General features: G+C 74.3%; 205 protein-coding genes, 6 pseudogenes and 1 riboswitch (2 of these 212 running past the window's edge). Of the genes and pseudogenes, 112 read left to right on the forward strand and 99 right to left on the reverse strand.

Features of this window, described 5'->3' with window-relative positions; genetic code table 11:
• The 3 genes in view from CP968_RS29185 to CP968_RS29195 are tightly spaced (at most 43 nt apart) and all read left to right on the forward strand, a layout consistent with a single transcriptional unit that may run on beyond the window.
• On the forward strand, window positions 1–391 hold the 3' portion of the coding sequence (locus tag CP968_RS29185; protein ID WP_150520837.1) for an SDR family NAD(P)-dependent oxidoreductase. Its footprint begins 377 nt before the window's first position; 391 of the gene's 768 nt are visible here — the last part of the coding sequence; its start codon lies beyond the left edge, outside the window; it ends in the stop codon at window positions 389–391.
• Window positions 370–1,470 carry a threonine aldolase family protein gene (locus CP968_RS29190; RefSeq protein WP_150520838.1) on the forward strand — a complete coding sequence of 367 codons (1,101 nt, stop codon included), beginning with the start codon at window positions 370–372 and terminating at the stop codon, window positions 1,468–1,470. Before CP968_RS29185 ends, CP968_RS29190 begins: the two co-directional genes overlap by 22 nt.
• 43 nt (window positions 1,471–1,513) lie before the next feature.
• A complete protein-coding gene (locus tag CP968_RS29195) occupies window positions 1,514–2,116 on the forward strand; it encodes a transglutaminase-like domain-containing protein (RefSeq protein ID WP_150520839.1) in 603 nt (200 codons plus the stop codon).
• Here the strand turns inward: CP968_RS29195 and CP968_RS29200 are convergent.
• Window positions 2,052–3,296, reverse strand: coding sequence for an MFS transporter (locus tag CP968_RS29200; protein WP_150520840.1), 1,245 nt, complete (start codon window positions 3,294–3,296; stop codon window positions 2,052–2,054). The genes CP968_RS29195 and CP968_RS29200 overlap by 65 nt on opposite strands.
• Window positions 3,297–3,379: 83 nt before the next feature.
• Between CP968_RS29200 and CP968_RS29205 the strand changes: the two genes are divergently transcribed.
• A complete protein-coding gene (locus CP968_RS29205) occupies window positions 3,380–3,970 on the forward strand; it encodes a CGNR zinc finger domain-containing protein (RefSeq protein WP_150520841.1) in 591 nt (196 codons plus the stop codon).
• A gap of 84 nt (window positions 3,971–4,054) precedes the next feature.
• Here the strand turns inward: CP968_RS29205 and CP968_RS29210 are convergent, their stop codons facing one another.
• Complete coding sequence (locus CP968_RS29210; protein WP_150520842.1) at window positions 4,055–4,777, reverse strand: lysophospholipid acyltransferase family protein; 723 nt, start codon at window positions 4,775–4,777, stop codon at window positions 4,055–4,057.
• 237 nt (window positions 4,778–5,014) lie between these two features.
• Here CP968_RS29210 and CP968_RS29215 point away from each other — a divergent pair, with 237 nt between their 5' ends.
• The 5 genes from CP968_RS29215 to CP968_RS29235 all read left to right on the forward strand — a co-directional run bounded on the left by CP968_RS29215 (window position 5,015) and on the right by CP968_RS29235 (window position 9,618).
• Complete coding sequence (locus CP968_RS29215) at window positions 5,015–5,347, forward strand: TlpA family protein disulfide reductase (RefSeq protein WP_229886846.1); 333 nt, start codon at window positions 5,015–5,017, stop codon at window positions 5,345–5,347.
• A 238-nt stretch (window positions 5,348–5,585) separates the two neighbouring features.
• Entirely contained in the window at window positions 5,586–6,107 is a 522-nt protein-coding gene (locus CP968_RS29220; protein WP_150520844.1) for a flavin reductase family protein, read from the forward strand.
• Window positions 6,108–6,309: 202 nt separating this feature from the next.
• Window positions 6,310–7,095 (forward strand): electron transfer flavoprotein subunit beta/FixA family protein, encoded by a 786-nt coding sequence (locus CP968_RS29225; protein ID WP_150520845.1) that lies wholly within the window; start codon window positions 6,310–6,312, stop codon window positions 7,093–7,095.
• Between the two features lie 87 nt (window positions 7,096–7,182).
• A complete protein-coding gene (locus tag CP968_RS29230; RefSeq protein WP_150520846.1) occupies window positions 7,183–8,145 on the forward strand; it encodes an electron transfer flavoprotein subunit alpha/FixB family protein in 963 nt (320 codons plus the stop codon).
• A gap of 174 nt (window positions 8,146–8,319) precedes the next feature.
• Window positions 8,320–9,618, forward strand: a complete 1,299-nt coding sequence (locus CP968_RS29235; protein ID WP_150520847.1) for a DUF6986 family protein — start codon at window positions 8,320–8,322, stop codon at window positions 9,616–9,618.
• A 102-nt stretch (window positions 9,619–9,720) separates the two neighbouring features.
• Here CP968_RS29235 and CP968_RS29240 read toward each other — a convergent pair whose 3' ends face one another.
• On the reverse strand, window positions 9,721–10,707 hold the full coding sequence (locus tag CP968_RS29240; protein WP_150522194.1) for a LacI family DNA-binding transcriptional regulator: 987 nt from the start codon (window positions 10,705–10,707) through the stop codon (window positions 9,721–9,723).
• A gap of 954 nt (window positions 10,708–11,661) precedes the next feature.
• Between CP968_RS29240 and CP968_RS29250 the strand changes: the two genes are divergently transcribed.
• Window positions 11,662–12,240 (forward strand): hypothetical protein, encoded by a 579-nt coding sequence (locus CP968_RS29250; protein WP_150520848.1) that lies wholly within the window; start codon window positions 11,662–11,664, stop codon window positions 12,238–12,240.
• Window positions 12,237–12,824 (forward strand): site-specific integrase, encoded by a 588-nt coding sequence (locus CP968_RS29255; RefSeq protein ID WP_150520849.1) that lies wholly within the window; start codon window positions 12,237–12,239, stop codon window positions 12,822–12,824. Before CP968_RS29250 ends, CP968_RS29255 begins: the two co-directional genes overlap by 4 nt.
• A 10-nt stretch (window positions 12,825–12,834) precedes the next feature.
• Here the strand turns inward: CP968_RS29255 and CP968_RS29260 are convergent, their stop codons facing one another.
• The 4 genes from CP968_RS29260 to CP968_RS29280 form a co-directional block, all read right to left on the reverse strand.
• Window positions 12,835–13,236, reverse strand: a complete 402-nt coding sequence (locus CP968_RS29260; protein WP_189829303.1) for a hypothetical protein — start codon at window positions 13,234–13,236, stop codon at window positions 12,835–12,837.
• A gap of 210 nt (window positions 13,237–13,446) precedes the next feature.
• Window positions 13,447–14,025 (reverse strand): PASTA domain-containing protein, encoded by a 579-nt coding sequence (locus CP968_RS29265; protein ID WP_150520850.1) that lies wholly within the window; start codon window positions 14,023–14,025, stop codon window positions 13,447–13,449.
• Window positions 14,022–14,543, reverse strand: coding sequence for a SigE family RNA polymerase sigma factor (locus tag CP968_RS29270; RefSeq protein WP_150522195.1), 522 nt, complete (start codon window positions 14,541–14,543; stop codon window positions 14,022–14,024). Before CP968_RS29270 ends, CP968_RS29265 begins: the two co-directional genes overlap by 4 nt.
• Before the next feature lie 484 nt (window positions 14,544–15,027).
• A complete protein-coding gene (locus CP968_RS29280) occupies window positions 15,028–15,984 on the reverse strand; it encodes a DUF11 domain-containing protein (RefSeq protein ID WP_150520852.1) in 957 nt (318 codons plus the stop codon).
• An 857-nt stretch (window positions 15,985–16,841) separates the two neighbouring features.
• Between CP968_RS29280 and CP968_RS35740 the strand changes: the two are divergent.
• The 4 genes and pseudogenes from CP968_RS35740 to CP968_RS29300 form a co-directional block, all read left to right on the forward strand.
• A pseudogene (locus CP968_RS35740) lies at window positions 16,842–17,078 on the forward strand (C1 family peptidase); the annotation flags it as partial.
• Window positions 17,033–17,278, forward strand: a complete 246-nt coding sequence (locus CP968_RS35745; protein ID WP_150520853.1) for a C1 family peptidase — start codon at window positions 17,033–17,035, stop codon at window positions 17,276–17,278. The pseudogene CP968_RS35740 and the gene CP968_RS35745, both read left to right, overlap by 46 nt.
• 591 nt (window positions 17,279–17,869) lie before the next feature.
• Window positions 17,870–18,466, forward strand: coding sequence for a TetR/AcrR family transcriptional regulator (locus CP968_RS29295; RefSeq protein WP_167536867.1), 597 nt, complete (start codon window positions 17,870–17,872; stop codon window positions 18,464–18,466).
• A gap of 70 nt (window positions 18,467–18,536) precedes the next feature.
• Window positions 18,537–19,589, forward strand: coding sequence for an SDR family oxidoreductase (locus CP968_RS29300; protein WP_150520855.1), 1,053 nt, complete (start codon window positions 18,537–18,539; stop codon window positions 19,587–19,589).
• A 220-nt stretch (window positions 19,590–19,809) separates the two neighbouring features.
• Here the strand turns inward: CP968_RS29300 and CP968_RS34430 are convergent, their stop codons facing one another.
• The 4 genes from CP968_RS34430 to CP968_RS29325 all read right to left on the reverse strand — a co-directional run bounded on the left by CP968_RS34430 (window position 19,810) and on the right by CP968_RS29325 (window position 23,948).
• Window positions 19,810–20,037 carry a hypothetical protein gene (locus CP968_RS34430; protein ID WP_189829107.1) on the reverse strand — a complete coding sequence of 76 codons (228 nt, stop codon included), beginning with the start codon at window positions 20,035–20,037 and terminating at the stop codon, window positions 19,810–19,812.
• The gene (locus CP968_RS29315) at window positions 20,027–20,896 is read right to left on the reverse strand and encodes a tyrosine-type recombinase/integrase (protein ID WP_208835994.1); all 870 of its coding nucleotides are present in this window, start codon (window positions 20,894–20,896) and stop codon (window positions 20,027–20,029) included. Before CP968_RS29315 ends, CP968_RS34430 begins: the two co-directional genes overlap by 11 nt.
• 347 nt (window positions 20,897–21,243) lie before the next feature.
• Complete coding sequence (locus CP968_RS29320; protein ID WP_208835995.1) at window positions 21,244–22,650, reverse strand: tyrosine-type recombinase/integrase; 1,407 nt, start codon at window positions 22,648–22,650, stop codon at window positions 21,244–21,246.
• Window positions 22,651–22,781: 131 nt separating this feature from the next.
• Window positions 22,782–23,948: an IS30 family transposase gene (locus CP968_RS29325; protein ID WP_208836019.1), complete on the reverse strand. Its 1,167-nt coding sequence runs from the start codon at window positions 23,946–23,948 to the stop codon at window positions 22,782–22,784.
• A gap of 260 nt (window positions 23,949–24,208) precedes the next feature.
• On the opposite strand from CP968_RS29325, the gene CP968_RS29330 reads away from it, so the two are divergent.
• A complete protein-coding gene (locus tag CP968_RS29330; protein ID WP_150520857.1) occupies window positions 24,209–24,709 on the forward strand; it encodes a hypothetical protein in 501 nt (166 codons plus the stop codon).
• Window positions 24,706–25,743, forward strand: a complete 1,038-nt coding sequence (locus CP968_RS29335) for an NUDIX hydrolase (protein ID WP_150520858.1) — start codon at window positions 24,706–24,708, stop codon at window positions 25,741–25,743. The genes CP968_RS29330 and CP968_RS29335 overlap by 4 nt, the downstream gene beginning before the upstream one ends.
• 33 nt (window positions 25,744–25,776) lie before the next feature.
• On the opposite strand, the gene CP968_RS29340 is transcribed toward CP968_RS29335, so the two are convergent.
• A complete protein-coding gene (locus tag CP968_RS29340) occupies window positions 25,777–26,466 on the reverse strand; it encodes an MBL fold metallo-hydrolase (RefSeq protein WP_150520859.1) in 690 nt (229 codons plus the stop codon).
• Between the two features lie 285 nt (window positions 26,467–26,751).
• Complete coding sequence (locus CP968_RS29345; RefSeq protein ID WP_150520860.1) at window positions 26,752–28,116, reverse strand: dipeptidase; 1,365 nt, start codon at window positions 28,114–28,116, stop codon at window positions 26,752–26,754.
• Window positions 28,117–28,543: 427 nt separating this feature from the next.
• On the opposite strand from CP968_RS29345, the gene CP968_RS29350 reads away from it, so the two are divergent.
• Both CP968_RS29350 and CP968_RS29355 read left to right on the forward strand, forming a co-directional pair.
• Window positions 28,544–29,743: a geranylgeranyl reductase family protein gene (locus tag CP968_RS29350; RefSeq protein ID WP_150522196.1), complete on the forward strand. Its 1,200-nt coding sequence runs from the start codon at window positions 28,544–28,546 to the stop codon at window positions 29,741–29,743.
• A 934-nt stretch (window positions 29,744–30,677) separates the two neighbouring features.
• On the forward strand, window positions 30,678–31,679 hold the full coding sequence (locus tag CP968_RS29355; protein WP_229886892.1) for a spherulation-specific family 4 protein: 1,002 nt from the start codon (window positions 30,678–30,680) through the stop codon (window positions 31,677–31,679).
• A gap of 48 nt (window positions 31,680–31,727) precedes the next feature.
• Here CP968_RS29355 and CP968_RS29360 read toward each other — a convergent pair whose 3' ends face one another.
• Together CP968_RS29360 and CP968_RS29365 are read right to left on the reverse strand one after the other, a co-directional pair.
• Window positions 31,728–31,979 (reverse strand): DUF6332 family protein, encoded by a 252-nt coding sequence (locus CP968_RS29360; protein WP_150520861.1) that lies wholly within the window; start codon window positions 31,977–31,979, stop codon window positions 31,728–31,730.
• Window positions 31,980–32,059: 80 nt separating this feature from the next.
• Window positions 32,060–32,803, reverse strand: a complete 744-nt coding sequence (locus CP968_RS29365) for a maleylpyruvate isomerase family mycothiol-dependent enzyme (protein ID WP_150520862.1) — start codon at window positions 32,801–32,803, stop codon at window positions 32,060–32,062.
• A gap of 37 nt (window positions 32,804–32,840) precedes the next feature.
• Between CP968_RS29365 and CP968_RS29370 the strand changes: the two genes are divergently transcribed.
• On the forward strand, window positions 32,841–33,494 hold the full coding sequence (locus CP968_RS29370; protein ID WP_150520863.1) for an alpha-ketoglutarate-dependent dioxygenase AlkB family protein: 654 nt from the start codon (window positions 32,841–32,843) through the stop codon (window positions 33,492–33,494).
• A 44-nt stretch (window positions 33,495–33,538) separates the two neighbouring features.
• On the forward strand, window positions 33,539–34,792 hold the full coding sequence (locus tag CP968_RS29375) for an ROK family protein (protein WP_150520864.1): 1,254 nt from the start codon (window positions 33,539–33,541) through the stop codon (window positions 34,790–34,792).
• Window positions 34,793–34,934: 142 nt separating this feature from the next.
• Here CP968_RS29375 and CP968_RS29380 read toward each other — a convergent pair whose 3' ends face one another.
• Window positions 34,935–35,483 (reverse strand): ATP-binding protein, encoded by a 549-nt coding sequence (locus CP968_RS29380; protein ID WP_150520865.1) that lies wholly within the window; start codon window positions 35,481–35,483, stop codon window positions 34,935–34,937.
• A gap of 208 nt (window positions 35,484–35,691) precedes the next feature.
• On the opposite strand from CP968_RS29380, the gene cds1 reads away from it, so the two are divergent.
• Both cds1 and CP968_RS29390 read left to right on the forward strand, forming a co-directional pair.
• Window positions 35,692–36,819, forward strand: a complete 1,128-nt coding sequence (cds1, locus tag CP968_RS29385; RefSeq protein ID WP_150520866.1) for an L-cysteine desulfhydrase Cds1 — start codon at window positions 35,692–35,694, stop codon at window positions 36,817–36,819.
• A gap of 117 nt (window positions 36,820–36,936) precedes the next feature.
• Window positions 36,937–37,575 carry a hypothetical protein gene (locus tag CP968_RS29390; protein WP_150520867.1) on the forward strand — a complete coding sequence of 213 codons (639 nt, stop codon included), beginning with the start codon at window positions 36,937–36,939 and terminating at the stop codon, window positions 37,573–37,575.
• Window positions 37,576–37,586: 11 nt separating this feature from the next.
• Here the strand turns inward: CP968_RS29390 and CP968_RS29395 are convergent, their stop codons facing one another.
• A complete protein-coding gene (locus CP968_RS29395) occupies window positions 37,587–38,075 on the reverse strand; it encodes an SRPBCC family protein (RefSeq protein WP_150520868.1) in 489 nt (162 codons plus the stop codon).
• A gap of 244 nt (window positions 38,076–38,319) precedes the next feature.
• Between CP968_RS29395 and CP968_RS29400 the strand changes: the two genes are divergently transcribed.
• A complete protein-coding gene (locus CP968_RS29400) occupies window positions 38,320–40,851 on the forward strand; it encodes a hypothetical protein (protein ID WP_373304133.1) in 2,532 nt (843 codons plus the stop codon).
• On the opposite strand, the gene CP968_RS29405 is transcribed toward CP968_RS29400, so the two are convergent.
• The 5 genes from CP968_RS29405 to CP968_RS29425 all read right to left on the reverse strand — a co-directional run bounded on the left by CP968_RS29405 (window position 40,784) and on the right by CP968_RS29425 (window position 47,298).
• Entirely contained in the window at window positions 40,784–43,273 is a 2,490-nt protein-coding gene (locus CP968_RS29405) for a right-handed parallel beta-helix repeat-containing protein (RefSeq protein WP_150520869.1), read from the reverse strand. The two genes, CP968_RS29400 and CP968_RS29405, sit on opposite strands and share 68 nt — an antisense overlap.
• A 194-nt stretch (window positions 43,274–43,467) precedes the next feature.
• Window positions 43,468–44,079 carry an Rv1733c family protein gene (locus CP968_RS29410; RefSeq protein ID WP_150520870.1) on the reverse strand — a complete coding sequence of 204 codons (612 nt, stop codon included), beginning with the start codon at window positions 44,077–44,079 and terminating at the stop codon, window positions 43,468–43,470.
• Window positions 44,080–44,342: 263 nt separating this feature from the next.
• Window positions 44,343–45,167, reverse strand: coding sequence for an MOSC domain-containing protein (locus CP968_RS29415; protein WP_150520871.1), 825 nt, complete (start codon window positions 45,165–45,167; stop codon window positions 44,343–44,345).
• A gap of 55 nt (window positions 45,168–45,222) precedes the next feature.
• The gene (locus CP968_RS29420; RefSeq protein ID WP_150520872.1) at window positions 45,223–45,735 is read right to left on the reverse strand and encodes a DUF6643 family protein; all 513 of its coding nucleotides are present in this window, start codon (window positions 45,733–45,735) and stop codon (window positions 45,223–45,225) included.
• A 246-nt stretch (window positions 45,736–45,981) separates the two neighbouring features.
• Complete coding sequence (locus tag CP968_RS29425; RefSeq protein ID WP_229886893.1) at window positions 45,982–47,298, reverse strand: glycosyltransferase; 1,317 nt, start codon at window positions 47,296–47,298, stop codon at window positions 45,982–45,984.
• Window positions 47,299–47,622: 324 nt separating this feature from the next.
• On the opposite strand from CP968_RS29425, the gene CP968_RS29430 reads away from it, so the two are divergent.
• Window positions 47,623–48,441 carry a glutamate racemase gene (locus CP968_RS29430; protein WP_167536868.1) on the forward strand — a complete coding sequence of 273 codons (819 nt, stop codon included), beginning with the start codon at window positions 47,623–47,625 and terminating at the stop codon, window positions 48,439–48,441.
• Window positions 48,442–48,724: 283 nt separating this feature from the next.
• Here the strand turns inward: CP968_RS29430 and CP968_RS35065 are convergent, their stop codons facing one another.
• Window positions 48,725–49,444, reverse strand: coding sequence for a VOC family protein (locus CP968_RS35065; RefSeq protein ID WP_229886894.1), 720 nt, complete (start codon window positions 49,442–49,444; stop codon window positions 48,725–48,727).
• A gap of 114 nt (window positions 49,445–49,558) precedes the next feature.
• Between CP968_RS35065 and CP968_RS29440 the strand changes: the two genes are divergently transcribed.
• Genes CP968_RS29440 through CP968_RS29450 form a run of 3 tightly spaced genes read left to right on the forward strand, consistent with a single transcriptional unit; the run spans window position 49,559 to window position 52,285 of the window.
• Window positions 49,559–50,074 (forward strand): hypothetical protein, encoded by a 516-nt coding sequence (locus tag CP968_RS29440; RefSeq protein WP_150520873.1) that lies wholly within the window; start codon window positions 49,559–49,561, stop codon window positions 50,072–50,074.
• Window positions 50,075–50,126: 52 nt separating this feature from the next.
• Window positions 50,127–51,749, forward strand: a complete 1,623-nt coding sequence (gene lnt / locus CP968_RS29445) for an apolipoprotein N-acyltransferase (RefSeq protein ID WP_150520874.1) — start codon at window positions 50,127–50,129, stop codon at window positions 51,747–51,749.
• 35 nt (window positions 51,750–51,784) lie between these two features.
• Window positions 51,785–52,285, forward strand: coding sequence for an NUDIX hydrolase (locus tag CP968_RS29450; RefSeq protein WP_150520875.1), 501 nt, complete (start codon window positions 51,785–51,787; stop codon window positions 52,283–52,285).
• A 60-nt stretch (window positions 52,286–52,345) separates the two neighbouring features.
• On the opposite strand, the gene CP968_RS29455 is transcribed toward CP968_RS29450, so the two are convergent.
• Both CP968_RS29455 and CP968_RS29460 read right to left on the reverse strand, forming a co-directional pair.
• Window positions 52,346–53,131, reverse strand: a complete 786-nt coding sequence (locus CP968_RS29455) for a trypsin-like serine peptidase (RefSeq protein WP_150520876.1) — start codon at window positions 53,129–53,131, stop codon at window positions 52,346–52,348.
• Window positions 53,132–53,273: 142 nt separating this feature from the next.
• Window positions 53,274–54,806, reverse strand: coding sequence for a glycosyltransferase family 39 protein (locus CP968_RS29460; protein ID WP_150520877.1), 1,533 nt, complete (start codon window positions 54,804–54,806; stop codon window positions 53,274–53,276).
• 160 nt (window positions 54,807–54,966) lie between these two features.
• Between CP968_RS29460 and CP968_RS29465 the strand changes: the two genes are divergently transcribed.
• Window positions 54,967–56,256, forward strand: a complete 1,290-nt coding sequence (locus CP968_RS29465) for an ATP-binding protein (RefSeq protein ID WP_150520878.1) — start codon at window positions 54,967–54,969, stop codon at window positions 56,254–56,256.
• A gap of 22 nt (window positions 56,257–56,278) precedes the next feature.
• On the opposite strand, the gene CP968_RS35070 is transcribed toward CP968_RS29465, so the two are convergent.
• The 5 genes from CP968_RS35070 to CP968_RS29490 are packed head-to-tail and all read right to left on the reverse strand — an operon-like array spanning window position 56,279 to window position 60,552.
• Window positions 56,279–57,634 (reverse strand): PP2C family protein-serine/threonine phosphatase, encoded by a 1,356-nt coding sequence (locus tag CP968_RS35070; protein ID WP_229886895.1) that lies wholly within the window; start codon window positions 57,632–57,634, stop codon window positions 56,279–56,281.
• Window positions 57,631–58,845, reverse strand: a complete 1,215-nt coding sequence (locus CP968_RS29475) for an ATP-binding SpoIIE family protein phosphatase (protein WP_150520879.1) — start codon at window positions 58,843–58,845, stop codon at window positions 57,631–57,633. Before CP968_RS29475 ends, CP968_RS35070 begins: the two co-directional genes overlap by 4 nt.
• A 5-nt stretch (window positions 58,846–58,850) precedes the next feature.
• The gene (locus tag CP968_RS29480; RefSeq protein WP_150520880.1) at window positions 58,851–59,264 is read right to left on the reverse strand and encodes an anti-sigma regulatory factor; all 414 of its coding nucleotides are present in this window, start codon (window positions 59,262–59,264) and stop codon (window positions 58,851–58,853) included.
• Window positions 59,261–59,701: an STAS domain-containing protein gene (locus CP968_RS29485; protein ID WP_150520881.1), complete on the reverse strand. Its 441-nt coding sequence runs from the start codon at window positions 59,699–59,701 to the stop codon at window positions 59,261–59,263. The genes CP968_RS29480 and CP968_RS29485 overlap by 4 nt, the downstream gene beginning before the upstream one ends.
• A complete protein-coding gene (locus tag CP968_RS29490; protein ID WP_150520882.1) occupies window positions 59,698–60,552 on the reverse strand; it encodes an STAS domain-containing protein in 855 nt (284 codons plus the stop codon). Before CP968_RS29490 ends, CP968_RS29485 begins: the two co-directional genes overlap by 4 nt.
• A gap of 195 nt (window positions 60,553–60,747) precedes the next feature.
• On the opposite strand from CP968_RS29490, the gene CP968_RS29495 reads away from it, so the two are divergent.
• Entirely contained in the window at window positions 60,748–61,533 is a 786-nt protein-coding gene (locus tag CP968_RS29495; RefSeq protein WP_306419963.1) for a hypothetical protein, read from the forward strand.
• 318 nt (window positions 61,534–61,851) lie between these two features.
• On the forward strand, window positions 61,852–62,190 hold the full coding sequence (locus tag CP968_RS29500) for a DUF6191 domain-containing protein (RefSeq protein WP_150520883.1): 339 nt from the start codon (window positions 61,852–61,854) through the stop codon (window positions 62,188–62,190).
• A 157-nt stretch (window positions 62,191–62,347) separates the two neighbouring features.
• On the opposite strand, the gene CP968_RS29505 is transcribed toward CP968_RS29500, so the two are convergent.
• From CP968_RS29505 to CP968_RS29515, 3 genes are all read right to left on the reverse strand, one after another.
• Window positions 62,348–63,619: a Tm-1-like ATP-binding domain-containing protein gene (locus CP968_RS29505; RefSeq protein ID WP_150520884.1), complete on the reverse strand. Its 1,272-nt coding sequence runs from the start codon at window positions 63,617–63,619 to the stop codon at window positions 62,348–62,350.
• 48 nt (window positions 63,620–63,667) lie between these two features.
• A complete protein-coding gene (locus CP968_RS29510; RefSeq protein WP_150520885.1) occupies window positions 63,668–64,147 on the reverse strand; it encodes an NUDIX hydrolase in 480 nt (159 codons plus the stop codon).
• Window positions 64,148–64,231: 84 nt separating this feature from the next.
• Window positions 64,232–65,350 (reverse strand): cation diffusion facilitator family transporter, encoded by a 1,119-nt coding sequence (locus CP968_RS29515; protein WP_150520886.1) that lies wholly within the window; start codon window positions 65,348–65,350, stop codon window positions 64,232–64,234.
• A gap of 275 nt (window positions 65,351–65,625) precedes the next feature.
• Between CP968_RS29515 and CP968_RS29520 the strand changes: the two genes are divergently transcribed.
• Window positions 65,626–67,728 carry a SpoIIE family protein phosphatase gene (locus tag CP968_RS29520; RefSeq protein WP_150520887.1) on the forward strand — a complete coding sequence of 701 codons (2,103 nt, stop codon included), beginning with the start codon at window positions 65,626–65,628 and terminating at the stop codon, window positions 67,726–67,728.
• 223 nt (window positions 67,729–67,951) lie between these two features.
• On the forward strand, window positions 67,952–70,816 hold the full coding sequence (locus CP968_RS35415) for a phosphodiester glycosidase family protein (RefSeq protein WP_150520888.1): 2,865 nt from the start codon (window positions 67,952–67,954) through the stop codon (window positions 70,814–70,816).
• Between the two features lie 118 nt (window positions 70,817–70,934).
• Here the strand turns inward: CP968_RS35415 and CP968_RS29530 are convergent, their stop codons facing one another.
• The 3 genes from CP968_RS29530 to CP968_RS29540 form a co-directional block, all read right to left on the reverse strand.
• Complete coding sequence (locus tag CP968_RS29530) at window positions 70,935–72,878, reverse strand: ABC transporter permease (protein ID WP_150520889.1); 1,944 nt, start codon at window positions 72,876–72,878, stop codon at window positions 70,935–70,937.
• 126 nt (window positions 72,879–73,004) lie between these two features.
• A complete protein-coding gene (modA, locus tag CP968_RS29535) occupies window positions 73,005–73,817 on the reverse strand; it encodes a molybdate ABC transporter substrate-binding protein (protein WP_150520890.1) in 813 nt (270 codons plus the stop codon).
• A gap of 164 nt (window positions 73,818–73,981) precedes the next feature.
• Complete coding sequence (locus CP968_RS29540) at window positions 73,982–74,377, reverse strand: TOBE domain-containing protein (protein WP_150520891.1); 396 nt, start codon at window positions 74,375–74,377, stop codon at window positions 73,982–73,984.
• Window positions 74,378–74,511: 134 nt separating this feature from the next.
• Here CP968_RS29540 and CP968_RS29545 point away from each other — a divergent pair, with 134 nt between their 5' ends.
• From CP968_RS29545 to CP968_RS29555, 3 genes are all read left to right on the forward strand, one after another.
• Window positions 74,512–74,895, forward strand: a complete 384-nt coding sequence (locus CP968_RS29545; protein ID WP_150520892.1) for an RNA-binding S4 domain-containing protein — start codon at window positions 74,512–74,514, stop codon at window positions 74,893–74,895.
• Between the two features lie 104 nt (window positions 74,896–74,999).
• Window positions 75,000–75,635, forward strand: a complete 636-nt coding sequence (locus CP968_RS29550; RefSeq protein ID WP_150520893.1) for an alpha-ketoglutarate-dependent dioxygenase AlkB — start codon at window positions 75,000–75,002, stop codon at window positions 75,633–75,635.
• 518 nt (window positions 75,636–76,153) lie between these two features.
• A complete protein-coding gene (locus CP968_RS29555; RefSeq protein WP_150520894.1) occupies window positions 76,154–76,804 on the forward strand; it encodes a fasciclin domain-containing protein in 651 nt (216 codons plus the stop codon).
• A 110-nt stretch (window positions 76,805–76,914) separates the two neighbouring features.
• Here CP968_RS29555 and CP968_RS29560 read toward each other — a convergent pair whose 3' ends face one another.
• Window positions 76,915–77,211 carry a YkvA family protein gene (locus CP968_RS29560; protein WP_150520895.1) on the reverse strand — a complete coding sequence of 99 codons (297 nt, stop codon included), beginning with the start codon at window positions 77,209–77,211 and terminating at the stop codon, window positions 76,915–76,917.
• 42 nt (window positions 77,212–77,253) lie between these two features.
• The gene (locus tag CP968_RS29565) at window positions 77,254–77,718 is read right to left on the reverse strand and encodes a MarR family winged helix-turn-helix transcriptional regulator (protein WP_150520896.1); all 465 of its coding nucleotides are present in this window, start codon (window positions 77,716–77,718) and stop codon (window positions 77,254–77,256) included.
• Window positions 77,719–77,837: 119 nt separating this feature from the next.
• Here CP968_RS29565 and CP968_RS29570 point away from each other — a divergent pair, with 119 nt between their 5' ends.
• On the forward strand, window positions 77,838–78,398 hold the full coding sequence (locus CP968_RS29570) for a DoxX family protein (RefSeq protein ID WP_150520897.1): 561 nt from the start codon (window positions 77,838–77,840) through the stop codon (window positions 78,396–78,398).
• A gap of 85 nt (window positions 78,399–78,483) precedes the next feature.
• On the forward strand, window positions 78,484–80,286 hold the full coding sequence (locus tag CP968_RS29575; protein ID WP_150520898.1) for a glycoside hydrolase family 15 protein: 1,803 nt from the start codon (window positions 78,484–78,486) through the stop codon (window positions 80,284–80,286).
• 66 nt (window positions 80,287–80,352) lie between these two features.
• Here the strand turns inward: CP968_RS29575 and CP968_RS29580 are convergent, their stop codons facing one another.
• From CP968_RS29580 to CP968_RS29610, 7 genes are all read right to left on the reverse strand, one after another.
• Window positions 80,353–81,159 (reverse strand): ABC transporter ATP-binding protein, encoded by an 807-nt coding sequence (locus tag CP968_RS29580; protein WP_150520899.1) that lies wholly within the window; start codon window positions 81,157–81,159, stop codon window positions 80,353–80,355.
• Window positions 81,146–82,180 (reverse strand): taurine ABC transporter substrate-binding protein, encoded by a 1,035-nt coding sequence (locus CP968_RS29585; protein ID WP_150520900.1) that lies wholly within the window; start codon window positions 82,178–82,180, stop codon window positions 81,146–81,148. The genes CP968_RS29580 and CP968_RS29585 overlap by 14 nt, the downstream gene beginning before the upstream one ends.
• 73 nt (window positions 82,181–82,253) lie before the next feature.
• Window positions 82,254–83,132 carry an ABC transporter permease gene (locus tag CP968_RS29590; RefSeq protein WP_150520901.1) on the reverse strand — a complete coding sequence of 293 codons (879 nt, stop codon included), beginning with the start codon at window positions 83,130–83,132 and terminating at the stop codon, window positions 82,254–82,256.
• On the reverse strand, window positions 83,129–84,247 hold the full coding sequence (locus CP968_RS29595) for an LLM class flavin-dependent oxidoreductase (RefSeq protein WP_150520902.1): 1,119 nt from the start codon (window positions 84,245–84,247) through the stop codon (window positions 83,129–83,131). The genes CP968_RS29590 and CP968_RS29595 overlap by 4 nt, the downstream gene beginning before the upstream one ends.
• Window positions 84,248–84,646: 399 nt before the next feature.
• On the reverse strand, window positions 84,647–85,180 hold the full coding sequence (locus CP968_RS29600; RefSeq protein WP_150520903.1) for a rhodanese-like domain-containing protein: 534 nt from the start codon (window positions 85,178–85,180) through the stop codon (window positions 84,647–84,649).
• A gap of 448 nt (window positions 85,181–85,628) precedes the next feature.
• Entirely contained in the window at window positions 85,629–87,053 is a 1,425-nt protein-coding gene (locus CP968_RS29605) for an APC family permease (RefSeq protein ID WP_150520904.1), read from the reverse strand.
• Window positions 87,054–87,360: 307 nt separating this feature from the next.
• The gene (locus CP968_RS29610) at window positions 87,361–89,430 is read right to left on the reverse strand and encodes a SpoIIE family protein phosphatase (protein ID WP_373304079.1); all 2,070 of its coding nucleotides are present in this window, start codon (window positions 89,428–89,430) and stop codon (window positions 87,361–87,363) included.
• Window positions 89,431–89,816: 386 nt separating this feature from the next.
• On the opposite strand from CP968_RS29610, the gene CP968_RS29615 reads away from it, so the two are divergent.
• A complete protein-coding gene (locus CP968_RS29615; RefSeq protein WP_150520905.1) occupies window positions 89,817–90,554 on the forward strand; it encodes a class I SAM-dependent methyltransferase in 738 nt (245 codons plus the stop codon).
• A 142-nt stretch (window positions 90,555–90,696) separates the two neighbouring features.
• Here CP968_RS29615 and CP968_RS29620 read toward each other — a convergent pair whose 3' ends face one another.
• Window positions 90,697–91,593, reverse strand: a complete 897-nt coding sequence (locus CP968_RS29620) for an alpha/beta hydrolase fold domain-containing protein (RefSeq protein WP_167536870.1) — start codon at window positions 91,591–91,593, stop codon at window positions 90,697–90,699.
• Window positions 91,594–91,804: 211 nt separating this feature from the next.
• Between CP968_RS29620 and tdh the strand changes: the two genes are divergently transcribed.
• The 6 genes from tdh (at window position 91,805) to CP968_RS29650 (ending at window position 98,438) form a co-directional block, all read left to right on the forward strand.
• Entirely contained in the window at window positions 91,805–92,833 is a 1,029-nt protein-coding gene (gene tdh, locus CP968_RS29625) for an L-threonine 3-dehydrogenase (protein ID WP_150520907.1), read from the forward strand.
• 141 nt (window positions 92,834–92,974) lie between these two features.
• Complete coding sequence (locus CP968_RS29630; RefSeq protein ID WP_150520908.1) at window positions 92,975–94,213, forward strand: glycine C-acetyltransferase; 1,239 nt, start codon at window positions 92,975–92,977, stop codon at window positions 94,211–94,213.
• Between the two features lie 12 nt (window positions 94,214–94,225).
• Window positions 94,226–95,140, forward strand: coding sequence for a LysR family transcriptional regulator (locus tag CP968_RS29635; RefSeq protein ID WP_150520909.1), 915 nt, complete (start codon window positions 94,226–94,228; stop codon window positions 95,138–95,140).
• A 181-nt stretch (window positions 95,141–95,321) separates the two neighbouring features.
• Window positions 95,322–96,224 (forward strand): SIS domain-containing protein, encoded by a 903-nt coding sequence (locus CP968_RS29640; RefSeq protein WP_150520910.1) that lies wholly within the window; start codon window positions 95,322–95,324, stop codon window positions 96,222–96,224.
• The gene (locus tag CP968_RS29645; protein WP_150520911.1) at window positions 96,221–97,057 is read left to right on the forward strand and encodes a class II fructose-bisphosphate aldolase; all 837 of its coding nucleotides are present in this window, start codon (window positions 96,221–96,223) and stop codon (window positions 97,055–97,057) included. The genes CP968_RS29640 and CP968_RS29645 overlap by 4 nt, the downstream gene beginning before the upstream one ends.
• 190 nt (window positions 97,058–97,247) lie before the next feature.
• Window positions 97,248–98,438 carry an acyl-CoA dehydrogenase family protein gene (locus CP968_RS29650; protein WP_150520912.1) on the forward strand — a complete coding sequence of 397 codons (1,191 nt, stop codon included), beginning with the start codon at window positions 97,248–97,250 and terminating at the stop codon, window positions 98,436–98,438.
• Between the two features lie 90 nt (window positions 98,439–98,528).
• On the opposite strand, the pseudogene CP968_RS35080 reads toward CP968_RS29650, so the two are convergent.
• Together CP968_RS35080 and metE are read right to left on the reverse strand one after the other, a co-directional pair.
• Window positions 98,529–98,645: pseudogene (locus tag CP968_RS35080) on the reverse strand (DUF4430 domain-containing protein); the annotation flags it as partial.
• Between the two features lie 225 nt (window positions 98,646–98,870).
• A complete protein-coding gene (gene metE / locus CP968_RS29660) occupies window positions 98,871–101,189 on the reverse strand; it encodes a 5-methyltetrahydropteroyltriglutamate--homocysteine S-methyltransferase (RefSeq protein WP_150520913.1) in 2,319 nt (772 codons plus the stop codon).
• A gap of 166 nt (window positions 101,190–101,355) precedes the next feature.
• A riboswitch (cobalamin riboswitch) is annotated at window positions 101,356–101,578 on the reverse strand.
• A gap of 342 nt (window positions 101,579–101,920) precedes the next feature.
• Here metE and CP968_RS29665 point away from each other — a divergent pair.
• Together CP968_RS29665 and CP968_RS29670 are read left to right on the forward strand one after the other, a co-directional pair.
• Window positions 101,921–102,994, forward strand: a complete 1,074-nt coding sequence (locus CP968_RS29665) for an oxygenase MpaB family protein (protein ID WP_150520914.1) — start codon at window positions 101,921–101,923, stop codon at window positions 102,992–102,994.
• Complete coding sequence (locus CP968_RS29670) at window positions 102,976–105,135, forward strand: serine/threonine-protein kinase (RefSeq protein ID WP_150520915.1); 2,160 nt, start codon at window positions 102,976–102,978, stop codon at window positions 105,133–105,135. Before CP968_RS29665 ends, CP968_RS29670 begins: the two co-directional genes overlap by 19 nt.
• Window positions 105,136–105,178: 43 nt before the next feature.
• Here CP968_RS29670 and CP968_RS29675 read toward each other — a convergent pair whose 3' ends face one another.
• Window positions 105,179–105,628: a nitroreductase family deazaflavin-dependent oxidoreductase gene (locus tag CP968_RS29675; protein ID WP_150520916.1), complete on the reverse strand. Its 450-nt coding sequence runs from the start codon at window positions 105,626–105,628 to the stop codon at window positions 105,179–105,181.
• A 223-nt stretch (window positions 105,629–105,851) separates the two neighbouring features.
• Between CP968_RS29675 and CP968_RS29680 the strand changes: the two genes are divergently transcribed.
• Together CP968_RS29680 and CP968_RS29685 are read left to right on the forward strand one after the other, a co-directional pair.
• On the forward strand, window positions 105,852–106,349 hold the full coding sequence (locus CP968_RS29680) for a TspO/MBR family protein (protein ID WP_150520917.1): 498 nt from the start codon (window positions 105,852–105,854) through the stop codon (window positions 106,347–106,349).
• A gap of 113 nt (window positions 106,350–106,462) precedes the next feature.
• The gene (locus CP968_RS29685) at window positions 106,463–106,831 is read left to right on the forward strand and encodes a PRC-barrel domain containing protein (RefSeq protein WP_373304075.1); all 369 of its coding nucleotides are present in this window, start codon (window positions 106,463–106,465) and stop codon (window positions 106,829–106,831) included.
• Here the strand turns inward: CP968_RS29685 and CP968_RS29690 are convergent.
• A complete protein-coding gene (locus CP968_RS29690; protein WP_150520918.1) occupies window positions 106,792–107,259 on the reverse strand; it encodes an isochorismatase family protein in 468 nt (155 codons plus the stop codon). The genes CP968_RS29685 and CP968_RS29690 overlap by 40 nt on opposite strands.
• A 293-nt stretch (window positions 107,260–107,552) precedes the next feature.
• Window positions 107,553–109,439 (reverse strand): serine hydrolase domain-containing protein, encoded by a 1,887-nt coding sequence (locus tag CP968_RS29695; protein ID WP_150520919.1) that lies wholly within the window; start codon window positions 109,437–109,439, stop codon window positions 107,553–107,555.
• Between the two features lie 150 nt (window positions 109,440–109,589).
• On the opposite strand from CP968_RS29695, the gene CP968_RS29700 reads away from it, so the two are divergent.
• The 3 genes from CP968_RS29700 (at window position 109,590) to CP968_RS29710 (ending at window position 113,663) form a co-directional block, all read left to right on the forward strand.
• Complete coding sequence (locus CP968_RS29700; RefSeq protein ID WP_150520920.1) at window positions 109,590–110,696, forward strand: NAD(P)H-dependent flavin oxidoreductase; 1,107 nt, start codon at window positions 109,590–109,592, stop codon at window positions 110,694–110,696.
• Between the two features lie 36 nt (window positions 110,697–110,732).
• On the forward strand, window positions 110,733–112,340 hold the full coding sequence (locus tag CP968_RS29705) for an acyl-CoA synthetase (RefSeq protein ID WP_150520921.1): 1,608 nt from the start codon (window positions 110,733–110,735) through the stop codon (window positions 112,338–112,340).
• A gap of 183 nt (window positions 112,341–112,523) precedes the next feature.
• Window positions 112,524–113,663 (forward strand): calcium:cation antiporter, encoded by a 1,140-nt coding sequence (locus CP968_RS29710; protein ID WP_150520922.1) that lies wholly within the window; start codon window positions 112,524–112,526, stop codon window positions 113,661–113,663.
• A gap of 221 nt (window positions 113,664–113,884) precedes the next feature.
• Here the strand turns inward: CP968_RS29710 and CP968_RS29715 are convergent.
• Window positions 113,885–114,785, reverse strand: a pseudogene (locus CP968_RS29715) (penicillin acylase family protein); the annotation flags it as partial.
• 39 nt (window positions 114,786–114,824) lie between these two features.
• Here CP968_RS29715 and CP968_RS34435 point away from each other — a divergent pair.
• The 3 genes from CP968_RS34435 to CP968_RS29730 all read left to right on the forward strand — a co-directional run bounded on the left by CP968_RS34435 (window position 114,825) and on the right by CP968_RS29730 (window position 116,145).
• A complete protein-coding gene (locus CP968_RS34435) occupies window positions 114,825–115,133 on the forward strand; it encodes a transposase (protein WP_208836025.1) in 309 nt (102 codons plus the stop codon).
• Entirely contained in the window at window positions 115,130–115,720 is a 591-nt protein-coding gene (locus CP968_RS34440; protein ID WP_189828929.1) for a hypothetical protein, read from the forward strand. Before CP968_RS34435 ends, CP968_RS34440 begins: the two co-directional genes overlap by 4 nt.
• 215 nt (window positions 115,721–115,935) lie before the next feature.
• On the forward strand, window positions 115,936–116,145 hold the full coding sequence (locus CP968_RS29730; protein ID WP_150520923.1) for a hypothetical protein: 210 nt from the start codon (window positions 115,936–115,938) through the stop codon (window positions 116,143–116,145).
• Between the two features lie 32 nt (window positions 116,146–116,177).
• On the opposite strand, the gene CP968_RS29735 is transcribed toward CP968_RS29730, so the two are convergent.
• From CP968_RS29735 to CP968_RS35420, 5 genes are all read right to left on the reverse strand, one after another.
• Complete coding sequence (locus tag CP968_RS29735) at window positions 116,178–117,404, reverse strand: cytochrome P450 (protein ID WP_150520924.1); 1,227 nt, start codon at window positions 117,402–117,404, stop codon at window positions 116,178–116,180.
• Window positions 117,382–118,167, reverse strand: coding sequence for a tRNA-dependent cyclodipeptide synthase (locus tag CP968_RS29740; protein ID WP_150520925.1), 786 nt, complete (start codon window positions 118,165–118,167; stop codon window positions 117,382–117,384). Before CP968_RS29740 ends, CP968_RS29735 begins: the two co-directional genes overlap by 23 nt.
• 68 nt (window positions 118,168–118,235) lie before the next feature.
• Window positions 118,236–119,060: a class I SAM-dependent methyltransferase gene (locus CP968_RS29745; protein WP_167536871.1), complete on the reverse strand. Its 825-nt coding sequence runs from the start codon at window positions 119,058–119,060 to the stop codon at window positions 118,236–118,238.
• 1,533 nt (window positions 119,061–120,593) lie between these two features.
• Window positions 120,594–121,979: an NsdA family TPR-like regulatory protein gene (locus CP968_RS29750; RefSeq protein ID WP_150520927.1), complete on the reverse strand. Its 1,386-nt coding sequence runs from the start codon at window positions 121,977–121,979 to the stop codon at window positions 120,594–120,596.
• A 913-nt stretch (window positions 121,980–122,892) separates the two neighbouring features.
• Window positions 122,893–123,027: a helix-turn-helix domain-containing protein gene (locus CP968_RS35420; RefSeq protein ID WP_268253279.1), complete on the reverse strand. Its 135-nt coding sequence runs from the start codon at window positions 123,025–123,027 to the stop codon at window positions 122,893–122,895.
• A 33-nt stretch (window positions 123,028–123,060) separates the two neighbouring features.
• Here CP968_RS35420 and CP968_RS29760 point away from each other — a divergent pair, with 33 nt between their 5' ends.
• From CP968_RS29760 to CP968_RS29770, 3 genes are all read left to right on the forward strand, one after another.
• Complete coding sequence (locus CP968_RS29760; protein ID WP_150520929.1) at window positions 123,061–123,447, forward strand: DUF6892 domain-containing protein; 387 nt, start codon at window positions 123,061–123,063, stop codon at window positions 123,445–123,447.
• A gap of 591 nt (window positions 123,448–124,038) precedes the next feature.
• Complete coding sequence (locus tag CP968_RS29765) at window positions 124,039–124,416, forward strand: MerR family transcriptional regulator (protein WP_150520930.1); 378 nt, start codon at window positions 124,039–124,041, stop codon at window positions 124,414–124,416.
• Window positions 124,417–124,545: 129 nt separating this feature from the next.
• On the forward strand, window positions 124,546–125,478 hold the full coding sequence (locus CP968_RS29770) for an NADP-dependent oxidoreductase (RefSeq protein ID WP_150520931.1): 933 nt from the start codon (window positions 124,546–124,548) through the stop codon (window positions 125,476–125,478).
• 530 nt (window positions 125,479–126,008) lie between these two features.
• On the opposite strand, the pseudogene CP968_RS35085 reads toward CP968_RS29770, so the two are convergent.
• Together CP968_RS35085 and CP968_RS35425 are read right to left on the reverse strand one after the other, a co-directional pair.
• Window positions 126,009–126,143 (reverse strand): annotated as a pseudogene (locus CP968_RS35085) (cold-shock protein); the annotation flags it as partial.
• A 186-nt stretch (window positions 126,144–126,329) separates the two neighbouring features.
• On the reverse strand, window positions 126,330–127,856 hold the full coding sequence (locus CP968_RS35425) for an IPT/TIG domain-containing protein (RefSeq protein WP_280116706.1): 1,527 nt from the start codon (window positions 127,854–127,856) through the stop codon (window positions 126,330–126,332).
• Window positions 127,857–128,271: 415 nt separating this feature from the next.
• On the opposite strand from CP968_RS35425, the gene CP968_RS29790 reads away from it, so the two are divergent.
• Window positions 128,272–129,300 carry a DUF8189 domain-containing protein gene (locus CP968_RS29790; RefSeq protein ID WP_150520933.1) on the forward strand — a complete coding sequence of 343 codons (1,029 nt, stop codon included), beginning with the start codon at window positions 128,272–128,274 and terminating at the stop codon, window positions 129,298–129,300.
• A 715-nt stretch (window positions 129,301–130,015) separates the two neighbouring features.
• On the opposite strand, the gene CP968_RS29795 is transcribed toward CP968_RS29790, so the two are convergent.
• A complete protein-coding gene (locus CP968_RS29795; protein WP_150520934.1) occupies window positions 130,016–130,198 on the reverse strand; it encodes a hypothetical protein in 183 nt (60 codons plus the stop codon).
• Window positions 130,199–130,645: 447 nt separating this feature from the next.
• Here CP968_RS29795 and CP968_RS29800 point away from each other — a divergent pair, with 447 nt between their 5' ends.
• Window positions 130,646–131,461 carry an alpha/beta hydrolase gene (locus tag CP968_RS29800; protein WP_150520935.1) on the forward strand — a complete coding sequence of 272 codons (816 nt, stop codon included), beginning with the start codon at window positions 130,646–130,648 and terminating at the stop codon, window positions 131,459–131,461.
• Between the two features lie 335 nt (window positions 131,462–131,796).
• Here CP968_RS29800 and CP968_RS29805 read toward each other — a convergent pair.
• The 3 genes and pseudogenes from CP968_RS29805 to paaK all read right to left on the reverse strand — a co-directional run.
• Window positions 131,797–132,002 (reverse strand): annotated as a pseudogene (locus tag CP968_RS29805) (transposase); the annotation flags it as partial.
• 100 nt (window positions 132,003–132,102) lie between these two features.
• Window positions 132,103–132,993 (reverse strand): YhjD/YihY/BrkB family envelope integrity protein, encoded by an 891-nt coding sequence (locus tag CP968_RS29810; RefSeq protein WP_229886485.1) that lies wholly within the window; start codon window positions 132,991–132,993, stop codon window positions 132,103–132,105.
• 108 nt (window positions 132,994–133,101) lie between these two features.
• On the reverse strand, window positions 133,102–134,403 hold the full coding sequence (gene paaK / locus CP968_RS29815; RefSeq protein WP_150520936.1) for a phenylacetate--CoA ligase PaaK: 1,302 nt from the start codon (window positions 134,401–134,403) through the stop codon (window positions 133,102–133,104).
• A gap of 247 nt (window positions 134,404–134,650) precedes the next feature.
• Between paaK and CP968_RS29820 the strand changes: the two genes are divergently transcribed.
• The gene (locus tag CP968_RS29820) at window positions 134,651–135,169 is read left to right on the forward strand and encodes an STAS domain-containing protein (RefSeq protein WP_167536872.1); all 519 of its coding nucleotides are present in this window, start codon (window positions 134,651–134,653) and stop codon (window positions 135,167–135,169) included.
• Window positions 135,166–135,312, forward strand: coding sequence for a hypothetical protein (locus CP968_RS34250; protein ID WP_167536873.1), 147 nt, complete (start codon window positions 135,166–135,168; stop codon window positions 135,310–135,312). The genes CP968_RS29820 and CP968_RS34250 overlap by 4 nt, the downstream gene beginning before the upstream one ends.
• A gap of 152 nt (window positions 135,313–135,464) precedes the next feature.
• Here the strand turns inward: CP968_RS34250 and CP968_RS29825 are convergent, their stop codons facing one another.
• On the reverse strand, window positions 135,465–136,457 hold the full coding sequence (locus CP968_RS29825) for a helix-turn-helix transcriptional regulator (protein ID WP_150520938.1): 993 nt from the start codon (window positions 136,455–136,457) through the stop codon (window positions 135,465–135,467).
• Window positions 136,458–136,705: 248 nt separating this feature from the next.
• Here CP968_RS29825 and CP968_RS29830 point away from each other — a divergent pair, with 248 nt between their 5' ends.
• The 6 genes from CP968_RS29830 to CP968_RS29855 all read left to right on the forward strand — a co-directional run bounded on the left by CP968_RS29830 (window position 136,706) and on the right by CP968_RS29855 (window position 141,265).
• Window positions 136,706–137,800 (forward strand): winged helix DNA-binding domain-containing protein, encoded by a 1,095-nt coding sequence (locus tag CP968_RS29830; RefSeq protein WP_150520939.1) that lies wholly within the window; start codon window positions 136,706–136,708, stop codon window positions 137,798–137,800.
• Window positions 137,801–137,968: 168 nt separating this feature from the next.
• Window positions 137,969–138,694 (forward strand): hypothetical protein, encoded by a 726-nt coding sequence (locus CP968_RS29835; protein ID WP_150520940.1) that lies wholly within the window; start codon window positions 137,969–137,971, stop codon window positions 138,692–138,694.
• An 80-nt stretch (window positions 138,695–138,774) separates the two neighbouring features.
• A complete protein-coding gene (locus tag CP968_RS29840; RefSeq protein WP_150520941.1) occupies window positions 138,775–139,347 on the forward strand; it encodes a GNAT family N-acetyltransferase in 573 nt (190 codons plus the stop codon).
• A 122-nt stretch (window positions 139,348–139,469) separates the two neighbouring features.
• Window positions 139,470–139,685: a hypothetical protein gene (locus CP968_RS29845; protein WP_150520942.1), complete on the forward strand. Its 216-nt coding sequence runs from the start codon at window positions 139,470–139,472 to the stop codon at window positions 139,683–139,685.
• A 54-nt stretch (window positions 139,686–139,739) separates the two neighbouring features.
• Entirely contained in the window at window positions 139,740–140,234 is a 495-nt protein-coding gene (locus tag CP968_RS29850) for a hypothetical protein (RefSeq protein ID WP_229886487.1), read from the forward strand.
• Window positions 140,231–141,265: an alpha/beta hydrolase gene (locus CP968_RS29855; protein WP_150520943.1), complete on the forward strand. Its 1,035-nt coding sequence runs from the start codon at window positions 140,231–140,233 to the stop codon at window positions 141,263–141,265. The genes CP968_RS29850 and CP968_RS29855 overlap by 4 nt, the downstream gene beginning before the upstream one ends.
• Before the next feature lie 132 nt (window positions 141,266–141,397).
• On the opposite strand, the gene CP968_RS29860 is transcribed toward CP968_RS29855, so the two are convergent.
• The gene (locus CP968_RS29860) at window positions 141,398–143,035 is read right to left on the reverse strand and encodes an acyl-CoA synthetase (protein WP_150520944.1); all 1,638 of its coding nucleotides are present in this window, start codon (window positions 143,033–143,035) and stop codon (window positions 141,398–141,400) included.
• A gap of 207 nt (window positions 143,036–143,242) precedes the next feature.
• On the opposite strand from CP968_RS29860, the gene CP968_RS29865 reads away from it, so the two are divergent.
• The 8 genes from CP968_RS29865 (at window position 143,243) to CP968_RS29900 (ending at window position 152,377) form a co-directional block, all read left to right on the forward strand.
• Window positions 143,243–144,043 carry a crotonase/enoyl-CoA hydratase family protein gene (locus CP968_RS29865; protein ID WP_150520945.1) on the forward strand — a complete coding sequence of 267 codons (801 nt, stop codon included), beginning with the start codon at window positions 143,243–143,245 and terminating at the stop codon, window positions 144,041–144,043.
• A 305-nt stretch (window positions 144,044–144,348) separates the two neighbouring features.
• A complete protein-coding gene (locus CP968_RS29870; RefSeq protein WP_150522206.1) occupies window positions 144,349–145,335 on the forward strand; it encodes a Zn-ribbon domain-containing OB-fold protein in 987 nt (328 codons plus the stop codon).
• Complete coding sequence (locus CP968_RS29875) at window positions 145,335–146,465, forward strand: thiolase domain-containing protein (protein ID WP_189828930.1); 1,131 nt, start codon at window positions 145,335–145,337, stop codon at window positions 146,463–146,465. Before CP968_RS29870 ends, CP968_RS29875 begins: the two co-directional genes overlap by 1 nt.
• Entirely contained in the window at window positions 146,462–147,637 is a 1,176-nt protein-coding gene (locus CP968_RS29880; protein WP_150520946.1) for a thiolase domain-containing protein, read from the forward strand. The genes CP968_RS29875 and CP968_RS29880 overlap by 4 nt, the downstream gene beginning before the upstream one ends.
• 121 nt (window positions 147,638–147,758) lie before the next feature.
• The gene (locus CP968_RS29885) at window positions 147,759–147,998 is read left to right on the forward strand and encodes a DUF397 domain-containing protein (protein ID WP_150520947.1); all 240 of its coding nucleotides are present in this window, start codon (window positions 147,759–147,761) and stop codon (window positions 147,996–147,998) included.
• A gap of 308 nt (window positions 147,999–148,306) precedes the next feature.
• On the forward strand, window positions 148,307–148,726 hold the full coding sequence (locus CP968_RS29890; RefSeq protein WP_150520948.1) for an ACT domain-containing protein: 420 nt from the start codon (window positions 148,307–148,309) through the stop codon (window positions 148,724–148,726).
• Window positions 148,727–148,876: 150 nt separating this feature from the next.
• A complete protein-coding gene (locus CP968_RS29895; protein ID WP_150520949.1) occupies window positions 148,877–151,729 on the forward strand; it encodes an ATP-binding protein in 2,853 nt (950 codons plus the stop codon).
• Window positions 151,730–151,876: 147 nt separating this feature from the next.
• Window positions 151,877–152,377, forward strand: a complete 501-nt coding sequence (locus CP968_RS29900) for a hypothetical protein (RefSeq protein ID WP_150520950.1) — start codon at window positions 151,877–151,879, stop codon at window positions 152,375–152,377.
• 150 nt (window positions 152,378–152,527) lie between these two features.
• Here the strand turns inward: CP968_RS29900 and CP968_RS29905 are convergent, their stop codons facing one another.
• Window positions 152,528–153,655, reverse strand: a complete 1,128-nt coding sequence (locus CP968_RS29905) for an aminoglycoside phosphotransferase family protein (protein WP_150520951.1) — start codon at window positions 153,653–153,655, stop codon at window positions 152,528–152,530.
• 230 nt (window positions 153,656–153,885) lie between these two features.
• Between CP968_RS29905 and CP968_RS29910 the strand changes: the two genes are divergently transcribed.
• Entirely contained in the window at window positions 153,886–155,382 is a 1,497-nt protein-coding gene (locus tag CP968_RS29910; protein ID WP_150520952.1) for a DNA-binding protein NsdB, read from the forward strand.
• A 114-nt stretch (window positions 155,383–155,496) separates the two neighbouring features.
• On the opposite strand, the gene CP968_RS29915 is transcribed toward CP968_RS29910, so the two are convergent.
• The gene (locus tag CP968_RS29915; protein WP_150520953.1) at window positions 155,497–156,936 is read right to left on the reverse strand and encodes a PP2C family protein-serine/threonine phosphatase; all 1,440 of its coding nucleotides are present in this window, start codon (window positions 156,934–156,936) and stop codon (window positions 155,497–155,499) included.
• 483 nt (window positions 156,937–157,419) lie between these two features.
• On the reverse strand, window positions 157,420–157,833 hold the full coding sequence (locus tag CP968_RS29920) for an SHOCT domain-containing protein (RefSeq protein ID WP_150520954.1): 414 nt from the start codon (window positions 157,831–157,833) through the stop codon (window positions 157,420–157,422).
• Window positions 157,834–157,968: 135 nt separating this feature from the next.
• Between CP968_RS29920 and CP968_RS29925 the strand changes: the two genes are divergently transcribed.
• A complete protein-coding gene (locus CP968_RS29925; protein WP_208835996.1) occupies window positions 157,969–159,951 on the forward strand; it encodes an APC family permease in 1,983 nt (660 codons plus the stop codon).
• Here CP968_RS29925 and CP968_RS29930 read toward each other — a convergent pair.
• Window positions 159,948–161,237, reverse strand: a complete 1,290-nt coding sequence (locus CP968_RS29930; protein ID WP_150520955.1) for a PucR family transcriptional regulator — start codon at window positions 161,235–161,237, stop codon at window positions 159,948–159,950. The genes CP968_RS29925 and CP968_RS29930 overlap by 4 nt on opposite strands.
• 177 nt (window positions 161,238–161,414) lie before the next feature.
• Here CP968_RS29930 and CP968_RS29935 point away from each other — a divergent pair, with 177 nt between their 5' ends.
• From CP968_RS29935 to CP968_RS29975, 9 genes are all read left to right on the forward strand, one after another.
• The gene (locus tag CP968_RS29935) at window positions 161,415–161,978 is read left to right on the forward strand and encodes a TetR/AcrR family transcriptional regulator (protein ID WP_150520956.1); all 564 of its coding nucleotides are present in this window, start codon (window positions 161,415–161,417) and stop codon (window positions 161,976–161,978) included.
• A 58-nt stretch (window positions 161,979–162,036) separates the two neighbouring features.
• On the forward strand, window positions 162,037–162,735 hold the full coding sequence (locus CP968_RS29940) for a DUF6461 domain-containing protein (protein ID WP_229886489.1): 699 nt from the start codon (window positions 162,037–162,039) through the stop codon (window positions 162,733–162,735).
• Between the two features lie 161 nt (window positions 162,736–162,896).
• Window positions 162,897–163,139 carry a helix-turn-helix domain-containing protein gene (locus CP968_RS29945; protein WP_150520957.1) on the forward strand — a complete coding sequence of 81 codons (243 nt, stop codon included), beginning with the start codon at window positions 162,897–162,899 and terminating at the stop codon, window positions 163,137–163,139.
• Between the two features lie 161 nt (window positions 163,140–163,300).
• Window positions 163,301–163,711 carry a hypothetical protein gene (locus tag CP968_RS29950; RefSeq protein WP_150520958.1) on the forward strand — a complete coding sequence of 137 codons (411 nt, stop codon included), beginning with the start codon at window positions 163,301–163,303 and terminating at the stop codon, window positions 163,709–163,711.
• Window positions 163,708–164,496, forward strand: a complete 789-nt coding sequence (locus tag CP968_RS29955; protein ID WP_150520959.1) for a transcriptional regulator — start codon at window positions 163,708–163,710, stop codon at window positions 164,494–164,496. Before CP968_RS29950 ends, CP968_RS29955 begins: the two co-directional genes overlap by 4 nt.
• Window positions 164,497–164,579: 83 nt before the next feature.
• A complete protein-coding gene (locus tag CP968_RS29960; RefSeq protein WP_150520960.1) occupies window positions 164,580–164,999 on the forward strand; it encodes a roadblock/LC7 domain-containing protein in 420 nt (139 codons plus the stop codon).
• A gap of 110 nt (window positions 165,000–165,109) precedes the next feature.
• The gene (locus tag CP968_RS29965) at window positions 165,110–165,484 is read left to right on the forward strand and encodes a hypothetical protein (RefSeq protein ID WP_150520961.1); all 375 of its coding nucleotides are present in this window, start codon (window positions 165,110–165,112) and stop codon (window positions 165,482–165,484) included.
• A gap of 206 nt (window positions 165,485–165,690) precedes the next feature.
• Complete coding sequence (locus tag CP968_RS29970; RefSeq protein WP_167536874.1) at window positions 165,691–169,275, forward strand: bifunctional glycosyltransferase/CDP-glycerol:glycerophosphate glycerophosphotransferase; 3,585 nt, start codon at window positions 165,691–165,693, stop codon at window positions 169,273–169,275.
• 126 nt (window positions 169,276–169,401) lie between these two features.
• The gene (locus CP968_RS29975) at window positions 169,402–169,887 is read left to right on the forward strand and encodes a VOC family protein (RefSeq protein ID WP_150520963.1); all 486 of its coding nucleotides are present in this window, start codon (window positions 169,402–169,404) and stop codon (window positions 169,885–169,887) included.
• 60 nt (window positions 169,888–169,947) lie between these two features.
• Here the strand turns inward: CP968_RS29975 and CP968_RS29980 are convergent.
• A pseudogene (locus tag CP968_RS29980) lies at window positions 169,948–170,680 on the reverse strand (SIR2 family NAD-dependent protein deacylase).
• 170 nt (window positions 170,681–170,850) lie between these two features.
• Here CP968_RS29980 and CP968_RS29985 point away from each other — a divergent pair.
• Window positions 170,851–171,303 carry a hypothetical protein gene (locus CP968_RS29985; RefSeq protein ID WP_229886491.1) on the forward strand — a complete coding sequence of 151 codons (453 nt, stop codon included), beginning with the start codon at window positions 170,851–170,853 and terminating at the stop codon, window positions 171,301–171,303.
• A gap of 78 nt (window positions 171,304–171,381) precedes the next feature.
• Window positions 171,382–172,233, forward strand: coding sequence for a GNAT family N-acetyltransferase (locus tag CP968_RS29990; protein ID WP_150520964.1), 852 nt, complete (start codon window positions 171,382–171,384; stop codon window positions 172,231–172,233).
• A 163-nt stretch (window positions 172,234–172,396) separates the two neighbouring features.
• Here CP968_RS29990 and CP968_RS29995 read toward each other — a convergent pair whose 3' ends face one another.
• The 3 genes from CP968_RS29995 to CP968_RS30005 all read right to left on the reverse strand — a co-directional run bounded on the left by CP968_RS29995 (window position 172,397) and on the right by CP968_RS30005 (window position 174,053).
• Window positions 172,397–172,840, reverse strand: coding sequence for a subtilase-type protease inhibitor (locus tag CP968_RS29995; RefSeq protein WP_150520965.1), 444 nt, complete (start codon window positions 172,838–172,840; stop codon window positions 172,397–172,399).
• A 337-nt stretch (window positions 172,841–173,177) separates the two neighbouring features.
• Window positions 173,178–173,636 (reverse strand): Crp/Fnr family transcriptional regulator, encoded by a 459-nt coding sequence (locus CP968_RS30000; RefSeq protein ID WP_189828931.1) that lies wholly within the window; start codon window positions 173,634–173,636, stop codon window positions 173,178–173,180.
• Window positions 173,637–173,750: 114 nt separating this feature from the next.
• Window positions 173,751–174,053: a hypothetical protein gene (locus CP968_RS30005; RefSeq protein WP_150520966.1), complete on the reverse strand. Its 303-nt coding sequence runs from the start codon at window positions 174,051–174,053 to the stop codon at window positions 173,751–173,753.
• Window positions 174,054–174,416: 363 nt separating this feature from the next.
• On the opposite strand from CP968_RS30005, the gene CP968_RS30010 reads away from it, so the two are divergent.
• Window positions 174,417–177,161, forward strand: a complete 2,745-nt coding sequence (locus tag CP968_RS30010) for a LamG-like jellyroll fold domain-containing protein (RefSeq protein WP_189828932.1) — start codon at window positions 174,417–174,419, stop codon at window positions 177,159–177,161.
• Between the two features lie 94 nt (window positions 177,162–177,255).
• Here CP968_RS30010 and CP968_RS30015 read toward each other — a convergent pair whose 3' ends face one another.
• A complete protein-coding gene (locus tag CP968_RS30015; protein ID WP_150520967.1) occupies window positions 177,256–177,579 on the reverse strand; it encodes an ArsR/SmtB family transcription factor in 324 nt (107 codons plus the stop codon).
• 73 nt (window positions 177,580–177,652) lie between these two features.
• Between CP968_RS30015 and CP968_RS30020 the strand changes: the two genes are divergently transcribed.
• Window positions 177,653–179,722 (forward strand): heavy metal translocating P-type ATPase, encoded by a 2,070-nt coding sequence (locus CP968_RS30020; RefSeq protein ID WP_150520968.1) that lies wholly within the window; start codon window positions 177,653–177,655, stop codon window positions 179,720–179,722.
• A gap of 105 nt (window positions 179,723–179,827) precedes the next feature.
• The gene (locus tag CP968_RS30025; protein ID WP_150520969.1) at window positions 179,828–180,298 is read left to right on the forward strand and encodes a GNAT family N-acetyltransferase; all 471 of its coding nucleotides are present in this window, start codon (window positions 179,828–179,830) and stop codon (window positions 180,296–180,298) included.
• A 6-nt stretch (window positions 180,299–180,304) separates the two neighbouring features.
• On the opposite strand, the gene CP968_RS35090 is transcribed toward CP968_RS30025, so the two are convergent.
• Together CP968_RS35090 and CP968_RS30035 are read right to left on the reverse strand one after the other, a co-directional pair.
• Window positions 180,305–180,817: a GNAT family N-acetyltransferase gene (locus CP968_RS35090; protein ID WP_373304080.1), complete on the reverse strand. Its 513-nt coding sequence runs from the start codon at window positions 180,815–180,817 to the stop codon at window positions 180,305–180,307.
• 496 nt (window positions 180,818–181,313) lie between these two features.
• Complete coding sequence (locus CP968_RS30035; protein WP_150520970.1) at window positions 181,314–181,763, reverse strand: hypothetical protein; 450 nt, start codon at window positions 181,761–181,763, stop codon at window positions 181,314–181,316.
• 96 nt (window positions 181,764–181,859) lie between these two features.
• Here CP968_RS30035 and CP968_RS30040 point away from each other — a divergent pair, with 96 nt between their 5' ends.
• Window positions 181,860–182,138, forward strand: coding sequence for a hypothetical protein (locus CP968_RS30040; RefSeq protein ID WP_150520971.1), 279 nt, complete (start codon window positions 181,860–181,862; stop codon window positions 182,136–182,138).
• 55 nt (window positions 182,139–182,193) lie between these two features.
• On the opposite strand, the gene CP968_RS30045 is transcribed toward CP968_RS30040, so the two are convergent.
• From CP968_RS30045 to CP968_RS30055, 3 genes are all read right to left on the reverse strand, one after another.
• Complete coding sequence (locus CP968_RS30045; protein WP_150520972.1) at window positions 182,194–182,724, reverse strand: P-loop NTPase family protein; 531 nt, start codon at window positions 182,722–182,724, stop codon at window positions 182,194–182,196.
• A 47-nt stretch (window positions 182,725–182,771) separates the two neighbouring features.
• A complete protein-coding gene (locus CP968_RS30050) occupies window positions 182,772–183,680 on the reverse strand; it encodes a MerR family transcriptional regulator (RefSeq protein ID WP_150520973.1) in 909 nt (302 codons plus the stop codon).
• Window positions 183,681–183,743: 63 nt separating this feature from the next.
• Complete coding sequence (locus CP968_RS30055) at window positions 183,744–184,175, reverse strand: hypothetical protein (RefSeq protein ID WP_150520974.1); 432 nt, start codon at window positions 184,173–184,175, stop codon at window positions 183,744–183,746.
• A 300-nt stretch (window positions 184,176–184,475) separates the two neighbouring features.
• Between CP968_RS30055 and CP968_RS30060 the strand changes: the two genes are divergently transcribed.
• The gene (locus CP968_RS30060; protein WP_150520975.1) at window positions 184,476–185,735 is read left to right on the forward strand and encodes an MFS transporter; all 1,260 of its coding nucleotides are present in this window, start codon (window positions 184,476–184,478) and stop codon (window positions 185,733–185,735) included.
• A 111-nt stretch (window positions 185,736–185,846) separates the two neighbouring features.
• The gene (locus CP968_RS30065; RefSeq protein WP_150520976.1) at window positions 185,847–186,176 is read left to right on the forward strand and encodes a peptidoglycan-binding domain-containing protein; all 330 of its coding nucleotides are present in this window, start codon (window positions 185,847–185,849) and stop codon (window positions 186,174–186,176) included.
• 7 nt (window positions 186,177–186,183) lie between these two features.
• Here the strand turns inward: CP968_RS30065 and CP968_RS30070 are convergent, their stop codons facing one another.
• Window positions 186,184–186,927: an SDR family NAD(P)-dependent oxidoreductase gene (locus tag CP968_RS30070; RefSeq protein WP_150520977.1), complete on the reverse strand. Its 744-nt coding sequence runs from the start codon at window positions 186,925–186,927 to the stop codon at window positions 186,184–186,186.
• 265 nt (window positions 186,928–187,192) lie between these two features.
• Between CP968_RS30070 and CP968_RS30075 the strand changes: the two genes are divergently transcribed.
• The 3 genes from CP968_RS30075 (at window position 187,193) to CP968_RS30090 (ending at window position 192,465) form a co-directional block, all read left to right on the forward strand.
• Window positions 187,193–188,269: an RNA ligase (ATP) gene (locus CP968_RS30075; protein WP_150520978.1), complete on the forward strand. Its 1,077-nt coding sequence runs from the start codon at window positions 187,193–187,195 to the stop codon at window positions 188,267–188,269.
• Between the two features lie 159 nt (window positions 188,270–188,428).
• Window positions 188,429–191,350, forward strand: coding sequence for a glycoside hydrolase family 3 C-terminal domain-containing protein (locus tag CP968_RS35095; protein WP_229886493.1), 2,922 nt, complete (start codon window positions 188,429–188,431; stop codon window positions 191,348–191,350).
• A 23-nt stretch (window positions 191,351–191,373) separates the two neighbouring features.
• On the forward strand, window positions 191,374–192,465 hold the full coding sequence (locus CP968_RS30090; protein ID WP_150520979.1) for a LacI family DNA-binding transcriptional regulator: 1,092 nt from the start codon (window positions 191,374–191,376) through the stop codon (window positions 192,463–192,465).
• 75 nt (window positions 192,466–192,540) lie between these two features.
• On the opposite strand, the gene CP968_RS30095 is transcribed toward CP968_RS30090, so the two are convergent.
• Window positions 192,541–193,854 (reverse strand): ROK family transcriptional regulator, encoded by a 1,314-nt coding sequence (locus CP968_RS30095; protein ID WP_150520980.1) that lies wholly within the window; start codon window positions 193,852–193,854, stop codon window positions 192,541–192,543.
• Between the two features lie 213 nt (window positions 193,855–194,067).
• Between CP968_RS30095 and CP968_RS30100 the strand changes: the two genes are divergently transcribed.
• The 6 genes from CP968_RS30100 (at window position 194,068) to CP968_RS30125 (ending at window position 200,730) form a co-directional block, all read left to right on the forward strand.
• Window positions 194,068–195,387 (forward strand): ABC transporter substrate-binding protein, encoded by a 1,320-nt coding sequence (locus tag CP968_RS30100; RefSeq protein ID WP_150520981.1) that lies wholly within the window; start codon window positions 194,068–194,070, stop codon window positions 195,385–195,387.
• 10 nt (window positions 195,388–195,397) lie between these two features.
• Window positions 195,398–196,417 carry a carbohydrate ABC transporter permease gene (locus CP968_RS30105; protein ID WP_150520982.1) on the forward strand — a complete coding sequence of 340 codons (1,020 nt, stop codon included), beginning with the start codon at window positions 195,398–195,400 and terminating at the stop codon, window positions 196,415–196,417.
• The gene (locus CP968_RS30110) at window positions 196,407–197,270 is read left to right on the forward strand and encodes a carbohydrate ABC transporter permease (RefSeq protein ID WP_150520983.1); all 864 of its coding nucleotides are present in this window, start codon (window positions 196,407–196,409) and stop codon (window positions 197,268–197,270) included. The genes CP968_RS30105 and CP968_RS30110 overlap by 11 nt, the downstream gene beginning before the upstream one ends.
• Before the next feature lie 20 nt (window positions 197,271–197,290).
• Window positions 197,291–198,646 (forward strand): GH1 family beta-glucosidase, encoded by a 1,356-nt coding sequence (locus tag CP968_RS30115; protein ID WP_150522213.1) that lies wholly within the window; start codon window positions 197,291–197,293, stop codon window positions 198,644–198,646.
• Between the two features lie 122 nt (window positions 198,647–198,768).
• Window positions 198,769–199,686: an NADP-dependent oxidoreductase gene (locus CP968_RS30120; protein ID WP_150522214.1), complete on the forward strand. Its 918-nt coding sequence runs from the start codon at window positions 198,769–198,771 to the stop codon at window positions 199,684–199,686.
• A gap of 144 nt (window positions 199,687–199,830) precedes the next feature.
• Window positions 199,831–200,730, forward strand: a complete 900-nt coding sequence (locus CP968_RS30125) for a YihY/virulence factor BrkB family protein (protein ID WP_268253283.1) — start codon at window positions 199,831–199,833, stop codon at window positions 200,728–200,730.
• A 144-nt stretch (window positions 200,731–200,874) separates the two neighbouring features.
• On the opposite strand, the gene CP968_RS30130 is transcribed toward CP968_RS30125, so the two are convergent.
• The 10 genes from CP968_RS30130 to CP968_RS30175 form a co-directional block, all read right to left on the reverse strand.
• Window positions 200,875–202,593, reverse strand: a complete 1,719-nt coding sequence (locus tag CP968_RS30130) for a discoidin domain-containing protein (RefSeq protein WP_150522215.1) — start codon at window positions 202,591–202,593, stop codon at window positions 200,875–200,877.
• Window positions 202,594–202,637: 44 nt separating this feature from the next.
• Window positions 202,638–203,711, reverse strand: coding sequence for a DUF1996 domain-containing protein (locus CP968_RS30135; RefSeq protein ID WP_229886494.1), 1,074 nt, complete (start codon window positions 203,709–203,711; stop codon window positions 202,638–202,640).
• A 181-nt stretch (window positions 203,712–203,892) separates the two neighbouring features.
• Window positions 203,893–206,049 (reverse strand): discoidin domain-containing protein, encoded by a 2,157-nt coding sequence (locus CP968_RS30140; RefSeq protein ID WP_150520985.1) that lies wholly within the window; start codon window positions 206,047–206,049, stop codon window positions 203,893–203,895.
• Between the two features lie 286 nt (window positions 206,050–206,335).
• A complete protein-coding gene (locus tag CP968_RS35750) occupies window positions 206,336–206,836 on the reverse strand; it encodes a 2'-5' RNA ligase family protein (protein ID WP_150522217.1) in 501 nt (166 codons plus the stop codon).
• A gap of 28 nt (window positions 206,837–206,864) precedes the next feature.
• Window positions 206,865–208,100 (reverse strand): RNA repair domain-containing protein, encoded by a 1,236-nt coding sequence (locus CP968_RS30150; RefSeq protein ID WP_150520986.1) that lies wholly within the window; start codon window positions 208,098–208,100, stop codon window positions 206,865–206,867.
• Window positions 208,100–208,789, reverse strand: a complete 690-nt coding sequence (locus tag CP968_RS30155; RefSeq protein ID WP_150520987.1) for an RNA ligase family protein — start codon at window positions 208,787–208,789, stop codon at window positions 208,100–208,102. The genes CP968_RS30150 and CP968_RS30155 overlap by 1 nt, the downstream gene beginning before the upstream one ends.
• Before the next feature lie 92 nt (window positions 208,790–208,881).
• Complete coding sequence (locus CP968_RS30160; protein ID WP_150520988.1) at window positions 208,882–210,390, reverse strand: hypothetical protein; 1,509 nt, start codon at window positions 210,388–210,390, stop codon at window positions 208,882–208,884.
• Between the two features lie 50 nt (window positions 210,391–210,440).
• The gene (locus CP968_RS30165; protein ID WP_150520989.1) at window positions 210,441–210,881 is read right to left on the reverse strand and encodes a hypothetical protein; all 441 of its coding nucleotides are present in this window, start codon (window positions 210,879–210,881) and stop codon (window positions 210,441–210,443) included.
• Window positions 210,854–212,146 carry a DUF418 domain-containing protein gene (locus CP968_RS30170; protein WP_150520990.1) on the reverse strand — a complete coding sequence of 431 codons (1,293 nt, stop codon included), beginning with the start codon at window positions 212,144–212,146 and terminating at the stop codon, window positions 210,854–210,856. Before CP968_RS30170 ends, CP968_RS30165 begins: the two co-directional genes overlap by 28 nt.
• A 122-nt stretch (window positions 212,147–212,268) precedes the next feature.
• Window positions 212,269–214,014, reverse strand: coding sequence for a VanW family protein (locus CP968_RS30175; RefSeq protein ID WP_150520991.1), 1,746 nt, complete (start codon window positions 214,012–214,014; stop codon window positions 212,269–212,271).
• Window positions 214,015–214,234: 220 nt separating this feature from the next.
• Between CP968_RS30175 and CP968_RS30180 the strand changes: the two genes are divergently transcribed.
• The 4 genes from CP968_RS30180 (at window position 214,235) to CP968_RS30195 (ending at window position 216,826) form a co-directional block, all read left to right on the forward strand.
• Window positions 214,235–215,266 carry an NUDIX domain-containing protein gene (locus CP968_RS30180; RefSeq protein ID WP_150520992.1) on the forward strand — a complete coding sequence of 344 codons (1,032 nt, stop codon included), beginning with the start codon at window positions 214,235–214,237 and terminating at the stop codon, window positions 215,264–215,266.
• A 109-nt stretch (window positions 215,267–215,375) separates the two neighbouring features.
• A complete protein-coding gene (locus CP968_RS30185; RefSeq protein WP_150520993.1) occupies window positions 215,376–215,933 on the forward strand; it encodes an SRPBCC family protein in 558 nt (185 codons plus the stop codon).
• Between the two features lie 113 nt (window positions 215,934–216,046).
• On the forward strand, window positions 216,047–216,208 hold the full coding sequence (locus tag CP968_RS30190) for a hypothetical protein (protein ID WP_373304076.1): 162 nt from the start codon (window positions 216,047–216,049) through the stop codon (window positions 216,206–216,208).
• 78 nt (window positions 216,209–216,286) lie between these two features.
• The gene (locus tag CP968_RS30195; RefSeq protein WP_229886495.1) at window positions 216,287–216,826 is read left to right on the forward strand and encodes a hypothetical protein; all 540 of its coding nucleotides are present in this window, start codon (window positions 216,287–216,289) and stop codon (window positions 216,824–216,826) included.
• A 40-nt stretch (window positions 216,827–216,866) separates the two neighbouring features.
• On the opposite strand, the gene CP968_RS30200 is transcribed toward CP968_RS30195, so the two are convergent.
• Window positions 216,867–218,366 (reverse strand): DEAD/DEAH box helicase, encoded by a 1,500-nt coding sequence (locus CP968_RS30200; RefSeq protein WP_150520994.1) that lies wholly within the window; start codon window positions 218,364–218,366, stop codon window positions 216,867–216,869.
• A 510-nt stretch (window positions 218,367–218,876) separates the two neighbouring features.
• Between CP968_RS30200 and CP968_RS30210 the strand changes: the two genes are divergently transcribed.
• On the forward strand, window positions 218,877–219,083 hold the full coding sequence (locus tag CP968_RS30210; protein WP_150520996.1) for a cold-shock protein: 207 nt from the start codon (window positions 218,877–218,879) through the stop codon (window positions 219,081–219,083).
• Between the two features lie 86 nt (window positions 219,084–219,169).
• Here the strand turns inward: CP968_RS30210 and CP968_RS30215 are convergent, their stop codons facing one another.
• The 5 genes from CP968_RS30215 to CP968_RS30235 all read right to left on the reverse strand — a co-directional run bounded on the left by CP968_RS30215 (window position 219,170) and on the right by CP968_RS30235 (window position 222,090).
• Entirely contained in the window at window positions 219,170–219,733 is a 564-nt protein-coding gene (locus CP968_RS30215; RefSeq protein ID WP_150520997.1) for a TetR/AcrR family transcriptional regulator, read from the reverse strand.
• Window positions 219,730–220,083: a DUF1304 domain-containing protein gene (locus tag CP968_RS30220; RefSeq protein WP_150520998.1), complete on the reverse strand. Its 354-nt coding sequence runs from the start codon at window positions 220,081–220,083 to the stop codon at window positions 219,730–219,732. Before CP968_RS30220 ends, CP968_RS30215 begins: the two co-directional genes overlap by 4 nt.
• Window positions 220,084–220,218: 135 nt before the next feature.
• On the reverse strand, window positions 220,219–220,413 hold the full coding sequence (locus tag CP968_RS30225; protein WP_150522219.1) for a ferredoxin: 195 nt from the start codon (window positions 220,411–220,413) through the stop codon (window positions 220,219–220,221).
• A gap of 20 nt (window positions 220,414–220,433) precedes the next feature.
• Window positions 220,434–221,621, reverse strand: coding sequence for a cytochrome P450 (locus tag CP968_RS30230; RefSeq protein WP_150520999.1), 1,188 nt, complete (start codon window positions 221,619–221,621; stop codon window positions 220,434–220,436).
• Window positions 221,622–221,751: 130 nt separating this feature from the next.
• Window positions 221,752–222,090: a thioredoxin family protein gene (locus CP968_RS30235; RefSeq protein WP_150521000.1), complete on the reverse strand. Its 339-nt coding sequence runs from the start codon at window positions 222,088–222,090 to the stop codon at window positions 221,752–221,754.
• A 105-nt stretch (window positions 222,091–222,195) separates the two neighbouring features.
• On the opposite strand from CP968_RS30235, the gene CP968_RS30240 reads away from it, so the two are divergent.
• Complete coding sequence (locus CP968_RS30240; protein WP_150521001.1) at window positions 222,196–222,465, forward strand: hypothetical protein; 270 nt, start codon at window positions 222,196–222,198, stop codon at window positions 222,463–222,465.
• A gap of 82 nt (window positions 222,466–222,547) precedes the next feature.
• On the opposite strand, the gene CP968_RS30245 is transcribed toward CP968_RS30240, so the two are convergent.
• Window positions 222,548–222,922 (reverse strand): DoxX family protein, encoded by a 375-nt coding sequence (locus CP968_RS30245; RefSeq protein ID WP_150521002.1) that lies wholly within the window; start codon window positions 222,920–222,922, stop codon window positions 222,548–222,550.
• Window positions 222,923–223,124: 202 nt separating this feature from the next.
• Between CP968_RS30245 and CP968_RS30250 the strand changes: the two genes are divergently transcribed.
• Window positions 223,125–223,481: a YciI family protein gene (locus CP968_RS30250; protein ID WP_150521003.1), complete on the forward strand. Its 357-nt coding sequence runs from the start codon at window positions 223,125–223,127 to the stop codon at window positions 223,479–223,481.
• A gap of 228 nt (window positions 223,482–223,709) precedes the next feature.
• Window positions 223,710–224,930: an RNA polymerase sigma factor gene (locus CP968_RS30255; RefSeq protein WP_150522220.1), complete on the forward strand. Its 1,221-nt coding sequence runs from the start codon at window positions 223,710–223,712 to the stop codon at window positions 224,928–224,930.
• A gap of 36 nt (window positions 224,931–224,966) precedes the next feature.
• Here CP968_RS30255 and CP968_RS30260 read toward each other — a convergent pair whose 3' ends face one another.
• Window positions 224,967–226,011, reverse strand: the 3' portion of a protein-coding gene (locus CP968_RS30260; RefSeq protein ID WP_150521004.1) for a condensation domain-containing protein. 434 nt of this gene lie beyond the right edge of the window; 1,045 of the gene's 1,479 nt are visible here — the last part of the coding sequence; its start codon lies beyond the right edge, outside the window; its stop codon occupies window positions 224,967–224,969.

Consider the following 226,011-nt stretch of genomic DNA (forward strand, 5'->3'; position numbering starts at 1 on the left):
GATCCGCACCGTCCAGCACACCTCGCTCGCCTTCCACGACGGACTGCTGCGCAGCGACCGCGGGCGCTACGTCCTGATCAGCCAGTCCGGCGCGCACAAGCCGGTCGCCAACAACGCCGCCTACAACGCGGGCAAGGCGGCGGCCGAGGCCTGGACCCTGGCCATGGCCGATTCCTTCCGCAAGGCGGGGGGCGAGGACGGGCCCGGCGCCGCTGCTGCCATCCTGGTCATCAAGGCACTGGTGCACGACGCGATGCGCGCCGAGCGTCCCAATGCGAAGTTCGCGGGCTTCACCGACGTCAAGGAGCTGGCCGAGGCCATCGCCGGCGTCTGGGACCGGCCCGCCATCGATGTGAACGGACAGCGTCTGTGGCTCACCCCGCAACCGTGAGGACCGCGAACAAGGGAACCGACGCCCGCCGCCACCACGACCCGGCGGTCCGCGGTTTCGCGAGCGACAACTACGCGGGGGTGCATCCGGAGATCCTGGAGGCCGTCGCGCTCGCCAACGGCGGCCACCAGGTCGCCTACGGCGAGGACGAGTACACCGAACACCTGCAGAAGGTCTTCCGCAGCCACTTCGGCCCCTACGCGCAGGCATACCCGGTCTTCAACGGCACCGGCGCCAACGTCACGGCCCTCCAGGCCCTGACGGACCGCTGGGGCGCCGTGGTGTGCGCGGAGAGCGCCCACATCAACGTGGACGAGGGCGGCGCACCGGAGCGGATGGCGGGCCTCAAGCTGCTCACCGTGCCCACCCCGGACGGCAAGCTCACCCCTGAGCTCATCGACCGGCAGGCCTGGGGGTGGGAGGACGAGCACCGGGCGATGCCGCAGGTCGTCTCGATCACCCAGAACACCGAGCTGGGCACGGTCTACACCGCCGACGAGATCCGCGCGATCTGCGAGCACGCGCACGGCATGGGCATGAAGGTCCACCTCGACGGGGCCCGGATATCCAACGCGGCGGCCTCGCTCGACGTGCCGATGCGCACGTTCACCAACACGGTCGGCGTGGACGTGCTGTCGTACGGCGGGACCAAGAACGGCATGATGTTCGGCGAGGCCGTCGTGGTGCTGGACCCCGACGCGGTCCGGCACATGAAGCACATCCGCAAGATGTCGATGCAGCTCGCGTCCAAGATGCGGTTCGTGTCGGTGCAGCTGGAGGCGCTGCTCGCCAAGGACCTGTGGCTGCGCAACGCCCGCCACGCCAACGCGATGGCCCAGCGGCTGGCCGCCGGAGTGCGCGAGACGGACGGCGTGGAGATCCTCTACCCGGTCCAGGCGAACGCGGTGTTCGCCCGGCTGCCGCACGAGGTCTCGCGCCGGCTGCAGAAGCGCTACCGCTTCTACTTCTGGGACGAGACCGCCGGAGACGTGCGGTGGATGTGCGGCTTCGACACCCAGGAGGAGGACGTGGACGGCTTCCTCCAGGCCCTCAAGGAAGAGCTGGCACGACAGCACTGATTCGATAGCCATGTGGTTGAGTGCATAGGTATGCTCCTGGGTCGTGGAACTGATCCAGGAGCAACCCGACCTCGCGGCCTATCTGGCCGCCGACGAGGCCGTCGACCACGGGCACCCCCTCGTGCGCGACACCGCCGCCACCCTGTGGACGGCCGCCGGCGGCGACCCCCGCGCCTTCGCCGAAGCCGCCTACGCGTTCGTCCGCGACACCGTCCCCCACTCGGCGGACTCCGGCGACGAGCGCGTCGCCTGGCGCGCATCCGACGTCCTCGCCACGCGCAACGGCATCTGCCATGCCAAGTCCCACGCCCTGGCCGCCCTCCTGCGCGCCCGCGGCATCCCCGCGGCCCTGTGCTACCAGCGCCTCACCGACGACTCCGGCGCGGACCCCCTCGTGCACGGCCTGATCGCCCTGCGGCTGCCCGGCGCCGACCGCTGGTACCGCCAGGACCCGCGCGGCAACAAGCCCGGCGTGGACGCCCGGTTCAGCACCGGTGAGGAGCGGCTGGCGTTCCCGGTCCGTCCCGAGCTCGGCGAGTGCGACTACCCCGTGCTGTACGCCGCCCCGCATCCGGCCCCGCTCAGGGCGCTCCGGGAGTCCGCCGACCGGCCCGAGCTGTGGCGGAAGCTGCCGACGGCCCTGTAGCCGGCGCCACCTCCACCGCCGCGGGCGCCCGTCCCGCCGCCAGGACGTGCACCAGCGCCGCCACCAGCTGGAGCCCGGCGATCCCGGTGACCAGCGTCCACGCGGGCGCCTCGGCCGCCAGCCCCACCAGGGCCGCGCCGGCCGACGCACCCGTCAGCTTGAGCCCCGCCCCCAGGGTGAACACCTGGGTGCGCACCGCGTCCGGCGCGTACTGCGAGCGGATCCGCAGCGTGGTCGTCAGCACCGGCCCGTCACACACCCCGGCCACCGCGAAGGCCACGGCCGTCACCGCGACGGAGGACCCGAGGGCGGCCACCCCCAGCGCCACGCCGGTGGCCACCAGGGCCCACCGGACCAGTACTCCCGGCCCCACGGCCGTGATCCGCCCCAGGGTCAGCGAGCCGGCCAGCGCGCCCAGCGCGAAGGCCGTCATCAGCACGCCGCCGGCCCCCGGGCTGCCGAGCTCGGTGGCCAGCAGGACCGACGTGGTGGTGAGCGACCCGATGCCGAGGAAGGCCACGGTCGTGGCCGAGGTGATCGCCCGCAGCTCGCGGACCCGCCACAGCGCCGCCAGCCCCGCGCCCATCCCAGCCCGGGGCGCCGGGTGGAGCGGGCCCGCGCCCGGGACCTCGTACGGAAGCGTCGCGGCCAGACCCGCCGCCAGTGCCCCCGAGGCCGCCAGCACCGCCATCGCCGGTGCGGCCGAGCCGACCGCGGCCACCAGGCCGACCACCGCCGGAGCGGTGACCGCGGCCGCGTTGTAGGTGGACGCGTCCCAGCTGTAGGCGCGGTCGCGGGCCCGCCCCGTCGCGACCAGCCCCGAAACCAGGCTGGACAGCCCGCCGGTGACCATCGGGCCGCAGGTGCCGCCCAGCAGCGCCACCACGATCACCACGGGCATCGGGACCCGTCCCAGCAGCAGGGCCAGGGCCGCCACGGCCGCCGTGAACCCGGCCAGCGCGCCCACGTAGAACAGGCGCGGCCGGCGCGCCCGGCCCGCCAGTACGCCCGCCAGCGGAGCGGCCAGCACGTGCGGACCCAGCCAGGCCGTCAGCACGAAGGCTCCGTACGCCGCGCTCCCGGTCCGTTCCAAGGCCAGCAGCACGACGGCCATGGCCATGCCCTCCGAAGCGAACCGCGCCGCCAGCGCCGCCGCCAGGTACCGCCCGAACCCACCCATTCCGGACCCTCCCCGCAGTGTGTAACGTGATACCCGCGCAAGACGTTACGCCCTTCGGATGCGTGAGGAAAGGATTCCCGGCCATGACCGACTTCCGAGGGGGCTTCTCCGCGGCCCGGCGGCTGATCGACCTCGCCGAGGCGGTCCGCGCCGACCCCGGCCTGCCGCGCGCCGACCTCGCCCGGCTCCTGGCCGGACACGGCGAGCGCCCGGCCGACCTGACCGACGCCGCCTTCTCCGAGGCGGACGCCGCCGAACTGCGCGCCGCCGCCCGGCGGATCGCCGCGGTCCTCGCCGAGACCGACGAGGACCGGGCCGCCGGAGAGCTGAACGCCCTGTTCGAGGAGTACGGCACGCGGCCCCGGCTCACCCGGCACGACGGCCACCCCTGGCACCTGCACGTGGACCGCGGTGAGGAGGCGGGCTGGGGCGACTGGTTCCTCGCCTCGGGCGCCCTCGCCCTGGCCCGGCTCCTCGGCGAGTACGGGCGGATCACCTGGGGCTCGTGCGCCGCCGAGGGGTGCGGGCGGTTCTTCCTCGGACCGGGCCCGGGCAGCGTCCGCCGGTTCTGTTCCACCACCTGCGCCACCCGGGCCCGGGTGGCGGCCCACCGCCGCCGCAAGCGCGAGGCGGCGGCGGCGGAGCCCGGCGCCGAGGGGCGAGCGCTGCCGTAGGGCGCCGCAAAGCCCTGCGGCCCCGCCCGGTCGGGGCGGGGCCGCAGGGCCGCGGTCGGTCGTACGGGGCCGTACGGGCGGGGCTCAGCCCGCCTCGCGCACCTCGGCCGCGGTCGGCGCGGTGCCGCCGAGGTGGGCCGGCAGCCACCAGGAGTCCGAGGCGTCCTTCGGCTGCGACGGGTAGGCGCGCTGCGCGGCCTCCAGCAACTCCTGCACCCGGTCGCGCAGGCGGCGCGTGATGGCGCCGGCGAACTGGTCGGCCGGGGCGTCCATCGGCTCGCCCACCCGCATCGTCACCGGGATGTGGCTGCGCTTGAGGTTCTTCGGACGGCCCTTGGTCCACAGCCGCTGCGTACCCCACAGGGCCACCGGGATCAGCGGGACGCCGGCCTCCTGCGCCATGCGCGCCGCCCCCGACTTGAAGCTCTTCAGGGTGAACGACTGGGAGATCGTGGCCTCGGGGAAGACGCCGATGATCTCACCGGACCGCAGCGAGTCGAGCGCGTGCTGGTACGCGTTCTCGCCCTGCTTGCGGTCCACCGGGATGTGCTTCATCGCGCGCATCAGCGGCCCGGACACCTTGTGCCGGAAGACGGACTCCTTCGCCATGAAGCGCACCAGGCGCTTCTGCGGCCGCGCCGTCAGGCCGGCGAAGATGAAGTCGAGGTATCCGATGTGGTTCGACACCAGGACGGCCCCGCCCGTGCGCGGGATGTTCTCGGTGCCCTTCATGTCGATGCGGATGTCGAGCGCGCGGAACAGTCCGTGCGCGGCACCGATCACCGGAGGGTAGACGAGCTCAGCCATGGTGCGGAGACCCCGCTTTCTGCCTGGGGAGGTACTCCCGGCCGGAAGTTACGGCTGCGTAGGTACGCGGCCATGGGGATCGTGCCCCATACGCGGGCTGCTGGCCAGCCCAGACGCCCGTGGCAGGGGAGATTCTCGTCACGCCGGGAATGCGCCGGTCCCGCGGCGCGCTGGACCGCGTACGAGCGTACGGGGTTGACGTACGCGTGCGCACGCGTACGCGAGAGGGGAGCACGGGTGTCCGGGCACGAGGAGGGGCGGGCCCTGCTGGGCGCCGCCGAACTGGGCGCCGCACCGGGGGCGCGGGCCACGCTGGTGCAGTTCTCCAGCGCGTTCTGCCAGCCCTGCCGCGCCACCCGGCGGATCCTGGCCGAGGTCGCGGGGATGGTCGAGGGGGTCGCGCACGTCGAGATCGACGCCGAGGAGCGCCTCGACCTGGTCCGGGTCCTGGGCATCGAGAAGACCCCCACCGTGCTGGTCCTCGACTCCGCGGGGCGGATCGTGCGGCGCGCGGCCGGGATGCCGCGCAAGGCGGATGTGATCGCGGCGCTCGGCGCGGCGGTCACGTGACGTCCGCGCCGGTGCGCACGCCCGCACGCAGCGTGACGCGCCCGACATCTGACCGTTCGCGCTTGACTGTGTACACGGGAAATCGGGAGGCTGACGTCATGCGGTATGAACTCCTGCTCTACGGCCGGGTCCATGTGGACCTCGTCCGCCACGCGAGCGCGCGCTGTTGGGATCACTGAGAGCCCCGGCCCCCTGATCCCCGACGTGCCCGCGTCCGCGCGGCAGAAGGCAGAATCCGATGACTGCACCGACGGTCCCCTCCCCCCGCCGCGGCGCCGGCCGCCCCGGCTCGCCCGATCTCCTGCGCTCCGTCTTCCGGCAGCACGCCGCCGGCGTCGCGGTGATCACCGCCCAGGACGGCGGGCGCCCGGTGGGATTCACCGCGACCTCCCTCAACTCCGTCTCCGCCGATCCGCCGCTGCTGTCCTTCACCATCGGCACCGGAGCCTCCAGTTGGCCCGCGGTGCGCGACAGCGAGTACCTCGGCGTCCACATACTCGGCGAGCACCAGAGCGCGCTGGCCGGGCTGTTCGCCCGTAGCGGAGCGGACCGCTTCGGCCCGGACACCGGGTGGGTCGAGGGGCCGCACGGGGTACCGGTCCTGGACGGGGTGCTGGCGTGGCTGGTGTGCCGGGTGGTGGGCCGGGTGCCCGCCGGTGCGCACCGCGTGATCATCGCGGAGGCCCTCGTGGGCGACCCGACCGGCGAGGGCCGCCCGCTCCTCTACCACCAGGGGCGCTTCAACGCGTTGCGCGACTGAATCGTCCCTGTTGGGGCCGGGCCGGCGGCGTTGGCCAGATCACAGTTCACCCACCTTGCGACTTGCGGGCACCCACGGTGTACTGACGAGTAACATTCCCCTTGGGAGTGCGGGCCGCCCCGACCGGGATACGCCCCACGAGGCGCCTATGCTGCCTGCACAAGGCGGTATCAGAAAAAGACGATGCGGTAGGAGAGCCGGCGTGAGCCTGAGGATCGTTGTCTGTGTGAAGTACGTGCCCGACGCCACCGGCGACCGGCACTTCGCCGATGACCTGACCGTCGACCGCGACGACGTCGACGGCCTGCTGTCGGAGCTCGACGAGTACGCCGTCGAGCAGGCGCTGCAGATCGCCGACGAGGCCGACGATGCCGAGATCACCGTCCTGACGGTGGGCCCCGAGGACGCCAAGGACGCGCTGCGCAAGGCGCTGTCCATGGGCGCCGACAAGGCCATCCACGTCGAGGACGACGACCTGCACGGCTCCGACGTCATGGGCACCTCGCTGGTGCTCGCCAAGGCCATCGAGAAGGCCGGCTACGACCTGGTCATCGCCGGCATGGCCTCGACCGACGGCGTCATGGGCGTCCTCCCGGCGATCCTGGCCGAGCGCCTGGGCGTCCCGCAGGTCACCCTGCTCTCCGAGGTCAAGGTCGAGAACGGCACCGTGACCGGCCGCCGCGACGGCGACAGCGCGAGCGAGACGCTGGAGGCCACCCTCCCCGCGCTCGTCTCCGTGACGGACCAGTCGGGCGAGGCCCGCTACCCGTCCTTCAAGGGCATCATGGCCGCGAAGAAGAAGCCGGTCGAGTCCTGGGACCTGGAGGAGCTGGAGATCGAGGCCGACGAGGTCGGCCTGGAGGGCTCCTGGACCGCGGTCGACTCCGCGGCGCAGCGCCCGGCCCGTACCGCCGGCACGATCGTCAAGGACGAGGGCGAGGGCGGCAAGCAGCTGGCCGGCTTCCTTGCGGAGCAGAAGTTCATCTAAGGCCCTGCCCGGCCGACCGGAGTCCCTCCGGGGCCCCGGCCGACCCTCTTAGCCCCCAGACCCCCGCAATAGCAGGAGAGCAGTCCCATGGCTGAAGTTCTCGTCTACGTCGACCACGTGGACGGCGCCGTCCGCAAGCCCACCCTCGAACTGCTGACGCTGGCCCGTCGCATCGGCGAGCCCGTCGCCGTCGCCCTGGGCGCCGGCGCCGACGCCACCGCCGCGGTGCTCGCCGAGCACGGCGCGGTCAAGGTCCTCACCGCCGACGCCCCCGAGTTCGCCGAGTACCTCGTCGTACCCAAGGTGGACGCGCTGCAGGCCGCGTACGAGGCCGTCTCCCCGGCCGCCGTGCTCGTCCCGTCCTCCGCCGAGGGCAAGGAGATCGCCGCCCGCCTGGCCGTGCGCATCGGGTCCGGCATCATCACCGACGCCGTCGACCTGGAGGCGGACGACAAGGGTCCCGTCGCCACCCAGGCCGCCTTCGCCGCGTCCTTCACCACCAAGTCCCGCGTCTCCAAGGGCACCCCGGTCATCACCGTGAAGCCGAACTCGGCCCCGGTCGAGGCCGCCCCGGCCGCCGGCACCGTCGAGGCGCTCGCCGTCACCTTCGGCGCCCTCGCCACCGGCACCAGGATCACCGGCCGCACCCCGCGCGAGTCCACGGGCCGCCCGGAGCTGACCGAGGCCGCGATCGTGGTCTCCGGCGGCCGCGGCGTCAACGGCGCCGAGAACTTCCACATCATCGAGGAGCTCGCGGACTCCCTCGGCGCGGCCGTCGGCGCCTCGCGCGCCGCCGTGGACGCCGGCTGGTACCCGCACTGCAACCAGGTCGGCCAGACCGGCAAGTCGGTCTCCCCGCAGCTGTACATCGCCTCCGGCATCTCGGGCGCGATCCAGCACCGCGCCGGCATGCAGACCTCGAAGACCATCGTGGCCGTCAACAAGGACGCCGAGGCCCCGATCTTCGACCTGGTCGACTACGGCGTGGTCGGCGACCTCTTCGCGGTCGTCCCGCAGCTGACCGAGGAGATCAAGGTCCGCAAGGGCTGACCTGCGCATCTCTTGAGCGCTTCGCAGGGCCGGGGCCGTGTGGTGATTGTCACCGCGCGGCCCCGAGTCGTTTGTCCAGGACGGCGGAGGGACCATTGACGGGGCGGAACCGCGTGGATAAATTCTGCTATGCGGATCTAAGCTTCCGTGAAGCGGAAAAGAGGAGAGTGCACGATGGGTCAGCAGGAGAAGGTGGCGACGAGCCTCGCAGGCGCGGTCAGCGAGGGCATCAGCGCCTCCCTCGCGCCGGTGGACGCGGAACTCGCGCGGCACTACCCGGGCGACCCCGGCACCCGCCAGCCCATCCACACCGTCTACGTGCCCGGTGACGTCTTCGCCGCCGACACCATCCGCTCGTGGGGCGACCAGGCCCTCGCCGCCCTCGACGAGCACGCCCCGGACGCCGCCACCTTCGCCAAGGTCCTCGGCATCTCCGACGAACTGGCCGTACCCGTCTACGACCGCGTCCGCGCCAAGCTGCTGCGCGAGCCGATCGAGGACCTGCGCGTCGACTTCGAGGACGGCTTCGGCGTCCGCTCCGACGAGGAGGAGGACCAGGCCGCGGCCCGCGCCGCCCGTCTCGTCTCCGAGGCGTTCTCCAACGGCACCAACGCCCCGTACATGGGCATCCGCATGAAGTGCATGGAGTCCAACGTCCGCGACCGCGGCATCCGGACCACCGACGTCTTCCTCTCCGGCCTGCTCGCCAACGGCGGCCTGCCCGACGGCCTCGTCCTGACCCTCCCGAAGGTCACCTACGCCGAGCAGGTCACCGCCTTCGTCAAGCTGCTGGAGGCCTTCGAGGACGCCCGCGGGCTGCGCCGGGGCCGGATCGGCTTCGAGATCCAGATCGAGACGAGCCAGTCCATCGTCGCCTCCGACGGCACCGCGACCGTCGCCCGGATGATCGAGGCCGCCCAGGGCCGTGCCACCGGCCTGCACTACGGCACCTTCGACTACAGCGCCTGCGTCGGCGTCTCCGCCGCCTACCAGTCCAGCGACCACCCCGCCGCCGACCACGCCAAGGCGATCATGCAGGTCGCCGCCGCCGGTACGGGCGTACGCGTCTCCGACGGCTCGACGAACGTCCTGCCGATCGGCACCACCGAGCACGTCCACGAGGCCTGGAAGCTGCACTACGGCCTCACCCGCCGCGCCCTGGCCCGCGCCTACTACCAGGGCTGGGACATGCACCCGGCGCACCTGCCGACCCGCTACGCGGCCGTGTTCACCTTCTACCGCGAGGGCCTGGAGACCGCGGCCGCGCGCCTGAAGGCCTACGTCGCCAAGATCGAGGGCGACGTGATGGACGAGCCCGCCACCGCGAAGGCCCTGGCCGGGTACCTGGTCCGCGGCCTGGACTGCGGCGCCGTCGGCGCCGAGGAGGTCACCGCGCTGACCGGCCTGACCCGCGCGGAGCTGGACGCCTTCGCGATCCCGCGCCGCTCGGCGACCCTGACCGCCGCCAACTGACGGCTGCTCCCGTCCTCGGCCGCCCGGCGTCCGCCGGACGGTGGCGCGGGGCCCGGCCGCTCCTCGCGGCCGGGCCCTTCGCCGTATCCGGCCCGGCGACCGTCAGGGTGCCGGGGGGACCTCGCCCGAGCCGCGGGGGATCAGGCGGGTGGGCAGCTCGATGCGGGACGGGGGCAGGTGGGCTCCCGCGAGGCGCTGGAAGAGGCGGTCCGTGGCCACCCGGCCGAGGGCCGCGGCGTCCTGGGCCACCACCGTGACGCCCGGACGCAGCAGGTCGGCGAGCTCGAAGTCGTCGAAGCCGACCAGGGCGACCGGCCGCTCCGCGGCGGCCAGGACCCGTACGAGCGTGACGGTCACCCGGTTGTTCCCGGCGAAGAAGGCGGTCACCGGCTGCGGGAGGGCCAGCATGGTCCGCGCGGTGGCCGTCACCTGGTCCGGGGCGGTCGAGCCGAGCGACACCCAGGATCCGGCCACGGGCAGCCCGGCGGCCTCCATGGCGGCGCGGTAGCCGCGCAGTCGCTCGGTGGCGGTGTGGATGTGCGCGTGGTCGCCGAGGAAGCCGATCCGGCGGTGGCCCGCCGCGACGAGGTGGGCCACGCCGTCGCGCGCACCGCCGAAGCTGTCCGACAGCACCACGTCCGCGTCGATCCGGCCGGCCGGCCGGTCCACGAAGACCGTGGCCACGCCGGCCCGCATCTCCGGCTCCAGGTAGCGGTGGTCGTCCCCGGCCGGGATCACGATCAGCCCGTCCACCCGGCGGGCGCACAGCGCGAGCGCCAACTCCCGCTCACGGTCCGGGTCTTCGGCGCTGGAGCCGTTGATGAGCAGGGCCCCGTGCGCGCGGGCCACCTCCTCCACCGCCCGGTTGAGCGGCCCGTAGAACGGGTCGGCGAGGTCCTCCAGGACCAGGCCCACGGTGGCCGTGCGGCCCTTGCGCAGCACGCGGGCGCTGTCGTTGCGGCGGAAACCGAGCGCCTCGATGGCCTCCTGGACCCGCTTCTCGGTGTCGGGGGTGACGCCCGGTTCCCCGTTGACCACGCGGGACACGGTTTTCAGGCCCACACCCGCCCGGGCCGCCACGTCCTTCATGGTCGGCCGGTTGCCGTATCGGGCTTCGGTCGAGCGGCGGCTGTGGGGCACGTTGGGGAAACCTCCGGAGGTATCGGGCAGGGCTCTGACCTTGAGGATAAGCACTCGGCCGAGAGTGAGGTCTCCGTGGCAGGGTGGTGCGGGCAAGCCACTGGGGGCTCCGGACGAGCCATGGGGAGAGGGGTGGGTCTGCCGCACACGCAGTGCCGGTAGGCAGGCGTCGTCGTTCATCCCCTGGTGCAAGGGTTTGAGACGACTCAGAAGCTCACTCCGAAAGATCGGTGAGCCATCTTGCTCCAAGACCCCATTGGTCTTCCCGGCGGCGCAGGGCAGGGGGCGTTGACGGGAGGGCGGGGACGTCTGCCCCGGCGAGAGCAGTGACGATGTGATCGACAGTTCAGGACCCGTCCCGGCGTGAGGGCAAAGGTCGACTCCGGCTATCAGGGCCTGGCCAAGCAGTTCCCCGACCAGGTCACCGCGCCAACCAAGTAGCCGAAGGAGGACGCCTGCGTCGGCGACAAGCACGCCTGGCACGAAGCGAGGCGACGACAGTCCTCGGCCCGTATCGGCGTCGAGCACACCAACGCCGAACTGCGGCAATGGGCCCCGATGAGACGCTTCACCGGACCCCGTGAAACCTTCCCCGAGACCCAGCAGGCCAGCACGCCCCGAACTCCATCGCGGGTGAGGTCGTTAGCGTTAACCGCTGTACCGATGTTCCTACCGACGCCAATTGCATCGGATGCGAATAGGCGACACCCGTCCTGGAAGCTGGCCGGAGACTACATAGAAGCGGTCCGAGCAGGGCCGTTGGCCTCGGAGCCACGGTACCGCTCCTGTTGGCGGACATCTGTGGACCTCGCTCCATCGAGCGATTGAACTGCGAAGACACCCCCGAGTCGCATCTGATGCGAAATTCTCGCGTCAGATGCGATAGACGGAGAGTGATGGCAGATGGGTGGGGACGGTCTCGTTCCAGGGTCTGCTCGCCTGCACCTGATCGACGGTCTGCCGTTGCTGCGGCCGGACGAGCAGGTCTTCGAGGCGATGATCAAAGGCTGGCGCAACCAGCAGCTCGCCCGGAACCTCTCGCTGGGCTACGTCGATGACCAGGAACGCACGGTCAGGGCCTTTACCCGGCACGCCGACGCGATGCCGTGGCAGTGGACGCCGCAGCACGTCGACGAGTGGTCGGCCGACCTGCGGGCCGTGCACGGCTGCGTCCGCTCCACCCTGCGCAACTACCAGGGCTCCGTGCGCCAGTTCTGCGACTTCCTGACCAACCCAGCCTACGGCTGGAGCGACGAGTGCCTGCGGCACTTCGGTACCCATCCGGTCCAGGTGGCCTACGACTGGAACGCTGCAACGCACGCCGACGAAGCCGAGGGCGAGCCGGAACGACGGGCTTTCACCCGGCCCGAACTGGAAGCGTTCTTCGACCACGCCGACGAGGAAGTGCTGCGTGTTCGCGGCAAGGGCCGCAAGGGCTGGCCACCCGCCGTCCGTCGCAGTCATTCCTGCGGTGGTGCATGAAGACCGACAGGATGCCCCGCCTCGCACTGCCGCAGGCGGTCATCACCCAGGACTCGGAACCGCTGCACCAGCACCGCCGGCTCGCGATCCTCCGCCGGGTACTCAACGACGACTCCTTGCCCCTGCGGGCCCGGGTCGCCGCCGCGCTCGTTCTCCTCTACGCGCAACCCGTCAGCCGTATCGTCCGCCTCACCATCGACGACGTCACCGACGACGAGACCACGGTCACCGTCCGGCTGGGAGACCCGCCGTCCCCGCTGCCGGAGCCCGTCGCCGACCTGATGCAGGCCTACATCCAGTCCCGGCAACACCTGCCCTACGCCAGCAGCAGGAGCGCACAGTGGCTCTTCCCCGGCCGCCAGCCCGGACAGCCCATGAATCCAGTGAGCCTCCAGGTCCACCTCCGAAAGATCGGCGTCCCGCCGCAGCGAGGCAGGGCTTCCGCGATCCGCCAGCTCGTCCTCCAAGCCCCGGCACCCGTCATCGCAAAGGCGCTGGGTTACCACGACAAGACCGCCACCCGCCTGGTCACCGAAGCCGGAGGGACCTGGAGCCGATACGCCCCTGGCGACCACCGGCGATGAAGCGCGGTACTTACGCTGGGTCCGCTGAGCCGCGTTTGTCCTCAACGTGGACGACGTGAAGCTCGGTGCCGTCCCGGTGGCGCTTGGAACGTCCGAACAGCCCGACAGCGATCTGCGACTGATCCTGAGGCTCATCGGGGCCGACATAGGTAAGGACGTCGTTGTGATGCCCGGTGACGACCCATCCCTCGACGTCCTTGAGGTCGATCACCCCAAAGTCTCCTGCCGAAGATCCGGCATGCGCCGGGCCGAACTTCTTCAGGAGGTCGGTTGCCTGTTCAGCAAGCTCCCCTTCCGGAGCGGTCAGCACGACACAAGTGCCATGCTCGAACAGCACCCACGACTTGCGAGGGTCGGCGAGAAGCCGCTGCCAGACGTCTATCAGTATCTCGGTGTTCACGCCGGTCATCATGCCGCAGGGCACCGACACAGGGTGATGATCGGCCGACGGCTACGGCGAATACGCGACTCTTGAACATGCGGGCCTACCAGTCTCAACCCCCGAGTCCGGCCGGACCTGGTTTTGGACGGCTGTCCCGCGTAGTTGGCCCTGTCCTCCCGAAGTGCCCGGCACCGGCCCCTGGGTCACTCGGGCGGTGCGCGGGCCGAAGGGCCCGGTCGCTCAGGTTCCGCCGGGTTTGCCCGTCGAGACCAGCAGGAGGACGGACGAGCCCGGTGCTACCGGTTTTGCGCCGCCCCGGGGCTGACTGCTGATCACCTGCCCGGCGGGAGCGTTCCAGTCCGTGTGCCGCATGATCGTGCAGCTCAGTCCGAGTCCGCGCAGCAGGCTTTCGGCCTGTTCGACCGGCATGCCGGCCAGGTCCGGCAGCGCGATGCCCGCTCCCGCGGTCTGCTCCTGCTCCTGTGTCGGAGTCGCATCGGCGCTTCCGCTCTTGGGGGTGCCGGTGGCGAGCGGGGTGCACGCCCCGTTCGCCGGTGCGGACAGGGACGGGGAGGCGCCGGGCGCGGGCGGCACGGGCTTCAGCGTGAAGAACCCCATCGTGGTGCACGCCAGCACGCAGCACGCCGCAGCGGTGCCGAGGAGCGCCCGGCGGGTGCGGCTGCGGCTGACGGCTCGCTCGATCGCGGCCGCGTCGATGACCGGCGCCGTCGGCCCGTCGACGAAGGAGGCCACCGCGGCACGCAGCTCGGCTTCGAGGCCCGGCTCGAACGGGGCCGGTCCGGACGATGTGTTCCTCACTTGGTACCTCCGAAAGCGGCCGACGGCGTGTGCGGCGCCTGGGCGCCCGATGCGGAATCGCGCAGCTTGGCCAGGCCGCGGGCGAGCTGGGACCTCACCGCACTCGATGAGATGTCCAGGACGTCGGCGATCTGCCGGACGTCCAGATCGTGCAGGTAGTACAGGACCACCACGCTGCGCATGCCCATCGGCAGCCCGAGCAGTGCCTCGATCAGTTCCGTGCGCAGATCCACCTGCCCGAACCGGTCCCGGGGGTCGGCCGTCTCGGGCACCCCCGACAGCCCGGGGCGCTCGCCCCGGCGCGACAGCCGCCGCCAGCGGTCGTTGGCCAGGTTGACCAGCACTTTGCGCACGTACGCCTCCGGCGAGTCCGCCACCGCGACCTTCCGCCACTGTCGGCACGCCCGCTCCAGCGCCTCCTGCACCAGATCCTCGGCCACGTGCACGTCACCGGTCAGCGCATACGCGGCGCGGAACAACGCTCCCGACCGCTGTGCGACGAACTCCGTGAATCCGATGCCCGGACCGCTCCTGCGAAACCTCACCCGCCGACCTCCTCTCCTCGTCCCGTCCCGATCACTGCCCCCATGACGGCGGAACGGGGCCGAGTGCTGCACCGATCCGCCGGAAGTGACGTGAATCACAGCCGGGACGGAAGGGTGTCCCAGGACCTCGCGCCGCTGCCGCCCGGGGTGCGGGCGGGGCCCGGCGAAGCGGAGGGCCGCCGGGCGGGCGGCCCGCAGTCGGCCGAGAAGAACGGGGGCGCCTCTTGCCAGCCGACTACTCAGCGTGGTCAAGCTGGAAACCGCCAGAGAATATGCGACACCTCAACATGCGGGTCTACCAGTCCCGAGGCCGCTGACCCCCGCGAGTTCAGGAAAACTGAAGGGCCCTCAGGAGGAACCCGAGGGTCCGTCGGCCTGCTTCCCGGGGACGGACCCTCGGGTTCGGAGCTGACTCACACTCCCGGCACACTGCCGCGAGCGTTCCTGTGCGGTGGGGTCAGCAGCGGATGAGGAGTCCGGTCAGGGCGGAGCAGGTGGTGGTGGCGGTGTCGTTGGCAGGGGTCGGGTCGGCGGGGGTGCTGGTGGTGCGGGCCGCGGTGACGGTGAGGTGGCTGCCGATGGTGAGCAGGCTGGCGTGCAGGCCCAGTGTCCGGGTGGTGCTGGCACCGGAGGCGAGCGGGCCGAGGTCGCATGTGACCGTCCTGGCGGCGCTGTCGACGGTGCAGCCCGTCGCGGAGGGCAGGGTGAATCCGGCGGGGTAGGTGAAGCGCACGGCGGCGGCCGTGGTGGCGGCCGGGCCGTGGTTGGTGACGGTGGCGGTGAAGGTCGCGTAGACCACGCCCAGTCCCTTGGGAGAGGCGTCGAGCGCGACGGAGAGGTCGGCGGCGGCCGGGGTGTTGTTGATGGTCAGCGAGCCGAGGGGGGTGACGACGGTGCCGGTGCCGAGGTTCTCCGTCAGCGAGGCGCTCAGCGGGACGGGGCCGGTGGCGGTGTCCTTGAAGGGGATGTAGACCGTGGTGGTGGTGGACGCGCCCTCGTCGAAGTACCGCCAGTCGACGTTCACCGTGCCGGCCGCGCTGTTGCCGGTGACCGCGTAGGTGTGGCCCTCGCCGCCGTCGAGGAACGTCAGGCCGTCCAGGTCGACGCTCGCCGCGGCGGACGGGGCGAACGTCAGCGTCAACGGGGCGCTTTCCTCCAGCGAGTTGGAGGTGTTGGTGTAGGCGAGGCGGAGCTCGGCGTACTCGCCGGGCGCGACGGTGCGCGGGGCGGTCACCGTGATGTGGCCGGGCTCGCCAATGGTGATCGTGTCGGCATCGGCCGCGACGGCATGCTGCGGTCCGGCGGCACCGAGCACGGCGAGGACGGTGAGGAGCAGGCCGAGCACGGTCCCGGTGCGGTGCCGTCTGGAAGGCCGCGCGGGGCGGGCAGGTGAGGCGGGTGCGGTCTGGAGCACAGCTCTCCTTGGGGCAAGGAATCCCTGCGGGGATGTACGGGGCCGCCGGTCGGCGGTCTCTGCGATGGTGAAGGCCGACCGCACGCGGGCAAGTCAATCCCTTGTATTCAGCCACCGAATTGACGTGAAGCCGCCAGCAGTCGGCGCATGGCGCACCGCCGCCCGTGCCGCCCGTCTCCCACGCCGGGCGGCCCATTACGTACGCGGTAAGGGCAGCTGTGCCCGCCATGGGCCAGGGCGAACCAAGGTCTCCACCGTCACCCCTGGAGGGGGCACCGCCTCCAGGGGTGACGGCGTCCGTGGCGGCCGGTCCTTCCCCTTTCCGGGTGAACGGATCTCACGGCGAGGCCCCCGCGGTCGGAAGCCGGGAAACGCCTCCTGCACCGCGTAGATGTGGCAACAATGTGTTGAAGATCGATTCCGTTGTGTGACCACGGTCGTAGCCGCGTACCGGATCGCCCAGCCTGAAGGAGAAGCGTGACCGAGCACCGCCCCAAAACCTTAGAAGAGCCCCGCGCACCACGTCGGCGCGCGCTGCCGCCCGCACCCTGCTCGTGGCCGGCTGCCTGGCTCTGGCCGCACCCCTGCTCACCGCCACGGCGGACGCGGCTGCCGGGCCCGACACCGCCCCTTCCGCCGCACCGTCAGTGCGTGCGGAGCCGCCCGCGGCAGTGGACTGGCGGGCCCTTCTCGCGGTCACCGCCGCCCACGATGTCGGCCAGTGCGAGGAGATCGCCAGCCAGGCGTACGCCACCGCCGCCGCTCTCGAAGGCGCCTGGGTCATCCAGAACCACCACCTCCTCAGGTCCTTCAAGCCGCTCATCACGAACACGGCGGGCGAGGACGTCTACACCAGCGTGTGCGGGGAGCCCCGGCCCCCGCTCGGCGCGGCCTTCCCCTCGGGCGCGTTCAAGGAATGGGCCACCGTCCCCTCCGGGGACGAGGAGGCCCTGCGCGCGGCCGTCGCCCGCGGCCCGGTCCGCGCAAAGGTCAACGCCAACAACGTCAGCTTCCAGCTCTACACCAGCGGCGTGTACTACGAGCCGGTGTGCTCGAACACCGATCCGGACCACTGGGTCACCATCGTCGGCTACGGCACCACCCTGGCGGGCGAGAAGTACTGTACTGGACCGTCAAGAACGACTACGGCACCACCTGGGGCGAGCTCGGCTTCATCCGGATGTCCCGCGACCAGGACAACCAATGCGGCATCGCCACCGCCGCCGAGGAACCCGTCCTCAACCCCTCCCCCTACACCGCACCCTCGCAGAACCCATGGCCCCTCTTCCCCTGACCACCTTCCACTCACCGACGACCGCCCCGGGCCCCGGCAGCAGGGGGCCCGTGGCGGCGTTCCCTGATCCGGCGATCCGCCGCCCTCACGTTCAACCAGGCCGAGGACCCGTCACACGGACTGAGAATGCTTCGGGATTCCCGAGATTGCTTCGTGGCCCGGCAGGAGACTCGAATGCCGGTAAAGCCCCTGGCCACGGGAACGGAGACTCGGCGAGGCTCAAGCGAACCCACGGGAGGTCGCACAGCAGAAGGGTGGAGGCCGGGTCCGAGCGGCGGGGGATTCGTCTGCTGCGGTCCGACCGTACGCGTGGGACTTCGGGGTTCAGCTCTGCGTCTGTGCCCGGTCCCAGGCGGCGTAGTAGGTGAGGTGGCCCTCAAGGGTGCCGGGATGGCCCGGCGTCCAGCCGAGCCCTGCTCATCTGGCATGCAGACCCTACGGTGCCGGGCGGCGGTGATCCCGCCTCTCTGACGCCCTGAACGTACGACTTGTGAACTTACTATCGAAAACGTATTGTCGAAAATGCGTTGTCGATACTTAGGTCGCGCAGGCGACCGGAGGCGAACCAGCAACATCACGACAGGGACACTGATGACCAAGCAGGCACCGGCCCCAAACCGGCGCAAGCGGCTGACGGAGGAGCGTGAGCGCGAGATTCTCGACGTCACATTCGCCCTCGTCGCCGAGGTCGGCTACGAGCAGGCGACGGTGGATGAGGTGGCACGGCGTACGAAGGCGAGCACGGCCACGCTGTACCGGCAGTGGGAGAACAAGCCCAAGCTGGTGATCACGGCGATGATGGCTCGCAAGTACGCACCCCTGCCGGACATCGACGCCGGCAGCCTGCGTGGTGACCTGGTCGCGCTGGCCCTCATGATGCCGACGCCGCACCCGCAGGGCACCCCCACTCTGGGGATCTGGCAGGCGGTCATGTCGGACCCAGCGCTGTCCCAAGCACTGCGGGACGTCCTGTTCGCCCCCTACCTCAACGCGCTGAGCAGCATCTTGGCCCGGCACGTAGAGCACGGCACCATCCGTCCCGACAACCCGGCCCTTGCGCACGCCGAGAAGTTCCTACTGGGCAGCATCTTCGTGGAGAAGCTGCTCACCGGCACCGAGGCGAATTCCGACCAGCTCATCAGGGTCATGGACGCCCTGCTGCTGCCTGCGCTGACCAGCGACAGCTGATCCCTCCCTGTCCGGCCGAAACCCCCTGGACCGGCCGGTCCGGACACTGAAAGCAAAGGAACGCCTCCCCATGAGCAGCGCTTCGACCGATACCGTCCTGGTCACCGGAGGATCCGGCTTCCTGGGTGGCCGGGTGATCGCCCAGGCCCTCACTGAGGGCTACCGGGTCCGCACCACGGTGCGCTCCCTCGGCCGCGAGGTACAGGTGCGCGAAGACCTGAAGGCCATGGGCGCGGACGCGGGTGAGCGTCTCACCTTCGTGGCGGCCGACCTCACCGCGGACGACGGGTGGGCCGGGGCGGTAGCGGGGTGCCGCTACGTCCTGCACACCGCCTCCCCCTTCCCCGGCGGCGAGCCCGACAACGAGGACGACCTGATCATCCCGGCCCGGGAAGGCACACTCCGCGTGCTGCGCGCGGCCCGCGACGCAGGCGTCGAGCGCGCCGTGGTCACGTCCTCGTTCGCCGCGGTCGGCTATGGGCGCCCCGCCAGCGAGCGGGCCTTCACCGAGGACGACTGGACCGACCCGGACAGCGACATCCCCGCCTACATCAAGTCCAAGGCCCTGGCCGAGCGGGCCGCCTGGGACTTCATCCAGCGCGAGGGAAACACTCTCCAGCTCGCCACCGTCGCCCCGGTCGGCATCTTCGGCCCCGTCGTCGGCGCCGACCACTCCTCCTCGATCAACATGATCACCGGCCTGTTCAGCGGCGCTATGCCTGGCACGCCACGGCTGTATTTTGCCGTCGTCGACGTCCGAGACGCCGCCGAACTGCACCTGAAAGCCATGACCCACCCCCAGGCCGCCGGGGAACGCTTCATCGCCGCGGCCGGCGACGCCGTCTCCATGCATCAGATCGCCCTCGCCATCCGCGACCGACTCGGCGATGCCGCCAGCACCGTCCCGGCCAGCGAGCTGCCAGACGAGACGGTACGCAAGGCCGCCGAGGCCAACTCGGCGCTGAAGGGCATGCTGCCCAACCTCGGCAAGATCCGTCATGTCAGCAACGACAAGGCCCGCACCGTGCTCGGCTGGAACCCCCGCAGCAGCAACGAAGCCGTCGAGGCCACCGCCGAAAGCCTCCTGAAGCTCGGCCTCCTGGACATCACAGATCCCCAGTAGGAGCCTGTGCTCCTACTTGATCAACACTCCCACGGCGTGGCGGCCATGGCGCTGCCACTCGCGTTGTTGGTCGGTCTGACCTCGAACATCCCGTTCGCCATCCTCATCGAGCTCGGCCAGGATTGCCTTCCCAGCCGGCCCGGGGTAACCGCGTCACACGCGGCCTCGCGATGAGCGCAGGCGGACTGTTCATGCCGCTCCTGGGCATGGCGGCAAGCCACTACGGGCCCCGAGGCGCGCTCGCGTTATTCGCCACCGTGCCCGTCCTTGCCATGCTGCTCTCGGCCTTCTTGCGCGAGCCGGACCAGGCACCGACTACCTGAGCTTCACCCGCGACACCCGTGCCCGCGTCGTCGATCTCGCGTAGGGCCTTGATCGCCTTGGCCCGGGTGTACTCGTGGCGGTTGCCTGCCGCGGCGACGAGATGACGGGAGTTGTCAGCCCGCATCGGCCGCCTCCGCTCCGCCGGGAGCCTCGTCTTCCTCCAGGGCGGTGACGATCTGGTCGAGGCTGCCGAGGGCCTGCTGGTTCATCTCGACGACGCGGAGCTGGCCGCGGGCTTCGGCCGCCGAGACGATCTGCAGGAGCTGTTGGCGCTGCTGCCGGTGCTGGGGCAGAAACTCCGGGGTTGTCACGAACATTGGGCACGTCAAGCGGGCATTGGCATGCGGACAGCTCTTCTGCACCGGCAAGCCGCAGAAGCCGTTGGGCAGGGCCTGGGTGACCCGGCCGAGACGCTGCTTGGCCCAGGACGCCTCGGCCAACGGCCCTTCGGGGTCGCGGGCGACGGTCTGGCCGGTGATGTCAACCTCGCGGGCCTGCTCCCAATGCCGACGGATCCTGGTGTCGCTCAGCCGGGCGTAATGCGCGGTCATCATGTGGGAGTCGTGGTCAAGGATCCGACGCACGACTTCCTGCGGGACGTCCCGGTTGATCAACCGTGTGCCCAGCGTGTGACGGAACTGGTGAGGGGTGACCTTCACGAGACGACCGTGTTCGTCACGGACGTCGCATGCCTTCAACCACTGGTGCATCGCCCTCCGGTAGACGTGGTCGTCCGTAGGCTCGTGCCCGTCTGCGTTCTTTAAAGATCGAGGGAGGAGCACCGGAGTGCCGTGTGGCCAGCGATCACGAAGGTGGCGCTGGTGATCTCGGATTTCGCGTTCAAGCTCTTCGTCGATGGGGACAAGCGCTTCACGTTTCATCTTGTGGTTCAGATAGCGCAGGTAGGGGGCACTATCGGCGTCGTGGACGATGCAGTCGTGCGGCAGCCGCACCGTGTCGGTGATCCGCAGGCCGCAGCGCATCAGAAATGAGCGTGACCAGCCGGTAGGCCGGAGTCTTCCACCGGTCCAGGTTCACGGGCTGCTCCAACTGCGTCATCACTGGTTCGCTCAGGGCCCGGGGCAGCCGCTCGTCGTATCGGGGAAAGTCCTCGGGGAAGAACACAGTGCTTGCGGGCAGGGCGTCGTTCCTGCGGTGCTGACGGATGGCCAGGAAGAAGAGATTGAGCTGTCCGATGAAGTTCCGGTGCACCGCTCGACCTGCGTAGTCGGCGTGCAGATGGGCCAGATACCTCTCCAACAACGGCCGATCCACATGATCAAGGCGGACGACGCGGACCGTCGGCGTTGCGAGGAACTGCGCGAAGTGACTAATGGCTCGTGTGCCGGAGGCTGCCGACTCCGCGCCGAATCCTGTGCTGAGCCGCCACCGGGCCCACCGCTTTGCCAGATCCTTCAGCCAGGGCTGTGGGATCCGGTCGAAGAGGATGTGGGCGATCTTGGCCTTGATCCCCAGCTCGCGGAGCCGCCAGACCTCCCGGTCGTACTCGATGTCCCAGACATTTCGCGGAGTGGGTTCCTCGACGCGTTGCCCTGTATGCAGCTGAAGCCCGGGGCGTTCGGACCCCGCCTTTCCCGGGTTGGCAGGCATGCGCGAGGTCTCGCTCACAGCCGCACCTCCGTGCCGTCGAACCAGCCGACGGCCTCCAGCGCCTTCCGAGCGTCCTCGGGCGGTGAGGTGTCCGTATGTCCACGGTCGTAGTGGTCAGGCTGACGTGCCCCGGCAATTTACTGACGACCTCCACCGGGGTGCCGCCTCGCAGCAGCCTGGTGGCGTAGGTGTGGCGGCACCAGTGCGGGTCAAAGGAGATGCCGGTCCTTCGACGGAGCCGTCTGACCAGGTCGTAGGCCGCCGCGTAGGTCATCGCGTGCCCGAACGTGGCGGCCCAGAGGTTGACGAAGACGTAGTCGGAGTCGAGGTAGCCGTACTCGGTGTGCATGTAGTGGGCATACAGCCGGATCAGCTCAGCGCCGACCGGGATCGTCCTTGTCCTCGCCGACTTGGTGCGGGCGCCGTTGTCGTTGAGCCGCGGCACCACCGACAACTCTCGCTCAGCGACGGCCCAGTCCTCGTGCCGCAACCCGAGGGCCTCCCCGATCCGCATGCCCGAGTCGACCAGGACGGCGAACAGCAGCCGGTCCCGAAGCCGCTCGCAAGCATCCAGGAGGGCCTGGGCCTCGGCTGCGGCAAGGATGCGCGGGAGTTTCCTGTCCGTCTTCATCGAGATAGCCCGCCGTTGCTGTGGTCGACCCTTGCTCACATGGTGCAGGAACGGCTTCCACGCGGTGCTGCGGCGCCCGGCCGGCTGCCAGGTCGTCAGCAACGCGCCCACATCGACGCCATAGCGTGCGGCGTGCTGGTAGAAGGCGCTGACCGCCGACAGTCTTCGGTTCACCGTCGCCTCGCCGCAGTGATGCTCGACCGACGGCAGCACCGCGACCGCCCCAGCCCGGGCTGTTGGCGGTAGCCGCAGCCAGGCGACGAACTCGCCGACGTCCTCCAGTCGCACCTCCCGCCAGTCCAGGCCCCGGACGCCGAGGAAGGAGAACCAGTCCTTCAGATCATGCGCATACGCCTTGACCGTGTTCGGTGACCGCTCGATATCGGTGAGATAGGCCAGGTAACGCTCGATCGGTTGGGCCGGGGCGGCGTCCTCGCCGAGCACCGTCCATGACACAAGCGGCGAGGACGGCATCACCACGCGCTGTACGAGCATCGGACCTCCGGGATATCCGCGTGATGGACAGCGGCAGATAGCCACATCCCTCAGGCGGTTCCCGGGGCTTCACCTGAGCTTGTTCAACGTCAAGGACGCCCTTCGGGCGGCTCAAGATAACGTTGGCGGGCTCAAACGGTCAACGCATCACCGCTGTTCAGGAGGCCAGCGTAGGCCTCGGCCGGCGATCGGTAACCAAGGATCTTGCGAGGGCGGTGGTTGAGTTCCTCGGCGATCCCGTCCAGGTCGGCCTGGCTGAGTTTGCGAAGGTCCGCGCCCTTGGGCAGGTACTGCCTCAAGAGCCGGTTCGTGTTCTCGTTGGTCCCGCGCTGCCAGGGGCTGCGGGGCTTGCAGAAGTAGACGGGAACGCCGGTGGCCGCCGTGAAGTCCCGGTGCTCGGCCATCTCACGGCCTCGATCCCAGGTCAGGGAACGTCTCAGCTGCTTCGGGATGCCGAGGATCGAACGGGTGAGGTGCGGTCGGACCTGCTGGGCCTTGATGCCGTCCGGGAGTGCCATCAAGGCTGTGTATCGACTTGTGCGCTCGACCAGGGTGCCGATAGCGGACGGGCGTATGCCCATGACGAGGTCGCCCTCCCAATGCCCAGCGATCACCCGGTCCTCGATCTCGACGGGGCGGGCACTGATCGGCACCATGTCGCGGATGATTCCGCGCCCGGACGGCTTCCGAGCGCCCTTGGGCCGGCGGATAGGGCGGCCCGTCCGAAGGCGCTGGGTCAAGGCGCGATCGATGGCTGCCCGGCGTCGTGGGTCGAACAGCGCCAGATAGATCGCCTCGTGCGAGACCTGCATGGCCACATCGCCTGGGAACCGACGCCGCAGCCATCCGGATACCTGCTCAGGCGACCAGTGCAGCCGGAGCTTCTCCTCGACGATGGCTCTCAGCGCCGGCAGCTGGGAAAGTTTGGCCACCTTCGGACGCCGCGCTCGCTGGTATGCCTCCATATCCGCAGGAGCCGCGCGGTAGCGCTCCCGGCCGCCGTTGCGGGCGATCTCCCGGGAGACCGTCGATGCCGCCCGGCCGAGGCGCCTCGCCATCTGACGAGCGGAGTCACCGACGGCGAGACCGCGGGATATCTCCTCTCGGTCAGCAGGCGTCAGGTGACGGCCGGCCCGCCTCTGCGGAGTAGTACGAACTCCGCCTGACTGGGCGAGGAAAGCACGGATGCGGTGCATCGGAGACCCCAGGGCCCGCCCCATCGAGTTGAACGATTCGCCCTCACGCCACCGGCGCCAGATCTCGTCCTGCTGGACTGCCGAAAACCCGTAGTCACGCACGTGCACCTCCATGACGACATGATCATCTACGAGGTGGTGCATCGACCGTTTGAGCCCGCCATCGTTTGACGACAGCACTGAATGCGGCAGCCGGACCAGGTGGGCCGAGCCGACATAATGACGCACTGTCAAAACTGCTGACACCAACGCCGGTTTTCCGGTCTGTTCCTACTCGGACCCCGTACTGGCCGGCCTCCGAGCCGGATGCCGAACTGGGCGTGGAGGCCCTCCAGCGGTACGAGTCCCTCCACGCTCTCCGGATGCAGTACCAGACCTGTCGGGCCGACAAGAGAGCAGTGCTGGCTGCGCCGAAGTACGACAGATGGAGGACGATCGTCATCCCGCCGTACCTGCACGAGACGCACCAGGCCCTCCTGGCATCGAACGACCAGCCGTGGATGTTCCTGTCGATCCAGGGCAAGCCGCTGTTGAGCACGAACTTCGATCACACCTGCTGGTTCCCGATCCGGGACGGTGCCGAGGAGCGCGCGTCCGGGCCTCGCTACGAGCGGTGGGCTCGGCCGGCGCTGCCGGCCGTCGAGGAGCGGATGGGCCATGAGCTGTCGGGAGTGGAGGGCACCTACAGCGAGGTAACACTCGCGATGGAGGAGCGGATAGTTGGGTACCTCAAGAGAGTGTGGGAGGAGGAAGTGGTGGGGGCCGCGCTGTGGACGCCGACATTTCCCATACCTCTCCCAGACAGTCCCGCGAATCCGGCTCCGTCGCTGTTCAGCGGCCTTCCCACCCTGGAGTACGAGTGATTGTCTGGATCAACGGTGCGTTCGGCGCCGGAAAGACCAGCACGGCCCGCGAACTGACCGCCATCCTGCCGGACAGCACCCTGTTCGACCCGGAGTTCATCGGTGACGCCCTGCGCGTGCTGCTGCCGCGCAAGCGGCTGGACGAGGTCACCGACTACCAGGACCTGCCCAGTTGGCGGCGGCTGGTCGTGGACACCGCGGCGGCGATGCTCGCCGAGCTGGGCGGGGTGCTCGTCGTCCCGATGACCCTGCTCAGGCAGGACTACCGGGACGAGATCTTCGGCGGGCTCGCGGCCCGCCGGATTCCGGTGCGGCACGTGCTGCTCGCTCCTGCGGAAACGATCCTGCGGGAGCGGATCGCCACGCGCGGGGAACCAGGTGCGCCGTCCGCCACCGACCAGCGGGTCCGGCAGTGGGCGTACGACCACGTCCCCGCCTACCGGCAGGCCCTCGGCTGGCTCACCGCCGACGCCCACGTCCTCGACAACGGCCCGCTGGGCGTACGGGAGGCCGCCGAACGCATCGCCGGCGCCCTGCGCACCGACGCCGCCCCGGTGTGCGACATCGTGCAGACCCCGGAACCCACGCGGGAGACGGTGGCCGCCGGGGTGCTGCTCTTCGACGACCGGGACCGGGTGCTGCTGGTCGACCCGACGTACAAGGCGGGCTGGGAGTTCCCCGGCGGGGTCGTCGAGGCGGGCGAGGCGCCGGCCCGCGCGGGCGTACGCGAGGTCGCCGAGGAACTCGGCCTGGAACTCGACCGGATGCCGGGGCTGCTGGTGGTGGACTGGGAGTCCCCGCAGCCGCCCGGCTACGGCGGGCTGCGGCTGCTGTTCGACGGCGGCCCCCTGCCGGACGGCGCCGCGGCCCGGCTCCGGCTGCCGGGGCCGGAGCTGCGGGCCTGGCGGTTCGTCACGGAGGAGGAGGCGGGCGGTCTGCTCCCGCAGCACCGCTACGAACGGCTGCGCTGGGCCCTGCGGGCGCGGGAGCGCGGCCGGCCGCTGTACCTGGAGGCGGGGGTGCCGGTCGGCTGACGCCGGGCGTACGGGGCCGCCGCCGGGTCGGGGTCAGACCGCGGCGGCGGCCGCGGCCAAGGCGGCCGCCGTCCCCTCCGTCAGCGGGTCGCCGTGGCCGAAGCAGGCCGTGGCGGGAGCGAGCGCGGCCAGCCGGCGGAAGGACGCGACGGCACGGGCCCGGTCCACGTTGAAGACGCCCAGGATCGGCGGACCGACGGCGGCGACGCAGTCGCCCGTGAACAGCACTCCGTGGCGCGGGAGATGGACGCCGATGCTGCCGTCCGTGTGGCCCGGGGCGTGCACGACGTACGCCCCGTCCCCGAAGCCGAGCGCGTCGCCGTCCTCCACCTCCCCGTCGACCGGGGTGGGCGGGGCCTCGGGGACGGTCAGGCCGTGCGCGTACAGGGGGAGTTCCCAGTCCAGGAGCACGGGCTCGGGCACGGGCCGCTCGCCCCGGATCACCGGCGCGTCCAGCCGGTGCGCCAGCACCCGGGCGCCCCAGCGGGCGGAGAGCTCCCCGGCCGCGCCGACGTGGTCACGATGACAGTGGGTCAGCGCGATCCGCTCCAGCCGCGCGGGCGTGCGGCCCAGGGAGCGGATGGCCGACTCGATCTCGGGGGCCGACGTCGCCTGGCCGGCGTCGACGAGGGTGAGGGCGTCGCCGTCCTGCCAGAGGTAGGCCTGGCCGATCGGGAAGCGGAGCATGTGGAGCCGGTCCGGGAGCACTTCGACGAGGTCCATGACCCGAACCTACGGACCCGGCGGCCCGCGAGGCGCCGGTCTTCGCCGGCAGCGGAGTACGCCACGGGCGTAGGGCGCCCGAAGGGCCGCCCGGGCCGGGGCCGGGGCCGGAGCCGGGAACGCGGGGCCTGACGGCCCCGGCCGCCGGCCGCTGACCGGCAGGCTGTCCGCGCACGCCCGCCGCCGCCGGTTCCGCGCTCACGGGTCACGGGTCACGGCCCAGGCCCCCGGCGCGTCGGCGATGCGCGTGCGCCGGGGGCCTGGGCCAGGGGCGTGGGCCGGGTGTCAGGCCTGCTTGGACGCGGCGTAGTTGACCAGGAAGAGGGCCTCCGCCACCGACAGTCGCTCCAGCTCCTCCGGCGACACGCTCTCGTTCACCGCGTGGATCTGCGCCTCGGGCTCGCTCAGGCCGATGAGCAGCATCTCCGCCTCCGGGTACAGCGACGTCAGCGTGTTGCACAGCGGGATCGAACCGCCCATGCCGCTGATCTGCATCTCCTGGCCGGGGTAGGCCGCGGCCAGGGCCGCCGCCATCGAGGCGTACGCCGGGCTCGTGGTGTCGGCCTGGAACGGCTGGCCCTGGCCGACCACCTCCAGCTCCAGCCGGGCCTGCCACGGGGTGTGCGCCACGATGTGCGCCTCCAGCAGCTTGATCGCCTCGGTGGTGTCCACGCCCGGCGGCACGCGCAGGCTGATCAGCGCGCCCGCGCTCGCGTGCACGGACGGCGTCGCGCCGACCACCGGCGGGCAGTCGATGCCGAGCACGGTGACCGCGGGGCGCGCCCACAGCCGGTCCGCGACGCTGCCCTCGCCGATGAGGCCGACCCCGTCCAGCACCCGGGCGTCGGCCCGGAAGTCCTCCTCGGGGTACTGCAGGCCCTCCCACACGGCGTCCGAGGCCAGCCCGTCCACCGTGGTCGAACCGTCCGCCGCGCGCAGCGAGTCGAGCACCCGGATCAGAGCGGCCAGCGCGTCGGGAGCGACACCGCCGAACATGCCGGAGTGCAGGTTGCCGCCCAGCGTGTCGATCTTCACCTTCAGCAGGGTCATCCCGCGCAGCGTCGCCGTCACCGTGGGCAGCCCCAGACGGAAGTTGCCCGCGTCACCGATGACGATGGTGTCGGCGGTCAGCAGCTCGGGGTGGGCCTGCGCGTACTGCTGGAGGCCGCCGGTGCCCTGCTCCTCCGAGCCCTCGACGATCACCTTCACGGACACCGGCACCCCGCCGCCGGCCTTCAGGGCGCGCAGCGCCAGCAGGTGCATGATGAACCCGCCCTTGCAGTCGGCCGCGCCACGCCCGTACCAGCGGCCGTCGCGCTCGGTCAGCTCGAAGGCCGGGGAGATCCAGGCGGCGTCGTCCAGCGGCGGCTGCACGTCGTAGTGCGCGTAGAGCAGGACCGTCGGGGCGCCCTCGGGACCGGGGAGGAAGCCGTACACCGACTGGGTGCCGTCGGGGGTGTCGAGCAGCGCCACGTCCCGGAACCCCTCGACGCGCAGCGCGTCGGCCACCCAGTTGGCGGCGGCCTCGCTCTCGCTCTTGGGGAACTGCGCCCAGTCCGCCACCGACTGGAAGGCCACCAGCTCGGTCAGCTCCTGCTTGGCGCGGGGCATCAGCGAGGCGATGGTCTCGGCGATCGGATTCTGGGACATGGGCACGCTCCTCTTGGGTGCGACGTTGTGCTCGGTGTACGCCGCCCGCATCCGCGGGGTGCGCGTATGCCGGGTACGGCGGAAGACAGTCCCGATCCTCGCACAGCAGGGCGAGGCCGAGTCGCGCCGTAGGATTTCCCCGGCATCGGAGCAACCGGGTGATCAGGAGCAGCAGCACATCGTGAGCAGCGACGACGACGTACGCGACGCAGGCCCAGAGGCGAGCGCCAGCGCAGGCGCGGACGAACGCGCGGACGAACGCGCGGGCGGGGGCGCGGGCGAGGGCGACGGCGCGCCCGAGGACACGGGCGCGGACACCGCGGGCACACCGGACGCGGACGCCGCGGACCCGGGCGCGGAGCAGGGGGAGCGGACCGAGCGGGGAGCGGGCGACACAGCGGCCGGCGACGCCGGCGGGACCGCGGAGGTGTGGGACGTGGTCGTGGTCGGCGCGGGCCCGGCCGGGTCCTCGGCCGCGTACGCGGCGGCGACGGCCGGGCGGCGCGTCCTGCTGCTGGAGAAGGCCGAACTGCCCCGCTACAAGACGTGCGGCGGCGGCATCATCGGGCCCTCGCGCGACGCCCTGCCGCCGGGCTTCGTCCTGCCCCTCCAGGACCGCATCCACGCGGTCACCTTCTCGATGAACGGGAAGCTGGCCCGGACCAGGCGTGCGAAGCAGATGCTCTTCGGCCTGGTCAACCGGCCGGAGTTCGACGCCGGACTCGTGGCGGAGGCGGAGAAGGCCGGTGCGACCGTCCGTACGGGCACCGCCGTGACCCGCGTCGAACAGCACGGGACGGCCGTGCCCGACCGGCGCACCGTCGCCGTGGTGCTCGCGGACGGGGAGACCGTCCTGGCGCGCGCGGTCGTCGGGGCGGACGGCAGCGCGAGCCGGATCGGTGCGCACGTCGGCGTCGAGATGGCCCAGGTGGACCTCGGTCTGGAGGCGGAGATCCCGGTCCCGCAGACGGTCGCCGACGACTGGAAGGGCCGGGTCCTCATCGACTGGGGTCCGCTGCCCGGCAGTTACGGGTGGGTCTTCCCCAAGGGCGACACGCTCACCGTCGGTGTCATCTCGGCGAAGGGCGAGGGGGCGGCGACCAAGCGGTACCTGGACGACTTCATCGCCCGGCTCGGGTTGGCCGGCTTCGAACCGGCCGTCTCCTCCGGGCACCTGACCCGCTGCCGGACCCCCGAGTCGCCGCTGTCGCGCGGCCGGGTGCTGGTGGCGGGCGACGCGGCGGGGCTGCTGGAGCCGTGGACGCGCGAGGGCATCTCCTTCGCCCTGCGGTCCGGGCGGCTGGCGGGGGAGTGGGCGGTCAAGATCTCCGAGGCGCAGGACGCCGTGGACGCGCGCCGCCAGGCCCTCAACTACGCCTTCGCGGTGAAGGCCGGTCTGGGCGTGGAGATGGGCATCGGTCGCCGGATGCTGACCCTCTTCGAGTCGAGGCCGGGTCTGCTGCACGCGGCGATCACCGGGCTGCGGCCGGCGTGGCGGGCGTTCGCCCGGATCACGCGGGGCTCGACGAACCTGACCGACCTCGTACGGACCTCGCCGGTGGCCCGCAAGGCGCTGCACGTGCTGGACGCCCGACAGTCGGCGGCCCGCGACCGCGACGCCTCGTAGACCCGCCCGGCCGCCCTGCCGCCCGGCCGGGAGGGAGGGCGCCGGCGCGGGAGCCGCTGTCGCAACCCTCTCCAGAGGGTTGCGACAGCGGCTCCCGCGCGTCCGCGTCCGTGTGTGGTCCGCCGGGGCCACCGCGGTCATCGGCTGAACGCCGGGCCGGCGGCTCGTACGCCCCGGGTGGTCCTCCGGGAGCGGCCGTGGTCCGACACCGGGTACGGGGTACCCCCGTACGTGTGCGGATCGACCGTGATCCGCCGCATCCGGCCGGGCGTACGGCGCGGACGGAGCGTTCGGCCGTCCCGTCGGCGCCGCCGCCGAAGAGGCCGACGTCCGCGCTCTCGCCGCCGGCGCCCCGCCCCGCGCCCGCCGGGCCGCGGTCTGCTGGGCCGTACGGGCCCGGGCCCGGCGCACCCGCACGGGTACGCGCTCATCCACGGTTCCCCGTGCCCGGTTACCGCGCCCCGCAGGACACCGTCGGCCCCGCCTCCCGGGTCGCCGCGCCCTCATCGGCATCGTCCCGCCGCCCACCGGGGCCGCGGTCTCGCCGTCCCGCCCCTGCCGGCCGCGCTCCGCCCCGAAGCCGAGCGGATGGCGGACGACCTCGCCGCGGGGCTGCCCCCCGCCGTCACCGCCGCGACGCTCGTCGCCGCCCGGGCGAAGGTGGTCGGGCCTGGTCCCCGCCGAGCTGTTCGGCCGGTTCGACCGCGTCGTCGAGGACCGCGCCGCCTTCTTCGCGCACGCCGCCCAGCGACCGGCCCACGGGGTGGGGCTGCCGGCCGTATGAGCGGGCTGCGCGGTCCGTTCACATGACAAGGCGACCGTTCGCTTGTCTGTTCGTCGGACCAATGCGCGCGGTTCGGCCGTGGGCGAAGAGCCGCCCGTCTAGTGTTCCTCGGGTCGCCCCACAGCCCCCGCCGCCGCCGGAGGAACCGTCATGCCCCGCGCCGTGAAGGCCCTCTGCGCCGTGCTGGTCACCCTCCTGCTCGCCGCGCCGGCCCCCGCGGACACGGCGTCGGCGCGGGGCTCCGACCCGGGGCGCCGGACGGAGCCGATGACGGCGGAGGGGGGAGGGGCGCCCGCGCCCGCCGTGCCGCCCGCGCCGGCGCCCACGGAGCCGCCCCGCCCCCGCGGCCCCGGCGTGCGGGGCCTGGAGATCGCGGTTCCGGCGTACGTCTGGGCGAACGACGCCATGCTGACCGACCTCACCGCCACCGCCCCCGCCCCCTCCGTGGTGGTCCTCAACCCGGGCAACGGCGACGCCCCGTTCGACGCCCGCTGGCGGTCCCGCGCCGACGCGCTGCGCGGTGCGACCACCGCCACCGGCGAGAAGACCAAGGTGCTCGGGTACGTGCACACCGACCACGGCAACCGCGACCTCGCCGCCGTCAAGGCCTCGGTGGACAACTACCTGAAGACGCCCGACGGCCGCCTCCACGTCGACGGCATCTTCTTCGACGTCGTCAGCCGCGAGTGCGGTCCGGACAACGCCACCCGCGACCACTACGCGGAACTGCGCCGCTACGTCGAGGACTCCATGCAGGCCGTCGACCCGGCCGCCCCCGACCTCGTCGTCGACAACCCCGGTACGGCCATCGCCGACTGCTACCTGGAGCCGGGCCACCGCACCGCGGACGTGTTCGTGACCTTCGAGGACACCTACGCCGCCTACACGGGCGCCGGCTGGCTCGGCGGCAACGTCTTCGACCCTCTCACCGGCTACCGCGCCGGCACCGAACTCGACCCGACCGGTACGGCCTTCTGGCACCTGGTCCACGGCGTTCCGGACGCCGCGGCCATGCGGGCCGCCCTCCGCACGGCCTTCGAACGCGGCGCGGGCTACGCGTACGCGACGTCCGCGACCATGCCCAACCCGTGGAACACGGGACCGGCATGGGAGCACCGCGCCCAGACCGGGTACGCCGCCACTCTCGGCTGAGGCGCGGGCCGCAGGCCGTCCCGACCCCGCCGGGAGTGTCCCGCGTCCCTACAGGCCGTCGTTCTCCGGGCGCCGCGCGAAGCGCCACAGGACGTGTGCGATCCGCAGGACGAAGACGGCCGCCGCCACGATCCCGCCCGCCACCGTCAGGGCCCGGTGCGCGGCGGGCGGCAGGGAGAACGCCGGCGCGGCGCCGTACACCGCCACGAACGACAGGCCGGCCGCCAGGCAGGCGCTGACGAAGGCGTAGCCGATCTCGACCGTGATCGCGTCCCGGTCCGCCTGCGTCCGTCGCCCCATGCGGCCAGTGTCACAGCGCGCACGCACCGTCACAAGAACGCCCGCCCCGCGTGCCCGGATCCCGTCCGCCCCGCCCGCGCTCAGATCGCGGCCGTCTCGTTCCACAGCCGGGCCAGCGCCGGGTCACCGCTCACCCCGAGGCCGGTGAGCGGCAGCCGGTTCCACAGCGCCGCGTACAGCCAGGCCGCCCCGCCCGTCACCTCGCAGTCGACCCGCTCGTCCGTGGCGCCGCGCACGGTGCGGGCCGGCTCGCGCGACAGCCGTACGGTCCACACCGCACCCGTGTCGGCGGCCCGTAGCCGCAGCACCCGCGGCTCCCGCGTCCGCACCCGGCTGCGCGGCCCCGCGTGGAAAACGGTCAGCAGCTCGTCCACCCCGTCCTCGGCGAACTCCGGCGCCACCTCGGCGAAGGCCGTGCCCAGGGCCGTTTCCGCGTCCATCCGGTGCACGGCGGTCTCGTGGGCCTGGCGCCGCGCCCAGAAGGCCAGCGGCGAGGGCGGGGCCGTCGGGAGGAACGTCCAGCACCGCCCGTCGACCGGCGCCTGCGCCAGTGTCCGGACCAGGGCCTCGTGCCCTTCCCGGAACCAGCCGGACAGCTCCGCCCCCGTCAGCTCCGGCGCCGCCGGGAACGGCGGCCGCTCCCCGAGCCCCTCCCGGACGACGCCGGCCGCCCAGCGGTGCACCGACCCGGTGTGCCGCAGCAGGTCGGCGATCCGCCAGCCGGGACAGCCGGGCACGGCCGCGTCCGTACCGGCCCGCTCCGCGCTGTCGGCCAGGAGCCGGCCCTCTCGCTCCAGGGTCTCCACGTACGTGCTGATCTCCATGCGGGCGAGTCTTCCAGGACCCGGCGACAATGGGGGCATGGACGGCGAACTCTTCCCGCGCGAGCGGACCTTGATCGCCCCCGGAGCCGTGCACCTGCCGGACTGGCTGGAGCCCGCGCGCCAGCGCGAGCTGCTGGACGCGGCCCGCGTCTGGGCCCGCCCGCCGGCCGGCCTGCGCACCGTCCGCACGCCCGGAGGCGGGACGATGACCGCCCGGCAGGTGTGCCTGGGGCTGCACTGGTACCCGTACGCGTACGCCCGTACGGCCGTGGACGGCGACGGGGCGCCGGTCAAGCCGATGCCGAGCCGGCTGGCCGAGCTGGGACGGGAGGCGGTGGCCGCCGCGTACGGAGCGCCCCTCGCGGACGGCGTGGAGTACGACATCGCCCTGGTCAACTTCTACGGCGGGGACTCCCGCATGGGCATGCACCGCGACGCCGAGGAGCGCTCCGGGGCGCCGGTGGTCTCCCTGAGCCTCGGGGACGCCTGCGTCTTCCGGTTCGGGAACACCGCGAACCGCGGTCGTCCGTACCGCGACGTCGAGCTGCGCAGCGGTGATCTGTTCGTTTTCGGCGAGGCGAGCCGACTGGCCTACCACGGGGTGCCGAAGGTCCTGCCGGGCACGGGCCCGCAAGGGCTCGGGCTCACCGGGCGGCTCAACATCACGCTGCGGGTGGGCGGCCTGCCGTGATCACCGGGCGTCCGGCACCCTCCGATCATGCGAGGATCGCTGTCATGAACGGCAACGGGGCCCCGCCGCGGGTGGGGGACGTGACCACGGTGTCCACGCGGACCAGGCTGGAGCGGGGCCGCGGCGCGCTCGGCCCCGCGCTGGAGCTCGTCCACACCGGCCGCGCACCGACCCGGGCCGTGCTGACCGCCGAGCTCGGAGTCACCCGGGCCACCGCCGGAGCCGTCGCCGCAGAGCTGGAGGCGCTCGGACTGATCCGCGTCGACTCACGCCCCGGCGGCGCGGGCGGGACCCAGGGCCGCCCCTCGCACCGGCTGTCCGTGGCCGAGGACGGGCCGGTGGCGCTGGCCGCGCAGGTCCACCCCGACGGCTTCCGGGCCGCCCTGGTCGGCCTCGGCGGGCGGATCGTGGCCACCGCACCGGGCAAGGTCACCGTCTCCGCCGACCCGGCCCAGGTGCTCCGCGCCGTGGTGGAGGCCGGAGCGGAGCTGCTCGCGCAGACCGGCCGCCGGTGCGTGGGCGCGGGGCTCGCGGTCCCCTCGGCGGTGGCCGAGCCGGAGGGCACCGCCCTCAACCCCCTGCACCTGGCCTGGCCGGCCGGATCTCCCGTACGGGACGTCTTCGCGCAGTGCGTGAAGGCCGCCGGGATCGACGGCCCGGCCCTGACCGGCAACGACGTCAACCTCGCGGCGCTGGCCGAGCACCGCCACGGCGCCGGCCGCAGCGCCCAGCACCTGCTGTGCGTCGCCACCGGGCACCGCGGGGTCGGCGGGGCGCTGGTGCTGGACGGCCGCCTGCACAGCGGGAGTTCGGGCCTTGCCCTGGAGGTGGGCCACCTGACCGTGAACCCGGAGGGACGGGCCTGCCACTGCGGCGGCCGCGGCTGCCTGGACGTCGAGGCGGACCCGCTGGCCTTCCTCACCGCGGCGGGCCGCACCCCGGGACCCGAGGTGTCGCTCCTCGCGCAGGCCCGCGACCTGCTGCGCGGGGAGTACGCGGAGCCGGCGGTACGGGCGGCGGCCGAGGAGCTCATCGACCGGCTCGGGCTGGGCCTGGCGGGGCTGGTGAACATCCTGAACCCGGACCGCATCATCCTGGGCGGACTCCACCGCGAACTGCTGCACGCCGACCCCGAGCGGCTGCGCGCGGTCGTCGCGGACCGCAGCCTGTGGGGGCGCAGCGGCGGCGTGCCGATCCTGCCGTGCACCCTCGACCACAACAGCCTGGTGGGCGCGGCGGAGCTGGCCTGGCAGCCGGTCCTGGACGACCCCCTCGGCGCCCTGGGCGCGGCGGCCTAGAACGGCCGGCCGATGGCTGCCGCGGTGGTCCGCGCCCGTCAGTCGCCGTTCCATCCCCGCCCCTGGCCCGGCGGTCCCCGGCCGGGGACAGCGGATCGGTGTCGCGGCCGGGGGAGCGGATCGGGCGTCGGGCCCGGTGGCGTCAGACGGGCCCGGTGCCGGCCGAGGCCGCCATCGGCAGAGGCGCCGCGACGGCTCCCGGGTCCATGGCGACGAGCGCCGCCCGGGCCGCGTCCCGTACCGGTTCGGCGGCGATCCGCACCGGTCGCGCGGGCACCGCCGGGCCGGGGGCCGCCCGCAGGGAGAACCACACCGCCTTGCCCCGGCCGTCCGCCTGCTCGCGCACGCCCCAGGCCTCGCTGAGCGCCGCCACCAGCGCCAGGCCGCGCCCGCCGGTCTCCAGGGCCTCCGCCCGGGCCTCCCGGAGCACCGGGAGCCGCGGATCACCGTCGATCACCGACACGGTCAGGCGCCCCAGGCGGAGCTCGATCTCGACCGTGCAGGTCTTGTGGGGCTGCGCGTGGCGGTGGACGTTGCTGAGCAGTTCCGTCACGCCGAGCGCGGCCCGGTCGATGAGCGGATCGAGCTGCCAGTGGCGCAACTGTGCAGAAACGATTCTGCGGATCTGGCCGATCCGGCACGGCAAGGCCTGCAGTTCGACGACGCAGTGCCTGCGGGAATGACTGATCACGGCTGCGACTCCCCGACATGAGTGATACGGGTGCTGCACCCTCGGTAATGCTCCACCAGGGTCACTCACGGTGCGCCGCACTGCAACCGAACGCGATCGAAAGCGATGTGCATGGATACCCAAAGTGACCGTTTGTGCAGGTGGGGGAGGTAGATTGCGAAAACGGGGGGTGAGACGACCCGCGCACACGCACGAAGGAGCACGGCGCATGAGCACCACCGGTACCACCGGTACGACCATCGATGTCGACCGCAGTGACGCGGACTACCGGGTCTGGCTGAAGGAGGCCGTCCGCAAGGTCCAGGCGGACGCCAACCGCTCCGCCGACACCCACTTGCTGCGCTTCCCGCTCCCCGAGGAATGGGGCATCGACCTCTACCTCAAGGACGAGTCGACGCACCCCACGGGCTCCCTCAAGCACCGTCTCGCCCGCTCGCTGTTCCTGTACGCCCTCTGCAACGGCTGGATCCGGCCGGGCCGCCCGGTCATCGAGGCGTCGTCCGGTTCCACCGCGGTGTCCGAGGCGTACTTCGCCAAGCTGATCGGCGTCCCCTTCATCGCCGTCATGCCGCGCACCACCAGCCCGGAGAAGTGCCGGCTCATCGAGTTCCACGGCGGCACCTGCCACTTCGCGGACGACCCGATGAAGATGTACGAGGAGTCCGCCGAGCTCGCCGACCGCACCGGCGGCCACTACATGGACCAGTTCACCTACGCCGAGCGGGCCACGGACTGGCGCGGCAACAACAACATCGCGGAGTCGATCTACCAGCAGCTGCGCCTGGAGCGGTACCCCGAGCCCGCCTGGATCGTGGCGACCGCGGGCACCGGCGGCACCTCGGCCACCATCGCCCGCTACGTGCACTACATGCAGCACGACACCCGGATCTGCGTCCCCGACCCGGAGAACTCCTGCTTCTTCGACGGCTGGACGAACCACGACCCGCACGCGACCAGCGACTGCGGCTCGCGCATCGAGGGCATCGGCCGCCCGCGCATGGAGCCGAGCTTCGTGCCCGGCGCCATCGACCGGATGATGAAGGTGCCCGACGCGGCGAGCGTCGCGGCCTGCCGGGCGCTGGAGCGGGCCATAGGGCGCAAGGCGGGCGGTTCGACGGGCACCGGCGTCTGGAGCGCGCTGAAGATCGTCTCGGAGATGGTGGCTGCGGGCCGTACCGGCAGCGTCGTCACCCTGTTGTGCGACCCGGGCGACCGCTACCTCGACAAGTACTACTCCGACGACTGGCTGGCGGCGCAGGGCCTGGACATCGCCCCGTACGCGCAGACCCTCGACACCCTCCTCACGACCGGCACGTGGCGCGAACCGGGCGCCTGACGGGCGGACGGGCCGCTCCGGGGCGCGCCGAGCAGGGGCGAAATGCCCCTGGCCGGGAGGAAGTCGGCTGGCTAGGCTGAGCCGGCCGACCGTGATCGGCGGAAGCCCGGGGGAGACATGGCGGCGATCGACGAGGTGCGTCCGGCGGGGCCGGCGGCCTGTCCGCGGTGCGGGACGGCGGACCGGGTGGAGGGCGTACCCGCGGCCTACCTCGCCGCGAAGGCCCGGTACCGGGAGGAAGTCGGAACCGGCGAGGACCAGAAGGTCACGATCAGCGAGGAGAACTCCGCCCTGGCCCTCGCCCTGGCCCCGGCGCCCCCCGAGCCCTCGGACGACAGCACGGGGTGCACGGCGATCGCGCTGATCCTGGTGGGCGTGGGCACCTTCATCTGGGGTGCGGTCGCCGGCAAGTGGTTCGACCGCGACGGCGCCCGCAGGCTCGTCCCCGAGGGCGACGGCGCCGGCCGGGTCGTCGTCGAACCGGCCTACGAGGTGCTCGGGTGGGTCTCCGGAGGCGCCTTCGTCCTGGGCGTGCTGGTGCTCTTCGTGACGGCCCGCCTCGCCGCCCGCCGGCGCCGGCGCATGAGCGCCGGCCGGGACGCCGCGGACCGGGTCTGGTCCGCGGCGTGGTACTGCGCCCGCTGCGGCTCGGTCCACTTCGCCGCCGACCGGCCGGTGTCCCTCCACGCGTTCCGTACGCAGGTGTGGACGGCCGGTGGGTACGGCGACGAGGTCGCGCGGCACCCGGTGCCCTGAGCGGCGGCCGGTCAGCGCTCCGTCGCGCGCCGTTCGGCGAGCCGGGCGTCCAGGGCGCGCACCGCGGAGCGGAAGGAACGGCCGAGCCCGGGGCGGGCCGCGGTGAGGGCCAGCCGGAACGGAGCAGGGCCGTCCGCGGCGAAGGTCCAGCGGATGCGGGTGCCCGCGCCCGCGGGGGCCAGCTGCCACTCCTCCAACAGGGCCGTCATGCCCGGCGCGTTGGTCTCGTCCACCCGGTAGGCATAGCGCAGACCGGGCTCGGCCGCCACCACCGTCTCCTGGAAGCGCACCCCGCCGACCAGCCGCACCTCCCGGCCCGCGCCGCCCCCCGTCGGCCGGGCCAGGGTCACCGCACCGAACCAGCTCGGCCAGGCCTCCACCTCCTCCGCGAGCGCCCGGTAGACGACCGCGGGCGCCGCGGCGGCCCCGGCGGTGAAGACGAGCCGTACCGGGGCGTCCCGGACGAAGTCCGGTGCGACCGGGCGGAGTCGGCGGGCCATGGCGGTACCTCCTGGGCGGAGCGGGCACGGGCGGGCGGAACGGGCGGCGGGCGCGAGTGCGGCACACCCTAACCGGCGGCGCGTCGGATGTCCCCGCCGGTGCGGGTGCTGGGCGGGGTCCGGCGCGGGGTCCGGCGCGGGGGAGTGCGCGGAGCGGCGCGCGCGGGAGGCGCGCCGTGGCGGACGGCCGCCGGCCCGCGCAAGTCCCCCGGACAGCTCCTAGGCGCCCCCCGTACCGAGCGGGATGCTGGAGCCGCACCGATCACGTCCGCGAGCGGAGGCCATCGTGCCGCAGACCCCCAAGCCCCCTCCCGGCCCGCAACCCCCACCCCCACCACCGCCCCCGTCGCCCCCGCAGGACGTGCCCTGCCTCGACCTGGAGCTGCTGGTCCACGGCGTGGCCGGCGCCCCGCCCTCCGAACTGCTCGGCGACCCGCGCACCGTACGGATCAGCGGGGACTCCACCGCCGCCGTCTTCCGCCGCACCGAGGACGCGGACGCGGAGGCCCACCCCGAGCGCTACGCCGGCCGGCCCGTCCCCGAGGCCTACTGCTGGTCCCGGCTCACCTCCGGCAACGGCGCCCGCGCCCTGTGGCTGCTGCTCCTGCCCTTCATGGTGGCCAACCTCGCCCACTGGGCCCGCCCCGCCACCCGCGTCGCCGATCCGGCCGCCGACCCCGTCGCCGAGACGGCGCCGCGCGCGGTGCGCACCTACGGGGTCCTCGTCCGTGTCCTCGCGCTCTCCCTGACGGTGCTGCTGATCGCGGCCGCCTGCGAGGTCGCCCTCGACCTGGTCGCCTGGCAGTGCGCCGGCTCCGGTGCCTGCACCGCCTCCCGCTCCTGGCTGCGGTTCCTCGCCCCCGACGGCGGCTGGTGGGGCCAGCCCGGACGCCGCCTCGCGCTCTGCGCCCTCGTGCCGGCCGGGCTGACCGGACTGCTCTGGTTCCTGTCGAACCGCACCTGGAGCGCCTACGAGTCCCAGCCGCCGCCCGCCGGCACCGCCGATCCCGACACCGCCCCGGGCACCGGTCCCGCGCTCGGCCGCCGCGGCTTCTGGTACGGCCGGCGGCTGGTGGCCCGCCTGCGCGCCGCCCACACCGCCGCCGGGCTGCTCACCGTCGCCGTGGCCGTCGCCCTGCCCACCGCCGCGTACGACCGCCGCGACCGGCACCGCGTGCTCGAACCGCTCGGGTGGGCGGTGCAGACGCTGCTGGCCGTCGCGGCGCTCGTCGTCGCCTGGGTCGTCTGCCGGCGCGGCCGTACCGAGGCCCGGCCCGACCACCGGCTGGACCGGGCCGCCGTCACCCTGCTGCCCGGAGCCGCGCTCGCCCTGCTCGCCGCGACCCTCCTGTACGCCTGCTGGTCACGGCCCGGATGGACCTCCGCCGGGCGGCTCCCCGGCGACGTCACCTTCGGCGTGCTCATGTTCGGCCAGGGCCTGTGCGTCCTCGCCCTCGCCGCCGTGGCCGCGCACCTCTACCGACGGGCCCCCGACCCCGCCGCCGCCCTGTACGGCCTCGGCGGCCCCGCCGTCGCCATGCTCGGCTGCGCGCTCGGCGGGGTCATGTCGGGCGGGGTCGCCGAACGCGTCGCCGACTGGCTCGACGGGAACGCCACGCCCGGCATGGCCGGGACCGTGCTGCCCGGCCCGCCCGTGCTGCTGTCCTGGCAGGCGTCCGTCCTGCCCCCGCTGCTGCTCGTCCTGGCCGCGCTCGCCGCCTGGTTCGCGGTGCGCGGGGCGCGGGAGCGCGACCGGGTCGCGCGGGACGTCGCCGCCGAGTACCCCGGGGAGACCCCCGACCGCTCCCGCAGCCGGCAGATCGCGGGCGCCCGGGCCGCCGCCTCGCTCACCGACTCCGCGCCCTGGTTCGTGGGCGCCGTGTCCGGGATAACGCTGCTGTTCGGCGCCGGAGCCCTGAGCGGGGCCTGGCTGACCGGACAGGTCCCCGGAGAGGCGGCGCGCGGGACGTGCCCGCTGGTGGAGGGCGCGGCCCGGGCGGCTCAGGATTCCGGGTCCTGGCTCATCGGCTTCGGCTGCGTCCTCTTCGCGACGTGGGGCCGGCGCGCCTACCGGGACCCCGCCGCCCGGCGGACCATAGGGATCCTGTGGGACGTCGGCACCTTCTGGCCGCGGGCCGCGCACCCCTTCGCGCCGCCCTGCTACGCCGAGCGAGCCGTCCCCGACCTGACCTGGCGGATGACCGGCTGGACCCGCCGCACCGGCGGCCGCCTGGTCATCTCCGGCCACTCCCAGGGCAGCGTGCTGGCCGCGGCGGCCGTCTGGCAGCTGCCGGCCGAGGCCCGCCGCCGGGTCGCCCTGCTCACCTACGGCTCCCCGCTCGCCCGCCTCTACGGCCGCTGGTTCCCCGCCTACTTCGGCCCCGGCCCGCTCACCGCCCTGCACCGCGACGTCGACTGCTGGCGCAACCTCTGGCGGGCCACCGACCCCATCGGCGGCCCGGTCCTGGCCGCGACCGGCGAGGACGTCGACCGAGGGCCGCTCCCGGACCCGGTCGCCTACGGCCGCAGCGAACGCCACCCGCTGCCCGCGCCGATCCTCGGCCACTCCGACTACCAGGCCGACCCGGCGTTCGCCGTCGAACGGGCCGCCCTGCTCGCCCGGCTGGGCCCCGGCGCGCACGGCACCCGGCCCGACCGGACCGCGCCGACCGCACGGACCGCTCCCGCCGACGTACCGGGCCAGCGGCTCAGCACGGAGCCGGCTGCGCCGGAACCCCCGGCAGCACCGGCAGGTCCGCCGGGAACAGGAGGGTGAGTTCGTCCGTACTCGGCTCCGACAACTGCGCCACCCGCCCCGCGTGCCGCTCGACCATCGACTCGAAGGTCTGGCGCGCGGTGCGGCCGTTGCCGAAGGCCGGGCCCTTGGGCAGCTCCGTGAAATAGCCGAGCAGCGCGTCGGCCGTGCCCTCACCGAGCCGGTACTCGTGCTCCTCCGCCTGCTGCTCCACGATCCGCAGCAGTTCACCGGGCCCGTAGTCCCCGAAGGTGATGGTCCGCGAGAAGCGCGAGGCCACGCCCGGGTTGACGGTCAGGAACCGGTCCATCTCCGCCGTGTACCCCGCGACGATCACCACCACGGCGTCGCGGTGGTCCTCCATCAGCTTCACCAGGGTGTCGATCGCCTCGCGTCCGAAGTCCCGGCCCGAGTCCTCCGGCGCCAGCGCGTACGCCTCGTCGATGAACAGCACCCCGCCGCGCGCCCGGTCGAAGGCCTCCTGGGTGCGGATCGCGGTGGAGCCGATGTGCTCGCCGACCAGGTCCACCCGGGAGACCTCCACCAGGTGGCCGCGCTCCAGCACCCCGAGGGAGGCGAGGATCTCCCCGTACAGCCGGGCGACGGTCGTCTTGCCGGTGCCGGGGGAGCCGGTGAAGACGAGGTGCCGGCGGACCGAGGCCGCCTTCAGCCCCGCCTGCTGCCGCCGCCGCCCCACCTCGATCATGTCGGTGAGCGCGCGCACCTCGCGCTTGACGCTGTCCAGGCCGACCAGCGCGTCGAGCTGGCCCAGGACCTCGCCCGACCCGCGGGCCTCGGCCGCAGGGCCCGCACCCTCCCCGGACGCGGGCCTCGGCACCCGCCCGTCGGCGCCCTGGACGTCCTGCACGGACCCCGGGGCGCCGCCGGCCCCGCCCGCGGGCCCGGTCGTACGGATGCCCGGCGCCGGGCCCGCGGACGCGCCGCCCGCCGCCGACTGGGCCGCCAGCCGCGGGCCCGGCTCGTCGCTGGTGCAGTCCTCGACGCTGGGCCCGTCCTCGGAGAACTCGTAACCGCCGCGGGCGCTGCGCTCGGTGTGGCAGCCCTTCAGGGTGGTGCGGCAGCCGTCGATGACATGGAAGCCGAAGCCGGAACTGCCCGTCACCCGGCAGGCCGTGAAGGTGCCGCGCCCGCCCGCCGACACGTAGAAGCCGGCCTCGGCGGGGGAGGTGACCGTGCACCGCTCCAGGGAGGGATCGGCGCCCTTGGTGACGATCACCCCCGTCTGCACGGCGTCGATGGTGCAGTTGGCGAGGGTGCCGCCGCTGCCGTGGTCGCGGAACCAGGCCCCGGTGGCGGCCTCGCGGATGCGGCAGTCGTCGAGCTGGGCGGTGGCCCCGTCGCTCACCGAGACGGCCGTGTTGCGCACCTGCGACAGGTCGCTGTCGACCACGTCGGCGCGCGACCCCCGGTCCAGCACGAACAGGGCGTCGGGCACGTCGTGCACCCGGCAGGAGTCGAGCGAGACCACCGCCCCGTCACTGATCCACACCGCCGGATAGTCGCCCGTGCTGTCGTGGATCTCGCAGGACTCCGCGTCGACCCGCGTCCCCGGGTCCCACACCGACAGGCCGTTGCGGCCGAACCGGCGCACCGTGGTGCGGCTGAGCGTGAGCACCGCACGGGACCGCAGGTCCACCGCGTTCTCCGGGATGTCGTGGATGTCGCAGCCGGCGAGGGTGAGCACGGCGTCCGTGTCCAGCGTGACCCCGTCGGCCGAGGTCCGGTGCACGGAGCAGTCCGTGAGCCGGGCCGTCGCCCGCGCGGCGATCTGCACCCCGGCGCCCTTGATCTCGTACACCTCGCAGCCGAGCGCCTCCAGGCCCGACCCCTCGCCGGTGACCCCGATGCCCGCGCCGGTGGCGTGGTGGATGCGGCAGCGCTCCAGCCGGGGCCGCCCGCCGCCGCGCACCGAGACGCCGGTCTGCCCCGCGGCCACGACCTCGCACTCCTCGAAGACCCCGCCGCCGCCGTCCAGGACGGCGATGCCGACCCCGGTCGGGTTCTCCACCGTGCAGCGGCGCACCAGCGGCCGGGCCCCGCTGCCGCGCACCTCGATGCCCGCCGCGGAACGGGTGCTCACGCGCAGGTCCGTCAGCTCGGGGGCGCCGTCCTCGATCAACAGGGCCGGAGCCGCCCGGTCCTGGCCCTCCAGGTGCAGGTCCTGGACCACCGCCGAGGCGCGCACCGTCAGGGCCACCCCGTCGAGCGGGGCGATGCGGACCGAACCGAGCCCGCCCTCCGGCCCGCGCAGGGTCACGGCGTGCTGCAGCACCAGGTTCTCCCGGTAGGTGCCGGGCGCGATGGACAGCACGTCCCCGTCACCCGCGACGGCCAGCGCCGCGGTCAGCGTCGGATACTCACCGGAGCGGCGCCGCCACCGCGAGGCGCCGCCGTGCGTCACCTGGACCGTGCCCTGAGCCATGGTGCTGTCGTGCCCCCACCCTCGTACTCGCGCTGCCGATGCGGCCGGAGCCGCCGAAATCGTTGAACTGGCCGAACGTGCGGCGCCCGCCGGCGCCGGTCAGCGCGCGCGGAACGCCCCGCCGGAGCGGAGCGGCCGAGGCGACCGGTCCGGCCGCTCCACCGTAGCGCGCGCGGGGCCCGCGAGGTGCCAGGTCAACTGCCCGCTCCCGCCCGGCCCCAATCCGGCCCCGCGGCCGCCCACGCACGGTCCAGACGGATGTACCGCCGATGCATGAGCCTGCGTACGACCATCCGCCGGACGGTCTCCACCAGCGCGGCGGCGCCGATCGCGACCGCCAGGCCCGCCACCCCGGCGTGGAAGGCGGCGGCGGTCGGGTCGAGCGGTCGGCCCACCAGCCGCCCGTGCGCGTCGGTCCATATCCGGAACCGGTCGCCCGGGTGCGGCGGCTCCTCCGCGGCCGGCACCGTGCCCTCGTGGCTGCTGCCGTCGGGCGCGGTCCACGACGCCACCACCTGCGTCCGCTGCGGGGCCGAGGACCGCTCCGACGGATCGGCCGACGGCTCCCCGCCCGGCTCCCGGGCGGGACTGACCACCACCGCGGGGACCAGGTGCCGCTCCTGCCGCTGCGCCACCGCGGCCCGCTGAAGGGTTCCGTCCACCCGCACGCCGGCGGCCCAGCCGAGGGCCGGAGCCACCAGCAGGACGCACAGCAGCGCCGCGAACGCCACCCACGCCTCGAAGAGGTCGGTCGGACGGCGCAGCGGATTGCGCCGCCAACGCCACACACCCGTTGCCGTCCACACGGTCCGGCACCCCCTTGCCTCCGTCTGCCTGCGCGTCCAAGCCTCCCGCATGCCCCCGGGACGCGCATGCCGGGACGCGCGAGACCTGTGTCTCACCCGCTCCGGCGCCGATGCGGTCCGGCGCTCGTGCCGTGACGGGTGCCACCTGTCCCGACTGATCCAACGGCAGGGCCGTGCGCGTTGGTTCCAGCTCGGGCCCGGAGCCGCTCGAAGGTGTCATTCCGAAGCACGGTCACCCCATGCCCCGGCCGCCCCGCGCCCCGTCACTCCAGCACGCGGACCGCGTCGCCGACCCGCACGGTGCCCGGCCGGACCGGCACCAGCTGCCGTCCGAAGGCGAGGGACCTGCCGATCCGCCGGTGCGCGGCCAGCGTCTTCAGGGGCTCCTTGCCGCGCTCCGCCGTCCGCTGGTCGGTGGTGGTCACCACGCACCGGCCGCACTCGCGCACGCCGCGGAAGACCGCGTCGCCGATCGCGAGGCGCCGCCAGCCGTCCTCGGCCCAGGCCGCGGCCCCGGCCACGACCAGGTTCGGGCGGAATCGGTCCATCGGCAGCGGCCCCTCCGCCGCGTGGTCGCCGCCCGCGATCAGGGCGTTGAGGGCCTCCAGCGAGCCGGTGGTGGTCAGCAGCACCGGATAGGCGTCCGCCAGGCTCACCGTCTCGCCCGGCAGGGCGTACTCGGGGTCCACCGGGCGCCGGACGGCCGGATCGTCCAGGTGCACGAGGCGCGCGGGCACGCCGAGGTACGCGGCGAACCAGGCCGCCGCCTCCCCCGCCGCGGCCACGGTCTCGACCTTCTTCCCGAACAGGAGGACCGGCTCCGGTGCGCTCCCCCCGGGCACGTCCACCACCAGCCGGGGCATGCCCGGCGCCGACACCTCGATGCCGCCCCCGGCCAGCGGCCGGGCCGCGGCCAGGGCCAGCCGCGGCTGCTGGCGCTGGGTGACGACCGCGCCCCCGGCGTCGACCACCGCCCACCGCCGGTCCCCGGACAGGCCCCAGGGCTCCACGGTCGCCTCGTCGGGTGCCGTCCCGGTCAGGGACTTGACGGGATGGACATGGAGCGACCGGACGTACATGCGCGACATGGGGGTATGGTGCCAGCCGCCGCCTCCCCGCCCCAGCGGGTTTTCGGTGCCCCTGTCAGTAGCCCCGGCCCTGCGGGTACGGGCGGCCGTACGGGTCCTCGTACACCGAGGTGGGCACCTGGGCCGGGCCCGCCATCGGGCGCGGCGCGGCCGGACGCATGGCCTCGTAGCCGGTGGCCGCGGCGACCGGGCGGGGCTGCTGCGGCTGGGGCTGCGGGACGTACCCGCCGCGGGCGGCCATCGGCTGCTGCTGCGGGATGTACGGGGCGGGGGCGTGCTGCAGCGGCATGGGCTGCTGCGCGGCCTGCTGCTGGTAGGGGTAGCCGTAGGCCGGGGCGCTCTGCTGCTGCGGTGCGGCGGCGGGCAGGGCGGGCAGGGCCGAGGCGAGGGCCGGCAGGTACCCGCCGCCCGTATAGCCGGTGTTCGGGGTGTCGTACGCGGCCGGGACGCGGATCGGGGCGATCTGAGGGGTGCCGCGTTCGGCGACGAGGGAGTCGTAGATGGGGGTGTCCGTGAAGGAGGGCGCGGAGTAGTAACCGCCGCCATAAGTGGAGCGGGGGGAGGTCATGGGACCTAAGTTAAGCCCACGACTTCACCGGGTCCATAGCGAGGTGGTCCGAACACCGCTCTGACCTGCATATTCGCAGGTCAGGGCCGCGGCTTTCAGTTCGCGGCCACGTGCACGATTCACGCCTTCCGTCCCGGCTTGGCCGAAGTCGTACCCACCGGTTGCGCCGTGCACCCATTTCGCGCTGACGGAGCGTCACAAGGCGGTGACCTCGGATGATGTTGCTGCGGGCGGCAGTTCGCCGTTTCAGGCGTCGTCGGGACGGGCATAGGTGCGGCCCTTCCAGGCGGCCCCGCGGCCCCGGTAGTGACGGACGGCCGAGTCCACCGTCATCAGCAGGTACAGCAGCGCGGTGAAGGGGAGCAGCGGGGCGAGCGCGGCCGGCTGGCGGTAGTGGCGCAGCATCGGCAGATAGGTGCCCGCCATGAGCAGCCACGCCAGGCCGCCGGCCCAGGCGAGGGCCGGGCGCCCGGCCGTCAGGCCCGCGAGGAGGGCGATCGGCGGCACCAGGTACACCAGGACCAGCCCGGCGACCGTCCCGGCCAACAGGAGCGGCTGGTGGCGCAGTTGGGCGTACGCGCTGCGCGAGACCATCCGCCAGAGGTCGGCGAGGGCGGGGTACGGGCGGACGCTGTCCACCCGCTCCGCGAGCCCCAGCCAGATGCGACCGCCGGAGCGCCGCACGGCGCGGGCGAGCGAGACGTCGTCGATGACGGCCTGCCGGATGGAGTCGGGAACGCCGGCCGCCACGGCCGCCGCCGTGCGCAACAGGACGCACCCGCCGGCCGCGGCCGCGGTGCGCGAGCCGGGGCGGTTGACGCGGCGGAAGGGGTACAGCTGTGCGAAGAAGTACACGAAGGCCGGCACGACGAGCCGTTCCCACGGACTGGCGACGCGCAGCCGGGCCATCTGGGAGACGAGGTCGAGGTCGGCGGAGGTCGCGGCGGCGACCAGCTCGCGCAGGCTGTCCGGTGCGTGTGCGATGTCCGCGTCGGTGAGGAGCAGGTACTCGGGACCGGTCGCCGCTCCGTGGCGGGGACGGGGGCCCACCTCGGTTCCGGTCCCGGCCCCGGTCGCTGTCCCTGCCTCGGTCCCGGTCGTGGCCTCCGTCCCGGCCTCGGCGATCGTCCCGGCCGGCCGCGCGGCGGGCGCCGGGGCGCGGCCGTGCGCGCGGGCGTGGGCGATCCCGTGGCGCAGGGCCCAGAGCTTGCCGGTCCAGCCGGGCGCCGGGTCGCCGGGGGAGAGCACGGTGAGGGGGAGGCCCGGGTGCGCGTCGGCGAGGCGGCGGGCCAGGTCGGCGGTGCCGTCCGTGCTGCCGTCGTCGACGAGCACGATCTCGGCCGGGCCGGGATAGTCCTGCGCGAGGAGGGACGGGAGGCTGCGGGGCAGCACCCCGGCCTCGTCCCGCGCCGGGACCACGATCGCGACGGACGGCCAGCGGGCGGGGTCGGAGCGCGGGGGGAGGCGGACGTCGGTGCGCCAGAACATGCCCTGGGCGAAGGTGAGCCAGACCCAGGCGGCGAGGGAGGCGTAGGCCGCGCAGGCGGCGAGGAGGAGGCCCATCCGGGCAGTGTGCCGCTCCGTCCGGCCTCCCGCCCCGCACCACGCGGACTCCACCGCCCCCGGACCCCCGCGGCGCGCTCGGAGGAGGCCGCAGGGGCCACTTGGGCCACGCACGCCCCAGGCGTCCCGGGCCGCCCGAAGCGGTGGTGCCGGGGTCCGCGGGGCGGCCGCGGGGCCCGGGTGGCGGCAGGCCCGGGGAGGTCCGGCAGGCCCGGCGGTGGGCGCGGTGCGCCGGGCCGGCCGTGGCCGGACGGGCCCGGTCGGGGACGTGGCGGGGACGCGGCGGGTGGGCCGCGGGGCGGGGGTGTCGATTAAGGTGGCCCGGTGAAGATCGCGCTCATGGACTCCGGAATCGGCCTCCTCGCGGCGGCCGCGGCGGTACGCCGGCTGCGGCCGGACGCGGATCTCGTGCTGTCCTCCGACCCCGACGGGATGCCCTGGGGCCCGCGCACCCCGGAGAGCCTCACCGGGCGGGCCCTCGACGTCGCCCGGGCCGCCGCCGGGCACCGACCCGACGCGCTCATCGTGGCCTGCAACACCGCCTCCGTGCACGCCCTTCCGGCGCTCCGCGCGGCGCTGGAGCCCGCCATCCCGGTCATCGGCACCGTCCCGGCGATCAAGCCGGCCGCCGCCCTCGGCGGCGGACGCGTCGCGATCTGGGCCACCCCCGCCACCACCGGCAGTCCCTACCAGCGCGGGCTCATCAGCGAGTTCGCGGCCGGTGCCCGGGTCACCGAGGTGCCCTGCCCGGGGCTGGCCGACGCGGTCGAGGCCGCAGACGCCGCCGCCGTGACGGCCGCCGTCGCCGCGGCCGCCGCGCTCACCCCGGCCGACACCACCGACGTGGTGCTCGGCTGCACCCACTACGAGCTCGTCGAAACCGCGATCCGCACCGCGCTCGCCGCGCGGACCGGCGGTGACGGCTTCGTCTTCCACGGCTCCGCCGAGGCCGTCGCCGGACAGGCGCTGCGCCGCATCGGCGTCCGGCCCGAACCCGCCCTGCCCGCCACCGGATCCCTGACCGTGCTGCACAGCGGGCGCCCCGGAGCCCTGCCCGGAGCCGCCCTCGGGTACGCCGAAGGACGGCTGCTCGCGGGCGGGAGCCCGGCCGCCGACCCGGCCGCGGCAGCGCTCCTCCGTTAGGGAGTGTCGTCGAAGCCGTGTCGTCCGCCCGCTGGCCGGACAGGACTTCGACGACGCGCCCCAGGCCGCGTCCGCCCGGCAGCGCCTCGCGGGGGTGACCGGGGCGTCTCCGTCCGGCCCCGTACCAGGGCGTCTCGGCCCGGCGGGGCCCGGCGCCGACGCCGCGGGCCTCCCGACGCCGCTGTGCGGAGGCCCTCCCCGGGCCGCCCCCGGCCTCGGCTGACCCGGTCGTCCCGGGCCCGAGGGGGTCCTGGCGCGCCGGTCCTCCGCCCGGCCCGGGGTCTCAGCGCGCCGCAGCCCCCGCCGCCGCGAGCTGCCGGGCCAGCGTGCGCAGCCCGTCGGAGCGCAGTACCCGGCCGCCGAAGCCGGGCAGCGGGACGTGCAGCGGGTCCGTCCAGTGCTCCGGGATCGCCGCGGCCCCGTACCGGGCCCGTGGCGCCGCGGGCGAGGCCGCTCGTGTGCGTGTCCCCGCACCTGCGGCGGGGTTCCGGTCCTCACCCCGTCCCGCGGAGACCCGGCGCGCCGGCTCGGCCGCGGAGACCTCCTCCAGGTGCGTGAGGAAGATCCACAGGTGCCCCGACGGATCGCGCAGGATGGCGGTGCGGTCCCCGTGGAACCGGTCCGCGGGCTCCTCCAGCAGCTCCGCGCCCGCCGCCACGGCCCTCTTCGTCAGCGCGTCCACGTCCGGTACGAAGACGTGCAGCGCGACCGAGGTCCCGCCCAGCGCCGTCGGTGAGGTGAACGGGCCCTCCGAGGTGTCGCCCAGCATGAGCACCGCCGCCCCGATCCTGATCTCGGCGTGCATCACCCCGCCCCGCGGGTGGTCGATCCGGAACTCCTGGACGGCGCCGAAGGCCCGCTCGTAGAAGTCGATCGCCGCCGGTGCGTCGGCCACCATGACGTGCGGCACCACGGCGGTGCGGTAGCGCTCCGGCACGCCGCTCCCCGCTCGGCCGGCCATCGATGCGGTCTGTGCTGTCCGGGGTGTCTCGTGCGTGGTCATGCAGACGACCGCAGAACCTTGAGTTTGCTTGAGGTCAAGGCGGGGCAGGCGCGCCGTGCGCCGAGTGGGCGAGAGGCGGTGGCGCCGGTGCGGAACGTGAGTACGCTGCTCATCATGACGGGTCACCCTCCGGGACCGCTCTGGGCGGGCCGGGCATCCAACCGGGCGCAGTGGCTGCTCGCGGCGGCCGGCGCGGCCTGCGTGGCCCTCGGCGTCCACCTCGCCGTCGGCAACGCCTGGACCTCCGGCATCCTGCCCCTGCTCATGTCCGTGGTCGGCTGCCTGGCCGCCGGCTTCCTCATCCTCTACGGCACCCTCGCCTTCGTCCACGTGGCGGTCACGGTCGACGCGGAGTCGCTGGAGGTCCGCTGCGGCCACATGGGGCTGCCGCGCCGCAAGATCCGCCTCGCGGAGGTGAGCTCCGCCGAGTTCCTTCCCCGTATCACCCCGCAGCAGTGGGGCGGCTGGGGCTACCGGTGGCGGCCCGATAAGGGCACCGCGGTCATCGTCCGGCGCGGCGAGGGGCTGGAGCTGCGGCTCGGCGACGGAAAGCTGTTCACGGTCACCGTGGACGACGCGGAGAACGCCGTCCGGGTCATCCGTGCCCATCTCCGCTCACTCGCCCGCTGACACCCCTGGGTCGTCACCGGTCTTCAGGGCGGAGGGACGTACACTCCGCCAGATGAGCAGCAGTGTCACCCGCGCGGCCGGAAGCGAGCCCGCGCACTCCACGGGCCTGACCGTGACGATCTCCGGAACCCAAGCCTCCGCGTCCCCCGGGAAGGGCACGCGGGCGCAGTTCTGGGTGCGCGCCCTGCTCGCCGTGCTCGCCGGCGTGCTGCTCTACCTCAGCTTCGCGCCCCGCTCCCTGTGGTGGCTGGCGCCCCCGGCGCTCGCCCTGCTCGGCGGGTGCCTGCACGGTCGGCGGGCGCGGGCCGGCTTCGCCCTCGGCCTCCTCGCCGGGCTCGGCTACCTCCTGCCGCTCCTCGTCTGGACCGGCGAGGAGGTGGGCCCGGTGCCCTGGCTGGCGCTGGCCACCCTCGAAGCCGTCTTCATCGGCGTCACCGGCCTCGGGATCGCGCTGGTCAGCCGGCTCCCCGGCTGGCCGTTCTTCGCGGCGGCCGTGTGGGTCGCGGGCGAGGCGCTGCGGGCCCGGGCCCCCTTCGGCGGTTTCCCCTGGGGCAAGCTCGCCTTCGGCCAGGCCGACGGGTTCTTCACCCCGCTGGTGGCGCTCGGCGGGACCCCGCTGCTCTCCTTCGCGGTCGCCCTGTGCGGATTCGGGCTCTACGAGGCCCTGCGCGTGGTCCGCGGCCACCCGCTGCGGTCCGCCGCCGTCCTCGCGGCCCTCGCCGTCACGGCCCCGGTCTGTGCCGGCCTCGCCGCCCGCCCGCTCGTCTCCGACGCGGCCGAGGACGGCAGCGTCACCGCCGCCCTCATCCAGGGCAACGTCCCGCGGCTCGGCCTCGACTTCAACTCCCAGCGCCGCCAGGTCCTGGACAACCACGCCCTGCGGACCGAGCGGCTCGCCGAGGACGTGAAGGCGGGCCGGGTGCCCAAGCCCGACTTCGTCGTCTGGCCCGAGAACTCCTCCGACCTGGACCCGTACGCCCAGCCCGACGCCTACGCCGTGATCGACAAGGCCGTCAAGGCGATCGGCGTGCCCGTGGCCATCGGCGCCGTCGTGGCGCCGGAGACCGGCCCGCTGCGCAACACGATGATCCTCTGGGACCCGGTCAAGGGCCCCACCACGACCTACGACAAGCGCAAGATCCAGCCCTTCGGCGAGCGCATCCCGATGCGGTCCGTGGTCCGGCTCTTCAGCTCCGACGTGGACCGCGTCCGCCGCGACTTCGGCCCAGGCAAGGACCCCGGCGTCTTCGACATGGCCGGCAGCGGGGTCGGCATGGTCACCTGCTTCGAGGCGGCCTTCGACGACGCCGTCCGCTCCACGGTCCGGGCCGGCGCCCAGGTGATCGCCGTGCCCAGCAACAACGCCACGTTCGGCCGGAGCCAGATGACCTACCAGCAGCTGGCCATGGACCGCATCCGCGCCGTCGAGCACAGCAGGACCGTCCTCGTCCCCGTCACCAGCGGGGTCAGCGCGGTCATCCGCCCCGACGGGTCCGTCGTCGCGCAGACGAAGATGTTCACCCCCGACGCCCTGGTCGCAACGATCCCGCTGAGGTCCGGCAGCACCCCGGCGACCGCCCTCGGACCTCTGCCCGAGTACGCGTTGCTGCTGCTGGCCGCCTGCGGCCTCGGCTGGGCCGCGCTGCGCCGCACGCGCGCCCGCCGGGTGCTCTGAGGCGCGAGGACCGCCGGAGCTCGTAGGGTCGGGGGATGACCACACCCGATTTCATCCGAACCCTCCGCGCCACCGCGGGCCACCAGCTGCTCCTGCTGCCCGGGGTCACGGCGATCGTCGTCGACGACGACGGCCGGGTCCTGCTCGGCCGCCGCAGCGACACCGGCCGGTGGTCGGTGGTCGGCGGGATCGCCGAACCGGGTGAACAGCCCGCCGAGACCGCCGTGCGCGAGGTGTACGAGGAGACGGCGGTGACCTGCGTACCGGAGCGGGTGGTCCTGGTGCAGATGCTCGCTCCGATCACCTACCCGAACGGTGACGTCTGCCAGTTCCAGGACATCACCTTCCGCTGCCGGTCCACGGGCGGTGAGGCACGGGCCAACGACGACGAGTCGTTGGAGGTCGCCTGGTTCGAGGCGGACGCGCTGCCGCCGCTGGAGCCGTTCGCCCTGGACCGCATCCACCGGGCCCTGCGGGACGAGCCCACGTGGTTCGCGCCCGCTGCGGTGGTGGACGGGGTGCCCGCCGAGGTCTGAGCGGCCCGCCGCGGTGCGGGCGCGGGGGCCTTCTGCGTACGGGCCGCCGACGCGCGGGCGTCAGCCGTCCTGGGCGGCCTCGCGGTACAGGGCCATCGCCTGGTCGCCCGGCACCGCGCTGTACGAGACCTCCGGGACCGTCCCGCCGCCCTCGTAGCCGCCGAGCACCCCGGCCAGGGCGCCGTCCACCAGCCAGGGGCTGCCGCTGGTGCCGCCCGTGAGGTCCGGGCACTCGATCCGGCGCTGGGTCTCGGACAGCAGCCCGGTGGTGTTGGCGCAGCGCACCGGGGCCTCCTCGGCGCGCGGGTAGCCGACGATCGTCACCGTGGGGTGCTCGGGCTGGTCGGCGGCGACCGGGAAGCCGCCCACGAGGTCCTCCAGCGGGGTCCCGGCCGCGCCGTCCGCCGGGGCCACGGTCGCGAAGGCGATGTCCTGGTCCGGGTCCTGGCCGTCGGTCCAGCCCGGCGCGACGTAGACCCCGGTCAGCCGCCACAGGCCGTACGGGGCCCGTCCGTCGCGGTAGCCCGGGGCGAAGACGGTGGTGTCCGGGTCCTCCAGGCAGTGCGCGGCGGTGGCGATCACATCGCGGTCGTCGCTGCGGACCACGGCGGCGGTGCAGAAGTGCCCGCCGTCGAGGGTGCCGGCGAAGAGCGCGCCGACCCGGTCGGCGGTGGCGTCCGGCGCGGCCCGGGAGGTGACGCCGAGCACGGCCCCGGGGGATTCGGGGAGGTCGATGCCGAGCAGCGCGGCCATCGCGGCCAGCGCGAGCACCGTACGGACAGCCCGGCGGACGCGGGCGGGGGCCCGGCAGGCGGCGCGAGGCTGGGGGAGCGTGCGCTGGATCATGTCTCGACCCTGCCCGGCGAACCTATGTCCGGAGCACGAAGCTCCGTATGAATCTGCTGTGAATCGCGTGCGCCGTGTGTGAAACCCGGGCGATGCCGGTCGAGACGGGGCAGCCCGGGCGGGACGCCGCCCGCACGGCGGGCTACCGCGCCCCGCGCCGCTCGTAGACGGTCACCCGGCGGCCCCGGACCTGCCGGTCCTCCACCGCGGTGAAGCGCTCCCGCAGGACCTCGGCCTTCGCCTCGTCCCGCGCCGACGACGGGGGCTTCGCCACCTCCGCCGCGTCCGTCACCAGCAGGACCCGCCGCTGCGCCAGCAGCGCGGCACGGATGCGGTCCGGCTCCGCCTCCTCCCCCTTGAGGGTGGCCGACGCCGCCGGGCCGCGCTCCAGCGCCACGTCGGCCAGGCCCGCGAACGCGCCGGGGGAGACCAGCGCCGTGTCCCGCCGCGCGGCCGGGACGAAGAGCACCGCGTCGCCCGCCCGCTTGAGCCGGGACACCTCCGCGGCCGCCGACAGGACGTCGTCCACCCGGCTCGCCGGAGCCCGCTTGGCCAGCTCCAGCGGCAGCAGGGCCAGCACCGCGACCCCGATCACGCCCGGCACGAGCAGTTCCGCCGCGCGCGGGAACCGGGGTGCGCAGGCCCGTACGGCAGCGCCCAGGGCCGCGCCGAGCAGCAGCGCCAGCCCGACCATGCCGAACAGCACGTACCGGTCCAGGAACAGCGGCTGGACCAGCGACACTCCGATCAGGGAGAGCTGCGGCACGGCCAGCAGCGGCAGTCCCACCGCAGCCGCCGACAGCGGGCGGCGGTACGTCACCGCGCGTGCGCCGACGGATGGGCGGGCGGGGCCGGTTCGGTCGGGGCCCCACCGGTGGCCGACGGCCGCGGCGAGCCCGCCCGCCGCCAGCAGGAGGCCCGGCCCGACCAGCATGGCCCAGGTCAGCGGCGGTATCCACGAGACCTGGTCGGACTGGCCCCGGCTGAACAGCACCAGCGGCAGCGCCCCCGCCACCGCCGCCGCGCCGGCCGCCCCCCAGCGCAGCCACGTCCGCCGCCCGGCCCGCACCCACCAGAGCGTCACCGCGTGGGCGGGCAGCACCAGCAGGGACAGCCAGTTGAGCAGGGCGCACACCAGCACCGTCAGCCCGTACGCCGCCCAGCGGGTCCGCGGCCGCGGACCCGCGCGCCCGTCCCCGGAGCAGGGGCCGAGCAGGGAGACCAGCAGCAGCGTCGACAGGGCGGCGCCGGCCATGACGAGCGCGTACGGACGGCCCTCCTGGAGGTGGAACTGCACGGCCGGCAGCAGCCCGAGCGACAGCCCGGCGCCGAGCCCCGCCCAGGAGCCCGCGAGCCGGCGGCCGGTCAGCGCCGCGCAGGCCGCGGCGGCCGCCACCCCCAGCACGGACGGGAGCCGCAGCGTGGCCGTACTCGCCCCGAAGACCTCGAAGAGGCCGTGCATGACGAGGTAGTACAACCCGTGCACGGCGTCGACGTTTCCGAGCATGGCCCAGATCTCGCCCGCCGACCGCCCGGCCACCTGCCAGGTCGCCGCCTCGTCGCGCCAGACGCTGTCCTGCCGGGAGAGCCCCCACAGTCCGAGCGCCAGGGTCCACAGGACCGGCAGCAGCCACACGAGGGGGCGCCGCCGGCCGTCGGCTATGTGCGAAGTCATGAAGGGCTGCGGATCCTCGGTGCCGGGCGCGGGCGGAAGGCACCAGTCTATGGACGACACGGCGGGGTCGCGGACCGGGTGTTGTGCACCGCGGAGCGAGAGCGTGCGGCCCGCCCGCGCCTAGCCTCGCCGCAGGAGCACGAACGAGGGGCGGTACCCGGTGAACTGGCTCATCCACGACTACCGCGAGAGCGATCTCGCCGCGGTGGTCCACCTGATCGACACCACGGCCGAACTCGGGCAGGAGTCCGTCTTCTCCCTCGCCGAGTGCATCAGCGCCCTCACCGGCCGGCAGCCCTGCGTGGTCGCCGTCCACCAGGGCGTGCCGATCGGAGCGGCCCTGGCGTGCGTCACCGGCGAGCGGGCCTGGGTGATGCGCCTCGCGATCGCGGCGGGCTGGCGCGGCCGGGGCCTGGCCAGCGCCCTCCTCGTCGAACTGGAGCGGCGCCTGATCGCCGCCCGGGTCGGCCGGATCGCGTACGTCCTGCCGGAGGAGGACCTCCTCGGCGAGGGACTGCTCAACGCCGGGTACACCCGGCAGCCCGCCGTCGCCTACTTCGAGAAGACCGAGCCGCTGCACGGGCCCGCCGCCGGCCTGCTCGACGACCTCGGCGGCCGGTTCCTCCCGAACGACCTGTGGACCGGGGTCGCCGGGATGGAGCGGGAGAAGGACCTGATCGAGCGGCGCGTGGTGCTGCCGCTCGCCGAGCCGGAGCGGGCCGCCGCGCACGGGGTGCGGCCGCCGCGCGCCATCACCCTGTTCGGCCCGCCCGGCACCGGCAAGACCACCTTCGCGCGGGCCATCGCCTCGCGCCTGGGCTGGCCCTTCGTCGAACTGCTGCCCTCCCGGCTCGCCGACGAGGGCAACCTGGCGGCCGCGCTGCGCGACGCGTTCGCCCGGATCGCGGAGCTGGAACGGGTGCTGGTCTTCATCGACGAGGTCGAGGAGATCGCCCCCGTGCGCACGGAGCCCGCGCAGCCGGGCGGCATCCACGGGGTGACGAACGAACTGCTCAAGCTGATACCCGGCTTCCGAGAGGGCGACGAACGGCTGCTGGTCTGCGCCACCAACTCCATCCGCTCCCTGGACCCGGCCTTCCTGCGGCCCGGGCGCTTCGACTACCTGATCCCCATCGGCACCCCGGACGCCGGGGCCCGCGCCGCCATCTGGTCCCGCTACACGGCGGGGCGCGCCGGCGTGGACGTGGCGGCCCTGGTCGCGGCGACCGAGCTGTTCACCCCGGCCGACATCGAGCACGCCGCGCGGATCGCGGCGCAGGTGTCCTTCGAACGGGACCTGGAGGCGGTGGGTGCCCGGGGCACGGCGGCGGCGCAGCTCGGGGCGACGACGGAGGACTACCTGGCGGCGGTCCGGCAGTGCCGTCCGACGGTGACCCCGGCGATGACGGGGGAGTTCGAGGCGGACATCACGGCGCACGCCCGGTTCTGAGACCCGGGTGCGGGGCCCGGGGTCAGGGCCGGGGCGGCCGGAGGCGGGCGGCGAAGACGATGATGTCGTCCTCGTGCTCCGCCGCGAACGTCTCCACCAGCTCCGTGCACAGCGCTTCGGGCTCCGCAGGGCCCGCCCCGGCGGTGGCGGCGAGCAGTTCGAGACGGTCGTAGAGGCTGCTGTTCCGGGTCTCGACGAGCCCGTCGGTCACCATCAGCAGCCGGCTGCCCGGCGCGACCGGGTGGCCGACGGCGGGCGGGTGGGGCAGTCCGATGCCCAGCATCGGGCCGTGTTCGCGCAGGTAGCGGGGCGGACAGCCGGGGGACAGCAGCAGCGGCGGCAGGTGCCCGGCGTTCGCTACGTGCACGCGGGCGTTGCCCGGTTCGATCAGCACGATGCACACGCTGGTCGTCCAGCCCGGCTGGTGCAGTCCCAGCAGGTGGTCGAGGTGTTCCAGCAGGACGTGCGGGGGGTGGCCCTGGGCCGCGTACGCGCGCAGGGCGTGGCGCAGCTGGCCCATGACCACGGCCGCCTGGATCGAGTGCCCGACGACGTCCCCGACGGCCAGGAGCAGGCCGTGGGGGGTGTCGACGGCCTCGTAGAAGTCGCCGCCGATCTCGGCCGTGGCGGCGGCGGGCAGGTAGCGCACGGCGAGTTCGACCCCGGGGCTCTCCGGCAGGGAGGCGGGCAGGAAGGTGCGCTGGAGGGTCAGCGCGAGCTCGTGCTCCTGGCTGAAGCGCTCCACGACGTCCTTGTGCTCCACCGTCAGCTCCGCGTACAGGGCCATGACGCCGGCATTGGTCTCGGTGAGTTCCTCGTTGAGCCGCTCCAGTTCGTCGCGCTGGGCGTGCGCCTCCTCCAGCGCGGCGATCAGGTCCCGGGTCTGGGCCCGCAGGTCGTCGATCGCGCTCGCGGGGGCGTCCGCCTCCAGGACGGCCCGCACCTGTTCCACCTCGACGTCCCCGGCGGCGAGGGCGGGCACGAGGCAGGTGATGTCGATGCGGCCGCCGCGCGCGTCGGCCGCGGCCCCCGCGGACCGGACGCCGGCCGGCTCGTAGCGGGTCTGCGGCAGGAGCCGGGTGACGGCGGTCAACGACTCGTCGCCGGGGCTCCGGTCGTCGAGCCACCGCAGGCAGGCCTTGAGCGCGGCCGGCTCCCGCAGGATGTCGAACGTGACCGTCAGCGGAGCGGGCCGCAGCAGGTCGCGGCCCAGCTCGCTCAGCGCCGTCGCGAGGCGGACCTGGTCGCGCCCGTCCAGACCGACGGCCCGGGCGATGGTCTTGGCACGGCGGCGCAGGGCGAAGACGTCCTGCTCCGTCCGGACCGTGGTGACCAGGACCGGGGCGTCACGGCGGGCGCGCGGGGCGGGGACGTTCACCAGGCTCCCTTGGCGACCACCACGCTGGCATCGTCCCGCCGGGTCCCCGCGTGCCGCAACAGGCCGGTGGCGATCACGGCCGGAGGGTGGTGCAGCAGGGCGGCCAGATCGCCGGGAGTCCAGCGCTCGCTCAGCCCGTCGGAGTGCATCACCAGTGCCCCGTGGGCGGGCACGTGGTGCTCGTACGTGCGCAGCTGGCGCATCTGGTGCCCGACGATCCCGGGGTGGGAGAGCAGGTTGGCACGGGACTCGGCGGTGACCACGGCCGCGGTGATGTTCCCGATGCCGCAGAACAGCACCCGGCCGTCCGGCTCCAGGCGGGCGACGGCGATCGCGGCGCCCCGCGTGCCGCGCAGCGACCGGTGCACCTCCTCGACCACCCGCTCCGGCGTGCGTGCGCTCCCCGAGCGGAAGGCCTGCACGGCCGCCTGCGCGGCCATCGCCGCCATCGGGCCGTGTCCGAGCCCGTCGCACGACATCACCAGCACGCCCTGCCCCGGGCCCGCGGTGGCCCCGCGCACCAGCTCGGAGCGCCCCCGGCCGGCCGGCCGCGGCGAGCGCTCGGGCCCCGGCGCCACCGGCCGAGACCCCCCGTACCGGTTTCCGGCAGCGGTCAGCGCCGCCCAGTCGGGCGCGCCGCCGGCGCTGCCGACACGGCCCGGGCGCTCGTCCGCGGCCCCCTCCGGCTGCTCGCCGGTGTCGGCGCGCGCGGCCCAGGCGTCACCGCAGACCTCCTCGCCCCCTATCGGACGGGTGATGCCTCCCACCACCGCCTCCCCGGAGACGGAGGGGGGCGGCGGGTGCGGCCAGAACCGGGCGAGCTGTACGGTCCCGAGGCCGGCCACGGAGTGGACGTCGAACCGGTCCGCCAGTCGCTGTACCGCGCCCAGCCCGATGCCCAGGGTCCCGATGGTCGAGACCCCGTCGCGCAGGGCCGCCGGTACGTCGGCCATGCCCGGACCGCCGTCGACGACGATCACCTCGACCCCGGCCACGTCCCGGTTGCGCAGCACGCGCAGCAGCATGGAGCCGTCGGCCGCGTGCTTGGTGACGTTGGTCGCCAGTTCGGCCACGGCCAGTACGAGTTGGGCGGTGCGGTGCTCTCCCAGGCCGATGCGCCGGCCCAGGGCGGCGGCCGCGCCGCGGGCGGCGTCGGGCTGGTCGCGGAACCAGGCGGAGTCCTCGCAGTCCAGCAGCGGCGGCCCGCTCACGGCTCTCACCGGGCCCACTTGGTGATGGTGACCGTGGTGCCCCGGCCGGGTGCGGTGTCCAGGACGAAGTCGTCGACCAGCCGCTTGGAACCGGACAGTCCGAGGCCCATGCCGCTGCCCGAGGTCCAGCCGTCGGTCATGGCCAGGCCGACGTCGGCGATGCCGGGACCCTGGTCCACGAAGGACAGCCGCACGCCCCGGCGGCCCCGCTCCTCGACGAGGGCGGCGGTCATCGTGCCGCCACCCCCGTATATCAGGGTGTTGCGGGCCAGTTCACTGGCCGCGGTGATCAGTTTGGTCTGCTCCACCAGGGAGAGGCGGCACTCCTGCGCCAGGGTGCGCACGAGCTGACGGGCCTGGACCACGCCGGCGTTGGCCGTGATCTCCAGTACGGCCGGGCCGGAGGCCGGGCCGTTCACAGACCTGCCGCAGCATCCGGCCCGACGCCTTCGTCACCGGACGCGTCCGGGAAGGCGGACCTGGTGCCGCCCATCGCGGCCGCGTGGGCCTGCTCCAGCATCCGCAGCCCCTTGTCCAGGGTCAGCGCGGTGCGCACCCCGCCGAGCGACAGACCGAGCTCGACCAGGGTGATGGCGACCGCCGGACGCATGCCGACGACCACGGTCTGGGCGTCGAGCAGCCGGGAGATGGACGCGATCGTCGACAGCATCCGGCCCACGAAGGAATCGACGATCTCCACGGCGGTGATGTCGATGACCACCCCGTGCGCTCCGGAGTCCACGACCGCGGCGGCGAGGTCGTCCTGCAACTGCATCACCGCGTGGTCGTCCAGGTCCGTCTGGATCGACACCAGCAGGACCTGTCCGATCCGCAGGACCGGAACCTGCTCGCTCACCGGCCACCCGCCTGCGGGGCCGTACGCGAGAAGGAGACGCCGGAGCGGCGCAGCGCGTGCCGCAGGGCGTCGGCCAGGGTGGCCTTGGTCACGATGTCGCCGAAGTCGATGCCCAGGGCCACGATCGTCTGTGCGATCTGCGGCCGGATCCCGGAGATGGTGCACTCCGCACCCATCAGACGGGCGGCGACCACGGTCTTCAGCAGGTGCTGGGCGACCTCGGTGTCCACGGCCGGCACACCGGTGATGTCGATGATGGCCTGCTCGGAACCCGTGTCGATGAGCGCCTGGAGCATCTTCTCCATCACGACCATGGTGCGCGCCGAGTCCAGGGTGCCGACCAGCGGAACGCCGATCACCCCGTCCCACAGCTTCACCACGGGCGTGGACAGCTCCATCAGCTGCTCGGCCTGCGCCGAGATCAGCTCCTCGCGGGTCCGGGTGTACACCTCGATGGTGAACAGGCCGAGGGAGTCGAGGAGGGAGGCGAACTTCACGTACGCCTGCACGTCGCTGTTCTCGCCGGACAGGGCCGGCTCCAGGATCTCCTTGAGGGCGAAGACGCCGACGGCCGTCTCGGTCGGGCTGAACCCCTGCCGGGCGCGGGTCCGCGACAGCTCCATCAGCAGCGCCCGGACCTCGCCGAAGGCCTCTCCGCGCGCGTCCAGGCTGCCGCTGCCCAGGGCGGCGACCAGTGCGGTGTACAGCTCCTGCAGCTCGCTCTGTACCTCGGCCCGGCTGACGCGGCCGCCGAGCGAACCGGTGACCTTGTCCGCCCACACGGCGGCCAGGTCCTCGCCACCGACGGACAACAGGCCGGTCAGGCGATCCGAAACGTTCTCATCAGCCACGGCGCACATCCCTCTCAAGGGGGCCACGTGGCCCCCGGTGAACCTTAGGTCATCGGCCCCGCCGCCGGGACGGCGGGAGATCCGGCCCCCTCCCGTACCCGGTCCGGCCCCCGCCACCGTGTCGTTCGCACCGCCACGGGGTTGTGCTGCGGGGGAGCGCAGGACGAGTGTGGCGCGTTGGAGCGTCGAGGAGCGATGTCGTTGTATAAACCGCACGACCCGAGCGATGAGGAGGACCCGATGAGCGCGGCCGGCGAGGGACGGCAGTGGCGGGACGAGACCGGTGTCGAGGCCACGAGGGCGACGCTGCTGCAGCTCCTGGCCCGGGCGGGGGTCCCCGGCGGGGACGCCCGGGAGCTGATCGGACTCGTCGAGGCGGGCGCGCTGGCCCTCGCGTACGAGGAGCTGGGCGAGCGCGCCCGAAGCGCTCCGGGCGACAAGGGCGAGGCGTACGAGTCGGGCTGGCTCGACGGCGCCGCGGGCCTGCTGGACGAGCTGGGCGCCGTCGCCGAGCGGACCCTGCTGGGGGTCGTGGGTGCGGACGAACAGGACGGGACGGCCGGGGAGCACCCGCCGGCCCGCCGCATGGAGGTGGAGCGGACGCGGGTGGCCCTCACCCCGCTGTACCTGTCGTTCGCCTCCGACTCGGAGCTCGATCCGGAGGTGACGGAGGAGGTGCTCGGCGCGGTCCTGGCCACGATGAGCCCGCGGCAGCGGGCCGGGTACGCGGTCCTGCTGACGCGGTTCGCCGCGGTCCACCGGGCCCGGCTGGAAGGGCTGTTCGCGGCCTTCGGCCCGGACAGCGCCATCACCGTGCACGGCCGCTACTCGCTGCTGCACTCCGCCGCGGGCATCGCCGTGCTGGAACGGCTCGTCGCCGCGCCGGGGCGACTGCGCCAGGAGTGGGACGCCGCGGAACTGCCGCCCGCGTGGCTGGACGGGCTGACGACGGCCTGGAGCGCCGCGGGCCGACACGGCTGAGCACCCTCCCGGCGGCCCCGCGGACGTCGGCCGAAGACGGCGAAGCGGCCCGCAGCCACTCCCCAAAGCGGCTGCGGGCCTCCCGCGTGGACGTGGCATCCGTGCGGGACGGCCACGTTCCGGTTGGGGTGTGTCGCCGGCTGGAACGTGGCACGCAGGGGTGCCGGAGGCGTCCTGAACGCCCTCGTCAACGCATGCGAGTCAACCAGCGCGGGGACCCCCCGCGCCTCGGCCGGACGGCTCGGACCGTCCTGGCCGAAGGAACGGCCGGCACCGGCCAACCTTCACCCGGACGGCCCGGTCGGCTAGGGTCGGTCCATGGGCTTTGTCATCTTCATGACGCTCCCGGGTCTGGCGCTGATCCTCACCGCCATGGCCTTCCTCGACCTGGCACTGGTCCGCGCGGGCCGTGCGGGGCTGCTGCCCTGGCGGTGGAACGGACGGCAGGGACAGATCTCCTCCACCGGCTTCGAGCAGCTGCACGCCAGCTTCTCGCCGGGCAAGCAGAACGAACTGAAGGAGCGGCAGAGCGCCCTCGTCATGCGCGACGACGAGGAGGACGGCGCACCGCCCCACTCCCGCGTGGACCTGGACGCCGGCCGCGCGGTGATCCGGCTGCCCGCCGCCCGCCCCGCCACGGGCGGCAGCGGTACGTGAACCCCACCGCGCCCGCACGCCGCCCGGGCGACGCGGCCCGGACCCCGGCCCTCGCCGGGTAGCCGCCGGCGTCCGCGCCCCGGGCCGCCCGGCCGGCGACCGGGCACCCACCGGGACGCGCGATCCGCCGCGGCCGGTTGCCCGGTACGGGGCCGGTTCAGGCGGCGGCCGACAGGGCTCCGATCATGGCGTGCAGCCGGTCGGCCGCAGCCCGTCCGAACGCCGGGTCGTTGATGTGGGTGTCGTAGTCGTACAGCCGCGCCGCGCTGCCCCGCAGCCCGTCGCGCAGGGCGGTGAACAGCGCCCGGTCCGCGCGGGGGTCGTGGTACGGGCCGCCGGGCGCGCCCAGCGTGGACAGTCCGCGCAGCGGGACGCAGACGGCGGTGGGGCCGGTGGCGGCGCGGAGTTTGGCGGCCACCCTGCGGCCGAGCTCGGCGCACTCGGCCTCGGTCGTGCGGATCACCGTGATGGACGGGTTGTGTGCGCGCACGCGGCGGTAGCGGGCCCGCTCCGGCAGGGTCTGCGGCGGACCGAACTTGACCATGTCCAGCGCCCCGAGGCTCACCACCTGCGGCACCCCGGCGCGGCCCGCGGCGCTGAGCCGGTCGGGGCCGGCCGTGAGGATGCCCCCGCACAGGTCGTCGGCGATCTCGCTGAGCGTGAGGTCCAGGACCCCGGCGAAGGTGCCCTGCCCGGCCAGGCTCTCCAGGGTGCGGCCGCCGGCGCCGCTGGAGTGGAAGACGAGCACCTCGTAGCCGAGTTCGGTCAGCCGCTCCCGGGCCGCGTCCACGCCGGCCGTCGTCACCCCGGCCGTGCTCGCGGCGATCATCGGACGGGTGCCCGCGCCGAGCCGGTCCGCCCGGACGCGCCCCGGGCGGCGGCGGTCCGGGGCGGCTAGGGCGAAGGCCCGGGCCATCCCGGCGACGGCCTCCACGGCATTGGCGAGGACGGGCGCGGAGACCGCGTTGATCCCCGCTATGTCCACGACGCTGTACATCATCGTGATGTCCGAGGAGCCCACGTACCGGGCGACGTCCCCGGACGCCATGGACGAGACCATCAGTTTGGGTACGCCCAACGGCAGGGCCCGCATCGCCCGGGTGGCGATGGAGGTGCCGCCGCTGCCGCCGATCGCCAGGACCCCGTGCAGTCGGCCCTCGGAGTGCAGCCTCAGCAGGGTCGCCTCGGCGCCCCGGGCCATCGCGGTCACGGCCGCGCCCCGGTCGGCGGCCGCGCGCAGTGCGGACAGTTCCGTCCCGGCGGCCCGGGCCACCGCGTCCCGCGGCACGTCGGCGGGCACGCGGGGGTCGCCCATGATGCCCGAGTCGACCATCAGGACCTCGACGCCGGCGCGCAGCAGCCTCTCGCGCAGCCAGCCGTACTCTTCACCCTTGGTGTCCAGGGTTCCCACCAGCACGACGTTCGTCATAGGTGCAATGTCCATGCGGATGGGGTTTGTTGGCAAGTAAAGGTCGGGTCAACCCTTGACGTGCACCAACAGCCTTTCCAGAAACGGGATCTGAGAGCGGATCAGTTTCTTTTCGGCCATTGCGGGAGCGAACCAGGCGACCCGGTCCAGCTCCGGGAACTCCTCCACCCGGCCCGAGTGCGGCGGCCATTCCATCGAGAAGGTCCCGGGCACCATGAGGGCGGGATCGAGGTCCGCTTCGACCGCCCAGATGGTCACCAGTTTCCCGCTGGTCAGCCGCACCTCGCCGAGCGGTTCGTACGGACCCTCCGGCGGCGGCAGCCCGATCTCCTCGGTGAACTCCCGGCGGGCGGCGTCCCGGGGGGTCTCCTCCGGTCCGTACTCGCCCTTGGGAATGCCCCAGCCGCCCTCGTCCCGCCCGGCCCAGAGCGGGCCGCCCATGTGCCCGAGCAGGACCTCGACGCCGGGGCCGTCCCGGTCGTCGGTGCGGCGGAAGAGGAGGAGCCCGGCACTGCGCTTGTGCGTCATGAGGGATGTATGCCCCGGTCCGGGCGTTTCCAGCGCGGGGCCGACCGACGGACGGCGGGCGGGCGCGGGCCGGGGCGTCGGGGTTCAGTGGGCGTGCGGGCCCTGCCGGTGGACCGGGCCGTGGGCGTCCGCGCAGTGCGGGTCGTCCGGGTCCTCGCCGGCGCGGCCCACCGTGAGCAGGGACTCCTGGGTGTGGTCCACCTGGAGGGTGGTGTGCGTGATCCCGTACTCCTCGTCCAGGAGCCGCTCCAGCTCGCGGCGGACGGCGTGGCAGTCCCCGGCCGGCTCGACGAGGACGTGCGCGGAGAGCGCCGCCTGGCCGGAAGTGATCGTCCAGATGTGGAGGTCGTGCACCTCGGCCACCGGCGGGTGCCCGACGAGGCGGTCGCCGACCGCGTCCGGGTCCAGGTGTGCGGGAGCGGCCTCCAGGAAGATTCGGCCGGAGTCGCGGACCAGCCCGTACCCGGCCTTGACCATGAGGACCACCACCACGAGCGTGGCGATCGCGTCGGCCTGCCGGAAGCCGGTGGTCAGCACGATCAGACCGGCGACGGCCGTCCCGATGAAGGCGAAGAGGTCGTTCAGGATGTGCTGGTAGGCGCCCTCGACGGCCAGGGACGAGCGGTTCGCGCGGGAGATGCACCAGGCCGCCGCCACGTTGACGACGATGCCCGCGAGCGCGGTCACCAGCACCAGCCCGCCCTCCACCGGCGGCGGGTCCACCAGCCGGCGCACGGCCTCGTACGCCAGCCAGACCGCCAGCAGGAGCAGGGTCAGGCCGTTGGCCTGCGCGGAGAGGATCTCCGCTCGCTTGAGGCCGAACGTGAACCCGCCGCGCGCCGGGCGGGCGGCCAGCCGCATCGCGATCAGGGCGAGGACGATCGAGACGGCGTCGGTGAGCATGTGGGCGGCGTCGGAGATCAGCGCCAGCGAGTGCGCCATCACCCCGATGACCACCTCGACGGCCATGAAGGCGCCGATCAGGCCGAGGGCGATGGCCAGCCAGCGCCGGTCGGCGTCGGCCGAGACCCCGTGGCCGTGACCGCCGGGCCCGTGGTCGTGCCCGTGGCCGCCGGCGCCCCGGCCGCCGTCGTGGCCGTGCGCACCGCCCCGGCCGCCGTCGCCGTCGTGGTCGCGGACCCGCCCGTGGTCGGCGCCCTGTCCGCGGCCGGCGTCGTCGTGCGCGTGGACCTGCCCGCTCATGGAGTCCCCCGTCTCGTCGCGTCACCCGTGTGCGGACCCGCGTGTTCGGATCCGTCGCGTGAAGTGAAGCGCACCCCGGCGCGTTCGGCAAAGGCTGCAACGGGGACCGTTGTCATTACCCATAAGAGGGCTCTGACCTGCGATGATGTCCGAGCGGTGGTGGGGTGGCGGGATCGGGGGGACATCCGGGCGTGCTCCAGCGCCCCGGAGCGCCCACCGCGCCCCGTCCGCCGGTCCGCTGGGACACGGCACGGGGAGAGTGAGATCCTTGCTCCATGGGTCACAGGGGCGAGAATCCCGAGGTCGACTGGCCCGCGCGGCCCGACACGAGCCTCGCGCTCAACCGCATGGGCACCTTCGACTGGGACCTCGACAGCGGACGGATGCACCTGGACCCGACCGCGCTTGAGGTCGTCGAACTGCGCCCCGAGGAGTTCTCCGGCACCCCCGCCGGACTCCGGCTGCGCATCGCTCCCGCCGAGGAGGCCCGGCTCGACTCGCGGGTCGCGCAGGCCCTCAAGGACGGCCGCAGCCACTACGGGGCCTACGTCCGCAGCCGCCGCCGCGACGGCTCCCCGGCCTGGACCCACTTCCAGGGACACATCCTGCGGGACCGGACCGGGCGCCCGTACCGCGTCATCGGCATCGTGCGCGACGCCGCCCACGACCCGGGCGAGCCCGGAGCCGCGGGCGAGCGGGACGAGGGGCGGCGCCGGCTGACGGGCGTGGTCGAGCGGACCACCGCCATCCTGGCCCACGCCCGTACGGTCAACGACGTCACCGACACCCTCAAGGACCCCGAGGCGCTCGGGCACCTCGGTGCGGTCAGCGTCATGCTGGGCATCGTCGACGGAGGCCGCATCCACCTGGTCGCGGAGGGCCAGCTCGGTTCGTACGTACCGGAGATCGAGTACACCCGGATCGACGCGGCCTTCCCGATGAGCGAAGCGGTGCGCACCCTGCAACCCGTCTACCTCGCCTCGCGGGAGGAGTTCCAGCGCCGCTACCCGCTGCTGTGGCCGTACATCGAACCGCTGGCCGTCCGCAGCGGGGTCTACCTGCCCCTGATCGCCCAGGGCCGTCCGGTCGGCGCGCTCGGCCTCCTCTACACGCGCGACGGCGACTTCACCGCCGAGGAGCGCAACGTCCTGATGGCGCTCGGCAGCGGCATCGCGCAGAGCCTCCAGCGCGCCATCCTCTTCGCGCAGGAGCACGACCTCGCCGAAGGGCTCCAGCGGGCCATGCTGCCCCGGCGCATCCCGGAGGTGCCGGGCGCGCGGATCGCCGTACGGTACCGGGCGGCGCGCATGGGACGGGACATCGGCGGGGACTGGTACGACGTCATCCCGCTCGGCGAGGGCCGCGTCGGGGTGATGATCGGCGACGTGGAGGGGCACGACACGGACGCGGCCGCGGTCATGGGCCAGCTGCGGATCGTCCTGCGCGCCTACATCAGCGAGGGCCACACCCCCGGCGCGGCGATGGAGCGGGCCTCGGCCTTCCTGCGCGACCTGGAGACGGAACGCTTCGCCACCTGCGCGTACGCCGAAGTGGACCTGGTCAGCGGGATGCTCGCCATGGTGCGCGCCGGACACATCGACCCGCTCGTGCGGCGCGGGGACGGCAGTTGCCACCGCGTCCAGGTGGCGGGCGGCCTCCCGCTGGGCCTGCCCGCGGGCGAGGGGCCGGCGTTCCGCTCCGGCTACCCGGTCACCCGCCTCGAACTGCACCCCGGCGACACCCTGTTGCTGTGCACCGACGGCCTGACCGAACGCCCCGGGGCGGACCCGGACGTCCCGCCCGACCCGGACGCCGGCACGCGCGAGGTGATGGAGGTCTTCCGCGACGGACCGGCGGACGTGGAGGAACTCGCCGACGTGCTGTGCGACCTCGTCGGCGACGCGGGCGGCGGGGACGACATGGCCCTGCTCCTGCTGCGCCGCCGCGGGACCCCCGACGCGCGCGGCGGCGGCCCGCTGCGCCACCGGCTGGACCCGGGGGACATGGACGCTCCGGGAGCCGTCCGGCACCTGATCCGAGCCGCCGTGCAGGCCTGGGGCGCCGGAGAGCGGGCCGACGAGATCGAGCTCGCGGCCGACGAGCTGATGACCAACGCCCTGGTGCACACCGACGGCGGGGCCCTGGTCAGCGTACGGCTCACCGCACAGGGCCGGCTGCGGATCGAGGTCGAGGACACCGACAGCGCCCTGCCCCGGCCGCGCGACGCGGGGGACTGGGAGGAGTCGGGGCGGGGCCTGCTGCTGGTGGACCGGCTGGCCGACGCGTGGGGAGTGGAGCCCCGGGGCGACGGGAAGAGCGTGTGGTGCGAGTTCGCCGTCGCCGCCGCGGAAGCCCCCGCCGACGCCCCCGGAGCATGAGCCCGCCCGTCGGGGCGCCGCGCCGGACAGCGGTCGGGACGGTCGCCGGGCCCGGCGGCACGGAGGGGGGCAACGGCGCCCGCGGACGTGCGGGGCACACCGGAACACAGGGCGCCGCCGAACGCCGCGCCGTTGCCGTCCGGCGCCGCCCGAACGGCTGAATCCGCGGGTCCGCTCCGGGTCCCGGCCCCCGGCGCGGGGCCTGACGGACCATCCTGCCCCGGTGCCGACCCCGCGCCCGCCGCTCCCCGCCCTCTCCTTCCGGTCCGCGCCGCCCGCGCCCTCCGTCCGGACGGTCCGCTCCGCCCGTACCGTCCTCGCCGTCGCGCTCTGCGCGCTCCTCGCCGGCGCCCCGGCCGTCGACGCGGCGCCCGGCGCGGGCCCGCCGGCCGTCGCCGGCGCTGCCGCCGCCGTCGATGCCGGTGCCGCTGCCGCCGTCGGCTCCGGTGCCGACGACGGCATCGAGACCGCCCGGACCGGCCGTCAGGTGGCCGCGGGCGTCCGGCTGGAGTCCTACGACCGCCTCGAAGCCGACCGCTGGCTGCGGATCGACGAGCTCGTCGTCGACCTCGGGGGCACCTCCGACGTGCGCGCCGAGTACCTCGGCGGCCACGGCGCCGCCACCGTCGCCGAGGCCGCCGCCCGCCACCCGGCCGGGCCCGGCCGGCGCGTGGTCGCCGCCGTGAACGGGGACTTCTTCGACATCCGCGGCACGGGCGCCCCGCTCGGCCCCGGGATGCGGGACGGGCGGCTGCTGCACGCCGCGACGCCCGGGGCGGGCCGGGCGGTCGGCTTCGGCGCAGCGGGAGCCGGCCGCGTCCTGCGGATCGGCCTGACCGGCCGGGTCACCCTGCCCGGCGGCGCCGTACGCCCGCTCACCGGCTACAACACCGTGCGGCCGGCCGCCGGGGGCATCGCCGCCTACACCGCCGACTGGGCCGGGGCCGAGATCCCCGTCCAGGTCGGCGCCGCCACCGCCGAGGTCCGCGACGGCCGGACCACCTCCGCCGCGCCGCTCCGCGGCCCCGCTCGGCCCCCGAGACCCGCCCCCGGCACCACGCTGCTGGTCGCCGCCGGCCCGGCCGCGGCCGAACTCGCCGCCCTGCGCCCCGGCGACCCGGTGGCCGTGGACGCCCGGCCCGCCCCCGACGCCGGACCGGCTCCGCTCACCGCCGTCGGCGGCCGGGAGCCGCTGGTCGTGGCCGGGGTCCCGCAGAACCACGACGGCGCCCCGAACGACACGTCGGCCCCGCGCACCGCGGTCGGATTCGCGGGCGACGGGCACCGGCTGCGCATCCTGACCGTGGACGGCCGGCAGCGCGACAGCGGCGGCCTCACCCTGAGCGCCCTGGGCCGGCTGATGCACCGCAACGGCGCCCGCGACGCGCTCAACCTCGACGGCGGCGGCTCCACCACGCTGCTCGCCGCGATCAGCGGGGCGCCGGCCCCGGTCCTGGAGAACGCCCCCTCGGACGGGGCGCTGCGCCCGGTCGCCAACGGCCTGGTCCTCACCGCGCCCGCCGGCCCGGGCCGGCCCGCCGGGGTCCGCGTCGAGGCCCTCGGCGGCGCCGTCCACGTTTTCCCCGGCCTGGCCCGCACCCTCACCGCCACCGCCTACGACACCGCGCTCGGCCCCGCCCCCGGCGCGCCCCGATGGTCCGCCACGGCCGGCCGGATCGGCCCGGACGGGGTGTTCCGGGCACCCGGCGACGGCCCCGCCCGCGCCGCCGGCGCCCGGGACGCGACGGCCGGCGCGGGGCGGCGCGGCGGCGTCACCGCCTCGGCCCGGGTCGGGACCGCGCAGGGCGCCCTGCGCCTGGACGTACTGGGCCCACTGACCCGGCTGCGCCCCGTACCGGAGCGGGTCGGCCTCGCCGAAGCGGGCGAGAGCGCCCGGTTCGTCCTGGCCGGCCGCGACGACCAAGGGGCCGCCGCCCCCGTCGAACCCCGCGACGTGGACCTGCGGTTCGACCGGTCGCGCTGGCGGGTCGCGGACGACGGCCGGGGCGGCTTCACCGTCACCGCCCTCGTCCCGCGCGCCACCGGCCGGCTGCGCGCCACCGTCCGGGCCACCGGCGCCGCCACCGAACTGGCCCTCGGCGTCGGCCTGGTCACCCTGCCCCTCGCGGACCTCTCCGACGCCGCGGCCTGGACCGGCCGCGACACGGCCCCCGCCGAGGGACACCCCGGGCCGGGCCTCGGACTGGATCTGCGCGCGGCGGGCGGGGCCGCGGTCACGGCGACGCCACCCCGGCCGCTGCCCGTACCCGAGTCGACCCGCGCCCTGACCCTCTGGGCGCGCGGGGACGGCTCCGGGGCCCGGCCGGCCGTGGAGCTCACCGACGCCGACGGGACCGCCCTGACCCTGCGCGGGCCCGCCGCCGACTGGACCGGCTGGCGGGAGCTCACGCTGCCGCTGCCGGTTACCGCGCAGCAGCCGCTGACCGTCACCCGCCTTTCGGCGGCCGGGGGCGGCCGTCCGGGCCGGCTGCTGCTGGACACCCTGGGCGCCCGTACCCCCGCCACCGGCCCGGCGGTCCCGGACGCGGCCGGCCCGGACCCGCTGGTGGCCACCGCGGCCGAGGTCCGCGCCCGGCCGTGGCGCTTCGCCGTGGACCCCGCCGGCGGGCCGGCGGCCGGGGCGGACCTCGTGGTGACGGGGGCCGAGCGGCTGCCGTTCCGGTACCGGGGCGTACGGTTCGTGCCGCTCGACACCGCCCGCCGCACCCTCGACGGGGGCGGCCTGGAGCGGCTGCGCACCCTGCGGCGGGCGCTGGCCGAGGCGGCCCGGGAGCCGGCCACCGGTGCGCTGGCCGTCGTACGCCGTCACGCGGAGGGCACGGTGGACCGCAAAGAAGAGGCGCTGACGGCCCGCTACCTGGCGGAGTTCCGGCGCACCACCGGCAAGGGGGCCGCCGTGATCACCATCGGGGCGCCGCGGTTCGCCGCCGGCCGGTCCGAGGGCGTGCTCGGCCTCACGACCGCCCGCGGCACCCGCCCGCTGGTGGGCGCCGACGCCTTCCCGCCCCCCGGCCGCGACTGGCTCGCCGTCCACCCGCCCGGACGCCCGGGCCAGGGAGTGTCGTGAACGTCGTGCCGTCCGCCCGCCGGTCAGACAGGACGTCGACGACACGGCCCGGGCCGCCGTACCGTCGAGGAGGATCCGGGCCAGGTCGCGGGGGCGTATGACAAGCCGCCGCGTCCGGCTACAGCCGGACGAGCGCGATCTCGGTGGCCTTCACACTGGTCCACACCTCGGCGCCGTCGACGATGCCCAGTTCGGTGGCGGCCTCCGGGGTGATCTCCGAGACCAGGTCGGGCACGCCGGGGGAGGCGACCAGCACGCGCAGCCGGCTGCCGACCGCGGTGATCTCCCGTACGGTGCCCCGCCACACGTTGCGCGGACTGCCGGCCGGCCGGTCCCGGTGCAGCGCGACCGCCTCCGGGGCGATGATCGCGAGGGCGTGCGCGCCCTCGGGCAGGGACTCGGCGACGACGAGGCGGCCCCCGGCGTCCAGGGCGAGGCCGTCCGCCGACGCGGTGCCGGGCCAGGCGTTGCGGCCCAGCATCCGGGCCACCCAGGGGGAACGCGGGTGGCGGGTGACCTCGGCGGGCGGCGCGTCCTGGAGGGTCCGGCCGTCGGCCAGTACGAGGACCCGGTCGGCCAGCGACACCGCCTCGACCGGGTCGTGCGTGACGATGAGGCAGACCCCGCCGAAGCCCGCCAGGTGCGTGCGCAGCGTGTGCCGGACACGGGCCCGCGTCGTCTGGTCGAGGGCGGCGAGCGGCTCGTCCAGCAGGAGCAGCCGGGGCCGGGCGGCGAGCGCCCGGGCCAGGGCCACCCGCTGGGCCTGCCCGCCGGACAACTGGGCGGGCTTGCGCCCGGAGAGGTGTCCGACGCCGAGCCGGTCCAGCCAGGCCTGGGCCTCGCGGCGGGCCTCGGCGCGCGGGACCTTGCGCGCGCGCAGTCCGTACGCGGTGTTGGCCAGGGCGCTCAGGTGCGGGAACAGGGCGCCGTCCTGCGGGACCCAGGCCACCTGGCGCCGGTGCGGCGGCAGCGCGGTCACGTCGGTGTCGCCGAGCCGGAGTTCGGCGTGGGCCCGCGGGGTCAGGCCGAGCAGGGCGCGCAGCAGGGTCGTCTTGCCGGCGCCGTTCTCGCCGACGACGGCGATGGTGGTGCCCGGTTCGGCTTCCAGGGTGAGCTGGTTGAACCCGGTGACCGTGGTGTGCAGCGGCCAGCGCCCGGCCCCGTCCGACGGGGCCGGCGCGTCGGCGCCGCCGTCGGCCGGCCCCTTCCCGACCGCCGAGGCTGCGGGCTCCTCGGCCGGCTTCGGCGCCTCCGCGGTGCGGGCGACGGGGGTGCCCGTCCACCGGCCGCGCAGGGCGATCAGTACGGCCATGGCGATCGCGAGCAGCAACAGGGAGACGGAGGTGGCCGCTTCGGGCTGGTCCTGGAGCAGCAGGTACACCTGGAGCGGCAGGGTCTGGGTGGTGCCCGGGAGGTTGCCCGCGAAGGTGATGGTCGCGCCGAACTCGCCGAGCGCGCGGGCCCAGGTCAGGGCGGCGCCGGCGATCAGGCCCGGGGCGACCATGGGCAGCGTCACGGTGAGGAAGACCCGCAGCGGCGGCGCGCCCAGGGAGGATGCGGTCTCCTCGTAGCTCTGCTTGAGGCCGCCGAGGGCGCCCTCCAGGCTGATCACGAGGAAGGGCATGGCCACGAAGGTGGCGGCGACGACGGCGCCCGAGGTGTGGAACGGCAGGGTGATCCCGAAGGTGCCCTCCAGCCAGGGCCCGATGAGCCCGCGCCGGCCGAAGCCCAGCAGCAGGGCGACGCCGCCGACCGTCGGCGGCAGCACCATCGGGAGCAGGACGAGCGAGCGGACGAAGACCTTGCCCTTGAACTCGACGCGCGCCAGCAGCCAGGCGAGCGGCACGCCGAGGACCAGCGACAGCCCGAGGGCCCACAGCGACACGACCAGCGACAGCCGCAGGGCCTCGACTACGGCGGGGCTGGTGAGGTGCGTGCCGAGCTCGCTCCACTGCGTACGGGTGAGGATGCCGACGAGCGGCAGCAGCAGGAACGCGACGGCGAGCAGCGCCGGCAGCGCCAAGGTCACGGGGAGCCGGGTGCGGGTGCGGGGTCTGCTCATGTGGGCGTCCTGGAGGAGGGGTCGGTGCGGCGGGTGGAGCGTACGGCGGCCGGAGCGCGGACGCCGGGACGCCGAGGGGGCGGCCCGTCCCCCGGACCGGTCCGCCCCCTCGGCGCCCGCGTGCGGTCAGGCCTTCTGGAAGCCCGCGTCCTGGAGGATCTTCTGGGCCTCGGGGCTGCTCAGCCAGGTCACGAACGCGGCGGCGGCCTCGGTGTTCTTGGACCCCTTCAGCGTGGCGGCCGGGTAGGAGGCCACCGCGTTCTGCTCGTCGGGGATGTCCACGGAGACGACCTTGTCGCCGGACTTGGCGGAGTCGGTCTTGTAGACGAGGCCGGCGTCGGCCTCGCCCAGCTCGACCTTGCTCAGCACGGCGCGCACGTTGGGCTCCTGGGAGACCGGCTTCACCGTGACGGCCTGCTTGTCCAGGATCTCCTTGCTGTAGCGGCCGACGGGGACCTCGGGCGCGGCGAGGACGACCTTGAGCTTGGTGTCGGCCAGGTCCTTCAGCTCGTCGATCTTGAACGGGTTGCCCTTGCCGGCGGCTATGACCAGGCGGTTCTTGGCGATGATCGCGGGGGTGCCGGTCTCCGCCGTCAGGCCGTCCATGGTCTTGGTGTCGGCGGTGACCAGCGCGTCGGCCGGGGCGCCCTGCTTCACCTGGGCGGCGAGCTCCTGCGAGCCGGCGAAGGAGAAGGTGACCTTCGTGCCCGGGTGGGCCTTCTCGTACGCGGCGCCCGCGGTCTTGAAGACGTCGGTCAGGGAAGAGGCGGCGAGGACGGTCAGGTTGGCCGCCTTGGGCTCGGCCGAGGCCGGCGCGGAAGCCGATGCGGAGGCGTCGGCGGCGGGCTTGTCCTCGCCGCTGCCGCACGCGGCCAGCGGGACGAGCAGGGCGGTCAGGGCGACGGCGGCGGCACGGCGGCCGGTCAGGATGGGGGACATGGGCTGTTGCTCCTCGGTCGGGTCGGCGGCCGGCCGGATGCCGGTCCGCGCGATGGTGACCCGCGCCGGTGACGGGCGGAGCGGGTGGGGACGTGGGGTGGAACGGGTGCGGGCGCCGGGCGCGGAGCGGGACCGCGGGCGGCGGACGGGCGGACCGCCCGGCGTCAGGTGCGGTCGATGTGCACGCTGGTGGACTTCACGCGGGCGGTGGCCTGCATGCCGACCTCCAGGCCGAGCTCGTCGACGGCCTCCCGGGTGAGCAGGGAGACCAGGCGGTGGGGACCGGCCTGGATTTCCACCTGGGCGGCCACCTCGCCGAGCGTGACGGCGGTGACGATGCCGGGAAAGGCGTTGCGCGCCGACGTGTACGGCTCACCGTCCTCGGCGTGGGCGCCCTGCCCGACCTCGACGGAGAAGGCGGCGAGGTCGCGGCCGTCGATCAGGCGACGACCGCCTTCATCGCGATGGGTCGCGACGCGGCCGGCGTCGGCCCAACGGCGCGCGGTGTCCGGGCTGACGCCCAGCAGGCGAGCCGCCTGTCCGATGGTGTAGGACTGCATGAGCGACAAGGTAGGGGCACTTGTCCCGCATTTGCAATTCCTTTCGTATAACCTACATGGCAGATGCCAGGGTATTTGTTGCATCCGCCAAAAGGCATTCCGGTGTTACCCGCCGGCCTCGCTAAAGTCGGGGCATGGCTGAAGAGGTAACGGAAACGGGCACGGTGCGGGTGGACGCGTGGATCTGGTCCGTACGCCTGACGAAGACCCGCTCGACCGCGGCGACCGCCTGCCGGGCGGGCCACGTGAAGGTCAACGGGGACCGCGCGAAGCCGGCGCAGCCGGTGCGCGCCGGTGACGAGGTGCGGCTCTTCCACGCGGGACGGGAGCGGATCGTCGTGGTCCGCCGGCCCGTTTCCAAGCGCGTCGGCGCCCCGGTCGCGGCGGAATGCTTCATCGACAACAGCCCGCCGCCCCCGACTCCCGTCGAGGCGGCCGTGGTGGGCATCCGGGACCGGGGTGCCGGGCGGCCGACGAAGCGCGAGCGCCGGGAGATCGAGTCGCTGCGCGGTCACTGACGGAGACCGCCGAGGGCGGGCGCCCCGGTCTTCGGGGCCCCGGCCGGGCGCCGCCACGGCCCGCGATTCGAGCAGGTGTTCGGTTGTGGGGTTAGGCTGGATCCATGCACGCGGTCCAGGGCCTCCAGGGCTCCCTCTTCGACCAGGGCGACGAGATCCGGCTCGGCCCCCTCGGCGGGCTGCGGCGCACCGTGCTCGGCGCCGGCGCCTGGGTCGACCACCTGCCCGGCTGGCTGGCCGGGGCCGACCTGCTCTTCGAACGGCTGGCCGCCGACGTGCCCTGGCGGGCCGAGAAGCGCCAGATGTACGAGCGCGAGGTCCAGGTGCCCCGGCTGCTCTCCTTCTACGGCGAGGGCGCCGCGCTACCGCACCCCGTGCTCGTCGAGGCGCGCGAGGCGCTGGGCCGCCACTACGCCCCCGAGCTCGGCGAGCCCTTCGTCACCGCCGGGCTGTGTCTCTACCGCGACGGCCGCGACAGCGTGGCCTGGCACGGCGACCGGACGGGGCGCTCCTCGACCGAGGACACCATGGTCGCCATCGTCTCCGTCGGGGACCCGCGCGACCTCGTCCTGCGCCCCCGGGACGGCGGTGCGACCCTGCTGCGCCTGCCGCTCGGGCACGGCGACCTCGTCGTCATGGGCGGCTCCTGCCAGCGGACCATGGAGCACGCGGTGCCCAAGTCCGCGCGGGCCGTGGGGCCTCGGATCAGCGTGCAGTTCCGTCCGCGCGGGGTCCGCTGAGGCCGGTCCGGCGGGCCTGCCGGGGCGTCAACGACCGAGCCGGATCTCACTCGTCCGGCTGAAGGACCCATCCACCGGGCCGTCGGCGCCGAAGTACAGGCGTGAGGATCGAGCGCAGCACCATCGAGACGAGCGCCCCGGCGGCGCCGCCCGGCACCGGGCAGCTGCGCGTACCCAGCGGGCGCCTGTCCGTCGTACGGGGTGGCGGCCAGGGCGCGACAGCCGGTGACGAGACCGGCTGGTGCCGTCGGGGGATCCCTGCCGCGACGCGGCCCACTGCGCCGGCCGCCGTCGCGTCGGGGACCCCCGCCGGGCGGTCCTCCGGCTCCCGCGGCAGCGGCGCGTCCGCCGGCCGCGCGGCGCTCCACCGGCGGTCCGCCGGCAGCCCGCCCCCGCGCTCCTCCCTCCGGCCGGCCCGCCCCGGGGGCCGCACCCCTGCCCCCGGCGCCACCGGCCGCACCGACCTCTTCTTCCTCCGCGTCACGCACAGCACGCAACTCCCAAGGAGAACGACCTTCATGAACGCTCTGCACTTCCGCCGCACCGCCGTAGCCGTCGCCGCGGCGGCGGTCCTGCCCTTCACCCTCGTGGCCTGCTCGGACTCAGGCAAGGACTCGACCTCGGGCCCGGCCGCGGACAAGACGGCCGACAGCTCGGCCTCGCAGCCGGCCTCGTCGGACCCGGCGATGGCGATGGACAAGCCGTTCGGTGCGGCGTGTGCGGGTGTTCCGGCGGAGGGTGCGGGGTCGTTCGACGGGATGGCGAAGGACCCGGTGGCGACGGCGGCGTCGAACAACCCGGCGCTGTCGACGCTGGTGGCGGCCGTGAAGCAGGCGGGTCTGGTGGACACGCTGAACAACGCGAAGGACATCACGGTGTTCGCGCCGACGAACGACGCGTTCGCGAAGATCCCGAAGGCGGACCTGGACAAGGTGCTGGCGGACAAGGCGATGCTGACCAAGATCCTGACGTACCACGTCGTGGGTCAGAAGCTGACGCCGAAGCAGCTGGAGAACGGCTCCTTCGACACGCTGGAGAAGACCAAGCTCACCACGGCCGGTTCGGGCGAGGCCTACAAGGTCAACGGCACGTCGAACGTGGTCTGCGGCAACGTGCCCACCGCCAACGCCACCGTCTACATCGTCGACACCGTCCTGATGCCCAAGTAGCGACGGCTGCGCGCGACGGACGCGCGAGGTACCGAGCGGGCGAACGGCGTGCGGTCCCGGAATCCGGGGCCGCACGCCGCCGTCCGTTCCCGGTGCGGCCCGGGCCGCCGTCAGGCCGGTCCGGACTCCTTCGCCCCGCCGGGCAGGCGCCCCGCGGCCGCGTGCAGGGAGCGCAGGGCCAGCAGCAGCACCCCGATGTCGTCCAGGTAGACCGGGTCCGGGATCAGGTCCACGGGCGAGACGGTGTAGACGACGGCGACCCAGAACAGCGCCTTGTCGCGCAACGGGATCCCGGCGTCGAGCAGCAGCCGCCGCGCCGCGAAGACCCGTACGAGCAGCACCGCGGCGACGATCGCGAGGGCGACCGCGACGACCGCGGCCACGACCAACCACACCGTTCCGTCCATGGCACCCCTATACCCGGTCGTCGCCCGCGCTATCGGGGCGGCTCATCCCGCGCGCCCGCGCAGCCGGCGCCCGACCTCGCCGAGGCCGTCCGCGAGCGCGTCGAGCTGCTGCGGGGTCAGGACGTCGAGGAGGATCTCGCGGACCGTGGCCACGTGTCCGGGCGCGGCCTCCTCCAGCCGGGCGCGGCCCGCGTCGGTGAGGACGGCGAAGACGCCGCGCACGTCGGAGGGGCAGCTGCGGCGGCGGACCAGCCCCGCCTTCTCCATCTGCGTGACCTGGTAGGTCAGCCCGCTCTTGGAGTTGATCAGGCCGTTGGCGAGCTCGGTCATCCGCAGTTCGTCGCCGGGGGCCGCGGCGAGCCGTACGAGGATCTCGTACTGCGGGTGCGAGAGCCCGGAATCGTCCTTCAGCTGCTGGTCGAGACGCCGGTTCACCAGGGCCGACGCGGCCAGGAATCCGTCCCAGGCCCGCATTTCGCGCTCGTTCAGCCATCTCGTCTCAGCCATGGGTCCAGCCTACACGGGTTGTTCCAATTTGAATCAGTGGCTAGGGTCGGCAGTCGGCGGTTCGAATTTGAACAAAGTCCGTCCCCCGCTCGCGGACCGCCCGACCGGAAGGAACCCCCATGACCAGCCCCTCCGTCACCACGACGAAGCCGCAGGCCCCCGCACCGGCCGCCCCCACCTCCCCCTCCGCGTCCACCCCCGCCCACGACGCCGGCCTGCTGCTCCTGCGGGTCGTGCTCGGCCTGACGATGGCGGCCCACGGCAGCCAGAAGCTCTTCGGCTGGTTCGGCGGCGGCGGCATCAGCGGCACCGGCGGCTTCTTCACCGCCAGCGGCTACCCGGCCGGCGACGCCATGGCCGTCCTGGCCGGGCTCACCGAGACCCTCGGCGGCCTCGGCCTCGCCGCCGGACTGCTCACCCCGCTCGCCGGCGCCGCGATCGTCGGCACGATGATCAACGCCATCGCCGTCCACGGAGCCGGCTCCTTCTTCGCCCCCGAGGGCATCGAGTACGAGCTGCTGCTCACCGTCGGCGCCGCGGCCCTCGCCCTCACCGGCCCCGGCCGGTACGCCGCCGACCGCTTCCTGCCCGTCCTGCGCGCCCACCGCCTCGCCCACGGCGCCGCGGCCGTCGCGCTCGGCGCGGTCCTCGCGGGCGCCACGCTCCTCGTGCGGAACTGAGCACGTCGGAGTACCCCATAGCGCGCCCGAGGGTGTCCGGGGCCCGGGTTGATTGGCCCCGGGCATTCGCGGGAAGAGCGCACCAATGACACAACCCATCGAAGACTACGCACTCATCGGCGACCTGATGACCAGTGGGCTCGTCGGCCGCGACGGGTCCATCGACTGGCTGTGCCTGCCGCGCTTCGACTCGGCGGCGTGCTTCGCGAAGCTCCTCGGCGAGGAGGAGAACGGCCACTGGCGCCTGGCCCCGGCCGGCGCCGCACCCGACGAGCGCTGCACCCGCCGCGCGTACGTGGACGGCACGCTGGTCCTGGAGTCGTACTGGGAGACCGCGGGCGGCACGGTCAAGGTCATCGACTTCATGCCGCAACGCGACACCGCACCCGACGTGATCCGGATCGTCGAAGGGATCTCCGGCGAGGTCACCGTCCACAGCACCCTGCGGCTGCGCTTCGACTACGGACACGTCGTGCCCTGGGTCCGGCGGATCGACGGCGACCGCGTCGCCGTCGCCGGACCGGACGCCGCCTGGTTCCGCAGCGAACCGCCCGTGCGCACCTGGGGCGAGGACAACAGCACCCGCTCCGAGTTCACCGTCGGCGCGGGCCAGCGCGTCGCCTTCGTCCTCACCTGGCACCCCTCGCACGAGCCGCGCCCCGACCCCATCGACCCGTACGCCGCCCTCGACTCCAGCCTCGCCGACTGGCGGGAGTGGACCGCCCAGTGCACCTACCGGGGCCCCCACCGCGAAGCGGTGGTCCGCTCGCTGATCACCCTCAAGGCCCTCACCTACGCCCCCACCGGCGGCATCGCCGCCGCGGCCACCACCTCCCTCCCCGAGGAGCTCGGCGGCGTCCGCAACTGGGACTACCGCTACTGCTGGCTGCGCGACTCCACCCTGACCCTCGGCTCGCTGCTCGCCACCGGCTTCCTCGACGAGGCGCGCGCCTGGCGGGCCTGGCTGCTGCGGGCCGTCGCGGGCGACCCCGCCGACCTCCAGATCATGTACGGCATCGCGGGCGAGCGCCGCATCCCCGAGACCGACCTGCCGTGGCTGCGCGGGTACGCCGACTCCGCGCCCGTGCGCATCGGCAACGCGGCCGTGGACCAGCTCCAGCTCGACGTGTACGGCGAGGTCATCGACTCCCTCTTCCTCGCCCGGTCCGCGGGGCTGGCCGCCGAGAAGCACGCCTGGCAGCTCCAACTCGCCCTGCTCGACTTCCTGGAGCGCAACTGGCGCAGGCCCGACGAGGGCCTGTGGGAAGTGCGCGGCCCGCGCCGCCACTTCGTCCACTCCAAGGTCATGGCCTGGGTGGCCGCCGACCGGGCCGTCCGCACCCTGGAAGGGGACCCGTCGGTCCCCGGCGACCTGGAGCGCTGGCGGACCATAAGGGACGACGTCCACCGCGAGGTCTGCGAGAAGGGTTACGACCCCGAACGCAACACCTTCACCCAGTACTACGGCTCCGAGGAGCTCGACGCCGCGACCCTGCTCATCCCGCGCGTCGGCTTCCTGCCCCCCGACGACCCGAGGGTCATCGGCACGGTCGACGCCGTCCAGGCCGATCTCGGCCGCAGCGGCCTGGTCCGCCGCTACACCACCGAAGGCCCCTCCGTCGACGGACTGCCCGGTGACGAAGGCGCCTTCCTGGCCTGCTCGTTCTGGCTGGCCGACGCCCTGTACCTGACCGGCCGGGAGAAGGAGGCGCGCGAGCTGTTCGAGCGGCTGCTCTCCGTCCGCAACGACGTGGGCCTCCTCGCCGAGGAGTACGACCCCATCGCCGGCCGCCAGCTCGGCAACTTCCCGCAGGCGTTCAGCCACGTCGGCCTGGTCAACACCGCGCTCACCCTGGCCGGGGGAGCGACGCTGCCGGACATGCGGTAGCCGGCGCCCCGCCGGCCGGGCCCGGGCGGCCGCGGACCCGCCCCGGGCCGGCGCGGCGGACCCGGGTCAGACGGCGGCGCCGGGCAGCCGCACCAGCTCCGTCAGCCGGCCGCGCAGCCGGGCGAACTCGGCGGAGCCGCGGAGCGCCGGCACGTCGGTGCCCGGGCCCCGGTCCAGGTCCACCGGCAGTTCCGCCACCACCCGGCCGGGGCCCGCCGCCATCACCACGACCCGGGAGCCCAGCAGCACGGCCTCCTCCGCCGAGTGCGTCACGAACAGCACCGTCGTGCCCAGCCGCCCGGCGAGGGCGCGGACCTCCTCCTGGAGCCGCTCCCGGGTCAGCGCGTCCAGCGCCGCGAACGGCTCGTCCATCAGCAGCAGTTCCGGCTCGCCGGCCAGCGCCCGGGCGAGCGCCACCCGCTGCTGCTGGCCGCCCGACAGCTCCCAGGTGCGCCGCCCGGCCGTCCCCGCGAGCCCGACCCGCTCCAGCAGCTCCGCGATCCGCCCCGCCCGCTCGGCCCGTGGCACCCCGTGCCGGGCCAGGGCGAAGCCGAGGTTCCCGCCGACCGTGCGCCACGGGAACAGCCGCGGCTGCTGGAACACCACCCCGGCGCCGGCGCCCGGCCGCGGAGCCCCGCCCCGTACCAGGGCCGTCCCGGAGGACGGCCGCTCGAACCCCGCGACCACCCGCAGCAGACTGGTCTTCCCGCAGCCCGACGGCCCGACCAGCACGACGAACTCGCCCGCCCGGATCCGCAGGTCCACGCCGTCCAGCGCGGTCACCTGCCGCTGCCGGGCCGACCCGTACCGGACGGCCACCCCCGCGAGATCGACGAGCGCGGCGTCCTCGTCCGGGGCCTCAGTTCGCGGCACGGCCGAGCTCCTCCACCGCGAGCGCCCGCCCGAACGCGGCCTCGTCCGGCACCGCGTCGACCGCCTTCTGCCCCTTCAGGAACACCGCCGCGTCGTGCAGGTTCGCGGCCAGCTTGCCCGGAGCGCCGGGCGTCCCCAGGTAGTCGGGGCCGGTCTGCTCCTCGGCGCTCAGCAGCACCAGCTCCGACAGCTGCCGCTTCGCCTCGTCCGCCGGCAGCCCGAGCTCGGCGCCGATGGACCGGGCGGCCTCGTCGGGCGCGTTGCGCGCCTGGGCGACGGCGCGGTCCTGCGCCTTGATCCAGGCGGTCACCACCTCGGGGTGCTTCGCGGCGAACGCGTCCGTCACCACGCCCAGGTCGGCGGTCGGCTTGCCCTGCTGCGCCAGCTGCCGGCTGCTGACGAGGACCTTGCCGTCCTTGGCCAGCTCGCTCAGCGTGGGCGTCCACACGTACGCGGCGTCGATGTCCCCGCGCTTCCACGCGGCCAGCGCGTCCTGCGGCTGCAGGTCGATCGTCCGCACCGAGGACGGGTCGACGCCCGCGGCGGTGAGCGCGGCGAGCAGCGAGTAGTGGGCGGTCGAGCCGAAGGGGGTGGCCACCTTCTTCCCGGCCAGCTCCTTCACCGAGCCGATGCCCGGCTTGGCCACCAGCGCCTCGTTGTCACCGATGAGGTCGTGGATCCACACCACCTTGTACGGGATGTTCAGCGGTGCGGACAGCCCCTTGGTGACCGGGCTCGAACCGGCCAGGCCCAGGTCCACCGCCCCGGCCACGACGGCCGTGTTGACGTCACCGCCCGACTCGAACTTGACCCACTTCACGTCGACGTCGGGCAGCGCCTTCTCCAGCAGCTTCTGGTTCTTCACCACGAGATCGGCATTGGGTATGGCCTGGTAGGCGATCCGGACCGTGGTCCGGCCGCCCGCGTCGCCGCCCCCGGCCCCGCACGCGGCGGTGGTGGAGGCGGTCAACGCGACCGCCGCGGCGAGCAGGACGGTCCGACGGGACGGGAATGCGGGCATGGCTGTACTCCGGTGTGAGTGAGGTGAGGTGATGCGAGGTGAGGGCAGGGGAGGGGGTGGGTGCGGGGCGCGGTCAGGCGCGGCCGCGCCACGGGACGGTGAGCCGCTCGACCAACCGCAGCAGGGCGTCCAGGACGATGCCCGACAGGCCGATGGCGAGGATGCCGGTGATCACCAGCGCGGTCTGGTTGTAGCGCTGCGCGTCGCGGATCATGCCGCCGATGCCCGGCACCCCGTTGATCGTCTCCGCCGCCACGACGGAGGTGTACGCGACGCCGACGGCGATCCGGACGCCGGTGAGGATCTCGGGCAGCGCCGAGGGCAGCCGCACCGACAGCAGCAGCGACACCGGACCCGACCCCAGCGCCCGCGCGGCCTCCACGAGCTGGTCGGGGACGGTGCGCACGGCGGCCGCCGTGGCCGCGGCGATCGGCGGCAGCGCCGCGATCACCAGCAGCCAGATCTTCGGGGCCTCGTCGATGCCGAACCAGATGACCAGCAGGGACAGGTACGCCAGTGGCGGCAGCGTCCGCAGGAAGGTCACCGCGGGCTCCAGTACGACGGCCACCGGCCGGACCGTACCGATCAGCAGGCCCAGCGGGACCCCGGCGAGCACCGCGTACCCCGAACCGGTGCCGATCCGGCCCAGGCTCACCCCGAGGTGCTCGATCAGCAGGTGGCCGCCGACGCCGCGCACCCCGTCGTGGACGGTGGACGCGAGCACGAACTGCCGCCACACCTCGCCCGGCGAGGGCACCAGCACCCGCGGCCACACCCCGGCCGAGACCACCGCCTGCCAGGCGGCCAGGAGCACGGCCAGGGCGACGATCCGCAGCGCGCCCCAGCGCAGCGCCTCGCGCAGCCTGCCCGGGCGTGCGTCCGGCTCCCCGGGCCGCGGGTCCGCGGCCGCCGGCCGCCGGTCCGGTCCGGCCTCCGTCGTGAGTGCCGTCATGCGCCGGCCGCCGGTCCGGTCAGCGCCCGCAGCCGCGGCGCGACCTCCTCGCCGACCCGGTACGCCTCCTCCAGGTGCGGGTAGCCGGACAGGACGAACTCGTCGATGCCCAGGGCCCGGTACTCGGCGAGCCGCGCGGCCACCTCGTCGTGCGAGCCGACCAGAGCCGTCCCGGCGCCCTCGCGGACCAGGCCGATGCCCGCCCAGAGGTTCGGCGCCACCGTCAGCCGGGCGGCGTCCGCGACGCCGCCGTGCAGCGCCGTCATCCGCGCCTGCCCGGTGGAGTCCATGCGCGCGAACCGCTCCTGGCTCGCCCGGACGGCCTCCGGGTCCAGACCGGCCAGGATGCGGTCGGCCTCCGCCCAGGCCTCGGCCGCCGTGTCCCGGCTGATGACGTGCAGCCGCAGCCCGAAGCGGACGCGGCGCCCGGCGGCCCGGGCCTTCTCCCGCACCCGGTCGACCCGCGCGGCGACGGCGAGCGGCGGCTCGCCCCAGAGCAACTGCACGTCGGCCCGTCGGGCGGCGACGTCCTCGGCCGCGGGCGAGGCCCCGCCGAAGTAGAGCGGTACGGGATGGCGCAGCTCGGGACCGGACAGCCGGGCGCCCTCGATCCGCAGGTGGGCGCCGTCGTGGTCCACCGCCTTGCCGTCCAGCAGGTCCCGGAGCACCGCCATCACCTCGTCGGTGCGGGCGTAGCGGTCGTCGTGGGCCAACAGGTCCCCGTAGGCCCGCTGTTCGGCGGAATCGCCGCCGGTGACCACGTTCAGTGCGAGCCGTCCGCCGGCGAACCGGCGGAAGGCGTCGGCCTGCTGGGCGAGCAGCGTGGGGCTGGCGAAGCCGGCCCGGAAGGCCACGAGGAAGCCGATGCGCGTCGTGTGCTGGGCGAGTGCGGAGGAGAGGATCCACGGGTCCACGCAGCCCAGCCCCACGGGCGTGAGCAGCGAATGGAAGCCGGCCTGCTCGGCCGCCCGGGCCACCTGGGCCAGGTACGGGACGTCGGCGGGGCGCCGGGTGGCGGCGCCGGTGCGGCCTTGTACGGCGGTGACGCCGCCGGGGTCGCGGCCGTCCCCGCCGGTGGGCAGGAACCAGTGGAGCAGCAGGGGGTTTTCCGGCATGGGGGACCTCGTCGGAGCAGCGGCGCACCGCGTGCCGGCGCCGCGGGAGGGCGGCGCCGGCACGGGGGCGCGGAGAGGAGGGCAGGCGGAGTCCGGCGCGCGGCGCGGCGCGCGGAAGGACGGAGCGTGCGAGGGGGGCGAGCGGATGCGCTCGGGGTGCGCGGGAGGCGCGCGGGTGCCCGTACGGCGTCAGGAGCGGCGGATCAGGGGATCAACAGCCGTGCGTACGGGAGGAGTCGGCCCGACAGAGCATGGTCGAGACACGCAGCAGATCCACGTGACGACGCGAGACGAGAAGGGGGGCCATGGCCGCATCCTGTCGGTGAGGGGCGGGCGAGGACAAGCCGTGTCCGGATGCTGGATTAAACCGTTCCGGGATGTGGACGAAGAGGAGGCGGGCTAGCGGCGCCGGTTGAAGGGGAGGCGGCCCAGGACCAGGGCCATGCCGCAGGTGTCGGTGAGCGCCGAGAAGGCGAGTCCGGCGCCGACCGCCGCGGACAGCAGCTGGAACGCCGGGTGCACCAGCAGGGCGAGGAGCAGGCCGAGCAGCACCAACGCGCCGGCGGTGAGCCGGACCTGCCGCTCCATCGCCCACACCGACCGGCGGCCGTCGGCGGGGTGGTCGAGGCCGTGGCCGGCGGCCGCCCACGAGCGGGTGCCGCCGGCCAGGCCGATGGCGGTGACGCCGTGCGCGGCGAGGGTGCGGGCGGCGTTCTCGGAGCGGGCGCCGGAGGCGCAGACCAGCAGCAGCACCTTGTCCTCGGCGGCGCGGCGCAACTCGGGCAGGGAGGCGCCGATCCGGTCGAGCGGGACGTTCACGGCGCCGGGCAGGTGCCCGGAGGCGTACTCGCCCGGAGTGCGGACGTCGACGACCGTGAAGTCCTCCGGGCGGGCGTGGACCTGGCCGGCGGTGAGGGTGGCGGGACTCGTCATGGGTGCGGGGCTCCTTGGGTGGCGGGACGGGGGTGCGGGGCGGGCGGCCTCGGGGTGCGGCGGACCCGGCCTCGGTGCGCGGCGGGCCCGGGCCGCGCGGGGCGACGGGGTCCGGGCCGCGCGGCGCCGAAAGATGCGGACGGGCGCGGGCCGCGGGGCCCCGTGCGCAGGGCGGCGGGGTGCCCGTACGGGCGGGAGCGCGGGATCCGGAGGGAGGGCAGGCGTCAGCGACGACAACAGGAGCGCGACAGGAGGCGCTGGGTGACGGCCATGCGGCGGATCATAGGCCGGAGCGCGCGTTCGGGCCAGCGGCCGGACGCGCGACCCGTCGCCGGAGGCCCGCACCGGGCCCCGGGCGTCGCGGGACCACGCGAAGCTCCCGGCCACCGGAGGTTCCGGTGCCCGGGAGCGCGAGGTGTGTGGTGCCGCGGCGGTGCGGGGGCCGGGTCTACGCGGCCGCGACCGCGACCTCGGGGTCGGGTTCGGTGTCCTCCGGGATGCTGACCAGCCAGCGGGTGTCCTTGCGGGGGCGCAGGTACAGCGCCCAGTACAGCGTGGCCACCGCGGTGATCCCGCCGGTCCACAGCAGGTACGCCGTCTCCTGCTGGGTCAGGATGTACGCGAAGACGGCGATCAGCACCACCGGCACCGCCGGCCACAGCGGCATCCGCCACGCCGCGCTCCCGCGGTGCTCCCCGCGCCGGCTGAACAGCGCGGCCACCGCCACCAGCAGGTACATGCCGGTCACCGAAACGCCGGTGACCCCGTACAGGGTGTCGAGGTTGACGAAGCACATCGCCGCGCCCGGGACTCCGACGAGGAGCGTGGCCACCCACGGCGAGCCGAACCGGCCGAGCCGGGCCAGGGCGTTGTTGACCGGCTCGGGCCAGGCCTTGTCGCGGGCGGAGGCGAAGAGCACCCGGGAGTTCTGGATGACCATGACGATGCCCGCGTTGACGATCGCGAGGGCCACGCACAGGCTCACGAAGGTGCCGACGGCGGAGTTGGACCAGGCGGTGACCATCGCGCCGATGTCGCCCGAGGTCAGTGCGTCCAGATCGGGGGCGCCCACGGTGATGGCGACGACCGGGACCAGGATGACGGCGGTGGAGATGGCGAGGGTGGCGAGCACCGTCCGGGGCACGTCGCGGCGCGGCTTCTCCAACTCCTCCGAGAGGTAGACGGCGGTGGAGAAGCCCTGGGTGACGAACAGGGCGATGGCGAGCCCGGAGACCACCATCATCGCGGTGACCGGGGAGGTCCCCCCTGCCTCGGCCGCGACCGTTCCGTGCACCAGGGAGCCGGCGCCGCGCTCGGCGTGGGCGAAGCCCAGTACGGCGACCAGGGCGGCCGCGATGACCTCCAGCACCAGGAAGACGCCGGTGATCCAGGCGTTGGCCCGCAGGTCGAGGAGGCCGGCGAGGGTGGCGAGCAACATCACGCCACCGCCCGCGACCGGCGCCGGGACGTCGATCACGGGCGCCAGGTAGTCCGCCGTGCCCATGGCGATCACCGGCGGCACGATCATGACGACGAGCAGGGACAGGACGAAGACGAGCCAGCCGGCGAGCCGCCCGGCCAGGGTGGAGACCATGGCGTACTCGCCGCCCGCGCTGGGGATGAGGGTGCCCAGCTCGGAGTAGCAGAACGCGACACCGATGCACAGCAGCGAGCCGATGGCGATGGTGAGGGCGGTCCACGTGCCGAGGCCCGCGAACAGGTCGGGGACGACGACGAAGAGGGTCGACGCGGGCGTCACGCAGGAGAGCGTGAGCAGGGTGCCGCCGACGACGCCGATGGAACGCCTGAGTTTCTGCGGGACGGGCCCGGTGGCGGGGGAGAGGGCCTGTGGAGCGCTGAGGGTGTCGGTCATCGGTACGGCTTCCGATCGGCAGGTGCGGCGAGTGAGCGGGAGCGGTATCGCCTCCGAGGCGTGGTGGGCACAGTGGTTCGGTGGCTCCCGGGCCGTCATGCAATCCCCGCGGCATCCGCCGGTCAAGCCCCGTTCACCTGCGGATTCCATCGTCGCCCAGCTCTCCGGCGTCCGAGGGGGACGTAAAGACGGTGTGAACGCTGCCCGAGGGGGCGGTGCGGGAACCGCAGCCCGCTCCCGAAGAATTTCCCCCCGCTTTGCCGCGCGCACCGTCCCTCCCGCGCACCGCGCGTCCGCGGGGGTGGCGTCAGCGGGGGCGCGAGGCCAGCAGCAGGGCCCGGTCGTCCGGCCGGTCCGCGTCGTCGTCCACGTCCCCGATCAGCCGGTCGGCGGTCTCGGTCAGCGGGGTCGGCCGGGCCGCGGCCAGCGAGCGCCGCAGCCGCTCCACCCCGGCGTCGATGTCGGTGCCGGGCTTCTCCACCAGGCCGTCGGTGTACAGGGCGAGCACCGATCCGGTCGCCAGCCGCAGGTCCGTCACCGGGTACGCGGCCTCGGGGTCCACGCCGAGCACCACCCCGCCGGCCAGCTCCAGCACCTCGGTCCGGCCGTCGGGGTGGCGCAGCAGCGGCTGCGGGTGCCCGGCCCGGACGGCCCGGGTACGTCCCGACTCCGGGTCGAGCAGCACGTAGCAGCAACTCGCGAACTGGCCCGGGTCCAGGTCGATCAGGAGCTGGTTGGTACCGGCCATGACCTCCTGGGGGGTACTGCCGGTGAGTGCGAACGCCCTCACTGCGCTGCGCAGTTGGCCCATCGTGGCCGCCGCCGCCACCCCGTGTCCCTGGACGTCGCCGATCACCAGGGCCAGCTGCCCGTCGGCCGTCTCGATCACGTCGTACCAGTCGCCGCCCACGTCCATGCCCTCGGTGCCGGGCAGGTAGCGGCCCACCGTCTCCACGTGCTCGCGCACCGGCAACCGGTGCGGCAGCAGCGCCGATTGGAGCCCCCGGGCGAGTGCGGACTCGCTGTCGTAGCGCCGCGCCCGCTCCAGGGCCTGCGCGATCAGCCCGGCCAGCGCGGTGAGCACCGTGCGCTCCTCCGCGCTGAAGCCGCGCGGAACGTCGAAGCCGAGGATGCACGAGCCCACCGGTCGCCCGGAGGCGATCAGCGGCAGGAAGGCCCGGGCCCCGACGTCGGCGTCGAGCGGGATGCCGGGGTAGGCGGCGGCCAGGTGCTGCATCGACTCGAAGAACAGCGGCCGTCCCGAGGTCAGCGTCTCCACGCCCGGCAGCCGGACGTCCAGCGCCACCCCGTCGAACCGGTCCAGGAACCCCGCGGGGAAACCGGTCTCCCACGCGAGGTGCAGGTGCCGTTCGTCGAGCAGGTAGATCGCCAGCTGGCGTCCGCCGAACGCGGGCAGCAGCTCCTCCGTCACCACCGCCGACACCTGGCGGGCCGTGATCGCCTCGGTCAGGGCGATGGCGAGGGCCACCGGCCGGTACAGAGGGGAGGCGCGGTCGCCGGACGGGCCTGGGGCGCCGCCGAGCGCGGCCGCCGACGCGGGAGCCGGCCGGGGCGCCGGCGCGTACGCCGGCTTCTCGCCGGCGCCGACCGTCAGGGTCACGCCCTCGGGCCCGGGGTACAGGCCGACGGAGAGCCAGTCCCCGGGCGAGTGCCAGCCCCGCCGGGCGGAGAACAGCACGGGCTCGGTGGACAGGAACACGGCCCGGAAGTGGTCCTCGTACGCCGGATGGCCGAGCCAGGGCAGCGCCTCCCACAGCACCCGGCCCAGCAGCTCGGACCCGCCGGAGTCCAGCAGCTCCCCCGCGCCGGCGTTGGCGAAGCGGATCGTGCCCTGCCGGTCCAGCGAGAGCACCGCCTGCGCGAGCCGGTCCACGGCCTCGCGGGGCCCGCCGTGCCCGCCGGGAGGCGCTACGGGCAGCGGGTCGCCGTCCCACAGCACGGGCGCCCCGGCCTCCTCCTCGATCTCCGCCAGCTCCCGGGCCAGCCGGTCGGCGGCCTCGCGCAACCGCTCCCGGTCCAGGGCGCCGACCGGGACTCCGGGGGTCGCGGCGCGCAGGGCGAACAGGACCCCGAACCGCTTCGGCCCGGCGCTCACGGGCTCGTACATCGAGCCGAAGGGGAACGGCATCCCGGCCACCAGCTGCGGGAACCGCCGCATCGCCGACTCCGCGTCGGGCAGGTGCACGGCCTGGCCGGCCCGGTACGCCTCGGCCACCGGGTACGGGCGGTTGACGTGCATCCGCCACCAGGGCCGGAACAGCTGCGGCGGTACCCCGGACAGGACGGCGATGCGGAGCAGCCCCTGCGCCCCGGAGCGCAGGTACAGCCCGCCCGCGTACCCACCGACGGCCTCCACCGCGTCGACAGCGGCCCGGGTGAGGACCTGGGCCGTGGCCTCGGGGGCGGGGCCGAGGTCGTCCGGTCTCGCCGTCACACCGCCAGGATGCGCCCTGCGCGGCGGTGGCCGCACCCGGACGGGGCGAGCGGGCCGGGCGACGCGCCGCACGGGCGCGTGCGGGCACGGCCCGGCGGCCGGCGTCGGCGCGGGCGCGCACGGTCCGGTCCCGACGGACAGGGCCGCCGGGTGGAGGGCGTACGTCGGCACGATCCGCAAGGGACGCCCTAGGCCGACCGCGTCCCCCGTGCGGGGGACGGACGGGAGTCCGGACCGCGGCCCGGACGCGGCGCGGGGCACGATACGCACGCGTCCCCCACCCCGGCCGGCCCCGCGGAAGGCAGAGCATGCGGTTCCCGTACGACACCACCGGCGAGCGCCACGCGCGGTCGAAGGCCGCGGCGGCCTTCGCGGCGGCCGACCATCACACGCTGCACGGCGCCCTCGACGCGCTCGGCGGGGTGAACGGCCTCGACGCCCTCGACCTGGCCTGCGGATACGGCTACATCACCCGGCTGCTGGTGCGCGGCGGGGCCCGGCGCGCCGTCGGCGTGGACCCGTGCGCGGAGCGCATCGCCCGGGCCCGCGCGCACGAGGCGACGAAGGACCGGCCGAACGTCGAGTACCACGTCGGTGACCTCCCGGGCCTGCCCGGCCTCGGCCCGTTCGACCTCGCCACCGCCGCCTACCCCTTCAACGAGGCCACCGACCGGACCCGGCTGCACGCCGTGTTCCGTGCCGTCCGCACCCAGCTGCGGCCCGGCGGCCGGCTGCTGGCGATCGTGCCGAACGCCGGCGCGTTCCCGCGCGTCGACTGGTCGCCGTACGGGGTGCGCATCCTCGACCGGCTCCCGGCGGGCGACGCACCGCTGCTGAAGGCGCACTTCCTCACCGACCCGCCCGAGCCGTTCGAGTTCCGCGAGTGGTCCCACGCCGATCTGGCCGAAGCGGCCGTCGAGGCGGGCTTCGGCACCGTCGGCTGGCAGCCCAACCGGACCCCGCCGCCCGACGCGGTGCGCGACGAGGCCTACTGGACGGCCTACCGGGCCTGGCCCGTCAGCTCGCTGATGACCTGCACGGCGTGACCCCCGCCGGCCCCCCGGACCCCGGCCGCCGGACTCACGGGCCGGTCACCCGCGGGCCGTCCGCCCGCAGGCCCGTCACCCTTTGCCCGGCCGTCTTTCGGCCGGCCCCTCGGCAGCGGGTCACCCGTCGGGGGACCGCCGCTCACAGGTCCGCCGCCGAACGGACCAGTTCCACGATCCGCTCGCGGGCCGCCCGGCCCTCCGGGACCGGCAGCAGCGGGTACCCGTGCGGCAGGCCCCGCGCCTCGTGGAACTCCACCTCCACCCCGGCCGCGCGCGCCCGCCGCAGCAGCTCCCGGCCGTCGGCGGCCAGCACGTCCCTGCTCCCGCCGAAGACGGCCATCGGCGCCAGCCCCGCGAAACTCCCGTACAACGGGCTCACCCGGGGATCGTCCGGCGGCAGGGTCCCGGCGTACAGCCGACCGGCCTCCCGCAGCCCCTCCCGGTCCGGCGCCCCGATCTCGGCCTGTTCCGGACGGCTCATGGTCACGTCCAGCCAGGGGGACACCAGCACGATCCGGGAGGGCTGCGCCCCGGTGCGCTCCCGCAGCCGCTGCGCCGCGGCCAGGGCCAGACCGGCCCCGGCGCCGTCCCCGAGGAGCACCGTCCCGCCCGCGCCGCCGCTCGCGATCAAGCCGCTGAGCAGGTCGGCCGCGACCGGCACCGTCCGGTCGGCGGTCCCGCGCGGGGCCAGAACGTACGCCGGTACGACCACCCGCGCCCGCGCCCGGGTCACCAGGTTCCGCACCAGTGCCCAGTGCGGGCGGGCCAGTTCGCCGACGTACCCGCCGCCGTGCACGTACAGCACCTGCGCCGCGGACTCGTCCCCCGGCGGGCTCACGTCGTACACCGGCCAGGCCCCGACGAACGTCCGCGACACGTCCGCGACCCGGCCCAGGGAGCGCGGCGGCAGGTGCGAGGCGGGCCTGCGGGCGGACTGCGCCACCCGGGTCCTGACCGCCTCGGCGCTCGCCAGCGGTCTTCGTCCTCCCGACGCGGCCAGCGCCGCCGACAGCGCTCTGCTGCGCAGACTCGGCACGCCCCCCACCTCCCCTTTCACCCGCGCACCCCCGGTGCGGAGCCTTGCCCGATCACGTGAGGAGCATAGGCGTGAAGCTGCGCTGGACACCCGTTTAAGAAAGTCTCGATGGACTGATCACCACGCCGCTCGGCAGATTGGTCCCCGTCACCCGCGCCACCCGCGACCCAGCGGCCCCGGCGTCCCCTTTCGCAGGCCTGGAGCCACCCCCATGAAGGCACTCGTCAAGCACAAGGCCGAGCCCGGGCTGTGGCTCATGGACGTCCCCGAGCCCGAGTACGGTCCCGGCGACGTGCTGATCAAGGTGCTGCGCACCGGCATCTGCGGGACCGACCTCCACATCCGGTCCTGGGACGGCTGGGCGCAGGGCGCGGTCAAGACCCCGCTGATCCTGGGCCACGAGTTCGTCGGCGAGGTCGCCGCACTCGGCGCGGACGTCCGCGACATCGAGATCGGCGCGCTGGTCAGCGGCGAGGGCCACCTGGTGTGCGGCAAGTGCCGCAACTGCCTGGCCGGGCGCCGCCACCTGTGCCGCAGCACCATCGGGCTCGGCGTCGGACGCGACGGAGCCTTCGCCGAGTACGTCGTGCTGCCCGCGCAGAACGTCTGGGTGCACCGGACCGCGGTCGACCTCGACGTCGCGGCGATCTTCGACCCGTTCGGCAACGCCGTGCACACCGCGCTGTCCTTCCCGCTCGTCGGCGAGGACGTGCTGATCACCGGTGCGGGCCCGATCGGGATCATGGCGGCGGCCGTCGCCCGGCACGCCGGAGCGCGCAACGTGGTCATCACCGACGTCAGCCCGGAGCGGCTGGAGATCGCCCGCAAGGCGGGCGCCACCCTCGCGGTCAACGTCGCCGAGTCCTCCATCGCCGACGCGCAGCTCGCGCTGGGCCTGCGCGAGGGCTTCGACATCGGCCTGGAGATGTCCGGCCGCGCCGAGGCCGTGCGCGACATGATCGACAACATGACGCACGGCGGCCGGATCGCCATGCTGGGCCTGCCGGCCCAGGAGTTCCCGGTCGACTGGGCGAAGGTGGTCACCTCGATGATCACGATCAAGGGCATCTACGGCCGCGAGATGTTCGAGACCTGGTACGCGATGACCGTGCTCCTGGAGGGCGGGCTCGACCTGTCCCCGGTCATCACCGGCCGCTACGCCCACCGCGACTTCGAGGCCGCGTTCGACGAGGCGGCCACCGCCCGGAGCGGCAAGATCATCCTGGACTGGACGGCGTAACGCCCCGGCCCGCGGCGCGTCGAGCGCGCTCCCGCGACCCCGACCCCCTCCCTCCGGCCGGGCCCCGCCCACCCCCCTCCGCGGGGCCCGGCCCCCTCCCGTCCCCCTCGTCCGCCTCCGCCGCACAAGGAGAACCGCACCATGTTCGAGTCCGTCCGCGAGGACCTGCGCACCACCCTCGACGAGATCCGCGCCGCGGGACTGCACAAGCCCGAGCGCGTCATCGGCACCCCGCAGAACGCCGCGGTCGCCGTGACCGCGGGCGGCGCCCGGGGCGAGGTGCTCAACTTCTGCGCCAACAACTACCTGGGGCTCGCCGACCACCCCGAGGTGGTCGCGGCCGCGAAGGAGGCGCTGGACCGCTGGGGCTACGGCATGGCCTCGGTCCGCTTCATCTGCGGCACCCAGGAGGTGCACAAGGAGCTGGAGGCGCGCCTGTCGTCCTTCCTGGGCCAGGAGGACACGATCCTCTACTCCTCCTGCTTCGACGCCAACGGCGGCGTCTTCGAGACCCTGCTCGGCGCCGAGGACGCGGTGATCTCCGACGCCCTCAACCACGCCTCGATCATCGACGGCATCCGCCTCTCCAAGGCCCGCCGGCTGCGCTACGCCAACCGCGACCTCGCCGAGCTGGAGACCCGGCTCAAGGAGTCGCAGGACGCCCGGCGCCGCCTGATCGTCACCGACGGCGTCTTCTCCATGGACGGCTACGTCGCCCCGCTCGCGGAGATCTGCGACCTGGCCGACCGGTACGACGCGATGGTCATGGTCGACGACTCCCACGCGGTCGGCTTCGTCGGCCCCGGCGGCCGCGGCACCCCCGAACTGCACGGGGTCATGGACCGGGTCGACATCATCACCGGCACCCTGGGCAAGGCCCTGGGCGGGGCCTCCGGCGGCTACGTGGCCGCCCGCGCCGAGATCGTCGAGCTGCTGCGCCAGCGTTCGCGCCCGTACCTCTTCTCCAACTCCCTCGCCCCGGTCATCGCTGCCGCCTCCCTCAAGGTCCTGGACCTGCTGGAGTCCGCCGACGACCTGCGCGAGCGGCTCGCCGCCAACACCGCGCTCTTCCGCACCGGGATGACCGAGGCCGGCTTCGAGATCCTGCCCGGCGACCACGCCATCGCCCCGGTGATGATCGGCGACGCCGCCGAGGCCGCGAAGATGGCGGAGCTGCTGCTGGAGCGCGGGGTGTACGTGATCGGCTTCTCCTACCCGGTGGTCCCGCTCGGCGCCGCGCGCATCCGCGTCCAGCTCTCCGCGGCTCACTCGACCGCGGACGTGGAGCGCGCCGTGGCGGCCTTCGTCGACGCCCGCGCCGCCCTCGGCGCGGGCGCCGGGGCGGCGGTGGGCACGGCCGCCGGTACCCCGGCCGGCTGAGACAATGGAGGGGTGATCGACCCCCGCAGGCTGCGCATCCTGCGTGCCGTGGCGGACCACCGTACGGTGACCGCCGCGGCCGCAGCCCTGTACCTCACCCCCTCGGCCGTCTCCCAGCAGCTCGCCGCGCTGGAACAGGAGACCGGCCACGTGCTGCTGACCCGCAGCGGCCGCGGGGTGCGGCTCACGGCGGCCGGGGAGATCCTCCTCGGCCACGCCCACGAGGTGGTGGCGCAGCTGGAGCGGGCGGAGGCCGAACTGGCCGCGTACGCGGGCGGCTCGGCCGGCGAGGTGACGGTGGCCGCCTTCGCGACCGGCATCGCCGAGGTGCTGGCCCCGGCCCTCTCCCGCCTGGCCCGGGACCGTCCGGGCATCCGGCTGCGCGTCCGGGACGCCGAGGGGGACCAGAGCCTGCCGATGCTGCTGGACGGCGAGGCCGACGTCGCGCTCGCGGTCGAGTACCGCGGCGGGCCGGGCGCGGACGACAGACGGCTGTCCGTCCTGCCCCTCTACGCGGAGCCCTTCGACGCGGTGCTCCCGTCCGGGCATCCGCTCTCCGACCTGCCCGCGGTGTCGCTGGCGGACCTGGCCGACTCCGACTGGGTGGGCCAGTACCCGGGCAACCCGTGCCATGACGTGACCCTGCTCGCCTGCGAACTCGCCGGCTTCCAACCCCGGTTCGCCCACTCCTCCGACGACTTCCGGGCCGTCACCGCGCTGGTGGGTGCGGGGGCCGGGGTGGCGCTGGTGCCGCGGTCGGCGCTGCGGGGCATGGACCTCAAGGAGGTGCGGGTGCGGCCCGTCGCCGGCCCGGCCGCCACCCGGCGGGTCTTCGCCGCGGCCCGGCGCGGCGCCGAGTCCCACCCGCTGATCGCTCCCGTCCTGGCCGCCCTGGTACGGGAGTCGGAGCGGCTGCCGGCCCACTGAAGCCCGCGGGGCCCGGCCGCCGGGGACCGGAGCCCGGCGGGCGTACGCCGCGGCGGGCGGGCGCGGGCGCCAGACGCGAACGACAATGACCCGGCCGTTCCGCCGGAGATGCTTGAACTTGCGTGAAAGGGCGCGCTACCTTGCAGAAACGAGCACCAGCCTGCCGCCCGAGGGAGCCTGTATGAGTCACGTCGCGCACGAGTTGGGCACGCAGCCCGCCTGCTGGGAGCGGGCCGCGGAACTGGCACCGGCCCGGCGGGCGGTGCTGCCGCGGCCGGGAGAGCGCACCGCGATCGTCGGATGCGGCACCTCGTACTACATGGCCCAGGCCGCCGCCGCGCTGCGCGAAGAAGCCGGGCAGGGCGAGACGGACGCCTTCCCCGCCTCCGAGTTCCCGCGCCACCGGCACTACGACCGGGTGGTCGCCCTCACCCGGTCCGGCACCACCACCGAGGTGCTCGACCTGCTGGCCGCGCTGCGGGGTGCGGGCGTGCCCACGACCGCCGTCGTCGGCGACCCGGACACCCCCGTGGCGACCGTCGCCGACGCGCTCGTGATCCTCGACTTCGCCGACGAACGGTCCGTCGTCCAGACCCGGTTCGCCACCACCGCCCTCACCCTGCTGCGCGCCCACGCCGGCCTCCACTCGCCGGCCGCCGTCGCCGACGCGCGCACCGCCCTGGCCGAGCCGCTGCCCGAAGGCCTCCAGACGCGGGGGCAGTTCACCTTCCTCGGCCGGGGGTGGAGCACCGGCCTCGCCCACGAGGCCGCGCTGAAGATGCGCGAGGCCTCGCTCTCCTGGGCCGAGTCCTACCCCGCGATGGAGTACCGGCACGGCCCCATCAGCGTCTCCGGGCCCGGCACCGTCACCTGGTCGCTCGACGAGGCGCCCGAGGGGCTCGCGGGGCAGGTGCGCGAGACCGGCGCCGAGTGGATCGCCGGCCGGCTCGACCCGCTGGCCGAACTGGTCCGGGTGCACCGCCTGGCCCTGGCCGTCGCCGCCCACCGCCGGCTGGACCCCGACGCGCCGCGCCACCTGACCCGCTCGGTGGTCCTCGCCGCGAGCGAGGAGGCCGTCCGATGAGCCTGGTCCCCGCCGGCCCGCTCGTCCGGGAGGCGGCCGCCGCCGGCCGCGCCGTCGCCGCGTTCAACATCATCACCCTGGAGCACGCCGAAGCGGTCGTCGCCGGGGCCGAGGCGGCCGGGCTCCCCGTCATCCTCCAGCTCAGCGAGAACGCCGTGGCGTTCCGCGGCGGACGGCTGCTGCCCATCTCCCGCGCCGCCGCCGCCTGCGCGGAGGCCGCGGCCGTCCCCGTCGGCCTGCACCTGGACCACGTCAAGAGCACCGAACTGCTCCGCCAGGCCTGCGACGCGGGCTACAGCTCGGTGATGTACGACGGCGCGCACCTCCCGTACGGCGAGAACCTGGAGGCGACCCGGTCCGCCGCCGACTGGGCGCACGCCAACGGGCTGTGGATCGAGGCCGAGCTCGGCGAGGTGGGCGGCAAGAACGGGGCCGCGCCCCTGGACCCGCACGCGCCCGGCGCCCGTACCGACCCCGACGAGGCCCGGCGGTTCGTCGCCGACTCCGCGGTGGACGCCCTGGCCGTCGCCATCGGCAGCAGCCACGCCATGACCACCCGCACCGCCGCCCTGGACCACGCCCTGCTGGCCCGGCTCGCCAAGACGGTGGACGTCCCGCTGGTCCTGCACGGCTCCTCCGGCCTGCCGGACGCCGAACTCGCGGCGGCCGTCGCCGGAGGCATCCGCAAGGTCAACATCGGCACCGCGCTGAACCTCGCGATGACCGGGGCCATCCGCGCCCACCTGACCCCGGCGGACCCGAGGCCGTACCTGGCGCAGGCCCGTACGGCGATGGCGGCGACGGCCGAGGCCATGCTGCGCGCCCTGAACTGATCCGCCGTACCGGGCCGGTGCGGTGCGGGCGGCACGGCGCCCCGCCGCACCACCGGGTACACCGCGCGCCCGGGCCCGGTGCCGCCGCCGAACCCGGCCGCTCCGGGTCCTTCCGAATTCTTGGAACAGGTTCTAGTCTGACCGCCGCCACGCCAGCGACCGGCTGGACCGCGAGACCCCCGGAGGCGCCGTGCACCTCGAATACACGCCTGAGCAGCAGCAGTTGCGCGCCGAGCTGCGCTCCTACTTCGCCGAGCTGGTCCCGGAGGACGTCTACGCCCGCTACGAGGACCCGGCCGCACAGAAGCGCTTCTACCGGGAGACCATCCGCCGCCTCGGCGCCGACGGGTGGCTCGGGGTCGGCTGGCCGCGCGAGTACGGCGGGCGGGGCATGTCGCCCATGGACCAGTTCATCTTCTTCGACGAGGCCGCCCAGGCCGTCGTGCCGCTGCCGCTGATGGCGCTCAACACCGTCGGGCCGACCCTCATGCAGTTCGGCACCGACGAGCAGAAGGCGTACTTCCTGCCGAAGATCCTGGCCGGCGAGATCGACTTCGCCATCGGCTACAGCGAGCCGGACGCGGGCACCGACCTGGCGGCCCTCGCCTGCCGCGCGGTCCGCGAGGGCGACGAGGACACCGGCACCTACGTGGTCAACGGCCAGAAGATATGGACGACCAACGGCGACACCGCCGACTGGGTCTGGCTCGCCGTCCGCACCGACCCGGCCGCCCCCGCCCACAAGGGCATCACCATGCTGCTCGTGCCGACGTCCGACCCCGGCTACTCGTACACCCTGATCAACACGCTCGCCTCGCACGACACCACGGCCAGCTACTACGAGGACATCCGGGTCCCCGCGAGTCGCCGCGTCGGCGCGGAGAACAAGGGCTGGCGCCTGATCACCAACCAGCTCAACCACGAACGCGTCACCCTCGCCGCCCACGGCACCATGGCCATCCGCGCCCTCCACGACGTCCAACGCTGGGCCGCCGGCACCAGGCTGGCGGACGGCCGCCGCGTCATCGACCTCGCCTGGGTCCGCGGCCGCCTCGCCCGCACGCACGTCCGGCTCGACGCGATGAAACTGCTCAACTGGCAGATGGTCAACGCCGTCCAGGCCGGCACCCTCACCCCCCAGGACGCCTCCGCGGTCAAGGTGTACGGCTCCGAGGCCCGCCGGGACGCCTACGCCTGGCTCATGGAGGTCGTCGGCGCGGCGGGCTCCCTCAAGGACGGCTCGGCCGGCGCGGTCCTCCACGGCGAACTGGAACGCGGCTACCGCAGCGCGGTGATCTTCACCTTCGGCGGCGGCAACAACGAGATCCAGCGCGAGATCATCTCCTGGATCGGCCTGGGCATGCCCCGCGTCCGCCGCTGACCGGCCCGGCCCGGCCCGGGCCGCCCGACGGCGCCGCCGGCCGGTCGCCCGGCCCGCGGCACCCGGGCGCCGCACGGATCTGCGGACGGATCAGAAGGAGGTCCAGGTGAAGGCCGCCCGGTCACCCGCGTTCAGCTTGAACCGGCAGCCGCCGACCGGGGTGGGCGTCCCGTTCACCGAGACGCTCCAGTACGCCGAACCGCCGCCGGGGCGGGCGGGCCCGGGGCCGGTGGCTTCGCGCTGCGGACCGTGACCGTGGGAGGCAGTGCGCGTCGCACCCGGGTTCTCCGACTCACGGCCCGGACGGGCCGTTCACGGTTGCAGGTCAGCGCCGGATTCACATGGGCTTCCCCCGGCTGTGCGCGCATTCGGTGGTGTGCCCCGGCCCGTGGGGGCCGGGGCAGCTCGCATCGTACGGGCTGTCAACTTCCCTCAGGCAGAGGTGATTTCGGCGCGCACCGTACGGGCCGCGCTGACGAGGTTCACCAGCGAGGCCCGGGTCTCGGGCCAGCCGCGGGTCTTCAGGCCGCAGTCCGGGTTCACCCACAGGCGTTCGGCCGGGATGGCCTCCAGCCCCTTGCGGAGCAGGGCCGCGGCCTCCTCGGCGGACGGGATCCGCGGGGAGTGGATGTCCCACACGCCCGGACCCACCTCGCGCGGGTACCCGGCGCCCGCCAGCTCGTCGGCCACCTGCATGTGCGAGCGGGCGGCCTCCAGGCTGATGACGTCGGCGTCGAGGTCGTCGATGGCGCGGAGGATGTCGCCGAACTCGGCGTAGCACATGTGCGTGTGGATCTGGGTCTGCGGCCGCACCCCGGAGGTCGTGAGGCGGAAGGCCTCGGTGGCCCAGGCGAGGTAGCCGGCGTGGCCGGCGGCGCGCAGCGGGAGCGTCTCGCGCAGGGCGGGTTCGTCGACCTGGATGACCGCCGTGCCGGCGGCCTCCAGGTCGCCCACCTCGTCGCGCAGCGCGAGCGCCACCTGCCGCGCGGTGTCGCCGAGGGGCTGGTCGTCCCGGACGAAGGACCAGGCGAGCATGGTGACCGGGCCGGTCAGCATGCCCTTGACCGGCAGGGCCGTCTGCGCCTGGGCGTAGGCCGTCCAGCGCACCGTCATCGGCTCGGGGCGCGAGATGTCACCGGCCAGGACCGGCGGGCGGACGTAGCGCGTGCCGTACGACTGGACCCAGCCGTGCCGGGTCGCGAGGTAGCCGGTCAGCTGCTCGGCGAAGTACTGCACCATGTCGTTGCGTTCGGGCTCGCCGTGCACGAGCACGTCGATGCCGCTCTTCTCCTGGAAGGCCAGGACCTCGCGGATCTCGTCCTCGATGCGCTCCTCGTACCCGGCCGTGTCGATGCGTCCGGCCCGCAGATCGGCGCGTGCCGTGCGCAGTTCGGTGGTCTGCGGGAACGAGCCGATGGTCGTCGTGGGCAGCAGCGGGAGCCCCAGGTGGGCCCGCTGGGCGGCGGCCCGCTCGGGGTAGGGCTGGGCCCGGCGGGTGTCGCCCGCGGTGACGGCCGCGGCGCGGGCCCGTACGGCGGGGTCGTTGGTGATGGCCGAGCCGGTCCGGGAGGCCAGGTCGGCCCGGTTGGCGGCGAGTTCGGCGGCGATGGCGCCGGTGCCCTGGGCCAGCCCGCGCGCGAGCGTGGTGATCTCGGCGGTCTTCTGCCGGGCGAAGGCGAGCCAGCGGCGGATCTGCGGGTCGACGTCCCGCTCGGCGGAGGCGTCCAGCGGGACGTGCAGCAGCGAGCAGGACGCGGCCACGTCCACCCGGTCGGCGAGGCCGAGCAGGGTGCCCAGGGTGGTCAGCGACTTCTGGTAGTCGTTGATCCAGATGTTGCGGCCGTTGACGATGCCGGCGACGAGCCGCTTGCCGGGCAGTCCGCCGACCGCCGCCAGGTCCGCCAGGTTCGCCGCGGCGGCCTCGGTGAAGTCCAGCGCCAGCCCCTCCACCGGCGCCTTCGCCAGCACCGGCAGGGCCTCGCCGAGCCGGTCGAAGTAGGAGGCGACGAGCAGCTTGGGACGGTCGGTGAGGGCGCCGAGCTCCCGGTAGGCGCGGGCGGCGGCGTTCAGTTCGGCCGGGGTGCGGTCCTGGACCAGCGCCGGCTCGTCGAGCTGCACCCACCGGGCTCCGGCGGCGCGCAGGGCGGCCAGCACCTCGGCGTAGACGGGCAGCAGCCGGTCGAGCAGGGTGAGCGGCACGAAGTCGTCCGCGACGCCCGGAGCGGGCTTGGCCAGCAGCAGGTAGGTCAGGGGCCCCACCAGGACGGGCCGGGCGGTGTGCCCCAGTGCGAGGGCCTCCGTCAGCTCGGCGACCTGCTTGCCGGGGTCGGCGGTGAAGACGGTGTCGGGGCCGAGCTCGGGCACCAGGTAGTGGTAGTTGGTGTCGAACCACTTGGTCATCTCCAGCGGCGCCACGTCCTGGGTGCCGCGGGCCATCGCGAAGTAGCCGTCCAGCGGGTCCGCCTCGACCGCGGCGCGGTGGCGGGCGGGCAGGGCGCCGACCATGACGCTGGTGTCCAGGACGTGGTCGTAGTACGAGAAGTCGCCGGTCGGGACCTCGTGGATGCCGGCGTCGGCGAGCTGGCGCCAGTTGCCGCGGCGCAGCTCCCGGGCGGTCTCCCGGAGGGCGTCCGCGTCGACGCGGCCCTTCCAGTAGCCCTCGACGGCCTTCTTGAGCTCGCGGTTGCGGCCCTGGCGGGGGTAACCGTGGACGGTGGCGCGGGCGGCCGTGGCTGCGGACTCGGTTGTCACGTGACTCTCCTTCGCGAGCGTGCGTGTCGTGAGACAGCCCGGAACCGCGGGGGAGGGGTGACGTGCCGGACGGTCGCCGCCGCCGCGTACGGGGTACGCGCGGACACTCCGCCTGACATCTGCGCCGACCCGCCCACGAGGTCACCGGGATCACCGCACGCGAACGGACGCGTGCGGGCAACGGGCAGGTCTTCGGACTCGCGGGCTCGCCTGCCGGTCTCCCGGCGGGCACCTACTGGCCGTCGCTTCCCAGACCCGTACGGGCCCAGTGCGTATGACGGCGGTCGTTCCCGCTCACCGCTGCGGGGCAGTCCCGGATTCCCACCGGGTTCCCTCTTACGACGCATCCCGCCTGGCGGACGGGGCGAACCAGCTGCAGGGGCAGCGTAGGCCCCCGCGGTCGAGAACGGCCGGAGATTCCCACATCGCGGACCGTGAACTGAGACACGTGGGACGGGTGGTGTCGTTGGGGCGGGGCTCACGGGGTGCGGACCGCAGTGCGCAACGGTGTGGGGAACGGGGTGCGGAGGCGGCCTCGGCGGCGCGCGGTCCCCCCCCCCGGGACCCCGTGCGCGCGGTCGCGGCCTTCCGGGCGCCCTCCGGGCCTTCCGGGCGCGGCACCGGGCTCCCGCGCGCCCGCGCGAAGCCGGAACCGCCGCGGGCCTGCCGTGCGCGGGCGCGCGTCGGTAGCCTGGAAGGTCCGGGTGCGCCCGCGACAGGGAGGTACGGCGATGGGTACGGACCGAGGCACCCCCTCACACGGCACCCCGTCGACCGGAGGAGCACCGGACTCCGCCGGACCGACGCACCCCGCACCGGGTCCGGAGGCCGCCGCGGCGTGCCCGGCGCCCGGTGCGCGAACCACCGCGACGCGCCCCGCGCCCGGCCCCGATCCGGGGCTGTACGGGCCGGATTCCGTCACCTGGCAGTGCCACGGCGACCCGGTGATGTGGATCGCCGGGGTCCGCGCGCTCTACCTCCAGGCCCTGCACCCGCGCGCCGTGCGCGGCGTCATGGAGAACAGCGACTTCCGTGCCGACGCCTGGGGCCGCCTGCTGCGCACCGCCGACTTCGTCGGCACCCTCACCTACGGCACCACCGACGCCGCCGAACGCGCCGGCGCCCGCGTCCGGGCCATCCACCGCCGACTCTCCGCCACCGACCCGCGGACGGGCCTCCGGTTCCCCGTCGACGACCCCGAGCTGCTGCTGTGGGTCCACTGCGCGCAGATCGACAGCTTCCTGCACGTCCTGCGCCGCTCCGGCGTCCCGCTGACCCCCGCCCAGGCCGACCGCTACGTGGACGAGAACCGTGCCAACGCCCGCCTCGTGGGCCTGGACCCGGCCGCCGTCCCCGCCGGTACGGCGGCCCTGGCCGCGTACTTCGACGCGGTCCGCCCCGTCCTCGCCGCCGGTGCGGACGCGCACGCCGTGGACGACTTCCTCCGCAGCCCGCCGATCCACCCCCTCCTCGTCCCTGGCCGAAACCTGCTGTGGCGTCCGCTCGCCGGCCTCGCCTACGCGAGCCTGCCCGGCTGGGCCCACCGGTTGTACGGCCGCCCCGCTCCGGCCCCGCGGAGCACCACCCGTCGCCTGCGTCTCACAGGTCACGCCTTGCGCAGTATTCCCGCAGGTTTGCGCTGGCAGTTGCCACCGGGCCACATCGTGAGAGCGATGCGTCGCCTGGGCCCCGGGAGTCGCCCCTCCCCGTACACACTGCGTACATCAGCGGCCATACTGGACGGGCCGGGGAGGGCGTGGCACAACGACGGGGGCGACTTCAAGACATGGCGGAGTCCAGACTGATCCAGGGCCGGTACCGGTCGCTCGATCTGATCGGGCGCGGCGGCATGGGCGAGGTGTGGCGCGCCCGCGACGAGTCGCTGGGCCGGCAGGTCGCCGTGAAGTGCCTGAAACCGATCGGCGCCGAACAGGACGCCCACTTCACCCAAGTCCTGCGCGAGCGGTTCCGGCGCGAGGCGCGCGTCGCGGCGGCCCTGCAGCACCGGGGCGTCACGGTCGTGCACGACTTCGGCGACGACAGCGCCACCGGGGGCTGCCTCTACCTCGTCATGGAGCTGCTCGAAGGCCGCAACCTCAGCCAGCTGCTGGAGGACAACGAGGCCCGCCCGCTCCCCGTCGAGGTGGTGCTCGACATCGCCGAGCAGATGGCCGCCGCCCTCGGCTACACCCACGACCAGGGCGTGGTCCACCGCGACCTGAAGCCGGCCAACATCATGCGGCTCACCGACGGCACGGTGAAGATCTGCGACTTCGGCATCGCCCGGCTCGCCCACGACATCGGATTCACCGCCAAGCTCACCGGCGGCGGCATGGCGATGGGCACCCCGCACTACATGTCGCCCGAGCAGATCGCGGGAGGGGAGGTCGACCACCGCAGCGACCTCTACTCCCTCGGCTGCGTCCTCTACGAGATCGCGACCGGGGCCCCGCCCTTCGACCTCGGCGACTCCTGGTCGGTGCTGGTCGGCCACCGCGACACCGCGCCCGTGCCGCCGCGCGAGCACCGGCCCGAGCTGCCCGAGTACTTCGATCGGGTGGTCCTGGACCTGCTCGCCAAGCATCCCGAGGACCGGCCGGGCGACGCCCGCCACCTGCACCGCCGCCTCGTCGAGGCCCGCGGCGGGGCCCACGGCGGGCCGCCCGGAGCCCGGGCGCCGCTCCCCGAGTGGGCCCGGGACATGACCGCCGGCCGCAAGGCCGGCATCGAAGCCCGCCCCGCGAGCGGCGCCTGGGCCGTCCTCACCGGCTCCTGGACGGCCCCGCGCACCTCCGACCGCCCGTCCTCCGACCGCCCGGACCACGGCACCGCGACCGGGGCCGCCGTCGCGGCCGCCTCCCTGCCGTGGCCCCAGGCGGGTGCCGACGCCGTCCCCGGCGGCCCGCGCCGCCCCGCGCCCGCCGAGGACCCGCGACTCACCGCGGAGTACGGCGTCCCGCGCCTCCCCGGCCCGCGCGAGACCGGCCCCGACGCCCTCGCCGCGGGCCACACCCGGGCCTTCGCGCTCAGCCGGGCCGGCCGTCCCGAGGCGGCGCTCGCCATGTACACATCCGTGGCCGAGGGTCGGGCGCGGGTCCTCGGCCCGGACCACCCCGACACCCTCGCCGCGCGCCAGGAGACGGCGTACGAGCTGGGCCGGCTCGGCCGCCACCACGAGGCGCACGCGATCTACCGCGCCGTGCTCCTCGCCCGCGAGCGCACCACCGGCCCCCGCCACCCCGACGCCCTGCGCTGCCGGCACAACCTGGCCTGCGCCCTGGGCGCGCTGGGCCGGTTCGCGGAGGCCCACACGGCCGCCGCCGAGGTCGCCGCCGACCGGACCGCCGTCCTGGGCGCCGAGCACCCCGACACCCTGCTGACCCGCTACGAGGAGGCGTACGCCCTCGGTCGCCTGGACCGCTGGCAGGAGGCCCTGTCCGGCTTCCGCGAGGTGGCCGCCGTACGGGAGCGCGTCCTCGGCCGGGACCACCCCGACACCCTGGCCGCCCGGTACGAGACCGGCATCGCACTCGGCCGCACCGGCAACAGCGCCCAGGCCCTCGACCTGTTCCGGGCCCTGGTCCGCGACCGCACCCGCGCCTACGGCGCCACCGACCCCGAGACCCTCCGCGCCCGGCACGTGCTGGGGGTCAACCTGGGCCGGCTGGAGCGCTGGGAGGAGGCGGTGGCCGAGGCCCGCCAGGTGGGTGCGCTCCGGGCCCGGTTCCTGGGCGCCGAGCACCCGGACACCCTGATCAGCCGGCGGGAACTCGCCGCCGGCCTCGGCCGGCTGGGCCGCTGGGAGGAGGCGCTGCCCGTCTACCGGGACCTCGCGGGCATCCGGGAACGGGCCCAGGGGGACGCGCACCCGGACACCGCCCTGGCCCACGCCGACGAGGCGCACTGCCTGGAGCGACTCGGCCGGGTGTGCCACCGGGAGCCGTGACCCCGAAAGCGCCCCGGCCCGGGCCCCGCCTCCCCGGACCGCGCTACGCGAGGGGTTCGATGACCACGATCGGGATCTCGCGGTCCGTCTTCGTCTGGTACTCGTCGTACGCGGGCCAGTGCCCGACCATCACCGGCCAGTACGCGGCACGCTCCTCGGGCGTCGCCGTGCGCGCCACGCCCTGGATGACCTCCGGACCGACCTGGATGCGGACCTCGGGGTGCTCGGTGAGGTTCCGGTACCAGAGCGGGTGCGCGGAGTCGCCGCCCTTGGAGGCGACGATCAGGTAGCGGCCGTCGGCCTCCCCGTAGATGAGCGGGGTGCGCACGGGCTCGCCGGAGACCCGGCCCACCGTGGTGAGCAGGAGGGTCTGGGTGCCGTTCCAGCGGTGGCCCTCGGCGCCGTTCGAGCCCGCGTACAGCTTCACGTGGTCCAGCTGCCACGTGCCCTCCCGCGGGTCGTTCGGGTGGTCCCAGTCGATGTCCTTCGTCATGGGGATCGGCCTTCCTTCGTGTCCTTCGTGCCTCTTGCGGGAACGCTCAACGATCCTTGCCAACGGCTCTTCCTGCCCGCAGCCACGCCGTCCATGCCCCGGCGCCGCACCGCGGGCGCATCCGCGCCGCCCCCCGCCGGGGAAGAGCAGGAGGACGGCGGCCCGCGCCCGCGGCCACCGCCCGGCCCTCGAACCCGGACCCGCCACCCAGGGAGCGGTACCCATGCCTTCCGACACCACGGTCCCCCTGCCGCGGCGCCCCGTCCCGCTGCTGCTGGTCCTCCTCGCCGTCAGCTACGCCGTCGCCGCGCTCGGCGGCCTCGCCGCCGCCGACGCGGGAGAGGTCTACGCCTCCCTCAGGCTCCCCGGATGGGCGCCGCCGGGCTGGGTCTTCGGGCCCGTCTGGACCGTGCTGTACGGCACCCTCGCCGTCGCGGCCTGGCTCGTGCTGCTGCGCGGGACGGCCGCGGCCCGCCGGCCCGCCCTGGTGTGGTGGGCCGCCCAGCTCCTGCTGAACCTGCTGTGGACGCCGCTGTTCTTCGGCGCCGGGGCGTACGGGTGGGCCCTGGTGGACATCGTGCTGCTGCTCGCCGCCGTGGTCGGCACGGTCGCCGCCTTCGCCCGTGCCCACCGACCCGCCGCCTGGCTCCTGGTCCCGTACCTGCTGTGGGTGGCGTTCGCGACGGCGCTGAACGGCGCCGTCCTGGTCCTCGGCGGCTGAGCGGGGCGCGGACGGGGGCGCATGTTCGGCGGGCGCGGGGGCAGTGGGCTGTCCAGGAGGCAGCGCCGGCCGGCGGTGCCGGGACGACCTGCGAAGCCGAGGAGCGACCGACCGTGAACGACACCATGTGGGCCTACCGGACCGGCATCATCGACCCCACGGGGGAGGACCTGATCGGTTTCTCGGTGGAAGCCGTAGACGGCGGCATCGGCAAGGTGGACAAGCACTCCGTGGACGTCTCCGACGCCTACCTCGTCGTCGACACCGGGGTGTGGATCTTCGGCAAGGAGGTCATGCTCCCGGCGGGCACCGTCACGGGCATCGACCGCGAGGCCCGTACGGTCTACGTGGACCGCACCAAGGAGCAGATCAAGTCGGCCCCCGAGTTCCACCGCGCGCACCACCTGGGTGACCCCGACTACCGCAACGAGATCAGCAAGTACTACGGCGGCATGGGCCCGCTGGGCGGCCCGCTGGTCTGAGGACCCGTCGGGCCGGCCGTCCGAGGCCCGTCCGACGGACCACCCGTCCGCCGGGTCCCGGGACAGTGCTCCGCCCGGCCCGTCGTCGCCACCGGCCCGGCCAGCACCCTGGTGTCCACGCCCCGCTCGCGCAGCCGCTCGTCGAGGCCGGTGCGGTGGAAGGCGCCGATGTCCGCTCGCCGACCTCGATGCCGCCGGGCCGCGCGAGACGTCGGCGAGCCCGCTGCCCGGGCGCCGTGCGGCGGTGCCGGGTGCTCGACGCGGACCAGGACCACGGGCTCGCCCGCGGCGCGGAACGCCTCCGCCAGCCGGCCGCACCGTGCGAGCACCTCGTCCCCCGAGTGCGGGGCGAGCGGCAGGGCGATGACGCGCGGCATCTGGTCGATCGGCACGAGGGCGCGGGTCGCGCGGGTCGTCGTGGACGGCACGCCTGGACCGCATGGCCCGGCTGCTGGGCCGCGACTGGCAGCGGCCCGACCGGGCGCTCGAACTCCAACTCGCCTTGCGCATCGCCCGGGTGGCGCGGGCCGCGGGGAGCGCCCCCGGCCGGCGCGCCCTAGGCCGTCTCTTTCGGATCGTGCCGGGCCCGCGGCGTCTGGCACCGTGCCTGGCCGCACTGCCGAGGCGACCACGTACGTCCCGTACGCGAGCGCCCCGGCAGCACGCCCAGGCACGGCACCAGACGCCGCGGGCTCGGCCGACAAGATCCGAAAGAGACGACCTAGTCGGCCGAGCGGGTCCAGCCGATGGGGTCCAGGCGGGCGGCGTCCGCGGGGCGGTCGTCGGAGAAGAGCAGGCGGCCCGGTTCGGACACGCGGACGACGTCGACGTAGACCCCCCGGCCCACGTAGCGGCCGGTCGCGGCGTGGCGGAAGCGGAGCCGGACCTCGCGGCCGGCCCAGGCCGCCGTCAGCGGCGCTTCGAGGCGGTGCCACACCCGTCCCGACCAGCCGCCCGCGCAGCCGCGCGGCCACTGCTCGGGGGTACCGCCGGTGGACCGGACGGTGCTGAACGGCAGGGGCCGCCAGGTCTCTCCGTCGGCCGACGCCTCCAGGTGGAACGCGCCCGCGCCGGGGACGGTGTCCCACCACACCGCGCAGCGCAGCCGGGCGGCGGCGCCGGCCGGGGTGAGCGGAGGCAGGGTGAGCGTGCCGGAGCCGCCGGGGGAGATGCCCGAGAACCAGGCCGCGCCCCCGTGCCGGGTGCGGACCGGTACGGCGCGGGCGAAGCGGTTGCCGACGGCCACCCGGGGCGCGCTGCCGGCCCGCCAGGTGCGCACGGGGTGGACGGCGTTGCCGAGCAGGACCAGGAAGGAGTCGGTGGAGGGGTCCAGGACGAGGGAGGTACCGGTGAACCCGGTGTGGCCGGCGGAGTGCGGGGTCGCCATCGCCCCCATGTACCAGTGCTGGTAGAGCTCGAAGCCCAGGCCGTGGTCGTCGCCGGGGAACGCGGTGTTGTAGTCGGTGAAGAGCAGCTCGACGGAGCCGGGACGCAGGATGCGCCGGCCCGCGTAGGCCCCGCCGTCGAGGAGGGTGCGGGCGAGGACCGCCAGGTCCCAGGCCGTGCCGAAGACGCCGGCGTGGCCGGCGACCCCGCCGAGGGCGTACGCGTTCTCGTCGTGGACCTCGCCCCACACCAGCCCGCGGTCCAGGCCGGACCACGGAGGGCGCTGCACCTCCGTCGCGGCGGTCACCCTGCGCCAGGAGAGCGGTGGGTTGAACCGCGTGCGGTGCATCCCGAGCGGAGCGGTGATCTCGTCGTGGAGCAGGACATCCAACGTGCGGCCGGTGATCCGTTCCAGGAGCAGCTGGAGCGTGATGAGGTTCAGGTCCGAGTACCGGTAGACGCTGCCCGGGGTCTCCTGGGCCTGCACCGACCACAGCAGCCTCAGCTGTCCCGCCCGGGTGGACTCCTGGTAGAAGGGCGCCCAGGAGCGCAGCCCCGAGGTGTGGGTGAGGAGCTGACGGACCGTGATCCGCTCCTTCCCGCCGCCGGTGAACTCGGGGAGGTGGCGGCGCACCGGCGCCTCCAGCTCCAGCCGTCCCCGTTCCATCTGCTGGACGGCCAGGATCGAGGTGAACAGCTTCGTCAGCGAGGCCAGGTCGAAGACGGTGTCCTCGGCCATCGCGATGCGCTCGGCCGCCGGGTACGCGGTGGCCCGGTCGGTGCGGCCGTCGTAGTCCGCGTACCGCACGGCGTCGCCCATGGCACGGTGCAGGGCGACCGTGCGGCCCCGGCCCGCGAGGACCACGGCGCCCGCGTAGTAGGGGTGCTCGGGGGAGGGGCCCAGGAAGCGGCGGGCCTCGTCGGCCACCCCCTCCAGATGCCGCTCCAGCAGCCCGGCCTGCCGCGCGGACCCGTAGCGCAGGCGCAGGCCCTGGAGGGCGCGCCGCTCGGCCGGACCGCCCGCGGCCGCGGAGCCGGCGGGCAGCGCCGCGTGCAGGACCAGCACCCCGCCGAGCGCGAGCAGCCGCGCCCCGAGCCGCCGCCGGCTCACCCCGCCCCCGGCGTGCGCCCCGGAGCGCGCGCCGCCCCCCGGCGTGCCGTCCGCCGTCGCACCGTCCCCCGTCGTGTGGTCCCTCGTCGTGTGGTCCCCCGTACCGTCCATGCCCGGCCCTCCTGTTGCTGGCTGCGCCGCACGCTAGTGGGTATCTGCCCGCCCGCCGCCCAACCTCCGCACCGACCGGCCCGCAAAGAATCTGACACTGCATCAGAAAATCTCTTCCCTCGGTCGCCGGGCTGCGGCATCCTGCCGCCCATGGAGACGGAGCTGAGCAGGACACTCGGAGTCGAGCACGCCATCTTCGGCTTCACGCCCTTCCCGGCGGTGGCCGCGGCCATCACCCGGGCGGGCGGATTCGGCGTGCTCGGAGCCGTTCGCTACACCGACCCCGGCGAGCTCAAGCGCGACCTCGACTGGATGCAGGCGCACACCGACGGCAAGCCCTACGGCCTCGACGTGGTCATGCCCGCCAAGAAGGCCGTGGACGGCATCAGCGAGGCCGCCATCGAGGCGATGATCCCGGAGGGCCACCGCGACTTCGTCCGCGACACCCTCGCCCGCTACCAGGTGCCCGAGCTGGCCGAGGGCGAGGCCTCCGGCTGGCGCATCACCGGCTGGATGGAACAGGTCGCCCGCAACCAGCTCGACGTCGCCTTCGACTACCCCGTCAAACTCCTCGCCAACGCCCTCGGTTCCCCGCCCGCCGACGTCATCGCCCGCGCCCACGACCACGGCGTCCTCGTCGCCGCCCTCGCCGGCAGCGCCACGCACGCGCGCCGCCACGCCGAGGCCGGGATCGACGTGGTCGTCGCCCAGGGCTACGAGGCGGGCGGCCACACCGGTGACATCGCCACCATGGTCCTCGTCCCCGAGATCGTCGACGCCGTCGCCCCGCTCCCCGTCCTCGCCGCCGGCGGCATCGGCAGCGGCGAGCAGATCGCCGCCTCCCTCGCCCTCGGCGCCCAGGGCGCCTGGCTCGGCTCCCTCTGGCTCACCACCACCGAGGCCGACCTGCACTCCCGGGCCCTCACCGAGAAGCTCCTGGCCGCCGGCTCCGGAGACACCGTGCGCTCCCGCGCGCTCACCGGCAAGCCGGCCCGCCAACTGCGCACCGAGTGGACCGACGCCTGGGACGGCCCGGACGGACCCGGCCCCCTGCCCATGCCCCTCCAGGGACTGCTGGTGGCCGAGGCCGTCTCCCGCATCCAGAAGCACGAGGTCCGGCCGCTGCTCGGCACCCCCGTCGGGCAGATCGTCGGCCGGATGAACAGCGAACGCAGCGTGCGGGCCGTCTTCGACGACCTCACCCGCGGCTTCGAGCAGGCCCTCGACCGCATCAACCGCATCGCCGGCCGGGCCTGAGCCGGCGGCGGCGGACCGAGAGGAGCGAGCAGCAGCATGACCGACACCCAGCACCCGAACGGCTTCTGGGCCCAGGCCGCGGCCGACCCGGACCGCACCGTCCTGGTCACCCCCGCGGGCGAGGAGTGGTCCGCCGGCCGCCTGCACGCCGCCGTCAACCGGCTCGTCCACGGCCTGCGCGCGGCCGGCCTGGAGCACGGGGACGCCTTCGCCGTCGTCCTGCCCAACGGCGTCGAGTTCCTCACCGCCTACCTCGCGGCCTCCCAGGCGGGCTTCTACCTCGTCCCCGTCAACCACCACCTCGTCGGCCCCGAGATCGCCTGGATCGTCTCCGACTCCGGCGCCAAGGTCCTCATCGCCCACGAACGCTTCGCCGAGGCGGCCACCGCCGCCGCCGACGAGGCCGGGCTGCCCGCGAGCCACCGCTTCGGGGTCGGGGGTGAGGGGACCGGCGGCGGGGGGACCGGCGGCTCGGAAACCGCGGACGGCGCCCCCGCCGGCTTCCGGCCGTACGCGGACCTCCTCGACGGGCAGCCGGCGGCACCCCCCGAGGGCCGCACCCTCGGCTGGGTCATGAACTACACCTCCGGCACCACCGGCCGCCCCCGCGGCATCCGCCGCCCGCTGCCCGGCAAGGCCCCCGAGGAGACGTACCTGGGCGGCTTCCTCGGCATCTTCGGCATCCGCCCCTTCGACGGCAACGTCCACCTGGTGTGCTCCCCGCTCTACCACACGGCCGTCCTGCAGTTCGCCGGTGCGGCCCTGCACATCGGGCACCCGCTGGTCCTGATGGACCGGTGGAGCCCGCAGGAGATGCTCCGGCTCATCGACGACCACGCCTGCACGCACACCCACATGGTGCCCACGCAGTTCCACCGGCTGCTCGCGCTGCCCCAGGAGACCAAGGACGCCTACGACGTCTCCTCCATGCGGCACGCCATCCACGGAGCGGCGCCCTGCCCCGACCACGTCAAACGGGCGATGATCGACTGGTGGGGCCGCTGCGTGGAGGAGTACTACGCGGCGAGCGAGGGCGGCGGGGCCTTCGCGACCGCCGAGGACTGGCTGAAGAGGCCGGGGACCGTCGGCCGGGCCTGGCCGATCAGCGAACTCGCCGTCTTCGACGACGACGGCAACCGGCTGCCCGCCGGCGAGCTCGGCACCGTCTACATCAAGATGAACACCGGCGGCTTCAGCTACCACAAGGACGAGGGCAAGACGAGGAAGAACCGCATCGGCGACTTCTTCACGGTCGGCGACCTCGGGCTGATGGACGAGGAGGGCTACCTCTTCCTCCGCGACCGCAAGATCGACATGATCATCTCGGGCGGGGTCAACATCTATCCCGCGGAGATAGAGTCCGCCCTCCTCACCCACCCCGCGGTCGCCGACGCCGCCGCCTTCGGCATCCCCCACGCCGACTGGGGCGAGGAGGTCAAGGCCGTCGTCGAACCCGCCGAGGGGTTCGAGGCGGGCGACGCCCTCGCGGCCGAGATCCTGCACCACTGCGAACGCCGACTGGCCGGCTACAAGCGCCCCAAGACGGTCGACTTCATCGGGGCGATGCCCCGCGACCCCAACGGCAAGCTCTACAAGCGCCGGCTGCGCGACCCGTACTGGGAGGGCCGCGACCGCGCCGTGTGAGCACCGCCCGCCGCCCGCCGCCCGGCCCCGGCCGCCGTCCTCCCGTGTGGGGGCGGCCGTCGCGGCCGGGCGGCGGCCGTCCCCGTCCGCCACGCCCGGGATGTTCGTGAGAATCGCCACGTCAAGGCCCCGGAGGCGCGCCTTGCTGCGCATGAGGAGGACAGTTCTGGCAACTTGGCTGATATGAGTACGGCAACGCACAGATCCCCTTTGACCGACTGGACCGTCCTGGTCCCCGTGGTGGCACTCATCGCGCTCGTCTTCAGCTGGGGACGCGATCTGCCCTCGTACGCGGTGATCCTGGTGTCCCTCTGCCTCGCGGGCGCGGTGCTGGCGGCGGTCCACCACGCCGAGGTCGTCGCCCACCGGGTCGGGGAACCCTTCGGCTCGATCGTCCTCGCCGTGGCGGTCACCGTCATCGAAGTGGCGCTCATCGTCACCCTGATGGCCGACGGCGGACCCAAGACCGCGTCCCTCGCCCGGGACACCGTCTTCGCGGCCGTCATGATCACCTGCAACGGCATCGTCGGCATGTCGCTGCTCGTCGGCGCGCTGCGCAACCGCGTCGCGGTCTTCAACGCCGAAGGGTCCGGCGCGGCCCTGGCCACCGTCGCGACCCTCGCCGTCCTCAGCCTGGTCCTGCCGACCTTCACCACCAGCAAGCCCGGACCCGAGTTCTCCACCGCCCAGCTGACCTTCGCCGCCGTCGCCTCGCTCGCCCTCTACGGCCTGTTCATCGCCGTCCAGACGGTCCGTCACCGGGACTACTTCCTGCCCGTGGACACCAAGCGCATCCGCAAGGAGGCGGCGCAGGCCGCCGCGGCGGCCGCCGCGGGCGAGGACGACGAACACGCCGAGCCGCCCACCTCGCGCGCCGCGCTCATCAGCCTCGGCCTGCTGCTCGTCGCCCTCGTCGCGGTCGTCGGCAACGCCAAGGCCGTCTCCCCGACCATCGAGAAGGGGGTCGCCGACGCCGGGCTGCCCAACGCCGTCGTCGGTGTGATCATCGCCCTCCTGGTGCTGCTGCCGGAGACCCTGGCCGCCGTCCGCGCCGCCCGCCGCGACCGCGTCCAGACCAGCCTCAACCTGGCGTACGGATCGGCCATCGCCAGCATCGGCCTGACCATCCCCGCCATCGCGCTGGCCTCCGTGTGGCTCTCCGGCCCGCTGCTCCTCGGCCTCGGCCCGATCCACATGGTGCTGCTCGCCCTCACCGTCGTCGTCAGCGCCCTGACCATCGTCCCCGGCCGCGCCACCCTGCTCCAGGGCGGCGTCCACCTCGTCCTGTTCGCGGGCTTCCTGTTCCTCGCGGTCAGCCCCTAGGCCGTCTCTTTCGGATCTTGCCGGGCCCGCGACGCCTGGCACCGTGCCTGGCCGCACTGCCGAGGCGACCACGTACGTCCAGTACGCGAGCGCCCCGGCAGCACGCCCAGGCACGGCACCAGACGCCGCGGGCTCGGCCGACAAGATCCGAAAGAGACGGCCTAGCCGACCGTGCCCCGGCCCGGCGCGGGCACAGTCCCCGCGCCGGGCCGGCCACCTCGTCAGCGGAGCTCGCGCGGCCCCACCACCTTCAGCCGCGGCGAGGCCAGGATGTCCCGCTCGCAGAAGCGCGAGGTCACCCACCGCTCCTGCGAGAACAGCCGGGTCTGGTCCGCGGAGTACGCCGACCGCGAGTTCGAGGACTGGCCGTACGTCAGCAGGGTGCGCGCCACCGGGCAGCCCCCGCCGTTCCAGCCGACCGCCTGGATGTGGCCGGAGCCGTGCACGACCTCCGGATAGCCGCCGGCCGCCGCGTTCCACGGCGCCTCGATCTTGTTCCACACGCCGAACGCCTCCGTACCGCCGCCCACCGGCAGCCGCTCCCCGCCGCGGACCACGAACTGGTGCTCGCCGAGCGGTGCGTCCAGCGCGATCCCCGCCGCCCGGAGCTCGGCGACCGCGTCGGCGAGGGCGCGGCCGATCCCGGGCGCCGCCCGGTCCAGGGTGTGGGGCGTGCGCGCGGGGTCGGCCGCCGAGAACGGCACCAGCCACAGGTCCTTCGCGGCCGTCGCCGCCGTCAGCTTCCGCCAGAACCGGTCGAAGAGCAGCGCGCCCCGGCTGGAGCCGTCCGCCGTACGGTCCCAGCCGGCCAGCACCGCACAGGCCGCCGACACGTCCACCGGGGCACCGTCGCCGCCCGTCGCCGTGCCACCGGGCAGCGCCGCGCACGCGGCCGCGGCGTCGGCCGCCGCCGGGTCGCCCGCCGGTACCCGGTTCGCGAGCTGCTGGGACTGGAGGTCGGCCACGGTCAGCCGGCCCCGGGCGGCCATCGCCGACGCGTCCTCGATCGCGCCCCGGGTGCGCAGCGCGCGGGGCGGCGACATTGCCCCGGACGCGCTCGTAGCCGGTCAGCGGCCGCTCCGGGTTGGCCAGCCAGGCGCTGTCGTTGGAGTTGGCGAAGGGTCTGCCGCACGATGCATGGCAGGTGGGAAGGATGTCGCTGTGCCCAGGCCTTGTCCCCAGGAGCTCCGCGAGGACGTCGTGCGGGTCGCGAGGAACCGCGGTCCGGGCGTCACGGTCGAGCAGGTGGCCGCCGACTTCGGCGTCCACGCGATGATGTTGTGGAAGTGGATGCGCCGCGCGGACATCGACGACGGCGTGAAGCCCGGGACGACCAGCCAGGAGAGCGCGGAACTGAGGGAAGCGCGTCGGCGGATCAAGCTGCTGGAGCAGGAGAACGAGGTCCTGCGGCGGGCGGCGGCCTATCTGTCGCAGGCGAACCTGCCGGGAAAAGGATCTACCCGCGCGTGAAGGATCTGGCCGGCGACGGGGTGCCCGTTACGGTCGCGTGCCGGGTGCTGAAGCTCGCCAGGCAGCCCTCCTACCGCTGGCTCGACGAGCCGGTGACCGCAGCCGAGGTCGAGAAGGCCCACCGCGCGCAGGCGCTGTTCGCCGCGCACCGCGACGACCCGGAGTTCGGCTACCGCTTCCTGGCCGACGAGGCCCGCGACACGGGTGTCGGCATGGCTGACCGCACCGCCTGGCGGATCTGCCGGGACAACCAGTGGTGGAGCGTGTTCGGCAAGAAACGTGGCCGGGCCAAGAAGGCGGGCCCGCCGGTCCACGACGACCTGGTGAACCGCGTCTTCACCGCGACCGACCCGGACCGCCTGTGGCTCACCGACATCGCCGAACACGCCACCGGCGAGGGCAAGCTGTATCTCTGCGCGGTCAAGGACGCCTTCAGCAAACGCGCTTGGCAGCGAACGCCCCGGACAACGCCGTCGCCCGGCGACAGAGCGTCGCCGGATGCATCCTGCACAGCGACAGGGAATCGCAATTTCGCTCCCGGAAACTCGTCCGGGCCCTCGGCCGCCACCAGATGGCCGGCTCGATAGGAAGAGTCGGGGTGGCCTGCGACAGCGCGGCCATGGAGTTCTTCCCGGCCGCCTGACCCCCGTCGAATACGAGACCGTCATGACCACGTCGGCTCTTCAGGTCGCGTGACCGAACCTGTCACCCAACGCCGCATCAGACCCGGACGACCCCGCAGGGGTTGATCGAAACACAGCTCCCGGTGGATCGCGAGCCGTAAGAGTGCCCCGTCGAGACCGTGCTCGCGTGGACCGGTCCGGGCGTGCTTGCCGGACGCGACGATGAGCAGATCGGCCTACTGCTCACCGGCCACGCCAGCACGGTCGCCTCCGACGTCCGGCCGCGCCGATCAGCTGCCGAGGGGCAGTGGGCCCGGGCGCTCGCCTACGTCGTCCTGCGTGGGGTGGAAGGCCGGCTGTCCGCGACGCCGGAGAGCACCGTGCGCTGAGTTCGGAGCCGCGCCCGTCTCGTCCGCTTCCTCTACCAGGTGACGGGCAGTTCCGTCGGCCGGGTGAACAGGTAGGTGTCCGGTTCCCAGGCGATGTCCTCGTGTTTGGCGGCCAGGGTCAGGTCCGGCAGATGCGTGAAGAGGGTCGAGAGTGCCGTCTGGAGGTACAGGCGGGCGATGTTGACGCCGAGGCAGAAGTGGGGGCCGGTGCCGAAGGTGATGGCCGGGTCCTCTCGTGTGCCGCGGTCGAGGCGGAATCGCTCCGGTTGTTTGTAGTGTTCCGGGTCCCAGGTCGCGGCGACCCAGGGGGTGACGACGGCGTCGCCGGCCCGGATGCGTACCCCGTGCAGCTCGGTGTCGGCCAGTGCGACGCGGGGCATGGAGGTCATGCCGTTGTGGTGCAGGCGCAGGAGTTCGGCCACTGCGGTGGGCCACAGCCCGGGGTCACGCCGTATGCGGGCGAGCTGGTCGCCGTGCCGCAGCAGGGTGTAGACACCGGTGGTGACCGGGCCGGTGACCGGTTCCGCGGAGGTGACGAACAGGTACATCACCGTGGCGTGCAGGTGCTCCGAGGTGATGGTCCCGTCGTGGTGGGCGCGGATCAGTGCTTCGACCGGGTCGCGCGGTTCGCGTTCGACTTCGTAGTCGGCGCTCTTGGCTTCGATGACTTCGGTGGCGAAGTCGAGCATCCACCGGGTGGAGGTGTCGATCTTGGCGGCCGGTGTCGTGTAGTCGACCTGCGAGCGCAGCCGGGGCACGATCTTGCGGCGTTGGCGTGGTGCCACGCGCATCAGGTCGCAGGCGAGGGTCGCGGCGAGCGGATGTGCGTAGGCGCGGTGCAGGTCCGCGGGGTTGGGGCCGTCGCGCAGTGCCGTCGCCAGGTCGGAGGCGGCCAGGGAGATGGCGGGTTCGAGGGCCTTCGCGGCGGCCGGGCTGAAGAACGGCTGGACCACGCGACGTACGGTGGTGTGCTCGGGCGGGTCGAGGTTGAAGATGCCGCCGGGCACGCTGTTGAAATCGTCTCCGGCGATGCGCTGCCCGCCGGGGCAGGTGAGGTCGCGGGAGAAGTTGCGGCTGGATCCGATCGCGGTGATGTCGGTGCGGCGGGTCACCAGCCAGGCACGGTGGCCGGAGGGGAAGGTCACCTGCGCCACCGGCCGTTCGCGCCGCAGGAGGTCGAACATCTCGGGCGGCAGGCCGTGCCCGCGGGTGGGGAAGGAGTCGGGCCAGGTCAGTTCATCGGGAATCGTCGTCGCCACGGTCGTTCCTCTCATCGGTGAGCACGGACAGGGCGTGGCCAGCCCCTACGGCGAGCCCGGGTATCCGGCCGGCGGCCACCACGTCGTAGACGGGCACCCTGCGGTGGTAGACGAACAGGGCGCTGGGTCGCGCGAGCATTCCGGCCGCGTCCAGCAGCAGCGGGGCCTCGGCGAAGATGTAGCGGGTATTGATCTCGATCTGAGCCGGAGAGGGCTCCGAGTCGGTGGAGGTGGCCAGGGCCGTGCGGGTCATCGCGTGCACCGCCTCGCGCATCGGCGCCTGCGTGCGATAGGCGTTCTCGATGCGGGCCCGGCTCTTCTGGTAGCGCGGGTGGGAGGCGAAACGGGTCATCACGTGGACCCGCTCGTCCGTGTCGGGTACGCCGCAGTCGGCCAGGGTCCGACGTGCGACGTTGCGCATGGTGTGGATGACGCGCTTGGAGCGCTGGACCGCGTGCCGCGGCGTCTTGCCGGCGGATATGTAGCGCAGCGCCGATTCGGGGGCCCCGGGGAGGACCACGTGCACGTCGGAGAAGGATGCGGCGGCGCTCTGGCACAGGTCGGTCACGGTCTGCGTGGAGTAGAAGGAGTTGAACGGCGACAGGCCCAGCACCAGGGTGCCGTACCGCTCGGCCAGGCGAGGGTCATGGAGATCCAACCCCTCCACCCGGAATCCGCTGGCCCCTGGGGTGTCCGGTGCCGCGTCCCCCGGGGGATCGTCCACGCCGGCGAGGGGCGGTGCGCTGTTACGAACTCGGCTCATGGCAGATGCCTTCCTTCTCTGATGGGGTGGGGCGGGGTGGAACAGAGAATCCGCTCGTGGGAAGCGGCTCACTCCTGCGGGGCTACGGCGGTTCCCTCCGACGGACGGGCACGGCCGTCGGATACCGCCTCAGGGCCGGCGTGCGCGTCGATGATCAGCGCGTGAGGGCAGTCGAGGTAGTTCGCCCAGAACGCCTCTCCATACCGTGCGCGGCCCTCTTCGGACACGGTCGGGCGGATCCACGAGACGCGGTCGAATCCGGCCGTCTCGAAGGCCCGCTCGTGCGCTGCCACGGACCAGCGGAAGAAGTCCAGGTCCAGCACCTCCTGCCCGACCCACGCCCGCAGGTGCCCCGGCGTGCCCTCTGCCGGTGACCGCTGCGAGCTCAGGAGCATGCCGTAGCCCCGGTACCACTGCGGATCCGTGGAGAACCCCGGGTTCAGGACCGCGGCCACGAACCGCCCGCCCGTCGCACGCAGCGCCCGACGCGCTGTCGCACAGAACCCCCCCAGCACCTCCAGGCTGGACGCGTAGGGCAGCACGTACACGGCCGTGACCACGTCGAACGAACCGGCGATGTTCGCCAGCTCTCCCGCGGCGGGATCGGCGGCGTTCGCCGCCAGGTACTCCACACCCAGCCCCTCGTGCTCCTCGCGCCGCCGGGCGTGCTCCACCATCGCGGCCGACTCGTCCATCCCGACCACCCGCGCCGCGCCTTCCCGGCGCAGTCGGCGCGCGTACAGCCCGCTGCCGCACCCCAGATCGAGCACGCTGCGCCCGGTGACGTCACCGACCGTGTTCAGGAAACTCCATGCTTCGACGTGCTCCCGGAAGGGCATCTCCTCCATGCTGTGCTCGTACGCCGACACCACGGTGTCGAATTGGGACTCCACAGCTACCTCCTGATGAGTAATCCGATTCAGCCGCCCCGAGCGACGGGGCACTGCGCCCCGGCCCGAGCCCCGGCACTTTCACACCCGTCCGGTGCCAGACCCGCACACGGTTGAGGAGCGAACCCGCAGGCTCCCCGGTCCGCCCGGCAAAGGGCGGCGCGGAGCCCTGTCCGGCCCGTCTCGGCGGGGCCGGCGGGCTGAGGCGCGCGGGCGGGTGCCGGACCGTACCCCCGCGAACCCACCCGCAGTGGCTGATTGCCTGTGTCCATCCTTGTGACCGCGAAGCGGCCCGCGAAAGCTGTGCACGGGAGTTGAACCGTGCACGTGTTGAACGCTTGCGTCCTCGTGAAAGACCGGGCGTCGATCGTCCACTTCCCGTCGGCATCGGAGGTGGCGGTCGTCCTCGAACCGTCCACGCCACCCTTACGGCCGTCGTCCCGGTCGTCTCCTCCACCGTCGGAACCTCGGCCCGCTCGGTGATCCGGCCGGGCTCGCGGGCGGCCGATACGGTGAACGCTGCCGGTCTCCCCATCGGCTGCGGAGCAGCCGCCCGCTGACGGGCGGTGGCTGCGTGCCCCGTGCGATGAGCCGGTTCGACGTCGACCCGCAACAGACCACGCGACGCAGGACAGCGTCGGTGCCACTCGGTTCGAAACGCGCCGCGAAGGTGACCGTAAGCGGGTCCGGATGAGCTCGCCCCCGGGTTGAGGTGCGGGTGCCGCGCCGAGGGACGTCGTTGTGCTGGGTGCCTGAGTGCGAGTGGCCCAAGCGGAACGGTTTCCCCGGTGAATCACCGATGGGGTCGGCACGTGGATGACGTGACGGCTATTGTCGAAGGCATATTCAGTCCCTCATGGATGATCCCCAAGCGTTTTCGGTCCTCGGGCTCCCGTGGCACCCTCAGGTGCCTCTCTCGGCCGCGCCGCCGGAGAAGGAGACCAAGGCCTCGGCCGCCTGTCGGCCGGTTCACACGTCAGAGGTGTTGCCGGACGGATGCGGTGATGGAGCGGCGCCCTCGGGTGCCCAGTTCGGAGACCACCTCGTCGGTCCGGACTCGTTCCCGGGGCGAGCCGGTGCCGGAGAGGAGTCCCCGGCAGGGTGAAGAGGTGACACGGGCGGTGGGCCGAGCGGCCGGGCCGTGCCACACACCCCGGTCGAAGGCGTCCGCGCTCGTGTGATCTCGTGAGGACAGGAGAACGAGGCAGCGTCAACCGTCGGGCCGGGCTGGAGGCCCAGAGCCTTGGACGGTCTCCAGCCGCTGCCTCGGCACCTCCGCTGTAAAGGACGCCGGACCTCGTGGCCGTCAGTGCGGGGCGGGGTTCCCGGCCATGGACGGGCCAGTCTGTCGGTGCCGCTCCGGTTCCGGAGGCGGTACGCGCGTGCGGCCGGGAACAGGCCGGTCGGCATGTCACTCACGCGGGCTGGAGGCACGGTCGCGTCAATCCTTCTCGCCGCGTTCCCCCCGGAGCCGGGCGGGGACTGGGGACTGGAGGGGAAGGTGCTGGCTGCGGCGCGATCGCGTGGCACCGTCGTTCAGGGGTTGGCCGGCCGGTTGCGCACAGGGCGGGTGGAAGAAACCGCGAGCGCCGCGCGGGCGCGCTCCAGGGTGGCGGCGGCCTGGGGGTGACGATGGTGGATCCGCAGGCCCCGGCGCAGCGAGACGAGGGCCTGGCGGGCCCGGACCGAGTGCAGATAGGGGTACAGGTCGAGGAAGGTACTCCAGTGCTGGCAGGCGGCCTCCAGGTGGCCGATGCCGAGTTCCGTGTCGGCGAGAGCGGCCAGTGTGAGCGCGGAGGTTCTGCGCTGGTCCGGGGTGCGTTCGAGCAGGGATATCTCCCAGCCGTGGATTGCCTCATGCGTCCGGCCGAGGACGAGGAGGGTCCGTGCGGCCTGGTAGTGGAGTCCTGCAGACGTGTACATGGTGAAGGGGCCTGGCGGACCGGTGGCCAGGGCGTGCTGTGCCTGTGCCGCTTCGAGATCGGCCCGAGCCGCCCGGTCCTGTCGGTGGTGGGCCCGGGCAAGGGCACGCTGGTTGAGGAGGAAGGCCTGGGTGGCGGGCTCCATGTCCGGCCCGGCGGCGTTCATCGCCTCCTCCACGAGACGCAGGGCCTGCGCCCGGAATCCGAGGCGCAGGGCCTGGACGCTCATCGCGCGCAGGGTAATCGAGTAGACGTCTCGGTCGCCCGCGTCATGGGCCAGAGCGAGGGCGGCGTGGAAGTAGTGCTGGGACAAGCTCGCGTATCCGGCGTCCGCTGTCATGACGGCCAGCACGTGGACGAGTTGCGCCGTCCCTGAGAGCAGTTGGCGGCGCACCGCCGACGGGGCCTGCCGCGACAGCACCCGGCCGACGTCGTCAGCGAGGTAGAGGGCCAGTGCGGAGCGGGCATGGGCCCCGCCGTGCCGGTCGGCCAGGCCGGCAAACAGCACGGACATCTCCTCCAGCGTCCGCACCTCGGCCCGCTCGGTGATCCGGGCGGGACCGCGGGCTGCCGGTACCGTGAACGAAGCCGGTCTCCAGACCGGTTGCGGAGCAACCGCCTGCTGATAGGCGGCGGCTGCGAGCCCCGCGTGATGAGCCGGATCGACATCGGCCCGCAGCAGAGCCACGAGACGCAGAACGGCGTCGGCGTCACCCGGTTCGATACGCGTGAAGGGGACCGCAGCCGGTCTCTCCAGCCCGGTTTCCCCGGCAGTGACCGGGCGCCCAGTCCGGTTGCTGAACGCTGCCGCGACCAGGTCGGGAACCGGAGAGCGCGGCCGAGAACCGGAAAGCCAATGAGCGACCGACGTGCGGTCATAACGCAACGTCACACCCTGTTTCCCGGCGAGAGTGTTGACCGCACGGGCCAGCTCGGCCGCACTCCAGCCGGACTCGGCGAGCAGCGCGCTCAAAGACTGGTTGGGGTGGTCCCGCGCCATGGCGTCATTCCCAGAAGCTGTCCATGAACAGATGAAGAAACATGCTATGGAAAAGAATCCCACGATAAGGGCGTGGAAGTCACCCCGTCTGCAGGCGACGAGCATGCTCGGGGGGACGGCCTGGACGCTGCGGTGCAGAAGGCGTTCACGGGCCCGGCACCCAAGAGTCCGGGCGCGCTCGTAAGGGCCCTGGCCAAGCAGCTCGGAGAACATCAAGCGGCGGCCGCCCGGGCCGTCCGTCGGGCCGGGCGGTGGTGCTGCGCCCGCCGGGCCGCGCTGGGACCGGGTGGTGCTGCGGCCGTCCCGAATCCGCCGGGGTCGCGAGGATGGTGCGCCGCAGGCCCGTGTTCCGGTCGCCGGTCGCCGGCGTCGGGACTGTGGCGGGCGCCCGGGCCGTCCGCGCCTTGTCTCGTCGTCGCGGACAGGACTGCCCGGCCGGCCCGGGCTGCCGCGGTGCTGCCCGTCGTTGCCAGCGCCGCGCGTTACCCGCGTCCCGCCCGCCCTCCCGCCACCTGCGCTCGGCCGCTCGGGCTGGTATCCAGTGGTGCTGGTGGCTGCCCGCGCCCGCTGCCGCTGCTGCCGGGCCCTGCCGCGTGTTGCCCTGCAGGGGTGCGCCGGCAGCGGGCGCGGGCACCGGGCGCGGTGTCCTCGCCGTGCCGTCTTGACGTCGACTTCTACCCCGACTGCTACCACCCAGTTACCTTGCGGGGATGGCAAACGTGAGGAAGCAGACCCAGCTGAGGCTGGAACCCGAGGTCCTCGAAGCCGAGGAAGATGCGGCCGCGGCCCGCGGTCTGGACTTCACGGCCGCGATGATCCGGTCGGCGTCCATCGCGGGATCCAGCAGCGCGAGGACGGCCGGGGAGGACCCGAGGGCGGCCAGGCGGCGGCGGATGCCGAGGGGGAGTCCGGCCTACATGTTCGCCAACGGCCGGCGCCCCGATTCCCAGCCCTGCACCGTGGTCAGGTCCACGGCCAGGTCCACGGCGAGGAGCTCGGCGAGCGCCTGCTGGGTGGCCGGGACCGACGTCCGGGCAGCGCGCAGCACGAAGCCGCTGATGAGACCGGCGCGTAAGGGCCGGTGCGGAGGTGCCCCGAGCCGCTCCTCCCGGTCTACGACCTGCCCGCGCGGCTGGCCGAGCAGGGGATCGGTGATCCCGCGTCCTACGTCCTGGAGAACGGGCTCCATGCGGAGGTACTGCCGGAGTCCCGGGCCTACTTCGAGACCCTGGAGATACCGGACGAGCTGCTCGCCGGCATCGAGGAGCTGTGCTTCGACGCAGGGGCGGACGTCTTTCGGCACTGCGCCCCAGCCTGGGACGGCGAGGACGACCTGTTCGACGTCCGTTCCCTCGACGACCTCGACCTGCTGCCCAACCTGAGGGAGGTCACTTTCGCGGAGGACGGCGTCCTGGCGGTGCCGGACGCGACGGAAGTCTTCGCCACGCGAGGCATCGACACGGACTGAGTTCGGTACCGACGCCGGCCGAGCCCTTCGCCGGCGTTGTTCTTGAAGCTGATCCGTCCGGGCGTCACCGTGATCCACGCAGGTTCGAAGGTGACCTTGTTGACGGAGCCGCCTGAGCAGTTTGCCAAGAAGGCTCGGCTCGCCGGCGAAGAAAGGTACGCGGACATCAGATCCCCTGTCTGTCGAGTACGACGACCCGTCGACAGCTCCCAGTCCTGACGCATCGGCGCGCAGCGGCCAGGACCTGACGTCGGCGGCAAAACTCCACCGCCCCGAGCGGACCGCAGCCGCGCCGGCACCCGCCCGGTGATCTTTCCGCGAACCTCAGCGGAGCCCCCCCCCAGCCTGTGGGAACTGTGTGTAGTCCCGGCCCCGCAGTACGATTGCCCTGGTCGAGCGTGGCCCGCTCGGCGGGCTCCGGCTCGGTGGTGCGGAGGTAGTCGTACAGGGTTCGAGCGACCTCAGCCCCCCGGATGCGGAGCATCACGCGGGGTGGCCGGTGGTGACTGTGCCAAGACCTGACGTTGCCGTGGGAACACGTCAGACGCGCGCTGCAGATAACCGTGACAACTGGAGTGAGGTCGTGCAGTGATGCGGATCGGCGAGCTGGCCAAGGCCGCGGGAGTCAGCTCCCGCGCGCTGCGCTACTACGAAGAGCAACGACTGATCATCCCGGACCGCAGCCCAAGCGGCCAGAGGCACTACTCCCAGGAGTCGATCGATCGCGTTCGCTGGATCCAGGCCCTCTACGCCGCCGGCCTGAGCAGCACAACAATCGCCGACCTGTTCCCCGGCACGGTCACCGGCTTGACGGCTGCCTCCGTAGTCGACCGTCTCACAGACGTACGCAGGCGCATCGATGCCCAGGTCAGCGACCTCCTGGCCACCCGCGACCGCCTCGATGCACTGATCGACACCGCCATCGCCCCCCACGAGGGTTGCCGTCCTCCGGCTACACCTACGCGGTGATGGTCCCCGGGCGCACCGCCCCACGATTTGCCCTTGACGTCGACGTCAGGTTTTAGCGTCGGGAGACATCGGCAGGCGGCGGCGCGTCCCTCGCGTCCCCGCCCGTGTGACCTATCCCAGGAGATGGCCATGAGTGAAGCATTCGGTTTCCGTGAATTCGGCGGCCCCGAGACCCACGTGTTCTTCGACCGGCCGGACCCGGTCCCCGGACCGGCCGAAGTCCTGATCCGGGTGACGGCTGCCGGCGTGAACCCTTCGGACTACAAGCTGCGCGCCGGCATGGCACCGGCCCTGTATGAAGGGCGCCCCTTCCCGCAGGTGCTCGGAGGAGAAGCGGCAGGTGTGGTGCTGGACGTGGGAGCCGACGTCGAGGGACTGGCCGTCGGCGACAGCGTGTTCGGGTCCGCGCTCACCGGCGCCGGAACCTACGCAGATACCACGGTCCTGCACGGCAGTTACACCGCGCGCAAGCCCGAAGGACTCCGCGACGACTGGGCGGCGGCCATCCCCGTTGCAGTGACCACCGCCCTGGACGCGGTCGACCAGCTCGATCTGCCCCGCGGGGCGACGGTACTGATCAGCGGGGTCGGAGGAGGCGTCGGACTGGTGACCGCGCAGGTCGCCCGCGACCGGGGACTGCGTGTCATCGGCACCGGCAGCACAGCCAAGCGAAACGCTGCCGAAGCACTCGGCGTGACCTTCGTCGACTACACCAGCGGAGATGTTCCCGCCCAGATGCGCACCCTCGTGCCCGGCGGCGTCGACGGTGTGGTGGACCTCGTCGGCGGACCGTCCCTGCGCACGCTTGCCCCGCTGGCCACTCATCGAGAAAAAGTCGTGTCTGCGGCCGACCCGACGGTCGCCGACCTCGGTGGTGCGATGGTGATCCGCCGTGCAGACCGCGCCGATCTGGAACGCGCGGCCGATCTCCTGGTGGAGGGGCGTATCGACCCCCACATCACTTCCTACCCGTTCGCCCAGGCAGCCGAAGCACTCGCCCTGGTGGAGGGCGGGCACGCCCTCGGCAAGGTCGTGATCGACATGACAACAGCTGCCGCTTGATCCCGGTGTGGCTGGTGTCGGGCCTGCCGTCGTCATGGCGGGTGCTGTGACGGGCATCGGTGACCTGGCCATGCGGATGCCGACGCGCTGCCTCCGGGGCGGCAGGAGACGGGCATGGAGCCCGCGCCCGATCAGCCCGACGCGACCGTCATCGGCGGGAGCGGTGATGACGGCGGCGGCCTGGACGACCTCGTTGCGGGTGGTCTGGAGGGCGATGGTGAAACGGCAGTGGTCCGGATCGGTGCGAGGTGGCGACTCGGCGGTCTCGACCATCACGGTGCGCAGGGTCCGGTAGAGGGAGAGCAGGGCCCGCATCCCGTGTTCGACGCCTGCCGGGTCGCCCGAGCGGCACCGGCCGCCCGAGGGCCCGTCCGTACGAAGATCGACACTTCGCGCGAGAGCTTCCAGCGGGCTGGGTGCGCGCGGCCCGGACTGCGGCCGTGTGGTCCGCCTCGGGTGGGTGGCGTCGGTCGCGACGGTGGAGGTGGGTGCGTGAAGGCGAGCGGGTGGCCGCCCGCTACGCCGTGGGGTCAGGCGATGACGGTCACGTTCCCGGCCTGGGGGTCCTTGGGGCCCGGCGTGACCTCGAACTCGACCTTCTGGTTCTCCTCCAGCGAGCGGGAGCCGGACTGGATCGCGGAGAAGTGGACGAACACGTCCGGGCCCCGCGATCTGTCCCTGGTGCCACCCGTTCGGCCCCGGGCGGCCGCCTGGTCAGACGTTCCCGCCGATTGGGCCGGGAGGCGGTGGACGGCGGCCGCCTCCAGGACCTCGCACCGCTGCCCTCAGCCGGCCCGAAAGCCGGCTGAGGGCAGCGCACGACACCGGTCTGACTTCGCCGGGGTCGGGGCTCAGGGGCAGGTGGCCAGCAGGATGGAGATGACGGTGCAGGTCGCGGACGCGGTGTCGTTGGCCGGGTTGGGGTCGGCGGGGGCCGAAGCGGTGCGTGTCCCGGTCACGGTGACGTGGCCCAGGGAGAGCAGGTGCAGCGGGACCTGGAAGGTCTTGTTCACGCTGGTCGCGTTGGCGATGGGGCCGTAGGTGCAGGTGACGGTGGTGGACGCCACCGTGCATCCGGCGGACAGGCCGGTTGCGGTCGCGCCGGCGGGCAGGGTCGCGGTGAGGGTGGCCGAGGTGACGGCGCTGGGGCCGGTGTTGTGGGCGGTCAGGGTGTAGGTGAGGTAGGGGACGAGGATGCCCAGGTGCGGCTGCGCGGTCAGGTTGACGTCGATGTCCGCGGCCGGCGGCGGCAGGTAGGTGTACTGGTCGGCGGCCGTGACCGGGCTGGTGCCGCCGGGCGTGGTGACCCGGACGTCGACGGTTCCGGCGGCGTGCGCCGGAGTCGAGACGGTGCAGGAAGTCGCTGTGCATGTCACGCCGGTGGCGGGGACGCCGCCGAAGTCGACCGTCGAACCCGTCAGGTCGGTGCCGGTGATCGTCACCAGGTCGCCGCCCGCGACGGGGCCGCTGTTCGGGGTGACGGAGGTGACGGTGGGGGTGTTCTGGGTGAAGACGAACACGACCAGGCCGTCACCTGCGTTCGCGCCGTCGGTCAGAGTGATGTTGGTACCGGTGGCCAGGCTGGATCCGCCTCCTCCGCCGCCTCCTCCGCCGCCGGTGTTGCCGTTGCGTCCGCCCGCTCCGCCTCGTCCGCCGCCGCCGTAGCCGGCGCCGCCCCGGCCGCCCGCGCCCGTCGTGACGGGGACGGACTGGGTGACGCCTCCGCCAAGACCGTTGGGGAACGCACCAGGCGAGCCGCTGACGCCTGTGTTCGTCGCGCCGACGCCCCCGGTACCTGCGGCTCCGCCGCCGGTCGCTGTGCCCGGGCTGCCGCCGGTCCCGCCCTGGGCGTCGGGCACCACACCGTTGCCGTCGCCGCCCGCGCTGCCGCTGTCACCGCCGGGCGAGCCCGGGAAAGCCGGGCTGCCGACGCCCGGTCCGCCGGCGCCGCCGCCGGATCCGGCGGTCAGCAGCGGGGCGTTGGTGTTGGTGGTCACCGCGACCAGGCCGCCGCCGGTGCCCGGGATGCCGATCGTCGGGTTGGCCGGACTGGTGACGCCGTGCACGCCGACAGCGACGTTGTAGCTCTGGCCGGGGGCGACGGGGATGGTCGCCACCAGGTGCGCGCCCTTTCCGCCGGGGGTGCCGTCGGCGGCGGGGCCGCCCCCTGCCCCGTCGAGGGTGACGGTGGCGCTGGAGACGTTGTCGGGGACGGTGATGCTGCCGGTGCCGCCGGCCGCGCAGGTGATGGTGGTGGTGGGGCCCACCACGACGGGGACGCCACAGACTCCGGCGGCGAAGGCCGGGGTGGCGACACTGACCAGGCCGGCGGTCAGCAGCGCGCCGGTGCCGGTCAGGGCCGCCAGGCGGTGGCGCATCGGCTTGACGCGTGGGCGGGGAGGAGCGGCTGGTGCCATGGGGCGTCACGACCTTCCGGGTGGACGCGCCGCCGTGGTCGGGGCCCGGACGGGCCCCTGGGTCCCCACCGGCGCGATCGTACCGATCTCGGCGGGACCACGGCGTCGTTGACGTGACGCGGGGCGACCCTGCGTGTCCACGCTGGCACGCCACGCACGCCGTATGTGCCTGAACCGGTGAACCGGCCAGACGCCGCGGCGCATTGGCCGCGAAACGCCGTCGATCCGCGAACGGCCCTACCGGCCAGCGGGGGCGCTGCCCGCCCGCTGGAGCGCTTGCCCGATTCTGGACAGTGATGAGGTGATGACAAAACGTGATTATCAGAGGAGGCTTGCACCCGCCCGGCCTAAGCCGGCCGTCTTCGACAGGAGCCTCATGAAGATCACGTCTTCGTCCGTCGGCACCATCACCACCGCCCAGCCCACCCCGCAGATGACCATGGCCAAAGGCACCGACAGCCGCATCCTGATCGCCACCAACACCAACGGCCTGATCTACACCGGCTGGATCACCGCCGACAGCACGAAGACCTCCAACACCTACGTCAGCGCGCAGGCCAAGACCGCCGGCACGCCCGTCGCCGCCGCGGCGGCCGACGGCCGGATGGCGGTGTTCTACCGGGACCCGGGAAACCAGCTGATGTACCTGCGGGAGAAGGCCGACCACACCGGCTGGGAGAAGCCCGCCTGGGTGGCCGGGGCACTGCTGCTCGGCGACCCGGCGGTCGGCCGCATCGCCGACGGCCGGATCGAGCTCTACCTCACCGGAACCGACGGCGTGCTCTACCACACGTGGGCCACCGCCCCGGGCGCCGAGGGCTGGCCACCCGCCCAGAAGATCGGCGGCGGCAACGTCCGCGCGCTGGCGACGGCGTCCACCGCCGACGGCCTGCAGGCCTTCCTCCACGTCAACGGTGCCGCCCAGCTCTGGATGATCCAGCAGACCCCGCCCAGCGGAACCTGGTCGGCGTTCACCAACCCCGCCAACAACATCACCGGCCCGCTGGCCGTCGCCCCCGCCAGGAACTTCCCCCTGATCGGAATGTTCCCCGCCCCGGACGGCACCCTGCTCAGCGTCCAGCAGAACACCGCCGGAACCTGGAGCGGCCCGGCCCCGCTGCCGTTCGGCCAGCCGGCCCCCAACGCCTACCCCTCGGTGCGGCCGGTCCTGCTGCCCGGACCGACCCAGCGCCAGCTGATCGCCGTTGTCGCCGGCGCCGGACAACAGTGGATCCTGGAAGAGCCCGCCACCGGCTCCGGCCCCTGGACCGTCCTGCAGCACACCCCCAAGGACGCCGCCGGAAAAGTCCTCGGCCAGGCGGCCACCCTCGACGGCACCACCCTGACCGTCGCCACCAGCTACGCCTCCGGCCTGCAGTACGACACGTACACCTGCACCGCCTGACCACCCCCATGCCTCACGGAGGACTGTGACGCTCCGCCGCCATCGGAGACCGCGTACCGGGGGAGGGCCGTGCGGACCGCGCGGCCCTCTCCCGCGTCCCCGGGGGACCGCCCACCGTCGGGATCCCTACTCCGGAACGGCAAAGACAACTGCGCGTCCCCGCCGTCGCGGCCCGCGTACGGGACGAGTTCGCGGACGTCCGCGCAACACCAGCCGGACGGGTGGGGGAACTCGCCGCGCTCTGCAAACCGCTCCAGTCCGTCGCCCGCGGCGAATACGCCGACACCGCGGAACCTCTCATGAATCGAGCCGAAGCCCTTGCCGGCCGCCGGCCACCCGTACCACCCCGGCGCTGACAGGCACGCCGTGGTCGTGCGGGGCGACCGGCCTCACACGGCGGCGTGCCCGGACGTCCTTCGAGGCCCTGAGGGGGTGTCGATTCAGCCATCGGCGGCAAGTCGCTGATCAAGGTGGAGGTTTGGCGTCACCATCAGGAGCCGACAGATGACGGATCGTGCAAGGGAGGAGGATCGTGGGTGAACTGGTGAACGTCCCCGACCGGTATCGAGGTCACGGTCGGCTCCGGCGCCGCGAAGCGATGTCGGAAACGATCGGGTCGTAACCTGCCGCGACGGATACGGTTCGCACCGTAATGACGCTCCAACCGGTTCCGGGCCGGGGCGCCGTACCGCAGGGCCCCCGGTACCCGGGCCGCCTACGCCCCGACGGTCGTCTTCCGAGGGCGGGGCCGCAGTCGTGCGGGGGATTCGGTGAGGCTGAGCCAGCCGGAGGTGGAGCCGTCGGGGGCGTAGCCGTCGCCGAAGCAGCGCGGGGCGAGGTAGCGGTACGCCTGGGTGCCGCCGATGAGGTGGTCCACTCCACCGGGACGGTGCGCCACGCCATGCGCACCACCGACCGCTGCGCGCACCCGGGCCCGCCAGGATCGGGCGAGACCTCCCATCACACACCCCCTGACCGCGACCTGATCGCCAGCCCAGCGCAGCGCTGGCAAGGGAAAGCGTCCGGGTGACGGATCTGGCCGGAATGGTCTCCAGCCCGGCGAAACCATGGTCAGGGAGTCGGCCGGCGGTGCGCACACCGATGCGTCCGCCGCGCTGAGAGCGGGGTCGTCCATGGAGCTTCCTCCCGCACCCGCCTTCCGCACCCCACGTGCCATCTGCCCGTACCGGACTCAACGCGCGAGGGCCGTCCGGATGGGCTGGAATGGGATGGTTCAGGCGAGTCGGAACGAGGATGGCGCCATGCCCTGGCAGTGCGCCCTGCTCCGTCCCTCAGCCCTCGGCGCCCGGCCACGCCGGCCAGGGGCCGTATCGAGGAGGCCATCATGGCCACGCATCGCACTCCCGTGGTGTTCATCCACGGCCTGTGGCTCCATTCGACCAGTTGGCAGGGCTGGGCGGACACGTTCCGCGACGCCGGTTACGAACCGGTCCTGCCCGAATGGCCCGGCGTCCCGGCAACCGTGGCGGAGGCCCGCGGCAGGCCCGAGGGCCAGGGCGGTGTGGGCCTCGCGGAGATCTCGCAAGCCCACGCCGACGTCATCCGGAGCCTCGATGCCCCGCCCGTGCTCGTCGGACACTCCGTCGGCGGTTTCATCGCGCAGCACCTGCTCGGCCAAGGGCTGGCCGCGGCGGCCGTCGCGATATGCCCGGGCCAGATCAAGGGCGTCAAGGCCGTGGGGCCAGCCCAGGCGAAGTCGACGTTCGCCTTCCTGCGCAACCCCGCGAACACCAAGAAGGCCGTCTCCCTGGACCAGGCACAGTTCCGGTACGCCTTCGCCAACGCCGTACCGGAGGAGGAGTCGGCCGAGCTCTTCGAACGCTGGACCATCCCCAGCCCGGCTCGGCCGCTGTTCCAGCTGGCCCTGGGCAACTTCACCCCGCACTCCGCAGCCGAGGTCGACACCGGCAACCAGTCGCGCGGACCGCTGCTTCTCATGTCCGGCAAGCTCGACCACACCGTCCCCGATGTGCTGACCCGCGCCACCTACAAGCAGTACCGGCACTCCAGTGCCGTCACCGAGTACCAGTGCTTCAAGGACCGGGGCCACTCCCTGATCGTGGATCACGGCTGGCCCGACCTTGCGGAGGCATCCCTCGGCTGGCTCCGCAGAACAGCCCCCATGGCCGCAGCCGGTTGACGGTGACCGCCTCTCCCTCTTTGCAGGGCGGCGTCCTCCTGGCGTCGCCTGTCCTTCCCGCACCTACCACCCGTGCCCGGAGGCTACCGGTCTGTTCAGGTGTGCGCGGTCTCGCGTGCGCTCCGGCCCGGTGCCGTACCGAGTCAGGACCGGTCGACGTCGAGCTCAACCAGAACCTCCCGGCCTCCGGCGGGTCCCGCAGGGCCTTGCGCCGCTCCTCCGGTTCACCTGCCCCCTTCGCCGTGCGTGCCGTCACGTGGGCGCGGCGGCTCCGTCGTGAAGCTTCTCCATGATTCCGGACACCGGCCCACGGGTCGGACGTACGGACCCGCCGCGCACCGCTGCCAGCAGGCTCCGATCATGACCTTGCGGATCGCTCTGCCAGACCGCTGTGACTGTCGGAGATCACCAGGCGGACACCGCTCAGGCCGCGTTCGCGCAGCGCGCGGAGGAACCCGCTCCAGAAGACCTCCGTCTCGCTGTCCCCGACCATGACACCGAGGACGTCGCGGCCGCCGGCCTCGGTGACACCGGTCGCGATGCCGGTCGTGGAGCCGCCGCGCGGGCAGGTCGTGGCGGGCGGGGTCGGCAGGGGGTGGTTGTGAGGGAGGCGCGGGGGACGGGCTTGGGGTCGGCGCCCGTCAGCCCGTTTCCGGGCCGGGGCCCGGACCCGGTCTGGGCCGCGGCTCCGGGGGCGGCTCCGCCGCGTCCTCGGCCGGGAGGGTGCCGCGGCGCCGGAGCCGGCGCAGGGTGAGGTGCTCGTGCACGATGCGGCCGACGAGCGCCCCGCCGTAGACCACGAAGCCCACGCCGACCAGCCAGGACTGAACGACGAGGAGGGTGCCGAAGGGTCCGTACGTCACGGCGTTGGAGGCGATCAGCGGGGAGAACACCAGCTGCGAGAAGAGCCGCAGCCCCAGCAGCCCGATGCTCGTCGCCACCGCCCCCGGGACCAGCGCGCGCCACCGGACCCGGCCGCCGAGCAGCAGTCGCTGCGAGGCGACGAAGAACAGGCAGGTGCCGAAGAGGTCGCCGACCGTTCCGAGCGCCGTGCCCAGGGCGTCGCGCGACGGCGCCGGGATGGCGACCAGCAGGCCGAGGTAGCAGACCAGCAGCGCCAGCCAGACGACGTGCCGCCACATCGTGTGCCAGCGGGCGGTGGGCAGGTCCCAGACCTTCTCGTAGCCGGTCTGTACGGCCGAGCCGAAGGTCAGGCCGAAGACGGCGAGCGCGGCCAGTCCGAACGCGGTCGTCTGCTCCAGCGCGAGGTCGGCCGCGCCGAACAGCATCTCGACCCGGCTCCGCGAGGCCGCCGTCACGCCCAGTGCCTGGCCGAGCCAGCGGCCGAAGCCCGAACCGCTGCCGGGCGCCGCGGCCGCCACGACCACCAGCAGCGGTACCAGGGTGAGGAACCCGAGGGCCGCGAAGCCCATCGCCCGGTGCATCAGCTCCATCTCCCGGCCGCGGCTCCAGGCCAGACCGGCCGCGGAGCCCTGGAGCCGGTCGGGCAGCTGTCGGAGGGTCGAGTTCACGACTCATGGCCTACCCGGCGGGGACCGCCGGGTCCCGGAGGCCGGCCGTAAATCAGCCCGACGGGGTGGTTTCGCCGCGGCGTCGCCGACCCGATCGGGCCGCCGCCGCTAGCCGGCCCCGCGCAGGTCCACCAGCCGCTTGATCTTCCCCACCGAGCGCTCCAGGGTCTCCGGCTCGACCACCTCGACCCGCACCGAGACCCCGACGCCCTCCTTGACCGCCCGGACCACCGCCGCAGCCGCGGCCTCCCGCTGGGCCGCCGCGGCCTCCCGGCGCGCCTCCACCCGTACGGTCAGGGCGTCCATCCGCCCCTCACGGGTCAGCCGCAGCTGGAAGTGCGGGGCCAGGGCGGCCGTCCGCAGCAGGATCTCCTCGATCTGCGTCGGGTAGAGGTTCACCCCGCGCAGGATGATCATGTCGTCGCTGCGTCCGGTCACCTTCTCCATCCGGCGGAAGGCCGGACGGGCGGTGCCGGGCAGCAGCCGGGTCAGGTCCCGGGTGCGGTAGCGGACCACCGGCATCGCCTCCTTGGTGAGCGAGGTGAACACCAGCTCGCCGAGCTCGCCCTCCGGGAGCACCGCGCCGGTCAGCGGATCGACGACCTCCGGGTAGAAGTGGTCCTCCCAGATGTGCAGCCCGTCCTTGGTGGACGCGAACTCCTGCGCCACCCCGGGGCCCATCACCTCCGACAGCCCGTAGATGTCCACCGCGTCGATGCCGAGCCGCTCCTCGATCTCGCGGCGCATCTCCTCGGTCCACGGTTCGGCGCCGAAGACGCCCGTCCGGAGCGAGGTGGAGCGGGGGTCGACGCCCTGCCGCTCCATCTCGTCCAGCAGGGTCAGCATGTAGGACGGGGTCACCATGATGACCTCGGGCCGGAAGTCCCGGATCAGCATGACCTGGCGGTCCGTCATCCCGCCGGAGGCGGGCACGACCGTGCAGCCCAGCCGCTCGGCCCCGTAGTGCGCGCCGAGGCCGCCGGTGAACAGGCCGTACCCGTAGGCGACGTGCACCAGCTGGCCGGGCCGGGCGCCCGCCGCGCGCAGCGAACGGGCGACGACGTCGGCCCAGGTGGAGAGGTCCCCGTCGGTGTAGCCGACGACGGTGGGGCGGCCCGTGGTGCCGCTGGAGGCGTGGAGGCGGCGCACGTCCTCGCGCGGCACGGCGAACATGCCGAAGGGGTACTGGTCGCGCAGGTCGGTCTTGGCGGTGAAGGGGAAGCGGGCGAGGTCGGCGAGGGAACGGCAGTCCTCGGGACGCACCCCGGCCTTGTCGAAGGACTCCCGGTAGAAGGGCACCCGCTCGTAGGCCCGCCGCAGGGTCGCGCGCAACCGCGTCAGCTGGAGCGCGCCCAGCTCGTCGGCGCCCAGCCGCTCGCCCTCGTCGTGGATGTCCGCGTACGCCGCCATGCCCTCACCCCATCGTGAATGCCCGACCGATCATTCGGTACACGATCGGAGCTTGCCAGGGCCGGGCGGGGAAAAGCAATGGTCCGGGCGGGCGCGCGGCCGCGTCCGGGCCGGTGCGGCGGACGGCGGGACGGGGCTGCCCCGTACGGGTGAGCGTTTTCGCCCACACCGGGGATCCCCGGCGCGGACAGGGGTGAACGAGGCCCCCGGCGCGTTCCCCGCCCGGGGCCGGAGCGTTGCACGGGGCGTGAGTACACCGAAGAGCAGCCCCATACTGACCCGCCACGGCCGCCGCGAGCCCGGCGCGGCCACCGCGTCGCCCGGCCCGATAGTCGTCCACTCCTCCACCACCCGCGGCAACACCCTCACCCTCGCCCTCACCGGTGAGATCGACCTCCTCGGCGCCGGCCCGTTGCGGGCGATCCTGTGCGCCGCGGCGCGGCAGGGCGTCACCGGCCTGGTCCTGGACACCTCCCGCGTCACGTTCGCCGACTCCGCCCTGCTGCGCGTCCTGGACACCTGGCCCGGCGGCGGCCGGCGGCTGCGGCTCGTGAACCGCTCCCGCGCCGTCCAACGGCTCCTGGACTCGGTCGCACCCGTCGCACCCGTCCCACCCGTCGTACCGGTCCCGGCGGGTTCCGGTGCGCATGCCGGGCACGCGGCCGGACGGCTGCCGGGCCGCGCGCCCGCGGGGTCCACGTCCCGGGGGGACACGGCGCCACCCGGCTGTCGTCCGCGTGGATCGGGGGAAGCGGCGATGCGGTGACGTTCACCCTCCTCACCGCCGTCCCGATGCTCCTCGCCGTGCTGCTCCTGAAGTGGGACCCGGGCCGCCCGCGCCCCCGCCGCCGGCGGGAGGCCGCCGGCCGCCCCCTCGTCCGGAGCCACCACCGCCCCTGCCGGGCCTGACCCGCCCGAACGGTCCGCCCGCCCCCTGCGCGCAGGGGGCGGGCGGACCCGTCCCGGCCGTCGCGCACGCGGCCTAGGGGGGCGCGCCGTCGCCCCCGGGCCGCCGTGCCGGGCCCCTCGCCGTACCTCCCGTACGCCGTCGGCCGGCCGCTTCAGCCGGCCGCGGCCTCGGCGTAGCGCCGGGCCAGCCGGGCGAAGGCCGCCCTGAGCTCCGGTGGGCCGACGACCTCGACGTCGGCGTCGAACCTGCCGATGGCGGCGGCCAGCCCGGCCCACGACCACGCGCCCAGGACGAGCCGGCACCGGTCGGGCCCGAGCTCCTCGACGAGCCCGTCGCAGCCGTACCGGGACACCGCGGCGGCGGGCAGGTCGAGGAGCACCTCGCCCCGGCAGGGCCACCCCTCCGGGCCGTCCGAGCCCCGGAACCTGGCCGTCACGAAGGCGGCCACGTCCCCGCCCGGCAGGGCGCGCGGCGCGAACCGCGGGCCCGTGGGGACGCGCGGGACGATCCGGTCGGCCCGGAAGGTGCGCCAGTCCTCGCGGTCGAGGTCCCAGGCGACCAGGTACCAGCGCCCGCCCCAGGTCACCAGGTGATGGGGCTGCGCCCGGCGCACCCGGGGCGCGGTGCCCGCCCCGCCCGACGCGCCCGGCGCGCCGACGGGGGCGTAGTCGAAGCGCAGCACCTCGCGGGCGTGCACGGCGGCACTGAGCGTCAGCAGCACCCCGCCGTCCACCTGCGGGGCCGGCCGGTCGGCGGTCCGCTCGACGGTGGTGACCCGCAGGACGTCCATGTGGTGGCGCAGCCGCGCGGGCATGACCTGCCGGACGGTGTTCAGCGCCCGCTCCGCCGCCTCGCCGATGCCCGCACCGGAGGCGGCCGCGGTCTGGAGGGCGACGGCGAGCGCCACGGCCTGCTCGTCGTCGAACAGCAGCGGCGGCAGCTCGGAGCCCGCGCCGAGCCGGTACCCGCCGTCCGGGCCCTTGGCCGAGGCGATCGGATACCCCAGCTCGCGCAGCCGGTCGACGTCCCGGCGCACCGTGCGCGGGCTGACGTCCAGCCGTTCGGCCAGCAGCGCCCCGGGCCAGTCGCGCCGGGTCTGGAGCAGGGAGAGCAGCGAGAGCAGCCGCGCCGAGGTTTTCTGCATGTCTCCATCGTGGCCCGAGAAGCGGACACCCTCTGGCCTCTTCTCGTGCCAGTGTGGGCCCGATGCGGCCGGACAGTGCGACGGGGCCCACCCGGCAGCCCCTCCCACCCCCTCACCCCCTCACCCCCACGGAGCGAGATGGACCAGCAGACGCACACCTCCGGTGTACCGGCCGAGGCCAACCGGACCGGGGCCCCCTCGGCCCCCGCACCGGCGCCCGGCTCCGCACCGGTCGCGGGCGCGGCCCGATGACCGTGCTCGACGCCCGGGCGCTCAACCGCGCGACCCTCGCCCGGCAACTGCTCCTCGATCGCGCCGACCTGCCCGCCCTCGACGCCGTCGCCCATCTCGGGGGACTGCAGGCGCAGGAACCGCAGGAGCCGTTCGTCGGGCTCTGGTCGCGCCTGCGCGGTTTCCGACCAGCGCGGCTCTCGGACCTGTTGACCGGGCGGAGCGTGGTCCGCACCCACCTCATGCGCCGCACCGTCCACCTCCTCACCGCCGACGACGCCCTGGCCTGGCGCGCGCGCCACGACGCCATGCTGCGCCAACGCGTGCTCGGTACGTACCGCCGAGAGCTCGCCGGGGTGGACCTCGACGCGCTCGCCGCGGCCGGCCGGGAGGTGATGGCCGACGGAGAGCCCCGCTCGATGGGCGAGCTCGCGCGGGCGCTGGCCGACCGCTGGCCGGAGCCCGGCACCCGGGCCTTGGGCGAGATGCTCGTCGCCGCGCTCGTCCCGATGGTCCAGCTCCCGCCGCGCGGCCTCTGGCGGACCAAGGCGGGCGTGCGCAACGTCCCGCTCGCCGCATGGCTGGGGCGCGCCCCGGCCCCGCTCCCGGACGACGGCTCCGACCCGGTGGGCCAGGCGCTCGTACGGCGCTACCTGGCCGCCTACGGCCCGGCGGCCTCCGCCGACCTGCGCGCCTGGTGCGGCCTGGCCGGACTGCCCGCCGCGGTCGCCGCCCTGCGCGGCGAGCTGGTCTCCTTCCGCGACGAGCGCGGCCGGGAACTGCTGGACCTCCCCGACGCGCCGCGGCCCGACCCCGGCACACCCGCCCCGGTCCGCTTCCTGCCCGCCTTCGACAACGCGGTCCTCGGCTACCACGACCGCGGCCGGATCATCGACGACGCCCACCGCGGCCTCTCGGTCGCCGGCGAACGCGTCGTCCTGGTCGACGGCCGCGTCGCCGCCACCTGGACCGTCCGGGCCGGGACCGTGGCCGTCGCCCCACTGCACCGGTTGACCCCGCACGAGCGCACCGCCGTCGCCGAACAGGGCCGCGAACTGGCCGCGTTCCTCTCCGACGGCGAAACCCGGAGCGTCTCGCTCGCCGGGGCGTAGGCGCGCGGCCCCGGCCGCTCGGCGCGGTGGGCCCACCCGCCCTTCTGCGGGGGACGATCGGGGCCGTCGCCGGGCCGGCGGCCGTGCTCGCGGGAACCGGCGGCCCGGCGCGTCGCAGGGCCGTGTGACCATGACTTCTCCGGCACGTCAGCACCACATGGGGGGACCATGCGCACCCGAACCACCGCCGTCTCGGCCCGACTCGCCGCCGCGCTCGCGGCGCTGTGCGTCCTGGCCGGCTGTACCGCCTCCGGCGAGGCCCCGCGGACGGGCTCGGCCGGCGCTGCGTCCGCCCCGGCGGCGTCGGCACCGCCCGCTCCGGGAGCCGGCTCCGGGTACGAAGGGCCCCGGCCGCAGGACCAGAACCTCCTGGCCTGGACCGGCGACCCCAACGACGCGGGACACGTCACCGCGCAGAGCGCCGCCGGGGTCGGCGGGCGCGTCACCCTGGTGCGGCTCGTGCTGCGCGAACGGATCACCTGGTCCAACGTGTGGCTCGGGCTGGCCGGCGTCGACCCGAACGCCCGGCTTTCCCAGTGCCACCTCGGCGTCTACGACGCCCGCGGCACCCTGCGCGCCTCCACCGCGGACATCGCGCCGCAGCTGATGACCGACGCCGTCGCCAAACCACTGCCCCTCGCCCAGCCCTTCACCGCCGAGCCCGGCACCTACTTCGTCGCCCTGCTCCTCAACGGCACCTGGGCCACCAACGCCCTCACCCTCAAGGCCACCGGCGCCGGCATCTCGGTCAACGCGGGCCTGACCCCGCCGAACCTCCGCTACAGCACCGTCCTGACCGGCCAGACCTCCCTGCCGGCCACCGTGAACCTCGCCGAACAGTCCACCAGCACGATCAACACCGGCTGGGCCAGCCAGTGGTACGCCGTCTCCTGACCCGCAGCCCCATCCGGACCCCCACCCACCCACCCGTACCCGCCGCCGCACGGCGCCGCGGCCCGTGGCATCGTGGTGCCATGCCCATCGAGGTCCGCCCGGCTGTCCGCTTCGACGACGTCCGTACCCTCGTCGGTCCGAAGTCGCCCACGGCCAACGTCTGTTGGTGCCTGAGCCACCGGATCCCGTCGAAGCTCAACAACGAGCTGCGGGGGCCAGCCCGCGGTGAGTACGTCGCCGGGCTGTGCCGCCAGGAGCCCCCGCCGGGGGTCCTGGCCTACGACGGCGCCGAGCCGGTCGGCTGGGCGGCCGTGGCACCGCGTTCGGCCACCTCCTTCGCGCACAGTCGACGAATCCCGCACGTCGACGACCTGCCGGTCTGGTCCCTGTGGTGCGTCCGGGTGCGCCCCGGACACCGCGGGAAGGGCCTCTCGCACGCCCTCATCGCGGGCGCGGTCGATTTCGCCCGCGCCCAGGGAGCGCCGGCCGTCGAGGCCTACCCGCTCGACAACGGCGACGCCAAGGTCGACCTGACGATGGCCTACGCCGGCCTCCGCGGGAACTTCGAGCGCGCCGGCTTCACCCACGCCGCCGACACCACCTCGGTCCTCGCCGGCCACCCCCGGGTGCTGATGCGCCGCGACCTGCGCTGACGGAGGGTGCCGGGCCGGGTGCGGGGCGTCCCGTGCGCCGCCGCACGGGGAGCGGCCGCGGGAGGGGCGGCGTACGGTCGGAGGAAGAGACTCCCGCCGACGGGTGAAGGGAGGCGGCGCCCATGTCCGTCATCGACCCCGCGGTGTCCGTGCGGCTCGGCGCGTCCAGTGCCCGGCGGCTCGTCGGACTGCTCGCCGAGGTGGCCCAGCTGCTGGAGGACCCGGGCCCCCTGCGCCTCACGACGGCCCAGGCCGACGCGCTGGGGCAGGGGACGGACCGCGGCGAGCTGGTGGAGTGGACCCGCACCCTGGCGGCCGAACTCCGGGCCGGACTCTGACCGTCCGGCCCACCCGGCCCGAGGTCCGTGCGCGTCGCGTGAGACCATCCGTGCGTGTCGGACGAGCCGAGCGGTGTGCGCGCGTTCCCGGACGGGGCCGGGTCCCCGTCGTACTCGGTGCGCGCCCGCAGCGGTCGGCGCCTGGCTCCCCTCGCCGCCGATCCCGCCGTCGCGCGGGCGTTGGCGGCCCTGCTGCTCGACGCGGCCGACACCGCGGTGATCCGGCAGACGGCCGGAGCCCTCGTCCGGGCCGGGACGCCGGCCGCCCTGCGGCTCCTCGCCGCCGGATGGGGCGCGGCCGATGACCAGCAGGCCGACTGGTCGGCGACCGGGGTGCACGACGCGCTCGCGGAACCGGACGGCGCGGACCGGGCGGCGGCCGTGTCGGCGTACGGCCGGCACCTCGCCGGGGACCCGGACGCTGCCGTGCGCCGGGGCGCCGCGGACCTGTGCGACGTCGCCGAGAGGGCCATCCGTCGGCCTGGGAGCACGGGCGGTGCCGAGCCGGCGGACCGCGGGCGCCCTCCCGTGCGCCGGGTCCCGTCGTGAGCGACGGGGGAGCGCCCCCGGGGCTCGGCGCCGTCGGGGAGGAGCGGCCCGCGCCGCCCTTCGACCCGGAACTGCACGCCGCGCTGTACGCCCGGACCGGCGGGGCCCGGGAGCCGGTCACCCCGCAGACCCTCGCGGCGGTGCAGGAGCGGGACGCCGCGGTCCGGCCGCGGCCGACCCTGCGGGAACTGCGCGACGGCGGCCGGTTCGAGGTGGCCGAGCTGCTCGCACCGGGCCCCCGCGACGGGGCCGGGCGCGGTCCGGACGTCGCGCTCGTCAGCGCGCGGCCCGCCGGGACCACCGGGCCGCTGCCGGTCCTGTACTACCTGCACGGCGGCGGCATGATCGCGGGCAATGCCCGGTCCGTCCTGCCGCGCCTGCTGCGGACCTGGGCCCTGCCGCTCGGGCTCGCCGTGGCCTGCGTCGAGTACCGGCTGGCGCCGCGGACGCGCTACCCCGGAGCCGTCGAGGACTGCTACAGCGGCCTCGTGTGGGCCGCCGGACACGCGGCCGAGCTGGGTTTCGACGCGGACCGGATCGTGATCGGAGGCAAGAGCGCGGGCGGCGGGCTCGCCGCCGCACTGGCCCTGCTGGCCCGCGACCGCGGCGGGCCGGTCCCGGTCGGCCAGCTGTTGCTGAGCCCGATGCTCGACGACCGCGGCGACGGCTTCTCCAGCCACCAGATGGCCGGCCGCGACACGTGGGACCGCACCTCCAACGCGACCGCGTGGCAGGCGGTCCTGGGGGACCGTTACGGCGCGGCCGACCTGCCGCCCTACGCGGCCCCGGCACGGGCCGCGGACCTGTCCCGGCTGCCGCCGGCCTACGTGGAGGTCGGGTCGGCCGAGACCTTCCGGGACGAGGCCGTGGCGTACGCCGATGCGATCTGGCGGGCCGGCGGAGACGCCGAACTGCACGTGTGGCCCGGCGCCTTCCACGGCTTCGACACCATCGCACCGCGGGCCGCGCTCAGCCGGGACGCCGGCGAGGCCCGCACCCGCTGGCTGCGCAGGATCCTCGACGGCCGCTGAGGGGCCGGGGGCGTACGTGCCGGACCGGGCGTACGTGCCGGGCCGGGCGTACGTGCCGCGGGCCCGCCCGGGCGGCCGTCGCCGCCGTGCGGCCCGTGCGCTGCGCCGTACCGCTCGCCCCGCGGCGCGCCGTCAGCCGGCCGCCGCGGTGTCGGCCTCCGTCGCCACCGACTTGGCCCACCGGTAGTCCGCCTTGCCGCTGGGCGAGCGCTGGATGGCGGGGGCCACGACCAGCTGGCGCGGGATCTTGTACCCCGCCAGCCGCGTGCGGCAGTGGCTCTGGATCTCGTCGAGGGTCGGTGCCTGCCCGCCCGCCCGGACCTGGACGACGGCGGCCACGTGACTGCCCCAGCGCGGGTCCGGCACCCCGGCGACCAGGGCGTCGTACACGTCCGGATGGGACTTGAGCGCCTGCTCGACCTCCTCCGGATAGACCTTCTCGCCACCGGTGTTGATGCACTGCGAACCGCGCCCCAGCACGGTCACGATGCCCTGCTCGTCCACCGTGGCCATGTCCCCGAGCAGCACCCACCGCTCGGACCCCTTCCGGAAGAAGGTCTCGGCGGTCTTGGCGGGGTCGTTGTAGTAGCCCAGCGGAACGTGTCCGCGCTGGGCGAGCCGCCCCGGCACGCCCAGCGCCACCGGTTCGAGGGTCACCGGATCGACCACCTGCGTACGCTCGTTGACCTCCAGCCGGAACCCCTTCTCCGGTCCGGAGTCGCCGGTCGCCTTGCCGTTCGAACCGGACTCCGACGAACCGAAGTTGTTGAGCAGCGCCACGTTCGGGGCCAGCCGCTGGAACTCGGCGCGCACCGTCTCCGACATGATCGCCCCGGAGGAGGAGACGCTGAAAAGGGAGGACAGGTCGGTCCCCTTCAGCGGGCCGTTCAGGGCGTCGATGAGGGGCCTGAGCATCGCGTCGCCCACCAGCGACACGCTCGACACCTTCTCCTTCTCGATGGTGCGCAGCACCTCCTCGGGCGCGTACTTGCGGTGGATGACCACGCGCTGGCCGTAGTTGAAGGCGATGAACGAGGTCAGCGTCGACGTGCCGTGCATCAGCGGCGGCGCCGGGAAGAAGGTGAGCCCGGAGCCGCGCGCGGCGACCCGCTCGGCCAGCTCCTCCGGCCGCCCGACCGGTTCGCCGGTCGGTTCGCCGCCGAACAGCCCGGCGAAGAAGAGGTCCTCCGCCCGCCACATCACGCCCTTGGGCATGCCGGTGGTGCCGCCCGTGTAGATGATGAAGAGGTCGTCGGCGCTGCGGGCCGGGAAGCCGCGCTCCGGTGAGCCGGCCGCCTCGGCGTCCTCGTACGGCACCGGGGCCACGGACGGCTCCGGGCCTCCTCCGGGGGCCGCCCCGACGCGGATCAGGTGGCGCAGCCGGGGGGTCTGGGGGAGGGCGGCCGCCACGCGCCCGGTGAACTCGCCCTCGAAGACGAGGGCGGCGAGGTCGGCGTCGTTGTAGAGGTAGACCAGCTCCTCTTCGACGTAGCGGTAGTTGACGTTGACCGGGACCAGGCGCGCCTTCAGGCAGGCCAGTACGGTCTGCAGGTACTCGACGCCGTTGTAGAGGTGCAGGCCCAGGTGCTCGCCGGCCCTGAGTCCGCTGTCGAGCAGGTGGTGCGCGACGCGGTTGGCCGCCGCGTCCAGCTCCGCGTACGTGAGGCGGCGCTCGGCGCCGGTCCCGGGGTGGTCCACGTACACGAGGGCCTCACGGTCCGGAACCACGTCCACGACCGACTCGAACAGGTCGGCAAGGTTGTACTCCACCGTTCCTCCTGACCCTCGAACTGCCCTGAAGTGCCCCGGCGTACCCGAGTCCGGGCGCACGGCTGCTCCGCTCGGCGGTCATTAGAGCGCCGCCGGCCACAAGTGGGAAGGGCGTCACCCAAGAAAACTGACTGGGTGTCAGAAAACTCTTGAACTGCACCCGCCCCTACTGCAACCTGTTCTAGGTCTTGAGACGGGAGGACGGCAATGGGTGGGACGGAACACCTGACCGTGGAGCGCCACGGCGCCACGCTGGTACTCACCATGAACAGGCCCGAGACGAAGAACGCGCTCTCGCTGCCGCTGCTGGTGGGGCTCCACGACGGCTGGCTGGAGGCCGACGCCGACGACGCGATCCGCTCGGTGGTGCTGACCGGCGCGGGAGGCGACTTCTGCGCCGGCATGGACCTCAAGGCCCTCGCCGGGAAGGGCATGGCGGGCGACCGGTACCGCGACCGCCTCAAGGCCGACCCCGACCTGCACTGGAAGGCGATGCTCCGTCACCACCGCCCGCGCAAACCGGTGATCGCCGCGGTGGAGGGGTACTGCGTGGCCGGCGGCACCGAGATCCTCCAGGGCACCGACATCCGGGTGGCGGCCGAGGGCGCCACCTTCGGCCTCTTCGAGGTCAAGCGCGGCCTCTTCCCGATCGGCGGCTCCACGGTACGGCTGCCGCGCCAGATCGCGCGCACGCACGCCCTGGAGATGCTGCTGACCGGTCGGCCCTACTCGGCCGGGGAGGCCGCGCGGATCGGACTCGTCGGACGGGTCGTCCCCGACGGGACGGCGCTGGAGGCCGCGCTGGAGATCGCGGAGCGGGTCAACGCGTGCGGGCCGCTGGCGGTGGAGGCGGTGAAGGCCTCGGTGTACGAGACCGCGGAGCTGACCGAGGCGGAGGGACTGGCGTCCGAACTGCTCCGCGGCTGGCCGATCTTCGACACCGCGGACGCGAAGGAGGGCGCGCGGGCCTTCGCCGAGCGCCGTCCCGCCGTGTACCGCCGCGAGTAGCCCCGGCCGGTGCCCGTGCCGGTGCCGATGCCGGTACCCCGCCCGGGGCCGCCCCGCGGACCCGATGCGCGCACCGGCGCCCGCGCGGCCGCCGCCGGCGACGACGGCTCCGCCCCGGCCGGGCGCGTGCACCCCGGCCGGGCGCGTGCACCCCGGCCCGGGCCCCGCACCCCGGACCCGGATCCGCACCCCGGACCCGCACCCCGGACCCGGATCCGCACCCCGGACCCGTACCCCGGACCCGGCCGAACGCGCGGCCCCCGCCGTACCCGCAGTCGGAACCAACCGCATCGGAGATGAGCGTCATGACAGCCGCCCCGCCCCCCGAAACGCTCCGCGCCCCCCTCGTCGTCGAATTCCCCTTCACCCGCTCCCTGGGACCCGTCCAGAGCGCCTTCCTCACGGGGCTGCGCGAAGGCGTCGTGCTCGGGGTGAAGACCTCCGGCGGGAAGGTCATGGTGCCGCCCGTCGAATACGACCCCGTCACCGCCGAGGAGATCCGCGAGCTCGTCGAGGTCGCCCCCACCGGTACCGTCACCACCTGGGCCTGGAACGCCAGCCCCCGCCCGAACCAGCCCCTGGCCACCCCCTTCGCCTGGGTCCTGGTCACCCTCGACGGCGCCGGCACCGGCCTGCTGCACGCCCTCGACGCCCCCGGGCCCGACGCCGTCCGCACCGGCATGCGGGTGCGCGTGCGGTGGGCCGCCGAGCGCAGCGGCGCGATCACCGACATCGCCTGCTTCGAGCCCTGCGACGCCGGCCCGGACGACGGCGGCCCGGACTCCTGCGACGGCGCGCCCGCCCGCCCCCACGACGGGGCGTTCGCCGACCCCGTCACCGGCATCGTCGCCGCCGCCCGGCTGGACTACACGTACACCCCCGGCCGCGCACAGACCGCCTACATCAACGGCCTCGCCGAACGGAAGACCGTCGGCGAACGCTGCCCGTCCTGCCACAAGGTGTACGTCCCGCCGCGCGGCGCCTGCCCCACCTGCGGGGTGGCCACCACCGACCGCGTCGAGGTCGGCCCCGCCGGCACCGTCACCACGTACTGCATCGTCAACATCAAGGCCCGCGGCCTCGACATCGACGTCCCCTACGTCTACGCCCACATCGCCCTCGACGGCGCCGGCCTCGCCCTCCACGGCCGGATCGGCGGCATCCCGTACGACCAGGTCCGCATGGGCCTGCGCGTCGAACCCGTGTGGACCGAAGGCGGCCGCCACCCCGACCACTACCGCCCCACCGGCGAACCGGACGCGGACTACGACGCGTACAAGGAGCTCATCTGATGCCCGCCACGCCCGCCCGCCCCGTCCGGCCCGCCACGCCCTCCGCACCCCCCGCGCCGAGGAAGCGGCGGTACGCGCGCGAGGTCGCGGTCGTCGCCTTCGCGCAGAGCGACCACCGGCGCCGCACCGACGAACTCAGCGAAGTCGAGATGGTCATGCCGGTGCTCCACCAGGTCCTGGCGCAGACCGGACTGAAGACCGGCGAGATCGGCTTCACCTGCTCCGGATCGAGCGACTACCTCGCCGGCCGGGCCTTCTCCTTCACCATGACCCTCGACGGCGTCGGAGCCTGGCCCCCGATCTCCGAATCGCACGTCGAGATGGACGGCGCCTGGGCCCTCTACGAGGCCTGGGTCAAGATCCAGACGGGTGAGGCCGACACCGCGCTCGTCTACGCGTACGGCAAGTCCTCCCCGGGCTCGGTGCGCGACGTGCTGACCCGCCAGCTCGACCCGTACTACGTCGCCCCGCTCTGGCCCGACGCGGTGGCCCTCGCCGCCCTCCAGGCCCGCGCACTCATCGACGCCGGCGACACCGACGAGCAGGCCCTCGCCGCCATCGGCGCCCGCAGCCGCGCCGACGCCGCCGCCAACCCGCACGCCCAGCTCACCGGCGTCGTACCGCAGGGCGACCACCAGGTCGCCCCGCTGCGCACCGGCGACTGCCCGCCCGTCGGCGACGGCGCGGCCGCCGTCGTACTGGCTGCCGGCGACGTGGCGCGCTCGCTGTGCGCGCGGCCCGCCTGGATCACCGGCATCGACCACCGCATCGAGGCGCACGGCCTGGGGCTGCGCGACCTCACCGACTCGCCGTCCACCCGTACCGCGGCCGAGCACGCGGGGCTCTTCGACGGGCCCGTGGACACGGCCGAACTGCACGCGCCGTTCTCCTCGCAGGAGGTCGTCCTGCGCAAGGCGCTCCGCCTCGGCGGCCCCGGCGACGGCGTGGCCGTCAACCCCTCGGGCGGGGCGCTCGCGGCCAACCCGATGATGGCCGCGGGCCTGATCCGGATCGGCGAGGCGGCCGCCCGCATCCACCGCGGCGCGTCCGACCGGGCCGTCGCACACGCCACCTCAGGCCCCTGCCTCCAGCAGAACCTGGTCGCCGTCCTGGAAGGGGACCGAGCATGAGCGCCTCCGGCAAGGAACCGGTCGCCGTCGTCGGGATCGGCCAGACCAAGCACGTCGCCGCACGGCACGACGTCTCCATCGCCGGACTGGTCCGCGAGGCCGCGTCCCGCGCCCTCGCCGACGCCGAACTGGGCTGGCAGGACATCGACGCCGTCGTCATCGGCAAGGCCCCCGACTTCTTCGAGGGCGTGATGATGCCGGAGCTGTACCTGGCGGACGCCCTCGGAGCGGTCGGCAAGCCCATGCTCCGTGTCCACACGGCCGGTTCGGTCGGCGGATCCACGGCGCTGGTCGCCGCCAACCTGGTCGCCGCCCGCGTCCACCGGACGGTCCTGACCCTCGCCTTCGAGAAGCAGTCCGAATCCAACGCCATGTGGGGCCTCTCGCTCCCGGTCCCCTTCCAGCAGCCGCTGCTCGCGGGCGCGGGCGGCTTCTTCGCCCCGCACGTGCGTGCGTACATGCGGCGCACCGGCGCCCCCGACACGGTCGGCTCGCTCGTCGCGTACAAGGACCGCCGCAACGCGCTGAAGAACCCGTACGCCCACCTGCACGAGCACGACATCACCCTGGAGAAGGTCCAGGCCTCGCCGATGCTGTGGGACCCGATCCGCTACTCCGAGACCTGCCCGTCCTCGGACGGGGCCTGCGCGATGGTCCTCACCGACCGCGCGGGCGCGGCCCGTTCGCCCCGGCCGCCGGCCTGGGTGCACGGCGGGGCGATGCGCAGCGAGCCGACCCTCTTCGCCGGGAAGGACTTCGTCTCACCGCAGGCCGGCAAGGACTGTGCGGCGGACGTCTACCGGCAGGCGGGGGTCACCGATCCGCGCCGGGACATCGACGCGGTCGAGATGTACGTGCCGTTCTCCTGGTACGAGCCCATGTGGCTGGAGAACCTCGGGTTCGCGGCCGAGGGCGAGGGCTGGAAGCTCACCGAGGCCGGGGTCACCGAGCTCGACGGCGACCTCCCGGTCAACCCCTCCGGCGGGGTGCTCTCCACCAACCCGATCGGCGCCTCCGGCATGATCCGCTTCGCGGAGGCGGCCCTCCAGGTGCGCGGGCAGGCCGGGGAGCACCAAGTCCCGGACGCCCGGCGGGCGATGGGGCACGCCTACGGCGGCGGCGCGCAGTTCTTCGCGATGTGGCTGGTGGGGGCGGCGGAGCCCGTCTCCTGAGGCGCGCGGGGTGTTCGCGCGGGGTGCCGGACCGGTCGCGGGGCGACGCACCGCGGCCTGTGCGGCACCCCGCGCCGGTGGTTAACCTGGCCCCGGACGACGTACCGGGAGGAGCACGCACGTGGCCGACAGCACGACTTCACCGACCCTCGCAGGCTGGGGGAAGCCGGATCTCGATCTCACCGGGGCCCAATGGCGGTCGAGCAGCAGCGGGGCGGGCGACGTCCAGATCGCCTTCGTCGAGGGGTTCATCGCGATGCGCAACAGCGAGCGCCCCGAGAGCCCGTCGCTGATCTTCGCGCCGGACGAGTGGCACCGGTTCGTACGGGACGCCCGCGGCGGGGAGTTCGACCTGACGTAGCGCCCCGGCGGAGACGGGCCACCCAGAGCGCACGGCCGGACGGACGCGGCGCACCACCGGGCGCGGAGCCGCCGCCCCGGTGGCGCCCGCCGGCCACCCCGGCCACCCGGCCCCGCCGGTGGCGCGAGCGGCGGTGCGAGCGGCGGCCGGTGCGGTGCGTCCGGCCGGGCGCCGACCGTTCCGGCGGCGCGGAGCCGGCGGTCGACGAACGGTTCCGGCCATGTCGCGTGCCGCGCATCCGCTGCACCCCCCCGCCCGAGCCGGCGGTGCGGAATCGGGCATATGGGGGTCATGGGTAGGGTGTCGGCATGACTGGAGAGCGCGACCTGCGGAGACTGCTGAGCGGCATGCGGCCCGAACTCAATGAGGGTCACTACGTCTTCTGTACGATTCCGGCCACATCCCCTGTCCCAGCCGGCATCACCCCCGTCGCGACCGTCCTGGAAGCCGAGGGCCTCACCCTGGTCCTCCGTCAGGAGGACGCCGACGCCGCCGGCCTCGCCTACGCCTACACGGCCGGCTGGATCACCCTGCGGATCCACTCCGCCCTCGATGCCGTCGGCCTCACCGCGGCCTTCGCCACCGAGCTCGGCGCACACGGTCTGAGCTGCAACGTCATCGCCGGCTACCACCACGACCACCTCTTCGTGGCCGCCGACCGCGCCGCCGAGGCCGTGGCCGTCCTGGAGGACCTCGCGGCCCGCTCCGCCCGCGCCGACCGGGACTGAACCCCCGGGCGCACCGCCTCGCGGCGCCTGCTCCGCCACTCCCTCGCGGCGCCGCGAACCGAAGATCGGATCATTCGCCCGGTACCCCTTCCGCCTCACCCGCACGGGCGTACGCTGACCCTCCCGAACAGGTCAAGGGGGGTACCAGCCATGACGGAGCGCCGGGCCCGCTCGCGGCGCACCGTGATCGAACGCGAGGCCGAACTCGCCACCGTGGACGAGGCGCTCGACCGGCTGACGGCCGCCGCACCGCACGCCGGCGGCGCCCTGCTCGCCCTCTCCGGCCCGGCCGGCCTCGGCAAGACCACCCTCCTCGCCGAACTGCGCCGCCGCGCCAACACCCGCCACTGCACCGTCCTCGCGGCCCGCGGCGGCGAACAGGAGCAGGGCCAGCCCTTCCACGTCGCCCGCCAGCTCCTCCAGCCCCTGCTCGCCGCCGTCCCCGAGGACGCCCTGCGCGCCGTCCTCGGAGGCTGGTACGCCATCGTCGGACCCGCCCTCGGCCTGTGCGCCCCGGAACAGGGCGCACCGCCCGACCCCCAGGGCCTGCGCGACGGCCTCGACTGGGTCCTGACCCACCTCGTCGTCCAGCGCGCCCCCGTCGTCCTCGTCCTCGACGACGCCCACTGGGCCGACCCGGAATCCCTCGGCTGGCTCGCCGCATTCGCCCCGCGCGCCGAACACCTCCCGATGCTCCTCGCCGTCGCCTACCGCCCCGACGAACTGCCCGCGCACGCCGAGGCCTTCCGCACCCTGCCCGGCCGGGCCGGACAGCGCCCCCTGCACCTGGCCCCGCTCACCCCCGAAGCCGTCGCCGCCCTGATCCGCGAGACCCTCGGCGACCACGCGGAGGACCCTTTTTGCCGCGAGGTCTGGACCCTCACCACCGGAAACCCCTTCGAGACCGTCGAACTCGCCGCCAAGGTCCGGGAGAAGGCCCTCGCGCCCGTCGAGGGGAACGCACCGCTGCTGCGCGACCTCGCCGCCGCCCAGCACGGCAGCGGGCTCGTCGCCCGCCTGCAACGCCTCGGCCCCTCCACCGTCCGCTTCGCCTGGGCCTGCGCCGTCCTCGGCACCGCCATCCCGCGCGACCTCGCCGCCCGCGTCGCGGCCACCGGCGCCGAGGAGGCCGTCGACGCCACCGGCCGGCTCCGCGACGCCCGCATCCTCGCCGCCGCAGAAGAACCAGACGCGGGACTGGAGTTCGTCCACCCGATCATCGCCACCGCCCTCTACCGGTCCATCCCCGACGCCCTGCGGGTCGCCCTGCACGGCAACGCCGCCGCGGCCGCCGTCGACGCCGGACTCGGACCTTCCGCCGCCGCCCGCCACCTCCTGGAGACCCACCCCGAGGGCGACCCCTGGGTGGTGCGGACCCTGCGCGAGGCCGCCGCCGAGAACCTCCGCGCCGGCGCCCCCGAGGCCGCCCGCCGCCAGCTCGCCCGAGCGCTGCGCGAACCCCCGGACTTCGACGAGCGCGCCGCCGTCCTCTACGAGCTCGGCTGCGCCTCCCTGCTCACCGAACCGGCCACCACCGCCCACCACCTGCGCGAGGCCCTCGCCGAACCCTTCGACGACCCCGCCCTTCGCCAGGGCATCGCCATCCGCCTCGCCCAGGTGCTCGCCCACAGCGACCACCTCTTCGAGGCCTCCGAACTGCTCGCCCGCGAGATCCCGCGCACCCAGGACCCCCGCGCCCGGCTGCGCCTGCAGTCCGAGCAGTTCATGTGGGACGCCTTCAACGCCGCCGAGCCCGACTCCCCGGCCCGCTCCCGCCGGCTGGCCAAGCTCGCGGACCGGCTCGGCGCCCGCGACCTCACCGAGCGCTACGTCATCGGACTGCGCGCCTGGGACGCCTGCCTGCGCGGCGAGCCCGTGGACGTGGCCCTGCACCACGCGGGGCGGGCCCTGGCGGAGCCGTTCAGCTGGGCGTACGCGGACCGCGGGTTCGAGGTGCCGGTACTGACGGCCATGGTCCACCTGTACGCCGACCGCCCCGGCCGGGCCGAGGAGCTGTTCGACACCGGTACCGCCGAGTTCGAGGAGCAGGGCTGGCGCGGCGCCCACCTCTCCTTCGCCCACAGCCTGCGCGGCTACATCCGCTACCGCCGCGGACGGCTCGTGGAGGCCGAGGGCCTGGCGCGGGCCGGACTGCGGCTAGCCGAACGCGTGGGCCCCCGCACGCCGGTGCACTGGTACGCCATCGCCATCCTCGTCACCACCCTGCTGGCCCGCGGCAAGCCCGACGAGGCCTGGGAGCTGGCGCGCGAGCACGACTTCGCCCGGCCCTTCCCCGCCGCGGTGGTCTTCCCCGACGCCCAGACCGTCTACGCCGAACTGCTGCTGGCCCGCGGTGACGCGAAGGCCGCCGCGGCCGAGCTGGAAGCGGTCGACCGGCGGCTGACCCCGCGCGGCATCCAGAACCCGGCCTGGTGCCCGTGGCCGCTGCACCTGGCCCGCGCCGTCGCCGCCGACGACCCCGGGCGGGCCCGCGGCCTCGCCGCCGAGGCGGTCCGGCGGGCCCGTGCCTTCGGCGCGCCCTCCGCCATCGGGCAGGCCCTCACCGCGGCCGCCGAGGTCGCGGACCCGCAGGACCGGGGGCCGCTCCTGCGCGAGGCCGTGTCCCTGCTGTCCGCGTCCCCGGCCGGGTACGAGCTGGCCCGCGCGCTCGCCGCGGCGGGTACCCACGCCCGGGACCCCGACCTGCTCACCCGCGCCGTCACGACGGCCCGGGAATGCGGCGCCGACGCCCTCGCGGCGCGGACGGCGCAGACGCTGCTGGGCCTGGGCGGCGCCGTGCCGAGCGGGTCGTCCTGGCAGGACGACCCGACCGAGGAGGAGCTCCGGGCGGCCCGCCGGGCCGTCCACGAGGACGCGGCCGGCGCCGTCCCCGCCCCGGACCGAACCCCCGCCCCGGAGCTGTCGGCGGCCTACCGCAAACTCGGCACGGACCGCCCCGGCCTCCCCGCCGCCCTGGCGGCCCACGCCCGCACCCGAGCTTGACCCGTCGCGAGCCCCGACCCGTAGCCCGACCCGTCCCGAGGCCCGGGCTCCGACGGCCCCGGCAGGGGGACGCGGGAGCGGGCGGGACGGGGGCCGGGATGAGGGGCCCGGGGCCGGGGGAGGCCTCCGGCCACGTACCATGGCGGCATGTCCTTCCTCCGCCGCCACCGCGCCGCCACACCCGCCGGCCCGGACTTCGACGTCCTGGCCATGGACCCGGGGGACTGGCCGGGCAATCTCGGGGCCGGGCTGCTGCCCGCGCCCGACGGCAGCTGCCAGGGTGTCTTCCTCCGCTACGACCTGTTCGGCGGACGCGGCCCCGCGATGATCATCGGCAACCTCCCCGAAGGTTCCCCCGCCCGGGACCTCTCCGAGGGCCAGGTCCCCTTCGAGGTGGCCCAGCTGCTCGACGCGCTGGAGAACGACGAGGACGTCGAGGTCACCGGCGCCGAGGACTGCCCCGTCATGCAGGGCGACAACCTCCTCATCGTCCGCAAGATCAAGCTGTCGGAGTCCCGCATCTCCTGCGTCCAGTTCGACCGCAGCGACAACGTGCTGGTCACCATCGCCAGCTGGGACCGCCCGATCACCGACGACCTCTACGCCCTCCTGAAGCCGCTCCCCGCCGAGCTCTTCCAGCAGGGCTGACCGGGCGGTCCGCCCGGCCCACCGCGGACGACGGCCCGAGCACCGCGGCGGACAGGGCGAAGCCCCGCGGCGGTGGGGGCCACGGAGCTTCGCGTAGGGGGACGGGGCCGGGAGCCGCGGGCTCTTCGCCCGCCGCACCCTCCCCGGCGGTCAGCGCGTGCCGACCGCCGCACGGACGGCCCGACGGGCCATTCCGACGTCGTCGTGCAGCCGGCGCAGCAGCAGCCGCTGCTCCTCGCCGGAGGCGACGACCGAACCGGCGGGCAGGGTCCCGGCCGGGGAGCCGGCCAGCATCGAGCGCTGGATCGCCGTCTCCGCCATCCGGATCTCCCGGGTCAGCACCAGCATCAGGTTCACCAGGAACGCGTCCCGCGCGGCCGGCCCGGCGGACTGGGCGAGCCGGCTGATCTGGGACCGGGCGGCCGGGGCGTCGCCCAGTACCGTCCACAGCGTCGCCAGGTCGTAGCCCGGCAGGTACCAGCCGGCGTGCTCCCAGTCGAGCAGCACCGGCCCGGCCGGGGACAGCAGCAGGTTGGACAGCAGTGCGTCGCCGTGGTTGAACTGGAGGGACGTGCCCGACAGCTTCACGCCGTGCAGCAGTTTCTGCAGGTCGCCCAGGTCGCGGTCGGTCAGCAGGCCCAGTTCGTAGTCGCGGACGATCCGTCGGGTGTAGTTCAGCGGGGTCCCGAACAGCTCGGCCGGCGGACGCCATTGGTTGACCCGGCAGACCGCGCCCAGGGCGGCCCGCAGGTCCACCCGCGGCGGAGCCTCCACCGGGTGCCGTTGGAGCGCCGCGACCCGGCCCGCCATGCGCTCGACCACCAGGGTGCAGTTCTCCGGATCGGCGGCGATCAGCCGCGGGACCCGGACGGGCGGGCGGTGCCGGACGAACGCCCGGTACGCCGCTATTTCGTGGCAGTACCGCTCACGCCACTCGGGCGAGTGATCCAGTAACACCTTCGCCACCGCCGTCATCCTCCCGGTGGTGCCCACCAGGAGCACCGACCGGCCGCTGCGCCGCAGCACCTGGACCGGGGCGAACTCCGGACAGATCCGCTGTACGGAGGCGAGGGCCGTGCGCAACTGCGCCCCCTGCGGCCCCGAGAGGTCGATCCTGCCGCTCAGCGGCTGTGATCCGGTGCCCGGCATCCGCCGGGCCCGGGCGGCACCCTGGACCGCGGCCGTCGGACGGGCGGGGTCGAGGTAGGGGCCGCCGCCCGCCTGGAGGGTGCGGTGAGACCGGACCGGTGCGGACACGGAGGACGTTGCTGCGTACATGGCGTTACGGATCCCTTCGTGCGCCGACGAGTTGCGTACGCCGCCCCGCCGGATTGCGGCTTCACCCTGGGGAGTTCCGCCGTGGTACCGGGGCGGGGAGGCGCATTCCTACCTGACACCCGGGCGGAGGTGGCGAACCATCGGGCGTGCCCTGGCGAAGCCTGGCGAATAGTCACCGGGCATCTGACTGCGGGTTACTGTCAACTCAGCCGAGAACCTGGGGGCTTGACGTGAGCAAAGGTCCGAACACCCGCCTGAACGACCTCTTCGGCCTGGCCGGCTGGTCGAAAGGCGAACTGGCGAGGATGGTGAACCGGCAGGCGGCGGCCATGGGCCACCCGCAGCTGGCCACCGACACCTCGCGGGTGCGGCGCTGGATCGACCTGGGGGAGACCCCGCGCGAACCGGTTCCCACGGTACTGGCAGCCCTGTTCACCGAGCGGCTCGGTCGTGTCGTGACCATCGAGGACCTCGGGTTCGTACGGCAGCGGCGCTCCACCAAACGGCAGCCCGACGGGGTACAGGAGAACCCCGACGGAATGCCGTGGGCGCCCGAACGCACGGCCGCGGTCCTCACCGAATTCACGGGAATGGACCTCATGCTCAACCGTCGCGGTCTGATGGGCGCGGGCGCCGTGCTCACCGCCGGCTCCGCCCTCAGCAACGCCATGCACGACTGGCTCCACACCGACCCGGCCCTCGCGAAGGAGGCGCACCGCTCCACAGGGGGCTTCCAGGCCGATCCCGCGGGCTACGACCGCTACGAAGCGGCCCCGATCGGCTCCCAGGAGATCGACGCCCTGGAGCGCTCCGTCGAGGTGTTCCGCGCCTGGGACGCCTCCAGAGGCGGCGGCCTCCAGCGCAAGGCGGTCGTCGGCCAGCTGAACGAGGTGGGCGGCATGCTCGCGTACCACCACCCCGACCACCTCCAGCGCCGGCTGTGGGGGGTGGCGGCCAACCTGGCGGTGCTGGCCGGCTGGATGTCCCACGACGTGGGCCTCGAACCCACGGCGCAGAAGTACTTCGTCATCGCCGCGCACGCGGCGCGCGAGGGCGGCGACCGGCCGCGCGCCGGCGAGGCGCTGTCACGGGCCGCCCGCCAGATGGTGCACCTCGGCAAGCCCGGCGAGGCCCTTGACCTGATGAAGCTCGCCCAGTCCGGCTCCGGCGAGCAGACCCTGCCGCGTACCCGCGCCATGCTCCACACCATCGAGGCCTGGGCCCAGGCGGCCATGGGCAAGGGCCAGGCCATGCGGCGCACCCTGGGCGAGGCGGAGGAGCTGTTCGTCTCGGACAAGGGCGACGTGCCGCCGCCCAGTTGGATGCAGCACTTCGACGAGGCAGACCTGCACGGCATGGAGGCGCTGGCCTACCGGACGCTGGCCGACCACGACGCCAAGGCCGCGCCCGTCGCCGCCCGCCACGCGAAGGAGGCGCTGCGACTGCGCGGCGACGGCCACCAGCGCTCGCAGATCTTCGACTACCTGTCCCTGGCCTCGGCCTGCTTCATCGCCGACGAGCCGGAACAGGCCGACCGCTACGCCCGGCTGGCCCTGGTGTCGATGAACGAGACCTCCTCGCACCGCACCTGGGACCGGCTGCGCGAGATGTACCGGCTCACGGGCCAGTACGCGGGGAACGCCGGCATCGCCGACCTCCGCGAGGAGATCGAGCGCGCCCTGCCCGACAGCCCCGCGCCGCGCGGCGGCCGCGGTACGGAGGTGTGACGGCCACCGCCGTCACCCGGGCCGCCCGCCACCCCGTCCGGCGTACGGGGAGACGCGAAAGGCCGCGCCGTGCGGCGCGGCCCCGAATCCCCTCCGTATCCGTCCCGAGGGCGGTTACCCGCTCACCCGGGCCACGAGCACGCAGGCGTCGTCCTGCCGCGCGTCCCCGCGCCGGTCGAACTCCTCGACCACCGTCCGTACGCACTCCCGCGCCGAGCGCGCCGCCGAGAAGCGCGCCGCGAGGCCCGACAGCCGCTCGGCCCCGTCCGCGCGGCCGGTCTCGATGCCGCGCGGGGCCAGTCCGTCGGTGTACAGGACGAGGACGTCGCCCGGTTCGAGGTGGACCTCGGCCTGCCCGTACACCGCGTGGGAGGTCGCACCCAGCAGCACGCCCTCGGGCGGCGGCAGGGCGCGCGCCGCACCGCGGCGGAAGAGCAGGGGGGCGGGGTGGCCCGCCTGCGCCCAGGACAGGACGCGGCGCGCGGGATCGTACCGGCAGCAGACGGCCGAACCGAGGGCGGGCTGGGGTGAGGTCTCCAGGAGCTGGTTGAGGCAGCCCATCAGGGGGCCGGGCTCGATGCCGGCCACGGCCATGCCGCGCAGGGCGCCCAGCACCAGCGCGGTGCCCGAGGTGGCCGCCACCCCGTGGCCGGTCAGGTCGCCGACCGTCAGCAGGGAGTGTCCGTCGGGCAGTTCGAGGGCGTCGTACCAGTCGCCGCCGATCAGCGCGCTCGTCGCGGAGGGCAGGTAGTGCGCGGCCACGTCCAGCGTGGCCGCGCCGCTGTGCGGGAACCGCAGGGAGCCGCGCCACGGGGGGAGCACGGCTTCCTGCAGCTCGACCGCCAGCCGGTGTTCGGTCCGCGCGGTCTCCCGGTGGCGCCGGAGCGAGTCGTGCGACTCGCGTACCGCCCGCTGGGTCCTGCGCAGTTCACTCACGTCACGGAGCACCGCCCACATCGAGGCGGTGCAGCCGTCGGAGTCGAGCACCGGCTCGGCCCTCATGTGCAGCGTCCGGACGCACCCGTCGGGCCGGACGATGCGGAACTCGCCGTCGATCGGCCGGCCGTCGACGAGGCAGGCGGTGACCCAGGCGGTGAGCAGCGGCCGGTCCTCGCAGAACAGGGTGGAGCCCAGTTCGTCGAGGGGGAGCGGGCCGTTCTCGCGGGACCGGCCGAAGATCCGGAAGAGCTCGTCGGACCAGTGGACCTCGTCGGTCAGCAGGTTCCACTCGGCGCTGCCGGCGCGGGTCGGGCGGTCCGCGGGTCCCGGCTCGGGCGCGGCGCGGGGGAGTTCGACGGTCCCGGCGGCGGGCGGCAGGCCCTCCCGGAGCTGGCCGAGGTGCAGTCCGAGGTCGTCGAGGTGGTGCACGGCGAGGTCGCACAGGGCGCGCTGCCACCGGCGCTGGGCGTCGTCGTCGGTCAGGGTGTCGACGAGGGTGTCGCGGCGGACCGCGTCCACTTCTCCCCGGAGGCGCCGGGTCTGCGAGATCAGCGCGTCCACCGACCCCGGTTCCGGCGGCTGCGCGGATCGGTCCGCGAAGAGGTGGGACGGCATGAGAACTCCGATACAGGCGCGGCACGGCCAAGTCTGAAGGAAGGACCGGTCACGACTGTGGCACAGCCCACGACGGGCCGTAAGCCGTTTGGCAACATCCGCGACGTTCTTGCTCCCGGCATATGTCCGAGGCCTTCCGGCCCCTCGCGGGCGTACGAACGAATCAAGTCAGCGGCCCGCCGCGCACCGGTCCGCACCCCGGAACGGGTCGTTCCGCCAGAGCGCCCGCGCCCGCGTGCGGTTCCGTGGCTCCGGCGTCCCGTCTGCGGTAACCGGCGGTACGCGAGCGGCGTACGGGAACCGGCCATCCGTACGGAGCGGATCGATCGTACGGCCGAGGTGTGCGAGGTGCGCGGGCCGGCGGCGCGTGCGCCGACGTGCTCCGACGCGTCCCCGCGCGGCCCCCTCGAACGGGGGACCCCGGCGACCCCGGCACGGCTCCGGGCGGAGACGGGACACCCGTCTCCGCCCGGATCCGGCGGCTCAGCCCAGCAGCTTCTGCTTCGCCCTCTGGAACTCCTCCTCGCTGAGGTCGCCCCTGGCCTTCAGCTCGGAGAGCTTGACCAGGTCGTCGGCTCCGGCGCGGCCGGGATCCTTGGCGGTCTCGCGGATGTAGGCGTTGAAGGCGTCCTGGCGTTCCTGTGCGTGCTGCACCTCGCGCTTGCCCATGTTCCTGCCCCGGACGATCACGTACACGAGCACGCCCAGGAAGGGGATCAGGATGAGGAACAGGAGCCACAGCGCCTTGACCCACCCGCTCATCTCGTGGTCGCGGAACACGTCCACGACGACCCGGAAGAGCAGGATCAGCCACATGACCCACAGGAAGATCCACATCACGGTCCAGAACGCGCCCAGTACCGGGTAGTCGTAGGCCAGGTAGACAGATCCGTCCATGGCCGTCCTCCTTCCGTACCCGATCACCATCGCAGTGCACCTCCAAGATCGCCACTGGCCGCTGTGCGACGGGTTCACGGCAGGACACAGCCGACGGAACCAGATGAACCGCACAAAGTAGACGATCATGCCGAAATGAGGCGTATCAATGCGAAACGTGTGCTGGTCGGTGAGCCGCTCGACACCGCGCGCCTGGGCGAGACCCTGCTGCCCAAACGGCTCGCCCTGCCGATCTTCTGCAGCGACCCGCTCTCCTCCGTGGCCTACGCCACCGAGGAGATCCTGCTGATCCTCGCCCTCGGCGGCGTCGCGCTGCTCCACCTCACCTGGTACGCGGCCGCCGCCATCGTCTTCCTGCTCGTCGTGGTCATCGCCTCGTACCGGCAGACCTGCCACGCCTACCCCGGTGGCGGCGGAGCGTACGTGGTCAGCTCGGAGAACCTCGGGCCCACGGCCGCCCTGACCGCCGCCAGCGCCCTGCTCGTCGACTACGTGATGACCGTCGCCGTCTCCGTCGTCTCCGGCGTCGCCGCCATCACCTCCGCCATCCCGGCGCTCAACGGCCACCAAGTCCTGCTCTCGGTCGGCTTCGTCGTCCTGCTGACGCTGATGAACCTGCGGGGCGTGCGCGAATCGGGCCGCGTCTTCGCCGTTCCCACCTACGGCTTCGTCCTGGTCGTCTACGTCATGTTCGCCTTCGCCGCCGTGCGGTTGGCGACCGGCGAGACCATCCGCGCCGAATCCGCCGACCTGCCCATCACCGCCGAGGGCACCTACGCCGGCCTGGCCCTCGTGCTCCTCGCGATGCGCGCCTTCGCCTCCGGCTGCACCGCGCTCACCGGCGTCGAGGCCATCAGCAACGGCGTGCCCGCCTTCCGCAAGCCCAAGGCCAGGAACGCCGCGAACACCCTGGCCGCGATGGGCGTGCTGTCCGTGACCATGTTCGTCGGCATCACCGTCCTCGCCATGACCTACGAGGTCCACGTCGCCGCCGACCCCACCGAACTCGGCCTGCCCCCCGGCACCGCGACCTCCACCGCCCTCGCCCAGATCGGCCGGGCCACCTTCGGGAGCTGGCACTTCCTCTTCTACCTGCTCCAGACCGTCACCGCCGGCGTCCTGATCCTCGCCGCCAACACCGCCTTCAACGGCTTCCCGATGCTCGCCTCGATCCTCGCCAAGGACCGCTACGCGCCCCGCCAGCTCTTCAACCGGGGCGACCGGCTCGTCTACTCCAACGGCGTCGTGCTGCTCGCCCTCGCCGCCATCGCCCTGATCGTCGCCTTCGACGCCGAACTGACCCGCCTCATCCAGCTGTACATCATCGGCGTCTTCGTCTCCTTCACCCTCTCCCAGGCGGGCATGGTCCGGCACTGGAGGCGCGAACTGGCCTCGCCCGCCACCCCGCGCGAGAAGCGGATCCACATCCACCGCAGCCTCGCCATCAACGCGGTCGGCGCCACCCTGACCGCCCTGGTCCTGGTCATCGTCCTCATCACCAAGTTCACGCACGGTGCCTGGCTGGTCGTCATCGCGATGCCGCTGCTCTTCCTCGGGATGAAGGGCGTGCGCCGCCACTACGACCACGTGGCCCGCGAGGTCGCCGTCGCCCCCGGCGCCAAGCCGCGCCGGCCCGCCCGCCACCACGTGGTGGTCCTCGTCGCGTCCGTGCAGGCGCCGACCCTCAAGGCCCTCGGCTACGCGCAGGGCCTGCGGCCCGACACCCTGACGGCCGTCACCGTCGCCGCGGACGAGGAGGAGGCCGCCCGGCTCCGCGAGGCCTGGGCCGCGCACGACCCCGGGGTTCCGCTGAAGATCCTCCACTCGCCCTACCGCGAGGTGGTCGGGCCGGTCCTGGCGCACGTACAGGAACTGGCGTCGGACGCCGCGACGGACATGCTGTCGGTGGTCATCCCGGAGTACGTGGTCGGGCACTGGTGGGAACAGCCCCTGCACAACCAGAACGCGCTGCGGCTCAAGGCCCGTCTGCTGTTCACGCCCGGGGTCGCGGTGATCGACGTGCCCTTCCTGCTGGAGTCCGCCAAGGCCGCGAAGCCCACCAAGCCCGCCGACACCGCCGCGGCCCCCGGTCCCCGCGATCCCGAGGACGGCCCCTAAGGGGCGCCCCGCGGACCGTGCGGCTCCCGCGGCGAACGCGCGGCGGGCACCGGTCCGGCCCGGTCGCCGGCCCGGTGATCCGCGCGGGGTCCGGCGTCCCGCTGGAGCACCGCCGCGTGGGCCAGGGCCAGTTCGACCACGTGCCGCGGATCGGTGAGGACCCGGCCGGTGAGCTGCTCCAGCCGGCGCAGCCGGTTGGAGACGGTGTTGCGGTGGCAGTACAGCCGCTGCGCGGCGTGCGTCGTCGAGCCCCGGCACGCCAGCCAGGTGCCCAGGGTCTCCAGCAGCACCCGGCGGTCCTCCGCGGGCAGCGCCAGCACCGGCCCGAGCACCACCTGGCGCAGCCGGCCGGCGAGTTCGTCCTCGGCCGCGACCAGCGCCGCCGGCAGCCGCTCGTCCAGCACGGCGGTGCCCGGACCGCCGGACCGGGGCGCGGTGCGCAGCGCGAGCAGCGCCAGCCGGTGCGCGCGGGCCAGCTCGGCCGGCGCCTCCACCACCGGGCTGACCCCGGCGCGCACCCCGAGCGGGGCCAGCAGGTCCCGAACGCAATCCAGCGGGTGGTGGCCCAGCTCCACCAGGCCGCTCTCCCCGTCGGCACGCACCCGCCACCACACCCGCGGCGCGTCCGGACCGCCGGGCCCCTCGGGGAGCGGCGCCCCGGGTCTCGCGCCGCCCGCCGCCGCATCCGGTCCGCCGGCGGCCACCGCGACCACCGCGAAGCGGCCGCGCTCCGGCAGCCCGAACCGGGCCGCCGCCTCCGCGGCGAGCGGACCCGCCGCACCGGCCGCGCCGTCCAGCAGGGCGTCGAGGAGGGCCGTGCGGCGCTCGCGGTCGTGAGCGCCGCGGGCGGTCTCCACGAGCCGGTAGGACTCGGCCACCGCGTCGGTCATCTGGTCCAGTACGTCCCACAGGGCGGCCGCGCCCGGCAGCAGCCGGGGCAGCGCCGCCCGGTCGTGCGCGGCCACGGCCTCGGTGAGGGCCAGCCAGAGGGCCCGGCCGCCCCGGCGGTAGGCGCGCAGCAGCGGAGCGAGCGGCAGGCCCCGTTCGGCCCGCAGGGCTCCGGCGGCGCGGGAGTCGGCCAGCTCGACCGGCAGCCCGCGGGAAGCGCGGACCAGACCGTCGACGGCCTGGCGGAGGTGGCGGTGGACGTGTTCGCGCAGCTCCGCCCGGCCCGACGGGGCGGCGCAGGCGGGGTCTTCGGCCAGCATCCGGTCGGTGAGCCGGTCCGCCGCCGCGGCGAGCCGGCGGGACAGGTCCTCGCGTATCTCCTCGATGATCCGCTCCATGACGGGCAGCGTGACACGGGGGAGGGGGCACTGGGGAGGGCCGCGACCGGGCCCGTCCACTACCGTGACCGGAGCACTGCACATGAAGTGATCACCGTGGCGCCCGTCGCCCCCGCCCGGCGCGTGCCCCGTGCCCGGCGCCCGCGCGCGCCGGCGCAGACCCCGAGGACGCCCCCCATGCGCCAGAACCCGGAGCGCCGCACCGCGCTGCTCGACGCCGCCATCGAGGTGCTGGCCCGCGAGGGCTCGCGGGGCCTGACCCTGCGGGCGGTGGACGCGGAGGCGGGCGTGCCGACGGGCACCGCCTCGAACTACTTCGCCCACCGCGGGCACCTGCTCGCGCAGATCCTGCACCGCACCCGCGAGCGGCTGGTCCCGGACCCCGCCGACCTGACCGGCCCGCCGGACACCCGGATGCTGCTCGGGCAGCTCCGGGACCGCATGCGGCGCGAGCGCAGCGTGCACGTCGCGTGGCTGGAGCTCCGCCTCGAAGCCACCCGCCGCCCCGAGCTCCAGGCCGAACTGACCCGGTTCCAGGGCGCCGAACTGGAGGCCAACGTCGCCTGGCACCTGGACGCGGGCCTGCCCGGGGACCGGCAGGGCGTGGTGCTGCTGTACCTGGCCATGCTGGGCCTGATCGTGGACGACCTGACCGTGCCGGCGCTGCTGGAGCCCTATCCGGTGGAGGGGCTCATCGCGACGATGGTCGAGCGCCTCCTCCCGCAGGACCCCGCGGACTGACTATCGTGCCGGTCGGGGAAGCACCCCGCGGCGCGGGGCGGACCGTGGGGAGCGGGAGATGGCGGACACGACGGGGGACGAGGACCGCGGGGCGGTCGGCGGCGGCGAGGGCGGCCGGAGCCGCGGCGCCGGCCGCGACACGGGCCGCACGGGAGGCGTGGCCGGCGGCGGGATCCAGTGGCTGGCCGACTGGCCGGACTGGTTCGCCGGCCTGACCCTCGCCCGGGGCATCGGCCCCGCGGAACTCGCCGCGCGACTCGGCGCGCTCCCCGGACCGGGCCCGGGGCCGCTGGACGCGGGGCAGGCCTGGCGGCTGTACGACACGGTGGACGGGGACGCGGTCGCCCGCGTCGGCACGTGGGCCGGTTGGGCCTTCGCCGTCGAACACGGGCTGCCGGCCGGCGGCGAACGGCTGGCCGAGGTCTCCCGGGCCGGTGTCGAGGCCGTCCACCTCGACCCCCAGCCGGACCGCCCGCCCCGGCAGTTCGCGTACGCCCGGGACGGCGAGCTGGTGTGCTGCTTCGGCCTCGGCGAGGAGTGCTGGCGGGGCGGCCACCGGCCCGACTTCCTCGTCCCGGAACTCGTCGCGGCCAAGGTGCTCGCCCCCGACGGCGGCTGCGCCGCGTCCGACGACGAGCCCGGCCGGGACCGCGACCGCCGCACTCTCGCGGTCCTGGAGCACCGCTTCGGCCTCTCCCTGCCGCGACACCTGATCGAGTCGGCCGCGCTCCCGGCGTACGTGACGTGCACGCGGTAGTGGGGGCGCACGGACGGCGCGCACAGCGGCCCGGGTGTCACCGGCGTACCACCGACGCGCGGTGATCTTATGCCCGGTACGGCGCGAGTCCGCTGGTCTTGGAGCCGGCGAGCGACTTGGATGGCAGGGCCACGCCTCGCACCGGAGCAGGGGGACCCCTCATGGGCACCGACCACAGCCGCAGCGGCAGCACACCCACCCTGATCGGTTCGGTCCAGCGCGCGCTGCGGCTCGTGGAGGTGATGTACGCGGAGGGCGGGGCCACGGCGAAACGGCTCGCACGGCTCACCGGCATCCCGCTGCCCACCGTCTACCACCTGCTGCGCACCCTCAGCCACGAGGGTTACGTGCGCCACGAAGAGGGTTCGTTCCGGCTCGCGGACGACCTGCCGCTCGCTTCGTGATCAAAAGATGACGGGTTCCGGCCAAGCTCTCACGCGGTTCCGCGCATGTTCCAGCGGAAAATGCCAGAACCCCCTTCCGCCCTGTGGAAGTTGAGTAAGTTCCCTCCTGTCGCGCCGTACGACCGTGCACCCCGCACGTCCGGCCGGGAGGGGAGCCCCGCGTGCCCGGGATCGACGAATGCCTGCTCGAAGCCATGGCCCTGCCTGGTGCGCGGGGGGCCGCGCTGGTCGACTGGAGCAGCGGACTGGCCCTCGGCACCGCCGGTGACTCGCCCGTGGGCGACCACGAGACGACCGCGGCCGAGACCGCCGAGCTGGCCCGGGCGGCCGCCGAGTACGAGTCCTTCGCTCCCTCGGAGGACGAGGCGATACCCGGCGCGGGCGCGGGCACCGGCCCGCCCGTGGAGGACCTGATCGTCACCACCCGTACCGGCTACCACGTGCTCCGCTTCGTCGAGACCAGCTTCGACAGCAGCGTCTTCCTGCACCTCTGGCTCGACCGGACCGAGGGCAACCTCGCCCTCGCCCGCCACCGGCTGCGCAACCTCGCCGAGGGGCTGGTGCTGAGATGACCGCCCCGGCTCCCGCTCCGTCCCCGATGACCGCCGTCTCCCCCCTCCTCACCCGCCTCGCGGCCGAACGCGCCACCGGCGCCCTGCTGCGCGACCGCGGCACCCTCTTCCTGGAGGACGGCCGCATCGTCCACGCGGAGAGCCCGGCCACCCCCGGCCTCGACGTCCTGCTCACCACCGGCGGCGGCCTCGCCCCCGAACGCTGGCGCGAGGCGATCGACCGGGCCGGCGCCCGCCGCCAGGTCGCCCGCTTCCTCGTCGACAGCGGCGGCCTCGCCGGCGGCGAGCTGGAGATCTGCCACCTCGCCGCCATCTTCGACGCCGCCTTCTTCGCCCTGTCCCCGGGCAGCGGCCCCTCCCGCTTCCGCCGCGGGGCCACCCACTGGATCGGTTCCGTGCGCTCCGTCCCGGCCGCCGCCGTGGAGCGCGAGACCCGCCGCCGCCGCGAACTGCTCGACGCGGTCTGGCCCTACCCCCTGCTGGACACCGCCCCGGTGGTGCCGCGGGCCGCCGCCCCCGGGCAGACGGTCACCGCCCGGCAGCGGCTGCTGCTGCACCGGGCCGACGGCGTCCGCACCCCGGCGGACCTCGCGTGGGTCCTGGGCCGGCCCGCCTTCCACACGCTCCTCGACGTGCGCCGCCTCGCCGCGGCCGGGCTCGTCGAGACCCCGCACGCCCCTCCGGCGCCGGTGGTGGAGTCCCTGCCCGACTGGATCACCCAGGCCCAATCCCCGGACGTGGCGCTGCTCCGCCGGTTACGCGACGCACTGGAGGCAAGCCTGTGAGGCTCCCGCTGCGACCGGCCCTGCGCGCCGACCGCTCCGAGCGGAGGCAGCCCGAGAGGCAGCCCGAAAGGAAGAAGTCCGACATGAGCACGGTGCCCGCCGAAGCGGAGGCCGAGATACTCGCCGAGCTCCGCCGGCTCCGGGCGAGGGTCCCCCAGCTCACCGGCGCCCTGGCCGCCAGCGCGGACGGTTTCGTCCTGGCCCAGGACAGCGCCGCCGCCGAGGCGGAGACCGTGGCGGCCCTGACCGCGGCCGCCCTCGGAGTGGCCCGGCGGCTCAGCGACTGCACCGGCCAGGGCGGCTTCCGCGAGCTCCTGGTCCGCGGGGAGCACGGCTACGTCGCCACCTACGCGGCCGGCCGCACGGCCGTCCTCACCCTGCTCGCGGAGCCGCGGGTCAACGTGGGGCGGCTCCACCTGGAGGCCCGCCGCTCCAGCCAGCGGATAGCGGAGCTCATCGACCACACCCTCGGCCTGCGCGGCCCCCGGGCCCCCTCGGCGTAGCCCGGCCGCCCGCACCACCGCACCACCGCACGCCAGCGGCGCCCGCACGTCACCGGACGTGCGAACGGCGCATCCCGCAAGGAACAGGGAACAAGGAAAGAGGAACCGTCATGGCCAATGTGGAAACCGCCCTCAAGGAAGCCACCACCACGATCGAGGGGGCGCTCGGCGCGGCCCTCGTCGACTACGGCAGCGGCATGGCCCTGGGCACCGTCGGCGGCGGCAAGGACCTGGACCTGGCCGTCGCCGCCGCGGGCAACACCGACGTGGTGCGCGCCAAGGTCCGCGCGATGGAGATGCTCGGCCTGGCGGACGAGATCGAGGACATCCTCATCACCCTGGGCAGCCAGTACCACCTGATCCGGCTGCTGAAGGCCCGCGGCTCCAGCGGCTTCTTCCTCTACCTCGCGCTCGACCGGAACCGGGCCAACCTCGCGATGGCCCGGCACCAGCTGAAGAAGATCGAGAACGAGCTGGAAGTCTGACCGAGGGGCCCGCTCCGGGCCCTCCACCGGAGGCCTTCGTCGAGGTGGCGGGCGGCTTAATTCTTTGCCGTCCGCCCCGACGATCTGCCGGGATATGTCCAAGATGGTGGGATTTTGCGAATCTGGTACAGCGATAGGATGCTGTCATCAGCCGATCATCGATAAAGCATAAAACGCTGGAGAAGTCGCCACCCATGCCCCCGCGCTTGAGCATCGTTGTCCCCGTCTACAACGTCGAGCTCTACCTCGACGAGTGCCTGGAGTCCCTTGCCGCTCAGACCTTCACCGACTTCGAGGCCATTCTCGTAGACGACGGCTCCACGGACACCAGCGCGGTCATCGCCAAGGCCTTCGCCGCGCGGGACAACCGGTTCCGGGTCGTCATGCAGGAGAACGCAGGTCTCGGCGCGGCCCGCAACGTCGGTGCCCGGCACGCGCACGAGGACAGCGAGTACCTGGCCTTCGTCGACAGCGACGACACGATGCCCGACTACGCCTACCAGCGGCTGATCGACGCCCTCGACGAGACGGGTTCCGACTTCGCGGGCGGCAACGTCAAGCGCTTCCGCTCCGTCGGCATGCAGCAGTCCTGGGGCCACCGGGCCGCCTTCGCCAAGACGCAGCTGAAGACGCACATCTCCAGGTTCCCGGCGCTGGTCACCGACCGCACCGCGTGGAACAAGGTCTACCGGCGCACCTTCTGGAACGAGCACGGCTTCCAGTACCCCGAGGGCATCCTCTACGAGGACGCCCCGGTCAGCATCCCCGCGCACTACTTCGCCACCAGCGTCGACATCATCAGCGACTGCGTCTACCACTGGCGCGTCCGCGAGACCGGCGAGCGCTCGATCACCCAGCGCTCCACCGACCCGGTCTCCCTGATCGACCGCGTCACCTCCGTCCGCCTGGTCCGCGAGGCCCTCAAGGCCAAGGAGGGCGCCAAGTACGCCCGTTACCTGCGCGACTACGACTACAACGTGCTGAGCGAGGAACTCCCGCTCATCTACAAGTACGTGGGCGAGGGCGGCCCCGACTTCCGCGCCGCGTTCGTCAAGGAGGTCGGCGGCCTGGTCCGCGAGATCGGCACCGGCCCCTGGTCCGACCTGACCGTCGCCGACCGCCTCAAGGCGTTCCTGGCCCGCGAGGGCCGGGTGGAGGACTTCATCGCCCTCCAGGAGCACCAGCGCGACTACCACTACAGCGTGCCCGTCAAGGGACTGGCCCGCCCGGTGGCCGACTACCCGTTCCTCCAGGGCCGTCCGCCCGTGCCCGCCAAGATCCTCACCCTCGGGCCGCGCGAGCGCCGCGTCGTCAGCCGCCTGGAGCAGGCGGTCTGGGCCGACGGCAAGCTGCTCCTGCGCGGCTACGCCCTCCCCGGCCACCTCGGCGCCGAAAGCCGCCTGGGCACCCGCAAGATGCTCGTCTTCCGCGAGGGCGGCAAGCGCCGCCGCTCCGTCGTCAGCGCCCGTACGGTCGCCGCCCCGATGGCCACCGTCAACTCCCCGCACCTCGCCCTGCGCCACGCGGACTGGGCCGGCTTCACCGCCGTCGTCGACCCGACCGTCTTCCAGTCGGGCGGTGCCTGGCGCGACGGCGTGTGGACCACCTCCGTCGCCGTGACCGGAGCCGGCGGCCTGCACCGCGCCCGACTGCGGGGCGGCGAGCACGACACCGGCCAGAACCCGCCCGCGCACTGGGTGGCTCCGGACGTGCGCGTCCGGCCGACGATCGCCGGCTCCCTCACCATCCAGGTGGAGGTCGTCCGCGCCCGCGCCCTGGACGTGCGTCCCGCCGGCGACGACGCCGTCGAGATCGCCGGTGAGCTGGCCGCGGCCCTGGGGGCCGCCGTCACCCTGCGGGCCGTCCACGTCACCACCGGCACCGTGCTCGAACTCCCGCTGGAGACCTCCGCCGCCACCGGCGGCCGGACCGCCTTCACGGCCCGGGTGCCCCTGGCCGACCTCGCCGCCGTACCGGACGCGGAGTCCCAGCCCGGCGAGTGGAACCCCGAGCCCTGGACCCTGGCCGTCGTCGCCGCGGACGGGGCCGAGCACCCGCTCGTCCACGACGAGCGCGGCGGCTTCACCGGCCTGGTCGTCCCGCTGCCCGCGGGTGACGCCGGACGCTCCCTGTTCGCCAAGCGCGGCAACAACGGCCACTTGGTACTGTCCACCCAGCCCTCGCCGCCGCTGGTCGACGCGGTGGCCGCCGAGGACGGCGAGCTGACCCTGCGCGGCCGCTTCCTCGCACCCGCCGACGAGCCCTACGAACTGGTCCTGCACAACGTGCACGGCGCCGAGTTCAGCTACCCGGTCACCCGCGACGGCGACACCTTCGAGACCACCTTCGCGCCCGTCCTCCCCGAGGCGTACGCCGGCCGCACCACGCTGCCGGAAGGCCGCTGGTGGCCCACCCTGCGCCCGGTCGCCCAGGGCGGAACCACCGCCGGGCTGCTCGGCGTCGACCGCGGCGCACCGGTCCAGATCGGCGCCGGCATCCTCTTCTCCGGTCCGCACGCGCTGACCGTCCAGGGCCGCCGCATGCGCGTCGAGACGCGCTTCTACGACCGCATGGTGCTCGTCTCGGACCCGCTGCTGAGCCCGCACGACCGGTCCAACTTCGCCCAGCGCGTGGCCCGTGACGAGACCTACCCCGCGCAGCGCGCCCTGCCGCTCAAGGACACCGTCGTCTACGACGTGTTCCAGGGCAACGGCGCCGGCGACTCGCCCCGCGCCATCCACGAGGAACTCCTGCGCCGCGGCGAGAAGCTGGAGCACATCTGGCTGGTCCGCGACGGCCGCGCCGAGGTCCCCGCGACCGCCCGCGCCGTCCAGTACGACAGCGTCGAGTCCTGGGAGGTCCTCGCCCGGGCCCGCTACTACGTGGTCAACTCCAACGTGCCGCGCAACTTCCGGCGCCGTACCGGGCAGACCGTCGTGCAGACCTGGCACGGCACGCCGATCAAGCAGATCGGCCACGACTACGTGCACGACTACTACACGAGCCCCGAGGTGCTGGAGGGCTTGGAGCACGACAGCGCGCAGTGGACGCTGCTCGCCTCCCCGAGCTCCTACGCCACCCCCGTCCTCCAGCGCGCCCTCGGCTACGCCGGCGAGGTCATAGAGTCCGGCAGCCCGCGCACGGACGCGCTGGTGCGGCCCGACGCACAGCGGATCGCGGAGGTCCGGCGCCGGCTCGGCCTCCCCGAGGGCAAGAAGGTCGTCCTGTACATGCCGACCTGGCGGGAGAACCGCGAGGGCTTCTCCGGCGGCTACAAGCTCGACCTGCACATCGACCTCGACGAGGCCCGGCGCCGGCTGGGCGAGGACCACGTCCTGCTGGTCCGCGGTCACCACAACGTCGGCGAGCAGGTCCGCGAGGGCGTCCGCGACGGCTTCGTCGTCGACGTGTCCCGCTGGCCCGACGCCACCGACCTGCTGCTCGTCGCCGACGTCCTCATCTCGGACTACTCCTCCGCGATCTTCGACTTCGCGCTGACCGACCGGCCGATCCTGCTCTTCACGTACGACCTGGAGCACTACCGCAGCACGCTGCGCGGCTTCAACTTCGACCTGGAGGCGAAGGCCCCCGGCCCGCTGCTGGCGGACTCGGCGAGCCTGATCGAGGCCGTGCGCACGGCACAGTCCGTGGGCGAGGAGTACGCGCAGGCACGGGCGGCGTTCCGGGCCGAGTTCTGCGACCTGGACGACGGCGAGGCCGCGAAGCGCGTCGTCGACCGGATGCTCGGCGTCACCGGGTCTTCCGGGGCGGCCGGCGCCACGTCGAACTGACCCGTACGAGCGAATTCCGCGCTGACACGGACCGGCCCCGGGCCCACCGATGAATTTCGGGCCCGGGGCCGGTCTGTATGTGTGGGGCGGCGTCCGGCCGCCCCCCACACCCGCCCGGAGGCAGTCATGGCCAGCAGCAGGGGATTCACCACGTGCCTGTGGTTCGACGGCGACGCGGAGGCCGCCGCCGACTACTACCTGTCGGTGTTCAAGGACGGCAGGCTCGGCCGGATCGGCCGCTACAACGAATCGGGCCCGGGCCGGGCCGGTGACGTGATGGTCGTCGAGTTCGAGATCAACGGACAGCGGTTCATCGGCCTCAACGGAGGCCCGCAGTTCCCCTTCACCGAGGCGATCTCCTTCCAGATCCGCTGTTCGGACGAGGCCGAGGCCGACTACTACTACGAGGCGCTGACGAGGGACGGCGGCCGGGAATCCGAATGCGGCTGGGTCAAGGACAAGTTCGGGGTGTCCTGGCAGGTCACTCCGGACGAGGCCATCGACCTGATCTCCGACCCCGACCCGGGCCGCGCCGCCCGGGCCACCGCGGCCATGATGACGATGAAGAAGCTGGACGTGGCCGAGATGCGCCGCGCCGCCGACGCCGGCTGACCGGGACCGCCCGCGGCCCGTGCCCATCGCCGGGCCGCGGACGGCCTGTCGGCCCGGCCGTCAGTCCCCGTGCGCGAGGCGGGCCGGCAGCGCCGGCAGGGCCGTGCCGATCGGCTCGCGCACGAGCTCGTCGGCCCGCGCGTCGTACGGGGTCTCCTCCGCGTTCACGATGATCAGCCGGGCTCCGGCCTCCGCGGCCATGCCCGCAAGCGACGCGGTGGGCTGGACCCGGAGGGTCGGTCCGACGGCGACGCACACCTGGCACCCCCGCGCCACGGCCATCGCCTGCCCCAGCACCACGGGATCCAGGCGCTGTCCGAACATGACGGTGGCAGCCTTGAGGATGCCGCCGCACGCCGGGCAGGCCGGATCGGGGTCACCGGCGGCGACCCGGGCCAGCGCCTGCGCCCTGCCCGAGGGCGCGTGGCAGCCGGTGCACACCACCGAACGGGCCGAGCCGTGCGGTTCCGAACACCTTGTGCGCGGGCAGGCCGGCCAACTGCTGCAGGCCGTCCACGTTCTGGGTGACGACCCGCACCGGGGTCCCGCCGGGTTCGAGCTCCGCCACCGCCCGGTGCGCGGCGTTGGGCCGGGCCCCGAGCGCCCCGATCTCGGCCCGCATCCGCCAGGAGCGGCGCCGGACCTCCGGATCGGCCATGCAGGACGCGTACGTCACGAGCTTCTCGGCGTCCGGATCGCGGCGCCACAGGCCCTGCGGCCCGCGGTGGTCCGGGATCCCGGAGTCGGTGGACATTCCTGCCCCGCTGATCACGGCGACGAGCGGCTTTCCCATGCTCCGACCCCGGGGACGCGCGCCGGGGGCCGCGACCGGATGACGGCAGGCGCCGATCGTCGGGCCCGGTGGGCCCGTTGCCGATCGGTCCGGTGAATCCCGCCCCCCACAGGAGTGAGTCCGGGCCGCGCCCCTCCCGGTGCGACGGCCCGGGCCGCTACAAACCGGTCATGAGACTCATGCCGTACCGCCCCCGCGCTCTGCTGCTCACCCTGCTCGCGCTGCCGGTGCTGTCCGCCGCCCCGGTCCTGGCCGCCGAGGCGGCGCCGGCGGCCGCGCCGGCCGCGGCCGGGCACCGCCACGAGCACTCCGCCGCCGAGATCGGCCGGTTCCTGACCTCGTTCTACGGTGTCCACGGGCCCACCGGCTACTACCGGGAGCACCGGGTCTCGCAGGTCCTGAAGGACAAGCAGACGGGCAGCCCGGACGCCGACGTGCTGCTCTGCGCACAGAACGCCCCGCAGGACGTCGGCATCGGCCCCGTCACCGTGGCGCGGTCGGCCGGCGTGGGCTGGGCCACCGTCACCACCCACTGGGCGGCCGGCGCCACCGACACCTTCACCGCGTACGTCCGCCTCGACTCCCTGCCCATCCGGCTCGACGACGTCATCTGCGCGGGCTGACGGCCGGGCCCCGGCGACCGGCGACGGCCGGCCGGGCACCGCTGCGGGCCCGGCGCGGCATCTGGTACAACACCGGGCATGACGGGAACGGGATTCGAGATCGCCCGGGCCGGCGCCGCCGACCTGGAACGGATGCGGGACTGGGCCGAAGAGGAGGGCTGGAACCCGGGGGACTCGGACCGGTTCGCCTTCGCGGCGGCCGATCCGGAGGGCTTCCTCATCGGCCGGCTCGACGGCGAACCGGTGGCCTGCATCTCGGCGGTGCGCTACGGGACCGGCTTCGGGTTCATCGGCTTCTACATCGCGCGCCCGGCCGTCCGCGGGCAGGGATACGGCATCCGGCTGTGGCGTGCGGGGATGGAGCGGCTGAGCGGGCGGCTCGTCGGCCTGGACGGGGTCGTCGCCCAGCAGGACAACTACCGCAGGTCCGGCTTCCGCTCCGCCTGGAACAACGTCCGCCTCGAAGGGGTGCCGGAGGGTGCCGGGGCCCCCGACGGCGTCGAGCTGGTGGACGCCGCGACCCTGCCGCTCGCCCGACTCGCCGCCTACGACCGGCGGTTCTTCCCCGAGCCGCGCGACGCCTTCCTCGCCGCGTGGACGGGCCTGCCCGGCCGGACCGCGCTGGCGGCCGTGCGCGACGGCCGGATCGAGGGGCTCGGGGTGGTCCGTCCGTCCGCCGGGCCCTCCCGGGTCGGTCCGCTGTACGCCGCCGGTCCGCAGGTCGCGGCCGCCCTGCTGGGCGCACTGGCCCGGCACGCGCCGGGCGGGCGCATCGCGGTGGACGTGCCGGACGCGAACCCGGCGGCCACCGCGCTCCTGACCGGACTGGGCCTCGCGCCCACCTTCGAGGCCGCCCGCATGTACACGGGACCGGCCCCCGCGCTCGACCTGGCCGGGATCTACGGAGTGACGAGCCTCGAACTGGGGTGATGGCAGGAGCAGTTGACGTCTATCCTCCGGCCCTTACGAGCCTTCGGCATGGACGGGCAGAGCCCCCGGTGGGCCGGACGGCGGTCGCACGGCGCCGCCCGGCCCCGGTGCTGCGGGTGCCGCGGGTGCTGCGGGTGGTGCGTGTCGTACGGGTGACGCGGGATCAGAAGTCGAACAGCGCGCCCTCGGTGCTCCGCAGGATGCACGGGTTGCCGAAGGTGTACGTGTAGCTCAGCCGCCGGCCCTGCCACACGCCGTCGGCCGTCACGGTCATCGGATTCCACTCCCTGGTACAGGCCGCGTCGGCGGCCGGCGCGGTGAGCGCGTCGAGTTCGCCGCCGCTGCCGCGTAATTCGCGGCAGGCGGCGGTCCGGGCCGGGTGCGTGCCGCCGGGCGTCGGCGCGCAGACGAGCGTGACCGCGCGCACCACGGTGCCGGTGTCCGCGTCCCCTCCCGCCGTCAGGCTGAGCACGAGCGCGGACGGCGCGTACAGGCTCGCCGTGCCCGCCGGGGCGGCGTCGGCCGCCACCGGCCAGGCCAGCGCGGTGAGCGCGCTGAGCGCCATGGCGGCGGAACCGAGACCGAGACCCCTTGCGATGGACCGCATTTCGAACACTCCCTCGGGTTGATGGTGCGGATAGCGGACAGAGTCTTGCCGAAGCGGAGCGTGAACGCCCGTTCGGCCCCCCATTTCCCGTCACCGATCGTGTACGGATGACCGCAGACCGCAGCGGTGCGTTCCGTCGCGACCTGTGGTGCAGCGCTCCGGGGAATCGGCCGAACACCGCTGGGGAAACCCGGTCGAAACCGTCGGGCGGCCTGCTTCGGGGGCGTGCGGAAGCCCTCCCACCGTCCGGTGGGAGGGCTTCCGCACGCCCCCCGAAGGAGAATGCCGCCGATGCGCCCCGCGCGCGCCGCCGCCGCGCGGTGCGAAGCCCGGGCGGTCAGCCCGGGGTCACGTGCGGGGCGTACAGGTCGAGCAGGCGGGTGCGGGTCTGGTGCAGCCGCAGGGCCAGGACGCGCCCGACCCAGTGGCCCACCGCCGACCCGAAGGCGGGATCGGCGTCCATCAGCAGGCGCACGCGGGTGCCGTCGAACTCGTAGGCGCGCACCGGTGTCATCGCCTCCGCGGCCAGCTGCCACACGTACGGCGGGAACAGCCACGACCAGCCGACCAGCTCACCGGGGCCCAGGCTCTCCACCGACGCCGGCCGGCGGCCGGGTACCGGGATCTCCAGGGTCACCGTGCCCGAGCGCACGATCCAGAAGGACTCGGCCCGGGTGCCCTCGGCGAAGATCCCGGCGCCCGCCGGGAAATGGACCTCGCGGGCCTGCGACATCAGCCGTCCGCGGTGCTCGGTGGACAGGACGGCGGCGATCCGAACGGGAGAAGGTGTGCTCACGACGGCCTCCGATCACGACCCCCCGCTGGCTCCTCTTCCCCCAGTGTCGCCGACGCCCGCCCGATTCCGACCGGTGCGTCGGCGCTTCTTTCCGGTGCCGGCCCCGCCGGGGTGCTACTCCTCGGCGCCCGCCTCCAGGCAGGCCAGCTCCATGGAGTCCAGCACCGCCTCGTGGGTGCGCCGGCTCAGCTCCGCGACGCTCTCGATCTGTGCCGTCGCCCAGGCCGCCAGGGTCATCACCAGGACGCGGAGCCCGTCCGTGCCGTACTCGGCCAGGATCGAGTCGGCGACGATCATGGCGTCCTCGGGCACCTGCTCCGGCGGCTCCAGGCCCGCCAGCCCGCGCAGCATGCCGAGGGTGCGGCGGGAGATCTCCGGGGTCATCCGCGCCAGCCGCATGTCTTCTTCGTCGTCCATCAGCCCTACTCTCCGGTGCCGTGCCGGTCCCCCCAGGGGCACCGTAGAGGGCGCCGGCCCGGCGCGTGAGGGGTTTCGCCGCGTGACCCAGGGTGTGCGGGCGACAGCGGCCGGTTCCGGCGGGCCCGCGTCCGGATCGCGCCCCCGCAGGGGCCCGCACCCGCCGCCCTCCTCGCGACCGGCCCGGGGCCCGGGTCGGCAACCGATTGGGCATCGATGTGCCAAGTGGCATGAACGCGACGCCAATCCGTCCTAGGGTGCGCCCGTACACATGGTTTACGGACGGCTCTTCGGCTGTTTTCGGCCATGCGTGCGCCCGGCCGCGCTGTCGACGGCCGGACCGCAGATCGATGTGGGGGGTTCATGCGTAGATCCAGAGGGCCGGCGGCGGCGCTCGCCCTGTCCTTGTCCCTGTCCTTGGCCGGCACCGGTGCGGCTATCGGCCTCGGGTTCGTCCCGCAGGCGGCGGCCGTCACCCCGCCGGTGGCCTTCACCGCCGACGCGCTGCCGACCTGGCAGGCCAACGGCGTCGTCTGGGCGCTCGCCGAGACGGCCGGCAAGGTGTTCGTCGGCGGCACCTTCTCCGCCGTCCGCCCGCCGGCCGGCGGCGCGGGCGGCGAGCAGCCCGCCGTGAACTTCGTCGCGCTCGACGCGGCCACCGGGGCGCCGACCGCGTGCACCCTGTCCTTCACCGTGGGCGGCGGCACCGCCACCGTCCGCGCGCTCACGCTCTCGCCGGACAAGCAGACCCTCTACGCGGGTGGCTACTTCGGGGCCGTCAACGGGACGCAGGTCTCCAGCCTCGCCGCCATCGACGTGGCGACCTGCACCGTGAAGACCTCCTTCCGGCCCGCGTTCGCGGCCACCGTCCGCGCCCTGGCCGTCACCGGCGACACCGTCTACGCGGGCGGCGACTTCCTGAGCGTCGCCGGCCAGCAGCGCGAGCGCTTCGCCGCGGTCGACGCCGACACCGGGGCGCTGCGGCCCTTCACCGCCGACGCCGACGAGCCCGGCCGCGCCGTCGAGGTGACCCCGGACGGCAGCAAGGTCATCCTGGGCGGCGACTTCTTCACCGTCAACGGGACGGACACGCACGCCCTGGCCGTCGTCGACGCCGCCAGCGGCGCGCTGGCCAAGGCCTACCCCGGCTTCATCGAGACCAACTCGGTCGTCAAGGACATCGCCACCGACGCCACCGGCTTCTACACCGGCAACGAGGGCACCGGCGGCGGGGTGTTCGACGGCCGCATCGCGCTCGACCTCGCCGGCCTCGGCCAGCGCTGGCGCGACACCTGCCTCGGCGCCACCCAGGCGGTCCTCCCGTACCAGGACGTGCTGTACAGCGCCTCGCACGCGCACGACTGCTCCAGTGTCGGGGAGTTCCCCGACGGGCAGCGCCACCACCTCCTCGCGCAGCCGACCACCGGCACCGGCAAGCTCGGCTGGGCCCCCGACACCAACGACGGCATCGGCGAGGGCATCGGCCCGCGCGTCATGACGGTCGGCTCCAAGGACGGCGTCGAATACCTCTGGGTCGGCGGCGAGTTCACGGCCGTCAACGGGGCCGAGCAGCAGAGCCTGACGCGCTTCGCCTCCACCGGCGACACCGGCGCCCCCACCGTGCCGCTGGCCGGCGCGGTCAGCTTCAGGCCCGGAGAGGTCCAGGTGCGCTGGCGCACCAGCCTCGATCCGGACGACAGCGCCCTGACCTACCGGATCTACCGCAACGGCGCGGCCACCCCCGTCGCCACGGTCACCGCGGACTCGCTGTTCTTCCGCCGCCCGCAGGCCTCCTGGACCGACACCACCGTCGCGGCCGGCCAGTCGTACAGCTACCGGGTGACGGCGACCGACGCTGCAGGCAACGCCAGCGCGCCGTCCCAGACGGCGAGCGTCACCGTGCCGACCTCGGTCGACGCGTACCCGAACCAGGTCCGTACCGACGGGGCCCAGCAGTACTGGCGCTACGACGAACCGGCCACGCCCTTCGCCCCCGACTCCTCCGTGGGCGGCAACCAGAGCGGCGTGCACCTGAACGCCCCGGCCCTGCGCCAGTCTCCGGGCGCGGTCACCGGCGCCGGCACGGCGATCGGCTTCGACGGCGTCGACACCCAGGTGTACGGGGAGCAGCGGCAGAACGTGGGCAGCGCGTACAGCGTCGAGACCTGGTTCAGGACGGACACCACCCGGGGCGGCAAGCTCGTCGGCTTCGGCAGCAACCAGGCCCGCACCAGCAGCCAGTACGACAAGCACGTCTACATGACCAACGACGGACGGCTGGTCTTCGGCGTCTACACGGGCGCCACCCGCACCATCACCACCAGCGCCGCGTACAACGACAACACCTGGCACCACGTGGTCGCGACCCAGGGGCCGGGAGGGATGGCCCTGTACGTGGACGGCGTGCAGAAGGGCACGCTCAACGTCACCACGCACGAGAACTACTCGGGCTACTGGCACGCCGGCGGCGACAACCTCAACGGCTGGCCGGACCGGCCGACCAGCGACTACTGGGCGGGGCAGCTCGACGAGACCGCCGTCTACCCGACCGTGTTGAGCGCGGCGCAGGTGCACAACCACCACGCCCTCGCCTCCGTCCCGGCCGACACGGTGGTGGAGGTGACCGCGGCCGAGGACACCTACGCCAACGCCGGAGCGCCCGGCACCAACTACGGCACCTCCAGCTCCCTCGCCGTGCGCGGCTCCTCGTTCTACGCGAGCTACCTGCGCTTCGACCTGCCGCCCGCGCCGGCGGGCACGGTGCTCAAGTCGGCCGTGCTGGGCGTGAAGACGAGCACGATGGGCGGCGCCGGCACCGTGGACACGATCTCGGTGGTCCCGGTCACCGGCGCGTGGACCGAGGCGGGCACCACCTACGCCACCCGCCCGGCCCTGGGCGGTCCGGCGCTCGGCACCTTCGCGGGCATCCCGGACGGCTCGGCCGTGCACACCACGGGGCTCGACGCCCCGACCGTGGCCGCCGCGCTCGGCACGGGCTACGGGCTGGCGCTGACCGGCACCGGTACGGACGCGCTGTGGCTGTGGTCCTCGCAGGCCCAGGCGGCCGAGGGCACGCCGCGGCTGACGCTGACCTTCGGCGCGCCCTGACCGGCACGCGGATGAACGGCCGAGGGGGCGCGGACCGCGAGGTCCGCGCCCCCTTCGCGCGTCCGGCGGGCCGTCCCGCGCCCCGCGGGCGTCCCTAGGCCTGGTCCCCGTGGTGCACGTGGGCCAGGACCTGCTGGAGCAGCGCCCTGACGTGGTCGTCGTGCAGCTCGTAGACCACGCTGCGGCCGTCGCGGCGGCCCGTGACCAGGTCGAGGTGGCGCAGCAGGCGCAGGTGGTTGGAGACGGTGGGCTGGCCGAGTTCGAGGTCCCCGGCGAGATCGCCGACCGAGCAGGGGGAGTGCAGCAGGCGCGCCAGGATGCGGACGCGGGCGGGCGAGGACAGGCCCTGCATGACCTCCGCGACGGCGGCCGCGTCCGACTCGGACAGCAGGGGCGGGGTGGCGGCCGTGGGTTCCATGGCCGCCACCCTAGATCAGCAGGTCAGGACGTGCACAGGTTCACATATTCAAAAGTGCTGATATGTTGATGTCATGACTGAAGCAGTGAAGGCCCCGGAGCGGGTGCGGACCGAGGACGAGGCGCGGACGCGGGAGAAGGCGCGGACCGGGGGCGAGCGGAACGGGCCGACGACGGCGACCGGGGAGCACGCGCACGGCCACGGCCACGGCTTCCTCGGCGAGCGGGCCGAGCTGGTCAGCGCGCTCCTCTCCCTCGCCGTCTACCTCACCGGCCTCGCCCTGCAGCTCACCGGCAACGGCGGCCCGGCGAGCCGGGCCCTGTTCGTCGCGGCCTACGTCTTCGGCGGGTTCTTCACCCTCCGGGAAGCCGTCGCCACCCTGCGCCGCGGCCGCTTCCAGGTCGACTTCCTGATGCTCGTCGCCGCGGCGGGCGCCGCCGCCATCGGCCGTTGGGAGGAGGGCGCGGTCCTCCTCGTCCTGTTCAGCCTCGGCCACGCCCTGGAGGGGTACGCCATGGGCCGCGCCCGGCGCTCCATCGAGGCCCTCGGCGACCTGGCCCCGCGCACCGCCCTCGTCCGGCGCGGCCCGGCGGACCCCGTCGAGGTACCGGTGGAGGCCCTGGCCGTCGGCGACACCGTCCTGGTCCGCCCGCACACCCGCGTCCCGGCCGACGGATTCGTCGCCTCCGGCTCCGGCAGCGTCGACCAGTCGCCCCTCACCGGCGAGAGCGTTCCCGCCGACAAGACCCCCGTCGCCGACCCGGCCGCCGCCCTCGCCGACCCCGCCGCGACCGGCCCCGACAGCCGCGTCTACGCCGGCACCGTCAACGGCGCCGGCACCCTCGACGTGGTCGTCACGCGGCTGGCCCGGGACAACACCCTCGCCCACGTGGTCCGCCTCGTCCGGGACGCCGACCAGCGCACCTCGCCGACCCAGCGGTTCACCGACCGCTTCCAGAAGGTCTTCGTACCGGGCGTGCTCGCCCTCGTCGCCGTCCTGCTGGCCGCAGGCGCCCTCGCGGGCGAGCCCTTCACCGACAGCTTCTACCGCGCCATGGCCGTCCTCGTCGCCGCCAGCCCCTGCGCCCTCGCCATCGCCACCCCGGCCGCCGTGCTGAGCGCCGTCGGCCGCGCCGCCCGCGGCGGGGTCCTGGTCAAGGGCGGAGCGCCGCTGGAGGAGTTCGGCCGGCTGCGGACCATCGCCTTCGACAAGACCGGCACCCTCACGGAGGGCCGCCCCCGCCTCACCGAGATCGAACCGGCCGCCGGAGCCGCCCGCGAGGAGCTGCTGCGCACCGCCGTGGCCGCCCAGCGCCTCAGCGACCACCCGCTCGCCCGGGCCGTGGTCCGCGACGGGACACCGCTGGTCACCGGCGGCCCGCTGCCCGACGCCGGGAACCTGCGGGCCGTCATCGGCCGGGGCGTCGCCGCCGAGTTCGAGGGCGAGCCGGTGCACATCGGCAGCCTCGCCTACGCCGACACCCTGACCGGCCCACCCGTCCCGGCGGCCCTCCGGGACCGTACCGAGGAACTCGCCCGCACCGGCCGCACCACCATGCTCGTCCGTCGCGGCGACCGCTGGCTCGGCATCCTCGGCCTGATGGACGCCGCCCGCCCGGAGGCGGCCGGCACGGTCGCGGCCCTGCGCCGCCTCGGCGTGGTCCGCACGGTGATGCTGTCCGGCGACGACCAGCGGGTGGCCGACGCGGTCGGCCGGGCGGTCGGCCTGGACGAGGTGCGCGGCGGGCTGATGCCCCAGGACAAGGCCGCCGAGGTGAACCGGCTGCGCCGCACCGGCCGTACCGCGATGATCGGCGACGGCGTCAACGACGCCCCGGCCATGGCCGGGGCCACCGTGGGCGTCGCGATGGGCGCGGCCGGCTCCGCCGTCGCCCTGGAGACCGCCGACATCGCCCTGATGTCCGACGACCTGGGCCGCCTGCCCTTCGTCACCGGCCTCAGCCGCAAGGCCAGCCGCATCATCCGGCAGAACCTCTGGCTCAGCCTCGGCATCGTCGCCGTCCTCGTCCCGGCGACCGCGCTGGGCCTGGGCATCGGGCCCGCCGTCCTGGTGCACGAGGGCTCCACCCTGCTCGTGGTCGGCAACGCGCTGCGGCTGCTCCGCCACCCCGACCCGGCCTGACCCGTCGCGGCGCCCCGCCCGCTGTCAGTGGTGCGGCCTACGCTGGCACGACGGGCACCGCCGCGACGGCCGGGGCCCGGGTGTCCGACGACGGGGGAGAGACGGATGAGGATCGAACTGCGCGACACGCTGGACGCGGACCTGGAGGTCTTCTGGCAGCACTCGGCCGACGTCCGGGTCCAGCGCATGGCCGCGATCACCCGCGAATACCACTACGACCGCGAGCACTTCGACGACCACTGGGCCAAGGCGCGCACCGACCCGGGCGTGCTGCTGCGCACGGTGGTGGCCGACGGGGCGGTGGTCGGGCACGCCGCCGTCTTCGGCCCGCCCGAGGAGCGCGAGGTGACGTACGTGATCGGGCCCGACCACTGGGGGCTGGGCATCGCCACGCGGGCCCTGGCCGAGCTCGTACGACAGGAGGGGACCCGCCCGCTCCACGCCGGGGCCGCCGCCGACAACGCGGCCTCGCTCCGGGTGCTGGAGAAGTGCGGGTTCACCCCGACGGGGCTCGCCCGCGACTTCGCCATGGCCCGCGGCGAAGAGGTGGACGTCCTCCTGCTCACCCTGGACTGAGCCGGCCTACGGCCGCGGGGGCGTCCCGCCCGCCCACGCCCAGCGCACCTCGCCGTCCTGCCGGTGCGGGGTCGGGCGGAGCCCGCAGGCGGCCGCGACCGCCGCCGAGGCGGCGTGGGCCGGGTGGACGTGTGCGAGCAGCCGGCCGATCCGCAGCTCGCGCAGCCGGTCGGCCAGCGCCCGGGCGGCCTCGGTGGCGATGCCGCGGCCCTGCCAGCGGCTGCCGACCACCCAGGCCAGTTCGGCTTCGGCCGCCGCCGGGGCGATCGTCGCCTGGACGGTTCCGACCAGGCAGCCCTCGGAGCGCAGCCGCACCACCCAGTTGCCCCAGACGACGGCCGGGTCGGGGGAGCCGGCCGAGAGCCGTCCGTACCGGGTCCGGAGCGCGTCCGGTGGCAGGGGCGCACCGCCGATGAAGGCGTGCAGGGCCGGATCGGCCAGGACGCCGGCCATCTCCGCGGCATGGGAGGGCAGGACGGGCAGCAGGTCGAGGCGCTCGGAGGCGAACGCGGCACGCAGCAGGGCGGCGCCGGGCACCGGGAGCGGGCCCGGGTCCGGCTGCGTTGCCGCGGCCGGGTCGGCCTCCGCGGGGCCGGCGTCGGCGGGGCGGACTTTGCCGGCGGCTCTCGGGCGCGGTACCCCGTCCACGGACAGGCAGATCCCGAACACCCGGTCGTGGCCGGTCCAACCGTTGACGTGCCCCCGGTTGTTGCCGATCTGCACGCGCCGGCGCGCAGCGTCCACGGCCGTCACCAGGTGGAGGTGGACCGTGCCGGCGACGCGGGCCAGCACGATGTCGCCGACCTCGACCGACGCCGGGTCGACCGGAGCCACCCGGACCGGCCGGCCGCCGTGGACCAGCGGTGCCATCGAACCTCCGGCCGGCCGGAACTCCACGGTCTCACCACGGCCGACGCGGTCCGCCACTGCTTCGAGCATGCCCATCGGGCGAGTGTGCCCGAACGCCCGCGCGACCGGTACCGGGTTTCACGGCGGCCGCCCCCGGCCGCTCCGGTCAGCGCGGGGGCTCCACCTCCAGGAAGCGGCGCCGGCGCGGCCCCCGGTACAGCAGGCACACCCAGCCGAGCCCCTCCAGCACGGCCGCGCAGGCCGTCAGCCGCTCCTGCTCCTCCCCGGCGGCCCCGCCGCCCGGCGGACCCAGCCAGGTCACCACCGCCCGCCCGGGACCCGGCCCTTCGCCCACCCGGTACCCGGTCCGGGTGCGGCGGCCCTCCGCGTCCACGGCCGACGGCTCCAGCCCCGCCGCCTCCAGTGCGAGGGCCACCGCGCGCGCGGGCAGCCGCACCTCCCAGGGCGCGGGCACCCCCGCGCCCCCGGGTCCGTTCACCATCCGGCGGATCTGCACCAGCCCCTCGTAGGCCGTCCGGAGCTCGGCCTCGCGTCCCGCCCCGGGCTCCGCGCCGTCGCCGGTCGCGGGCTCGAAACCCTGCCCGGGCACCGTCATCCCGCACCACCCCGCCCGCCGTCTGAGTACCTCACGCCCAACGGCCTGAGTATCCGCCCCGATTCCCCGCCGCGCGCCCGCTGGTCGAATGGGGCCATGACCACCGACGCCCCGCGCGGCACGACCCCCCGCCCGCGCATCCAGCACGTCACCACCGCCGGTTCGGCCCTGGCCGTGGCCCTGCTGCCGCTCGTCGTGGGCGTCCTGCTCGCCAAGGGCCTGGCCGCCGACCCGCTCACCCCCGTCAACGCCCTGATCACCGGCGGCGGCCAGCGCGCCGGGCTCCCGCGGGCCGAGTGGCGCCGCCGCGGCCGCGCCACGGTACGCCACCTGCGCACCGCCCGCCGCTGCGTCCACCTCGGCCCGCTCCGGTGACGACCCCGGCCCGCGCGACGCCACCACCCGGCCGGCGCGGCCGGGCGGACCCGGTCTACGGCGACGGGCGCCGCCCGCTCAGCCAGCTGTCCGCCGCACGCGGGGAACGGAGCCGGACCACCACGAGGGGGGCGAAGCGGGGGTCGGTCGTGCGGCGCAGGATCTCCGCGCGGCGCGGTCCGAACTGCCGCCAGGCCCACCACACCGGGTGGTCGGAGCGCAGCCACTCCCGCCACTTCTCCCGGTTCCCGCCGAAGAGCCGTTCGCGCGTCAGGCTCCGGCGAAGCGACCGCAACAGCACCCGCCGCATGACCACGTGCCGCGGGTGGTCGAGCCAGACGATCGTGTCGGCCCGCTCCCACAGCAGGTCCCGGACCGCCGGGTAGCCCAGCGAGTCGAAGACCCAGCACTCCGCCCCGGCCAGCCGCCGCGTGTCGGCGGCGAAGGCCGGGTTCACCGCCCAGTCCGGGCCGGCGAAGTGCAGCGCGTCCATCTCGTGGTACGGCAGCCCGAGCCGCCGCTCCAAGGCCCGGGCCATGGTCGACTTGCCCGCCCCGCTGATCCCGACCACCAGTACGCGCCGCATCCCGGCACCCTAACCCCGGGCCGGCGCGACCCGCCCCGGGGCCCCCGTCAGGAGGCGGGGGACAGCGGCTCCTGGAGTTCGGTGACCCACTGGTCCCGGTCCTCCGGGCAGGCGAGCGACAGCTCCCTCGCGTACCCGGCGGAGCGGTACCCGTGGGCGTCGATCCACCGGGCCAGCGTCTGCGAGGCGGGCAGCACGCCGTCCATCGACCCCCGGTGCACGAGGGTCGCGGCCCGCTCCACGGCGGGCAGCGTCACGATCCGCACCCCGCCCCCGAGGTCCGCCGCCCGGACGCCGGCCGCCACCGGCAGCGCCGCGCGGACCAGGATCGCCCCCGCCCCCGCCTCGGTTCCCGCCCCCGGCTCCGGTGCTGAGGCCGCCGGCGTGCCCGGCGTGCCGGGTGAGGCGCCGGAGTCCGGCGCGTCCTCGTACCGGGCGATGCCGGGGCCCGTCGGGACCACACCGGCCCGGTCCAGGCGGCGGCACAGCTCGCCGAAGAGCGGGCCGATCACCGGGCCGATGTCCTGCGGTTCGTAGCTCTGCGCGATCGCGCTCAACTCGGCCACCCGGACGGGCGGGAGGCTCTTCACGACGACGTCGTCCACGGGCATGGAACCCTCGCTCTCGATGGTTCGGAGCCTCGCCTCGACCTGGACCAGCCGGGCCGCCGCGGCGGCCATGGCGCTCTCCAGCTCGGCCTGCCGCGAACGCAGCATGCCCCGCAGCTCCTCCACACCCACCTGCGCGTCGAGGATCGTCCCCACCTGGTCGAGGCGGAAGCCGAGTTCCTTGAGCGCGATGACGCGGTTGAGGCGGGCGAGCTGCCCGGCCTCGTAGAAGCGGTAGCCGGTGAACGGGTCGACACGGGCCGGGCGCAGCAGTCCCAGCGCGTCGTAGTGACGCAGCATGCGGACCGATACCCGGCCGTGCTTGGCGAAGTCTCCGATAGTGAACATGACGCTCTCCAGTGCAGGGCCTGACACAGGGAGAGGGTCAACCCCTGGCCGTCGCCCCCCTGGTCAGCGACCGTACTCGCGCAGGCAGAGGTCGACGATGGCGGGCGGCACGGTGCCCTCCGCCGCATCGCACAGCCGGTCCACGGTGGTGGGTGCGACGGGCTTGCGGCGGGGGTGGGCGGTGGCCGGTCCGGGCGGGCGGACCCGCCGGGGCGGCGCCGGCTTCGCGGCCCTCCCGGCCGCCGGACGGCTTGCCTCCGGCGACGGCCGGCCGGGGTCGGTGGCCGGCGCCGGGTCCGGCTCGGCCGTCACCGGGACCGGCAGCCTCCCGAGCGGCAGGGCGTCGGGCTGGGGACGTGGTGCGGGCCGGTCCGGAGCGTCCAGGGGCGGAACGGCGCCACGTGCCGGAGTCAGGGCCTCCGGGCCGACCGAGACGCAGCCCGCGCTCGCGAGGAGCGCGACGAGGGTGAGGGGCACGGCCCGGCGCAACTGCATCCGACCACCATGCCGTACGGCCGGGCGCGCCGAGGCCGCCGCTCACGCGTCCGGGTGACGCGGACCGGTGCGGGGAACCGTTCGGGCCCGGGGACGGTCGTGGCCGGCCGGGTACGGGCCGCCGATCGGGCCGATCCCGATGGTCCGGGGGTCCGGTGGTTCGGGGGCGCGGTGGGGAATGCGGCGGGGGCCGCGGGGGATTGGTACCTCCGTAGGGGTGACGGGGGAGGCGCGACCTCCGGCGCTCCGCACCGCCGTGTCCTGCCCACCAGCCCGTTCGTCCGTACGGAGTGCCGTTCCATGACCTCAGCCGCCGCGCCCGGCAGCCCCGCGCCGTCCCCCCGGCACCGTCCTCCGGCAGCCGCCGATGCCCCGGGCCGCACCACCGCTCCCGGTCCCGCCCCCTGGAAGGGCTGGGCGGCCGTCTGCGCCGTCGCCCTCGGCATCTTCTGCCTGATCACCTCCGAGCTCCTGCCCGTCGGCCTCCTCACCCCCATCGGGGGCGCCCTCCAGGTCTCCGACGGCACCGCCGGCCTGATGGTCACCGTGCCCGGTCTCGTCGCGGCGCTCTGCGCGCCCCTCGTCACCGTCGGCGCCGGGCGCCGCGACCGGCGGCTCGTGCTGTGCGTGCTCATCGCCCTGACCACCGCGGCGAACCTCGTCGCCGCCTTCGCGCCCGGCTTCACCGTGGTCCTGGCGGCGCGGGTCCTCGTCGGAGCGAGCCTCGGCGGTTTCTGGGCCATCGCCGGCGGCCTCGCCGTGCGCCTCGTCCCCGAACGCCACACGGGCCGCGCGACCGCGCTGATCTTCGGCGGGGTCCCCACGGCCTCGGTGCTCGGCGTGCCGGCCGGGACGCTGCTCGGTGAACTCGGCGGCTGGCGGGCCGCCTTCGCGGCGATGGCCGTCCTCGGCGCCGTGACCCTCGCCGCGCTGATCCTGCTGCTGCCCCCGTTGCCGCCGACCCGGCACGTCGCCTTCGCCGAACTGCCCGCCCTGGTCCGCGAGAACCGCGGGGTGCGGGCCGGGATCGCCGTCACCTTCCTGGTGGTGACCGGGCAGTTCGCCGCCTACACCTTCGTCCGCCCCGTCCTCCAGGACGTCTCCGGCATCGATCCCGCCCACGTCAGCACCCTGCTGCTCGGCTACGGCGTCGCCGGCGTCGCGGGCAACTTCCTGGCCGGGGCGCGGGACGCCCGCCGCACGCTGCTCGTGGTGAGCGCCTCGCTGGCCGTGGTCCTGGCGCTGATGGCCGCCGTGCCCGGGGCCGTCGCCGGGACCGCGCTGCTGCTGGCCTGGGGGCTGGCGTACGGCGGGGTGTCGGTCAGCCTGCAGAGCTGGATGACCACCTCCGCGCCGCGCGCCACCGAGGCCGCCTCCTCGCTCATGGTCGCCTCCTTCAACCTGGCCATCGCCACGGGCGCGCTGCTCGGGGGGCTCGCGGTCGACGGCATCTCCGCGTCCGCCGCCCCGCTCGGCGGCTCCGCCCTGATGCTCCTCGCCGCCGTCACGGTCCTGACGGCCACGGTCCGCCGCCCGGACGCGGTCGGCACGCCGAAGTGACGGAACGGTGCGTCGGGGACGGATCGGGCATCCGGCTTGACCCGGGGCATCCCCGGGGGGGGGGAAAAGAGTGCGCCGATCGAGAACCGTCGCGCGAGCCGTCCTTCGGAGATGTCCCAGATGCCCGTACCCGCCTGTCCGTCGCCCGCCCCGCCCACCGGTCCGACCGCGCCACCGGTCCGGCCGCGCCACCGGTCCGGCCGCGCCACCGGTCCGGCCGCGCCACCGGCCGGCGCGGGGACGCTGCGCCCGGGCGACGGCGGGGCCGAGGTGCGCGCCCTCCAGGAGCGGCTCCAAGGCCAGGGGTTCACGTACGTCTCCGTCACCGGGCTCTACGACGACCGGACCCGGCGCGGCGCGGCCCGGCTCCAGAGCGACCGGGGCATCACGGGCGACCCCGAGGGCGTCTACGGCCCGGCCACCCGGGCCGCGTTCGGCTGAGCCGGACTCACCGGCCCCCGGCGACCCGCAGGACGGCGCCGGTCGTGTAGGAGGCGTCGGGGGACAACAGCCAGGCGACGGCCCCCGCCACCTCCTCCGGCTGCCCGGGCCGTCCCAGCGGGATGCCGGCGGCGGCCCGGGCCGGACGGCCGGGGTCGCCCATGGCGGCGTGCATGTCGGTCTCGATGATGCCGGGCGCCACGGAGTTGACCCGGATGCCGTCCGGGCCGAGCTCCTTGGAGAGCCCCACCGTCAGCGCGTCGACGGCGGCCTTGGTGGCCGCGTAGTGCACGTAGTCGCCCGGGCTTCCGAGGGTGGCGGCGGCCGAGGACACGTTCACGATCGCCCCGCCGCCCGCGACCGCCATGTCCCGGGCGGCGCGCCGGCAGCACAGCAGGTAGCCGAGGAGGTTGACCTCGACCACGCGCCGCAGGTCGGCGGTGGCGGCGTCGGCTAGCCGGCCCAGGGGGCCGGTGACCCCGGCGTTGTTGACCAGGCCGTCCACCGTGCCGAGTTCGGCCCCGGCGATGTCGAAGAGCCGGTCGACGCCGCACTCTTCGGAGGTGTCGCCGCGCACGGTCGCGCAGCGGCCCCCGAGCGCCCGCACCCGATCGGCCACGGCCTCGGCGGCCTCCTCGTCGTGGAGGTAGCCGAGCGCCAGGTCGTGCCCGTCCGCGGCGAGCCGGAGGCAGACGGCCGCCCCGATCCCCCTGCTGCCGCCGGTGACGACGGTGACCGGACGACGTGCCATGGGGGCCTCCTGCGAGCGGGTGCGACGTGCGGCGCCGGCCTGGACGGCCGGCCGGTGAGCGCCGCGGGCGCGGCAGGCTAACACCTCCGATATCCGCTGGACCAGCGGCTATGGGCCGATGGAGAGTGATCGTGCGGCACGCGCCGCACCACCGTGCACCCGTGTGCGCCACCCCGTACCACCGTGCACCACCGCGTGCCACGGTGCACCACCACGCGCCGGCCCCCACCGGCCCATCGTCCGTCCCTGCGTCCGAGGAGACCCCATGTCCACCCTGCGGGTGACCGCCGAAGAGCTGACCGTCCACGAGCATCCGAACGCCGACGCGCTGGAACTGGCCCAGGTCGGCCTCTACCGGGCCGTCGTCGCCAAGGGCGCCTACCGCACCGGAGAGTTCGCGCTCTACGTGCCGGAGCAGGCGGTCCTTCCGGCAGCGCTCGTCGACGAGCTGGGCCTGACCGGCCGTCTCGCGGGCGGCAACGCGGACCGGGTCAAAGCGGTCCGGCTGCGCGGCGAGCTCTCGCAGGGGCTCGTGTGCAGACCGCGCGCCCTCGCGGACACCGACCTGGCGCGCGCGGCCGAAGAGGGTACGGACTTCGCCGGGCTCCTCGGCATCACCAAATGGGCTCCGCCGGTCCCCGCGACCATGAGCGGCGACGCCGAACCGGCCCCCGATCTGATGCCGTGGACCGACATCGAGAACCTGCGGCGCCACCCGCAGGCCTTCGAGCCCGGAGAGCCCGTCGTGCTCACCGAGAAGGTCCACGGCACGGCCTGCCTGTTCACGTACGTCGTCGAGGGCGGCCGCTGCCTGGTCTCGTCCAAGGGCTTCGGCGCGAAGGGCCTGGCGCTCAGGGAGGACGAGCGCAACGTGTACTGGCGGGCCGTGCGCGGCCACGGGGTGCCGGCGGTCGCGGCGGCCCTCGCCGCCCGGCTCGGCGCGACCCGGATCGGGATCTTCGGCGAGGTGTACGGCGCGGGTGTGCAGGACCTCGCGTACGGAGTCGGCCCGCGCACCGCCGACACCCCGCCCGGATACGCCGTCTTCGACGTCTCGGCCGAGATCGACGGGCAACTGTGCTGGCTGGATCCGGCCGAAGCCCTGGAGCCCGGCGAACTGCCGACGGTCCCCCGACTGTACGAGGGGCCGTACGCCCTCGACCGGGTGCTGGAGCTGGCCAGCGGCCGGGAGACCGTGTCCGGGCGCGGACTGCACCTGCGCGAGGGCGTCGTCATCCGGGCGGCGGCCGAGCGGTACAGCCCGGTGCTGGGCGGCCGGGCCGTCGCGAAGGCGGTCAGCCCCGCCTACCTGACCCGCAGGAACGGCACGGAGTACGAGTGAGCGCGGGCGACGCGCCCTCCCGGAGGTGACCGGCGCCTGACCGCCCGCCCTGTCGACGCCGCGCGACCGCAGAGGCGTTGACAGGGCCGGAGTCCCCCCTCGATCATGCCGGAGAGCGCTCTCCCGCTCTCCGCTCTCCGGTGCAAGGGGTCGATCGGTATGGACGACGGTGACGAGCCGGGCCGGCTCGTGGACAAGCTGGACCTGAGCGGGTGCGTGCGGCTGCTGACCGGTGACGACACCTGGCACACGGCCGCCGAACCGGCCGTCGGGCTAAGCCGGATGGTGTTCTCCGACGGACCGGCCGGCGTCCGCGGGCCCGGCTGGGACGAGACGTCCACGGCGGCGGTCCTGCCGTCCGCCAGCGCACTGGGCGCGCTCTGGGACGAGGACCGGGCGTACGGCCTCGGTGTCCTGCTCGGCGAGGAGGCGCGCCGCAAGGGCGTCGACGTGCTGCTCGCCCCCACGCTGAACCTCCACCGCAGCCCGCTCGCCGGCCGCCACTTCGAGTGCTGTGCGGAGGACCCGCTGCTCGCCGGGCGCACCGGTGCGGCGCTCGTCCGCGGGATCCAGTCCCGCGGGGTGGCCGCGACCGCCAAGCACTACGTCGCCAACGACTCCGAGACCGAGCGGCTGACGCTGGACGCGCGCGTGGACGAACGCGTGCTGCGAGAGCTGTACCTCGCACCCTTCGAGGCCGCCGTCCGGGCCGGGGTCTGGCTGGTGATGTCGGCCTACAACCGGGTCAACGGGGCCAGCATGAGCGAGAGTTCCCTGCTGTACGAGCCGTTGAAGGGGGAGTGGGGCTTCGACGGGGTCGTGGTCTCCGACTGGGGCGCGGGCCGCTCCACGGTCGCCTCGGGCCGCGCGGGGCAGGACCTGCTGATGCCGGGTCCCGAAGGGCCGTGGGGCGCGGCGCTCGTGGACGCCGTGGAACGCGGACTGGTGTCCGCCGAGGCGGTACGGGACAAGGCGCGCCGCCTGCTGCGCCTCGCCGCCCGCGTGGGCGCGCTGGCCCCGGAGGGCCGGGAGGGCCCGGAAGGCCGGGAGGGCCGGGAGGGCCGGGAAGGCCGGGAAGGCCCGGGGGCCTCGGCGGACCCGGGAGCCTCGGCGGACCCGGGGGCCTCGGAGGGCCCGGAACCCCCGGCCGGGCTCGTGACGCCGGCGACCCCGGTGGCCCCCGTGACCCCGGTGGCCCCCGTGACCCCGGCGACCTCCGTGACCCCGGTGACCCCAGTGGCCCCGGCGACCCCCGTGGCCCTAGTGGCCCCGGTGACCCCGACGACCCCGGCGACCCCGGACGTCCTGACGGCACCGAAATCCCCGGCCCCGCCTGTGCGTCCGGTGGTGGTGGGCGCGGAGCAGCCCCCGATCGCGGGGCAGCCCTTGGCCGGGCCTCCGGCCGAGGCCCGGTGCGAGCCCCGGCCCCGGGCCTCGGGAGAGCCCGGGCCCCAGGCGTTGGCGGAGCCCCGGCCGGAGGCCGTGGCCGGAGCCGGGTGCGGGCGGTCGGTGCACGCCGTCGCACCCGCGGATCCGGCCGACCGGGAGGCGAGGGGGCGGGCGGTGTTGTGCGAGGCCGCCGCCGCGAGTTCCGTGCTGCTGGAGAACCGGGGCGTGCTGCCCCTCGACCCCGCCGCGCTCGCCACCCTCGCCGTCATCGGGGCGCACGCCGCCGATCCGCGCGTCCAGGGCGGCGGCAGCTCCGAGGTGTTCCCGCGCGAGGTGGTCACCCCGCTCGCCGGGCTGCGCGACGCCCTGCCGCCGGGCGTGCGCGTCGTGTACGAGCCCGGGCCGCCCCCGGAGGGGACCGGAGGCCCGGCGCCGCTCGGGCCCCGGCACGCCCGCGACCCCGAAACCGGTGCGCCCGGCGTACGGCTGCGCGTGCTCGACGCCTCCGGAGCCGTCCTGCACCACGCGCACCAGCCCTCCGGCCGGGTCCTGGAGCCCGAACTGCCCCCGGGCGCCCACTCCGTCGAGCTGGCCGCCGTGCTCCACCCCGACGTCACCGGGCCCTGGACCCTGGGGCTGGGCGGCTTCGGCGCGCTCCGCCTCACGGTGGACGGGGCGGCCGTGCTGGCGGGGGAGTACCCGCCCCGCACCGACGACCCGGCCGTCGTGCACGTGCGCCCGCCCCAGCACACCGCCCGCGTCCACCTCACCGCCGGCCGTCCCGCCCGGGTCGTGGCCCGCCGCCGGCTGGCGCCCGGCACCGGCCGGGCCACCGTCCTGACCGCCGCCCCGCCCGGCCCCGACCCGGCCGAGGCCCTCGCCGCGGCCGTGGCTGCGGCCCGTGGCGCCGACGCGGCCGTCGTGGTCGTGGGCACCACCGAGGGCGCCGAGTCCGAGGGCCACGACCGGCGGACCCTGCGCCTGCCGTCCCCGCAGGACCGGCTGGTGCGGGAGGTGGTGCGGGCGAACCCCCGTACCGTCGTCGTCGTCAACGCCGGCGGCCCCGTCGAACTGCCCTGGCGCACCCGCCCGGGAGCCGTCCTGCTCACCTGGTTCCCCGGTCAGGAGGCGGGCGCCGCCCTCGCCGACGTCCTCCTCGGGCGCACCGAACCCGGCGGCCGGCTCCCGACCACCTGGCCCGCCGTCCTCGCCGACGCACCCGTGCGCACCACCCGCCCCACGGCCGGGGTCCTGCCGTACGAGGAGGGGCTGCACATCGGCCACCGCGCGTGGCTGCGGGCCGGCCGGGCCCCCGCGTACTGGTTCGGCCACGGGCTGGGCTACACCACCTGGGCCTACGAACGCCTCGGCCCGCCCGAACCGGCCCCCGGCGGCTACGAGATCCCCGTCGAGCTCCGCAACACCGGCGCCCGCGCGGGCCGCGAAGTGGTCCAGGTGTACCTGGCGCGGCCGGACTCGGCGGTGGACCGGCCGGTGCGCTGGCTCGCCGGATGGGCCGCGGTACGGGTCGGCGCGGGGGAGCGGGTCACGGCGTACGTACGGATCGACGCGCGGGCCCTGCGGCACTGGTGCCCGGCGGAGGGCGGCTGGACCGCGGAGCCGGGCCGGTTCACGCTGCTGGCGGGCCGCAGCGCCGGGGACCTCCCGCTGCGGGGGGTCCTGGAGGCCTGAACCGGGGGCGCTACAGTGCCGCCATGGACATCGGGGGGCGTACGGGAACGGATGCGCGGGCGGGTACGGGGGCCGGTGCGGCCGCGGGTGCGGGCGCCGCGACCCTGGAGGACGTGGCCCGCGCGGCCGGGGTGTCCCGGGCCACCGTCTCGCGGGTGGTCAACGGGGTCCGCAACGTGGACCCGGCCATCCAGCAGGCGGTCCGGCGGGCCATCGCCGCGACCGGGTACCGGCCGAACCGGGCGGCCCGCTCGCTGGTCACCCGCCGCTCGGGGGCCGTCGCCCTCGTGGTGTGCGGTGCGGGCGCCGAATCCGGCCGCGGACACGACGAGTTCGCCGCGGGGGTCCTCCAGGACCCGTTCTTCGGGCGGGTGGTGGGCGGCGTGGTGCGGGCGCTGCGGCCGCGCGGGGTGCACCCGGTGCTCATGTTCGCCGACAGTGCCGAGGACCGTGCCGAGGTGCTCGCGTACGTGGCGCAGGGCGGCGCCGACGGAGCGCTGCTGGCCACCACGCACCCCCGGGACCCGCTGCCGGGGATGCTGGCCGGGGCCGCGCTGCCGGCCGCGCTGTTCGCCCGCCCGGCGGCGGGGGTCCCGATCGACCACGTGGACCTGCGGCACCGGGAGGGCGGGGCGCTGGCGGCCCGGCACCTGCTGGCGCGCGGGTGCGGCCGGCTCGCGGCCATCGGCGGCCCGGCGGACGTGCCCGCGAGCCGCGAGCGGCTGGCGGGGTTCCGCGAGGCGGCGGGAGGGCGGGTGCGCGTGGCCGAGGGCGGCTTCACGCTCGACGGCGGCGAGCGGGCGATGCGGCGGCTGCTCGCCGAACGGCCTGAGGTGGACGGGGTGTTCGCCGCCAACGACCTGATGGCGCAGGGGGCCTGCCTGGTGCTGCGCGAGCACGGCCGCCGCGTTCCGGAGGACGTGGCGGTCGTCGGCTTCGACGACTCGGGCGCGGCCGCGGCGTGCCGGCCGAGGCTGACGACGGTGCGCCAGCCGGTGGAGGAGATGGCCGCCGAGATGGTCCGCCTGCTCCTGGACCGCGTCGCGGGCGCGGCCGCCCCGGAACCGGTCTCGGTCCTGTTCGCCCCCGAGCTGGTGGTCCGCGACTCCGCCTGACGCGTCGCGCCCCGGCAGCCCGGTCGCCTGCTCGCCCGGCCAGCCGGTCCGGACCGCCGCCCCGGTGACCGGGGCCTACGCCCGGCGGGCCGCCGCCGCTTCGCCGCGGACCTCCAGGGCCGTGCGCCAGCCCGGGGGTTCCGCCCGCGGTTCGGGGGCGGCGCGGCGGCCGCCCGTCGTGAAGAAGGCCGACAGGGGCAGGGTGGCCGCGCCGACCGTGACGGCGTCCGGGCCCAGGGAGCCCATGCCGATGGAGACCCGCCCGGCCGGGTGGCGCAGGGAGTAGCGGGTCGCGTGCTCCCGGACCGAGGCCAGGATGTGCGGGGCCAGCATCAGCCCCGCCCAGCCGCCGATCAGGATGCGCTCCGGCCGGAACAGGTTGATCAGGTCGGACAGGCCCGCGCCGAGGAACTCCGCCGTCTCCTCCAGCACCGCCAGCGCCACCGGGTCGGCCGTCCCGGCCGCCGCGAGCAGGGCCGAGAGGGCCTCCTCCTCGTCGGCCGACTGCGCCGGTCCGCCGCCCAGTTCGGCCCAACGGGCGAGGAGGGACTCCGCGCCCGTGTACGCCTCCAGGCAGCCCATCGCCCCGCACCGGCAGCGCCGCCCCCGTACGGACACCGTCAGGTGGCCCCACTCCAGCGGGGTCCCCTCCGTGGTGCCGCCCTCCGGCGAGCCGTCCGTGATCAGGCTCGCGCCGACGCCCGAGCCGAAGAGCACCACCACCGCCTCGCGCGCACCGCGGCCGGCCCCGAACCACATCTCGGCCTGGCCGAGCGTCCGGGCGCCGTTGTCGATGATGTACGGGACCTCGTCGGGCAGCGCCCCGGTGGCGCGCAGCAGCGCCTCCAGCGGCACCGCGTTCCAGCCGATGGTCTGGCCGTGCACCACGGTGCCGCCCGGCGCCGCGCGGTCCACGATGCCCGGGACGCCGATGCCGACGCCGAGCAGCCGGTCGGTGCCGACGCCCGCTTCGGCGAGCACGGTGGCGATGCCCGTCCTGATGTGGTCGACGATCGGGCCGACGTCGTAGCAGCCGCGGGGAAGCAACGGCAGTTCGGTGCGCGCCAGTTCGGTCAGCGCCAGGTCGAACAGCTCGACGCGCACCCGGGTCTCGCCGACGTCCACGCCGATCATGTGCGCACTGTGCGGCGTCACCCGCAGCAGGGTGCGGGGCCGGCCGCCGTCCGAGTCGACCACGCCGGCCTCCTCCAGCAGTCCGTCGGCGACGAGTTCGCCCACGACGTTGCTGACGGACCCGGAGCTCAGACCCGTGGCCGGCCCGAGTTCCTGCCGGCTCATCGGCCCGCCGAAGTAGAGCCGTTGGAGCACGGCGCTCCGGTTTCCGCGCCGCAGGTCCCGCACCGTTCGTCCGCTACGCCCCGTGGTCATCTGGCCCCTTCCGCAGTGGCGTCGGCGCCACGTCGCTCGCAACATACCCTTGCGCGACCCCTTGACGCGACCCTCTGACGGGGCTTAACTCACGTCCTAAATTAAGGCCTGGACAAAAACGGGTGCAGCGGAGACGCCGGAGAGACGACACCCGGCGTCCCCCCGCCGCCCGACCGGCCTTCCCCCGACCCTGCCGAAAGGGACCGAGCCGCCATGCGCAGAACCAGAGCCGCTGCCGCCGCCGCTGTCGCTGTCTCCCTCCTCTCCGCCGCCACCGCCTGCGGCGGTGGGTCCACGGGCGCCGAGGGCGGTTCCAACACCGCCCCCAAGGAGCTCACCTACTGGGCTTCCAACCAGGGGCCCGACATCACGGCGGACCAGGCGACGCTCGGTCCGGAGCTGAAGAAGTTCGAGGAGCAGACCGGCATCAAGGTCAAACTGGAGGTCGTCCCCTGGTCGGACCTGCTCAACCGGATCCTCGCGGCCACCGCCTCCGGCCAGGGCCCCGACGTCCTCAACATCGGCAACACCTGGTCCTCCTCGCTCCAGGCCACCGGCGCGCTGCTCCCGTGGACCGCGAAGAACTTCGACGCCATCGGCGGCAGGGACCGGTTCGTGGAGTCCGCCATCGGCTCGGCCGGAGCCGCCGGCCAGGACCCGGCCGCGGTGCCGCTCTACTCGATGTCGTACGCGCTCTACTACAACAAGAAGGTGTTCCAGGAGGCGGGCATCGAGAAGCCGCCGGCCACCTGGGACGAGATGGTCACCATCGGCCGGAAGCTGTCCAAGGACGGCAGGTGGGCCCTGGGCGCGGAGGGCTCGAACCTCTCCAACAACATCCACCAGGCCTTCGTGCTCTCGAAGCAGCACGGGGCCGAGTTCTTCGACGCCGCCGGCAAGCCCACCTTCGACACCGCGGCCAACGTCGACGCCGTCAAGCAGTACGTGGACCTGATGGCCAAGGACAAGATCATCGCGCCCGGCAACGCCGAGTACGACAAGAACCAGTCCCTCCAGGACTTCTCCAACGGCAAGACCGCCATGGTCCTGTGGCAGAACGCCGCCAGCACCTTCAAGGCGCACGGCATGAAGGAGGGCGACTGGGGCGTGGCCCCCGTCCCGGTCCCGGCCGGCGGCGCTCCCGGCAGCGGGAAGAACACCAACTCCATGGTCGCCGGAATCAACCTGGCCGTCTTCAAGAACACCGACAACACCGACGGCGCGCTGAAGTTCGTGAAGTTCATGACCAGCGACGAGGAGCAGAAGATCCTCAACAGGACCTACGGCTCCATCCCCCCGGTCAAGGCCGCCCAGACCGACCCCGCCTTCGCCACCGACGACCTCACGGTGCTCCGCAACACCCTCTCCACCAGCGCCGCCCCGCTCCCGCAGGTCCCCGAGGAGTCGCAGTTCGAGACGGCCGTCGGCACCGCCGTCAAGGAGCTCTTCGCCGACGCCGCGGCGGGCCGCCCGGTGACCGCCGAATCGGTGAAGGCGAAGCTCACCAAGGCCCAGCAGCAGATGTCGAGCTGAGTCCCGTCCCATGACCTCAGCACCCACCACGCTCCCACCCGACGCGAAGGCGGGGGGCCGCGCCGGCCGCGCCCCCGCCGGCGGGCCCCGCCCCGGTCGCGTCCGCCGCCCCGGACGCCTGCGCCGTACCGCCCTGCCCTACCTCCTCCTGCTGCCCGCCCTCCTCCTCGAACTGCTCATCCACCTGGTCCCGATGGTGATGGGCATCGTGATGAGCTTCCGCCAGCTCACCCAGTTCTTCATCCGGGACTGGTCCCGGGCGCCCTGGACGGGCTTCGACAACTACCGCCTCGCCGTCGACGTCAACCGGCCGGTCGGCGAGGCCCTCCTCGGCTCCTTCCTCACCACCTGCCTGTTCACCCTGCTCTCGGTCGGCCTGTGCTGGCTGCTGGGCACCGCCGCCGCCGTGTTCATGCAGGAGACCTTCCGCGGCCGGGGCTTCCTGCGGGCGCTGTTCCTCGTCCCGTACGCCCTGCCCGTCTACGCGGCCGTCATCACCTGGGCGTTCATGTTCCAGCGCGACAACGGCATGGTGAACCACCTCCTCCACGACCAACTGGGCCTGGGCGGGGCCGAGCACACCTTCTGGCTGCTCGGCGACAACAGCTTCTGGGCGCTGCTGACGGTCTCCGTCTGGAAGGGCTGGCCGTTCGCGTTCCTCATCGTGATGGCCGCCCTGCAGAACGTCCCCAGGGACCTCTACGAGGCCGCCGCGCTGGACGGCGCCGGCATCTGGCAGCAGATCCGGCGGATCACGCTGCCCTCGGTCGGCGCGGTCAACCAGGTGCTGATCCTGGTGCTGTTCCTGTGGACGTTCAACGACTTCAACACGCCGTTCGTCCTCTTCGGGAAATCGGCCCCCGAGGCCGCCGACCTCATCTCCATCCACATCTACCAGTCGAGCTTCGTCACCTGGAACTTCGGCACCGGCTCCGCCATGTCCGTCCTGCTGCTGCTGTTCCTGCTGCTGGTCACCGCCGGATACCTGTTCTTCACCACCCGCGGCCGGAAGGACGCCGATGCCCGCTAGAGCCCGCAGCCCGCTCGACCCGCCGCTGTCCTTCCGGGTGATCCGGACGATCTTCCTGACCCTGCTCTCCGGCTTCGTCCTGCTGCCCGTCTACGTGATGGTCACCAGCTCGCTCAAGCCCCTCAAGGACGTGGCCGGCCAGTTCCGCTGGATCCCCAGCGGCCTCACCATCCGCCCCTACATCGACATCTGGCACACCGTCCCGCTCGCCAAGTACTTCGTGAACTCCCTGATCGTGGCCGGCACCGCCACCGTCTGCTCGGTGGTGATCGCGATCTTCGCGGCCTACGCGGTCAGCCGCTACCGCTTCCGCGGCAAGCGGCTGTTCACCGTCACCGTGCTGTCCACCCAGATGTTCCCCGGCATCCTCTTCCTCCTCCCGCTGTTCCTGATCTTCGTGAACATCGGCAACAGCACCGGCGTCGCCCTCTACGGGTCCCGGGGCGGTCTGATCCTCACCTACCTGACCTTCTCCCTCCCCTTCTCCATCTGGATGCTCATCGGGTACTTCGACTCCGTCCCGCGCGACCTCGACGAAGCGGCCACCGTCGACGGCTGCGGCCCCCTCGGCGCGCTCTTCCGCGTCGTCATCCCCGCCGCGGTGCCCGGCATCGTCGCCGTCGCCGTGTACGCCTTCATGACCGCCTGGGGCGAGGTGCTCTTCGCCTCCGTCATGACCAACGACGCCACCCGCACCCTCGCGGTCGGACTGCAGGGCTACTCCACGCAGAACGACGTCTACTGGAACCAGATCATGGCCGCCTCGCTCGTCGTCAGCATCCCCGTCGTCGCCGGATTCCTGCTGCTGCAGAAGTACCTGGTGGCCGGACTCACGGCAGGAGCCGTCAAATGACCCTTTCCGAAAGCCTCCCCATGACCGACGCGCACCCCGTCGACCTCGGCGCGCTGCCCCGCGACTTCGCCTGGGGCACCGCCACCTCCGCCTACCAGATCGAGGGCGCCGTCGACGAGGACGGCCGGGCCCCCTCCATCTGGGACACCTTCTCCCGCGTCCCCGGCGCCGTCGACGGCGGCGACACCGGCGACACCGCCTGCGACCACTACCACCGGTGGCGCGAGGACATCGCCCTGATGCGCCAGCTCGGCACCAACGCCTACCGCCTCTCCATCGCCTGGCCGCGGGTGCTGCCCGGCGGCGACGGACCGGTCAACGCCAAGGGCCTCGACTTCTACGACCAGCTCGTCGACGGCCTGCTCGCCGCCGGCATCGAGCCCTCCGTCACCCTCTACCACTGGGACCTGCCCCAGGCCCTCCAGGACCGCGGGGGCTGGCCCGAGCGCGCCACCGCCGAACACCTCGCCGCGTACGCCGGCCTGGTGGCCGAGCGGCTCGGCGACCGCGTCACCCAGTGGGCCACCCTCAACGAACCCCTCTGCTCGGCGTGGATCGGCCACCTGGAGGGCCGGATGGCCCCCGGCCAGGCCGACCTCACCGCGGCCGTCCGCGCCTCCTACCACCTGCTGCTCGGCCACGGACTGACCGCCCAGGCCGTCCGGGCCGCCGCCCCCGGCGCGCGGATCGGCATCGTCAACAACCTCTCCACCGTCGAAGCGGCCACGGACAGCGACGCCGACCGCGCCGCCGCCCGGCGGATGGACGGCCACGTCAACCGCTGGTGGCTCGACCCCGTCCACGGCCGCGGCTTCCCCGCCGACATGCGCGAGGTCTACGGAGTCGACCTGCCCGAACGCCCGGGCGACCTCGCCACCATCGCCGCCCCGCTCGACTGGTTCGGCCTGAACTACTACTTCCCGCAGGTCGTCGCCGCCGACCCGGACGGCCCCGCGCCCTACGCCCGCCAGATCGAGCGCCCCGGCGTCCCGCGCACCGGCATGGACTGGGAGGTCGACGCCCACGGCCTGGAGACCCTGATCATGCGGCTGCACGAGGAGTACGCCTCCCCGCAGATCCGGATCACCGAGAACGGCTCCTCCTACCCCGACACCGTCGCCCCCGACGGCACCGTCCACGACCCCGAGCGCGCCGCGTACCTGACGGCCCACCTCGCCGCCTGCGCCCGCGCCGCCCGCCGGGGCGCGCCGGTGGCCGGCTACTACGCCTGGTCCCTGCTCGACAACTTCGAGTGGGCCTACGGCTACGACAAGCGCTTCGGCCTCGTCCACGTCGACTACGCGACCCAGCGCCGCACCGTCAAGACCAGCGGCCGCCACTACGCCGGCATCATCGCCGCCCACCGCGCCGGCTGACGCTCCCACCCGCCGCGCCCGCCCCGCTTCGCGGGACGGGCGCGCCGTGCGTGGTGGGATGGGCCGTGGGGGAGGGGTCCACACCCAGCACACGGAGAGGTCGGAACATGGCCGAGGCCACCATGCGGGCGATTGCCTACGAGACGTACGGCGGGACGGAGGTGCTCTCCGAGACCCGGCTGCCGGTTCCCAAGGTCGGACCGGGCGAGGTGCTCGTGCGCGTGAAGTGCGCCGCGGTCAACCCCGTCGACTGGAAGATCATGGCGGGTGGGCTCGACGCCATGATGGACGTCGTGCACCCGGTCGTCCCCGGCTGGGACGTGTCCGGGACCGTCGAGCGCGTCGGCATCGACACCCCCGAATACGCCGAGGGCGACGAGGTGATGGCCTACGCCCGCAAGGACTACGTGCACGGCGGGACCTTCGCCGAGTTCGTGACCGTCCCCGTGCGCGCCCTGGCGCACAAGCCCGCCTCGCTCGGCTGGGCGCAGGCCGCCGGACTGCCCCTGGCCGGCCTCACCGCCTACCAGGTGCTCACCCGCCTGGGCACCGGCGAGGGCGACACCGTCCTGGTCCACGGCGCCGCGGGCGGCGTCGGCTCCCTGGGCGTCCAGATCGCCCGCGCCCTCGGCGCCCGCGTCATCGGCACCGCCTCCCCGCGCAACCACGAGCGGGTGCGCGCGCTGGGCGGCGAGCCCGTGGCCTACGGCGACGGACTCGCGGGCCGGGTCCGCGAGCTGGCCCCCGACGGCGTCACCGTCGTCGCGGACTTCGTCGGCGGGGTCCTCGACGTCACCCGCGAGGTCCTGCACGACGACGGCCGCCACGCCTCGATCGCCGACCCGACGGTGACCGGGTCCGGCGGCGAGTGGATGTGGGTGCGGCCGAACGGCGGCGACCTGGCCGAACTGGGCCGGCTCGCCGACGCGGGCCGGCTGACGGTGACCGTCGCCGAGACCTTCCCCCTGGCCGACGCGGCCGCGGCCTTCGCCCTCAGCCAGGAGGGCCACACTGCCGGCAAGATCGTCATCGAGGTCTGACCCGCGTCGCGGCCGCTGCCGCCGAGCGCCGCGCGCTACGCTCGGCGGCGGTCCGGCGCGACGGCGCGGCGGACGACACGACCGCGGGAGGTCCGCACGGCCGCCGTCAGCCGCGAACGCCTGACCAGGACCCTCACGTTCTGGCTGCGTCCGGCCTTCACGCTCCGCGTCGTCAACCGCTTCCAGAAGGTCGCCGGGTTCGACCGGTCGATGGCGCTGGCCTCCAGCGCGCTGACCGCGCTGATCCCCCTCGCCGTCCTCGGTGGCGCCCTCCTCGACCTCGTGGGCGACCACGACGTCGCGGACGAGATCATCGACCACTACGGTCTGACCGGCGGCGGCGCCCAAGCCGTCACGGACCTGTTCGCCTCCACCGCCGACGAGGCCGCCAGCACGGGCGCCGGCATCGCCGGCACCGTCTTCGTGGTCATCTCCGTGCTGGGGTTCTCCCGGGCCGCACAGCGGGTGTTCGAACAGGCCTGGGAGCTGAAGCCCCTGAGCGTGCGCAACACGCTGAACGGGCTGTGGTGGATCGCGTGCTCCGCCGCCTTCCTCGCCCTGAACGGCTGGATCTCGGCCTCCCTCGACCAGCGGCGCCTGGGACTGGCGTCCGCCGCCTGCCAGGCCGTCCTGTCCGTCGGCTTCTTCGTCCTGAGCGGCCGGATCCTGTCCGCGAAGCGGCTCTCCCGGACGGAACTGCTGCCCTTCGGCGTGCTGGCCGCCGTGCTGGCCGCCTGCTACTCCGTCGGCGCGAGCATCTACCTCCCGCACCTCTTCGACTCCTACGCCACCGCCTACGGCGCCGTCGGGGCGGTCTTCGCCCTGATCTCCGCCCTCTTCGGCGCGATGCTCGTCGTCGTCGGCTCCGTCGCCCTCGGCCGGGAGGTCCACGACGAGCTCGGGCGGATCCGGGCCGGGCGACGGCCGGCCGACGACGAGGTGCGGCGCGAGTGGGACGCCGTCCTCGACGAGATGCGCTCGCGCTGGCGCACCGCCCGACGGCAGCTCTCCCCGCGCCGCGACCGGGACCCGCCGCCCGGCTGACGCACCCGGCCGGACACCGGACCGCGCGCCGCCCGGCGGAGTGGAAGGGCGGCGCGCGGAGCGCGCGGGGAGGTGCGCGGGGGAGGGCCCGGAGGGAGGGGCACCCGCCGGACGTCCGGCAGGGGCCCCGGTCGGGGGGTCGGATCAGGCGTAGACCCCGAAGTGGAACAGCGAGTAGCCGTAGCCGGTGCCGCGCTGGGTCAGTTCCAGCCGGACGTAGCGGCCCGACGCGGTGATGTCGAAGTCGTCGATCCCGCCGTCACCGGTGGACGTGGCGTACGCCGTCCGCCAGTTCCGGCCGTCGTCCGACACCCTGATCGTGTAGGCCTTCCCGTACGCGCCCTCCCACACGAGCTGGGCGTGCTTCAGCTGCCGCACCGATCCCAGGTCCACCTGGAGCCACTGCGGGTCGGCCCAACTGCTGGCCCAACGCGTGTCGTTGCGGCCGTCCGTGGCCAGCTGCGGGGTGCACGGGCAGCCGCCGTAGCCGTCGTTCTGGAAGGTGGACGCCGTGGTGGGCCGGTTCAGCGCCACGTCCGTGCCCGCCACCGGCGGCGGGACCACCCGCACCGAGCGCTGCTCGACGCCCACGTTGCCGCGCCCGTCCTTCACCTTCACGTACAGCTTCCACACGCCGGTCTTCGCCGGAGCGGTGACCTTGAGGGTGCCGCCGCCGAGGTGCGTGGAGGGGGCCGACACCAGGCCGCCGCCCCCGTCGACGTACTTGCTCCCCCAGAGGACCTCGTACGCGAGCGCGTCGCCCTCGGGGTCGGTCGCGGGTGCCCGGACGGTGAGCTCCCTACCGGCCGGGACGGCTCCCGCGTCCGGCACCGACGGCACGGACACCGTCGGCGGCAGGTTGTCCCCGGCCGTGTTCCCGCCGTACGCCCGCTTCACCGCGTAGTACATGGACCGGCGCTCCCCGGCCGGGGTCAGGTTGAACCAGTGGCCGCCGAAGTCGTACTCGGTGCCGTAGTGGAAGACCGTCGCACCCAGCGCGACGCCCTGGTGGCCCTTCACGCAGTTCCAGGCGTTCGTGTAGCCGTCGGCCTTGGCCTGGTCGCCGGGCTCCAGCGGGACGCCGTTCGCGTCGTTCGGCACCTCCCACTCGCCGGCCGGTCCGGTCTCGGTGATCAGGTACGGCTTGGTGTAGCCGCCCTGCTCCCAGGCCTGCCGGACCCCGCAGACCTCCTTGTAGGAGTTGACGGAGTACAGGTCGAGGTCGGGCGAGTTGCGCTTGTAGTACGGCCACGCGCCCACCCACGCGTCGGTGGAGGTGACCGGGTGGTTGGCGTCGATGCGGTGGACGGCCTTCGCCACGTCGTTGACGAAGGCGGTGTAGGCGTTGCGCTGGTTCTCCAGCTCGGCGCCGCCGTAGCAGTTCTGCAGGCCGAGGACCGACTCGTTGCCCACGTTCCACATCAGCACCGCGGGGTGGTCGCGGTAGGCCTCCACCCAGCGGGAGAACTCGGCCAGCATGGTGTTCTTGTAGGCGGTGTCCGTGACGTAGTCGGTGCAGCCGCCGCTGCCCGGGCCGCCGCCCGGCTGGAGCCAGAAGCCGGCGACCACCTTGATGCCGTTGGCCGAGGCGGCGTCGAACAGCTGGCGGCTGGTCGCGTCGGTGCCCCAGGTGCGGATCGTGTTGGCGCCGAGCGACTTCACGTCGGGCAGCAGCCGTCCGGCGTCGGCCGGGGAGGGGCCCCAGGTCACGCCCTTGACGACGTACGGCGAACCGTCCACCCGGAGCTGCCAGTCGCCCTGGGAGCCGGTCACCTTCACCACGCTGCCGGCGGCGTGCGCCGGAGCGGTGGGCAGTACGGTCACGGCGCCCGCGAGGAGCGCGGCCGTGACGAGGGAACGCATGCGTGCGTGCACGCCGGTACCTCCGTGGGGTGTGGGGGAGTCGGTCACGGCAGTCGGTAGTCCGGGCCGAGGGCGGCGCCCGCCGCGGGGTGGGTCTCGTCGTAGCCGCGGGCGTTGCACTGGAGGCCGCCGCGGATGCAGTGGTCGACCAGGGCCTTCAGCGTCCGGTCGTCCCAGGCGTTGAAGAAGTCGTAGTGGAAGGAGTGGCCGCTCCCGCTCGACAGCCTGACCTGCGACATGTCACCGCTGACCGGGAAGGCCATCTTGAACTCGACCATGGGCAGGGCGACCGGGTGGGTCGGCGGACACACGTTGTCGTTGGAGCCGGGCTTCACGACCGGGTAGGCCATGTGCGCCTTGTGGTCGGGCGTGTCCAGGAACTTCCCGTCCCAGCAGCTGGGCGACTGCATGCGGATGTTGAGCTGGGTCCCGGGCGGGCAGCTCGTCGGGAACTCGGTGTTCTTGAAGCTGTCGCCGCACTCCCAGCCCTCGACCCAGCCGCGGTGGTTGCGGAACTCGGCCGCCGTCTGGGTCGGGCTGCCGACGACGAAGCGCAGGCCCTTGGGGAAGGGGCGCACGCTCTTGTAGTCGGTGACGCCGGTCTTGTAGTAGATGACCTGCGGTCCGGTCGGCAGGACCGGCTGGTTGCCGTTGTAGAGCGTCGGCATCCAGTACCCGGACAGGTCGCCGGGGGCGAGGCAGGCCGTACCGCCCGCGCCGAGCGAGGCGGTGGTGCTGAAGGCGTCGGTGGTGGTGTTGCCCATGAAGGTGTGGTTGTGCGAGGCGCCGGGCCGGCCCGCGTAGACGATCGGGTCGTCCGAGGCGGTGCGCGTGACCGCGCAGTTGGCCTGGAACTCGTGGAAGTAGCGGTCCGGCGGGTTCTCCCAGGACGGGGTGACGCCGGTGACCGGGGGCACGGCCGGGATGTAGCCGTCGCCGTCGGGGTCGTCGCCGCCGGCCAGCGGGGCGGCGGCCGCGTGTCCCGCGTGGACGGCGGCGGTGGCGCCGTCCGGGGAGGCCTGGGCGGTCAGGGCCATGCCGCCGAGACCGGCCGCGGCGGTGACGGCGAAGGCCGCCGACACCAGTAAGGCGGACAGGGTGCGTGATCGGAGTGTCACTTCTGCTCCTCCGGTGGGTGGTGGGGGGACGCCCTCCGGGCGGGAGAGCGCTCTCTCGAACGGCCCGGAAAACGCGGGGCGGCCGCCGGGCCGCCCCGCGCCTCGCGGGGGTTGGGGGTCGGGGGTCGATCGGGCCGATCGGCGATCGATCAGGGATCGATCGGGATCCGCTCGGGGGTGGTCAGGGGAAGGAGACGACGGTCGAGGGGACGGTCGAGGTGCCCGAGGTCGGCGCGCCGATGCCGTTGATGACGTGCTCGTACTGGCCGTTGCCGCCCAGCGAGACGACCAGCAGGTCGTGGAACTTCACGCCCGGCTTCACCGGGGCCTGGAAGCCGTGCTCCTGCCGGATCGTCGGGTCCACGTTGTAGTAGCAGTAGCTGCCCAGGCCCCAGCCCTCGTGGGTGTTGACCGAGTCGGCCACCTTGTAGGCCGCGTAGCCCTTGGTCGAGCCGTTCTGGATCGCCGCCTGGTTCGGTGCGTCGTACGCCTTCTCGTTCTGGAAGAAGATCGTCCGGCCGCGCTCGCCGTTCCACTCCACGTCGTACTTGTTGAAGTGCTCCACGAACAGCCCGGTGGCGAGGACGTCGTCGCCGTTCACCCGGAACCCGTAGTCGGAGCGGTTGGTCTCCCAGCCCACCCCGTCGCCGTGGTCGGCCCGCCAGATCCAGGTGTGGTCGACGATCGTGTCGTCGTTGTTGACGACCATGCCCACGGTGGCCTTGCCCGCGCCCGCGCCGCCGACCCGGACGAACACGTCCTGGACGCTGGTCGGGTTCGCGGCGTGGTCGGCGGAGGCGTTGGCCGGGCCGACCTCCAGCAGGCTCGGCGAGTTGACCGGGCCCGCGTCGATCAGGAACCCGGCGAGCTTCACGCCGTCGACGTCGGCGACCTTCATGGCCGTGACACCGTTGTCCGGGACGATCGTGGCGAGGCCGAGCCCCAGCACCACCGTGTCCGGACGGTTCACCTGGATGGTCTGGTCGACGTGGTAGACGCCGGGGGTGAAGAGCAGGTGCAGGCCCTGGGCCAGCGCCGCGTTGATCGTGGCCGCGCTCGCGCCCGGCTTGACCACGTAGAACTGGTTCAGCGGGATCGAGGTGCCCTGCGGCGCCCCGTTGCCCCAGGAGGTGCCGCGGGCGTTCGTGCGCTTGGCCGGCACGAAGACCTTGTAGTCCGCGCCGTCCAGGTACAGGAACGGCTTCTCGCGGGAGACGGGGGTGGTCTCCAGGGTGGTGTAGGGCGGGTTCGGGTACGACTGCGCCGGCGCGCCCTGGGTGCCCGAGAACACCTGGTTCCACACGGCGTTGGACCAGCCCCCGATCGAGCTGTCACGGGTGTACCACTGCTGCTGCGAGTAGTTGCCGACCTGGCCGTCGATCTTGGAGTCGGCGATGTAGCCGCCGGAGGCCCAGCCGTAGCCGTTGGGAGCGAGGTTCAGCCCGCCCTTGACGTGCATGCGACGGAACGGCGCCGCCTGCGAGACGGCCCAGCGGTTGGTGCCGTTGACCGGGTTGAGCGCCAGGTTCTCGGCCGAACGCCAGAAGTTCTGCGTGGCGTTGCCGCCGAACCAGCCCGCGTCGACGGTCACGTCACCGTTGATGGTGGTGTCGTCGGGGTTCAGGCCCAGGCCCGAGATCGAGGTGTAGAAGCCGATCTGCGCGTTCAGCCCGTTGTACGTCCCCGGCTTGAACAGGAACTGGTAGCGCCCGGAGCCGAACTGCGCGGACTCCTGCTGGGCGAAGACCTGGTCCAGGCGGGCCTGGATGTTGGGCGTGGACGGGTCGAAGACGATCACGTTGGGGCCGAGGTCGCCGCCGCCGGGGATCACCGGGCCGCTGCCGGTGGTGCCGTAGACCTGGAACTCCCACAGCGAGTAGCCGTACCCGGTGGTCCGTTCGGTGCCGTACACCCGCACGTACCGGGCGGTGCCGGTGATGTCGTGGGTGACGTTGCCGCCGGCGCCGGTGGTGGTCGAGTACGCCGTCGACCAGTTGGCGCCGTCCGTGGACAGCTCGACGCGGTACGACTTGGCGGCCGCGGCCTCCCAGCGCAGCGCCACCTGGGTCAGCTGGGCCGGGGCGCCGAGGTCGACCTGTATCCACTGCGGGTCGGCGAACTGGCTGGACCAGCGGGTGCCGTTGTTGCCGTCGACGGCCGCGCCGGCCGGCGTGCCGGCGCCCTCCGAACTGGAGGCGGTGGCCGGCTTGCCCTGGGAGAGCAGGACGGGCGCCGCCTGGGCGGCGGTGCCGGGAAGCAGCACGAGGAGGGCCGCCACCAGCGCGGCGGCGAGGGCCGCCACGGTGAGACGTGGCGGGCGATCGGAGAGGAGGGGCATGCGGGGTGCTCCTGACGTCGTGGATCCGGGGGGATCGAAGCGTGAGTGAACTGCCCGCCGGGGAGGCCGTCAAGGGTTTGAGCGTTCACGAACTGAAGATCAATTGGTGTGTCAATTGGGCATCAGGCCCGTGAACTTGGAGTTTCTTCAATCCTTGTGAAAAGTGTTGACGAAAAAACCCGGCGGCACTCTACTGAGGCTCCTGACCGCTCCGTCCCCCACGCCCACCGGGCGGTACGGAGTCCGTCATCCGTTCGGGAAGTGTCCGATAATCCGGCTCGGGCATTCATGTGCGTTCGTTACTCGTCGGCTGCTCCGTCCAGCGGCCGACGAGCCGCGGCGCCGCCGGACCGGCTGAGCCGCCGGACCGGCGGGGGAGGAGGCGTGGTGCCCTACAGACCGGGGACGTCCCCGTCCGCCGCCTCCAGGGCGCCGAGGGGGTCAGCACGGTCACCGGACCGGCGCCGGTGTCCGTGCCGCCGGTGTCCGTGCGGGTGCCGGTGCCGTACGGGACGGCCCCGGCCCGTCCGGGCAGCGGTGCGAGCGCGACCGGGTCGCGCCAGTCCCACGCCGCACCGGCCCCCGCCGGGGCGAGCCGCACGCCGGCGTCCTCCCGGTGCCCGAAGACGCGCACGCCCGCGAGCCGCGCGGTGAACGGCGCCGTCCCGGCGGCCACCTCGGCCAGCAGGGGCAGGGCCTCCTCGAAGGCGGACTCCGGCACGAAGCCGAAGAGCAGGTTCACGTGCGCGGGCACGCGTCCGTCCCGCGGGTCGAGCCGCGCGCGCAGCTCCTCCCACCGGGTCGTACGGAGGCGGTCAGGCCACCGCCGTGCGCGCCGTGGCCGCTCCGTCCGACCGCGCGGACCCCGCCTCCGGCCGCGGCGCGAACGCGACCGCGGCCTCCACCCCGTAGTGGTCGGAGACGAACAGCCCGTCCGGCCCGGGGGAGTCGCCGCGCAGCGCGGCCCGCACCACCCGGGCCCCGGCCGCCCCCAGCAGGATGCGGTCGAGCCGACCCGGCCGTCCGGCCGGGGAGGCCACCGCGGCCAGCGGATTGGCCACCGGGTCGAAGGTGGGCGTCGCGTCCGCCGGGCCCCGCACCTCGGTCCAGGCGTCCCGCAGCCCCAGGACGGCGGCGGGTCCGCGGTCGCCGGCGCGGCCGTCGTTGAAGTCGCCGAGCAGGGCCAGCCCGGCCACGGCCCCGCCCGCGCGCCCGGGCTCCGGGCCACCGCAGACCGCACCCGACGGCAGAGCGCCGAACCCCTGCGCGAGCAACGCCAGTTCGGCCGACCGCCGCGACGCTCCGTTCGCACTGTGGTCGCTGGTCAGGTGGGTGGCGGCGACGACCAGGGCGCCGGCCGCGGTGTCCACCGTCACCGCGGCGACCGCCTTGTGCCGGCCCAGTACGTGCAGACCCGCCTCCCGCACCGGCAGCCGGCTCAGCACCAGCAGCCCGTACTCGGCCACGTCCCGGCCGCCCGGATCCGTCGCCACGGTGTACCCGGCCCGGACCCAGGGCTCCGCCAGGAGCATGCCGAGCAGCTCCGGCTCGACCTCCTGGAGGGCGATGACGTCGGCGTCGGCGGTCGCGAGGTCGGCCAGCAGCATCGGCCGGCGCCGGGCGGTGGCGATGCGCGGGGCGTCGTACCGGTCCCAGAGGGTGTTCCAGGTCAGCAGCCGCACGCTGTCGGGCCCGTCCTGCCCGGCGGGCTCCCCGGTCCGTGCGGGCCGCCAGAGGCCGCCGCCGTCCGGATCCCAGGCGTACGGGGTCCGGGAGGAGAAGAAGGGTGCGCGCAGCAGGCGCGGGCGGCGCACCCGCCCGGCCTCCGTCGCGTCGAGCAGGTCGACGCCTGTGGCCCGGTCCCACACCGTCTCCCCGTCCGCCTCGACGAACAGCACCCGGTGCCAGGGGACGTCACCGCCGGGCACGAAGGACGGCAGCGGCACCCGCTTCGGGGCGGCCCCGCGCTGGAGCAACCCGAGCACGAACCGCGACGGATCGAACCGCGGGTCCCAGCGGACCCGGTGGTAGAGCTCCTCGCTGGTGCGCATCAGTCCTCCCCGTGGCCGGCGGCCAGGACGCCCGCGGTGTCCTCCACCGCCCCGCCCGCCCCGACGTACCAGGTGCGGTGCGCCTGCCCGGGCCAGGGCGGGGCGAACCGGTGCAGCCGCGCGGTCAGCACCCGCTCCGGTACGGGATCGGGCCGGACGGCGTTGCGCCGGCGCAGCTCCTCCTCGCCGACCAGCAGCACGGCGTGGGTGAGCAGCGCGTCCCGGCGCCGGGCGACCGAACGGGCCAGGCCGCGCTGCCGGTCCGTGAGGGAGGTCGCGTCCCACGCCACCGTGCCCCCGCGGGCCAGGGCGGCGTCCAGCAGGTCCAGGCCCTGGCAGCGGTCCTCCCGGTCCCACACCGAGAACCCGTAGAACCAGCCGTCCAGGTCCTCGTACGCGAGCGAGTGGCGGGCGTACAGGTTCTCCCCGCAGACCCGCCAGCCCTCCGGGATGCCCGCGCGGATCCGCCCGTGGAGCTCCTTGACCCACGCCCGCGAAGGACGGTGCGCGGAGTCGGGCGACCTGGCGTGCAGGCCGTCCGCGTACAGGGTGGTGTTCTCCCCGTCGAGCTTCTCGGTCACCACGACCTCGCGCCCGGCGAACCCGGACAGCCCGGTGGCCCGCACGTCGTCCGCGGCGGCCCCCGGCGACCAGGGCAGGTGTGCCGTACGGGGGCAGTGCGTGCGCATGGACGGCTCCTGCTCGACGGGGCGGTGCCCCTCACCCTAGGTACCACCCCCGGACACATCCACCCGATATCGCCGGCCCGGCCCGGCCCGCGTCAGTCCTGGCCGGCCCCCGCCCGGCGCCGCGCGGGCACCGCCGCGGCCACCCGGCCGCCCGCCGCGAAGTGCAGCCGGTCCAGGCGCGCCGCGTACGGCCAGCCGGCCGCCCGGTAGAAGCAGAGGTCACTGGGGATCGGAACCCGTCGCAGGTCGGCGGCGTGCGTACCGTCCGGGAGCTCCGCGGCCGCCGCGAGCAGCGGGTCCGCCGAACCGGCCCACTCGCCGACGGGAGCGGGCCGCGGCCACGGCTCACCGGTGTTGGGCAGCATCCACCGGGAGTCGCGGGAGACCCGACCCGCGAAGTCCGGCCGCTCGGCGGCCCGGCCGGCCAGCCGCACGTACGTCAGCAGCAGGTCCGCCAGCGATTCGGCGACCAGCGTCACCTCGGGGTACTCGCGCAGTTCCTTCGCGGTGGTCGGCACCGAGAGGGCGTAGCCCCACTGCCCGCTCTCGCGGTCGACGCGGATCTGCACCAGGGCGCCGCTGCGACCCGAGTCGATCCGGGCCAGCGGCCAGTACGTGCCGTCGCCGCCGAGCATGCGGTGCAGCTCGGGGTCGACCGCGGGCCCGTCCGTCCCGGCCAGCAGCCGCAGCCTCGGCAGACCGGCGACGCGGACCGCGCCCACCTCGCGCAGCACGGCCCGTACGTCCTCGGGCACGGGCACGGCCCAGCCGTCCATGTCGGCGTCCGAGCAGCCCGGTTCGAGCTCCACGAAGCCGGGATGCCGGCCGGCCAGCTCGCGCAGCCCGGCCACCGCGCGCGGGCCGGCGTCCGCGGGGACGGTGTGGCGGCGCACCGGCCGCCCGAGGAAGTCGCCGCTGACCACACTGCGCAGCAGCAGGGCGCGCCCGTCGCCCACGAACCGGAACTGCACCTCGCTGCTCCCGGTGTCGGCCGTGTTGTGCGCGGTGGAGAAGTACGGCTCCCAGGCGATCGCGCACGGGTAGCCGGGCAGGGCGCGCAGGTCGACGAGGTCGGTCAGCGGATCGCCGCGCCCGACGAGCGCGGCGAGTTCGGAGTCGGTGCCCTCCGCCACCTCGACGCTGGAGGAGGCCGTCGCGGTGACCTCGGCCCGGGGCCGCTCGGACACCCCGTCGGCCAGCCGGGATGCGAGCGAGGCGAGCCAGCCCACGAAGTCCGCGGCCTCGACCGTCACGTCCGGGTCGTACCCCGACGCGTTGACCCCGACCACCGGTCCCCAGCCGTCGTCCCCGACGCCGACGACGAGCTCGCCCTCGCCGAAGTCGAGCTCGCCCAGGGTCCAGTAGCCCTCACCGAACACCGCGCGGCCGCGCGGCCCGAAGCGGTAGTCGTGCTCCTGCGTCTCCAGGCCGCCGATCTCCCGCAGGACGAGCCGCACGTCGGGCGGTACGCGGACCGTCCACGCGTCCAGTTCCGCGTCGGTGAAGCCGTCGAACAGTTCGACCTCGTCCGCCCGTTCCCGCGCCAGGGCCTTCAGCGCCCGCACGGCCGCCGACGCCGCCCGCACTCCCGCGTCGTTCATGTCCCCTGCTCCCGAGTCGTCCGGCTACGGCTCCGAAGAATATCCGCGGCTCAGCGGCACAGGGCCACGATCGCCGGAGAGATCGTGCCCCGCGCCGCAGCGCACAGGGGCGCCATGTCCCAGGTCCGCCGCGGCGCGGGCCGGGACGGGGCCCGGGGCTTCGGGGCCGGCCGCGCGCGGGGCGCGGCGTGCGCCGCCGGGACGCGGCGCACGGGCGGGGCCGCGCGGTCGCGGCGCGGGCGCGGAGCCCCGGTGGGCGGGGCGGCGGAGGCCGTGCGGGGGGCCGGGGGAGCGGGCGGGGCGGCGGACTCCACCGGGCCGGGGAGCCGGCCCAGCGGGGCGGCGGCGAGGGTCGGGGACGTGGATCCGGTGCGGTCGGCGGCGGGCCCGGGCCGCACGGCGGCGGGCGGAGCGGGCGGTCGTACGGTCACGCACCCGGTGGCCAGGAGGAGCGCGGCAAGGGTCAGGGGCAGGGCCCGGCGCAGCTGCATCCGCCCACCCTGCCGCACCCGGGCACCGGCGCCCGCACCCCGTCACGCGGACGGGTGACGGGGTGTCGGGCACTGGTCGCGAGGACGGTCCCCGGCGCCGCCGCACGGTCGAGGAGGGGCCGGGCCCGACCCCGGGCGGCCAGGCGCAGGGCGTGCTCCAACGGGCCGCGGCGCAGCGGGCTGTGGGCCCAGGCGCGCTGCCAGGCCCAGGTGGCGGCCAGTGCCGTCGCGCTGAACCCGGCCCACGCCGACCAGGAGGCCACCCCGTGCGCCGGGCCGGCCAGCACCAAGGCGTGGACCACGTACGCGCTCAGGGCCATCGCCCCGAGCACGGCGAGCGGCCGCAGCAGGCGGGCGCCCGTCCGGTGCCGGGCGGCGAGCGGGAAGAGCCCGATCAGGGCGCAGCCCACCCCCGTGTTGCCGAGGGTCTCCAGCGGGGTCTGGCTGTACGCGTCGGCCACCAGGAGCCAGTCCCAGGAGGTGCTGGGCACCGCGCCGTACTGCCCGCGCAGGACCTCGCGTACCGGGTCGGCGGCGGTCAGGGCCTCGGGGTGGTGGACGGCTATCGCCGCCAGCAGCCGTTCCCGGGTGCCGAACGCGTGCGTGGCGAGCCAGGCGGAGCCGTAGCCCGCGACGGCCGCCGCCGCGCCCCACACCGCCATCCGCAGGGCCGCGGCCCGTTCTCTCACGTCGCACAGGCGGGCGAGGGCCATCCCGGCCAGCACGTACGGGAAGTAGGTGGCCAGCGGGTACGCGCCGGTGAGCAGCAGCGCGAGCAACGCGTCGGACACGCCGTCCCGGCCGGTCAGCCCGGTGGCGTCGGGGACCAGCCTGCGGCCGGACGCCCCGTACCCGAACACCGGGCCCAGCAGGAACGACAGCAGGGGGCCGGCCGCGATCGAGGCCCCCGCGACGGCGGTCAACACGGGGGTGGAGAGCCGGGTGAAGGGTTCGGCGGCCAGGAAGTACACCGCGAAGAAGGCCAGGATGACGAGGATGCCGGGCCACAGGGCGGCGAGCCACAGCCCCAGCGCGGCCAGCAGGGCGCAGCGGATCAGCAGCGGGCGGTAGCGCTCCGCCCACCCCTCGGGCCGGTCGGCCGGGTCCTGGCCGCGCTGGGCGAGGACCAGGGAGAAGCCCGCGAGGAGGGTGAAGAGGGCCGGGGCCCGGCCGTCGGCGGCGACCATCAGGTAACGGGCGCCCTCGGGCTCGGGGCCGGGCCCGACGTGCACGGCGAACATGCCGAGGACGGCGAGCCCGCGCACGGCGTCCACCCCGGCCAGCCGCCCTCCGGCAGGGGCCGGTGCGCGGCCGGCTCCCCGCAGCGGCGCGGGGTCCGGCCGCGGCGCGGGGCCCGGCGCCGCCCCGGCTGCGGCCGTCCGGGGAGTCAGTCGCACGTCACGCTGTCGCGCGGGGTGTAGCGGGTCTTCATCGTCTCGCGCTTCGTCTCCTTGCCGCCCTGGACGAACACCCGGTCCACGGCGACGTCGAAGCCCTCCAGCGGGGTCTGCGGCTCGCACTTGGGCCCGCCGTCCTTGCGGGTGGCGGGCTGCCTGACATGGGTCCGGGGACCCTGGGTCGCGCGTATCTCGTCGTACTTCTTCGTGCCCAGGAAGGTGATGGTGACGGAGGTGTCGCCGGCCTCGGCCTGGATGTAGACGGCGTTGCCGGAGTCGTTGGCGAAGCGCAGGTCCAGGCTGCCCCAGGCGACGGTCGCCTCCCGGCCCTCCGGGTAGCGCTCTATGTAGAAGGAGTGGGCGCCGTACTCGACGGGCTTGACCCCCGCGAAGAACATCGCGTTGAAGACGGTGGTCGCGACCGCCGACACCCCGCCGCCCGAGGCCTTCTCGTACTGGCCGTTGTTGATGATCAGGCCGTCGACGAAGCCGTTCTCCCTGGTCCGCTCGCCGACCGTGCGGTTGAAGCTCCAGGTCTCGTCGGGCAGCACCAGCGAGCCGTCGATCAGCTCGGCGGCCCGCCCGATGTTGGTGGTGCGGTACGCGGCCTGCTCGAAGGAGACCGTGAAGGAGGACACCTTCTCCCGGATGCCGAGCTGCTGCACGGTGCTCCCGGAGAGCCGGGGCCGGGCCTCCACGGTGGCGACCTCGCCGGTGCGGGCCGCCGCGCCGGAGCCGGTGAGCAGCGGCAGCACCACCGCGCCCAGCGCCTTCTCGTCGACCTGCCGGCCGGGTCGGCCCTCTTCGGCGACGGAGACCTTCCCCGTGCCGTCCAGCCGGAGCCGTGCCTCGGTGGGGGCGGGGACCGCCTGGCGCAGGGGTCCGGCCAGGGCGGGATCGGCGAGGAGCGCCTTGGCGTCGAGGGCGGGGGCGAGCCGTCCCTTCCCGTCGTCCTTCAGGGTCAGGTGCGCGGAGAGGACGGCGGGTCCGACGGATATGCGGGTGCCGGCGACGGTGAGGACGACGGGTGCGGAGAGCGCCGGCTGCGCGAACTCCTTCAGGGCCCGGTCGGTCTCCTGCTTCCCGACGCGCGGCTCCGTGCGCCGCACGGGCAGTTCGAGGGGGTCCGCACCGGTGTGCGGGTGTCCGTCGCGCAGCGTGTCCAGGGAGCCGTCCACGTCGAGGCCGATGCCCGTCACCGGGGCCACGGCCTTCGCCTTGCCCTTCTCGAAGGCCACCGACCCCTCGCGCGGCTCCCGGCCGGTCTTCTCGGCGAGGGCGCCGAGCGAGGCGCGGGCCGCCTTCTCGTCCAGGCGGACCACGGGGCGCACGTCGGGATCGCCGGACGAGAAGAGCCGGCCGATGACGGTGAACGGGTCGGAGCCGGTGCGGGCGGCGCGCTCGACCGTCGCGGCGGTGTCCAGCGACAGCCCGAGGGCTGCCGGGTCGGCCCGCTCGGTGCGCTCGTCCACGCGCAGGGCGAGCGGCGCGGCGGCGGCCGGGCCCAACTCCCGATCCAGGGCCCCGCGGGCCTCGCCGCGGCTCATGCCGCCGAGGTCGACGCCGCGCACCTTCGTGCCCGGGGCGATGTCCCCGCCGGCCAGCAGCAGCCCCGCCGCGTACAGCCCGCCGAAGCCGAGGACCGCGGCTCCGCCGGCCGCCGCACCCGCGAGCGCCGGCCCGCTCCACCGCCTTCCGGTGGCGGCCGGGGCGTCCGTGGGCGAGGCGCGTCGCATCTGGGGGTCTCTCCTTGGCCGCGGTGACGTGGTCGGACCGGCGGTTTTCACGCCGCCGGTCCGCACCGGGGAATGTACCAAGATCTACATAACCAGGTAATAAGGAGGTATAGGAGTGGCAAAGCGGGATCTGTCGTTCCGGTTCGCCGGCCGCCGTAACCCGGGACCCGCGACCGCGGTTGCACAGCCGGCGGGTCCACCCACGGTGAACGGAGTTCCGATGCCGCAGCTGACCGACAAGGCCGTGCCCGACCAGGCCGCTCCCGCGCCCGCGGGCACCTGGATGACCCCGGAGGCGTACGGCGCCTCGCGCGCCGCCCTGTGGACCGGGGCCGTGGTCCTGGTCACCGACACCGACGGACGGGTGCTCGTGCAGAGCGTCGACTACCGCACCGACCGGCTGCTCCCCGGCGGGGCCGTGGACGCGGGCGAGGCCCCCTCCGCGGCCGCCGCCCGCGAGGTGCGGGAGGAACTCGGCGTCGACGGGCGCTACCCGCACGGCCTCGCCGTGGACTGGCTCCCGCGCGACACCCCCGGCTTCGCGCCGGAGATGGGCTTCCCCGGCGAGATCCTCTACGTCTACGACGGCGGCACCTGGACCCCGGAGCGGATCGACGCCGTGCGCCTGCCCGACCAGGAGATCACCGGCATCGATTTCGCCGAACCGGCCGACCTGCCCGCCCTGATGGACGCCGGCGACGCCCGCCGCGTCCTGTCCGCCCTGCGCGCGCGCATCGCCGGCGGCGGCCCGGCGCTGCTGGAGGCCGGCCGGCCCACCTCGCCCACCGCCCTCGACCGCCTCGAAGTGCTGCGCACCCGCCGCACCCCCGAACGCGGCACCTGGCACCCGGGGGCGGTGCCCGACCGGCTGCCGGTGCGGGAGCGCTCCGGCTGGCTGTTCGCCCCGGACGGCCGGGTCCTGCTCCTCGTCGCCCGCGCCACCGGCGCGGCCCACCTCCCGCCCCCGCCGCCCGGCGCCGCGGTGCTGGGCTACCGCGCGGTGGAGGACGACGGCACGGGAGGCGGAGCCCGGCTGCGCGCCGTCGCCCGAATCGCCGCCCTCCCGCCGGCCGCCGACCCGGCGTACGCCAGGCTGCTGGCCACCCCCGAGCAGGTCCGCGAGCTGAGCGACTGGGGCCCGGCCGGCGCCGCCGAACTGGCCGCCGTCCACCGGGCCCGGGCCGGCCTGCGCCTGCCCGCCGCCGTCCGCACGCCGCCCGCGGAACTCCCGGACGGCGCCGTCCGCTGGTGACGCGGCGGCGGCGGGGTGGGGGCGGGACGCGGCGGGGGCGCCGGCGCCGGTGCGCCGCCATGACCGGGAAATCCGGTCCGCGCGGGCCGCCGTCCCCCAGCATGGGCCCATGAGCGACAGCGCGATCACCTACACCCTGTACATCCAGGCCGACCCCGCCAGGGTCTGGCAGGCCCTCACCGAGCCCGCGTTCACGCGCCGTTACTGGGGCCTCAGCTTCGAGACCGACTGGGCGGTGGGCTCGCGGATGGACTGGGTCGAGCGCGGGGCGCGCACCAGCGACCCGGCCCAGGTGGTCCTCGACTGCGTACCGGACCGCCGGCTCTCCTACACCTGGCACACCTTCACCCCCCAGTGGGCCGCCGCGGCCGGCATCGGCGAGGAGCTCAGGGCCGAGCTCGCGCGGGAGCGGCGCACCAGGGTCACGTACGAGATCGAGCCGGTCGGCGACACCCTCGCCCGACTGACCGTGCTGCACGAGGACTTCGAACCGGGCGGCACGCTGATCGGCATGTGCGGGCGGGCCTGGCCACTGCTGGCCTCCAGCCTCAAGACCCTGCTGGAGACGGGCGCCCCGCTGCCCGAGCCGGGCCACGACGGGGAGCAGGGCCAAGGCGGCCACGAGGCGCACGAGCCCCGCCGCACCGGCGACGCGGGCACGTACTGACCCCGCACGGTCCCCGGCCGGCCCGGGCGGGCGCGTCCCCGCCCGGCCCCGCACGGACCCGTCTCCCGCCCGCCTGGGATCGTGTGTACCGACCACGAACCAGGAGCGTCAGCATGGACTTCGACCACCACGACCCCCTGTCGGAGGACTGGGAGGGTGCCCCGCGCACGGCGAAGGACCGGCTCACCGCGCAGTCGCTGGTGGACTGCGTGTTCTTCGCCGTCGGCCGGCCCCGCGACTGCTTCATCAAGTCCTTCGCCTTCGAACAGCTCTGAGGGGCCGCGGCCGCGGCGGACACGCCCGAAGGCACCCTGGTCACCGGCCGTTCACGGTCGTCGTGTGCAATGGATGCCATGGGGAGAGGGAAGAAGAGACAGCGGCCCGCCGGTGCGCCGGGCGCGGTGCCCGTGCCGTCCGCGAAGACCGGGCGGGCGCGGTCCGGCGCCGCCCCCGAGCACTGGCGCTACGCCGGCCACCTGGAGGCCCTGGAGGCCGTACCGGACGAGGCCGCCGAGGCGGCGGCGGTCGCCGCCGTGCTGCGCGATCCCGACCCGGTGATGGCCGAGAGCGCCGTGGTCACCCACCTGGACCGGCGGGCCGTACGGCTGCTGGCCGACGAGGCCTTCCCCGGCTGGGCGCAGGCGCTCGCCGCCGTCCTGGCCGGCCGGGCCTTCCCCGAACGCCGGCTGCGCGAGTGGACCCTGCTCCGGGCCATCACCGGGGGCGGCCCCTGGTCCGCCGCGGAGCTCACCGCCGCCTCCGACTGGTGCCAGCGCACCGCCGCCCGGTCCCTGACCTCGTACGAGGCGCTGGGCCTGCTCGCCGGGGAAGCCCGTACCCGCGCGGTCCGCAACGCCGCCGCCCAGCGCCTGCGCAGGCACCGGGCAGCCTGACGGGCCCGGGCCCCGGCGGCCCGCCGGGGCGGTCCGTGCGTCAGTTGGCCTTGCGGACGCGGGCCGCGCGCCGGGCCTCGGCGGTGAGCCGGGCCTCGGCCGTCTTGCGGGACTCCTTGCCGCGGCCCGGCCGCCCGGGGCGGGTACCGATCCCGTGGAAGCCGAGCTCGGTGCCCGAGGGCCTGCCCTTGGCGTCGGTCGGAGCGGAGCCGGACAGCGGCACCCCGGACGGCGCCTTGGCCCCGGTGATCCGGCTGAGCGCCGCCTCACCGGAGCGCACCTGGGTGATCTCGGGCCGGATGCGGGCGTCGGCCATCAGGCGGACCATGTCCCGGCGCTGGTTCGGGGTGACCAGGGTGACGACCCGGCCGGACTCGCCGGCGCGCGCCGTACGGCCGCCGCGGTGCAGGTAGTCCTTGTGGTCGGCGGGCGGGTCCACGTTGACCACCAGGTCGAGGTCGTCGATGTGGATGCCGCGCGCCGCGACGTTGGTCGCGACCAGCACGTTGACGGCCCCGGTCTTGAACTGCGCCAGGGTCCGCGTGCGCTGCGGCTGCGACTTGCCGCTGTGCAGGCCCTCGGCCCGTACGCCCATGGCGCGCAGGTGCTTCACGAACTGGTCCACGCCGTGCTTGGTGTCGAGGAACATCAGCACCCGGCCCTCGCGGGCGGCGATCTCGGTCGCCGCGGAGATCTTGTCGGCGGCGTGGATGTGCAGCACGTGGTGGTCCATGGTGGTCACCGCGCCGGCCTGCGGGTCGACGGAGTGCCCGACCGGGTCCTTCAGGTAGGTCCGCACCAGCTGGTCGACGTTGCGGTCCAGGGTGGCCGAGAACAGCATGCGCTGGCCCGCGTGGTGCACCTGGTCCAGGATCTCCGTGACCTGGGGCATGAATCCCATGTCGCACATCTGGTCGGCCTCGTCGAGCACGGTGGTCGTCACGCGCTCCAGGTGCACGTCCCGGCGGCCGATCAGGTCGCCGAGCCGCCCCGGGGTGGCCACCACGACCTCCGCGCCGGTGCGCAGCGCGCCGACCTGGCGGCCGATGGACAGGCCGCCGACCACCGTCGCGATCCGCAGCCCGAGGGCCTCGGCGTACGGGGTGAGCGCCTCGGTGACCTGCTGCGCGAGCTCCCGGGTGGGTACCAGGACGAGGGCCAGCGGGCGCTTGGGGTCGGCCTTCTGGCCCGCGGTGCGCGCGAGCAGCGCCAGGCCGAAGGCGAGGGTCTTGCCGGAGCCGGTCTGCGCGCGGCCCAGCACGTCCCGCCCGGCCAGGGCGTTCGGCAGGGTCGCGGCCTGGATGGGGAAGGGCTTCTCGACGGCCCGGGCGGCCATCGTCTCCACCAGCTCACGGGGCAGGTCGAGCTCCGCGAACGAGGCGACCGGGGGGAGGCCCGGCGTCGTCGTCCTGGGCAGCGTGAACTCGCCCTGCGGTCCGAGGGTGCGGGTGGCCTTGGCGCCGGACTTTCCGCCGCCTTTGGCGCCGCCCTTCGCACCCGCCTTCACACCGAAGCGCCCATGAACTGACGGGTTCTTCATGCAGAACCTTTCGAAGCAAGAACAAAAGATGGTCAACCGCCCATGGTACCAGCGGGGCCTAGGCGCCCTCGGCGTCCGACCGCGGGGGCCCGGCTCCCCGGACCGGACCGGACCTGTGCCAGGTGGGCGCGGGTCTCGGCGGACGCGCGCGCGAACCAGTCGGCGATGACCGCGGTCTCGTCGGGGGTGTAGTCGACCGAGGAGAGACATCGAGTGCGCACGGCGATGTGGACCTCGGCCACATCGTGGCCGGCTGGACCGGTACCGCGCCGGCCCTGGCGGGCTGCGCCGGAGCGGGGGCCGCGGTGTGCGCGGGGTGGGCGCCGGGGACGGCCGCGGCTGAGTCCCGGGCCGCGCGCTTCCCCCGATGCGTGGACGGGGCGGTCGGAAGTTCGAATGTCCGCGGCGCCCCGGTTGGCCGCGTTGGGCGTGTGGTGCGCGCGGCCGTCGGGCAGGATCGAAGCGGCCGCGCGTGCGGCCCGCAGTGGAACGTTGAGAAGGATCAGCCAGATGGCAACAGGCATCGTGAAGTGGTTCAACTCGGAGAAGGGGTTCGGGTTCATCCAGCAGGACGACGGCGGCCCGGACGTGTTCGTGCACTTCTCCGCCATCGAATCCACCGGCTACCGGTCGCTGGAGGAGAACGCGAAGGTCGAGTACGACGTCACCCAGGGCCCCAAGGGCCCGCAGGCCGAGCGGGTGGTCCCCCTCTCGTAGCGCCGCTCCACGAGCCCCGTCCGTGATGCCGAGCCCCGCCGGTCCGTCCGGCGGGGCTCGGCACGTCGCGGGGGGCGGGGCGCCGCTCAGGCGGAGTGCAGGGCGAGCAGGAGCCGCCACAGGCGCTCCGCCAGGCCGGCCGCGTCCTCCGGGACGGCCCCGTGCAGCCAGTCGGCGAGGACGCCGGTGAAGGCGGCCGCGACCGCCGAGGCGACCAGCTCCGGGTGCGGCGCCCCGGCCGCAGCACGCTCGGCGCGGGCGCGCTCCCGCAGCTCCCGGTGGAGGCGGTCGCCCAGCGGGCCGCCGCCGCCCGGCAGCAGCAGGGTGCGGTACAGCGGCCCGTGCTCCGCGACATCGGCCAGGAAGGCCGCCAGGGCGCCGGGGGGTCGCGCGGGGGCGCGGGCCCCCGGGATCGTCTGCCACGCGTGCAGGGCGTCCACCCCGGCGCGCACGACGTCGGCGCAGGCGTCCACGGCGAGCGCGGTCAGGTCCTCGTAGTGGAGGTAGAACGTGGCGCGGCCGACGCCCGCACGGCGCACCAGCGCCGAGACCCCGACGTCGGTGAGCGGCCGACCGGCGCACTCGGCGAGCAGGCTCGCGCGCAGCCGGGCCCTGGTCCGGGCGGTCCGGGGGTCCTCGGGCGGGCTCATGCGGCCAGCAGCGCCGCGCCGAGGGCGAGTGCTCCGGGCAGTGCCTGGGCGACGAGGATGCGGCGGTTGGCGGTCGCCGCCCCGTACACCCCGGCGACGACCACGCAGAGCAGGAAGAAGACCTGCGTGGCGAGGGAGCCGGTGACGAGCGACCAGACCAGGCCCGCGGCCAGGAAGCCGTTGTAGAGCCCCTGGTTCGCGGCGAGCGGGGCGGTGAGGCGGGCGGTGTCGGCGTCGAAACCGGACAGGGCCCGGCCCGGGGGCCGCTGCCACAGGAACGTCTCCAGGACCAGGAAGTACAGGTGCAGCGCGGCCACGAGGCCGATGAGGATCAGAGCGACCGTGTCCAAGGCCGCCTCCACTTCTCGGGAGGGTGCGGGCGGGGGTGCGGGCAGCGTGACGTCGTGGTGACCCACTTCCTGGACAACTGTACAGGAAGTGTGGTCCCACGATCGTCGTACCGCGGGCCCCGGATCCCGGGCGGCTCAGTCCTCCCGCACCGTGATGGCCGAGACCGGGCAGGCCCGGGCCGCCTCGCGGACCAGGGCACTGCCCGCTCCGTCCTCCCGTCCCGGCAGGAGCTCGCTGAAGCCGTCGTCGTCCTGGGTGAACACGTCGGGCGCGGTGAGCGCGCACTGGCCGGCGCCGATGCAGACGCCGGTGTCGATGTCGATCCGCAGGTGTCCGGTGGGCACGGGGCTCACCAGGCCACGGGCAGTTCGAGCATGCCCTGGATCGTGTCGCCGGGCTTGAAGGGGATGCTGTCCGGCTCGGCGTCCAGGCGCAGCCCGGGCAGCCGTTCGAACAGCGTGCTCAGCGCGATCTCCATCTCCGCGCGCGCCAGGTTCTGCCCCAGGCACTGGTGGATGCCGAAGCCGAACGCGACGTGGTGCCGGTTGGGCCGGTGCCAGTCCAGCGCGTCGGGCTCCTCGAAGACGCTGTCGTCGCGGTTGATGACCGAGGTGGAGAAGACGACCCCCTCGTCCGTGCGGATCGTCTCCCCGCCGATCTCGATGTCCTCGGCGGCCACGCGCAGCATCCCGTCCGCGATCGACAGGAAGCGCATCAGCTCCTCCACGGCCGTCGGCATGAGGGACGGCTCGGCCCGCAGTTCGGTCAGCTGCTCCGGGTGGCGCAGCAGGGTGAACGTGCCGAGCGAGATCATGTTGGCCGTGGTCTCGTGCCCGGCGACCAGCAGGATCAGCGCGAGGGCGACGAGCTCCTCGACGTCGATCTCGCCCGTCTCCAGGCGTTGTGCGATCAGCTCGTCGAGCAGCCCGTCGCCCGGCTCGCGGCGCTTGCGCTCGATGAGGGCGGCGAAGTACTCGTCGAGCCGATGCCGGGCGTCCTCGACGTCGGACTGCCCGGGCCCGCGCAGCAGCCGGCGCGACTGCCCCTCGAAGAACTCGTGGTCGTCGTACGGGACGCCCAGCAGGGCGCAGATGACCATGGACGGCACCGGCAGGGCGAAGGCGCTCACCAGTTCCGCGCGGGGCCCGGCGGCGATCATCTCGTCGATCAGCCGGTCCACGGTCTGGTGGATCTGCGGGCGCAGCGCCGCGATCCGTTTCACGCTGAAGCGGGGGATGAGCATCCGCCGCTGGGTGTTGTGCTCGGGGTCGTCGACCCCCAGCAGCGCGGCCCGGCGCACCTGGAGCCCCTTGAACCGCTCGGTGGGGGCGGGGAAGGCGGCGTTCGTGCGGTCGGAGGAGAGCCGGCCGTCGGCGAGCAGGGCGCGCGCCTCGGCGTGGCCGGTGACGACCCAGACGGTGCGGCCGTCGAAGAGGCTGACCCGGGAGAGCGGACGCCCCTCACGCAGGGGCTCGTAGGCGGTCGGCGGGTGGTACGGGCAGGTTCGGTCCTGCGGGAAGGAGACGATCTCTGACATCAAGCACCTCGCAAGCCATGGTTCCGTCGTGCCGGACTCCATTACATGCCTGAGGCACCTATCCTACCTATGCCAGTTTCGGCCACATCATCCGAGTTCGCCCGCACGGCCCCCTCAGGGGTCCGCCGGCTCAGAGGTGGGCGTCCAGGAACTGCCGGAACTCCTCGCCCGTCAGCGGTCCGGCCTGCGTCGCGATCGCCGCGCCGTCCACGATCAGCACCGCGGTCGGGGCGCCGGTCACTTCGAAACGCCTGGTCGTCGCGGGGCAGCGGGTGATGTCGGTGCGGACGGCCGTGAGCCGGTCCCCGTACTCCCGTGCCAGCTCGCCGACGACCTCGTCCATGGCGCGACAGGCCTCGACGGCCTTGGGCCAGGTCCCGGTGAAGTAGGCGAGAACCGGCCCCGTGGCCATCGAGAGCACGAAGTCGAACTCCTGGTCCTCCAGTGGCTGGTGTACCCGACGTGCCATGCGTGCCGCTCCTCGCTCGTGCGCGCCCCCGCGATCGGGAGGGCGGCCCCCATCATCGCCGCTCGCCCGGTGCCCGTTGTCAGTGGCGCCTGTGAAGCTGGCGCCATGGACGACAGGATGCTGCGGCGCCGGGTCTACGGCGCCGACCACGACGACCCCGACCCCGGCCCGCGCCCGGGCCACGTCTACGGGGAGCTGGTGGGCGGCCCGCTGGACGGGCTGCTCCTCGACATCACCGGCTGGAGCGCGCCGCGACTCGCCGAGGAGGCGCGCCTGCCCACCGAGATAGGGCGCCACGGACCCGGCGGCCGCACCCACTACCGGCGCCGGCCCGCCGACCCGGGCCGCTGGGACTGGACCTGCGACAGCCCCTGACCTGACCTGACCCGACCCGGCCCGGCCCGACCCGACCCGACCCGGGCCGGGCCGCCCGGCCCGCGAAGCGGCCGGGGGAGCGTCAGCGGGCCGCGCCGCGGCTCACGTTGCGGGCCCACAGGACCAGCGGGACCTGGAGGGGGAGCCGGCCGAGCGCCGCGGCCCGCACGGCGGGTCCGCGGCTCCGTGCGTCGGCCGCCATCCGCACGTTCGCCGGGAACACCCCGACGAAGAACGCCGCCGCGCCCAGCGCCGCCACCCGGCGGGTGCGCGGGTGGGCCACCCCGGCGGCGAGCGCGAGCTCGGCCACCCCGCTCGCGTACGTCCAGCGCCGCGGGCTGCCCGGCAGCGAGCGCGGCACCATGGCGTCGAACTGCCGGGGAAGGGCCGCGTGGGCGACCGCGGCCCCGGCCAGCAGGCCGGCGAGCAGGAGGGGGGAAGAAGGGCGGCGCGGCATCGCGGATTCCTCTCGGAGGGGGCCTGGCCCGCCGATCCTACTCACGAGTAGGGGTGAGGGGAGGGGCCCGGCGGATCCCGCGCTCGCCGTTCCCGGAAATCCGCCGAAGAATTTTCCCGAGAGCTGTCGATCCGGGCGCTTCCCGTTCGACGCAGGGGTGAGAGGCAGGGGAATACCCCGCCCTCCCGACCGAGGAGTCACCATGCCGCGCTTCCTGACGATGATCCGCATCGACGAGCAGAACCAGCCCGCCGAAGCCTTCCCCGCCGACTTCGAACAGCGCATGGGCGCCCTCCTGGAGGAGATCACCAAGGCCGGGGTCATGCTCGACACGGCCGGGCTGCTCCCGACCTCCGAGAGCACCCGCCTCAGCTGGTCCGGCGGGAAGATCAGCTACACCGACGGCCCGTTCACCGAGACCAAGGAGGTCGTCGGCGGATACTCCCTCACCCAGTGCAAGGACAAGGCCGAGGCCGTCGAATGGACCAAGCGGTTCCTGGAGATCCACCCGGCGCACTGGAACGTCAGCGCCGAGGTCCGCGAGATCCAGGAGATGTGAGGCGGCCGACGTGATCCGGGCGGTCCGACCCGGGACGGACCGACCCGGGACGGTGCGGCCGCGACCCGTGGGGCCGGAGCGGCGGGCCGCCGGTGCGGCGGCGTGCCCCTCCCGGCCGTCCGCCGCCGCCCGTCCGCCGCCGCCCGGCCGCCCGGCCCGGGCCGCCGCCCGCCGCGCCGCGTTTGCCCTGCCCCGTCGCGGCTGCTCTGATGGGTGGCCGTGACGGCAGTGAGTACGGCCCAGGCGGTCGAAGCGGTGTTCAGGATCGAGTCCGCGCGGATCATCGCCGGTGTCGCCCGGATCGTGCGGGACGTCGGCATCGCCGAGGAACTCGCCCAGGACGCGCTCGTCGCCGCCCTGGAGCAGTGGCCGCGGACCGGCGTGCCGGACCGTCCCGGCGCCTGGCTCACGGCCACCGCCAAGAACCGCGCCGTCGACCTCGTCCGCCGCAGGGAGACGTACGCGCGCAAGCTCGCCGAGGTCGGCCGGACCCTGGAGGACGCCCCGCCGCCCCCCGAACCCGCCGACCCGGACGACATCGACGACGACCTGCTGCGGCTGATCTTCACCGCCTGCCACCCCGTCCTGGCCACCGAGGCCCGCATCGCCCTCACCCTGCGCCTGATGGGCGGTCTGACCACCGCGGAGATCGCCCGCGCCTTCCTCGCCCCCGAACCCACCGTCGCCCAGCGCATCGTCCGCGCCAAACGGGCGCTGGCCCGGGCGGGCGTCCCCTTCGAGGTGCCGTACGGGGCCGACCGCGACCAGCGGCTGGCCTCCGTGCTGGAGGTCATCTACCTGGTCTTCAACGAGGGCCACTCGGCGACCGAGGGCGACGACCTGGTCCGCCCCGCCCTCTGCGAGGACGCCCTGCGGCTGGCCCGCGTCCTGGCCGGACTGATGCCCGACGAGCCCGAGGTGCACGGACTCGCCGCCCTGCTGGAGTTCCAGGCCTCCCGGATCGCCACCCGCACCGGCCCGGACGGCGCACCGGTACTGCTCGCCGACCAGAACCGCTCCCGATGGAACCGGATGCTCATCCACCGGGGCGTCGAGGCCCTGCGGCGCGCGGGCACCGGCCCCTACTCCGTACAGGCCGCCATCGCCGGCTGCCACGCGGCGGCCGTCCGCTACGAGGACACCGACTGGGCCACCATCGCCGCCCTCTACGACCGGCTCGTCCGGCTCGTGCCCTCGCCCGTCGTCGAGCTCAACCGGGCCGTGGCCGTCTCGATGGCCCGGGGGCCGCAGGCGGCGCTTCCGCTGGTCGACGCCCTGGCGGCCGAGCCGGCGCTGCGCTCCTACCACCTGCTGCCGAGCGTACGGGGCGACCTGCTGGAGCGGCTCGGCCGGCCCGCGGAGGCCCGCGCCGAGTTCGAACGCGCCGCCGCCCTCACCCGCAACGCGAGCGAACGCGCCCTGCTCCTCGGCCGCGCCGCCCGCCTCTGAGCCCGCCGCACCCCGCACCGGGGGCGGCGGACCGGTTCAGCTCCGGCGCGCCCCGCCGGCCGCGTCGAGCGGGGTGTCCACCGGCCGGCGCGGCGGCGTCAGCGCGATCGGCCGGCCGAACCCGCCGGATCGGGCGACCTCCTGGACCGTCAGGCGCAGCGCCTCCTGGAAGTCGTCCATCGTGCGGCGGGCCGCCGCGGTGTCCACGTACAGCGAGTTCATGTGCAGCCCCGCCGTGTCCCGCTGGAACCAGGAGCACGCGCCGTTGGCCCGCGCCGACCACACGTGCGTCGCGGCCCGCCACTCGTCGTGCCGCTCGGCCCCCCGGCAGCGGCGCATGTCGATGTACGAGAAGAAGTTGACCGGGTAGGGCCAGGAGCGGGCGGCGAACTCCTCGGGCGCCAGCAGCTCCCACGCCCGGACGAACGGCACGTCGACATGGCTGATCATCTCGCCGAAGCCGCTGCGGACCGAGGCCATCACCTGCCCGAAGTCCCGGCCGGGCGAGGCGTCGAACTCGATGGGCAGGGTGTTGACGAACCAGCCCACCGAGTCCGTCCACGTGTCGCGGCCGCGCTCGCTCACCGGCATCAGACCGCGGTAGACCCCGGGCCCGCCCGCCTCGCGCAGGCAGACGGCCACCGAGGCGAGCAGTCCCATGAAGGGCTTCCCGCCCACCGCCAGACAGGTCTTCTCGAACACCTCCGCCTCACCGGCGTCCAGCAGCGTCGAGGCCTCGTTGACGATCGGGTACATCCGCCCCGGCTCCACTCCGAGGTCGAGCGGGAACCGCGGGAAGAACTCTCCCTCCGGCCCCATGAAGGCCCGCCAGTAGTCCAGCCGCTCGTCGCGGGCGTCGATGGACAGGTAGCGGCGGCGCTGCTCCTCGGCGAAGTCCAGGTAGCTGGGGGCGGGCGTGAGGTCGAGCTCCCCGCCGGCGCGCAGGGCCTCGTAGGCGGTCATCACCTCCTGGACGACCACCGGCATCGACATGCCGTCGCAGACGATGTGGTCGAAGGCCAGATAGACGGTCGCGGAGTCCGTGCGGACCACCGCCCCCATGACGAACAGCGGCCACGAG

Source organism: Streptomyces subrutilus, from assembly GCF_008704535.1.
Classification (GTDB): Bacteria; Actinomycetota; Actinomycetes; order Streptomycetales; family Streptomycetaceae; genus Streptomyces; species Streptomyces subrutilus.

Coding starts and splice junctions, on each gene's coding strand:
- CP968_RS29790 (WP_150520933.1), top strand. CDS start 128,272: ATGAAGATCACGTCTTCGTCCGTCGGCACCATCACCACCGCCCAGCCC.
- CP968_RS29640 (WP_150520910.1), top strand. CDS start 95,322: ATGAGTCACGTCGCGCACGAGTTGGGCACGCAGCCCGCCTGCTGGGAG.
- CP968_RS30210 (WP_150520996.1), top strand. CDS start 218,877: ATGGCAACAGGCATCGTGAAGTGGTTCAACTCGGAGAAGGGGTTCGGG.
- lnt (WP_150520874.1), top strand. CDS start 50,127: ATGAGCAGCAGTGTCACCCGCGCGGCCGGAAGCGAGCCCGCGCACTCC.
- CP968_RS30175 (WP_150520991.1), bottom strand. CDS start 214,014: ATGCGACGCGCCTCGCCCACGGACGCCCCGGCCGCCACCGGAAGGCGG.
- CP968_RS29375 (WP_150520864.1), top strand. CDS start 33,539: ATGAACGGCAACGGGGCCCCGCCGCGGGTGGGGGACGTGACCACGGTG.
- CP968_RS29460 (WP_150520877.1), bottom strand. CDS start 54,806: ATGACTTCGCACATAGCCGACGGCCGGCGGCGCCCCCTCGTGTGGCTG.
- CP968_RS29710 (WP_150520922.1), top strand. CDS start 112,524: ATGAGTACGGCAACGCACAGATCCCCTTTGACCGACTGGACCGTCCTG.
- CP968_RS29930 (WP_150520955.1), bottom strand. CDS start 161,237: ATGGAGCGGATCATCGAGGAGATACGCGAGGACCTGTCCCGCCGGCTC.
- CP968_RS35065 (WP_229886894.1), bottom strand. CDS start 49,444: ATGACCACGCACGAGACACCCCGGACAGCACAGACCGCATCGATGGCC.
- CP968_RS29695 (WP_150520919.1), bottom strand. CDS start 109,439: ATGGACGGTACGGGGGACCACACGACGAGGGACCACACGACGGGGGAC.
- CP968_RS30180 (WP_150520992.1), top strand. CDS start 214,235: ATGCCGCAGCTGACCGACAAGGCCGTGCCCGACCAGGCCGCTCCCGCG.
- CP968_RS29605 (WP_150520904.1), bottom strand. CDS start 87,053: ATGACCGACACCCTCAGCGCTCCACAGGCCCTCTCCCCCGCCACCGGG.
- CP968_RS29240 (WP_150522194.1), bottom strand. CDS start 10,707: ATGAAGGACGTGGCGGCCCGGGCGGGTGTGGGCCTGAAAACCGTGTCC.
- CP968_RS30060 (WP_150520975.1), top strand. CDS start 184,476: ATGACCTCAGCCGCCGCGCCCGGCAGCCCCGCGCCGTCCCCCCGGCAC.
- CP968_RS29540 (WP_150520891.1), bottom strand. CDS start 74,377: ATGCAGTCCTACACCATCGGACAGGCGGCTCGCCTGCTGGGCGTCAGC.
- CP968_RS29345 (WP_150520860.1), bottom strand. CDS start 28,116: ATGTCCCAGAATCCGATCGCCGAGACCATCGCCTCGCTGATGCCCCGC.
- CP968_RS29915 (WP_150520953.1), bottom strand. CDS start 156,936: ATGCCGTCCCACCTCTTCGCGGACCGATCCGCGCAGCCGCCGGAACCG.
- CP968_RS29495 (WP_306419963.1), top strand. CDS start 60,748: ATGTCGTTGTATAAACCGCACGACCCGAGCGATGAGGAGGACCCGATG.
- CP968_RS30045 (WP_150520972.1), bottom strand. CDS start 182,724: ATGCGGCGCGTACTGGTGGTCGGGATCAGCGGGGCGGGCAAGTCGACC.
- CP968_RS29680 (WP_150520917.1), top strand. CDS start 105,852: ATGCCTTCCGACACCACGGTCCCCCTGCCGCGGCGCCCCGTCCCGCTG.
- CP968_RS29515 (WP_150520886.1), bottom strand. CDS start 65,350: ATGAGCGGGCAGGTCCACGCGCACGACGACGCCGGCCGCGGACAGGGC.
- CP968_RS29330 (WP_150520857.1), top strand. CDS start 24,209: ATGCAGTACCAGACCTGTCGGGCCGACAAGAGAGCAGTGCTGGCTGCG.
- CP968_RS29370 (WP_150520863.1), top strand. CDS start 32,841: ATGGACGGCGAACTCTTCCCGCGCGAGCGGACCTTGATCGCCCCCGGA.
- CP968_RS30055 (WP_150520974.1), bottom strand. CDS start 184,175: ATGCAGTTGCGCCGGGCCGTGCCCCTCACCCTCGTCGCGCTCCTCGCG.
- CP968_RS29560 (WP_150520895.1), bottom strand. CDS start 77,211: ATGGACGGAACGGTGTGGTTGGTCGTGGCCGCGGTCGTCGCGGTCGCC.
- CP968_RS30150 (WP_150520986.1), bottom strand. CDS start 208,100: ATGCGCACCAGCGAGGAGCTCTACCACCGGGTCCGCTGGGACCCGCGG.
- CP968_RS30070 (WP_150520977.1), bottom strand. CDS start 186,927: ATGGCACGTCGTCCGGTCACCGTCGTCACCGGCGGCAGCAGGGGGATC.
- CP968_RS30140 (WP_150520985.1), bottom strand. CDS start 206,049: ATGCCCCTCCTCTCCGATCGCCCGCCACGTCTCACCGTGGCGGCCCTC.
- CP968_RS30235 (WP_150521000.1), bottom strand. CDS start 222,090: ATGGCACGTCGGGTACACCAGCCACTGGAGGACCAGGAGTTCGACTTC.
- CP968_RS29520 (WP_150520887.1), top strand. CDS start 65,626: ATGGGTCACAGGGGCGAGAATCCCGAGGTCGACTGGCCCGCGCGGCCC.
- CP968_RS29205 (WP_150520841.1), top strand. CDS start 3,380: ATGACCGACTTCCGAGGGGGCTTCTCCGCGGCCCGGCGGCTGATCGAC.
- CP968_RS29450 (WP_150520875.1), top strand. CDS start 51,785: ATGACCACACCCGATTTCATCCGAACCCTCCGCGCCACCGCGGGCCAC.
- CP968_RS29590 (WP_150520901.1), bottom strand. CDS start 83,132: ATGACGGCACTCACGACGGAGGCCGGACCGGACCGGCGGCCGGCGGCC.
- CP968_RS29905 (WP_150520951.1), bottom strand. CDS start 153,655: ATGTACGCAGCAACGTCCTCCGTGTCCGCACCGGTCCGGTCTCACCGC.
- CP968_RS29210 (WP_150520842.1), bottom strand. CDS start 4,777: ATGGCTGAGCTCGTCTACCCTCCGGTGATCGGTGCCGCGCACGGACTG.
- CP968_RS30035 (WP_150520970.1), bottom strand. CDS start 181,763: ATGACGGTGCCCGGGCAGGGTTTCGAGCCCGCGACCGGCGACGGCGCG.
- CP968_RS30185 (WP_150520993.1), top strand. CDS start 215,376: ATGAGCGACAGCGCGATCACCTACACCCTGTACATCCAGGCCGACCCC.
- CP968_RS30215 (WP_150520997.1), bottom strand. CDS start 219,733: ATGAGCCCGCCCGAGGACCCCCGGACCGCCCGGACCAGGGCCCGGCTG.
- CP968_RS29865 (WP_150520945.1), top strand. CDS start 143,243: ATGGGTGGGACGGAACACCTGACCGTGGAGCGCCACGGCGCCACGCTG.
- CP968_RS29295 (WP_167536867.1), top strand. CDS start 17,870: ATGACCAAGCAGGCACCGGCCCCAAACCGGCGCAAGCGGCTGACGGAG.
- CP968_RS29880 (WP_150520946.1), top strand. CDS start 146,462: ATGAGCGCCTCCGGCAAGGAACCGGTCGCCGTCGTCGGGATCGGCCAG.
- CP968_RS30110 (WP_150520983.1), top strand. CDS start 196,407: ATGCCCGCTAGAGCCCGCAGCCCGCTCGACCCGCCGCTGTCCTTCCGG.
- CP968_RS29415 (WP_150520871.1), bottom strand. CDS start 45,167: ATGTCGCGCATGTACGTCCGGTCGCTCCATGTCCATCCCGTCAAGTCC.
- CP968_RS30020 (WP_150520968.1), top strand. CDS start 177,653: ATGACTGAAGCAGTGAAGGCCCCGGAGCGGGTGCGGACCGAGGACGAG.
- CP968_RS29260 (WP_189829303.1), bottom strand. CDS start 13,236: ATGATGACCGGCGTGAACACCGAGATACTGATAGACGTCTGGCAGCGG.
- CP968_RS30090 (WP_150520979.1), top strand. CDS start 191,374: ATGGACATCGGGGGGCGTACGGGAACGGATGCGCGGGCGGGTACGGGG.
- CP968_RS29830 (WP_150520939.1), top strand. CDS start 136,706: ATGACCGTGCTCGACGCCCGGGCGCTCAACCGCGCGACCCTCGCCCGG.
- CP968_RS30130 (WP_150522215.1), bottom strand. CDS start 202,593: ATGCGTTCCCTCGTCACGGCCGCGCTCCTCGCGGGCGCCGTGACCGTA.
- CP968_RS30100 (WP_150520981.1), top strand. CDS start 194,068: ATGCGCAGAACCAGAGCCGCTGCCGCCGCCGCTGTCGCTGTCTCCCTC.
- CP968_RS29595 (WP_150520902.1), bottom strand. CDS start 84,247: ATGCCGGAAAACCCCCTGCTGCTCCACTGGTTCCTGCCCACCGGCGGG.
- CP968_RS30010 (WP_189828932.1), top strand. CDS start 174,417: ATGCGTAGATCCAGAGGGCCGGCGGCGGCGCTCGCCCTGTCCTTGTCC.
- CP968_RS29990 (WP_150520964.1), top strand. CDS start 171,382: ATGACGGGAACGGGATTCGAGATCGCCCGGGCCGGCGCCGCCGACCTG.
- cds1 (WP_150520866.1), top strand. CDS start 35,692: ATGAGCACCACCGGTACCACCGGTACGACCATCGATGTCGACCGCAGT.
- CP968_RS29825 (WP_150520938.1), bottom strand. CDS start 136,457: ATGCAGAAAACCTCGGCGCGGCTGCTCTCGCTGCTCTCCCTGCTCCAG.
- CP968_RS29255 (WP_150520849.1), top strand. CDS start 12,237: ATGAAGACCGACAGGATGCCCCGCCTCGCACTGCCGCAGGCGGTCATC.
- CP968_RS30040 (WP_150520971.1), top strand. CDS start 181,860: ATGACCACCGACGCCCCGCGCGGCACGACCCCCCGCCCGCGCATCCAG.
- CP968_RS29300 (WP_150520855.1), top strand. CDS start 18,537: ATGAGCAGCGCTTCGACCGATACCGTCCTGGTCACCGGAGGATCCGGC.
- CP968_RS29530 (WP_150520889.1), bottom strand. CDS start 72,878: ATGAGCAGACCCCGCACCCGCACCCGGCTCCCCGTGACCTTGGCGCTG.
- paaK (WP_150520936.1), bottom strand. CDS start 134,403: ATGGCGGCGTACGCGGACATCCACGACGAGGGCGAGCGGCTGGGCGCC.
- CP968_RS29340 (WP_150520859.1), bottom strand. CDS start 26,466: ATGGACCTCGTCGAAGTGCTCCCGGACCGGCTCCACATGCTCCGCTTC.
- CP968_RS29565 (WP_150520896.1), bottom strand. CDS start 77,718: ATGGCTGAGACGAGATGGCTGAACGAGCGCGAAATGCGGGCCTGGGAC.
- CP968_RS34430 (WP_189829107.1), bottom strand. CDS start 20,037: ATGCGGGCTGACAACTCCCGTCATCTCGTCGCCGCGGCAGGCAACCGC.
- CP968_RS29700 (WP_150520920.1), top strand. CDS start 109,590: ATGGAGACGGAGCTGAGCAGGACACTCGGAGTCGAGCACGCCATCTTC.
- CP968_RS29705 (WP_150520921.1), top strand. CDS start 110,733: ATGACCGACACCCAGCACCCGAACGGCTTCTGGGCCCAGGCCGCGGCC.
- CP968_RS30200 (WP_150520994.1), bottom strand. CDS start 218,366: ATGAAGAACCCGTCAGTTCATGGGCGCTTCGGTGTGAAGGCGGGTGCG.
- CP968_RS30025 (WP_150520969.1), top strand. CDS start 179,828: ATGAGGATCGAACTGCGCGACACGCTGGACGCGGACCTGGAGGTCTTC.
- CP968_RS29425 (WP_229886893.1), bottom strand. CDS start 47,298: ATGGGCCTCCTCCTCGCCGCCTGCGCGGCCTACGCCTCCCTCGCCGCC.
- CP968_RS29770 (WP_150520931.1), top strand. CDS start 124,546: ATGAGTGAAGCATTCGGTTTCCGTGAATTCGGCGGCCCCGAGACCCAC.
- CP968_RS30120 (WP_150522214.1), top strand. CDS start 198,769: ATGCGGGCGATTGCCTACGAGACGTACGGCGGGACGGAGGTGCTCTCC.
- CP968_RS29365 (WP_150520862.1), bottom strand. CDS start 32,803: ATGGAGATCAGCACGTACGTGGAGACCCTGGAGCGAGAGGGCCGGCTC.
- CP968_RS29875 (WP_189828930.1), top strand. CDS start 145,335: ATGCCCGCCACGCCCGCCCGCCCCGTCCGGCCCGCCACGCCCTCCGCA.
- CP968_RS30095 (WP_150520980.1), bottom strand. CDS start 193,854: ATGACCACGGGGCGTAGCGGACGAACGGTGCGGGACCTGCGGCGCGGA.
- CP968_RS29570 (WP_150520897.1), top strand. CDS start 77,838: ATGACCAGCCCCTCCGTCACCACGACGAAGCCGCAGGCCCCCGCACCG.
- CP968_RS30050 (WP_150520973.1), bottom strand. CDS start 183,680: ATGTTCACTATCGGAGACTTCGCCAAGCACGGCCGGGTATCGGTCCGC.
- CP968_RS30245 (WP_150521002.1), bottom strand. CDS start 222,922: ATGCCGCGCCGCCCTTCTTCCCCCCTCCTGCTCGCCGGCCTGCTGGCC.
- CP968_RS29965 (WP_150520961.1), top strand. CDS start 165,110: ATGGCCAATGTGGAAACCGCCCTCAAGGAAGCCACCACCACGATCGAG.
- CP968_RS29890 (WP_150520948.1), top strand. CDS start 148,307: ATGACTGGAGAGCGCGACCTGCGGAGACTGCTGAGCGGCATGCGGCCC.
- CP968_RS30165 (WP_150520989.1), bottom strand. CDS start 210,881: ATGCAGCTGCGCCGGGCCCTGCCCCTGACCCTTGCCGCGCTCCTCCTG.
- CP968_RS30015 (WP_150520967.1), bottom strand. CDS start 177,579: ATGGAACCCACGGCCGCCACCCCGCCCCTGCTGTCCGAGTCGGACGCG.
- CP968_RS29575 (WP_150520898.1), top strand. CDS start 78,484: ATGACACAACCCATCGAAGACTACGCACTCATCGGCGACCTGATGACC.
- CP968_RS30195 (WP_229886495.1), top strand. CDS start 216,287: ATGGGGAGAGGGAAGAAGAGACAGCGGCCCGCCGGTGCGCCGGGCGCG.
- CP968_RS29315 (WP_208835994.1), bottom strand. CDS start 20,896: ATGCGCTGCGGCCTGCGGATCACCGACACGGTGCGGCTGCCGCACGAC.
- CP968_RS29925 (WP_208835996.1), top strand. CDS start 157,969: ATGAGGCGTATCAATGCGAAACGTGTGCTGGTCGGTGAGCCGCTCGAC.
- CP968_RS29835 (WP_150520940.1), top strand. CDS start 137,969: ATGCGCACCCGAACCACCGCCGTCTCGGCCCGACTCGCCGCCGCGCTC.
- CP968_RS29870 (WP_150522206.1), top strand. CDS start 144,349: ATGACAGCCGCCCCGCCCCCCGAAACGCTCCGCGCCCCCCTCGTCGTC.
- CP968_RS29390 (WP_150520867.1), top strand. CDS start 36,937: ATGGCGGCGATCGACGAGGTGCGTCCGGCGGGGCCGGCGGCCTGTCCG.
- CP968_RS29455 (WP_150520876.1), bottom strand. CDS start 53,131: ATGATCCAGCGCACGCTCCCCCAGCCTCGCGCCGCCTGCCGGGCCCCC.
- CP968_RS30005 (WP_150520966.1), bottom strand. CDS start 174,053: ATGGACGACGAAGAAGACATGCGGCTGGCGCGGATGACCCCGGAGATC.
- CP968_RS30155 (WP_150520987.1), bottom strand. CDS start 208,789: ATGCGCACGCACTGCCCCCGTACGGCACACCTGCCCTGGTCGCCGGGG.
- CP968_RS29510 (WP_150520885.1), bottom strand. CDS start 64,147: ATGACGCACAAGCGCAGTGCCGGGCTCCTCCTCTTCCGCCGCACCGAC.
- CP968_RS30105 (WP_150520982.1), top strand. CDS start 195,398: ATGACCTCAGCACCCACCACGCTCCCACCCGACGCGAAGGCGGGGGGC.
- CP968_RS35095 (WP_229886493.1), top strand. CDS start 188,429: ATGGACGACGGTGACGAGCCGGGCCGGCTCGTGGACAAGCTGGACCTG.
- CP968_RS29665 (WP_150520914.1), top strand. CDS start 101,921: ATGGGTACGGACCGAGGCACCCCCTCACACGGCACCCCGTCGACCGGA.
- CP968_RS29395 (WP_150520868.1), bottom strand. CDS start 38,075: ATGGCCCGCCGACTCCGCCCGGTCGCACCGGACTTCGTCCGGGACGCC.
- CP968_RS29400 (WP_373304133.1), top strand. CDS start 38,320: ATGCTGGAGCCGCACCGATCACGTCCGCGAGCGGAGGCCATCGTGCCG.
- CP968_RS29220 (WP_150520844.1), top strand. CDS start 5,586: ATGACTGCACCGACGGTCCCCTCCCCCCGCCGCGGCGCCGGCCGCCCC.
- CP968_RS29945 (WP_150520957.1), top strand. CDS start 162,897: ATGGGCACCGACCACAGCCGCAGCGGCAGCACACCCACCCTGATCGGT.
- CP968_RS29585 (WP_150520900.1), bottom strand. CDS start 82,180: ATGCCCGCATTCCCGTCCCGTCGGACCGTCCTGCTCGCCGCGGCGGTC.
- CP968_RS29895 (WP_150520949.1), top strand. CDS start 148,877: ATGACGGAGCGCCGGGCCCGCTCGCGGCGCACCGTGATCGAACGCGAG.
- CP968_RS29235 (WP_150520847.1), top strand. CDS start 8,320: ATGGGTCAGCAGGAGAAGGTGGCGACGAGCCTCGCAGGCGCGGTCAGC.
- CP968_RS29440 (WP_150520873.1), top strand. CDS start 49,559: ATGACGGGTCACCCTCCGGGACCGCTCTGGGCGGGCCGGGCATCCAAC.
- CP968_RS29505 (WP_150520884.1), bottom strand. CDS start 63,619: ATGACGAACGTCGTGCTGGTGGGAACCCTGGACACCAAGGGTGAAGAG.
- CP968_RS29675 (WP_150520916.1), bottom strand. CDS start 105,628: ATGACGAAGGACATCGACTGGGACCACCCGAACGACCCGCGGGAGGGC.
- CP968_RS30075 (WP_150520978.1), top strand. CDS start 187,193: ATGTCCACCCTGCGGGTGACCGCCGAAGAGCTGACCGTCCACGAGCAT.
- CP968_RS30160 (WP_150520988.1), bottom strand. CDS start 210,390: ATGAACGACGCGGGAGTGCGGGCGGCGTCGGCGGCCGTGCGGGCGCTG.
- CP968_RS29840 (WP_150520941.1), top strand. CDS start 138,775: ATGCCCATCGAGGTCCGCCCGGCTGTCCGCTTCGACGACGTCCGTACC.
- CP968_RS29230 (WP_150520846.1), top strand. CDS start 7,183: ATGGCTGAAGTTCTCGTCTACGTCGACCACGTGGACGGCGCCGTCCGC.
- CP968_RS29750 (WP_150520927.1), bottom strand. CDS start 121,979: ATGGCGCGGGACCACCCCAACCAGTCTTTGAGCGCGCTGCTCGCCGAG.
- CP968_RS30250 (WP_150521003.1), top strand. CDS start 223,125: ATGCCGCGCTTCCTGACGATGATCCGCATCGACGAGCAGAACCAGCCC.
- CP968_RS29955 (WP_150520959.1), top strand. CDS start 163,708: ATGACCGCCCCGGCTCCCGCTCCGTCCCCGATGACCGCCGTCTCCCCC.
- CP968_RS29405 (WP_150520869.1), bottom strand. CDS start 43,273: ATGGCTCAGGGCACGGTCCAGGTGACGCACGGCGGCGCCTCGCGGTGG.
- CP968_RS29765 (WP_150520930.1), top strand. CDS start 124,039: ATGCGGATCGGCGAGCTGGCCAAGGCCGCGGGAGTCAGCTCCCGCGCG.
- CP968_RS29360 (WP_150520861.1), bottom strand. CDS start 31,979: ATGGGGCGACGGACGCAGGCGGACCGGGACGCGATCACGGTCGAGATC.
- CP968_RS29550 (WP_150520893.1), top strand. CDS start 75,000: ATGCACGCGGTCCAGGGCCTCCAGGGCTCCCTCTTCGACCAGGGCGAC.
- CP968_RS29320 (WP_208835995.1), bottom strand. CDS start 22,650: ATGCTCGTACAGCGCGTGGTGATGCCGTCCTCGCCGCTTGTGTCATGG.
- CP968_RS30190 (WP_373304076.1), top strand. CDS start 216,047: ATGGACTTCGACCACCACGACCCCCTGTCGGAGGACTGGGAGGGTGCC.
- CP968_RS29940 (WP_229886489.1), top strand. CDS start 162,037: ATGGCGGACACGACGGGGGACGAGGACCGCGGGGCGGTCGGCGGCGGC.
- CP968_RS29800 (WP_150520935.1), top strand. CDS start 130,646: ATGGCCACGCATCGCACTCCCGTGGTGTTCATCCACGGCCTGTGGCTC.
- modA (WP_150520890.1), bottom strand. CDS start 73,817: ATGTCCCCCATCCTGACCGGCCGCCGTGCCGCCGCCGTCGCCCTGACC.
- CP968_RS29250 (WP_150520848.1), top strand. CDS start 11,662: ATGGGTGGGGACGGTCTCGTTCCAGGGTCTGCTCGCCTGCACCTGATC.
- CP968_RS29845 (WP_150520942.1), top strand. CDS start 139,470: ATGTCCGTCATCGACCCCGCGGTGTCCGTGCGGCTCGGCGCGTCCAGT.
- CP968_RS29935 (WP_150520956.1), top strand. CDS start 161,415: ATGCGCCAGAACCCGGAGCGCCGCACCGCGCTGCTCGACGCCGCCATC.
- CP968_RS30065 (WP_150520976.1), top strand. CDS start 185,847: ATGTCCCAGATGCCCGTACCCGCCTGTCCGTCGCCCGCCCCGCCCACC.
- CP968_RS30230 (WP_150520999.1), bottom strand. CDS start 221,621: ATGTCAGAGATCGTCTCCTTCCCGCAGGACCGAACCTGCCCGTACCAC.
- CP968_RS29920 (WP_150520954.1), bottom strand. CDS start 157,833: ATGGACGGATCTGTCTACCTGGCCTACGACTACCCGGTACTGGGCGCG.
- CP968_RS30240 (WP_150521001.1), top strand. CDS start 222,196: ATGGACGACAGGATGCTGCGGCGCCGGGTCTACGGCGCCGACCACGAC.
- CP968_RS29420 (WP_150520872.1), bottom strand. CDS start 45,735: ATGACCTCCCCCCGCTCCACTTATGGCGGCGGTTACTACTCCGCGCCC.
- CP968_RS29500 (WP_150520883.1), top strand. CDS start 61,852: ATGGGCTTTGTCATCTTCATGACGCTCCCGGGTCTGGCGCTGATCCTC.
- CP968_RS29645 (WP_150520911.1), top strand. CDS start 96,221: ATGAGCCTGGTCCCCGCCGGCCCGCTCGTCCGGGAGGCGGCCGCCGCC.
- CP968_RS29900 (WP_150520950.1), top strand. CDS start 151,877: ATGTCCTTCCTCCGCCGCCACCGCGCCGCCACACCCGCCGGCCCGGAC.
- CP968_RS29670 (WP_150520915.1), top strand. CDS start 102,976: ATGGCGGAGTCCAGACTGATCCAGGGCCGGTACCGGTCGCTCGATCTG.
- CP968_RS29200 (WP_150520840.1), bottom strand. CDS start 3,296: ATGGGTGGGTTCGGGCGGTACCTGGCGGCGGCGCTGGCGGCGCGGTTC.
- tdh (WP_150520907.1), top strand. CDS start 91,805: ATGAAGGCACTCGTCAAGCACAAGGCCGAGCCCGGGCTGTGGCTCATG.
- CP968_RS29545 (WP_150520892.1), top strand. CDS start 74,512: ATGGCTGAAGAGGTAACGGAAACGGGCACGGTGCGGGTGGACGCGTGG.
- CP968_RS35425 (WP_280116706.1), bottom strand. CDS start 127,856: ATGCGCCACCGCCTGGCGGCCCTGACCGGCACCGGCGCGCTGCTGACC.
- CP968_RS29600 (WP_150520903.1), bottom strand. CDS start 85,180: ATGACGAGTCCCGCCACCCTCACCGCCGGCCAGGTCCACGCCCGCCCG.
- CP968_RS29355 (WP_229886892.1), top strand. CDS start 30,678: ATGCCCCGCGCCGTGAAGGCCCTCTGCGCCGTGCTGGTCACCCTCCTG.
- CP968_RS29995 (WP_150520965.1), bottom strand. CDS start 172,840: ATGCGGTCCATCGCAAGGGGTCTCGGTCTCGGTTCCGCCGCCATGGCG.
- CP968_RS29630 (WP_150520908.1), top strand. CDS start 92,975: ATGTTCGAGTCCGTCCGCGAGGACCTGCGCACCACCCTCGACGAGATC.
- CP968_RS29555 (WP_150520894.1), top strand. CDS start 76,154: ATGAACGCTCTGCACTTCCGCCGCACCGCCGTAGCCGTCGCCGCGGCG.
- CP968_RS29960 (WP_150520960.1), top strand. CDS start 164,580: ATGAGCACGGTGCCCGCCGAAGCGGAGGCCGAGATACTCGCCGAGCTC.
- CP968_RS30115 (WP_150522213.1), top strand. CDS start 197,291: ATGACCGACGCGCACCCCGTCGACCTCGGCGCGCTGCCCCGCGACTTC.
- CP968_RS29975 (WP_150520963.1), top strand. CDS start 169,402: ATGGCCAGCAGCAGGGGATTCACCACGTGCCTGTGGTTCGACGGCGAC.
- CP968_RS29985 (WP_229886491.1), top strand. CDS start 170,851: ATGAGACTCATGCCGTACCGCCCCCGCGCTCTGCTGCTCACCCTGCTC.
- CP968_RS29615 (WP_150520905.1), top strand. CDS start 89,817: ATGCGGTTCCCGTACGACACCACCGGCGAGCGCCACGCGCGGTCGAAG.
- CP968_RS29740 (WP_150520925.1), bottom strand. CDS start 118,167: ATGAGCCGAGTTCGTAACAGCGCACCGCCCCTCGCCGGCGTGGACGAT.